The sequence below is a fragment of the Nocardia australiensis genome, assembly GCF_020733705.1.
In the GTDB taxonomy this organism is placed as follows: domain Bacteria; phylum Actinomycetota; class Actinomycetes; order Mycobacteriales; family Mycobacteriaceae; genus Nocardia; species Nocardia australiensis.
Genome location: NZ_JAJFZM010000001.1, coordinates 458,738 through 689,423 on the forward strand (window position 1 = coordinate 458,738; position 230,686 = coordinate 689,423).

Annotated in this window: 189 protein-coding genes, 3 tRNA genes and 1 pseudogene (2 of these 193 cut by a window edge); 84 read left to right on the forward strand and 109 right to left on the reverse strand. The window is 65.8% G+C overall.

Translation table 11 applies throughout. From position 1 onward, the window contains the following. Positions 1-670, reverse strand: the 5' portion of a protein-coding gene (locus tag LKE06_RS02160) for a thiolase family protein (RefSeq protein ID WP_227996741.1). 452 nt of this gene lie to the left of the window's left edge; only the first 670 of its 1,122 coding nucleotides appear in the window; the start codon lies at positions 668-670; its stop codon lies beyond the left edge, outside the window. A gap of 524 nt (positions 671-1,194) precedes the next feature. Next, positions 1,195-1,452 carry a hypothetical protein gene (locus LKE06_RS02165; RefSeq protein ID WP_227996742.1) on the reverse strand — a complete coding sequence of 86 codons (258 nt, stop codon included), beginning with the start codon at positions 1,450-1,452 and terminating at the stop codon, positions 1,195-1,197. A 348-nt stretch (positions 1,453-1,800) separates the two neighbouring features. On the opposite strand from LKE06_RS02165, the gene LKE06_RS02170 reads away from it, so the two are divergent. Further along, a complete protein-coding gene (locus LKE06_RS02170) occupies positions 1,801-2,943 on the forward strand; it encodes an oxidoreductase (protein WP_227996743.1) in 1,143 nt (380 codons plus the stop codon). 172 nt (positions 2,944-3,115) lie between these two features. Then, positions 3,116-3,574 carry a hypothetical protein gene (locus tag LKE06_RS02175; protein ID WP_227996744.1) on the forward strand — a complete coding sequence of 153 codons (459 nt, stop codon included), beginning with the start codon at positions 3,116-3,118 and terminating at the stop codon, positions 3,572-3,574. Positions 3,575-3,834: 260 nt separating this feature from the next. On the opposite strand, the gene LKE06_RS02180 is transcribed toward LKE06_RS02175, so the two are convergent. Both LKE06_RS02180 and LKE06_RS02185 read right to left on the reverse strand, forming a co-directional pair. Further along, positions 3,835-4,979, reverse strand: a protein-coding gene (locus LKE06_RS02180; protein ID WP_227996746.1) for an IS3 family transposase whose coding sequence is annotated in 2 segments (ribosomal slippage) — positions 3,835-4,712 and positions 4,712-4,979 — 1,146 coding nt in all. Because the reading frame shifts where the segments join, the coding sequence is not laid out codon by codon here. 211 nt (positions 4,980-5,190) lie between these two features. Beyond that, a complete protein-coding gene (locus LKE06_RS02185) occupies positions 5,191-5,649 on the reverse strand; it encodes a MarR family winged helix-turn-helix transcriptional regulator (protein WP_227996748.1) in 459 nt (152 codons plus the stop codon). Between the two features lie 62 nt (positions 5,650-5,711). On the opposite strand from LKE06_RS02185, the gene LKE06_RS02190 reads away from it, so the two are divergent. Continuing rightward, a complete protein-coding gene (locus LKE06_RS02190; protein WP_227996749.1) occupies positions 5,712-6,080 on the forward strand; it encodes a VOC family protein in 369 nt (122 codons plus the stop codon). Positions 6,081-6,381: 301 nt separating this feature from the next. Here the strand turns inward: LKE06_RS02190 and LKE06_RS02195 are convergent, their stop codons facing one another. The 4 genes from LKE06_RS02195 to LKE06_RS02210 form a co-directional block, all read right to left on the reverse strand. Next, positions 6,382-7,026, reverse strand: coding sequence for a hypothetical protein (locus LKE06_RS02195; protein ID WP_227996750.1), 645 nt, complete (start codon positions 7,024-7,026; stop codon positions 6,382-6,384). A 341-nt stretch (positions 7,027-7,367) separates the two neighbouring features. After that, a tRNA-Leu gene (locus tag LKE06_RS02200) sits at positions 7,368-7,441 on the reverse strand. Between the two features lie 79 nt (positions 7,442-7,520). After that, positions 7,521-9,011 (reverse strand): amino acid permease, encoded by a 1,491-nt coding sequence (locus LKE06_RS02205; RefSeq protein ID WP_227996752.1) that lies wholly within the window; start codon positions 9,009-9,011, stop codon positions 7,521-7,523. A gap of 51 nt (positions 9,012-9,062) precedes the next feature. Continuing rightward, positions 9,063-10,514, reverse strand: coding sequence for a peptide MFS transporter (locus tag LKE06_RS02210; protein ID WP_227996754.1), 1,452 nt, complete (start codon positions 10,512-10,514; stop codon positions 9,063-9,065). Positions 10,515-10,796: 282 nt separating this feature from the next. Here LKE06_RS02210 and LKE06_RS02215 point away from each other — a divergent pair, with 282 nt between their 5' ends. Then, positions 10,797-11,240 (forward strand): SRPBCC family protein, encoded by a 444-nt coding sequence (locus LKE06_RS02215; RefSeq protein ID WP_227996756.1) that lies wholly within the window; start codon positions 10,797-10,799, stop codon positions 11,238-11,240. 8 nt (positions 11,241-11,248) lie between these two features. Here the strand turns inward: LKE06_RS02215 and LKE06_RS02220 are convergent, their stop codons facing one another. From LKE06_RS02220 to LKE06_RS02260, 9 genes are all read right to left on the reverse strand, one after another. Beyond that, positions 11,249-12,196, reverse strand: coding sequence for a Ppx/GppA phosphatase family protein (locus LKE06_RS02220; RefSeq protein ID WP_227996758.1), 948 nt, complete (start codon positions 12,194-12,196; stop codon positions 11,249-11,251). Between the two features lie 147 nt (positions 12,197-12,343). After that, positions 12,344-12,892: a DUF501 domain-containing protein gene (locus LKE06_RS02225; RefSeq protein WP_227999243.1), complete on the reverse strand. Its 549-nt coding sequence runs from the start codon at positions 12,890-12,892 to the stop codon at positions 12,344-12,346. 113 nt (positions 12,893-13,005) lie between these two features. Further along, a complete protein-coding gene (locus LKE06_RS02230; RefSeq protein WP_227996760.1) occupies positions 13,006-13,659 on the reverse strand; it encodes an FtsB family cell division protein in 654 nt (217 codons plus the stop codon). A gap of 22 nt (positions 13,660-13,681) precedes the next feature. Continuing rightward, positions 13,682-14,968, reverse strand: a complete 1,287-nt coding sequence (gene eno, locus LKE06_RS02235) for a phosphopyruvate hydratase (protein ID WP_227996762.1) — start codon at positions 14,966-14,968, stop codon at positions 13,682-13,684. Positions 14,969-15,180: 212 nt separating this feature from the next. Continuing rightward, positions 15,181-15,906, reverse strand: a complete 726-nt coding sequence (locus LKE06_RS02240; RefSeq protein WP_227996764.1) for a lytic transglycosylase domain-containing protein — start codon at positions 15,904-15,906, stop codon at positions 15,181-15,183. Then, a complete protein-coding gene (locus LKE06_RS02245) occupies positions 15,906-17,675 on the reverse strand; it encodes an ABC transporter ATP-binding protein (RefSeq protein ID WP_227996766.1) in 1,770 nt (589 codons plus the stop codon). Before LKE06_RS02245 ends, LKE06_RS02240 begins: the two co-directional genes overlap by 1 nt. After that, positions 17,672-18,475: an ABC transporter permease gene (locus LKE06_RS02250; RefSeq protein WP_227996768.1), complete on the reverse strand. Its 804-nt coding sequence runs from the start codon at positions 18,473-18,475 to the stop codon at positions 17,672-17,674. Before LKE06_RS02250 ends, LKE06_RS02245 begins: the two co-directional genes overlap by 4 nt. Continuing rightward, positions 18,472-19,401 (reverse strand): ABC transporter permease, encoded by a 930-nt coding sequence (locus LKE06_RS02255; RefSeq protein WP_227996769.1) that lies wholly within the window; start codon positions 19,399-19,401, stop codon positions 18,472-18,474. The genes LKE06_RS02250 and LKE06_RS02255 overlap by 4 nt, the downstream gene beginning before the upstream one ends. Then, on the reverse strand, positions 19,401-20,915 hold the full coding sequence (locus LKE06_RS02260; RefSeq protein ID WP_227996772.1) for an ABC transporter substrate-binding protein: 1,515 nt from the start codon (positions 20,913-20,915) through the stop codon (positions 19,401-19,403). Before LKE06_RS02260 ends, LKE06_RS02255 begins: the two co-directional genes overlap by 1 nt. 228 nt (positions 20,916-21,143) lie before the next feature. On the opposite strand from LKE06_RS02260, the gene LKE06_RS02265 reads away from it, so the two are divergent. The 5 genes from LKE06_RS02265 to LKE06_RS02285 are packed head-to-tail and all read left to right on the forward strand — an operon-like array spanning position 21,144 to position 27,174. Then, positions 21,144-22,325, forward strand: coding sequence for a TauD/TfdA family dioxygenase (locus tag LKE06_RS02265; protein ID WP_227996773.1), 1,182 nt, complete (start codon positions 21,144-21,146; stop codon positions 22,323-22,325). After that, on the forward strand, positions 22,297-23,307 hold the full coding sequence (locus LKE06_RS02270; protein ID WP_227996775.1) for an ornithine cyclodeaminase family protein: 1,011 nt from the start codon (positions 22,297-22,299) through the stop codon (positions 23,305-23,307). Before LKE06_RS02265 ends, LKE06_RS02270 begins: the two co-directional genes overlap by 29 nt. Beyond that, positions 23,298-24,683, forward strand: coding sequence for an alanine racemase (locus LKE06_RS02275; RefSeq protein ID WP_308188281.1), 1,386 nt, complete (start codon positions 23,298-23,300; stop codon positions 24,681-24,683). Before LKE06_RS02270 ends, LKE06_RS02275 begins: the two co-directional genes overlap by 10 nt. Positions 24,684-24,712: 29 nt before the next feature. Further along, positions 24,713-25,774 (forward strand): PLP-dependent cysteine synthase family protein, encoded by a 1,062-nt coding sequence (locus LKE06_RS02280; RefSeq protein ID WP_227996777.1) that lies wholly within the window; start codon positions 24,713-24,715, stop codon positions 25,772-25,774. Beyond that, complete coding sequence (locus LKE06_RS02285) at positions 25,771-27,174, forward strand: MATE family efflux transporter (protein WP_227996782.1); 1,404 nt, start codon at positions 25,771-25,773, stop codon at positions 27,172-27,174. Before LKE06_RS02280 ends, LKE06_RS02285 begins: the two co-directional genes overlap by 4 nt. 75 nt (positions 27,175-27,249) lie before the next feature. Here LKE06_RS02285 and LKE06_RS02290 read toward each other — a convergent pair whose 3' ends face one another. The 7 genes from LKE06_RS02290 to LKE06_RS02320 all read right to left on the reverse strand — a co-directional run bounded on the left by LKE06_RS02290 (position 27,250) and on the right by LKE06_RS02320 (position 36,115). Further along, the gene (locus LKE06_RS02290) at positions 27,250-27,825 is read right to left on the reverse strand and encodes a TerD family protein (RefSeq protein ID WP_227996784.1); all 576 of its coding nucleotides are present in this window, start codon (positions 27,823-27,825) and stop codon (positions 27,250-27,252) included. A gap of 75 nt (positions 27,826-27,900) precedes the next feature. After that, complete coding sequence (locus LKE06_RS02295) at positions 27,901-28,386, reverse strand: pyridoxamine 5'-phosphate oxidase family protein (protein ID WP_227996786.1); 486 nt, start codon at positions 28,384-28,386, stop codon at positions 27,901-27,903. Between the two features lie 409 nt (positions 28,387-28,795). Then, positions 28,796-29,338 carry a C40 family peptidase gene (locus LKE06_RS02300; protein WP_227996788.1) on the reverse strand — a complete coding sequence of 181 codons (543 nt, stop codon included), beginning with the start codon at positions 29,336-29,338 and terminating at the stop codon, positions 28,796-28,798. Positions 29,339-29,660: 322 nt separating this feature from the next. Then, positions 29,661-30,299: a nucleoside triphosphate pyrophosphohydrolase gene (locus tag LKE06_RS02305; RefSeq protein ID WP_227999245.1), complete on the reverse strand. Its 639-nt coding sequence runs from the start codon at positions 30,297-30,299 to the stop codon at positions 29,661-29,663. 86 nt (positions 30,300-30,385) lie between these two features. Next, positions 30,386-34,000: a transcription-repair coupling factor gene (gene mfd / locus LKE06_RS02310; protein WP_227996790.1), complete on the reverse strand. Its 3,615-nt coding sequence runs from the start codon at positions 33,998-34,000 to the stop codon at positions 30,386-30,388. A 637-nt stretch (positions 34,001-34,637) separates the two neighbouring features. After that, positions 34,638-35,285 (reverse strand): TetR family transcriptional regulator, encoded by a 648-nt coding sequence (locus LKE06_RS02315; protein ID WP_227996792.1) that lies wholly within the window; start codon positions 35,283-35,285, stop codon positions 34,638-34,640. Positions 35,286-35,500: 215 nt separating this feature from the next. Further along, complete coding sequence (locus tag LKE06_RS02320) at positions 35,501-36,115, reverse strand: TetR/AcrR family transcriptional regulator (protein ID WP_227996794.1); 615 nt, start codon at positions 36,113-36,115, stop codon at positions 35,501-35,503. Positions 36,116-36,473: 358 nt separating this feature from the next. Between LKE06_RS02320 and LKE06_RS02325 the strand changes: the two genes are divergently transcribed. The 6 genes from LKE06_RS02325 to LKE06_RS02350 all read left to right on the forward strand — a co-directional run bounded on the left by LKE06_RS02325 (position 36,474) and on the right by LKE06_RS02350 (position 41,114). After that, a tRNA-Gln gene (locus LKE06_RS02325) sits at positions 36,474-36,544 on the forward strand. A 101-nt stretch (positions 36,545-36,645) separates the two neighbouring features. Then, positions 36,646-38,136 (forward strand): bifunctional UDP-N-acetylglucosamine diphosphorylase/glucosamine-1-phosphate N-acetyltransferase GlmU, encoded by a 1,491-nt coding sequence (gene glmU / locus LKE06_RS02330; RefSeq protein ID WP_227996796.1) that lies wholly within the window; start codon positions 36,646-36,648, stop codon positions 38,134-38,136. Next, complete coding sequence (locus tag LKE06_RS02335) at positions 38,133-39,113, forward strand: ribose-phosphate diphosphokinase (protein ID WP_227996797.1); 981 nt, start codon at positions 38,133-38,135, stop codon at positions 39,111-39,113. The genes glmU and LKE06_RS02335 overlap by 4 nt, the downstream gene beginning before the upstream one ends. Before the next feature lie 228 nt (positions 39,114-39,341). After that, positions 39,342-39,602 carry a hypothetical protein gene (locus LKE06_RS02340; RefSeq protein ID WP_227996799.1) on the forward strand — a complete coding sequence of 87 codons (261 nt, stop codon included), beginning with the start codon at positions 39,342-39,344 and terminating at the stop codon, positions 39,600-39,602. A 131-nt stretch (positions 39,603-39,733) separates the two neighbouring features. After that, positions 39,734-40,396: a hypothetical protein gene (locus tag LKE06_RS02345; protein ID WP_227996801.1), complete on the forward strand. Its 663-nt coding sequence runs from the start codon at positions 39,734-39,736 to the stop codon at positions 40,394-40,396. Between the two features lie 85 nt (positions 40,397-40,481). Then, complete coding sequence (locus LKE06_RS02350) at positions 40,482-41,114, forward strand: DUF2461 domain-containing protein (RefSeq protein ID WP_227996803.1); 633 nt, start codon at positions 40,482-40,484, stop codon at positions 41,112-41,114. A 3-nt stretch (positions 41,115-41,117) separates the two neighbouring features. Here LKE06_RS02350 and LKE06_RS02355 read toward each other — a convergent pair whose 3' ends face one another. Further along, on the reverse strand, positions 41,118-42,035 hold the full coding sequence (locus tag LKE06_RS02355; protein WP_227996804.1) for a ribonuclease Z: 918 nt from the start codon (positions 42,033-42,035) through the stop codon (positions 41,118-41,120). A 6-nt stretch (positions 42,036-42,041) separates the two neighbouring features. Further along, positions 42,042-43,214 (reverse strand): aminotransferase class V-fold PLP-dependent enzyme, encoded by a 1,173-nt coding sequence (locus tag LKE06_RS02360; protein ID WP_227996806.1) that lies wholly within the window; start codon positions 43,212-43,214, stop codon positions 42,042-42,044. 171 nt (positions 43,215-43,385) lie between these two features. Between LKE06_RS02360 and egtA the strand changes: the two genes are divergently transcribed. Genes egtA through egtD form a run of 4 tightly spaced genes read left to right on the forward strand, consistent with a single transcriptional unit; the run spans position 43,386 to position 47,884 of the window. Next, positions 43,386-44,708, forward strand: a complete 1,323-nt coding sequence (gene egtA / locus LKE06_RS02365; protein ID WP_227996808.1) for an ergothioneine biosynthesis glutamate--cysteine ligase EgtA — start codon at positions 43,386-43,388, stop codon at positions 44,706-44,708. After that, positions 44,705-46,045, forward strand: coding sequence for an ergothioneine biosynthesis protein EgtB (gene egtB / locus LKE06_RS02370; RefSeq protein ID WP_227996810.1), 1,341 nt, complete (start codon positions 44,705-44,707; stop codon positions 46,043-46,045). Before egtA ends, egtB begins: the two co-directional genes overlap by 4 nt. After that, on the forward strand, positions 46,038-46,916 hold the full coding sequence (gene egtC, locus LKE06_RS02375; protein WP_227996812.1) for an ergothioneine biosynthesis protein EgtC: 879 nt from the start codon (positions 46,038-46,040) through the stop codon (positions 46,914-46,916). The genes egtB and egtC overlap by 8 nt, the downstream gene beginning before the upstream one ends. Further along, a complete protein-coding gene (gene egtD / locus LKE06_RS02380; protein WP_227996814.1) occupies positions 46,913-47,884 on the forward strand; it encodes an L-histidine N(alpha)-methyltransferase in 972 nt (323 codons plus the stop codon). Before egtC ends, egtD begins: the two co-directional genes overlap by 4 nt. Positions 47,885-47,900: 16 nt before the next feature. On the opposite strand, the pseudogene LKE06_RS02385 reads toward egtD, so the two are convergent. From LKE06_RS02385 to LKE06_RS02395, 3 genes and pseudogenes are all read right to left on the reverse strand, one after another. Then, positions 47,901-48,176 (reverse strand): annotated as a pseudogene (locus LKE06_RS02385) (TetR-like C-terminal domain-containing protein); the annotation flags it as partial. A 254-nt stretch (positions 48,177-48,430) separates the two neighbouring features. After that, entirely contained in the window at positions 48,431-49,012 is a 582-nt protein-coding gene (gene pth / locus LKE06_RS02390; RefSeq protein WP_227996816.1) for an aminoacyl-tRNA hydrolase, read from the reverse strand. A gap of 37 nt (positions 49,013-49,049) precedes the next feature. Then, on the reverse strand, positions 49,050-49,643 hold the full coding sequence (locus LKE06_RS02395) for a 50S ribosomal protein L25/general stress protein Ctc (RefSeq protein ID WP_227996817.1): 594 nt from the start codon (positions 49,641-49,643) through the stop codon (positions 49,050-49,052). 340 nt (positions 49,644-49,983) lie between these two features. Between LKE06_RS02395 and LKE06_RS02400 the strand changes: the two genes are divergently transcribed. After that, positions 49,984-51,627 (forward strand): peptide chain release factor 3, encoded by a 1,644-nt coding sequence (locus tag LKE06_RS02400; RefSeq protein WP_372477274.1) that lies wholly within the window; start codon positions 49,984-49,986, stop codon positions 51,625-51,627. A gap of 14 nt (positions 51,628-51,641) precedes the next feature. Here the strand turns inward: LKE06_RS02400 and LKE06_RS02405 are convergent, their stop codons facing one another. Together LKE06_RS02405 and LKE06_RS02410 are read right to left on the reverse strand one after the other, a co-directional pair. Beyond that, positions 51,642-52,181, reverse strand: a complete 540-nt coding sequence (locus tag LKE06_RS02405) for a nuclear transport factor 2 family protein (protein WP_227999248.1) — start codon at positions 52,179-52,181, stop codon at positions 51,642-51,644. 371 nt (positions 52,182-52,552) lie between these two features. Next, complete coding sequence (locus LKE06_RS02410; RefSeq protein ID WP_227996819.1) at positions 52,553-53,431, reverse strand: Abi-alpha family protein; 879 nt, start codon at positions 53,429-53,431, stop codon at positions 52,553-52,555. A 366-nt stretch (positions 53,432-53,797) separates the two neighbouring features. On the opposite strand from LKE06_RS02410, the gene LKE06_RS02415 reads away from it, so the two are divergent. Both LKE06_RS02415 and LKE06_RS02420 read left to right on the forward strand, forming a co-directional pair. Then, the gene (locus LKE06_RS02415; protein WP_227996821.1) at positions 53,798-55,114 is read left to right on the forward strand and encodes a DUF445 domain-containing protein; all 1,317 of its coding nucleotides are present in this window, start codon (positions 53,798-53,800) and stop codon (positions 55,112-55,114) included. Next, a complete protein-coding gene (locus tag LKE06_RS02420) occupies positions 55,105-56,016 on the forward strand; it encodes an Abi-alpha family protein (protein ID WP_227996823.1) in 912 nt (303 codons plus the stop codon). The genes LKE06_RS02415 and LKE06_RS02420 overlap by 10 nt, the downstream gene beginning before the upstream one ends. 21 nt (positions 56,017-56,037) lie before the next feature. Here LKE06_RS02420 and LKE06_RS02425 read toward each other — a convergent pair whose 3' ends face one another. Beyond that, on the reverse strand, positions 56,038-57,825 hold the full coding sequence (locus LKE06_RS02425; protein WP_227996825.1) for an ABC-F family ATP-binding cassette domain-containing protein: 1,788 nt from the start codon (positions 57,823-57,825) through the stop codon (positions 56,038-56,040). A gap of 242 nt (positions 57,826-58,067) precedes the next feature. Here LKE06_RS02425 and LKE06_RS02430 point away from each other — a divergent pair, with 242 nt between their 5' ends. Beyond that, positions 58,068-58,916: an LLM class flavin-dependent oxidoreductase gene (locus LKE06_RS02430; protein ID WP_227996827.1), complete on the forward strand. Its 849-nt coding sequence runs from the start codon at positions 58,068-58,070 to the stop codon at positions 58,914-58,916. Positions 58,917-58,991: 75 nt separating this feature from the next. Here the strand turns inward: LKE06_RS02430 and LKE06_RS02435 are convergent, their stop codons facing one another. Continuing rightward, positions 58,992-59,927, reverse strand: a complete 936-nt coding sequence (locus LKE06_RS02435) for a 4-(cytidine 5'-diphospho)-2-C-methyl-D-erythritol kinase (protein ID WP_227996829.1) — start codon at positions 59,925-59,927, stop codon at positions 58,992-58,994. Between the two features lie 260 nt (positions 59,928-60,187). Between LKE06_RS02435 and LKE06_RS02440 the strand changes: the two genes are divergently transcribed. Beyond that, positions 60,188-60,394: a heavy-metal-associated domain-containing protein gene (locus LKE06_RS02440; protein ID WP_227996831.1), complete on the forward strand. Its 207-nt coding sequence runs from the start codon at positions 60,188-60,190 to the stop codon at positions 60,392-60,394. Positions 60,395-60,521: 127 nt separating this feature from the next. Here LKE06_RS02440 and rsmA read toward each other — a convergent pair whose 3' ends face one another. The 3 genes from rsmA to LKE06_RS02460 form a co-directional block, all read right to left on the reverse strand. Beyond that, positions 60,522-61,403, reverse strand: coding sequence for a 16S rRNA (adenine(1518)-N(6)/adenine(1519)-N(6))-dimethyltransferase RsmA (gene rsmA / locus LKE06_RS02445; RefSeq protein ID WP_227996833.1), 882 nt, complete (start codon positions 61,401-61,403; stop codon positions 60,522-60,524). A 141-nt stretch (positions 61,404-61,544) separates the two neighbouring features. Continuing rightward, positions 61,545-62,678: a resuscitation-promoting factor gene (locus LKE06_RS32800; RefSeq protein WP_305082788.1), complete on the reverse strand. Its 1,134-nt coding sequence runs from the start codon at positions 62,676-62,678 to the stop codon at positions 61,545-61,547. Between the two features lie 212 nt (positions 62,679-62,890). After that, a complete protein-coding gene (locus tag LKE06_RS02460; RefSeq protein ID WP_227996835.1) occupies positions 62,891-63,718 on the reverse strand; it encodes a TatD family hydrolase in 828 nt (275 codons plus the stop codon). A gap of 68 nt (positions 63,719-63,786) precedes the next feature. Between LKE06_RS02460 and metG the strand changes: the two genes are divergently transcribed. Then, positions 63,787-65,373 carry a methionine--tRNA ligase gene (metG, locus tag LKE06_RS02465; protein ID WP_308188361.1) on the forward strand — a complete coding sequence of 529 codons (1,587 nt, stop codon included), beginning with the start codon at positions 63,787-63,789 and terminating at the stop codon, positions 65,371-65,373. A 67-nt stretch (positions 65,374-65,440) separates the two neighbouring features. On the opposite strand, the gene LKE06_RS02470 is transcribed toward metG, so the two are convergent. Together LKE06_RS02470 and rsmI are read right to left on the reverse strand one after the other, a co-directional pair. Continuing rightward, a complete protein-coding gene (locus tag LKE06_RS02470; RefSeq protein WP_227996837.1) occupies positions 65,441-66,193 on the reverse strand; it encodes an isocitrate lyase/PEP mutase family protein in 753 nt (250 codons plus the stop codon). 17 nt (positions 66,194-66,210) lie between these two features. Beyond that, positions 66,211-67,068 (reverse strand): 16S rRNA (cytidine(1402)-2'-O)-methyltransferase, encoded by an 858-nt coding sequence (gene rsmI / locus LKE06_RS02475; RefSeq protein ID WP_227996838.1) that lies wholly within the window; start codon positions 67,066-67,068, stop codon positions 66,211-66,213. 183 nt (positions 67,069-67,251) lie between these two features. Here rsmI and LKE06_RS02480 point away from each other — a divergent pair, with 183 nt between their 5' ends. Beyond that, positions 67,252-68,853, forward strand: coding sequence for a dolichyl-phosphate-mannose--protein mannosyltransferase (locus LKE06_RS02480; RefSeq protein ID WP_227996839.1), 1,602 nt, complete (start codon positions 67,252-67,254; stop codon positions 68,851-68,853). Between the two features lie 2 nt (positions 68,854-68,855). Here LKE06_RS02480 and LKE06_RS02485 read toward each other — a convergent pair whose 3' ends face one another. Together LKE06_RS02485 and arcA are read right to left on the reverse strand one after the other, a co-directional pair. Further along, positions 68,856-69,215, reverse strand: a complete 360-nt coding sequence (locus LKE06_RS02485) for a GntR family transcriptional regulator (protein WP_227996840.1) — start codon at positions 69,213-69,215, stop codon at positions 68,856-68,858. Between the two features lie 6 nt (positions 69,216-69,221). Further along, on the reverse strand, positions 69,222-70,523 hold the full coding sequence (gene arcA / locus LKE06_RS02490; RefSeq protein WP_227996842.1) for an arginine deiminase: 1,302 nt from the start codon (positions 70,521-70,523) through the stop codon (positions 69,222-69,224). A 213-nt stretch (positions 70,524-70,736) separates the two neighbouring features. On the opposite strand from arcA, the gene soxR reads away from it, so the two are divergent. Then, positions 70,737-71,222, forward strand: coding sequence for a redox-sensitive transcriptional activator SoxR (gene soxR / locus LKE06_RS02495; RefSeq protein WP_227996844.1), 486 nt, complete (start codon positions 70,737-70,739; stop codon positions 71,220-71,222). A 4-nt stretch (positions 71,223-71,226) separates the two neighbouring features. Here the strand turns inward: soxR and LKE06_RS02500 are convergent, their stop codons facing one another. The 7 genes from LKE06_RS02500 to LKE06_RS02530 form a co-directional block, all read right to left on the reverse strand. Beyond that, a complete protein-coding gene (locus LKE06_RS02500; protein WP_227996846.1) occupies positions 71,227-72,354 on the reverse strand; it encodes a glycosyltransferase in 1,128 nt (375 codons plus the stop codon). A 67-nt stretch (positions 72,355-72,421) separates the two neighbouring features. Further along, positions 72,422-73,393 carry a GAF domain-containing protein gene (locus tag LKE06_RS02505; protein WP_227996848.1) on the reverse strand — a complete coding sequence of 324 codons (972 nt, stop codon included), beginning with the start codon at positions 73,391-73,393 and terminating at the stop codon, positions 72,422-72,424. Positions 73,394-73,458: 65 nt separating this feature from the next. Continuing rightward, a complete protein-coding gene (locus LKE06_RS02510; protein WP_227996850.1) occupies positions 73,459-75,330 on the reverse strand; it encodes a putative bifunctional diguanylate cyclase/phosphodiesterase in 1,872 nt (623 codons plus the stop codon). Positions 75,331-75,343: 13 nt separating this feature from the next. Beyond that, positions 75,344-77,473 (reverse strand): Rv1355c family protein, encoded by a 2,130-nt coding sequence (locus LKE06_RS02515; protein WP_227999250.1) that lies wholly within the window; start codon positions 77,471-77,473, stop codon positions 75,344-75,346. Between the two features lie 4 nt (positions 77,474-77,477). Continuing rightward, positions 77,478-78,248 (reverse strand): hypothetical protein, encoded by a 771-nt coding sequence (locus LKE06_RS02520; protein WP_227996851.1) that lies wholly within the window; start codon positions 78,246-78,248, stop codon positions 77,478-77,480. 255 nt (positions 78,249-78,503) lie between these two features. Continuing rightward, on the reverse strand, positions 78,504-78,962 hold the full coding sequence (locus tag LKE06_RS02525) for an effector binding domain-containing protein (protein WP_227996853.1): 459 nt from the start codon (positions 78,960-78,962) through the stop codon (positions 78,504-78,506). Between the two features lie 37 nt (positions 78,963-78,999). Continuing rightward, positions 79,000-79,443, reverse strand: a complete 444-nt coding sequence (locus LKE06_RS02530; RefSeq protein ID WP_227996854.1) for a GyrI-like domain-containing protein — start codon at positions 79,441-79,443, stop codon at positions 79,000-79,002. Between the two features lie 186 nt (positions 79,444-79,629). Between LKE06_RS02530 and LKE06_RS02535 the strand changes: the two genes are divergently transcribed. The 4 genes from LKE06_RS02535 to LKE06_RS02550 all read left to right on the forward strand — a co-directional run bounded on the left by LKE06_RS02535 (position 79,630) and on the right by LKE06_RS02550 (position 82,367). Then, positions 79,630-80,346, forward strand: coding sequence for a uracil-DNA glycosylase (locus LKE06_RS02535; protein ID WP_227996856.1), 717 nt, complete (start codon positions 79,630-79,632; stop codon positions 80,344-80,346). A 40-nt stretch (positions 80,347-80,386) separates the two neighbouring features. After that, positions 80,387-80,569 (forward strand): hypothetical protein, encoded by a 183-nt coding sequence (locus tag LKE06_RS02540; RefSeq protein WP_227996858.1) that lies wholly within the window; start codon positions 80,387-80,389, stop codon positions 80,567-80,569. A gap of 89 nt (positions 80,570-80,658) precedes the next feature. Beyond that, positions 80,659-81,744, forward strand: a complete 1,086-nt coding sequence (locus tag LKE06_RS02545; RefSeq protein ID WP_227996860.1) for an S-(hydroxymethyl)mycothiol dehydrogenase — start codon at positions 80,659-80,661, stop codon at positions 81,742-81,744. Continuing rightward, positions 81,741-82,367, forward strand: a complete 627-nt coding sequence (locus LKE06_RS02550; protein WP_227996861.1) for an MBL fold metallo-hydrolase — start codon at positions 81,741-81,743, stop codon at positions 82,365-82,367. The genes LKE06_RS02545 and LKE06_RS02550 overlap by 4 nt, the downstream gene beginning before the upstream one ends. A 74-nt stretch (positions 82,368-82,441) precedes the next feature. On the opposite strand, the gene LKE06_RS02555 is transcribed toward LKE06_RS02550, so the two are convergent. Beyond that, positions 82,442-82,993, reverse strand: coding sequence for a DUF8176 domain-containing protein (locus LKE06_RS02555; protein ID WP_227996863.1), 552 nt, complete (start codon positions 82,991-82,993; stop codon positions 82,442-82,444). 308 nt (positions 82,994-83,301) lie between these two features. Continuing rightward, positions 83,302-83,985, reverse strand: a complete 684-nt coding sequence (locus LKE06_RS02560) for a rhomboid-like protein (RefSeq protein ID WP_227996865.1) — start codon at positions 83,983-83,985, stop codon at positions 83,302-83,304. A gap of 209 nt (positions 83,986-84,194) precedes the next feature. Here LKE06_RS02560 and LKE06_RS02565 point away from each other — a divergent pair, with 209 nt between their 5' ends. The 3 genes from LKE06_RS02565 (at position 84,195) to LKE06_RS02575 (ending at position 87,422) form a co-directional block, all read left to right on the forward strand. Then, a complete protein-coding gene (locus tag LKE06_RS02565; RefSeq protein ID WP_227996866.1) occupies positions 84,195-85,637 on the forward strand; it encodes an AIM24 family protein in 1,443 nt (480 codons plus the stop codon). A 233-nt stretch (positions 85,638-85,870) separates the two neighbouring features. Continuing rightward, a complete protein-coding gene (locus LKE06_RS02570; protein ID WP_227996868.1) occupies positions 85,871-86,494 on the forward strand; it encodes an RNA polymerase sigma factor in 624 nt (207 codons plus the stop codon). Next, positions 86,487-87,422: a hypothetical protein gene (locus tag LKE06_RS02575; protein WP_227996869.1), complete on the forward strand. Its 936-nt coding sequence runs from the start codon at positions 86,487-86,489 to the stop codon at positions 87,420-87,422. The genes LKE06_RS02570 and LKE06_RS02575 overlap by 8 nt, the downstream gene beginning before the upstream one ends. 277 nt (positions 87,423-87,699) lie before the next feature. On the opposite strand, the gene LKE06_RS02580 is transcribed toward LKE06_RS02575, so the two are convergent. The 6 genes from LKE06_RS02580 to LKE06_RS02605 form a co-directional block, all read right to left on the reverse strand. Continuing rightward, complete coding sequence (locus LKE06_RS02580) at positions 87,700-89,121, reverse strand: cytochrome P450 (protein ID WP_227996871.1); 1,422 nt, start codon at positions 89,119-89,121, stop codon at positions 87,700-87,702. Between the two features lie 649 nt (positions 89,122-89,770). Beyond that, positions 89,771-89,846: transfer RNA gene (locus LKE06_RS02585), tRNA-Ala, on the reverse strand. A gap of 86 nt (positions 89,847-89,932) precedes the next feature. Then, positions 89,933-91,021, reverse strand: coding sequence for a divisome protein SepX/GlpR (gene sepX, locus LKE06_RS02590; RefSeq protein ID WP_372477275.1), 1,089 nt, complete (start codon positions 91,019-91,021; stop codon positions 89,933-89,935). A 326-nt stretch (positions 91,022-91,347) separates the two neighbouring features. Continuing rightward, on the reverse strand, positions 91,348-91,983 hold the full coding sequence (locus LKE06_RS02595; RefSeq protein WP_227996873.1) for a GNAT family N-acetyltransferase: 636 nt from the start codon (positions 91,981-91,983) through the stop codon (positions 91,348-91,350). 27 nt (positions 91,984-92,010) lie between these two features. After that, positions 92,011-93,270, reverse strand: coding sequence for a molybdotransferase-like divisome protein Glp (glp, locus tag LKE06_RS02600; protein WP_227996874.1), 1,260 nt, complete (start codon positions 93,268-93,270; stop codon positions 92,011-92,013). Positions 93,271-93,423: 153 nt separating this feature from the next. Next, on the reverse strand, positions 93,424-94,356 hold the full coding sequence (locus LKE06_RS02605) for a UTP--glucose-1-phosphate uridylyltransferase (RefSeq protein WP_227996875.1): 933 nt from the start codon (positions 94,354-94,356) through the stop codon (positions 93,424-93,426). Positions 94,357-94,563: 207 nt separating this feature from the next. Between LKE06_RS02605 and LKE06_RS02610 the strand changes: the two genes are divergently transcribed. The 4 genes from LKE06_RS02610 (at position 94,564) to mscL (ending at position 96,766) form a co-directional block, all read left to right on the forward strand. Next, positions 94,564-95,154, forward strand: a complete 591-nt coding sequence (locus LKE06_RS02610; RefSeq protein ID WP_227999251.1) for a 5-formyltetrahydrofolate cyclo-ligase — start codon at positions 94,564-94,566, stop codon at positions 95,152-95,154. A 69-nt stretch (positions 95,155-95,223) separates the two neighbouring features. Next, a complete protein-coding gene (locus LKE06_RS02615; protein WP_227996876.1) occupies positions 95,224-95,529 on the forward strand; it encodes an FmdB family zinc ribbon protein in 306 nt (101 codons plus the stop codon). A gap of 79 nt (positions 95,530-95,608) precedes the next feature. Further along, positions 95,609-96,244: an SAF domain-containing protein gene (locus LKE06_RS02620; RefSeq protein ID WP_227996878.1), complete on the forward strand. Its 636-nt coding sequence runs from the start codon at positions 95,609-95,611 to the stop codon at positions 96,242-96,244. 120 nt (positions 96,245-96,364) lie between these two features. Then, positions 96,365-96,766 (forward strand): large conductance mechanosensitive channel protein MscL, encoded by a 402-nt coding sequence (mscL, locus tag LKE06_RS02625; RefSeq protein ID WP_227996880.1) that lies wholly within the window; start codon positions 96,365-96,367, stop codon positions 96,764-96,766. An 80-nt stretch (positions 96,767-96,846) separates the two neighbouring features. Here the strand turns inward: mscL and LKE06_RS02630 are convergent, their stop codons facing one another. The 8 genes from LKE06_RS02630 to LKE06_RS02665 all read right to left on the reverse strand — a co-directional run bounded on the left by LKE06_RS02630 (position 96,847) and on the right by LKE06_RS02665 (position 105,020). Then, positions 96,847-97,524, reverse strand: a complete 678-nt coding sequence (locus LKE06_RS02630) for an MspA family porin (RefSeq protein ID WP_227996882.1) — start codon at positions 97,522-97,524, stop codon at positions 96,847-96,849. 63 nt (positions 97,525-97,587) lie between these two features. Then, a complete protein-coding gene (locus LKE06_RS02635) occupies positions 97,588-98,262 on the reverse strand; it encodes an MspA family porin (RefSeq protein ID WP_227996884.1) in 675 nt (224 codons plus the stop codon). Positions 98,263-98,591: 329 nt separating this feature from the next. Next, on the reverse strand, positions 98,592-99,260 hold the full coding sequence (locus tag LKE06_RS02640) for an MspA family porin (RefSeq protein ID WP_227996886.1): 669 nt from the start codon (positions 99,258-99,260) through the stop codon (positions 98,592-98,594). Positions 99,261-99,322: 62 nt separating this feature from the next. Continuing rightward, positions 99,323-100,000 (reverse strand): MspA family porin, encoded by a 678-nt coding sequence (locus LKE06_RS02645; protein ID WP_227996888.1) that lies wholly within the window; start codon positions 99,998-100,000, stop codon positions 99,323-99,325. A gap of 668 nt (positions 100,001-100,668) precedes the next feature. Beyond that, positions 100,669-101,226, reverse strand: coding sequence for a MogA/MoaB family molybdenum cofactor biosynthesis protein (locus LKE06_RS02650; RefSeq protein ID WP_227999252.1), 558 nt, complete (start codon positions 101,224-101,226; stop codon positions 100,669-100,671). An 80-nt stretch (positions 101,227-101,306) separates the two neighbouring features. Further along, positions 101,307-102,746 (reverse strand): S1C family serine protease, encoded by a 1,440-nt coding sequence (locus LKE06_RS02655; RefSeq protein WP_227996889.1) that lies wholly within the window; start codon positions 102,744-102,746, stop codon positions 101,307-101,309. Between the two features lie 93 nt (positions 102,747-102,839). Beyond that, positions 102,840-104,249 (reverse strand): HAMP domain-containing sensor histidine kinase, encoded by a 1,410-nt coding sequence (locus tag LKE06_RS02660; protein ID WP_227999253.1) that lies wholly within the window; start codon positions 104,247-104,249, stop codon positions 102,840-102,842. Positions 104,250-104,333: 84 nt separating this feature from the next. Continuing rightward, positions 104,334-105,020, reverse strand: coding sequence for a response regulator transcription factor (locus LKE06_RS02665; protein ID WP_227996891.1), 687 nt, complete (start codon positions 105,018-105,020; stop codon positions 104,334-104,336). Positions 105,021-105,382: 362 nt separating this feature from the next. On the opposite strand from LKE06_RS02665, the gene LKE06_RS02670 reads away from it, so the two are divergent. From LKE06_RS02670 to LKE06_RS02690, 5 genes are read left to right on the forward strand one after another with little or no spacing between them, the layout of a single operon-like run. After that, positions 105,383-108,202 (forward strand): sensor histidine kinase, encoded by a 2,820-nt coding sequence (locus LKE06_RS02670; protein WP_227996893.1) that lies wholly within the window; start codon positions 105,383-105,385, stop codon positions 108,200-108,202. Further along, positions 108,199-108,606, forward strand: coding sequence for a roadblock/LC7 domain-containing protein (locus LKE06_RS02675; RefSeq protein ID WP_227996895.1), 408 nt, complete (start codon positions 108,199-108,201; stop codon positions 108,604-108,606). The genes LKE06_RS02670 and LKE06_RS02675 overlap by 4 nt, the downstream gene beginning before the upstream one ends. 7 nt (positions 108,607-108,613) lie before the next feature. Then, positions 108,614-108,991, forward strand: a complete 378-nt coding sequence (locus tag LKE06_RS02680) for a DUF742 domain-containing protein (RefSeq protein WP_227996897.1) — start codon at positions 108,614-108,616, stop codon at positions 108,989-108,991. After that, entirely contained in the window at positions 108,972-109,595 is a 624-nt protein-coding gene (locus LKE06_RS02685; RefSeq protein WP_227996899.1) for a GTP-binding protein, read from the forward strand. Before LKE06_RS02680 ends, LKE06_RS02685 begins: the two co-directional genes overlap by 20 nt. Then, on the forward strand, positions 109,588-110,397 hold the full coding sequence (locus tag LKE06_RS02690; protein ID WP_227996901.1) for an MHYT domain-containing protein: 810 nt from the start codon (positions 109,588-109,590) through the stop codon (positions 110,395-110,397). The genes LKE06_RS02685 and LKE06_RS02690 overlap by 8 nt, the downstream gene beginning before the upstream one ends. Positions 110,398-110,443: 46 nt before the next feature. Here the strand turns inward: LKE06_RS02690 and LKE06_RS02695 are convergent, their stop codons facing one another. Next, complete coding sequence (locus LKE06_RS02695) at positions 110,444-111,256, reverse strand: VOC family protein (RefSeq protein ID WP_227996903.1); 813 nt, start codon at positions 111,254-111,256, stop codon at positions 110,444-110,446. 322 nt (positions 111,257-111,578) lie between these two features. Here LKE06_RS02695 and LKE06_RS02700 point away from each other — a divergent pair, with 322 nt between their 5' ends. Next, positions 111,579-112,037 (forward strand): hypothetical protein, encoded by a 459-nt coding sequence (locus LKE06_RS02700; RefSeq protein ID WP_227996905.1) that lies wholly within the window; start codon positions 111,579-111,581, stop codon positions 112,035-112,037. Positions 112,038-112,439: 402 nt separating this feature from the next. Then, positions 112,440-112,664 (forward strand): hypothetical protein, encoded by a 225-nt coding sequence (locus LKE06_RS02705; protein WP_227996907.1) that lies wholly within the window; start codon positions 112,440-112,442, stop codon positions 112,662-112,664. Between the two features lie 80 nt (positions 112,665-112,744). Here LKE06_RS02705 and rpmF read toward each other — a convergent pair whose 3' ends face one another. From rpmF to mrf, 3 genes are read right to left on the reverse strand one after another with little or no spacing between them, the layout of a single operon-like run. Beyond that, positions 112,745-112,918 (reverse strand): 50S ribosomal protein L32, encoded by a 174-nt coding sequence (rpmF, locus tag LKE06_RS02710; RefSeq protein ID WP_227996909.1) that lies wholly within the window; start codon positions 112,916-112,918, stop codon positions 112,745-112,747. A gap of 1 nt (position 112,919) precedes the next feature. Next, positions 112,920-113,204, reverse strand: coding sequence for a type B 50S ribosomal protein L31 (locus LKE06_RS02715; RefSeq protein WP_227996911.1), 285 nt, complete (start codon positions 113,202-113,204; stop codon positions 112,920-112,922). Beyond that, positions 113,201-114,532 carry a ribosome hibernation factor-recruiting GTPase MRF gene (mrf, locus tag LKE06_RS02720; RefSeq protein WP_227996913.1) on the reverse strand — a complete coding sequence of 444 codons (1,332 nt, stop codon included), beginning with the start codon at positions 114,530-114,532 and terminating at the stop codon, positions 113,201-113,203. The genes LKE06_RS02715 and mrf overlap by 4 nt, the downstream gene beginning before the upstream one ends. A gap of 101 nt (positions 114,533-114,633) precedes the next feature. On the opposite strand from mrf, the gene rpmB reads away from it, so the two are divergent. Genes rpmB through rpsR form a run of 4 tightly spaced genes read left to right on the forward strand, consistent with a single transcriptional unit; the run spans position 114,634 to position 115,647 of the window. Then, positions 114,634-114,870 (forward strand): 50S ribosomal protein L28, encoded by a 237-nt coding sequence (rpmB, locus tag LKE06_RS02725; protein ID WP_227996914.1) that lies wholly within the window; start codon positions 114,634-114,636, stop codon positions 114,868-114,870. Positions 114,871-114,881: 11 nt separating this feature from the next. Then, positions 114,882-115,052: a 50S ribosomal protein L33 gene (gene rpmG / locus LKE06_RS02730; RefSeq protein ID WP_014988312.1), complete on the forward strand. Its 171-nt coding sequence runs from the start codon at positions 114,882-114,884 to the stop codon at positions 115,050-115,052. Next, positions 115,052-115,357 carry a 30S ribosomal protein S14 gene (gene rpsN / locus LKE06_RS02735; RefSeq protein ID WP_227996916.1) on the forward strand — a complete coding sequence of 102 codons (306 nt, stop codon included), beginning with the start codon at positions 115,052-115,054 and terminating at the stop codon, positions 115,355-115,357. The genes rpmG and rpsN overlap by 1 nt, the downstream gene beginning before the upstream one ends. 35 nt (positions 115,358-115,392) lie before the next feature. Further along, positions 115,393-115,647: a 30S ribosomal protein S18 gene (gene rpsR, locus LKE06_RS02740; protein WP_040750662.1), complete on the forward strand. Its 255-nt coding sequence runs from the start codon at positions 115,393-115,395 to the stop codon at positions 115,645-115,647. Positions 115,648-116,482: 835 nt separating this feature from the next. Here the strand turns inward: rpsR and LKE06_RS02745 are convergent. Beyond that, positions 116,483-117,124 carry a LysM peptidoglycan-binding domain-containing protein gene (locus LKE06_RS02745; RefSeq protein ID WP_227996917.1) on the reverse strand — a complete coding sequence of 214 codons (642 nt, stop codon included), beginning with the start codon at positions 117,122-117,124 and terminating at the stop codon, positions 116,483-116,485. 207 nt (positions 117,125-117,331) lie between these two features. On the opposite strand from LKE06_RS02745, the gene LKE06_RS02750 reads away from it, so the two are divergent. Continuing rightward, on the forward strand, positions 117,332-117,799 hold the full coding sequence (locus LKE06_RS02750) for a hypothetical protein (RefSeq protein ID WP_443678125.1): 468 nt from the start codon (positions 117,332-117,334) through the stop codon (positions 117,797-117,799). 93 nt (positions 117,800-117,892) lie between these two features. Here LKE06_RS02750 and purH read toward each other — a convergent pair whose 3' ends face one another. The 6 genes from purH to sucC form a co-directional block, all read right to left on the reverse strand. Further along, positions 117,893-119,464 (reverse strand): bifunctional phosphoribosylaminoimidazolecarboxamide formyltransferase/IMP cyclohydrolase, encoded by a 1,572-nt coding sequence (gene purH, locus LKE06_RS02755; RefSeq protein WP_227996919.1) that lies wholly within the window; start codon positions 119,462-119,464, stop codon positions 117,893-117,895. After that, positions 119,461-120,093, reverse strand: a complete 633-nt coding sequence (gene purN / locus LKE06_RS02760) for a phosphoribosylglycinamide formyltransferase (protein ID WP_227996920.1) — start codon at positions 120,091-120,093, stop codon at positions 119,461-119,463. The genes purH and purN overlap by 4 nt, the downstream gene beginning before the upstream one ends. 99 nt (positions 120,094-120,192) lie before the next feature. Further along, positions 120,193-121,806: a cell division protein PerM gene (locus LKE06_RS02765; RefSeq protein ID WP_227996922.1), complete on the reverse strand. Its 1,614-nt coding sequence runs from the start codon at positions 121,804-121,806 to the stop codon at positions 120,193-120,195. Between the two features lie 103 nt (positions 121,807-121,909). Then, the gene (locus tag LKE06_RS02770; RefSeq protein ID WP_227996924.1) at positions 121,910-123,010 is read right to left on the reverse strand and encodes a DUF5336 domain-containing protein; all 1,101 of its coding nucleotides are present in this window, start codon (positions 123,008-123,010) and stop codon (positions 121,910-121,912) included. A 233-nt stretch (positions 123,011-123,243) separates the two neighbouring features. After that, complete coding sequence (gene sucD, locus LKE06_RS02775) at positions 123,244-124,158, reverse strand: succinate--CoA ligase subunit alpha (protein ID WP_227996926.1); 915 nt, start codon at positions 124,156-124,158, stop codon at positions 123,244-123,246. 12 nt (positions 124,159-124,170) lie between these two features. Continuing rightward, positions 124,171-125,337, reverse strand: coding sequence for an ADP-forming succinate--CoA ligase subunit beta (gene sucC / locus LKE06_RS02780; protein WP_227996928.1), 1,167 nt, complete (start codon positions 125,335-125,337; stop codon positions 124,171-124,173). A gap of 544 nt (positions 125,338-125,881) precedes the next feature. Between sucC and LKE06_RS02785 the strand changes: the two genes are divergently transcribed. Then, positions 125,882-127,033, forward strand: coding sequence for a M23 family metallopeptidase (locus tag LKE06_RS02785; protein ID WP_227996930.1), 1,152 nt, complete (start codon positions 125,882-125,884; stop codon positions 127,031-127,033). Positions 127,034-127,117: 84 nt separating this feature from the next. Next, entirely contained in the window at positions 127,118-128,632 is a 1,515-nt protein-coding gene (locus LKE06_RS02790; protein ID WP_227996932.1) for a DUF1731 domain-containing protein, read from the forward strand. Positions 128,633-128,735: 103 nt separating this feature from the next. On the opposite strand, the gene pcrA is transcribed toward LKE06_RS02790, so the two are convergent. Next, positions 128,736-131,198, reverse strand: a complete 2,463-nt coding sequence (pcrA, locus tag LKE06_RS02795; RefSeq protein WP_372477342.1) for a DNA helicase PcrA — start codon at positions 131,196-131,198, stop codon at positions 128,736-128,738. A gap of 487 nt (positions 131,199-131,685) precedes the next feature. Between pcrA and LKE06_RS02800 the strand changes: the two genes are divergently transcribed. Beyond that, a complete protein-coding gene (locus LKE06_RS02800) occupies positions 131,686-131,979 on the forward strand; it encodes a chorismate mutase (protein ID WP_227996935.1) in 294 nt (97 codons plus the stop codon). 118 nt (positions 131,980-132,097) lie between these two features. On the opposite strand, the gene LKE06_RS02805 is transcribed toward LKE06_RS02800, so the two are convergent. Then, positions 132,098-133,552: an NAD-dependent succinate-semialdehyde dehydrogenase gene (locus LKE06_RS02805; RefSeq protein WP_227996937.1), complete on the reverse strand. Its 1,455-nt coding sequence runs from the start codon at positions 133,550-133,552 to the stop codon at positions 132,098-132,100. A gap of 160 nt (positions 133,553-133,712) precedes the next feature. Between LKE06_RS02805 and pgi the strand changes: the two genes are divergently transcribed. Further along, positions 133,713-135,350 carry a glucose-6-phosphate isomerase gene (pgi, locus tag LKE06_RS02810; RefSeq protein ID WP_227996939.1) on the forward strand — a complete coding sequence of 546 codons (1,638 nt, stop codon included), beginning with the start codon at positions 133,713-133,715 and terminating at the stop codon, positions 135,348-135,350. A 25-nt stretch (positions 135,351-135,375) separates the two neighbouring features. On the opposite strand, the gene LKE06_RS02815 is transcribed toward pgi, so the two are convergent. Further along, on the reverse strand, positions 135,376-135,921 hold the full coding sequence (locus LKE06_RS02815) for a potassium channel family protein (RefSeq protein ID WP_227996940.1): 546 nt from the start codon (positions 135,919-135,921) through the stop codon (positions 135,376-135,378). A gap of 85 nt (positions 135,922-136,006) precedes the next feature. Beyond that, the gene (locus LKE06_RS02820; RefSeq protein ID WP_227996942.1) at positions 136,007-136,693 is read right to left on the reverse strand and encodes a nucleoside/nucleotide kinase family protein; all 687 of its coding nucleotides are present in this window, start codon (positions 136,691-136,693) and stop codon (positions 136,007-136,009) included. Between the two features lie 246 nt (positions 136,694-136,939). On the opposite strand from LKE06_RS02820, the gene LKE06_RS02825 reads away from it, so the two are divergent. Beyond that, positions 136,940-137,638 (forward strand): hypothetical protein, encoded by a 699-nt coding sequence (locus LKE06_RS02825; protein WP_227996944.1) that lies wholly within the window; start codon positions 136,940-136,942, stop codon positions 137,636-137,638. 11 nt (positions 137,639-137,649) lie between these two features. On the opposite strand, the gene LKE06_RS02830 is transcribed toward LKE06_RS02825, so the two are convergent. Beyond that, entirely contained in the window at positions 137,650-139,269 is a 1,620-nt protein-coding gene (locus LKE06_RS02830; protein WP_227996946.1) for an acyl-CoA dehydrogenase family protein, read from the reverse strand. Further along, complete coding sequence (locus tag LKE06_RS02835) at positions 139,256-139,918, reverse strand: TetR/AcrR family transcriptional regulator (RefSeq protein ID WP_227996948.1); 663 nt, start codon at positions 139,916-139,918, stop codon at positions 139,256-139,258. The genes LKE06_RS02830 and LKE06_RS02835 overlap by 14 nt, the downstream gene beginning before the upstream one ends. 63 nt (positions 139,919-139,981) lie before the next feature. Here LKE06_RS02835 and LKE06_RS02840 point away from each other — a divergent pair, with 63 nt between their 5' ends. Both LKE06_RS02840 and LKE06_RS02845 read left to right on the forward strand, forming a co-directional pair. Continuing rightward, positions 139,982-140,752 carry a crotonase/enoyl-CoA hydratase family protein gene (locus tag LKE06_RS02840; RefSeq protein WP_372477276.1) on the forward strand — a complete coding sequence of 257 codons (771 nt, stop codon included), beginning with the start codon at positions 139,982-139,984 and terminating at the stop codon, positions 140,750-140,752. Positions 140,753-140,756: 4 nt separating this feature from the next. After that, the gene (locus LKE06_RS02845) at positions 140,757-142,130 is read left to right on the forward strand and encodes a hypothetical protein (protein ID WP_227996952.1); all 1,374 of its coding nucleotides are present in this window, start codon (positions 140,757-140,759) and stop codon (positions 142,128-142,130) included. A gap of 207 nt (positions 142,131-142,337) precedes the next feature. Here LKE06_RS02845 and LKE06_RS02850 read toward each other — a convergent pair whose 3' ends face one another. After that, on the reverse strand, positions 142,338-143,015 hold the full coding sequence (locus tag LKE06_RS02850) for a pyridoxamine 5'-phosphate oxidase family protein (protein ID WP_227996954.1): 678 nt from the start codon (positions 143,013-143,015) through the stop codon (positions 142,338-142,340). Between the two features lie 80 nt (positions 143,016-143,095). Here LKE06_RS02850 and pdxR point away from each other — a divergent pair, with 80 nt between their 5' ends. The 3 genes from pdxR (at position 143,096) to LKE06_RS02865 (ending at position 146,344) form a co-directional block, all read left to right on the forward strand. Next, entirely contained in the window at positions 143,096-144,463 is a 1,368-nt protein-coding gene (pdxR, locus tag LKE06_RS02855) for a MocR-like pyridoxine biosynthesis transcription factor PdxR (protein WP_227996956.1), read from the forward strand. A 184-nt stretch (positions 144,464-144,647) separates the two neighbouring features. Then, positions 144,648-144,893, forward strand: a complete 246-nt coding sequence (locus LKE06_RS02860) for a DUF2630 family protein (RefSeq protein WP_227996957.1) — start codon at positions 144,648-144,650, stop codon at positions 144,891-144,893. Then, entirely contained in the window at positions 144,890-146,344 is a 1,455-nt protein-coding gene (locus LKE06_RS02865; protein WP_227996959.1) for a dihydrolipoyl dehydrogenase family protein, read from the forward strand. The genes LKE06_RS02860 and LKE06_RS02865 overlap by 4 nt, the downstream gene beginning before the upstream one ends. A gap of 57 nt (positions 146,345-146,401) precedes the next feature. Here the strand turns inward: LKE06_RS02865 and LKE06_RS02870 are convergent, their stop codons facing one another. Beyond that, on the reverse strand, positions 146,402-147,271 hold the full coding sequence (locus LKE06_RS02870) for an Fpg/Nei family DNA glycosylase (protein WP_227996961.1): 870 nt from the start codon (positions 147,269-147,271) through the stop codon (positions 146,402-146,404). Positions 147,272-147,608: 337 nt separating this feature from the next. Here LKE06_RS02870 and LKE06_RS02875 point away from each other — a divergent pair, with 337 nt between their 5' ends. Genes LKE06_RS02875 through LKE06_RS02885 form a run of 3 tightly spaced genes read left to right on the forward strand, consistent with a single transcriptional unit; the run spans position 147,609 to position 149,450 of the window. Continuing rightward, a complete protein-coding gene (locus LKE06_RS02875) occupies positions 147,609-147,929 on the forward strand; it encodes a type VII secretion target (protein WP_227996963.1) in 321 nt (106 codons plus the stop codon). Positions 147,930-147,934: 5 nt separating this feature from the next. Then, a complete protein-coding gene (locus tag LKE06_RS32850) occupies positions 147,935-149,083 on the forward strand; it encodes an amidase domain-containing protein (protein ID WP_227996965.1) in 1,149 nt (382 codons plus the stop codon). Then, complete coding sequence (locus LKE06_RS02885) at positions 149,076-149,450, forward strand: hypothetical protein (RefSeq protein WP_227996967.1); 375 nt, start codon at positions 149,076-149,078, stop codon at positions 149,448-149,450. Before LKE06_RS32850 ends, LKE06_RS02885 begins: the two co-directional genes overlap by 8 nt. 118 nt (positions 149,451-149,568) lie before the next feature. On the opposite strand, the gene LKE06_RS02890 is transcribed toward LKE06_RS02885, so the two are convergent. Then, the gene (locus LKE06_RS02890; RefSeq protein ID WP_227996969.1) at positions 149,569-150,006 is read right to left on the reverse strand and encodes a DUF4254 domain-containing protein; all 438 of its coding nucleotides are present in this window, start codon (positions 150,004-150,006) and stop codon (positions 149,569-149,571) included. 309 nt (positions 150,007-150,315) lie between these two features. On the opposite strand from LKE06_RS02890, the gene LKE06_RS02895 reads away from it, so the two are divergent. From LKE06_RS02895 to LKE06_RS02905, 3 genes are read left to right on the forward strand one after another with little or no spacing between them, the layout of a single operon-like run. Beyond that, positions 150,316-151,209 carry a helix-turn-helix domain-containing protein gene (locus LKE06_RS02895; RefSeq protein ID WP_227996971.1) on the forward strand — a complete coding sequence of 298 codons (894 nt, stop codon included), beginning with the start codon at positions 150,316-150,318 and terminating at the stop codon, positions 151,207-151,209. Then, the gene (locus LKE06_RS02900) at positions 151,206-151,418 is read left to right on the forward strand and encodes a DUF397 domain-containing protein (protein WP_227996972.1); all 213 of its coding nucleotides are present in this window, start codon (positions 151,206-151,208) and stop codon (positions 151,416-151,418) included. Before LKE06_RS02895 ends, LKE06_RS02900 begins: the two co-directional genes overlap by 4 nt. An 11-nt stretch (positions 151,419-151,429) precedes the next feature. Continuing rightward, positions 151,430-151,648, forward strand: a complete 219-nt coding sequence (locus LKE06_RS02905; RefSeq protein WP_227996974.1) for a DUF397 domain-containing protein — start codon at positions 151,430-151,432, stop codon at positions 151,646-151,648. 118 nt (positions 151,649-151,766) lie between these two features. On the opposite strand, the gene cobF is transcribed toward LKE06_RS02905, so the two are convergent. Further along, positions 151,767-152,510 carry a precorrin-6A synthase (deacetylating) gene (gene cobF, locus LKE06_RS02910; protein ID WP_227996976.1) on the reverse strand — a complete coding sequence of 248 codons (744 nt, stop codon included), beginning with the start codon at positions 152,508-152,510 and terminating at the stop codon, positions 151,767-151,769. Between the two features lie 44 nt (positions 152,511-152,554). Between cobF and LKE06_RS02915 the strand changes: the two genes are divergently transcribed. The 7 genes from LKE06_RS02915 to LKE06_RS02945 all read left to right on the forward strand — a co-directional run bounded on the left by LKE06_RS02915 (position 152,555) and on the right by LKE06_RS02945 (position 158,421). Continuing rightward, positions 152,555-153,364, forward strand: coding sequence for a thymidylate synthase (locus LKE06_RS02915; RefSeq protein WP_227996978.1), 810 nt, complete (start codon positions 152,555-152,557; stop codon positions 153,362-153,364). Beyond that, a complete protein-coding gene (locus LKE06_RS02920) occupies positions 153,361-153,864 on the forward strand; it encodes a dihydrofolate reductase (RefSeq protein WP_227996979.1) in 504 nt (167 codons plus the stop codon). The genes LKE06_RS02915 and LKE06_RS02920 overlap by 4 nt, the downstream gene beginning before the upstream one ends. Positions 153,865-154,057: 193 nt before the next feature. Continuing rightward, positions 154,058-154,384, forward strand: coding sequence for a cupin domain-containing protein (locus LKE06_RS02925; protein ID WP_227996981.1), 327 nt, complete (start codon positions 154,058-154,060; stop codon positions 154,382-154,384). A gap of 50 nt (positions 154,385-154,434) precedes the next feature. Then, positions 154,435-155,496 carry a Dyp-type peroxidase gene (locus LKE06_RS02930; protein WP_227996983.1) on the forward strand — a complete coding sequence of 354 codons (1,062 nt, stop codon included), beginning with the start codon at positions 154,435-154,437 and terminating at the stop codon, positions 155,494-155,496. Continuing rightward, entirely contained in the window at positions 155,493-156,293 is an 801-nt protein-coding gene (locus tag LKE06_RS02935; RefSeq protein WP_227996985.1) for a family 1 encapsulin nanocompartment shell protein, read from the forward strand. The genes LKE06_RS02930 and LKE06_RS02935 overlap by 4 nt, the downstream gene beginning before the upstream one ends. Before the next feature lie 77 nt (positions 156,294-156,370). Then, positions 156,371-156,901: a hypothetical protein gene (locus tag LKE06_RS02940; RefSeq protein WP_227996987.1), complete on the forward strand. Its 531-nt coding sequence runs from the start codon at positions 156,371-156,373 to the stop codon at positions 156,899-156,901. An 86-nt stretch (positions 156,902-156,987) separates the two neighbouring features. Continuing rightward, entirely contained in the window at positions 156,988-158,421 is a 1,434-nt protein-coding gene (locus LKE06_RS02945; RefSeq protein WP_227996989.1) for a TerD family protein, read from the forward strand. Between the two features lie 97 nt (positions 158,422-158,518). Here LKE06_RS02945 and LKE06_RS02950 read toward each other — a convergent pair whose 3' ends face one another. From LKE06_RS02950 to LKE06_RS02960, 3 genes are read right to left on the reverse strand one after another with little or no spacing between them, the layout of a single operon-like run. Further along, the gene (locus LKE06_RS02950) at positions 158,519-159,376 is read right to left on the reverse strand and encodes a hypothetical protein (protein WP_227996991.1); all 858 of its coding nucleotides are present in this window, start codon (positions 159,374-159,376) and stop codon (positions 158,519-158,521) included. Beyond that, complete coding sequence (locus tag LKE06_RS02955; RefSeq protein ID WP_227996993.1) at positions 159,373-160,176, reverse strand: MerR family transcriptional regulator; 804 nt, start codon at positions 160,174-160,176, stop codon at positions 159,373-159,375. Before LKE06_RS02955 ends, LKE06_RS02950 begins: the two co-directional genes overlap by 4 nt. A gap of 33 nt (positions 160,177-160,209) precedes the next feature. After that, positions 160,210-160,401 (reverse strand): DUF4158 domain-containing protein, encoded by a 192-nt coding sequence (locus LKE06_RS02960; RefSeq protein ID WP_227996995.1) that lies wholly within the window; start codon positions 160,399-160,401, stop codon positions 160,210-160,212. A 260-nt stretch (positions 160,402-160,661) separates the two neighbouring features. On the opposite strand from LKE06_RS02960, the gene LKE06_RS02965 reads away from it, so the two are divergent. The 3 genes from LKE06_RS02965 to LKE06_RS02975 are packed head-to-tail and all read left to right on the forward strand — an operon-like array spanning position 160,662 to position 163,028. After that, on the forward strand, positions 160,662-161,810 hold the full coding sequence (locus LKE06_RS02965) for a hypothetical protein (RefSeq protein WP_227996996.1): 1,149 nt from the start codon (positions 160,662-160,664) through the stop codon (positions 161,808-161,810). Continuing rightward, a complete protein-coding gene (locus LKE06_RS02970; protein ID WP_227996998.1) occupies positions 161,810-162,523 on the forward strand; it encodes a hypothetical protein in 714 nt (237 codons plus the stop codon). Before LKE06_RS02965 ends, LKE06_RS02970 begins: the two co-directional genes overlap by 1 nt. 37 nt (positions 162,524-162,560) lie before the next feature. Further along, positions 162,561-163,028, forward strand: a complete 468-nt coding sequence (locus LKE06_RS02975) for a hypothetical protein (protein WP_227996999.1) — start codon at positions 162,561-162,563, stop codon at positions 163,026-163,028. Between the two features lie 81 nt (positions 163,029-163,109). On the opposite strand, the gene LKE06_RS02980 is transcribed toward LKE06_RS02975, so the two are convergent. The 3 genes from LKE06_RS02980 to LKE06_RS02990 form a co-directional block, all read right to left on the reverse strand. Continuing rightward, positions 163,110-163,313, reverse strand: coding sequence for a DUF397 domain-containing protein (locus LKE06_RS02980; protein ID WP_227997001.1), 204 nt, complete (start codon positions 163,311-163,313; stop codon positions 163,110-163,112). Further along, positions 163,310-164,185 carry a helix-turn-helix domain-containing protein gene (locus LKE06_RS02985; protein ID WP_227997002.1) on the reverse strand — a complete coding sequence of 292 codons (876 nt, stop codon included), beginning with the start codon at positions 164,183-164,185 and terminating at the stop codon, positions 163,310-163,312. The genes LKE06_RS02980 and LKE06_RS02985 overlap by 4 nt, the downstream gene beginning before the upstream one ends. Before the next feature lie 375 nt (positions 164,186-164,560). Further along, complete coding sequence (locus LKE06_RS02990) at positions 164,561-165,172, reverse strand: TetR/AcrR family transcriptional regulator (protein WP_227997004.1); 612 nt, start codon at positions 165,170-165,172, stop codon at positions 164,561-164,563. A 72-nt stretch (positions 165,173-165,244) separates the two neighbouring features. Here LKE06_RS02990 and LKE06_RS02995 point away from each other — a divergent pair, with 72 nt between their 5' ends. After that, positions 165,245-165,796, forward strand: coding sequence for a peroxiredoxin-like family protein (locus LKE06_RS02995; protein ID WP_227997006.1), 552 nt, complete (start codon positions 165,245-165,247; stop codon positions 165,794-165,796). A 91-nt stretch (positions 165,797-165,887) separates the two neighbouring features. Then, on the forward strand, positions 165,888-166,499 hold the full coding sequence (locus LKE06_RS03000; RefSeq protein WP_227997008.1) for an ATPase: 612 nt from the start codon (positions 165,888-165,890) through the stop codon (positions 166,497-166,499). A 569-nt stretch (positions 166,500-167,068) separates the two neighbouring features. Here LKE06_RS03000 and LKE06_RS03005 read toward each other — a convergent pair. Beyond that, positions 167,069-167,707, reverse strand: a complete 639-nt coding sequence (locus LKE06_RS03005) for a TetR/AcrR family transcriptional regulator (RefSeq protein ID WP_227997010.1) — start codon at positions 167,705-167,707, stop codon at positions 167,069-167,071. Between the two features lie 59 nt (positions 167,708-167,766). On the opposite strand from LKE06_RS03005, the gene LKE06_RS03010 reads away from it, so the two are divergent. Next, positions 167,767-168,438: a class I SAM-dependent methyltransferase gene (locus LKE06_RS03010; protein ID WP_227997012.1), complete on the forward strand. Its 672-nt coding sequence runs from the start codon at positions 167,767-167,769 to the stop codon at positions 168,436-168,438. A 665-nt stretch (positions 168,439-169,103) separates the two neighbouring features. On the opposite strand, the gene LKE06_RS03020 is transcribed toward LKE06_RS03010, so the two are convergent. Both LKE06_RS03020 and LKE06_RS03025 read right to left on the reverse strand, forming a co-directional pair. After that, the gene (locus LKE06_RS03020) at positions 169,104-212,837 is read right to left on the reverse strand and encodes a non-ribosomal peptide synthase/polyketide synthase (protein ID WP_227997015.1); all 43,734 of its coding nucleotides are present in this window, start codon (positions 212,835-212,837) and stop codon (positions 169,104-169,106) included. A gap of 417 nt (positions 212,838-213,254) precedes the next feature. Then, positions 213,255-213,680 carry a PPOX class F420-dependent oxidoreductase gene (locus LKE06_RS03025; RefSeq protein WP_227997017.1) on the reverse strand — a complete coding sequence of 142 codons (426 nt, stop codon included), beginning with the start codon at positions 213,678-213,680 and terminating at the stop codon, positions 213,255-213,257. Positions 213,681-213,767: 87 nt separating this feature from the next. Here LKE06_RS03025 and LKE06_RS03030 point away from each other — a divergent pair, with 87 nt between their 5' ends. After that, the gene (locus LKE06_RS03030) at positions 213,768-214,205 is read left to right on the forward strand and encodes a TetR-type transcription factor C-terminal domain-containing protein (protein WP_227997019.1); all 438 of its coding nucleotides are present in this window, start codon (positions 213,768-213,770) and stop codon (positions 214,203-214,205) included. Positions 214,206-214,223: 18 nt separating this feature from the next. On the opposite strand, the gene phtC is transcribed toward LKE06_RS03030, so the two are convergent. The 7 genes from phtC to LKE06_RS03065 all read right to left on the reverse strand — a co-directional run bounded on the left by phtC (position 214,224) and on the right by LKE06_RS03065 (position 219,549). Beyond that, positions 214,224-214,955 (reverse strand): 3,4-dihydroxyphthalate decarboxylase, encoded by a 732-nt coding sequence (gene phtC, locus LKE06_RS03035; RefSeq protein ID WP_227997021.1) that lies wholly within the window; start codon positions 214,953-214,955, stop codon positions 214,224-214,226. Continuing rightward, a complete protein-coding gene (locus tag LKE06_RS03040) occupies positions 214,952-216,148 on the reverse strand; it encodes an NAD(P)/FAD-dependent oxidoreductase (RefSeq protein WP_227997023.1) in 1,197 nt (398 codons plus the stop codon). The genes phtC and LKE06_RS03040 overlap by 4 nt, the downstream gene beginning before the upstream one ends. Before the next feature lie 73 nt (positions 216,149-216,221). Continuing rightward, positions 216,222-216,419 (reverse strand): ferredoxin, encoded by a 198-nt coding sequence (locus tag LKE06_RS03045; protein ID WP_227997025.1) that lies wholly within the window; start codon positions 216,417-216,419, stop codon positions 216,222-216,224. Positions 216,420-216,462: 43 nt separating this feature from the next. Beyond that, positions 216,463-217,245 (reverse strand): 3-(cis-5,6-dihydroxycyclohexa-1,3-dien-1-yl)propanoate dehydrogenase, encoded by a 783-nt coding sequence (hcaB, locus tag LKE06_RS03050; RefSeq protein WP_227997026.1) that lies wholly within the window; start codon positions 217,243-217,245, stop codon positions 216,463-216,465. Then, positions 217,242-217,535, reverse strand: a complete 294-nt coding sequence (locus tag LKE06_RS03055) for a hypothetical protein (protein WP_372477277.1) — start codon at positions 217,533-217,535, stop codon at positions 217,242-217,244. Before LKE06_RS03055 ends, hcaB begins: the two co-directional genes overlap by 4 nt. Beyond that, the gene (locus tag LKE06_RS03060) at positions 217,532-218,119 is read right to left on the reverse strand and encodes a 3-phenylpropionate/cinnamic acid dioxygenase subunit beta (RefSeq protein WP_227997028.1); all 588 of its coding nucleotides are present in this window, start codon (positions 218,117-218,119) and stop codon (positions 217,532-217,534) included. Before LKE06_RS03060 ends, LKE06_RS03055 begins: the two co-directional genes overlap by 4 nt. After that, positions 218,116-219,549 (reverse strand): Rieske 2Fe-2S domain-containing protein, encoded by a 1,434-nt coding sequence (locus tag LKE06_RS03065; RefSeq protein WP_227997030.1) that lies wholly within the window; start codon positions 219,547-219,549, stop codon positions 218,116-218,118. The genes LKE06_RS03060 and LKE06_RS03065 overlap by 4 nt, the downstream gene beginning before the upstream one ends. Before the next feature lie 258 nt (positions 219,550-219,807). Here LKE06_RS03065 and LKE06_RS03070 point away from each other — a divergent pair, with 258 nt between their 5' ends. The 3 genes from LKE06_RS03070 (at position 219,808) to LKE06_RS03080 (ending at position 222,364) form a co-directional block, all read left to right on the forward strand. Continuing rightward, the gene (locus tag LKE06_RS03070) at positions 219,808-220,386 is read left to right on the forward strand and encodes an NADPH-dependent FMN reductase (protein ID WP_227997032.1); all 579 of its coding nucleotides are present in this window, start codon (positions 219,808-219,810) and stop codon (positions 220,384-220,386) included. Next, positions 220,383-221,519, forward strand: coding sequence for an alpha/beta hydrolase (locus tag LKE06_RS03075; protein ID WP_227997033.1), 1,137 nt, complete (start codon positions 220,383-220,385; stop codon positions 221,517-221,519). The genes LKE06_RS03070 and LKE06_RS03075 overlap by 4 nt, the downstream gene beginning before the upstream one ends. A gap of 65 nt (positions 221,520-221,584) precedes the next feature. Beyond that, a complete protein-coding gene (locus LKE06_RS03080) occupies positions 221,585-222,364 on the forward strand; it encodes an IclR family transcriptional regulator (RefSeq protein ID WP_227997035.1) in 780 nt (259 codons plus the stop codon). 107 nt (positions 222,365-222,471) lie between these two features. On the opposite strand, the gene LKE06_RS03085 is transcribed toward LKE06_RS03080, so the two are convergent. The 3 genes from LKE06_RS03085 to LKE06_RS03095 are packed head-to-tail and all read right to left on the reverse strand — an operon-like array spanning position 222,472 to position 225,044. Further along, on the reverse strand, positions 222,472-224,070 hold the full coding sequence (locus LKE06_RS03085) for a long-chain fatty acid--CoA ligase (RefSeq protein WP_227997037.1): 1,599 nt from the start codon (positions 224,068-224,070) through the stop codon (positions 222,472-222,474). A gap of 12 nt (positions 224,071-224,082) precedes the next feature. Then, the gene (locus LKE06_RS03090; protein ID WP_227997038.1) at positions 224,083-224,475 is read right to left on the reverse strand and encodes a nuclear transport factor 2 family protein; all 393 of its coding nucleotides are present in this window, start codon (positions 224,473-224,475) and stop codon (positions 224,083-224,085) included. Beyond that, positions 224,472-225,044, reverse strand: a complete 573-nt coding sequence (locus LKE06_RS03095; protein WP_227997040.1) for a VOC family protein — start codon at positions 225,042-225,044, stop codon at positions 224,472-224,474. Before LKE06_RS03095 ends, LKE06_RS03090 begins: the two co-directional genes overlap by 4 nt. Positions 225,045-225,275: 231 nt before the next feature. Here LKE06_RS03095 and LKE06_RS03100 point away from each other — a divergent pair, with 231 nt between their 5' ends. Continuing rightward, on the forward strand, positions 225,276-226,022 hold the full coding sequence (locus tag LKE06_RS03100) for an IclR family transcriptional regulator (RefSeq protein WP_227997041.1): 747 nt from the start codon (positions 225,276-225,278) through the stop codon (positions 226,020-226,022). 1 nt (position 226,023) lies between these two features. Here LKE06_RS03100 and pcaC read toward each other — a convergent pair whose 3' ends face one another. The 6 genes from pcaC to catC form a co-directional block, all read right to left on the reverse strand. After that, on the reverse strand, positions 226,024-226,449 hold the full coding sequence (pcaC, locus tag LKE06_RS03105) for a 4-carboxymuconolactone decarboxylase (protein ID WP_227997043.1): 426 nt from the start codon (positions 226,447-226,449) through the stop codon (positions 226,024-226,026). Further along, entirely contained in the window at positions 226,446-228,581 is a 2,136-nt protein-coding gene (gene pcaB / locus LKE06_RS03110) for a 3-carboxy-cis,cis-muconate cycloisomerase (RefSeq protein WP_227997044.1), read from the reverse strand. Before pcaB ends, pcaC begins: the two co-directional genes overlap by 4 nt. Beyond that, on the reverse strand, positions 228,574-229,122 hold the full coding sequence (gene pcaG, locus LKE06_RS03115) for a protocatechuate 3,4-dioxygenase subunit alpha (RefSeq protein WP_227997046.1): 549 nt from the start codon (positions 229,120-229,122) through the stop codon (positions 228,574-228,576). The genes pcaB and pcaG overlap by 8 nt, the downstream gene beginning before the upstream one ends. Further along, a complete protein-coding gene (pcaH, locus tag LKE06_RS03120; protein WP_227997052.1) occupies positions 229,115-229,861 on the reverse strand; it encodes a protocatechuate 3,4-dioxygenase subunit beta in 747 nt (248 codons plus the stop codon). The genes pcaG and pcaH overlap by 8 nt, the downstream gene beginning before the upstream one ends. Beyond that, positions 229,858-230,013: a hypothetical protein gene (locus LKE06_RS03125; RefSeq protein WP_227997053.1), complete on the reverse strand. Its 156-nt coding sequence runs from the start codon at positions 230,011-230,013 to the stop codon at positions 229,858-229,860. Before LKE06_RS03125 ends, pcaH begins: the two co-directional genes overlap by 4 nt. Positions 230,014-230,400: 387 nt before the next feature. Further along, positions 230,401-230,686, reverse strand: partial view of a muconolactone Delta-isomerase gene (gene catC, locus LKE06_RS03130; protein WP_227997055.1) — the 3' portion only. The gene runs 35 nt beyond the window's last position; the window shows 286 of its 321 coding nt (coding positions 36-321); its start codon lies off the right edge, out of view — the gene reads right to left on this strand; it ends in the stop codon at positions 230,401-230,403.

The following is a 230,686-nucleotide window of genomic DNA, read 5'->3' on the forward strand; positions in this document are numbered from 1 at the left end:
GTGCGGTAGCGAGGACCGCGATGTCCCGCTTGCCGTTCCGCTTGGGTCCGACCACCGCGGCCGCCGCAGCATCGGAGATGTCGCAGCATTGCAGCAGCGTCAATGGATCTGCCACCATCCGGCTGTTGAGAACTTTCTCAACCGTTGTTTCGCCCCCGTGCTGGGCGCGAGGGTTCATCGAACCGTGTGCGCGATTCTTGACCGCCACCAGGGCGAGATCGTCGAGCTCGACGTCGTACAAATGACCGTATCTACTGGCGGCAAGACCATAGATACCGGGCATCGCCAGGCCGGCCGCACCCTCAGCATCGTTGTAGGCGGGTGTGATCGGGCCGTTGAAGTGCGCAGTCATGGTCTCGACACCGAGACACAAGACGTTCTCGTATCGCCCCGACTCGACGGCATGGACGGCTTCGAACAGCGCGGTAGATCCGGTGGCGCATGCATTTTCGACAGTGACGATCGGGATACCGACGATGCCGAGTGTCTGCAGGCAGCGCTGGATCGTCCCCGTCACCCCGAAGACCGTTCCCGCGAAGACCGCATCGACCCTGTCGACTCCGGCGTCATCGAGAGCCTCCACGACAGCCTGCTGAACCAGGCTGACATCGCTCATGTGGGGTTGCCGCCCGAACATCGACGTGCCGACCCCGTATATCGCTGTTTTCATTCGCCCACTCCTGTGTGAACCGCGCACGCAAGCGGATTGCCGCGATCGGTGACAGCGACCAGCCGGGCCCGGGACCCCACTGGAATCAGGTCCTCTGATGTGTGGACCAGCACTCGGGGGCCGTCGTCCAGGACCAGGTACGCGACAGAAATGGGCGGAGTGTATCCGGGCACGGCGATGTGCAGACGCGTCGACGCGAAGACCTCCCCCTCCGGCCCGAACTCGGTCACCTCCAATGGATTTCCACAAACGGGACACCGAGGCGTGGTCGATGCCGTGGGATACCGACACGTTGTGCAGCGATTCCCCACTACGAATACCTCGCCCCCGCGCGTGACCACACGAGGCCGAGGATCAGGCTCCTCCATAGTTCAACCCTCTCGGATATAGGACGAATCGAGGCCCGGCTTCGGGTGCGGGCTTTCCATATATTTCTACCGTCCGTTTGGTGGAATAGTACCCACTTGGGTGGAGTACGTCTAGACGCACGGCCGGTATAGCGGAATCAGGTAGTTCTTGCGGCGTCACCGCCCTCGGCGTCGTAGCGGCCTGCCACCGTGGTCAGGTTCGCGAATCGACTGGCCGACAACAGAATTGCCCTCCGTGGGATCGGTTCCGTGCACGGAGTGCTGGAGTCGGTCGAACCGGCCGATGGCTCCCTGACTGATCCGCCGATACTGAATCGACTGATCACAGCGGTAGTCGTAGACGGCTCGGCTGCGGCCCGGTCCGTTGAAGTCGGTGCTGATCGAGATGCCGTTGATCTCGTGGTCGCCGGGCACGTGACGAAGCCCGAGAGCGATCCGACTGGCGTGGCCTGCTTGGCTGTCGGGCTCGGATGTCAGATAGAGGCACTCGCAGTCCCACTCCTCGGCCTGTCCCTGTCACCGCACGCTGCGCAGAACCGATCATGTGATGCCGCGTCGCCGGTGCCGCAGGCGCCCGATGACCCTGGAGGGCTTGACCGTTCAGCCGGGCGTCCAGGGGCAAGGCGAATACACTGGCCCCGTTGCGTTCCGAGCAGCAACCGAGAAATACTAATCCGCGACCGACACGGATTCACGTCCCGGTGCACCCTAGCGATAATTTCGGACTGCGACTGCTTGCGATAAATGAAAGCGATATGACATATGATCGGTACAGATTCGCCTCTTTTTCGACCATTAGAGATCAGATCACTCCGGGTGTCTAATCGAATTGTGATGTCGCCGATGACGCGAGCGCATTCCCCGAATGGAGTCCCCAAAGAAAACGTCGCCGATTATTATCGCCGACGCGCACATGGAGGCACCGGTCTAATCGTCACCGAGGGCGTAGCGATCGAGCACGAAACCGCTGTGGACAGTCCGTCGGTACCGCGACTTCACGGTTATGACGCCCTCGAGGGGTGGCGCCGCGTGGTGGACGCGGTGCACGACGCGGGAGGCAGGATCATTCCCCAACTCTGGCATGTCGGGCCATTGTGGGGAGCGATGGGAAAAGTCGACAGAGCGCTGAAGCCGATGCGGCCGTCAGGAACGTGGGGTGCGGCGGGCTCGACGTCGTATCCGAGGGAGTACGTCAGCCGCGCATTGAAACCCACCGCGCCTATGACCGAGGACGATATCGCCGAGGTCATCGCGGCATACGCCGGCGCGGCCGCCAACGCGCGGGCCGTGGGGTTCGATGGTGTGGCCATCCATGGCGGCCACGGCTACCTCCTCGACTCCTTTCTGTGGAGATCGACCAACACCCGCGACGATGCCTGGGGCGGCGATCTGGAGCGCCGGGTCGCCTTCCCGTGCGCCGTGGTCGCCGCGATCCGCGCGCAGGTCGGTCCCGACATGCCGATCGTATTTCGTTTCTCACAGCACAAGCAGCAGGACTACAGCGCGCGTATTGCCGACAACCCCGCCGAGCTCGGCGTGATCCTGCGGGCACTGGTGGACGCCGGTGTCGACGTCCTGGACGCGAGTTCGCGACGGTTCGACCTGCCGGCCTTCCCTGGTGACGACTTGTCACTGGCCGGGTGGGCCAAGAAGCTGACCGGTGCCACCACGATGGCGGTGGGAAGTGTCGGTCTCGGAACGTCGCTGCGGACAAGCCGAATCGATGGTGTGGCGGCGAGCCGAAACAATATCCCGGAATTGGAGCGACGTATGTCGATCGGCGAATTCGATCTCATCGCTATCGGCCGTCTCCACCTGGCGGACCCGCAACTGGCAAATACGCTCCAACGCAAATCTGAATTGCCGGACTATAACCGATCAGTCCACGAATCAAAACTTATTTAGCACATAATTCATGCCCGTTCAGGGCTGTGATAATTTCAATGTTCCGCGAGCGAGTGAAATCCATATGACCGTGACCGAGGAAACCGACTCTGCCGAGTCAGCAGGGGCGGTTGACAAACCGAACGACGCCAGAAAAGGTTGTCGCTGAGTGGAAACAGGACGGAGCGGTGTAGTGAGCGGACAGCCGTCGCAGGCTAATTCACCAACAGTAGCGACAGCGAGCACAGTAGCGTGCACCAACACAAAATTCACTGACTCGCAAAACTCGGACGAAAAATACTTAACGGCGGAAATTGCGAAAATGCAGTTTCCGGTGGGAACCTGCTTGTTCATGGTGAACGCGGGCGATACACCCGACAAACCAGGCAAAACATATGTTACCGTCCATCTCGACGTGGCTGCTTCGACAAGCCCAGACGACCTGCGTCCGGTCGCTACTGATATCGCACACCTTCTCAAGAAAACCGAAATAGGGCTGCGGACCTCGGTCGTGGATATCAATAACTGGGGTGCAGCGAAGCCGAAGTATCAAACGCTTCTAACTGATGAAAATTTCCAAGAACACCCATGGAACGGCGCGTCAACTAAGGCGGCCGAGATGGCGATCTGGAAGATCGTGGATCCAGAATGACGTGGACGACGATTTGGCTCGTCCGTAAATATCTGTAAGAAACGAATAGCTGCGGAGTGATTGCCTATAGCTAGAGAACTTAAGGTAGACGTCGATCTTCTCGAGGACGTTTCCAAGGTTTGACTAACCGAGGTGGCGCCAGAATTGGGGCAGACATCTGCAGATATCGACGAGTTAAAATACACGGGCGTGCAGTTCGGGTGGCAGGTCCCCGAAACCCAGTCCACGTGGTTGTAGAGCCACGTCGTGTTTGATTCGAGTCAGTCGATTTCGCAGCCCACCGAGTGGTGGGCGTGGATACACCGGGCAGCGTACTCGGCCGGGGTCAGGTAATTCAGGCTCGAGTGTCGATGTCGGTGATTGTGGTCGTCCTTGAAGTCGCCGATGACCACGCGGGCCTCAAGCAGATTGGTCCAGTGGTTCCGGTTCAGGCACTCCTTGCGTAGCCGGTTGTTGAACGATTCGATATGCCCGTTATTCCACGGCGTGCCCGGCGGGATATAGCTGATCCCGACCTTGTCGGTACAAAACTGTTGCAGCGCATGGGAAATGAACTCCGGACCGTTGTCCATCCGCGACATCCGCGGCGGCCCACCCCACATCGCGAACGTCTTATCCAGCTCAGCAACGAGGCGGTCGGCGGTGATCGAGCGTTCCACGATGTTCAGCAGCGAGATCCGGGTGTGCTCGTCGATCATCGATGCGATCTTCACCGCCTTGCCGTCGACGGTGGAATCGAACTGGAAGTCCAACGCCCACACCACCTTCGGTGCATCAGCATCGACCTGCGGCACCGAGGACTGTCCCGCGCGTTTACGGGGACTGTGGATCCGCCGCTGCAGCCCCTCCTCTTTCCACAGGCGGTGGACCTTCTTCTTGTTCACCACACGATGCTCGTCGTGGCGCAGGGCGGCCCAGGCACGCCGGAACCCGTGCATCGGGTTCTTCGTGCCGTAGGTCCGCAACCAGCCCCGCAACTCGGCGTCCGGGTCGGCCGGGGTCGCCGCGATCGGGGTCCTACGGTAGGTAGAGCGGTTGAGCCCAACGGCCTTGCATGCCAACCGTTCCGACAGTTTCAAGGATTCCTTGAGCATGTCCACAGCGCGGCGTTTAGCGGCTGGGCTCAGAATTTTCCCTTGGCCACCTCCCGCAGGGCGTCTTTCTCGAGCTCGGCATCGGCAAGCAGCCGCTTGAGCCGGCTGTTCTGCTCCCGCAGCTCCTTGAGCTCCTTCGCGGCGTCGGTGTCCATCCCGCCGTACTGGTGGCGCCAGTTGTAGAGCGTGGCTGCTGACACCTCCAGCTCAGCGGCGATCTCCTCACCGATCTTGCCTTGGGCGGCGAGCTCGTCAGCGTGACGCAGCTTACGCACGATCTCCTCGGCGGAATGCTTCTTCCGTCCTGCCATGTCTTTTATCGTCCTTCCAGCCCACGCGGGGCACAAGGACTCTACAACTAGCCGGACTCACCTACAGGGGACATGCCACGGGCCCCTCTCGCCGGGATTAGGGCTCATTGCAGAAGAGGGTGTAGTCGGGGCCTGTCGTTTTCGAGGCCGCCCGCACGGATTTTCACGCTCGGCTGCACTCCTATCCGGGCGCGACAAGACGTGTGCCGGGCTATGCACCGTCGTTACCATCGCGCAGGGAATGGATCATGCTCTGCAGGATCCGGAACGCGCCTGACTGCTCGGTCTCGGTCATGCCAGCCAGCATTCTGACCTCGACGGACCGGACCGCTACGGTCGCCTTCTCCAGGCTCCGTCGGCCGCGTGGCGTGAGCCGCGTGGGAAGAACCTTCCCGACGGGTGCCTCCGCCGGCCTGGTCACGTACCCGTCTCGTTCCAGGGCCTGGAGCAGCACGTTCATCGACTGCCGTGTCACGAACGCGCCCCGCGCGAGCTCGGAGTTCGACAAACCCGGTCGTTGAGCCAGCAGCTCGAGGCAGGAGTAGTGCGTCACGCTCATCCCGAGTGGCCGCAGCACCTCCTCCATGGCTGTGCGGAGAGCGCTCGACGCCTCTTTCAGTAGATAGCCCAGTGACGTCTCCAGGTCGACACCAAGACCGTCTTGACTCATGTCAGTATTCTGACATAGATTGATCTGTGTCAGAAAGCTGACACGAAAAGAGGAGCATCATCGTGCCCGCCACCGGCCCCGACTTCATCTCCCTCCAAGCGCGCGACCTCGACGCTTCGCAGGCGTTCTACGAGCAGTACCTCGGCCTCGTCCGCTCGCAGGCCGGACCTCCGCACGCCGTCGTCTTCGAGACGAAGCCGATCGCGTTCGCACTCCGCGACATCGTTCCCGGCACCGATCTCGCATCCGTTGCTCAGCCCGGCATCGGTGCCGCGATCTGGCTCCACGCCACAGACGTCCAGGCCATTCACGATGCTCTCGTCGCCGACGGTCACACCATCGTTTCCGCACCGATCGACGGCCCCTTCGGTCGGACATTCACCTTCGCCGACCCCGACGGCTACCAGGTCACTCTCCACGACCGCGCCTGATCGGCCGAATGCCACCGGACGATCACCGATCCCCGAAGGCCGCGGTTGCGCCCTAGGCTCGTGCGTGACGCTACCTTCTGCCCTGCTGACCTGACGACGTTCTGCCGGCTAGATGACCTATGCTCACCTGCTGCCGAGCGGCCACGGCAATCCTCCTCTGCACGAGCGAATGTCGCGCACCGTAGTAGCGTCAGAAACCTACCCATACCGCCCGGTTTCATGTCGATAAAGACTGGTGGCTACCGTGACGCTACTGCTCGCAGCCTCGGTGATGGCGACCTTCGCGGCGATTCCCACGAGTTCAGGCTCGGTGGTTGCGACGTCCCTGAATCCACTGAGCGACCGCAGCCATAGTCGACGCCATCGAAATCGCGCAGGCAAGCACCACGTACGACGTCAGACTCGCAGTTGCCCAGGAAACCTGGCGGAATCCGGGCGCCGGATAGGTGCTGTGTCCCTTGGCCCAGCGCAGCAACAACCCGATCTGCGTACCCGGATCTCGAGCCGACCCGAACGAAACCGCCCGCGTCAGATCATCTCCCTTGCTATCGAGGTAGACGGCAGTGGCGATGGTGAGAACCGCGACAAAGAACGTAGCGACGGTCGCAACATGCGTGAGAACCTCCGTGCGGGTCACCCAATTGACCACCAGACTGCATACCGCAACGAAGATCGCGACGCTCGTAAGAATCCCCCACACCCCACTCGCACTCGAGGTAGGCGGGGGTGTTTGCGCCCAGAGATCGACATAGAAGGTCGTCACGTGGAGCCGGCCGAAGGCATTCGCATAAATCGAACCGTCGGTACCGGCCGTGCCCGTAGCCAGCCACGGCTGAAACAGCAACACGAAGGTGAGGATGCATCCGACCGCTGCGCACAGGTAACCCCAGTTCCCGCGGAACACGGCCCGCACCCGCTGTCCACCGGACAGCACCTGGGTCCGCACGTCGATCCACCGACGTCGGCCTACCCCATCGCCCGAATCGACCTGCTCGAGTAGAGCCGCTCTGTTCTGCCATGGAGTGGGTTGCACAACGTCCAAGCCTAAGTGCGCGGTCGTATCGAACCCGTAAAGGCGAAAGGCCTTGCGCGCCAAAGGATCGTCAAAATTGCGGCGCTCGCGCAGACTTCCCACGCAAGGGATAGCCGATGGCATGTCCCCCTGGGACCGCAATTGATGACATTGATGTGCACAGTGTCGGTGTCGTCGGTCGCGACGACCTCTGCACACGCACCTGACATTGGTTACGAAGAGCTCCAGGTACGGCCCAGTGTGCGTTTAGTAGGTGCCCCCAGTCGGATTCGAACCGACACTTGATGGATTTTAAGTCCACTGCCTCTGCCAGTTGGGCTATAGGGGCGCCCGGTCAGCGTACCGACTCGTACTGCCGTACCGGAATTCATTCCAGAGGATAATGCAAGTTTGCTGGTGGGGGGGACTCAATCGGGTGAATCGGCGGGCGTGGTGGTGCGCAGGACGGAGTGGCGGCGGCCGTAGGCGAAGTAGACGAGCAGGCCGAGGACCATCCAGACGATAAAGCGCAGCCAGGTTTCGACGGAGAGGTTGAGCATCAGCCACAGGCAGGCGAGCACGGCGAGGATGGGTATGAGGGGAACGAATGGGACGCGGAAGCCGCGTGGGAGGTCGGGGCGGGTTTTGCGGAGGATGATGACACCGATGGAGACCAGCACGAAGGCGAAGAGGGTGCCGATATTGACCATCTCTTCGAGGGTGCCGAATTCGATGAACCCGGCCAGGACCGAGCAGACGACGCCGACGAAAACCGTCAGGCGGACGGGGGTACCTCGGCTTCCGGTGTGCGCCATGCGGCGCGGCAGCAGGCCGTCACGCGACATCGCGAACAGGACACGGGTCTGACCGAGGAACAGCACCATGACGACGGTGGTCAGGCCGGCGAGAGCGCCGATGGAGATGATGTTCTTCACCCAGGTGTCGCCGTGAATCGCGAATGCCGTTGCGAGCGTGGCATCTTTACCGGCGAGTTCGGTGTAGGGCACCATCCCGGTGAGGACGATCGAGACCGCGACGTAGAGCACGGTGACAATCAACAAGGAGCCGATGATGCCGCGCGGCAGCGCCTTCTGCGGGTTTTTCGTCTCCTCCGCGGTGGTGGCGACCACGTCGAATCCGATGAACGCGAAGAACACCAGACTGGCAGCGGCAAGCAGGCCGTACCAGCCGAAATTGCTTTGGCCCGCTCCGGTGAAGAACGAGAACAACGACTGGTGCAGCCCCGCCCCCTCCGCTCCGGGTTGAGACGGCGGAATGTAGGGCGAAAGGTTCGAGGAGTCGAAGTAGGTCAGGCCGACGACGAGCACCAGCGCGATCACCGCCAATTTGATGGCGACCGCGATCGCCGACACGCGTGAGGACACCTTGGTTCCCACGGCGAGCAGCACCGCGAGTACCGCGATGAGTGACACCGCGCCCCAATCGAAGTCAACAGAGCCGATATGCATGATCGGTGACCGGGACCCCATCACCTCACCCAGATACTGCGACCAGCCCTTGGCCACCACCGACACCGCGAGCGCGAATTCCAGGGTGAGGTCCCAGCCGATAATCCAGGCGACGAGTTCACCGAAGGTGGCGTAGGAGAAGGTGTACGCACTGCCCGCGACCGGCACCGTCGAGGCGAACTCGGCATAGCAGAACGCGGTCAGACCGCAGGCGATCGCGGCGAAGACGAAGGCCAGCGAAACCGACGGTCCGGCAACGTTTCCGGCGGTGCGCGCGGTCAGCGTGAAGATGCCCGCACCGACGACAACGGCAACACCGAAAACCGTGAGATCCCACGCGGTCAGTTCTTTGCGTAGTTTCGAGTCCGGTTCGTCGGTGTCACGGATCGACTGTTCCACCGATTTGGTGCGGAACAACGCGTTTCGGCGGTCTGGCCGCGAAATCGCCATCCTGGTCTCCCTTTTCGTACCTATCAACGACATACCGGCATTCGACGGATATTAGTGAACACCCTCCATATGACGGCTTACCCATGGTGAGAACCCGGCTAACACCAGCCCGGCCAGGATCGCGACCGCGCCGGTGACACCGAAGTAGACGAATTCGTGGTCGGGATCGTAGAAGCGGGCCAGCGTGCCCGACATCGAAGTGCCGATGCCCACGGAAAAGAAGTACAGCGCCATCATCTGAGCGCGGAAGGCTGCTGGCGCCAATTGGGTGGTGGCCGATAGACCGATCGGCGACAGCAGCAACTCGGATACCGCAAAGGCGGCCATGATGCCGAACACCGCCAACGCGGGCACCGAATTACCTGTCGTGCCCGACATCAGCATGAACAGCCAGAACGCCAGGCCCATGCCGATGACACCCATCGCGAACTTGCGTGGCGTGCTCGGCGCGCGATCGCCCAGCTTGGTCCACATCAGCGCGAACAGCGGTGACAGCACGATGATCCAGACCGGCTCCACCGAGCCGATCCAGCTCGACGGCGCGGTCCAGCCGAAAATGCTCCAGTCCATCCGCTCGTCGGAGTACACCGCCAGCACCGTGAAAATCTGCTGGAACAGCGACCAGAACACCGCGTTCGCGATGAACAGCGGGATGAACGCGCGGACCCGGCTGCGTTCGACGGCGGTCACTTTGGCGCTGGTGAGCATGACAACGAAGTAGGTGATCGCGGCGACCACGATGACACCGGTAGTGGTCTCCGATAGGTTGTCCAGGTTGACCAGCCCGGTGGCGAACGCCAGCGCCACCACGACCACCGCGCCGACGGCGAATGCCGCGATCGGGCCGATTGCGCTACGCGGCAATGGATTGGGCACATTCTTGCCCGCAGTGCCGAGGTTGCGCCGGAACACGACGTACTGCGTCAGTCCGATCGCCATACCGACCGCGGCGGCACCGAACCCATAGTGGAACCCCCAATGCCGTTGCAGCAGACCGGTAAGCAGTGGACCGGAGAAGGCGCCCAAGTTGATGCCGAGATAGAACAGCGTGAATCCGCCGTCGAAGCGCGGATCGCCCGGCCGATAGAGGGTTCCCAGCAGCGAGGACGCGTTGGCCTTGAGCCCGCCGCTGCCCAGCGCGACCAGCACCAGCCCGACGCCGACCCCGGCCAGCCCCGGTATCACGGCTAGCGCGATATGCCCGGCCATCACTACGACGCCGCCGTAGAACACGGTGCGCTCCATGCCGAGCAACCGGTCGGCGATCCACCCGCCGAGCACCGTCGACAGGTATACGAGTCCGCCGTACGCGCCGACGATTCCGACGCCGGTGTCCTGCGACAGCCCGAGACCGCCTTCGGTCGTCGAGTAGTACAGGTAGTAGCCGAGAATGGTGAGCATTCCGTAGAACGAGAACCGTTCCCAGAGTTCGACGCCGAAAAGGTTCGTCAATCCGATCGGGTGGCCGAAGAGGGTGCGTTCTGCGGGCGGTTTCTCGGTCATCGCTATATCGGACATTCTCAGACGATCCCATGCCAGGCAGGAAATATCCTGCATCCGTACAAAAGTTTCGACGATCAGGTCAAATGGTGCGGGTGCACCCCTGCTCGACGATTCGGGCAAACTTTACGCTCTCACACCGGAGCAGCCGCAAGTGAACCCGTCCATCGCCAATCTCGATGGACGTCCCGGACCACCTAGGCTGGATGCGGCCGCAGTCGGCCACCGATCGCACGGTTCATCGTGACGTCACGGCGTCAACGGTCCAGGGAGGCGGGAACACCGATGATCGAAGCCGAAGTCACCGTGCCGGTCACCACGGACGCGGCGTTCGCGGCACTCGCCGACGGCTGGCTGTACGCGAGCTGGGTGGTCGGTGCCTCGCACATCCGACAGGTCGATCCCGGCTGGCCCGCGGTCGGGACCCGCATCCACTACAGTCTGGGACTCTGGCCGCTGACCATCCACGATGTCACCGAGGTGCGAGCGGTCGACCCACCGCGCTTGCTCGAACTGGAGGCCCGGCTGTGGCCGGTCGGCTCGGCCCGCATCCGGCTGGATCTCGTCGCGTTACCGCAGGGCGGGACGCGCATCAGAATGACCGAGCACGCCATGAGCGGCCCGGGTCAGCTGGTACCGAATACGGTGCAGGTTCTGCTGCTCAAACCGCGCAACCAGGAATCGCTGGCACGCCTTTCCGATCTCATCATCGGCAGATCCGCACGGTAGCGCCGAACTCAGGCGATGGAAAGCGCGATACCGTCAAGGATGTCGTGCTCGCTGACAATGAGTTCGGAAATGCCTGCGCGACGGGATAATTCGTCGGCCAGCACCCCGGTGATCACGGCACCGCCGCCGATGACATCGACCCGGCCCGGGTGCATCGGGCCGAGGGCGGCGCGCTCATCGTGGTTCATGGCGATCAGCCGGTCGCAGACGGCCCGCACTTCGTCCAGCGTCAAATGCGTGAGATGCACCCGCTCCGAATCGTATTCGGGCAGATCGATGGCCACTGCGGCGAGTGTTGTCATGGTGCCCGCGACGCCGACCCAGGTGTGTGTGCCCTCGACGGGAACTCTGGCAAATGCTTCGGCCAGCCGTTCGGAGGCGAATTCCCGTGCGTCGGCGACCTGTTCGGCGGTCGGTGGGTTTCCGGGCAGGCAGCGCTCGGTAATGCGGACGCAGCCGATATCGGCGGAGAAGGCGGCCCGCACACCGTCGCCATCGCCGACAACCAGTTCGGTCGAACCGCCGCCCAGATCGACGACCACGAAAGGCCCTGTGGCACTGGATAGTTCGCCGACCGCACCGGTGAACGACAGTCGCGCCTCCTCATCGCCGGTGATCACTTCGGCCTCCGCACCCGCCACCACGGTGCCGAGTTCGGCACGAGCCATGGCGAAGAAGTCCTCGCGATTTGCGGCGTCACGGGTGGCGGAGGTGGCGACCATGCGCACCCGGCCGACTCCGGCGGCGCGCATCAGCGCGGCGTAGTCGGCCAGCGCGACCCGAGTTCGTTCGATGGCCTCGGGCGCCAGCGAGCCGGTCGCGTCGACCCCCTGGCCGAGGCGCACGATTCTCATTTCGCGGTGCACGTCTGCCAGCCGACCGTCATCGAGCACGTCGGCGATCAAGAGTCGAATGGAATTCGTGCCGCAGTCGACGGCGGCTACCCGATCACTCATTGTTGTACTCCGCTCTGTTCGGCGCGCCGATCTCGGTACTCGTGCGGTGTCGAGTGGTTGCTTGGATCCGCTCGCACACCGATTGCGACCGCGGTGCCGCGCGAGGCACTGCCGATCACCCGAACTATTCCGACGCCGATGCCGATCTCAGTGCTCCCGGTCGGTTCCAGGGCCATGGGTGGAAGCCTGGATCCACTCGTACGCCGGCCAGTCTGCCGCAATAGCGGTGCCGCGCAAGCCATTATCGGCCGCCAGTGCCACCGCTTCATCACCGAACGGGTTGACTCCCGGCCCCTTTGCCAGCGCGTGCGCGATCAGCACGTGCAGGCACTTCACCCGCTCGGGCATGCCACCGCCAGTGAAATCCGTTCCGAGCGACTCGATTTCGTTGCGCTCGGCCAGATAACTCTCGTGTGCGGCGCGATACGCCGCAGCCAATTCCGGTTCGGTGGCGAGACGTTCGGTCATCTCCCGCATCACGCCCGCCGATTCCTGCCTGCTGGCCTCAGCCGTCAGTCGCGGATCGGTCAGGTAGTACAGCGTCGGAAACGGGGTGCCGTCCGGCAGTCGTGGCGCGGTCTTCACCACGGCGGGCAGGCCATCCGGGGTGCGATAGGCGACGGCGAGCACGCCGCGCGGCTCGCGACCCAACTGCTTGGCGATAATCTCCAGATCGCGCTCGGTCGGTGCGGTCACCTGGGTCCTTCCGGTTTCGACGTGGGCGGTACTCGCATAGCCGGCTGCTGCGGCGCCACAACCACGCTCGGCGGGTCGGCGATGCCGCACCGGGTCATGCCCGGTCGACGCGGTCACCTCGGGCCATCCTGGTCCGGCTCCGGCGGCACGGTGGGCGATGGTCCGGGCACGGCCGGTTGTACCGGGGCGGGCGGCGGGGTCTGCGGTTCGGAAACGCTGCGCCACAATTCCGTGTACCACGGGTCGGGCGCCTTCGATTTCGGGGCGGCGGTCGGGGACGCGGGTGCCTCGATACCGGGCACCTGCACGATGTAGGGCGTTTCGCCCGGCATCACCAGCCGCAGCCGGTCCCTGGCCTCGGACCGGACGTAGGCCGGATCCTGTTGCTGGGCACGACGATCACGCAGTCGAGCGAGGTCGGATTCGAGCTCGGTGCGCTGCTGCGCCAACTGCGCGGCCTCACCTTGCTGGGTGAAATACGTGCGCAACGGCACAGCCAGGGTGAGCGCGAGCGCGCACACCACCATGGCCAGGACTACCGCCTTGCCGGTGGACAGGCCGAGGATGGTGCGTTCGGGTTCACCGGATCGCGCCTCGGTTTTGCGAGTTCCGGCCTTTTTCTTGTCCGCCGGATCCGACCTCTTGCGCGTGGTACGCGCCGCGGCCGGTCTGGCCGCGGTATCGGCCGGACGCGGCCGGACGGCGCGCGACGTGCGGCGGTTCCCGCGTCCGGCCGGACTGGTCCCACGCGCGCGTCGCTCCGTCATCTCAAACCTCTGTGTCTTGCTCTCAGTTCTCGAATGCGAACCGCGGGAACGCCACGTCACCGGCGTAACGCGCGGAGTCACCGAGCGCGTCCTCGATGCGCAGCAGCTGGTTGTACTTGGCCACCCGCTCGCTTCGTGCCGGGGCACCGGTCTTGATCTGGCCGCTGCCGACCGCGACCGCGAGGTCCGCGATGGTGGTGTCCTCGGTCTCGCCGGACCGGTGGCTCATCATCGTCTTGTAGCCGTTGCGGTGCGCGAGCTCGACGGCATCCAAAGTCTCGGTGAGCGTGCCGATCTGGTTGACCTTCACCAACAGTGCGTTAGCCGCGCCCTTGGTGATGCCCTCTTCGAGGCGCTCGGGGTTGGTGACGAACAGGTCGTCGCCGACGATCTGGATTTTGTCGCCGATCTCGTCGGTGAGCGCGACCCAACCGTCCCAGTCGTCCTCCGAGAGCGGATCCTCGATGGAGACCAGCGGGTAGGCGGTCAGCAGTTCGGCGTAGAACTGGGTCATCTCGGCGGCGGTGCGGACACTGCCTTCGAACTGGTAGCCGCTGCCCGAGGTGTAGAACTCGGTGGCCGCGACATCGAGGGCCAGCGCCACGTCGGTGCCCAGCTCGAGGCCGGTCTTCGCGATGGCGACGCTGATCAGGTCGAGCGCTTCCTTGGTGCCCGCCACCGACGGCGCGAAACCACCCTCGTCACCGAGACCAGTCGATAGGCCCTTGGACTTCAGCACCGACTTCAGCGCGTGGTAGACCTCCGCACCCCAGCGCAGTGACTCCTTGAAGGTCGACGCACCGATCGGGGCGACCATGAATTCCTGAACATCGACGCCGCTATCGGCGTGCGCGCCACCGTTGAGGATGTTCATCATCGGCACTGGAAGGACGTGCGCGTTCGGACCGCCGAGGTAGCGGAACAGCTCGAGCCCCGAGGATTCGGCGGCGGCGCGAGCCACCGCCAGCGAGACACCGAGCAGCGCGTTGGCGCCGAGGCGGGACTTGTCGGGGGTGCCGTCCAGGTCCAGCAGCGCCTGATCGACGGTGCGCTGCTCGACCGCGTCGAGACCGATGACGGCAGGCGCGATCTCGTCGAGGACACCCTCGACGGCCTTCCGCACACCTTTGCCGCCGTAGCGGTCACCGCCGTCACGCAGTTCGACGGCCTCATGCTCGCCGGTAGAGGCGCCCGAGGGCACGGCGGCCCGGGTCAGGGTGCCGTCGTCGAGGGCGATCTCGACCTCGACAGTGGGGTTGCCGCGAGAATCCAGGATCTCGCGTGCTCCGACCTGTTCGATGATGGCCACGAAAACGACACTCCTTCGGCTGCTGACACGGTGGTTAACACGGGAAGACCATGCGCCTGCGAGCCTAACGCCCCGCACCCCGTCTGCCACATCGCCCCGGTCGGCGCGCCCCTTCCCCGCACCCTTTCCGCAGACGCCAACGTCCGATCAGATCCCCGATCGGTGCGTCCGATCGTCCGAGGCCGTCGCTGAGCGGGGCGCCGCCCGCGAACTCATACTCGGCGCCCGACGCTGTAGGCGGCGGCGCGGTCACGGACTGTGCGCAGGTAGCTGTTGGACTGGTTGTAGGTGAGCAGGGCGCTTTGCCAGCCGTGTTCGGAGGTCAGGTCACCGCCACTGGCGCAGAGATAGCGGGCGGCGGTGAGTGCGGCGTCGTCGATGTTCTGCGGGTCGATGATGCCGTCACCGTTCGCGTCGGCACCCCAGCGCTTCCAGGTCTCGGGGATGAATTGCAGTGGGCCCAGCGCCCTGTCGTACACCGAATCACCGTCGAGCACGCCGCCGTCGGTGTCGGGTACCAGCGCGACGCCCGGCGCACCGTTCAAAGGAATACCGATGATCGGCGGCCGCACCGTGCCATCCGCGTCGACCTCGGCGCCGCGATGGGTGCCGTGCTTGCTCTCCACGCTCGCGATACCGGCCAGAGTCGTCCACGCGATACCGCAATCCGGCTGCGACCGCCCGAGCACCGCGGCCGCGTATCCGTACGCCTCCAGCGCGACCGACGGCATGCCGAGACGATCGGCCTGCTCATCGGCCCAGCCACGCAGTTGCACGGCCGTCCGTCCCGGTGCGTCCAGATCGATCGCCGGCAACGGTGTTCCCGGCCCGGGCGGAATCCCCTCCGGGATGGGCACCAGATTGCGTTCGCTCCCGCAGCCGGCGAGCACAAAAGCCACCATCGCAGCGGCCAGAACGCCGGTTATCTTCACGAACATCACTCCATAATGCAGATGCGGCCCTCGGCACGAGGTTGCCGAGGCCCCGGCCAGCCCAGCAGCTCACCTGTAGCGCTGTGGGCAGGTGACGCCAAAATGCCTGCAGTGTCACCGGATTCGATAATGCGGCCATGGTCGAGGACGACCAGCCGCGGGCAGTGGGTGGCGATCAGTGGGATGTCGTGGCTGATGACCACCAGCGCGGTGTCGTGGTCGGCACGGATTCGGTCCAGCAGGGTCATGATGGATGACGCGGTGTCGTGATCGAGCGCGGAGGTGATCTCGTCGCAGACCAGCACGGCGGGCTCGGCGGCCAGGGCGCGCGCCAGTGCGACACGCTGACGCTGTCCGCCGGAAAGTTGGTGTGGGTAGCGAGCCGCTAGTTCCGGAGCCAGCTCCACCGAGCCCAGCAGTTCGGTAATCCGCTGCACCAGTTGCCGTTTCGGCACCTTGCCGATGCGCCGCAACGGACGTCCGAGGGTCTGGGCGACGGTTCGGCGCGGATTCAGCGCCGATCTGGGATTCTGGGTGACCAGCTGGATACCGTTGCTGCCGTTTCCTTTTCGACGACGTGCGCCTATCGGCATGGGCTCACCACGCAATTCGAGCGATCCGATGGACTCGCGGTGCAATCCCGCGATAGCCCGGGCCAGCGTGGTCTTTCCCGCTCCGGACGCTCCGACCACAGCCAGTGAAGCACCGCGACCCAACTCGAGATCGATGTCCGACAACACGGCGTTTCCGCCGATCGACGTACTCAAATTCCGCACGCGCAGCACGACTTGCGCGTCACCTCGACCCGTACGCTCGAATCTCCGGCCGGCCACGCGGTCGGTGTCCGCACCCCGCCCGCCTACCTCATGACCCGGCAGCACCGCACCAACCGACGCAGCACCATGCCCGACCACGGACAACGCCGATCCAGCACTGGAGCCGACTGCTGGCAGCACCGCGCCGACGGGCACGTAGGCGTGGCCGGTACCGGCCACGACCGCCTCCAGGCTCCCTTCGCTGTCGATGTCGCCAGCGATACCGTCATCTCGACTTCGACGCGGCCCATCCGGCGCACCGACCAGTACCGATGGGGCAAGTACACCCACCAGTTTCGACTGCGCGACACCGAGTTCCACCACATTGTCGGCGATGGCGTGCACGGCGGCGGTGTCGTGGCCGGATAGCACGATCGCCGCCGACCGATGGGCGGCGATATCAGCGAGCACCCGGGCGATCTCGGTGCGCAGCGAGCCGTGCAGGCCCGCAAGAGGTTCGTCGAGAACGAGCACACTGGTGTGGCGGACCAGGGCGCGAGCCAAGGCAACGCGGCGCTGCTGACCGCCGGAGAGCTCGCCGGGACGTCGGCGCAAATGCTCGGCTGAAAGGCCGACCAGTTCAAGGGTTTCGAGTAATGAGTCCGCAGCGGATTCCTGACTCATCTCCCCGAGCAGACTGCGCACCCGCATCAGCGGGTTCAGCGCCGAGCCGGGGTCCTGGCCGACGTAGGCGATATGGTTTCGCCGGAAGCGTTGCAGTGCCTCGGGACTCAGCGCGAAGACATCCTGTCCGGCGACCTCGGCGACACCGACGGACCGATATGTGCCAACGGGCAGGTGTCCGAGCAGGGCGCGCATCAGTGTCGTCTTGCCCGAGCCGGAGGGGCCGGTGAGCGCGGTCACCGTGCCTGCCGCGACCGCGAAACTGGTGGGGCCGAACAGCTCCTGACCATTGGCGCCGCACACCGTCAGGGTGTCGATGACGACCGGTGTGCTCATGCCCGTTCCTCTCGCCCGAAAACCGATACCGCTAGGTTCACACTCACCGCGACGATGCCGATGGCCAGGCTCGGTGCCAGTACCGCCCACGGATTGAGCAGCATTCCAGCGGCGTTCTCCCGCACCATGACCGCCCAATTGCTGGCGCCGAGGACCGTAGGCAGTTGCAGGAACGACGCCGTGCTCACCAGATAGACACCCGCGACGAAACGCAGACCGAGTTGTGCGGCGAGCACCGCACGCAGGTTCGGGATCACCTCACCGAACACCAGATGCGTCAACGATTCCCCACTGGCCTGCGCACTTTCGACATACCCGCTCGCGGCGACACCTGAGGCCGCGGCGGCGAAAACCCTGGCGCAGTATGGCGTTCCGAATAGCAGAGCGACCACGATCAGCCCATAGGTGCCCGCATCCGGCCACGCGGTCAATACCAGCAGGATCCCCAGCACCGCAGGCAGCAGCATCGCGAAATCGGTGGCGCGCTCGATCACCACACCGACTCTCGGACGCAAAGCCGCCACAGCGCCGAGCACACACGACAGCGCCGTCACCGCGACCGCGATCACGCCAGCGATCAGCAACAATCCCCAACCGCCATACAGCAATTGACTCAGCACATCCCGGCCGAGTCGATCCGTCCCGAGCGCGGCGTCACCGCTCGGCGCTCCGAACGGTATGCCGACCGGCGCCTCGGCCGGATGCGGCGCCAGCATCGGGCCGAAGATCGCGAACAGCGTCATCACCATCGCGGGCAGCACCGTCAGTAACCGCAGCCGGCGCGCGCTCAGGTTTTTCATCCACGCCCCCGCAGTGACCAGGCCCGGATTCCATCCGCGACCGCGAGCATGACCATGATGACAAGCCCCGACAGCGCCACCACCGCCGCGATCAGCGCGGTGTCGCGGTCGGCCACCGAGCTCGCGAGCAGCGCACCGAGTCCCGGATAGTTGAAAATGGTCTCGACCACCAGCGATCCGCCGAGCAGCATGCCGACTGTGGTGGCGAAACTGGCGACGATGGTCGGCAGCGCGAAGGGCAGCACATGTCGAAGCAACACCGTCCTGACCGGAAGACCTTCCAGCACCGCGCTTTCCACATGCGGCGAGCGGGCGGCATCGGCGAGCGCCGCGCGCACCACTCGGGTGTTCCAGCCGGTCTGCGGTATCGCCAGCGCCAACACGGGCAGTATCAGCATCTCGGGGCTCGCGGGTAGGCCGGACCGACCGGTTATGGTGACCGCGGGCAACCAGCCGAGCGCCAGCGAGAACACCATGATCAACAGGGTCGCCGCCACGAATTCGGGCACGGCCGCCGCGACCGTGGTCGCCGGTTGCAGCACACCGCGTGCCACGCCACCGGTCCGCGCCGCCCACCAGGCGCCCAGCAGCAGCGAAGCCACGACGGTGAGCGCGAGCGCGACCCCGCCGAGCAGCAGGGTCGGCGGGAACTTGTCTGCCAGTAGTTCATTGATCGAACGCCCGCGCGCGGTGCGACCGAAATCACCTGTCGCAACGCCGGAAATCCATGCCACGAAACGCGCGGGCAGCGGACGGTCGAGTCCGAGTTCGTGTTCCTTGGCCGCGATCCGATCCGGTGTGGCGTCGCGTCCGAGCACCGCGCGCGCGGTTTTGCCCGGCAGTAGGTCCATGGCCACGAAAACGGCGGCCAGCAGCGCGATCAGCAGGGCGATTCGGCGAAACAGCAAGCGGGCGAAGGAAATCACTACGCCAGCCAGGCTCGCTCCAGCTGCACCCTGGCGAAGCCGCCGAGCGCAGGCAGGTCGTGCACCCGGGCAGCGGCGATATCGATGCCGTCGGCCATGCCCCATACCAGGTAGCCGCCGCGTTCGTACTGAATGCGCTGGACATCTCGGCACGCCTGCGCGTATTCCGAGTCACTTTGCGCACCGAGCGCTCTCGTGGCGGCCACGTCGAATTCGGTGTCCTTGAAATCGGTTTCATTGCGGTTGGAGGTGCTCGACATCAGCTTCGTCGCGAAGAACAGCGTCGAATCGTTGGTGCCCCAAGAGATCGTGTACAGCGGCGCCTTCAGCCAGGTCTGGTCGTAGAAGGTATTCGGCTCCTGGGTGACAACCTCGAGCCGGACCCCGATATCGGCCAGCTGGGTGGCGATCACCTTGGCCGATTCCACCTCGCCCGGCGCTTCGGCCTTGGTGAGCAGCTGATAGCCGCGACCGGTATCGAATCCGGCCGCACGCAGTAGCGTCTTCGCGCGCTCGGTATCGCGGACTCGCTGCGCAATGGTGTGGTCATAGGCCGGATCCGCGGTTCCGAGAATGTCATTGGCGACCGCGCCGTACCCGGAATGCACCTGATTGACCAGTGCCGTGCGATCGACGCCGAGCCGAATCGCCTCCCGGACCCTGGCATCGGCGAACGGCCCGTCCGAGGTCCGCATCGCCACCCCGACCATGGTGTCGTCGGGCCGCCGGACCACCTGCAGGTCGCCGCGTCCCTCGGCGGTGCGCCCGGCAATCGCGCCGACATTGGACGCGAGGTCGATCTGCCCGCCGAGTACCGCGTTCCCCAGCGCGGTAACGCTGTCGAAGATGGTGACCTCGATGGCATCCAGCAGCGGCGCGGGACCATACCACTGATCGTTGCGCACCAGCCTGGCATTGCCGCCCTGATAGGACTCGAGCCGGAACGGGCCGGTACCGATGGCCTCGGTGAAGTCGGTGGTGTCCTTCTTGACGGTGAAGGTCATCAACCGAACCAGCAGCGGCAGTTGCGCATTCGGCTCGGGCAGCGCGATCACCACCCGGTTCGGGCCGTCCGCGGTGATGTCCTCGACGGCGGCGGGCATTTTCGACGCGCCACCGACCGTGCGCAGCCTGCGCAGCGACCACACCACATCATCCGAGGTCACCGGCGTGCCGTCATGGAAGGTCGCGCCATCGGCCAGGGTAAAGGTCCACCGGCGGTGCTCGTCGTCGGATTCCCATCGACTGGCAAGGCGCCCAGCGACATTCGGGTCCGCCGCGGGAACCGTGAGCGGGTCGTACACCAGCGACGTGATGAGGAAATCACTGTCATTGCTGAGATTCGCGTGCGGATCACGTTCGATTCGGGCCGCGGTGCCGAGCGCACCGACCCGCAAGGTGCCGCCGCGACGCGCGGGCCCACCGGAATTGCCACCATCCGAGCATGCGGCGACCAACAGGACCGCACCGACTCCAAGACCTGACCGCAGAAGTTGCCGCCGGTTCCATCCCATCGTGCTGCCTTCCTCGATTGCCCGGGCGCGATCGCGAACCATAGCGATAGGGGCTAGGACAGGCTAGCCTAATGATATTTTGGACTCACCGATAGCCGTCCGATGCGCTCCCGCTATTTCCCACCGACGCGTTTAGGTAAGCCTTGCTTAATTTTCCGAGACCCGCTACCTTCGCAGTCGAATCGCCACCATCTGCTGTTCGACCCGTTGCGAAGAAGGGAACACCCGGTGAAAAGCGTTCTCGCCGAACGTATGACGCTTCACACCCCGAACATCGAACAACGCGAGCTGCCAGCGGCCGCCGGGCGGGATATCCGCCTGCTCGCCGCGGAAATATGCGGCGACCTCGAGACGAAGGAATGTGACGCAGAGCATAGAGCACGCACCCTGGCCGACCCCGAACTCCTCGAGCAGGTCGATCGACGCGTCACCGAGCTGCCTGCGGACCTACGACTGGCCATGCGGCCGCCTGCCACCGCCGCGGGCGCCACCATCATCAGCAAGCTGCCGCTGACCGACGAAGAATGCGGCCCCACACCGCCGAGTTGGCGCGACGCCGCCCGGTGGAGCGGCGAGCCGATGCGCCGAGCGAGTTCATTCGAGCTCGATATCGTCATGTTGCTGTTGGCGCGATGCGCGGGCGAGCCCTTCGGCTGGGCAGGTCAACAGGACGGGCGGCTGGTCAACAACATCGTGCCCTCGCCCGGCCACGAGCACGAACAGTCCGGCGCGAGCAGCAAAACCCTACTCAGCCCGCACAGCGAGGACGCCTTCCATCCGGATCGGGCCAATCTGCTGTTGCTTGCGTGCGTGCGCAATCCGGATCGGGTCGCCACCACCGTTTCCTCGGTGCGCCACACCGTTCTTTCCGCGACACAGCGCGAACTGCTGAGCGTACCGACGCTGCCGATCCTGCCCGACGTGTCATACGGTTCGAGTCACGAGCGCTACACACCCACTCCCATCCCCACCCTCTGGAGTGCCGAATCTCACTACAGCACAGCCGATCTCACCGTTCGATACGACCCCGCCTACACCCCGCTCGTGCAGGCCGACGCCGAATTCCGCAGCGCCTACGCACATCTGACCGCCGAGTTGGAACGGGTCTGCCTCACCGCCGCGCTCGCTCCCGGCCAGATGCTGCTGGTGGACAATGACGTCGTGGTACACGGTCGGGTACCGTTCACCGCGCGTTACGACGGCACCGACCGATGGCTCAAGCGGGTGAATGTCCGCCTCCCCGAACGACTGCGCAGGCGCGGCGAGGCCGACGAGAATGGCTACGGGCAACGGATCGTCGCCCCATTCCGATCGGACCGCACCGCCCCGCTCACGATCGGCACAGAACCGACTCGAGCGGGTGCAGGCCGGGATACAGCTGATGATCGAGGACCCGTTGAACACTCGTGACCGGAACACACCGCTGCGCGTACTGAGCCGCAGCGATCTGGCCGATGTGCCCATCACACCGGGCGATGTCGTGCGCGCCGTGGAGGAGGCGTACCTGGCCTTCGCCGCGGGAGATTCGGATAACCCGCGCAAGCTGAGCGTCGCGAACCCCGACGGCTGGTCGGTCGCCTACGCGATGCTCGGGCGCGACGGCAGGCGCCGAGTGGTGGCCATGAAAACCTCCTACAAGTTCGATCCCGGCCACGACCGCAGCACGAAGCGCTACTACACCACGATCACGCTGTATGACGACGCGACCGGTGCGCCGATCGCCATGATGGACTGCGCGCGAGTCGGCGCGCTGCGCACCCCCGCGGTTTCGGCGCTGCTGGTTCGCGAGACCGTTCGTCGCGGCGCGGAAAGCGTACTGCTGATCGGCACCGGCACCCAGGGCCGAAACGCGCTGCCACACTTGCTTGCCGCGAACCCACAGCTGCGCAAGCTCATGCTGTACGGCACCCATCCGGCAGGCTTGGCGGCGGTGCGCGACCACCTCGCCGAACACAACCCGCACGCGCTACTGGAGACCGTCGAGGATCCCCGCGCCGCCGCGGGTGCCGCCGATGTGGTGCTGGCGACCGCAGGTCCCGGTACCGAGGTCGCCATCGAATCCGAGGACCTGGCACCGGGCTCAGTGGTCGTGCTCGTCGGATATGGGCTCGCCCCCTCCACGCTCACCGACGCCGACCGCGTCATCGCGACCAACGCCCAGCAAATGGCACTGACCGGCACCGATATGGCCGGTCCCGACGGAACACTGCGACCGGTGGACGCGGAACTACCGCAAATCCTGAGCCGCCGCGCTGTTGCCCGCCGATCGGATGACGAGCGCGTCTTCGTCTACAACAGCGGCCTCGTACTGACCGATATCGCCGTCGCGCATGCCCTTGCCGAGCGGGCGATCGCCGAGGGCCGCGGCACGGAGGTACCGCTGTGGGACTAGATATCGGCGCTGTCGATCCCATCGCACCCGAGTTCCACCGCATCGGCACCGCTATCTGCGCGCCGCCGATGCCCGCGCACATCGCCGACTGGGAACGCAGGTTGCTCGCCGATCCAAATCTGCTGGGTGATATCGCTTTTGCGATCGGCGGACCGTTTCACATCATGTACCCGCCGCAGGTCGGGTCGAATATCAGCGGCTTCCGAGACGCTTTCACCCGCGCCGGAGTAGACGGGGTCGTGTACTACGGCAAGAAAGCGAACAAGGCAGCGTCCGTCGCCCGCGCCTGTGCCGAACACGGTGCAGGCGTGGATGTTTCCAGCGTAGGTGAACTGAAGGCGGCCTTGGGGCAGGGCATTCGCGGTGACGAGCTGATGATCACCGGCCCAGCCAAGTCCGACGATCTGCTCTGGTTGGCAACACGACACCGCGCCCTGATCGCGGTGGACAGCCTCGACGAACTAGACCGGCTCGCCGCCCGTGGCACCTCGGCGCGCGTGGTACTCCGGGTCCTGCCCAACGCGTCCGCCAGCCGATTCGGCCTGACCGCCGACGAACTCGACCGCGCGATGTCGGTCACCGCCGGTCATCCATCGATCTGCCTGACAGGCTTCAGTTTCCACCTTTCCGGCTACGACGCCATCGCACGGGCCGAGCTCGCGGACGAACTGATCACCCGATGCGTGGACGCCCGCATCGCGGGCCATCCCGCCAACACCATCTCGATCGGCGGCGGATTCGGGGTCGATTACCTCCCGGCCGACGCCTGGTCCGAGTTCACCGAACACACGAACCGCGACTGGTTCCATGCGGGCAAATCGTTCGACTCCTACTACCCCTACCACTTCCCCACTGCGGGCCCGGACATGCTGGCCGCCGTCTTGACGCACAATGGCCTGGCAGAGCGGCTGCGCGACAACGACATCCGGCTCGCGGTCGAGCCGGGCCGGGCACTACTCGACCGGGCCGGGTCCACGGTCTTGCGAGTACAGGGCCGCAAAACCCGCTACCTGAACGGCCACCCCTACCACCTGCTCACTGTCGACGGCAGCAGCCTCAGCCTGTCCGAGCAGTGGTTCGACAGCGAATACCTCCCCGATCCGATCCTGTGGCCACCGCGTCCCGAACGAAACCTCACCCCGACCTGTGTCGGCGCCGCGACCTGTCTGGAGTCCGACATGCTCAGCTGGCGGCGCATCCCGCTGCCCCGGCCCGCCGAGGTCGGCGATCTATTGATCTACCCGAACACCGCCGGATATCAGATGGATTCGAACGAGTCGACCTTTCACGAATTGCCGATTCCGCCGAAGGTGGTGCTGCACGACACAGACGGTGCCGGCGACCGACGGTTGCGCTGGACTCTCGATGCCGGATAGTCCGGCACGAAACGAACTAGGAGACATCAATGCCGCTCGTCACGCGCGTGACGGATCTGATCGGTCGCACCCCGCTTTTCGAGTTGGCGACCACCGCGACCGGCACCCGGCTGCTGCTGAAGCTCGAGCAGTTCAACCCGACTGGCGCGGCCAAGATCAGGATGGCGCGCGAAATGGTGCTCGATGCGGAGCGGCGAGGGTTGCTGGCCAGTGGCGGGCATATCATCGAGTCCACGTCCGGGAATACCGGACTCGGCCTCGCGGTGGTTGCCGCCGAACGCGGGTATCGCTTCAGCGCAGTGGTCGATCATCACGCATGTAAGGACAAACTGCGCGCTATGCGGGCAATGGGAGCGGAATTGGTGTTCGTCGCCGACGAGGGCGACGACAACCTGGCCACCTCGGCGCGCGAGGATTACGCCGAGGCGATGGCGGCCGGGCAATCGGACGCGTTCTTCACCGAACAGCACAACAACGACGCCAACGCGGTCGGCTACTACGCGGTGGCCGAGGAATTGCTAGAAGATGTCGACCGCGTCGACATTTTGCTTTCCGCGGTGGGCACCGGCGGGTCGCTGTTCGGCACCGCGACCCGGTTACGTCAGCTCGGCCACACACCGAGGGTGATCGGTGTGGAGCCGGTCGGATCGATCGCCTTCGGCGGGCCGGGCGGGCCGTACTGGCAGTCCGGCACCGGCACACCGCCCGGTGCCACCATCGGTACCGCCGTCGACTATTCGTTGCTCGATGAGGGTGTGAAGGTCTCCGATGTCGCCGCCTTCGCGACGGCGCGCGCGGTCGCCGCCGAGCTCGGGCTGATGATCGGCGGCTCCGCGGGCGGATCGGTACATGCCGCGCTCACCAGGCTCGAGGAATTCCCGCCCGGCTCAACCGTTGTCACCATCGTGTGCGACGGCGGCGAAAAGTACCTCGACACTGTCTTCGACGACGAATGGATGAACAGCCGCGGCCTGCTCGACGCCGCCGCCGAGGCCGAAGTATCGGAAATGCTCGAGCACTACGCTCCGGCCGCACGACGCCGGCAACGCACCCCGACCGCGCCGACGCGGGAAATGGAGGTGGCTCGGTGAACCTGCCGGGCTTGCGAGCAGACGGGCGGCAGCTGACCGCGTTGGCAACACCCATCGCATTGACGCAATTGGCTCAGATCGCGGTGTCCACCACCAACATCGTGCTGATGGGGACGCTCGGCGTACGCGAGGTCGCGGCCGGCGGGCTGGCGATCGTGCTGTTCAACCAGATTCGCACCATGTGCTTCGGATTGATCACCGCGACCGGTAACCAGATCGCGACCGCCGTGAGCGCGGCGGGCAAGCGTGGCGGTTCCGCCGACCGCGAGGTTCGTGACGTGGTGCGTTCGAGCTTCCTCATCGCGACCGTCGCGGGCATCCTCGGCGGCGCGGTACTGATTGGGCTCGGCTGGGCATTGCGCTGGCTCGGCCAGGACGCCGGGGTACTCGCCGACGCGCGGCCACTGATGGTCGCGCTGGCGCCGGGACTACTGCCGTGCCTGTGGTTCCAGGTGCTGCGCCAATACACGGTCGGTATGCAGCGCCCGCAGGCACTGCTGCTGGTGACACTCGGCTCCGTCGCGCTGAATCTCGTACTGGCGCTGGCCTTCATCCATGGCTGGGCCGGGCTGCCCGCACTCGGCCTCACCGGCATCGGCGTCGCTACTTCACTGGTCTTCCTGATCACCTTCGGTGCCTTCTGGACGATGGTGCACCACGACGCTGAACTCGGTACCACCCTGGCGATTCGCCCGTGGCCGGTGCGTCGGGAGACTGTCGCATCCGAACTCAAACTCGGCATGCCGATCGCGCTCACCTATGGTTCGGAAGCGGGCATGTTCTCGGTACTCGCCCTCGCCATGGGCAGTATCGGTCCGGCCGCACTGGCCGCGCACAATGTCGTCTACCAGATCATCTACATCGTCTTCCAGGTCGCGATCGGTCTGTCGCACGGTGCGTCGATCCTGGTCAGCCATGCCGTCGCCCGCGACGAATACGGACACGCCCGCGCGCTCGCCTGGCTCGCGCTGCGGCAGGTGGCGATCGTCGCTGCCATCACGGGCGCGGTGTATGTGATCGCACCCGACCTGGTATTGGCGCCGTTCCTTGATTCGAGCGATACCGCCACCATCGAAATCGCGCACACCCTGCTGCTGATAGGCATAGTGCTGCAATTCTTCGACGCCGCCCAGAACATCGGCACCGGCCTGCTGCGCGGGTTGAAGGAAACCAATGCCGGTTTCCGATTGTCACTGGTCGGCTACTGGTGCGTCGGCCTGCCCACCGCGCTGCTGCTGGCTTTTCCGCTCGACCTCGGTGCGGCGGGCGTCTGGTGGGGACTCACAGCTGGACTGGCCACCACCGCCGTCCTCATGCTGCGCCGCTACTTCGCGCTGGTCGAGCGCAAGCAACGTGCGAACCCCGGATTGCTGCCCGAAAGCCTCAGCAGCCCAAGCTGATCGGCAGCGGCACGGGCGGCAGGGCAGGTTGCACCGAACCCGGCCTGCCCCGTGCGCTTACTGCTCGTCAGCTCGTCAGATATTGACGCCGTAATCGCGAGCGATCCCGGCCAGCCCGGAGGCGTAACCCTGACCGATCGCGCGGAACTTCCACTCGTTGCCGTGGCGGTACAGCTCGCCGAATACCATCGCGGTCTCGGACGAGGCGTCCTCGGTGAGGTCGTAGCGGGCCAGCTCGGCCCCGGTGTTCTGGTCGATGACCCTGATGAACGCATTGCGGATCTGTCCGAAGGATTGGCCGCGCGCATCGGCGTCGTGGATCGACACGGGGAAGAAGATATTGGTGATCGTCGGTGGCGTCGCCGCCAGGTCGACATTGATCAACTCGTCATCGCCGTCACCCCCGCCGGTGAGATTGTCACCGGTGTGTTCGATGGTGCCCTCGGGCGATCGCAGATTGTTGTAGAAAATGAAATGCTGATCCGACAGCACCTTCAGATTCGGCCCGGTGGCAAGCGCGCTCGCGTCGAGGTCGTAATCGGCCCCCGTCGTGGTGCGTACATTCCATCCGAGGCCGACCGCGACCTTGGTGAGGTTCGGTGCCTGCTTCGACAGCGAAACATTTCCGCCTTTGGCCAATGTGACGCTCATGATCCCCTTCCGCTCGGCGCGTTCGCGCCGCCTTTCTCCACGATTATTACTCTGCCCCGGAGCTGCCGCCCCGGTTCAATTCTGGTCCTTCGCCCAGGCACGCAACTTCTCCACACGACCCTCGAGCGCGTGCAACTCACTCGGGTCGAGCACCGTCCGCTGGATTCCATCGGCAACCGCGAACGCCGACTGCCGATGATCGTCGATCACCTCGACATCGATCCGGACCGCCACATATTCGGGCGCGTCCGGCATCCCCTCGGCGATCACCGTCGCCGTACCGCGGGCGCACAGCGCGACATCGCCGCCGCCGAGAATCAGCAGCGCCACCTCGGGCCGCTCCCGCAGCCGGGCGAGCGAGCCGCGATCGAACTTGAGGCTCAATAGAATACGGCGGTCGCCCGCGCGAACCGGCCAGGACACCGGGATCGCGTGCGGCGCCGGGTCGGTGGTGACCAGGACCGCGATCGTCTGCTGAGGCCAATTCGGCAGCATGTCCAGCACGGGGTGATCGTCGGTCGAATTGTCTTGGTCTTGCGCAGGGCTCGCTCCGGCCGCCATCTTGGTCACCTCATGGATCGACGCGCGCGACGGGCTGTGCCGCGCTGTCTGCAGTCTAAGGTGCTGGGCTGCATGCCCGCTGGCGCTGCACGGTTTGTCCGAACCGCTCTCAGCCGACTATCAGCGTCCGCCCCGCGTACGAGGCAGCGCAATGGCACGGGCGGGCAGTGCGTTCGGATCGACGGTCCGTCGCCACGGATGCGTAATTTCCTGGTGCCCAGCAAGTATGGCGGTTACATCGCTGCCGTCGAGCACTCCGGCCAGCCTGCGCTCATCACGTAACGAGAAGATGTGATTCCGGTATCGAAATGCGACGCCGAGCCCGCGGACGCTGGGTCCGCGGGTTCGGCGTTCGGGGTCGGGCGGCGAGGCCGGCGCAGTGGAGCACCACGCCGATCGCCACCGCGAATCAGAACCGGCGGGCGCCGATGAGCGGCATCGTAGAGATTGGGGAGATCTCTACGCCGCGACCGTAGGTCGAGGCATGGATTACCGTCTCATCGCCCGCGTAGAGACCGGTATGGTCGCCGCCGTAGAAGAACACCAGGTCGCCCAACTGGAGATCATCGGATGCGACCGGGGCGCCCGCACCGAGCTGTTCATAGCTGGTGCGCGGTAGCTCTATGCCCTCTTGACGGTAGGACCACTGCACCAACCCCGAGCAGTCGAAAGAGTCCGGGCCCGTGCCGCCCATGCTGTACTGAGCGCCGAGCTTGGAGCGCGCTACTTCGACGGCGCGCTCACCAGTGGTCTTGCTGACCGGTGGACTGCTCGCGGGCGGATCGCCGAGGAATGGGAGACCGTCCGGGACTTCGATAATTCCCAGTCCGGGGATCGAAATCGGTTGCGCCACAGCTGGTGCGGCGGTCGAGGTGAGAGTGGTGATTGCTGCGGCGGCCGATAATACGGTCCAACCCGCCACGTGCAAACGTTTTCGATGAACTGAAGCCATTATGCGGTCCTCCGATGCTCGCATCGAGGCCCAGATGGCCGAACGTTGGGACTCCATCAAGGCCTCGAAAGGATTTCGAAACACATGCATAGAAAGTCCAGCGGATCCGACACGGAATCATGCAGCAAATTCCGCCGATAACCACCATCGACACGCGAAACTAATATAACGGAATCACAACCACGCGAAGATAGTGTTCCATAGCTCAATCAATCTCACGCACAGAAATGCTAAAAATGGCCGACTACCTGCGGATTCGCCGAAGAATCAGGAAATCCACCGGAGCGCTGACACGATTCGCTGGAAATGGCCGACTATCGAGCTAGTGCACAGCGCGCCAATACTTCTGCCAATCGGCAAAAGCCAGCGGAGCACGCTCACAGCGGTCGGCTTCCGCCGCATCCTCGGCGGCGCGAATATTCGCGGCAAACGCGAGAGTTGCTTTGCGCAGCCGTTCCTCGGCGCTATCGGGTCCGCCGAGACGCACCACGCGCAACGTGTCAGGAATGAGGTCGGCCGGCAGCCCCGCCCTGGTACTGCGATCCCGAATCTTCTCCGCGAGCGCGAGCGCGGGCTGGGCCATGGCGATGCCGTCGAGGCATGAGCGACGCGACTTCTCGGCGGATTTACGCTCCTCCCATGCCTTTTCCTGGGCGGCGATCTTTTCCTCGACGGTGGCATCGGGCGCGAAATCGGCATCAGTTAGGTGTGGGCTGCGATTGACGAGCTTCGCGACAAGCGCCGCTGCTACCTCGTCAACGGTGAATTCCCCTGCGGCCTGGGCGATTCGGGAGTGGAATAGAACCTGCAACAACAGGTCGCCGAGCTCCTCCTTGATTGTTTCGGCGTCATTATGCCCGATCGCGTCGAGAAGCTCGTAGGTTTCCTCGAGCAGATACGGGCGCAGCGAATCGTGGGTCTGGGTGACTTCCCAGCCACCGAAACTCCACAGCCGGTCCATTACCTCGACGGCCTCCGCCAAACCCTCACTCAACCTTGCGGTCTCGGAAGCGGTCGTGTCGGTCGCGGATCGATCCGTCGGCGAGGTCATCGCAGCGCCGAGACCTCGGTGGCGACGGTGAGATCGACCGCGCCCTTGGCCTTTCCGTCCAACGCGAGCAGCAGGTCCGCGACGAACTGCAGCAACACCACGTCGCGCACCCGGTTCGCGCCTACGCTGTCTTCGACACGTGGCAGCGGCAATTGAACCACGCCCGACGCGGCCCGGTATCCCGCGCTCGGGTAGAGGCGTTTGAGTCGCAGCTGCTTGGAATCCGGCAGGCTCAGCGGCGTCACCTTCAAAGCGGTTCCGGTAACAGCGATTTCGGTGACACCGTATTCCCGGGCCAGCAGTCGCAGCTTGGCGACCGATACCAGCCTGCCGACCTCGACCGGCAGCGGGCCGTACCGGTCGACGAGTTCCTCGACAACCCCGGTCAGTGCCGAATCATCTTGAGCGGCAGCCAGTTTGCGATAAGCCTCCAGTCGCAGCCGGTCGCTGGCAATGTAGTCGGGCGGGATGTGCGCGTCGACGGGCAGGTCGATGCGGACCTCCTTGACCTCCTCGGTGGTGATCGGCTTACCATCCGCGGCGGCACGGTAAGCCTCCACTGCCTCGCCGACCAGTCGCACATACAGATCGAAACCGACACCGGCCACGTGACCGGACTGCTCGGCACCGAGTACGTTTCCGGCGCCACGGATTTCGAGGTCTTTCATCGCGACGGCCATACCGGCCCCGAGGTCGGAATTCTGTGCGATGGTGGCCAGCCGGTCATAGGCGGTTTCGGTCAGCGGCTTCTCCGGCGGATACAGGAAATACGCGTACCCGCGCTCGCGGCTACGGCCGACACGACCGCGCAACTGATGCAACTGCGAAAGGCCGAGTGCATCGCCACGTTCCACGATCAGCGTATTCGCGTTCGAAATATCCAGGCCGGTCTCGATGATCGTGGTGCAAACGAGGATATCGAATTCACGCTGCCAGAACCCCTGCACGGTGCTCTCCAGCGCGTCCTCGTTCATCTGCCCGTGCGCGACGACCACTCGTGCCTCTGGCACCAGATCGCGAATCCGCTTGGCGGCCTTTTCGATCGAGGACACTCGGTTGTGCACGTAGAAGACCTGACCGTCGCGCAGCAGCTCACGACGGATAGCGGCGGTTACCTGTTTGTCGTTGTAGCCGCCCACATAGGTGAGTACCGGGTGTCGTTCCTCCGGCGGGGTGAGAATGGTCGACATCTCGCGGATACCGGCCAGGCTCATCTCCAGCGTGCGCGGAATCGGGGTGGCGGACATGGTCAGCACGTCGACGTGGGTGCGCAGCGCCTTGATGTGTTCTTTGTGCTCGACACCGAAACGCTGTTCCTCGTCCACGACGACCAGGCCGAGATCCTTCCAGCGCACGCCGGTCTGCAATAGGCGGTGTGTGCCGACGACGATGTCTACACTCCCATCGGCCAGCCCCTCGAGCACCGCGCGTGACTCGGCCGGGTCGGTGAAGCGCGACAGCCCCTTCACGGTGACCGGGAATCCGGCGACGCGTTCGGCGAATGTTTGCAAATGTTGTTGCGCGAGCAGCGTTGTCGGCACCAGGACCGCGACCTGTTTGCCGTCCTGCACCGCCTTGAACGCGGCGCGCACCGCGATCTCGGTCTTGCCGTAGCCGACATCGCCGCACACCACCCGGTCCATCGGGACCGGCTTCTCCATATCGGATTTCACCTCGGAGATGGCGGTCATCTGGTCGACGGTTTCGGTGAACGCGAACGCGTCCTCCATCTCCTTCTGCCACGGACTATCGGGCGCGAAGGCGTGGCCCGGCGCCGCCTGGCGCGCCGCATACAACTGCACCAGTTCGCCCGCGATCTCGCGAACGGCCTTGCGCGCCTTACGTTTCGTATTCGTCCAATCCGAACCGCCGAGCTTCGACAGGCTCGGCATCTCGCCACCGACGTAGCGGGAGAGCTGATCGAGGGATTCCATCGGCACGAACAGCCGGTCCCCCGGCTGACCACGCTTGCCCGGCGCGTATTCGATAACGAGGTACTCGCGGCGCGCGCCACCCACGGTGCGCTCGATCATCTCCACGAACCGGCCGATGCCGTGCTGATCGTGCACCACCATGTCGCCCGCGGCCAGCGCCAGCGGATCGACCTGGTTGCGACGCTTGGCAGGCAGCCGCTTGCCCTCCCCGGGTGCGGTGACTCGATTGCCGGTGAGGTCGGATTCTGCTACCACCACCAGGCCGGCGTCATCGAAAACGAGCCCGTCGTGCAGCGAACCGCACAGCACCCCGACCACGCCCGCAGCCGGTTCGGCACCCGCTGCCAGCGCGGCGGCGGGGACGTCGGCGTCGGCGAGTCGTTCCAGAATGCGTTGCGCCGTACCATGTCCGGCGACAATCACCGCGGCGCGACCGCCGGTCGCCACATGCGCGCGCAGCGAAGCGAAGATCGTCGCGACGAGTTCGGCGGCGCCGCGCGCCGAGGATCCGGCCTGCACTGGAAGCACGACCTCGGCGGGGTCGCCGGAGGTGAGCGGACTCAGACTCCACCAGGGCAGTCCGCGCTCGTTCGCGCTCTCATGAATCGTGGGCAGCGCGCGATAGCTCGACGCGGCAAGATCGAGGCTGTGGGCACCGAGCGGGGCATCGGCACCGAATGAGGCCGCGGTCCATGATGCTTCGAGGAATTCCTCGCCGGTGCGCACCAGATCGGCCGCGCGGGTACGAATCTTCTCCGGATCGCACAGCAGCAGCTGGGTTCCGTCGGGCAAAACCTCGGTGAGCAGCCGCAATTCGCCGGGCTGCAACACCGGAAGCAGCGCCTCCATGCCCTCCACCGGGATGCCCTCGGCCAGCTTCTCCAACATCTCCACGAGCGCCGCGTCGGCCGCGTTATCCGTGGCCACTTCGGCGGCACGATCCCGCACGGCCGCGGTCAGCAGCAGTTCACGACACGGCGGTGCGACGACCGCATCCACCGCGATATCCAGCAGCGAGCGCTGATCGGCGACCGCGAACGCCCGCAGTTCGGTCACCTCATCGCCCCAGAACTCCACGCGCACCGGATGGTCGGCCGTCGGCGGGAAGATGTCGAGGATGCCGCCACGCACCGCGAACTCGCCCCGCTTGCCGACCATATCGACCCGGCTATACGCGAATTCGACCAGGCGCGTGAGCAATTCGTCGAAATCGAACTCGGCGCCCACACGCAGCACGATGGGTTCGATATCGCCGAGCCCCGCGGCCATCGGCTGCATCAACGATCGGACCGTGGTCACCACCACGCGTAGCGGCTCCGGATAGATCGCGTCCTCCGGATGCGCCAGCCGCCGCAGCACCGACAGCCTGCGCCCAACTGTATCCGCCCCCGGCGACAACCGCTCGTGCGGCAGCGTCTCCCACGAGGGGAACTGCGCGACCGACTGCCCCAACATCTCCTCGAGCTCAACCGTCAGATCGTCGGCCTCCCGCCCTGTCGCGGTCACCACCACCAACGGCCTGTGCGCCGCGATCGTCGCCGCCACGAACGGCCGCACCCCCGACGGCCCCACCAGTTCGACCGGCGACTTCCCCACCAGGTCGGTAACGGTCCGCAACGCGGCGTCGGCACCGGCCACCGCGGCCAGTCCCGCCAATGGTGGACGATCGGTGGGCATGCAAACTCCTGAGCGCAGGCGAGCGAAGAACGGCCAACCGAGGCTCCTCCGCCTCCCCGCGTCTTTTGCCGGTCGTGAGGTGCTTCGACGTTGTCGTAGCGGGCCGGCGGTTGAGCGGAAAGTTGAGTTTTGGGCGTACCCGACGAGTTACCCAGGTACTCACGAAGTCTGTCGGCCAGATAAATCTACCAACCGACTCAACACCTGCCGCGACCGTGGTGCCCTTTACCACCCCACCAACCTGACCAGCCAGTTCACCCGAAACGAACCCGACCACCACACCTCACCCATCAGCCACCAAGGCACAGCCCCCCTATCCAATGGGATACAGAAACGATTGATACCGCACCAGCCCCCATACGCACCCACTCGCCACGACACAGTTTCGCAGCAAGATCGAGCCCCCTCAGCTACCAAAACACAGGCACCCAACCGTGTACAGAAGCAGTAGGTGCCGCACCACCCCACCTACGCCCCCACTCGCCACAACACCAGCTTCCGAGCGCAGCGAGACCGAGCACTAGAGTTCGCGGCCGGCTCGCGTCCGAGGGGCAAATACGATGCGACGAAGGAGCAAGTATTTGCCCCTCGGACGTGAGCCTTAGGGGCCGCGAACACGCCGCGCCAGCGGCCAAAACTACGGCACGTATCGCCGCAATCGGCGCGCCGCGAACTCTCGGAAGTAAGGCAGCTTCTCCGGTGGCACGATCGATGGCAGTAGGAAGTACCACATTCGTTCCATACGCGACGCCATCTGGTCGATCGCGTCGGTGCCGACCGCGATGATGTGGACGCCTGCGGTCATCTGCTGTAGCAGTACCCCGACGACGTCGGGGTCGAGTTCCGGCTCGAGGTCGCCTTGGACGATGGCGCGTTCGGAGAGTAGGCGGTAGGTATCGCCCCAGCTCTTGGCGATGTTGTCGCCCTGGGCGCCGCGGTAGTCACCGATCTGGTGGGTCAGTTTGAGCATGGCGCCCACCATCGGATCGTTCATCGATAGGTCGGCGACGACGTAGGTGATGCCGATGCACGCTTCCAGCGCGGGCACTCTGGAGTCGAAGAAGCCTTGGCACGAGCCGACCAGTCGCTCGTTGCCCTGGTCGACCACCGCACGCGCGAGTTCTTCCTTCGAGCCGAAGTGAAAGTACAAGGCGCCCTTGGTCACGTTGGACTGCGCGATGATCTCGCTCAGGCTCGCGTTCGCATATCCCAAGCGTAGAAAGACATCGGCAGCGCCTGCAAGGACGGAATCGCGCGTGATCTCCGCGCGCGCTTGCCTAGCCATCAGATCCGCCTGTCATCCCTAAAACCAGCCATCCTGAAGTAGACCGACATCACGAACAAGACCGACTTACCGCCCGACCAGCACCCAAAGGATGCGTGAACCGTACCACCAGGTTGGCGCCCGCCAATCAATTCGAGCATTCGATCGGACCTCCGTCGCAATTTGCTGGTTACCGTCCGGGTGTCGCGCCCCTGCGACCCCGGTACCTCGAGCGGTCAATCTTCTTTGCCGGTGCGCCATTCCGAACTCAGCCGCGGATCGGCCTCCAAGTTGCTGAGCCCATTCCAGCAGAGGTTCACCAAGTGTGCAGCGACAACCTCTTTCGACGGTTCGCGCTCATCCAGCCACCAGGTGGCGGCGGTGGACACCATGCCGACCAATGCTTGCGCGTAGAGCGGCGCGAGGCTGGTATCGAAGCCTCTGCGCCCGAAATCCCCTGCGAGAATGTGAGATACCTGATTGACCGCCTCGTTGAGCAGGCTCGAATAGCGACCGTCGGCGGCGGCGGCGGGTTGGTCTCGCACCAGGATCCGGAAGCCGTCGGTTCGTTCTTCGATGTAGGTCAGCAGTGCCAGTGCGACCTGCTCGAGCCGAATCCGCGATCGGTTCTGGGTAAGTGAGGAGGTGATCATGTCGAGCAGCATCGACATCTCCCGGTCCACCACGACCGCGTAGAGACCTTCCTTGCCGCCGAAGTGTTCGTACACCACGGGTTTGGAGACTTGGGCGCGCTGCGCGATCTCCTCGATCGATGTCGCGTCGTAGCCGCGTTCGGCGAACAGCACACGACCGATCTCGATCAGCTGCTGGCGCCGCTGCGTGCCCGTCATCCGCGGACGCGGAACCCGGTGCGGATCACCCGACGCCATCGCTCCCGCCTCCCTCGCGCACGCCACCATGAATGCGTCAACTGTTCCAGACAGCTCCATCACACACCTACCCGCCCCGCCGACCGCGCGTCGATTTTCCCGAAGCGACAACTGATCTCGCACGAACTATGGGTAATTCATGGCCGCACGACCGCATCACACCCGGAAACCGGCCCTCGGCCCGCGACGTAACTGTCCAATCACCCGGCGACCGGCAAAAGACTCGGGTAGGCGGGTTGGCCGGGAGGCGGTGAAGTATGCGAGGATCTCTCCCGTGCCCAGGCGCAGCGGCGGGTTTACCGATCCGCCGGTGTGATAGTCCGCCGTAGTGTAATGGCAGCACCTCTGATTTTGGTTCAGATAGTTCAGGTTCGAGTCCTGGCGGCGGAGCTCACCGGCACAGTGACTATCGTCGGCCCGCACGTCGTTGACCAAGCAGCCGACCAAGCACAACGCAGCCACACACGATGACAGGCAGCCGAGGGAGATCCATGCCACAGCAGACCGCCGTCGTCGTTCTCGCAGCCGGTGCCGGGACACGAATGCGGTCGAAGACCCCCAAGGTGCTGCATTCGCTGGCCGGTCGAAGCATGCTCGCGCACGCGCTGCATGCGGCGAACGAGATCGACCCCGCCTTCCTCATCACCGTGGTCGGCCATGATCGCGAACAGGTCGGTGCCGCGGTAGGGGCCGTGGCCGCTGATCTGGATCGCGAGATCATCTCCGCGGTTCAGGAACAACAACTCGGCACCGGGCACGCCGTGCAGTGCGCACTCGAGGCCGTGCCCGCCGATTTCACCGGTGACCTGTTGGTCACTTCAGCGGATGTGCCGCTGTTGGACGGCCACACCTTGTCCGCGCTGCTCGATGAGCACCGCAGCTATACCGAACGCTCCGCGGTCACCGTCCTGACTGTCATTCCGGATGACCCGAATGGCTACGGCCGTATCATCCGTGACGGTGACGGCCAGGTGGCCGAGATCGTCGAGCACGCCGACGCCACACCGGAGCAGATCGCGATCGCCGAGGTGAATTCGGGCGTCTATGCCTTCGACGCGACGGTGCTGCGCAACATGATCGGCAGGCTGTCCACCGCCAACGCGCAGCACGAGCTGTACCTCACCGATGTGCTGCGGCTGGCTCGCGAGGCAGGGCATCCGGTGCACGGCGCCCGGCTGGTCGACGCGGCCAAGGTCACCGGCGTCAATGATCGAGTACAGCTCTCGGATGCGGCGCGCACGCTCAACCGCTACATCCTCGAGCGGCATATGCGGGCCGGCGTAACCGTCATCGATCCCGCGACGACCTGGGTCGATGCCAGTGTCACCATTGCCAGGGACGCGGTGATCCGGCCGGGCGTACAGCTACTCGGTGATACCGCCATCGGCGAGGACGCGGAGGTCGGCCCGGACACCACGCTCACCGATGTCGTGGTCGGTGACGGCGCCCGCGTCGTCCGCAGCCACGGTGATCAGGCCGTGATCGGTCCCGACGCGAATATCGGTCCGTTCAGTTACCTGCGACCGGGCACCGTTATCGGCGATTCGGGCAAGCTCGGAGCATTCGTCGAAACAAAGAACGCCACGATCGGCGCACATTCGAAGGTCCCGCATCTCACCTATGTCGGCGATGCCACCATCGGCGATCACAGCAACATCGGCGCGTCGAGTGTCTTCGTGAATTACGACGGGGTGAAGAAGCATCACACGACGGTCGGCTCGCATGTGCGCACCGGCAGCGACACCATGTTCGTCGCGCCGATAACCGTGGGTGACGGCGCGTATACGGCGGCGGGTACTGTTCTGCGCAGAAGCGTTCCACCGGGGGCACTCGCGGTGTCCGGTGGCCCACAGCGCAATATCGAAAACTGGGTCCAGCGGTACCGCCCCGGAACTGCTGCGGCGCACGCGGCGGCGGAAGCCATCGCGGCCAACGAGATGTCGAGTCAGGCAATCGAGCAAAAGGACGGCAAACAGCAGTGACCGCGTCATGGACCGACAATCAGAAGAACCTGATGCTCTTCTCGGGGCGCGCTCATCCTGAGCTTGCCGAGCAAGTCGCCAAAGAGCTCGACGTTCACGTCACCCCGCAGACCGCGCGCGACTTCGCCAACGGCGAGATCTTCGTTCGGTTCGAAGAATCAGTCCGTGGATCCGATGCTTTTGTCCTGCAAAGCTTTCCAGCACCGTTGAACCAGTGGCTCATGGAACAGCTCATCATGATCGACGCGCTCAAGCGCGGCTCGGCCAAGCGGATCACCGCGGTGCTGCCGTTCTACCCGTACGCGCGCCAGGACAAGAAGCATCGCGGCCGTGAGCCCATCTCCGCTCGCCTCGTCGCCGACCTGCTGAAGACCGCGGGCGCCGATCGCATCATCACCGTCGACCTGCACACCGATCAGATCCAGGGCTTCTTCGACGGGCCGGTCGATCACATGCACGCCCAGTTGCAGCTCGCCGAGTACGTGCGCAACAACTACACCCTCGACCACATCACTGTGGTCTCCCCCGACTCCGGTCGCGTGCGCGTCGCGGAGAAGTGGGCGGATTCCTTCGGCGGTTCACCGCTGGCGTTCATCCACAAGACCCGCGACCCGCTGGTACCGAACCAGATCAAGGCCAACCGCGTGGTCGGCGATGTCGAGGGCCGCACCTGCATCCTGATCGACGACATGATCGACACCGGCGGCACCATCGCGGGCGCGGTCAAGGTGCTGAAAGAAGCGGGCGCCGGTGACGTTGTCATCGCCGCCACCCACGGTGTTCTCAGCGCCCCCGCCGCCGAGCGCCTAGCCGCTTGCGGCGCCAAGGAAGTGGTGGTCACCAACACGCTGCCGATCAGCGAGGACAAGAAGTTCCCGCAGCTGACGGTGCTGTCCATTGCTCCGCTGCTGGCCCGCACCATCCGCGAGGTCTTCGAAAACGGTTCGGTCACAGGCCTTTTCAACGGCAACGCCTGACAGACCACTCGACGGCGGCCCGGACGCATACGTCCGGGCCGCCGTTGTCGTTGCTGGTGCCGATAACCATAGAAACGGGACATGGGGGACACCACCATGCGATCATCGGGCTGGTTGTGGTTTGGGTATTTCTGAACGCGGCGACGTCCATGTGACCCGAGCAGGTCGTTTGAGAGGGAACTGTATCGAGTCTCGTTTGCAGGCGGGATGCTCGGGGATACTGGACATATGAACCGTGACCCACTTTATGAAGACCTCGGGGATGACAAGCAGGCCGATGAGGTCGGCGAATATGAGCGATACATCGAGGACCCGCCTGATGACCTGCGTATTCGTAATCACGAAAATGATGATGATGGCAGGCTCGGCATCGACGAGGAACTCGAGGAAGAGTGGACTCCCCGTAGTCAGGCCATCGAGGACGCCGAGGCAGACAAGCGCCCCGCTGAGGTGGCGGCGGTCGAGATTGTCGACGATTCCGACCTCTAGACCCGCACAGATCGAGCAGGCTCGATAGGAAGGCCCGACGCGTCCGCACGCGACGATGACGCAACCGCGATAGGGCGGACTCCCACCGCGGTACCCCGTAAACGGCGACCGGATAACACGAGGAGGGCACGATGACGACCCCGCAAGATCCCGCAGGCAGCGAGCCGAAACAGCCGGAAGACGAGCCGGCCACGCCGCCTCCGAGCCGGCCATCGGACCCCGACAACCCGCCGCAGTCTCCGGACGACTCGCCGTCCTTCACGAAAGCGCCTGAGCCGCAGCCCCCTTCGGGTACGGAGTGGGCGACGCCAGCCTCCGGTGAACAATGGCAGACTCCACCACCGGCCGACCAGCAGTGGCAGACTCCACCACCGCCTGGCCCGGGGCAGACGCCGCCGCCGACCGGCCAGCAGCCGCAGTACCCCGCGGGCGGCGAATACTATCCGCAGGCCGGACCCGGACCACAGGAATCGCCGTACGGCGGCGGCCCCGCCTACCCCCAGCAGCCATATCAGGGCTACGAGGCGGCTCCCGGATATCCGCCTGCGGGATACAACGCACCGCCGCCGCGATCAGGTCCCCAGGTGTACTCGATTATCGGCTTCGTGTGTGCGGCGATCGCGCTGCTGTTCTGCCCCATCCTGTTCGGTCCCGCCGGAATCGTCCTCGGCCTCGTCGGCCGCAGCAAGGGCGAACCCCTCGGCAAATGGGCCGCCATCGCCGCCGGAATCTGCCTGGTCATCGGCGTTATCGTGAGCTATGTCGTGCTGAGCGGGGACGTAGTTCGCGACTAGAGCTGAGTCGACCCCACCGCGGCCGTCTCGTGGCGACACCGACTCCGGCGACACCGCCGGGCAGCCGGGTCGTAGCGTTATGAGCATGAGCCGATTCGGTGGGTTCCCGCTTGCGGGGCTGGATTTCTACGAGGACCTCGAGGCCGATAACTCGAAAACCTTCTGGACCGCGCACAAGAGTGTCTACGACGAGGCAATCAAGACACCGATGGTCGCGCTGACCACGGAGTTGGAGCCGCACTTCGGTCCAGCGAAGATCTTCCGGCCCTATCGTGATGTGCGCTTTTCGAAGGACAAGACGCCGTACAAGACCGCCCAGGGCGCTGTCGTGCGTGTCGCGCCTGGCTGCGGCTGGTATGTGCAGATCGGTGCGGCCGGTCTGTACATCGGCGGCGGGTTCTACGCGGGCACCCCCACGCAGCTCGCGCAGCTGCGCGCCACCATCGATGACGAGGTGCGTGGCACGGAACTCGAGGTGATCCTCGCGAAACTCACCACCGTCGGGCTGACGGTCGGCGGGGACAAACTGAAGACCAAGCCGAAAGGCTACGAGGCCGACCATCCGCGCATCGACCTGCTCCGGCACAAGTCGATCACCTGCGGCAAGGAGTTCGGTGCACCCGCCTGGTTGGACACGCCCCGCGCGAGCAAAGAGGTCCACAAGGCATGGGAGAACATGCGTCCGCTCGTCGAATGGCTTGCGGCCGTGGTGAGTTGACGGCTATCGCCGGCGCGGCAACGGAATTCTCGCGAGGTCCTCGGCAATCACGATGGGGCCGGTGAAGTGCCGTGCGGCTTCGGCGTGATGTTCGTCGAGGGTGCGGTAGCGCTGCGAAAAGTGGGTCAGCACCAGGGTACGGGCGCCCGCCTCGGCGGCCACCCTGGCCGCCTGCCCTGCCGTGAGATGACCGTATTTCTCGGCGAGATGCGCGTCCGTGTCCAAGAACGTCGCCTCGATGACAAGCATGTCCACGCCCGCGGCCAATTCATGGATGCCCGCGCAGAGCCGAGTGTCCATCACAAAGGCGAAACTCTGTCCCGGCCGTGGCACGCTGACTTCGGCCGAAGTGACTGTGCGCCCGCCCCATTCGATCGATCCCCGCCGCTGTAGTTCGCCGACGGCCGGGCCGTCGAGACCGAGTGCGCGCAGCCGCTCCGGCACCATCCGCAACCCATCGGGTTCGGTGAGCCGATAGCCGAATGCCTCGACCGGGTGGGACAGTTCAATCGCGGTCAACTCGAATGAGGCACCGGGCGAATCCAGTGGGCCGGACGCCGCGATCGGATGCGGCCGCAGTTCTACGGTTCGATGAAAGGCTGTCGCATTGCTCAGCCGATCGAAATAGTGCGCACCGGAGGCCGGGTAATACACATCGACCGGATGCGCGACCCGGTCCAGATTGATCCGCTGGATCACTCCTGGCAGGCCGAGGCAATGATCGCCGTGGAAGTGGGTGACCGCGATGCGCGTGATACCGGTGACCGACACCCCCGCGTGCGACATCTGCCGCTGGGTGCCCTCGCCGGGGTCGAACAGTAGCCCCTCCTCGCCCCAGCGCAGCAGGTAACCATTGTGGTTGCGCTGTTTGGTCGGAACCTGGCTGGCGGTGCCGAGGACGACGAGTTCGCGTGGCGACACCGGGGCTCAGAGCGCGGCGACGGCGGCTACGAAACGATCCAGTTCCTCGAAGCCGACGAAGCAGTGCGGCGAGGCGCGCACCACCGACCCGAGGCCGCGCGCTGACATATCCAGCAGCGTCGAACTGGCGTGGCTGACTGTCACCGTAATGTCCTGTGCCGCGAGGTGGTCGCGGACCTCGACGGATTCGACACCGTCGACGGTGAACGAGACAATGCCGTTGTGCCTGATCCCGGTGTCGCGGACCGTGACGCCATCGATTTCCGGAAGTGATTTGCGCAGGTGTTCGGCGCGGGCCGCGACCGCCTCGTAGACATCATCGGGTCCGAGTTCCAGCAGGTAGCGCACGGCGGCGCCAAGGCCGAGTCGGGCGGCGACATCGCATTCCCAGAATTCGAAACGGCTCGCGTCGGGGGCGAGGGTGTATTCGGTGGGCGCGGACCACTCGGCGCTGTGCAGGTCGAGGCGTTCGGGCACCATCGAGGCGGCCAATTCCGGTCGCAGGTAAAGAAATCCGGTGCCGCGCGGGCCACGCAACCACTTGCGACCCGTGACCGACAGCGCGTCGACGCCGAGTTCCACCACATCGAGCGCGAGCTGTCCGGCGGACTGACAGGCATCGAGCAACACCAGCGCACCGACCGAATGCGCGATCCTGGTCGCCTCGGCCGCCGGGTTGACCAATCCACCATTGGTGGGGACGTGCAACACCGACACCAGTTTGACGCGCTCGTCCACCATGGCGGCGAGCGCTTCGAGATCGATCTGGCCGCTGCCGTCGCTGGGAATCTGCTCCACGGTGGCGCCGGTCGCCGCGGCGCGCCGCAGCGCGGCGATCGCGTTGCTCGCGTATTCGGCACCCGAAATGAGGATGCGGTCACCCGGCCCGAGCGGGACCGAGAAGAAGAAATCTGCCCAGGAGCGCGTCGCACTGTCGCTGAGCGCGATGCTGCTCGGGGCGGCATTGATGAGCGCGCCGATCGCCGTTTTTACCGCCGCCAGATCGTCCAGGCGTTCGCTAGCGGCACGGTAGCCACCGATCTCCGCCTCGCGCCGGAGGTGGCCGATCACCGTGTCGGTGACGATTCGCGGCGGGAGGGAGGAACCCGCACTGTCCAGGAAAACCAGTCCTGAACCGCAGCCTGGCGTGTCATCCCTTACGCGCTTGTCGTCCAGCATGCCGACGACCCTATCCGGTCAGGAGTTCAACTTCTTGTCGTTTCCTTGTCGGCACATCTCGCTACCCTGGTGGAGTCGGCATACGCGGAATACGACCCGCGACCGCGGCGATACACCAACCACGGCGATGGCGAAATCGTGGCGGCACGGATTCATACGGTGGAGGTTGGCATGGCGGTCACACTCGAGCATTCGGAGTCGCCCAATGTCCTCGAACCCGGGGATTTGTCCTCGCGCGCGGCAGCGGAGGCTTACGTCGGCGGCGTCTGTTTCAAGTTGGGACCACCGACGCTGATCGGCGCCGAACTCGAGTGGCTCACCGTGCAGGGTGAGTGTTCGCCGCCAGACCGATCCGCCGCCCGCCGCCCGTCTCCAGCTGCACTCGCAGACGCACTCGGACCCTACGCACCACGGTCCATCGCTCCCGATTCACCGGCACTCTCGTTGCCCGGGGGCAGCCGGGTCACCCTCGAACCCGGTGGTCAGATCGAATTGTCCAGCGCCCCGTTCGCCGTTACCACGCAGCTGAGCGAGAGATTGCGCACCGACACCCGAATCTTGCGGGATCTTCTGGAATCCCGGTCCATCCGAATGGTTTCCGCCGCCGCGGATGCGGACCGCCGCCCCAAACGGGTGTTGCGGTTGCCGCGCTACCGGGCCATGGAACTCGCCTTCGGCGGTATCGGCCCCTTCGGCAAACTGATGATGTGCAATACCGCCGCGACGCAGGTCAGCGTCGACGCTGGGGTCGATCGCGCCGACGTCACCGCACGCTGGACCGCGCTCTACATCATGGGTCCGCCATTACTCGCCGCCTTCGCCTGCTCGCCCGCCCTGCGGGGCGCACCGGTTGGCACGTGGGCCTCACAGCGGATGCGGACCTGGCTGCGTCTGGATCACACCCGTACCCGCCCGCCCGTCGAGGCATGGCCGGATCCGATAGCCGACTACGCCCGGTGGGCGTTGGACGTTCCGCTGTTGTGCGTGCGCAGACCCGATGAGGCGAACCAGCTCGATCGCGGCTGGTCAGCCCCTCCGGGTGCGTCGTTCGCCGACTGGTTGTCCGGAGCGTTGGACGACGAGGTGGGCCACCGCCCCGATGTCGGCGATCTGAACTACCACCTGACCACCTTGTTTCCGCCGGTTCGCGCGTCCGGGCACCTGGAGGTCCGCTACCTCGACGCCCAGCCAGGCGATGACTGGACGGTGCCGATCCATGTGATCGACGCGCTCATGTCGGCACCGGACGTGGTGGACGAGGCAACCATGCTGGCCGAGCCGCTCACCGGGCAGTGGCTGCACGCGGCCCGCTGTGGCCTCGCCGATCCGCAGATCCGTTCGGTGGCAGTCGAATTGCTGACCCTGGCCGCCGCGCACGCGACAACCGCCTCGGGCGCGCGCGAGATCGAATCCGCTGCCGAGCGATGCCACACCGGTCGAACCCCGACCGACGAACTCGTCTCGATCACGAACTCGAATGGAGCGGTCTCGTGACCACCAAGCACTCCGCCATCGACAACTCCGAGACCGAGCGGCTGCGCGATCGGATCGCCGACGTGCTGACCAGGGCACGCGAACGCACCACGCTGCTCACCGGCAGCGTCGACGAACCCGATCTGATCGCCCAGCATTCCCCGCTGATGAGTCCGCTGGTGTGGGACCTCGCGCATATCGGCAATCAGGAGGAGTTGTGGCTGGTGCGTGATGTCGGGGGGCGTGACCCCGTGCGCGCCGATATCGACGAGCTCTATGACGCGTTCAAACACGCGCGCGCCAACCGACCCGGGCTGCCGCTGCTGGATCCGGGCCAGGCTCGCGATTATGTCGGGACGGTGCGCGACAGGGTGTGGGATGTGCTCGACCGCAGCGCATTACGCGGCGATCGGCTCGTCGATGGCGGGTTCGCCTTCGGCATGATCGCCCAGCACGAGCAGCAGCACGACGAAACCATGCTCGCGACCCACCAACTCCGGACCGGGCCGGCCGTCTTGTCCGCGCCCGCGCCGCCGACGGTGACCACCCCGGTCGGCGGGGAGGTGATCATTCCCACGGGCGAATTCACCATGGGCACCTCGACCGAACCGTGGGCATTGGACAACGAACGCCCCGCGCATCGAGTTCAGGTGCCCGCCTTCGCGATCGACGCCGCCCCGATCACCAATGCCCAGTACCTGGAGTTCATCGCCGACGGCGGCTACGACCGGCCCGAGCTGTGGTCGCAACGAGGTTGGGCACATCGTGGGGAGGCCGGTCTCGTCGCGCCGCAGTTCTGGGAGCGTGATCCGGCCGGTCAGTGGTGGCGCCGAGTTTTCGGAGTGCCGACCCCGCTGCGTCCGCACCAGCCGGTGGTCCACGTCTGCTGGTTCGAAGCCGAGGCGTACGCGAACTGGGCGGACAAGCGGCTACCCACCGAGGCCGAATGGGAGAAGGCGGCGCGCTTCGATCCGGCCACCGCGACCTCGCGCCGCTATCCGTGGGGAAATACCGAACCCGATTCCGGCACAGCCAATCTCGGCCAGCATCACCTCGAGCCCGCCGATGTCGGTGCCTACCCGGCCGGCGCCTCGCCTGCGGGTGTGCACCAGTTGATCGGTGATGTGTGGGAGTGGACCGCCTCGGGTTTCGATCCCTACCCCGGCTTCCGTGCCTTCCCTTACGCGGAATACTCCGACGTGTTCTTCGGCGGCGACTACCGGGTGCTGCGCGGCGGCTCGTTCGGCACCGATCCGGTGGCCTGCCGCAGTACCTTCCGCAACTGGGACCACCCGATCCGGCGTCAGATCTTCTCCGGCTTCCGGCTCGCCCGCGATCTGGGCGCCGCCGATGTGTAGGCATCTCGGGTACCTCGGCCCACGGGTCCGCGTCGGCGACATGCTCACGCTCGGATCGCATTCGCTGCGAACCCAGGCGTGGGCACCACGCGATATGCGCCGCGGCGGCACCATCAACGCGGACGGCTTCGGGGTCGCCTGGTGGCGCGGCGAACAGGACGACGAGGTGACCGTCAGCCGGTATCGCAATGCCGCGCCGATCTGGACCGATCCGGCCGTGGAAGAGGTACTACCGCAACTGGAATCGTGGGCGGTGCTTGCCGCAGTGCGATCCGCGACGGTCGGAATGCCGGTCGAGCGGACCGCATGCGCGCCGTTCACGCACGGCCGCTGGGCGTTCAGCCACAATGGCCTGGTACCGGATTGGCGACGCACCCTCGCGGAGGTCGCCACCGAGTTCGCCGGTGCCGCAGCCGAACTCACCGATACCGCACCGGACTCCGAAATCGGGCTTTTCGATCCGACGCAATTGTTGGAGGCCGAGTCGAGCACCGACTCGGCGACGCTGTGGGTGATTCTGCGCCGACTACTCGCCACCGGTGTGCCGGATGGCGAATGGGCCGCGGCGCCCGCGGCGTTGAGTCTGCTGGTCTCGGCGGTCATCGCGCACGCGCCGCGGGCACGGCTGAACTTCCTACTCGGCGATGGCACCCAACTATGGGCAACCACCTGGAACCACTCGCTATCAGCACTGGTCACCGATGATTTCGCCATTCTCGCCTCCGAGCCCTTCGATGATGATCCGCGCTGGCAGCCGATCCCCGATCGGAGCCTGATCACCGCACGGCCCGGCACGCTGTCGGTCGAACCCCTACCGTTCGCACCCTCATCACCCGAGCACGACGTGATACCGAAAGGCGCCTCGCTATGACCGCACCGACGCTGGAGATCCACCTGTCCGACGACGACCTCACCTCGGCGTTGCGGGCGGACGCCGGGCTCGGCCTCACCGCGGACCCGAAGTGGTTGCCGCCCAAATGGTTCTACGACGCACGCGGCAGCGAACTGTTCGAGCAGATCACCGAGCTCCCGGAGTACTACCCCACACGCACCGAACGCGCGCTGCTGCAACGGGTGGTCGGCGACATCGCACGCACGGCCCGCGCCGATGTCCTGGTCGAACTCGGTGCGGGTTCGGCCGCGAAGACCCGGCTGCTGCTGACCGCGCTCACCGCCGAGGGCCCGTTGAAGACATATGTCCCGCAGGATTTTTCGTCATCGGCGCTGCGGGCGGCGGCCGACCAGGTGGCCGTCGAATTTCCCGGACTCGGCGTGCACGGCGTGGTCAGCGACTTCACCGACACACTGCACAACCTGCCCGGCGGCGATCGCCGCATGATCGCGTTCCTCGGTGGCACCATCGGCAATCTGATTCCCGCCGAGCGCGCCGAATTCCTCAACAGTATCCACGAGGTGCTCGAACCGGGCGAGCAACTACTCATCGGCGCGGGCCTGGTCATCGATCCAGCCGTCCTCGTGCCCGCCTACGATGACGCCGCCGGTGTTACGGCCGAATTCAATCGGAATGTGTTGCTGGTGTTGAATAACCGCCTTTCGGCCGACTTCGTACCGGAGAAGTTCGAGCACGTCGCGATCTGGGATGCCGAGCGCGAATGGATCGAAATGCGACTCGAGGCCACCGCCGACATGACCGTCACCGTCGCGGACCTCGACCTCACTGTGCGGTTCGCCCGCGGCGAGCAGATTCGCACCGAAATCTCGGCCAAATTCCGGATCGAGGGCTTGAAGTCCGAACTCGCCACCGCCGGGTTCGCCACCGAAAACGTGTGGACCGACCCCGAACAGCGGTTCGCCGCCGTGCTGGCGGCGCGTACCTAGAATCGCTGTAATCGGTTCAGCCGAGATGTAATTCGATCACACGGCTGACAAGGGAAGGCACGTCGGCCGCCGGTCCGACGAGCCGGAGGCTGCGGTTGGCCTGCAGCGTGGCGATGCCGTGCAGGTTCGTCCAGAGAGCGATCGCCCGGCCCTCGGTATCGATGGGGCCGGTGCCCGCCGGGGCGCTCTCGCGCACGAGTGTGGTGAACCGCTCGAAAAGCGGCAAGGTGATCGAACGCAGGTTCTCGCCGGAACCCTCGAGTAGGTCGTGGCGGAACATCAGGGTGAAACGTGAACTGGCCGCGCGGTCGGGCCGTTGCTATGTCGATCGCTACGCGGCCACCTTTTCCGGCACCGCATCGAACCACTAACCAGGGCTTGCGGGTCTGAGTGAGGTTGTCGCCCTTGCCGAACGCGAGGACCCGCACCGGAGCGATACCGGCAGTCGGGAGTCGGCCGCGTTGATCAGGGCAGGTGAACGGCGGTGGCGGAGTTCGCTTTTCCCGCTGAACCCGTTGCGCACGGGGGGAATCGGCGCGGAAGCCATCAGTGCAGCTGATTCTGCGCGGTCTCCAGACCGACCCGCAACAGGAGTTCGACGGCATCCGCGGTCTGCTCGACGATCACCGGAACTTCCTTACGCTCGGGCGAGGAGAACGGTTTGAGCACATAATCCGCGGGATCCTGGCGGCCGGGCGGACGCCCGATACCGAATCGAACCCGCAGGTAGTCCTTGGTCGTCAAGGCGCTGGAGACCGATCGCAGGCCATTGTGCCCGCCCTCGCCACCGCCCCGCTTGAGCCGCACCGACCCGAACGGCAGATCGAGTTCGTCGTGCACCACGATCACCTCGGTCGGCGGCACGGAAAAGAATCTGGCCAGCGCGGCGACCGGACGACCCGACAAATTCATGAACGAGCGCGGCTTGGCGATCAGCACCTGACGGCCGTCGAGCCGGGCCTGTAGCAGGTCAGCGCCGGATTTCTTGTGCACGGCAAAACGGCCGCCGACGCGCTGCGCGAGCACGTCGGCGACCAGAAAACCGACATTGTGCCGGGTGCGCTCGTATTCGGGACCTGGATTACCCAGTCCGACAACGAGCGCCGGCCCGGTCGACGATTCGGTCATGAAGTAAACCGACCCGTGGGAGTAGTTCGGCGCTGCGTTATTCGGCGGACCCCGACTCGGCGGCTTCCTCGGTCTCCTGCGCGGAGGCCGGGGCGGCGATGATGTTGACGATCAGCGCCTCGGTATCACCGGCGAGGGTAACGCCCGCGGGCAGCTCGATGCCACCAGCGGTGATCTGGGTGCCGGCCGCGATGCCCTCGATGGAGACCTCGATGGACTCGGGCAGCTTGGTCGCGTCGGCCTCGATCGACAGCGTGGTCGTCTCCTGGGTCACCAGGGTGCCGGGGGCGGCTTCGCCGGACAACACGACCGACACGTCGGCGGTGACGCGCTCGCCGCGTTTGATGATCAGCAGGTCGGCGTGCTCGATGTAACGGCGAATCGGGTGCACGACAACGGATTTGGTCAACGCGAGCTGCTTCTTGCCGTCGATGACGAGGTTCAGCAGCGCATTGGTGCCGTGCTCGCGCAGGATGGCGGCGAACGCCTGGGCGTTGACCGACAGATGCTGCGGGTCGGCGGCGTGGCCGTACAGCACGGCGGGGACGTTACCCGAACGACGGGTACGGCGGGCGGCGCCCTTGCCGAACTCCGTGCGTACGGCGGCTTCGAGAACGTTGGCGTCGGACATGACTTGATCTACTCCCTACGGCTGTTCCAGGCTTGTCAACAATGGTCGCCAGGGACCGCTTTCGCCCTGGCTCAGTTGGTCTACTCGTCGGGCGAAGACCGAACGAGGACGGCCGGAAGCCGAGCCGCGTCGATCACGGTGAACGCATCAGGTCTGCGGTCACCCTCGCCGAGACAACCCGAACACCATAACGCAGTGGTCATGCACCGCTTCAATCGGGTGGTCAAGGCGGCGACCGCTTGCCGGTCGCTCGAACGTCACGGCGTGTCGAGCCGCGGTTACCCAGGTCGCGTACGCTGGACCGGTTGCCGATCGGTCGTCTGTGAAAGGGTTGTTTGAGTTGACCGCCTCCACTGAGGGTGTCGTCGCGCCCACTCCGCGCGGATTGCCCGCCGAGACCGCCCGGCGCCGCACCTTCGCGGTGATCTCCCACCCGGACGCCGGCAAATCGACGCTCACCGAGGCGCTCGCACTGCACGCGAAGATGATCTCCGAGGCGGGCGCGATCCACGGCAAGGCCGGCCGCCGCTCCACGGTCTCGGACTGGATGGAAATGGAGAAGGCGCGCGGCATTTCGGTCAGTTCGACCGCACTGCAGTTCAATTACCGCGCCGCGGGCTCCGATGTCGACAACGTCATCAACCTGGTCGACACCCCCGGTCACTCCGATTTCTCCGAAGACACCTACCGGGTACTCACCGCGGTCGACGCCGCGGTAATGCTGATCGACGCCGCGAAGGGCCTGGAGCCGCAGACGCTCAAACTCTTCCAGGTGTGCCGCCACCGTGGCATTCCGGTGATCACCGTCATCAACAAGTGGGACCGGCCGGGCCAGGCGCCGCTGGAACTGCTCGACGAAATCGACGAACGGATCGGACTCACCCCGACACCGCTGTTCCTTCCAGTCGGCATCGCCGGTGACTTCCGCGGATTATTGCGGCGCGGACCCGATGGAACCGCGGTCGAATACATCCACTTCACCAGGACCGCGGGCGGCGCGACCATCGCACCGGAGGAATCGCTGAGCGTGGCATCCGCCGAGGCACGCGAGGGCGAGGCGTGGACCACCGCCACCGAGGAGAGCGAACTGCTCTCGGCGACCGGGCAGGATCACGACCAGGAACTGTTCCTCGCCGGTCAGACCTCTCCGGTCATCTACGCCTCCGCGATGCTGAATTTCGGTGTCCGGCAACTGTTGGAAACCTTGGTGACGCTGGCCCCGGCACCGGGCCCACGCGCGGATGTGGCCGGTAGCCCGCGCGACACCACCGACCCGTTCAGTGCCGTCGTGTTCAAGGTGCAGGCCGGTATGGACACCGCACACCGCGACCGGCTCGCCTTCATGCGGATCGTGTCCGGTGAGTTCGAACGCGGCATGGTCGTCACCCACGCGCAGACCGGCAAACCATTCGCTACCAAGTACGCACTGACCGTATTCGGCCGCGAACGCTCCACCGTCGACACCGCGTATCCGGGCGACGTCGTCGGCCTGGTCAATGCGACCGCGCTGGCACCGGGGCACACGCTGTTCGTCGACAGGAAAGTGGAGTTCCCGCCGATCCCGTCCTTCGCGCCGGAGCACTTCGCGGTGTTACGTGCCGAGAGCGCGGGCAAATACAAGCAGTTCCGCAAGGCCATCGACCAGCTCGATTCCGAGGGCGTGGTGCAGGTACTGCGCAACGACTTCCGTGGCGACGCCTCCCCGGTTCTCGCGGCCGTCGGCCCGATGCAGTTCGAGGTGGTCACCGCCCGGATGAAGGCGGAGTTCAATGTCGAGACGCGGATGGAGAATCTGGCCTACACCCTGGCCCGGCGCACCGACGCGACGTCGGCGCCCGAGCTCGACCGGCAACGCGGTGTGGAAGTCTTCGCCCGCAGCGATGGGGCACTGCTCGCGCTGTTCAGCGATAAATGGCGGCTGCAATACATCGAGAAGGAATTCCCCTCCCTCACCCTCGAACCGTTGGTCGCCGCGGCGGACTGAGCGTTATCCCGCCGCTACGGTGCGGTACCGGGATCACGTTCCACCGACGCGATGCCGTCTTCGCGAGCAATGAGACCCCAACGGCTCGAGGTAAGTCGCAAGCTCGGTAGATCGCTGAGCGAGAGCACCACCTCGTAGGTCCGCTCGTAGCCGGTGTGCGCGATACGCCAGCAGCCATCGGCGCAGAACACATAGCGATCGGTGTAGAAGGCCGCGCCGCGCAGCAACATATTGTGCGCGGGGATCAATACCGTGTCGGCGAGATACCAAGTGCCGGTGGCGGTATCACCGTCGACATCGATCTCCGGATGATCGCAGCGATGTTCGGTGATGACGTGCGGACCGAGGGTATTACGCATGAACGCCATGAACGCTTCGCGCGATTCGAACTGCAGGTATTCGCTATAGGTCGCGGTCGCCTCCGGCACCATAGTATCGGCGAACACGTCCCACGATTTGGTGTCGAGGGCCCGCAGATACCTGAACTTCAGCCGACTGATCGCGGCGACCGGATCAATCCCCCGGTCACTACGTGGTTGCCCACCGGCGTCCATCCCGACGTCGCCGCGCTCTCGCGCACCGGTGTCCATTCCGGGCTCACCGCGCTCCTGCTCACCGGTGTCCATCCCCGGGTCGCTACGCTCCTGCCCAGCGGTGTCCATTCCCCGGTCGCTACGCTCCTGCCCACCGGCACCCATCCCCCGGTCGCTACGCTCCTGCCCACCGGCACCCATCCCCCGGTCGCTACGCTCCTGCCCACCGGCACCCATCCCCCGGTCGCTACGCTCCTGCCCACCGGTGTCCTGGTCCATACATTCAACAATCCCATTCAAAGCCGCTGGACTCCGGGATTTGCCAGATTTGTATCAGATTGCTATCACCGCGCTACACAGGCAGTGGCGTCGCAACCTGGACAGCTGCCGGATCAGCCGCCGATCGTGAAGCAGATCCGGCAGAAATCCGCACCGAACTCGGTCAGCCGCAGACTCTTGCGGACGATCTTCGGCGCCCGGCCCGCCTTCTTCAGCGCCGCCTCCACCTCCGGCTGCACCTCCAGCACCATGTAGCGGCTGAGCACCACCGGATCATCGGAGGTCAATGTCAAACCGAGACGGTTGAGGTTGATCAGATAGGTGCGCGCCCGGTCTGGATAGCGCACACCCGCCTGTTCCGGTACCGAGGTCAGGTCCCCGGTGACCAATTCAGAGCCGATACCCAGCGGCCGATTGGTCCGCACATCGACCGAGGGCTGTGCGCCGTTGAGCGCCATGAACCGCAGAATGCGCGCCTCGTCCGGCGCCAGTTCGTCGAGGATCCGGTCGTAGGCCGGATGCACATCCTCGGAGAAGTAGACATCCGCCGAACGCGCGAGCAACGCGTCACCACGGCGGCGCAACTCCTCGACGGACGTCGAATGCAGCGGCGCCCCGAGCGCCACCGCATGCTGGGCCGCCGGGCCGCTGGAAGTCGGTACATAGCTGACGATTTCGCGCACCGACCCCTCGGTGACGCCCAGCGCGCTGCGCGCGATCGACCGCAACGCATTGCCGGTCCGCTCGGCGATATCCGCTGACGACTCGCCATCCAGCGCAGCCTGCGTGATCTCCTTTGTCACCTCATAGGAGGTGTTCACCGCCCACTGACTGCCACGCACCACTGTGCCCGCCGCGAGCCCTGCCGCACGGAACACACCGCGAATCAGCCGCGCCTCATTGCTGATCTGCCGCTGTTCGACATCTGAGCCGCGCTCCACAGCGCGGGAACCGGCCCGGGTCACGTCCTGTCCGGTCCTGTCGTCTGCCACGTCGTACTCCGATGTATTGCCCAGGTGAACGATTCCGCCCACAGATTATTGCCCGACTGCCTCTCAGGTATTCCTGACGCGCCAGTTGTGGGCCACCACTCACGACCGGCCCCGCCGCCGGACGGACCTCCCGAACACCCGCAGCTGACGCGAGTGGGAGGTGGTGGTGGTCATTGTCTCCGCTTCCCGTGGCCAGTACGACATCGTGGACACCTACTGTGACTGACGCCTCAGACAGAATAGTGTGGTCCGGCGCACTCGAAGTGGACCACCTTCCCTACCTCACAGTAAGGTCCAGTCGCCGACAGGATGCTACTTTGAGGTCCCGGTGAGCGGCGATCACCGATATATCGGCAGGAGGGTGTCGTGTTGGAGAGTGTGTTCCACCCGTCCATCGTGTTGGAACTGATTACGATTCCACTCTTTACCGGCATCATCGGCTATATCACCAACTGGACCGGCGTGCTGATGTTGTTCCGGCCGATCGCGTTCCACGGCGTTCGACTTCCGGGCTTGCGTGCATTGTTTCCGTTCCTGCCCAAACGAATTCAGGTATTGCCGCTGCTGAGCTACGACGGCAGGATCGGCTGGCAGGGCATCGTGCCCTCACGCGCGGACAAGATGGCGAGCATTGCCGTCGACAAGGGGCTCGCGAAACTCGGTAGCGTCGCCGACTTCTATCGAGAGATAGAACCGGATGCGCTCGCGGAACATTTGACGAATATCGCCGAGGACCGGATCCACGACATCGTCGAGGAAATCCTGCGCCGCGAGCACCCCCAGCTCTGGTACAACCTGCCGACCCAGGTGCGCGACATGGTGCACGACCGGGTCAGCCAGCAGCTGCCGGACATTCTGCGCGAACTCACCGAGGAACTCGGCGCGAATATCGATCAGCTACTCGACGTCAAGCAGATGGTCATCCGCTATTTCCAAGCCCGCCCACAACTGCTCAATCAACTGTTCCAGGTACTCGGCGCCAAGGAACTGCGGTTCATGCAGAACTTCGGCTTCTATTTCGGCGCGCCTATGGGTGCGGTGCTCGTCGGCATTCTGCACCTGACCCATTGGTCCACGCTGGCGGTGCTGCCGATCGGCGGCATCATTATCGGCTGGATGGTCAACTGGGTCGGTATCAATATGATCTTCGCACCCGCCTATCCGAAGTGGTGGTGCCCCTGGCGGCAGGGCCTGCTGATCAAGCGGCAGGACGAAATCACCTCGGGTTACGCCGAATTGGTTTCCACTCAGGTTGTGACGGTCGCCAATATCGGCGACGAACTGCTAAACGGCCCGCGCTCGGACCGAACGATGCAGATGCTCGAGGACACCCTGCGCCCGGCCGCCGATCGCGCGCTCGGACCGGCCCGCTCCGCGGTGAAGTTCGTGATCGGCAGCCGCGAATACGACGCACTGCAGTCGACGTTCACCAGCGAGGCCATGAACATCGCACCGATCGCTTTCGCCGATCCCGAGTTCAACGTCCGTCAGGGCCAGCAGATCAACGAATACATCTCCAAGCAAATGTCGGCTCTATCGCCGAACGATCTGGTCGACATGCTGCGATCGGCGATCAAACAGGACGAATGGCTGCTTTTCGTCCATGGCGGCGCGCTGGGACTGCTGGCCGGATACGCTCATATCCTGATCTTCGGGACGGGAGTAGCAACGACATGGTGGTGACGGAACCCGACGGCGACGACCAGCAGGCCTCCGGGCCTCCTGAATCGGTCCGGCCCCAGCCGAGCACGGCGTCGACGGAGATCACGAGACGGTCCGTCACCGAAATCGAACTCACCGCTGAAACCCCAACGCGAACAAGGAAACCCGGTTCAGCGCGCAAGACCGTCCGGGCTGCCACCGGCATCGCGCGGGTGGCCGTGACGGCCGTTTCCGATGTGGCCGCGTGGAGTATCGACACCGCGCTCGGCGTCGGCGCCACCGTTGTCCGTGGCAGCGCCGCGGGTACGCCGCCGCGCGAGGTCCTCGCGGCGGCGGAGGCCGAGGTACGCGAGGCAATACGCCGGGCGCTGCGGATACCCACCGTCCCCGAACCACCCGATCCGGCGGCACTGCCGACACTGCGCGAACAGGGAGCCGCACTGCTGCGACTGTCGGCGAGCACGCATGGCGAGCCCCAGGAAACCCACCCCGCCTTCGCGCGAATGCTCGCCGACCTGACACCCGACGAGGCTCGCGTCCTACGATTCCTGCACCTCGACGGGCCACAGCCCTCGATCGATATCCGCACCGGTCGCCCGCGCGGCCTCGGCGCCGAGCGCGTCATGTCCGGCCTCAATCTGATCGGCGAACACGCGGGACTGCGCTTCCCGAACCGCATCCAGCAGTACCTGCCCAATCTGCGCAGACTCGGGCTCATCGAGTTCGTCAAAGAACCTGTCGGCAACCCGAATCGGTACCAACTCCTCGAGGCGCAGTCGCCCGTGCGGGAGGTACTCAAGCGGTCCGGCTTCGGGACCAAAGTGCACTACCGCAGTATCGCCCTCACCGGTTTCGGCGCCGACTTCGTCCAGACCTGCTTGCCGGTGGTTATTCAGGATGGCAGGGCGTCAGGCACCAGCTGAGCACAGCGGCGGTTGCCTGAATCAGGCGTCCTCGGCCAGAACCATCCAGCGCTCCTCGGCGGCTTCCTTTTCCGCCAGCACCTGTTTGAGCTCGGCGCCCAGGCTCACCAACTTGTCCGGGTCGGTCGCGGCTTCGGCCAGCGCGCTGTGTAGGCGCTGTTCGCGCTCGTCGAACTTGACGATGGCGCGCTCGAGCCGGGACAGTTCCTTGCGCGCGGCGCGTTGGGCAGCGGCATCGGTGACTGGTGCGGTTGGGCTCTTCGTATCGGAACGCGTCGGCGACGCGCCTTGGGCGGCACGCTTTTTCAGGTACTCGTCGATACCGCCGGGCAGGTTGGTGAGTTTGCCGTCGCCGAATAGCGCCCAGGTCGAGTCACAGATGCGTTCGATCAGGTAGCGGTCGTGGCTGATCACCACCAGGGTGCCCGCCCAGTTGTCGAGCAGATCCTCGAGCTGTTGCAGGGTATCGATATCCAGGTCATTGGTCGGCTCATCGAGCAACAGCACGTTCGGCTCGGCCATCAGGATGCGGGTCAGCTGTAGTCTGCGCCGCTCGCCACCGGACAGATCGCCGACCGGCGTCCGCTGCCGTGCCGGGCTGAATCCGAGTCGCTCAGCCAGCTGACCAGCGGAGATCTCCTTGTCGCCCAGCATGATTCGCTGCGCGACCTGTTGCACTGCCTCCAGTACTCGCATGTCGGTCGGCAGGTCGTCGAGTTCCTGACGCAGCCAGCCGATCTGCACCGTCTGGCCCTGAATGCGCTTGCCCGCAGCCGGTTCCGTATCACCGGCCAGCGTGCGCAAGAGTGTTGTCTTGCCGGAGCCGTTGACCCCAACCAAGCCGACCCGCTCCCCCGGCGCGAGCCGCCAGGTCGAGTCGCGCACCAACTCTCGCCCGTCCGGGGTGGTCAGCGTGGTGTCTTCCAGCTCGATGACCACGCGGCCGAGGCGTTTTCGCGCGAACGCTGCCAGCGAGACACTGTCACGCGGCGGCGGCACATCGGCGATCAGTGCCTCCGCCGCCTCCACCCGGTAGCGCGGCTTGGAGGTCCGTGCCTTTGCGCCGCGCCGCAACCACGCCAACTCCTTGCGGGCCAGGTTGTTGCGTCGTGCTTCGGAGGCATCGGCCTGCCGGGCGCGTTCGGCGCGGGCGAATATCCAGTCGCCGTACCCGCCGTCGTAGCTTTCGACCTTGCCACCGACGACCTCCCAGGTGTTGGTGGCGACGGTATCGAGAAACCAGCGATCGTGGGTTACGACCACCAGCGCGCTACGGCGATTGAGCAAATGCTCGGCCAGCCATTGCACGCCCTCGACGTCGAGGTGGTTGGTCGGCTCGTCGAGGACTAGCAGATCGAGATCGCGGACCAGGGCCGCGGCCAGCGAGACGCGCCGCCGCTCACCGCCCGAGAGGTTGTCGATCGAGGTCTCGAGGCCGAGACCAGCGATCCCGATCCCCTCCATGACCGAGCGGATGCGCGGATTGGCCGCCCACTCGTGTTCTGCCACATCGTCGGTCATCGCGTCATCAGCCAGGCCGGCCAGCACGACGGATCCGACGGTCGCGCCCTCGGGCAGCACGCCGCGCTGGGTCACCACCGCCAAGCGCAGGCCACCGACTCGACTCACGCGGCCACTATCGGGTGGCTCGAGACCGGTCAGCACCTCCAACAGGGTGGTCTTACCGCCGCCGTTGAGACCGACGACACCGATCCGCTCGCCCGCGTGGACGCCGAGGGACACATTGTCCAATAGTGGGGTGATCCCAAAGCTCTTGGAGACCTGTTCGAGGTTGATCAGGTTGGACATGGATCCCGCTAGCCCGCCTCTCCGCGTATTTTGCCGGCTGGCTGAGCCTACTCACCCACCGTTGTGGCGCTCCGGGCGGAGGGTTGCGAAACGAACGGTGTTCGTTCAATCTAAGTGAGCGAACACCGTTCGTTACGACTAAAGTCGTACACCTGGCGCTCCCGAGGCAATGCCGCGCAATAGGAGCCCCGCCTCACGACGAGGCGCCGAGCGGCACCATCAATCCGCTCCGGAGGTTCCTCATGCGCGTCGGTCTCGGTCTGCCGATTTCCGATCCCGCTACCCTGCTCAACTGGGCACGCCGCGCCGATGCCGGCCCGTTCACCACGCTCGGCCTGCTCGATCGGCTCGTTTACGACAATCCCGAACCACTCATCGCGCTCGGCATGATCGCCGGTGCGACCACTCGCATCAAGGTCCAGACCGAGGTGCTGATCGCACCGCTGCGCGAGCCCGCGCTACTGGCCAAGCAGGCCGCCACGCTCGATCGCATGTCCGGCGGCAGATTCGTGCTCGGCCTCGGCGTCGGCGGGCGCGAGGACGACCACATTGCCTCGGGCACCGATCTACGCACCCGCGGCCGTCGACTCGACGAACAGGTCGCGACCATGCGACGCCTCTGGTCCGGCGCGCCGTACGGACCCGACTGCGGTCCGATCGGTCCCGCTCCACTACATCCGGAAGGGCCGCCACTGCTGTTCGGCGGCTTCGCGCCAACCGCTATCGACCGGGTCGGCCGGTGGGGCGGCGGCTTTCTCGCGGCCGCCGCCCCCTCCTGGGCGGGCGGCCTTTTCGAAACCGCTCGTCGCTCGTGGCGCGATCACGGGCATGACGGCGCGCCCCGCATCGTTGCGCAGGTCAATGTCGCGCTCGGCGCCCCCGATGTCGTCGAGGACGCACGTCGCTCGATGGGCGACTACTACGAATTCAGTGGACGTGCCGACTTCATGCTGGCCGGGATGCTCACCACTCCCCATGAAATACGCACGGCCATCAAGCAATTCGATGATCTCGGTGCCGACGAGGTGATGCTCTACTGTTACGGCCGCGACACCGACCAGGTGGATCGGCTCGCCGAGGCAATCGCCTGACCGGTCGACACCACATCGCTCCGACGGATACCGCAGCGCCCCTTTGGAATACACCCGTCGACGCCCGGGCGGATTTCAGTGGTTGCCGTGGACATCACCGTTGATGACGCGGGCACCGGGCACGGGGCCGCTGGCGGTACGTACGCTGCGGCACACACCCGCGCCCGCGAGCTCCGCGGCAACAGCGACGGCGGCGTCCTGACTGTCGCAGAGGAACGCGCACGTCGGGCCGGATCCGGAGACCAGTCCCGCCAGAGCGCCCGCTCCGACTCCGGCCCGGAGGGTCCGTCGCAGTTCCGGCTTCAACGAAAGGGCGGCGGCTTGCAGGTCGTTCCCCAGAAGTGGCGCAAGTTGCTTCGGATCACCGGAGGCAAGCGCCTGCATCAGCGCCTGTGGCTCACCGAGCCGCGGCGGGTCGCCAATTACCCGAAGCCGGTCGAGTTCGGTGAATACCGCGGGCGTGGACAAGCCACCCTTGGCGAGCGCGAGCACCCAGTGAAAGGTGTTGCGGGACAAGACCGGCAGCAGCCGCTCACCGCGGCCCGTGCCAAGCGCGGTGCCGCCGTGCAGCGCGAACGGGACATCACTACCCAGTTCGGCCGCGAGCGCATCCAATTCCTCGCGGGTCAGGCCGAGATCCCACAGCTCATTCAGGCCGACCAACGCGGCGGCGGCGTCCGCACTGCCGCCCGCCATCCCGCCCGCCACCGGAATCCCCTTGTTGATGGCGATTTCCACCAGCGGTGCCCGCCCGGCCAAGTGGGCGACACGAACTGCCGCTTTCCACACGAGATTGGTGCGATCGGTTGGCACCTCGGCCGCACCCTCGCCACTGACCCGCACGGTGAGCGACGCCGACGGGGAGATCTCCAAATCGTCGCCGAGCGAGAGCGCTTGGAACACCGTCGTCAGATCGTGGTAGCCATCCGCGCGTAGATCATCGACGCCGAGATGCAGATTCACCTTCGACGGCGCGCGCACGATGACGGGGCTGGGCACAACTGACAACACGATGCTCAAGCCTAACGGGTGCATACGACAGGTGCGCGCGTCGAGACGAGCCGTTCACCCGGGTCGAGACCACGAACGTCCACTAGCGCACCGCGATCCGCACCAACGGCAGCGGCTCCGCGATGACCAACATGGCACAACTTCGGCATTCATCCAAAACCCGGTCGACAAGTTGCGTCCAATACCCATAGGGGGTATGTTCGTGTGGTGCGGGAGATACCCCCGGACCGTATGATCAGTCGCCAGTGAAGGAGTCGGACATGGCCACCAGCACTTACACCGTCAAGGGAATGACCTGCGGACACTGCGTCAGCTCGGTCCGTACGGAAATCGGCAAGATCGACGGAGTAACCAGCGTGGACGTGGATCTCGCCAGCGGTGCGGTCCGTATCGATAGCAGCGCTCTCGTCGCCGATGCCGACATCGTCGCCGCGGTCGACGAGGCAGGTTACGAACTCGCGGTCTGACCCGAATCCAACCGAGCCCGTCGCCCACCGGCGGCGGGCTCACCGCGTTGTTCGAGATCCGCACCGCAGCGACGCCGCGCATCCATGGCGACTCGCCTACGAGATAGACGCGACGCCTGAGCGCGAGCTATGCCTGATCGGCGAGGCGAACGTAGGCGGCGGTGTCGAGGGTCTCACCGCGGGCGATGGGATCGATGCCGGCGGCGACCAGGCGGCGTTCGGCCTCGGCGGGCGATCCCGCCCAACCCGACAGTGCCGCACGCAAGGTCTTGCGGCGCTGAGCGAACGCGGCATCGACCACCGCGAATACGCGGCGACGGTGCTCGTCATCCATCGACCACGGCGCCTCGGCGTAGCGCTCGATGCGCACCAGGCCGGACTCTACGCGCGGAACCGGCCAAAAGACCTGGGTACCGACCGCACCCGCGCGCCGCACGGTCCCGAAGAAGCCCGCCTTCACACTCGGCACCCCATAGATCCGGCCGCCCGGCTCCGCCGCCAATCGGTCGGCGACCTCGGCTTGCACCATCACCAATGAGGTTGTGATACTGGGCAATTCGGCCAGCAGATGCAGCAGCACCGGCACCGCGACGTTGTAGGGCAGGTTCGCGACCAGCGCTGTCGGCGCGGCAGGCAAATCCTGCGGACCGACCCGCAGCGCGTCCGCCTGGACGACCCGCAGCTGTCCAGCCAATTCCGGCGCTCGATCGGCGACGGTCACCGGAAGATGTTGCGCGAGAACAGGATCGATCTCGACCGCGATCACCGAGTCGACTACGTCGAGCAGCGCCAAGGTCAGCGACCCGAGACCCGGCCCGACCTCGAGCACCGCATCCGCGCGCCCCACCCCCGCCGCCGCCACGATGCGCCGCACCGTGTTCGCGTCGTGTACGAAGTTCTGCCCGAGTTGCTTGGTCGGCCGGACGCCGAGCTGCTCCGCCAGCGCCCGTACCTCGGCGGGCCCGAGCAACGCGGCGCTCCCACGAGCGGAAACATCAGGTTCGGTCACCTCGAAAACCTACCAACTCGCCCGGACGACGGGCGCGCGTCCCCGATCCGCAGCCGCTCGGCGGATTCGAGCGCGGCGAATTCTCAACAGCCGCCACCGCACCCCGGTCCGGCCTGAACACCCGCCAGCGGCGGACCGTATCTAGTCGCTGCCGACGCCGATGCGGCTGGTGCACGCCGGCCAGGCGCCCCAGCCCTGACGGGCGCGGGTGACCTCGGCGATGGCGATCTGCTCTTCTCGAGTGGCCATGTCGGCGCGCGGTGCGTACTTGAGACCGCCTTGCCGCTCCCAGGTGCCCTGATCGAACTGGATGCCACCGAAGTAGCCGTTGCCAGAATTGATTCCCCAGTTGCCGGTCGATTCGCACCGTGCGAGCGCGTCCCAGGTCACGCCGTCACGCACCGGCGGCACCTCGGTGCCGGGCTTGGCGCCCTTACGTACGGTTTTCGGCTGCGCGGTCACGGTGACGTTCGACGCGACCTGCTGCCTGCTTTCTTCCTGGCCGTTGACCATGGTGACCGCGAAGGTGACGTCCTGGACGCCGGATGCGCCCTCGGATTCGACCACGGTCCGGCTCATGTTCATGGTCGGATCTTCGATCACGGTCTCCGGCGGATCCAGCGGCAGGGTCTCGGTCTGCTTCTCGATTCGCGTGCGGGTCACAGTGACTTGCATGCCGTCGGTCAGCGCGGTGCTCGACGCGGGCTCGACGGTGTCCTGCTCGATCAGCGGAATGCCTGCCGCAGTAAGGAATTCGCCGACCGTCGGCGCGGCGAGCCGGACGTCGACCGGCGCGCCGATCCCGTCGAGCAACGAAATCGAATGCGGCTTGAAAACACTCAGCGCGGCACCTTCGAGCGGCAGCTTCTCGTTGCGTGCCGGGGCTACGAAGGTTTCGGCGGGCAGGCCCAGCTGGGCAGCGACATCGCCTGCGGTCAGCCCGGTGGACCACACCTTTTCGGGCTTCCCATCCACCGACACCGCGATCTCGCGGGCTCGATTCAGGATGATGGTGGCGCCATCGGCGACGGTCGAGGCCAATGCAGGCTGCACCAGGTCACGATCGTTCACATCGAACCCGGCGGCCTCGAGCACGCCACCGACATTGCGCGACATGGTGGTCTGCGTCGACTTCTCGCCATCGACGACCACCGTGACCGTCTTGCGGTTAACGATCGCCATCGCGGCGCCGACGAGCAGCGTCGCCAGCAGCGCCGCCACCGCGACATATAGCATCGGCGAGCGAGACTGGTTGATCCTCGTGAATGACGACATGGTCACAGTAAGATAACGAAGGAGCGACGGGCCGACAACCGCTCCTCTCGACCCGGAGACGAACGCGATCACGAATTGGTCTCACCGCCGCAGGTAGATCACAAAACGGCCTCATCAAGTGACATAGAACACACTGCGGCTTGCCGGACCCCTTGATGGCCAGACGCGCGTCGGCGCGCTCCCGGCCACCGTTCGAGTAACCGAACCGGCACTCAGATGCCGTAGATACGCCGGGCGTTCGCGGTGGTGATCTTCGCCAGTTCCGCCGGATCCTGTTCACGCAACTCGGCCAGCGCGCGCACTGTGTATGGCAGGCAGTAAGGCTCGTTCGGCGCGCCACGGAACGGATGCGGGGTCAGATACGGTGCGTCGGTCTCCACCAGAATCTGATCGTCGGGCACCACCTTCGCGGCCTCCCGCAATTCGTGCGCGTTCTTGAAACTCACCGTTCCGGAAAAGCTGAGCACGTAGCCCTCGGACACACACGCGAGCGCCATATTGGTGTCCGACGAAAAGCAGTGGAAGATCACGGTTTCCGGGGCGCCTTCGTCCAGCAGCACCGTCAGCAGATCGTGGTCGGCGTCCCGGTTGTGGATCATGAGCGGCTTGCGCACCCGCTTCGCCAGATCGATATGCCAGCGGAAGCCTTCGATCTGCGTCTCGACATCGGCGCACCCGTCGAGCTTGCCCGGCCAGTAGTAATCGAGGCCGGTTTCGCCGATCGCGACGACGCGCCGATCGCGGGCCAATCGCTCCAACTCGGTTTTCGCGGCGTCGTCCAAAGCGTTCGCCCGGGTGGGATGCAGAGCCACAGCGGCATAGACGCGGGCGTCCCGGTTCGCGGCCAGCACTGCCCACTGCGCGGCTGCCAGATCGTCGGCGACTGTGACCACCTGTCCGACGCCGACCGACGCCGCGCGGTCCACGATCACGGCCGTCGATTCCGCGTCGGTCGCTCCGCAGGCATCCAGGTGGGTGTGCGCGTCCACCAGCGGCGCAAGCGGTTCCGGAAGACCGGGGGCCGGGCGCTTGCCGTTCATCGGCGCGCACTCGCGGACCGGAGCGCACCGGCGCGAGCGCCTGCGGGGATATTCACGTCAGCATCGGAATCCACGCGCATTACAGTAGACACACCATGAGTGCAGCTGACCGCCCCTCCTTCTATATCACCACGGCCATCGCGTACCCGAACGGTGCGCCGCACATCGGGCATGCCTACGAGTACGTCTCGGCGGACGCCCTTGCGCGGTTCAAGCGGCTCGACGGGTATGACGTGTTCTTCATGACCGGCACCGACGAGCACGGCCAGAAGATGCAGCAGACGGCAGTCGCCGAGGGTATGCCGGTGGAGGAGCTCGCGTCGCGCAACTCGGACGTGTTCGAGGCGATGGACAAGACGCTCGATGTCTCGTTCGACCGCTTCATCCGCACCACCGATGAGGACCATCAGGTGGCCAGCGTCGCGATCTGGGAGCGGATGCTCGCCAACGGCGATATCTACATCGACAACTACTCGGGCTGGTACTCGGTTCGCGACGAGGCGTTCTACACCGAGGAGGAGACCACGCTGCTCGAGGACAGGTCGCGAATTTCCACCGAGTCCAAGACGCCGGTGACCTGGACCGAGGAGTCGAACTACTTCTTCCGGCTGTCGAACTATCAGGACAAGCTGCTGGCGCTCTACGACGAGCACCCCGAATTCATCGCGCCCGCAACGGCTCGCAACGAAATGGTGAGCTACGTGAAGGCGGGCCTGAAGGACCTGTCCATTTCCCGCACCACCTTCGACTGGGGTGTGCCGGTGCCCGGCCATCCCGATCACGTGATGTACGTGTGGGTGGACGCGCTCACCAACTACCTCACCGGCGTCGGTTTCCCGGATACGGAATCCGCTGCGTTCCAGCAGTTCTGGCCCGCCGACCTACACATCATCGGCAAGGACATCTCCCGCTTTCACACCGTGTACTGGCCCGCGTTCCTGATGTCGGCAGGCATCGAGGTGCCGAAACGCGTTTTCGTGCACGGGTTTCTGTACAACAAGGGCGAGAAGATGTCGAAGTCGGTCGGCAATGTGGTCGACCCGCTCGCACTCGTCGAGGAATACGGCGTCGACCCGGTCCGCTTCTTCCTGCTGCGGGAGATCTCCTACGGCCAAGACGGCAGCTACAGCCACGAGGCGATCGTCGGGCGGATCAACACCGATCTGGCCAATGAATTCGGAAACCTGGTGCAGCGCAGCCTCAAGCTTGTCGCGCGCGACTGTGGCAGCGTGGTGCCGACACCGGGCGAATTCACCGACGCCGACCGTGCGCTACTGGAGCGCGCCAACGGGCTACTGGAGCGCTGCCGTACCGAATTCGACGCTCAGCAAATGCATTTGGCGTTGGAGGCGATCTGGCTGACCCTCGGCGAGGCCAATAAGTATTTCTCCGCCGAGGCGCCATGGGCGCTGGCCAAATCCGGCACCGAGGAAGACCTGGCCCGCGAGGCCACGGTGCTCTACGTGACCATCGAACTGCTGCGCATCGTCGCCATCCTCGTGCAGCCGGTGCTGCCCGAGTCGGCGGGCAAGATCCTGGACCTGCTGGCCCAGCAGAATCGAACCTTCGCCGACATCACGAACCCGCTGGTGGCGGGCACCCCGCTACCAGCACCGGAGGCTGTCTACCCGCGCTACGTGGAGCCGAAGAACTAGGCGGTCGCCACCATCGACGATGCTCCTGACCGCTACCACTCTCAGCAGCGGTAGCGGTCAGCGACAATTATTTCCAGCGCTCGAGCAGCCGGTTGGCCTCCTCGGCCAGCGCCCACTGAAAGTACGGGCCGAAGCTGACGCGGGCGACGCCCTGCGCCGCGAGCACGGCACGGTCGGATTCGCCAGGCAGGCCGATGGCGTTGATGGGCAACGGCAATTCGCTGGTGAGGCGGCGCATTTCGGCATCGGAGTGACGGCCGACCGGGTAGAGGACATCGGCACCCGCCGTCGCAGCCAGCTGTAGCCGGGCGATCGCACGATCGACACGGTCGGACTTGTCGCCGTCCTGACGAAGGAAAAGGTCGGTGCGGGCGTTGACCACCACGTGTACACCCGCGGCATCGGCGAATTGACGTAGTCGGTGCACGAGGTCGGCGTGCTCTTGCGCGCCACGCAACCGGCCGCCCTCACTATGCACCGTGTCCTCGATATTCAGTCCGATCGCACCGGCCTCGAGCAGGCCCTCGATCAACTGCGCGGGCTCGAGCCCATACCCGGATTCGATGTCGACCGAGATCGGAACATCCACAACCTCGCTGATCTGACGTACCCGGGTCAGCAACTCGGCAAAGGTCATGCCTTCCTTGTCGCTGCGCCCGACCGAATCCGCGACCGGGTGACTACCCAGCGTCAGGGCCGAAAATCCGGCGGCGACAGCTAGATTCGCCGACCACGCGTCCCACACAGTCGGGAAGATGCCAGGATCGCCTGCACGATGAAGTTCGAGGAATGTCTTGGCTTTACCTTCCAAAGAGGTCATGTAACCAATTGTGGCAGTTAGTCCGATTCATCGCGCCGGGCCGCGAGAACGGCGTCATAGAGTTCGCGGCGGGAGGCGCCGGTGGCAGCCGCGACCTGGGTGCAGGCGTCCTTGAGACGCAGGCCATCGGCCATGAGTGATTCGACCTCATCCACCAGGTCGGCCGGATTCGCGGACCTGGGTTGCGCACCCTCGACAACCACGGTGATCTCGCCGCGAGCACCATCGACGGCCCAGGCCGCGACCTCGGCGAGGGTACCGCGCACGACTTCTTCGTAGGTCTTGGTCAATTCGCGGCAGACCGCGACGCGCCGGTCCGGGCCGAGGACCTCGACCGCGTCGGCCAATGAACCGGCCAGTCGATGCGGCGCCTCGAAATAAACGCAGGTACGCGGCTCAGAGATCAAGGTGCGCAACCACTCTCGGCGCTGGCCGGATTTGCGGGGCGCGAACCCGTCAAAGCAGAACCGCTCGACCGGCAGCCCGGACAGCGCCAGTGCGGTGGTCACGGCAGACGGTCCGGGCAGGCAGGTGACCGGCAGATCGCACTCCACGCAGGCCGCGACCAGGCGGTAGCCCGGATCACTGACCGAGGGCATACCCGCGTCCGTCACCAGCAGCACGGTTCGCCCCTGCTCGATATCGCCGAGCAGTGCCGGAATTTTGGCCGACTCGACGTGGTCGTCGAACCGGACCACCCGCCCCGTGATCTCCACCTGTAGAGCCTTGGCCAGTGACCGCGTGCGGCGGGTGTCCTCGGCCGCGACGATATCGGCGCTCGCGAGCGCGCCGCGCAACCGCTGCGACGCATCGCCGATGTCACCCATCGGCGTCGCCGCGAGCACCAGCCTGCCGACCGTATGCTCGCCGGTCACCGCGCTATTCGTCACCGCACGCCCATCTGCCTGGAAATCAGTTGCCTGCTTCGCCAGTTGATTCTGTCACCACCGAAATCCGAATCCGGAACAGGGCGATCGCGACAAGCACGCGGGTGTGATTGTCCGGCGGCACGCTCACCGATGCACGTCCCGTCGTCGTGCACAGCATACGATCGGGGCGTGACCCAGGTGACCGACCAGCGCGCGACCGCACCGGGGGCCGTACCTACCGTGTCGAGCCCCGCACCTCTGCGGCCCTCCCCCGATTTCGGGCCTCTCGACACCATGCGAGGCTGGGCGGTCACCGCGTTCCTCACGATGATCGCGGCGGTCACGCGGTTCACCAACCTCGACTATCCGACCGACGCGCGCACCCCGGTTTTCGACGAGAAGCACTATGCGCCGCAGGGCTGGCAAATGCTGACCGGCGGCGGGGTCGAGGACAACCCCGCCTACGGGCTGGTCGTGCATCCGCCGGTCGGCAAACAATTAATTGCCATGGGCGAGGCTATATTCGGCTACAACGCGTGGGGCTGGCGCTTTGCCTCCGCCATCTGCGGCACCCTGCTGGTGCTGCTGGTGATCCGCATTGTCCGGCGAATGTCACGCTCGACGCTGATCGGCGCGTTCGCGGGCATTCTGCTCATCGCCGACGGCGCCACCTTCGTCTCCTCGCGCATCGGCATGCTCGACATCTTCATCACGTTGTTCGCCACCGCCGCATTCGGTTGTCTCATCGTCGACCGCGACGAGGTGCGGGCCCGCATCGCGCGGGCCGACGCCGAGGGACGGATCGATGCGAGCCCGTGGGGTCCACGGTTGGGGGTGCGCTGGTGGCGGTTCGGCGCGGGCATCCTGCTCGGGCTTGCCTGTGGAACCAAATGGTCCGGCATGTACTTCGTGCTCGCGTTCGGCCTGCTCAGCGTTGGCTTCGATCTGGTCGCGCGCCGAGCCTACGGCGTGCGCCGCCCATGGATCGGCACCGCGATACGCGATATCGGACCGGCGCTTTACGCACTGGTACTGGTTCCCCTCGGGGTGTACCTGGCCACGTATTGGGCGTGGTTTTCCAGCGAGGACGGCGTGTACCGATACGCGGTCGGCAATCAGGTCGGTCGCGACGGACCGTGGTCGTGGATCCCGGGCGCGCTGCGTTCGCTCTGGTTCTACAGCGGCGAAACGCTGGGCTTCCACGAGGGACTGACCAACTCGGCGGGCAATCATCATCCGTGGGAATCCAAGCCGTGGACCTGGCCGATGGGGCTGCGGCCGATGCTCTATCACTACGCCGATAACGGTGTCACCGGCTGCGGGCAGAACCAGTGTGTGAAGGCCATGATGCTGGTCGGCACGCCTGCCATCTGGTGGATCGCGTTCCCGGTGCTCGGCTGGGGTCTGTGGCGGATTGTCGCGCGACGCGACTGGCGCTACACCGCGGTCCTGGTGGGATACGGTGCCGGCCTGATCCCCTGGTTCTTCACCCTCGACCGGCAGATGTACTACTTCTACGCCGTAGCGTTGGCGCCATTCCTGGTGATGGCGATCGCACTGGTACTCGGCGACATCCTCGGCCCGGTCCGCAAAGTCCCGATACGACGTAGCACCGCGGGTACCTTCCTGCCCGAACTCCCCAGCGAACGCCGCAGTCTCGGCCTACTCGCCGTCTGCATCTACCTCGGCCTGGTCATCGCCAACTTCATCTGGCTCTGGCCGATCCTCACCGCCATGTCCATTACGCCCGGCAGCTGGCACGCCCACCTCTGGCTGCCGAGCTGGCGCTGAGGCTAGATCTCCAGCGCGGACTGCACGTAGCCGAGGGCGGCCGCGTCATCGAGACCGAGTCGCCGGATGGCGGCGACGTAGTCGGTGGCGGCGCGCCCCGCGGCGTCCCGAGTGGGATCGCCGGAGGAGGCTATGAAAGAGCCCTGCCTACCCCGGGTTTCGACGACGCCGTCGGCCTCCAGCTCGCGATAGGCGCGGGCAACGGTATTCGGCGCCAAGCCGAGTTCGGCTGCTAGCGCTCGAACTGTCGGGATCTTGGTGCCCGCGGCGAGTTCGCCCGAGCGCACCTGCGCGATTACGCCGATACGCAGCTGCTCGAAGGGCGGGACCGGGGAATCGTGCGTGACGGTCACGGTGAACATGGCAGCTCACACGTCATCTCGGGACAGCGGACAGGACAAACAGCGTGGGCCACCTCGACCGGACCCCAGCTCGGAGCCCGGGATCGGCAGCACCTCGACGCCCGCGTCGGTCAGCCGTGAATTGGTCATCTCGTTGCGCTCGTAGGCGATAACGACGCCTGGCGCCAACGCCAGAGTGTTATTGCCGTCGTCCCATTGCTCGCGTTCGGCGGTGACACCGTCGAGACCGGTGTCGATCACCCGCAGCTTGCCAATCCCCATGGCTTCGGCGGCCGCGGGCAAGAACGGATCGGGGCCGCGCATGCTCACGCCGCTGCCGCCATCGCGACCGCTGTAGCTGTCCTCGCGATGAATAGTGAACGCGCACAATGAGTCACGCACCGCTGGATACATCACGATGGCGTCCGTATCGACCATCGTGCACACCGTGTCCAGGTGCATGGTCGCGCGATTCTGCGCGATCGGCACCACCAGCACGGTGTGCGCGAGATCGTCGTCGAACAGGCTGCGCGCCAACGCTTCCGCCCCGGCGGGCGAGGTCCGCTCGCCGACGCCGACGGCTACCACCCCCGGCGCGAGCAACAGCACGTCACCGCCCTCGATGGGTGCGGTATGCGACTCATAGGCACGGCGCACCCCGAGAAAGCGCGGATGGAAGGCGTAGATGAGATCGGTCAGCGAGGTCTCCCGCATCCGGGCGGGCAGCGCCAGCGCGGTGATCGCGACCCTCGGCCCGACCCAGAACGACGAATCCCTGGTGAACAGCAGATTCGGCAGCGGGTCGATAACGAAGTCGCCGCCGTGGTGCATCCGTCGCACCAGTGAGGTGGCGTCCGGGCCGAAGGGCAATTCGTCGAAGGTCATCCCCGCCATCAGCGAATTCGCCAGTTCTCCGGCCGGGATGCCGCGCAGGAACGCGGCGAGCTCATCGGCCAGCGAGTGCCCGAGCCTGCGCGCGTCTACCGCGGCGGAGATGCCCTGGATGCGGGCCGCGCCACTGACATCGAGTGTCTCGGCGAGCAGGTCCGCGAGCAGCAGCACTTCGACACCGCGCCCGCGCAGCACATCGGCGAACGCGTCGTGTTCCTGCTGCGCCCGCTCCACCCACGGAATGCCGTCGAACAGCAGTTGATCGTTATTGCGCGGGGTGAGCCTGCGCAATTCGTCGCCGGGACGGTGCAGCAAAACCGTGCGCAGCCGACCCACTTCGGAGGTCACCGCGAGACGGTAACCCGGATCATCGACGCGGTCGTGCTCACCTTCATCCGGATCAGCTCCGGGCCCCGCCTGCACAGCGTCTGCTCCCATGGTCCGACCGTAGTTCGCCGACGACGTAAGAGCACGCAAATGCTCATCTTTCAGGCAGCGTGTGCGCAGTCCCCGCAGGGTTTCGGTGCCCAGCAAGCCGTCGCCGGCGGAACAATTTCGAACACCCCGCGAGCAGCCGCGAGCGCGTGTGTCCGATTCCTACCCCAGCACACCCTAACCTGAAGTATTGTTCAGGTGAATGGAGGAGAGTGGATGTCGGCAACCGATTGGCGATCAAAGGAACTGACCCCCGGGCAGCTGTCCGAGCGTAGCGCAGTGGCGGTGTCCGCGTTGCACTTCTACGAGCGCGAGGGGCTCATATCGAGTCGCCGTACCAGCGGTAATCAGCGTCGATACGCGCGCGAGACGCTGCGGCGTGTCGCCTTCATCCGCATCTCGCAGCGGGTCGGAATCCCATTGAGCGATATCCGCGCGGCCTTGGACAAACTGCCAGACGGCCGCACCCCGACCCGCCGCGACTGGGAGACCCTCTCCACCACCTGGCGCACCGACCTCGACGACCGCATTACACAGCTGACCCGGTTGCGCGACAACCTGACCGGCTGCATCGGCTGCGGTTGTCTGTCACTCGGCAGCTGCAAGATCGTCAACGAGCACGACCGCCTCGGCGAACAGGGTCCGGGCGCCCGGGTGCTCGACGTGCAGCTCAATTGCGCGTCGGGACCGGATGGCTGCTGAGGCGCTACCGCCCGAGCACCGCGAGCATGCCCGCGACCGCGCGCGGCCAGGTGAATTGCTCGGCGCGGGTGCGCGCCGCCTTCCTACGACGCACGGCCGGTAAGGCAAGCACACCGGTGACGGCGGTGGCGAAGGCGGACGGATGGTCGTCGGCAACGGCGCCGCACTCGGTGGTCACGATGTCGGCCAGTGCCGATGAACGGCTCGCCACCACCGGCGTACCGGCGGCCAGCGCCTCCAACGCGGCGAGCCCGAACGTCTCATGCGGCCCCGGCGCCAGCGAAACATCCGCGGTAGCAAGTAATTTCGCCACCATCGCCCGATCCGAAATGAACCCGGTGAAATGCACGGCAGGCAATCCGCCTGCCAGTGCGGGCAGCGCCTTCGCGCGCCGTTCCAGCGCCTCGCGACGCGGCCCCTCCCCCGCGATGACCAGCCGCGCGGGCACCCCGGCCTTACGCAACGCACCGACCGCCTCGATGCTGCGATCCACCCGCTTCTCCATCGAGAGCCTGCCGCAGTGCACCAGCAACGGGTGCCCCGGGATACCGAGATCCGCGCGCAGCGCATAGTCACGCCTACCCGGGCTGAACAGCTCCAGATCCACTCCGAGCGGTACAAGTTCGACATTCGACGCACCGACACGTAAGAACTCCCCGCGAGCGAATTCCGTCGTGCAGACCACGGTGTCGTATTCGGTGGCGGTCCGCCGATTGGCCACGTCGGCGCACCGGCGCGCCACCGGGCTCGGCATGACCTGACCGAGCAACCGATCCAGGCGCTCATGGGAGATCATCACGCTTGCCACATCGTGGCGCCGCGCCCACCGGCCGAAACCCCGCAGCGTCAATCGGTCGGACACCTCGAGCACATCCGGGCGCAATCCGGCCAATACGTCGGCCACCCTGCGCGGGTCCGCGGCCCGATAGCCGCCGGTCCACGGAATACCCAAGGCAGGCAAGGTAATTCGCAGCGCGCCGGTAGGCAGCAGTTCCTCGGCCCGGCGCGGTCCTGGCACGATCAGCACCACCTCATGACCTGCGGCCACATAGCCTTCGCCGAGATGATGCAACGCGGTCCGCAGCCCACCCGAGCGCGGGCCGTAAAAGTTCGCCAGCTGCACGATACGCACCCGCCGATCGTCCAGCGGAGCGGGACCGGTCCGCCCAACATGGCGTGAACCGCCGTGAAAGAACCGGCTAATCAGCAGGTTCGCGCACCACCAGCAGACCGTGGCCGCTCTCCTGCGACATCAACGGCATGACGTCGATCAGCACCGGAATCCAGCCGGTGTCCGCGAATCGAACCCGTATCCGCAGTTGTCTCGCCGGCCGATCAGCGGCACCGGCCAGTTCGAGCAACACGGATCGGAATGCCGCGACATCGTCGGGATGAAATACCGGACGTTCGGTGGCCCAGCGATTCAGTGGCGGCGGCGGGGTGCGGGGCCATTCATAGATGACACCGGAATTGAGCTCGACGAATCCGATGCCCTCGTCCGCGCGCCGCGAGACGGCGCGCATCATCGTCATCTCCACGTCGGGCCGCATCAGCGCGGTGTCGGTGAGCTGGTGCATGAGCGCGCTGATCCGGCGTATCGACGGGCGCGCCCTGGTAACCATCTGGAAGGTGCGAACCCGGCCGTCGTCACCGATCATGTCGACATCGCCCTGATACTGACCCTCGCCCGCGCCGACCAACGCGAAATACTCGATGCGGCCGTCGAAGCGCACCATCCGGCCGAATGCCTCGGGTGGTGTCCGGATAACCCGCACCTCTTCGGGCGCCCTGGCGAACACCAACTCCTCGAGGCCGGGTCCATGGTGGGCCAATTCGGTCTCGGCATCCCAGTCCCAGGCGGCGACCGCCGGGGGCGGGCCCGGCACCCGTGCCGGCGGCCCGGCCCACACCTGAACACCGTGCACGCCGCCGTACGCGCATCCGATGGGGACACCGACCACACGCAGTTTGTCGTCGATATCGGTCTCGAGATGCGCACTGACCGTGCAGCGCTGGACAACCTCGGCTATCCGACGTGACGCCGCCGCGGGAAGTTCGCGGCGTACGCGCCGCAGGCTCGACCAGTCTTTCATCCGGTCGCCGTCGGCGACCAGAGTGGGCGCGCCGTGGCCAGCCAGCGTCTCGACCAGCAGCCAATCATGTTCAGGCATCCCGTATATCTACCGCAGTAGGCAGGATCGGCCCAGGCCCCGGGCCAGGCGAGCGAGGCTGCGGCCTAATGCGTCGACAAACCGCGACCCGCCCTCGGCAGATCGAGATCCAACGGAATGCGGCCCACCGCGAGATGCGGTTCGACCTCATCGGCCGGCATCGGGCGGGCGATCAGGAAGCCCTGGGCCCGGTAGCATCCCAGCCCGACCAGGGTCCGCGCCGCGACGGGCGTCTCGACCCCTTCTCCCACCACGCCGAGCCCGAACGAACCGGCGAGGCCGATAATGGATTTCACGATCGCAAGGTCGTCGGTACTGGCGCCGAGGCGCTGCACGAAGCCGCGGTCGATCTTCACCGCGTCGACCGGGAGCGCCTTCAGGTGCGACAACGAGCTGTAACCGGTCCCGAAATCGTCGATGGCGATCTGCACGCCCATTCGCTTGAGAGCACGCAGCGTGACCTGGGTCCGCGCCAAATCCTGCACGACCACATGTTCGGTGATCTCCAAGCACACCGAGCTGCCGTCGATGCCGAACAGACGCAGGATGTCTTCGATCCGCTCCACGAAATCAAGACTGACCAGTTGGACCGGTGACACGTTGATCCGCATCACCACGTTCCCGGCCAGCCCGCGCCGACGCCATTCGGCGAATTGAGCACACGCCGATCGAATGACCCAGCGGCCGAGCTCACCGGCCAGATTGGTCGCCTCAGCCACCATGACGAACGCGGCGGGCGGCAGCAGCCCGCGCGTGGGATGCAACCAGCGCACCAGCGCTTCCAGCGCCACGATCCGCCCCGTGCGCAGGTCGACCTCTGGCTGGTAGTGCAGCACGAGAGAACCGTCGGATACCGCACCGCGCAGGTTGAGTTCCACGTCGTCCTGCAGCTCGAATTGCGCGCGCATGGCGTCGGTGAACACCGCGACACCGTTGCCGCCACCCGATTTCGCGGACAACAGCGCATGATCGGCGCGACGCAGCACGTCGGCGACCGTGGTCTGGCCCGGTATGCCGACCGCGACGCCCACGCTGGCACCCCGGCTCACCGATTCGCCGCCGACAATGACGCGCCTGCCGATCAGCTGCTGGATTCGACCGGCTTCGTGTTCGGCGGCCACCGCATCCATCGGCTTGATCGGCACGATGACGAATTCGTCGCCGCCCAGTCGGGCGATCATGTCATTTGGGTCGAGATTCTCCCGCAGGCGCGATGACAACGTACGTATGAAATTGTCGCCCGCGGTGTGTCCGAGGAAATCGTTGAGCGCCTTCAAGCGATCCAGATCGAGGAAGAAGGCCGCGACCGGCCCCGGACTGCCCGGACGTAATCGTTCTTCCATGTGCTCGAGCAGCGCGCGACGGTTCGCCAATCCGGTCAGATCGTCGTGCAGTGCCATGTAGCGAAGCCGTTCCTCGGCCACGATCCGAGCCTGCAACTGCGCGAAAAGCGCGGCGATCGCCTTGAGCACGTTGAGCTCTCGGGTAGTCCATTCCCGGTCCCCCTCTTTCACGAATCCGAGGACACCGGTCGATTCGCCACGGGAGATCAGCGGTACCGCGGCCGAGGTGACCACCGGGATACCGGACGCACGGCGAATCGTTTCCTGATAATCGGCGAATTCCGAGGTCGGGCGCGCGACCATCGGTTCGACGGCGTGCTCGAGCATACGGAAAGCGGCGTCTGCGTTCTCGAAGTACACGACCGCGAGCGGATCGGGATCGGGTACCTGCTGACGATGCGGCCATTCGGCAATGAGAACGGTGGCGCGGCGTTCACGATCGGTATGCCGCATATAGCTGAAATCGACGTCGAAATACTCGACCAATTGACACAGGACACGTTCGGTCGCCACCACCATGGTGGTGGCGTCCACACCCATCAGCTCGGAGGCGACCTGGGTCACCAGTGAGTCGAGTGTCAGCCGAGGCACCATGTCTCCGATCGCGCTAACTACGGGTTTCCGCGCCTGGCACCGGACGCCGCTGGCTACGGACGGTGGCGCCTTCGGCAAAACTCAGTCGAAGCACCAGTGCCATGGTCTCATGCTTAGGCATACCCAGCAGGTTCAGGAAATGGCCCTGAATCGACGCTAGTGTATCCGCGAAGTCGGGAGAAATCGCGACTAGTTCGCTATAACGTTGCGCATAAAGAAAGACCGGGGATATCGGCTGCACCGTCAATCCCAGTCGCTGTGCCCGAATCCATATGCGTTCCACCGCCGCACCGGCCCGCGCGTAACCGGCGAGTCCCGGCTCCGACCGGCCGTCGAAGCTCACCGCGACCAGCGCCGAGCTCGACCGCACCCGGTCGCGCGTGTAGTTGCCTAGCGCCACGCCGCCGGCCCAGGAACGCAGCTGCGCCATCACATCGGCCCTGCGGCCGATCTCGAATGCCGCCAGTTCGTCGGCGGTCAGTTCCAGGCTGCGCACATCCAGCCCGGTCAGCGGATCGTCTGCGGGCCAGCGGACTTCGGCGAGCATCTCCTCGTGCAACCGCGGCGTCAGATATCGCACCCGATCGGATTCGCCGAGCAGCGTGGCCGCCATCGCGAGGTCGGTCGGTGTGGTGATGACGTGCAATCGCGCGTGCTCCAGTTCCGCGGCGGCATGCAGCTCGGCAAGAGCCGCAGGCGCGATCGCGGCGCCGGTACCGGGTTGACGATTGGTTTCGCGCGCCAGCGCCGCGGGATAGTCGACCGCAAGTTCGGCGTCCCCCGCAGTCCCCAGTTCGAGCACGGCCGACAGCGGACGGGACTCGTCTCCGTTCGCCACGAAGGTGTGCTCGCCGAGGATGCCGTGCGCGGCAGCCGCGACCCGCGCGTTGTAGACCGCGGCACCCACGGCGACCGCGCTGCCGCGATAGCCGACATCCATTGCGGTGGTGTATTCCGTGGCCAGCGCGAGGTGGATCGCGCCGTCGGTGACACGCAGGGACCACGGCTGCATATTGCCGCCGGACGGTGCTCGTTGCGCGCATTCCAGCACGCGGTCGACCGGTTCCGTCGCGGGCGCGATATCGGATGCGCTGTCGTCCCACACCAGTTCTGCCATGGGCTCGGGATCGGCAAGGTCATCGAGGTGGTTCTCGACATCGATCCGGACCCGGCCGGATCGGAGCTCGAGCCCCAATCCGATCCGGCGGGCGGCGGTGGCCACATTCGACGCGCCTAGCAGCACATCGCTGCCCAGCTGCGGCCAACTCGTTACGGCCTCACCGACTTCGACCATGCTCGCGGCCAGCCGTGGCGACAATCCCGTCGGCCCGAACATCCGAACGATGAACGGCGCCTTCTCCTTTGCCGTCAATCCGCGCATATCCGCGGCACGCAGGCCGCCGAGCAGTCCGTGGAATGGCGGGCGGTCCGGTTCCAGGTCGTATCGCTCCACGTCGAGCAGTCCACGATCGCTGGTCTCCATGAGCAGCGGTACGCGGTGGCGGCTCGCGGCCTCCCGGACCGCGAGCTTGATATCGAGCGAATCGCATTCCTCGACGACGATCGACAGTCCGTCCAGAAACGCATCCACCGTGTGCTCATCCACACCCGAACCGAAAATCTCAACGGGGAGATACGGATCGAGCTCGGCGATCCGACGGGCGGTGACCACCGCCTTGTTGACGCCGATATCGAACAACGTCCCCGGCACTCGATTGAGGTTCGACAACTCGATGTCGTCGAGGTCGGCCAACCGCAGTCGTCCGCCGACACCTTCCATGGCCAGCATGTGCGCGACGGCGTGGCCCGCGCTTTGGCCGACGATCCCGATTGTCAACTCGGCGAGGCGATCCTGGTCCGCCGGGGTGAGCTTATTGCGATTGCGGTCGAACCGCGTCGCCCGAAACGTGCGTTCGCCAGGCAGGCCGACCACGGCGCGGCGCCACGGGTAATAGATCCATCGATCCGATTCCGGACCGTCCCCCCGGGATTTGGCGGCAAAGATCCGATCGAACTCCGCACGCAGTACGGCGCGCAGGTCGGTGAATTCCAGGTACGGCCGGTTACGCAGCTCCGCAAGCGTTTCGGCATCGTGGGGGTCGGCTTCGTCGAGGATCAGCGGGCGGTGCTGCGCCACCGGCATATTCTCACCGCCCATATCGGTGCCAATTCTCCGATCTGCCGAGCCTGCGTTCAGAGGTGCTGGGCAGGGTGGGTGGGATTCCCAGCATCTGCTGTTCGTTTCGAACCAACGAGCTGTGCTGTTCGGTCGTATATGCCTGATATGTCCGAGTATCCCACCACATCGGGACTGTTCGATATCGGTCATCCGGGTAGGGCACCGCCGGAATGTCCTCCACCACAACGGCTCCGCTCGCCTCATGCCTCCCGACCGTGTAGGAGGCGACGGTCGCGAATCCGTAGCGTGCGCCGAGCAGTTTCGCGCCATGCAAAACCGTCCGCGAAATCACTGCGCTGAGGTCCGAACGATGCGCCGCGTCGCGCGCCACCCACGCGCCCTTGGCCTCGATCACGCCGGCAGGCACCCGGTCGGCAACCATGCGGCGCAGCTCCGCTTCACCCGGCCGCCCGGCCCAGGCGCTCAGCGCGTGCACATCGTCGACATCTCGATAGGGGCCCTGCATCCGGACCCCCGCGACAAGCCGCCCGGCCGGATCCACACCGGTGAAGAACAGCGATGTCGACCCACCGTCGGCTACCTTCCCGAATTCGAGCGCACACTCCACCCCGAAATGCCGGTAAACATCGAGAGCACCACGCAGATATCGGTCCCACAGCGTGGGCATTACAGCGGGGGTGGTGACGAAAAATGTGCATCCGGATCGCTGGTCCCGGTACTGACGGACACCCTCCGCTGGCACTTCTTCCGAGACGACTGCAATCGGTTCGACAGTCATTGTGGTCCTACTCCGTAGCGCGCAGCACGCGCGGTTTGCCGAGCCAATCCAGCACACTCACCCCGGCTGCGTTAGCTAGTCGGGATCAGTATGTCTAGGGCAGTATCCGTCATCCGACAGAAATTGACCAGACGTCTGGCTAATCTTCCGAAAACTGATTTGCATCCGGATAATTCCCGCAGGTCAGACCGCTCGTATTGAAGATCACCAATAACAGGGAGACCGGTCTGTACTGACGTGGCTAATCTTTAGCAACTAGACCAGGATCGAGATGAAGAGTTCCACCGACTCCGGCCCGTGCCAGACCTCGATCTCCTCGCGATAGGCCCGGGTTATCTCGGCAGAGGCGGTCGCGTCATCGACCTGAGCCCAGACATCCTCGACCAGATCGTGGTAATCACCGTTCGGCGCGAACCGCGCATAGACACCCTTGGGCACCTTGACCAGCACGTCACCGATCGGAACCACGCCGGGTTCCTGATATTCGAAACAGACGACGACGTTGAAGTTGCCCGCCGGATCCGGCACATACACCGTGTACATAGGCTGGTCGGCGGCCTGATGCCGCGCTTGGGTCTCCTCGGCGCGATCGCGCAGCCGATCCTTGAGGAACTCGATGAGATCGCTGTTGGAGACCTTGAAACTCGGGCGTACCCGCGGCACCACCAAGCCGCCGTAGAGCGCCTCGCCACGGACCACAATCGCATAGGTCATGATCGCGCCTCACCCACAATTCGCTTGCCGCACCAGCTCATCGCGGGTCTACCGCCAGGTACAGCTCGATTTTGTAAGCATGCGGATAACACTCGAAGTCCCCGGTATGAGTGCGTTTGATGTGATTGTGTTCCTCGGCGTAGGCGATTTGCGTCCACAGGTCGGTCATCACCTGCGGGAAGTTACCGACCGAGGAGAACCGGGCATAGGTACCGCGCGGCAGCCTGGCGACAAGATGGCCGCGGGTGACGTCATCGAAGGAAGCACAGCGATAGCCGACGATCTGCGTGTTGTAGGTCCCGAGTTCGCCGGCGTAATCGGTGTATGCGCTGGCCAGCGGGCCGCCGAGCTCCTGGTGCAGTACTGCGGCCCAGGCCGCGTCGAGGTCGTGATCACGCAGTTCGCCGAGCGCACGCTTAGGGCTGCGCACCGGCAGCCCGGCAACCCACGTTTCGTCTCGCTCAACGATGTCAAACTGCATGCAGGACTCTTTCGAGATGAATCCGGGGGCGAAGCCCGCATCCGGTCGGTCAGAAAGGCCATGCTATCAACCCGGACCCAGCGGTAACGATCACATGTCCCGGTCGATATCCGCAGCTCACCAACCAGCCGACCTGGACGAGCGTCCTAGAAGCAAACGATCAGCTACTGATGCATAGTGGGCATTGTGTGCCATTCCATCACCGCGTTGGACGCCACCGTGTGCGACTGCCGAGCATGCCCGCGCCTTGTTGCCTGGCGCGAACGGGTGGCCCGCGAAAAGCGCGCCGCCTTCCGTGACGAAACCTATTGGGGTCGCCCGGTTCCTGGCTTCGGCCCGGCCGACGCCCGGCTGCTGGTCGTCGGGCTCGCCCCCGCCGCGCACGGCGGCAACCGAACCGGCCGGATGTTCACCGGCGACCGCAGTGGCGAAGCCCTGTTCGCCGCGCTACATGCCGTGGGCCTGGCCAACCAGCCGACCTCGACTCGTTTCGACGACGGATTACAACTGTTCGGCACCCGACTGACCGCACCGGTGCATTGCGCCCCACCCCGCAACAAGCCGACCCCCGACGAACGAGACCGGTGCAGCCATTGGCTGCGCACCGAATTAGCCCTGCTCACACCGACATTGCGTGCGATCGTAGTCCTCGGCGCCTTCGGATGGCAGGCGCTGCTGCCGGTACTCGCGTCGGCGGGCTGGATCATTCCCCGGCCACGCCCGAAATTCGGGCACGGCGCGCAGATCACGCTGACGCCGACCGACAGCAGCCGAGAACCCTTGCGCCTGTTCGGCTGCTACCACGTCAGCCAGCAGAACACCTTCACCGGCCGTCTCACTCCCGCCATGCTGGAGGCGGTCCTGGTGGCGGCGGCAACGGCGGCGGGCCTGCCCACCGCGTAACGACAGTCCAGGCGGGGATTCGTCGGTCACGGCAGCGGATTTGCGCGACGTTGCCAGGCACATCGGTAGGCGCCGCATTCCGTCCGGCCAATTCGTCAGCGAATCCGTGCCGCAGGCCGCCAAGAAGGCGGCCGACCTCGCCCGCATGGACCCCACCGATCCGAACGACTCCAGGGTGCTCGCGGCGGCGCAGACCATCCACCGGCTCTACCGGGCCACCTAAACCTGAGGCGCTCAACGCGACCCACATCCCGGGCACGACCGCGGTCGCGGCACTATGGACGAGTGTGTCAATCCCTCTAGGAGGTATTCGTGTCCGAAACCGTGCGTGGCGTCATCGCCCGTAGCAAAGGTGCGCCGGTAGAGATCGTCGATGTCGTGGTCCCCGATCCCGGACCACACGATGTCATTGTGCGAGTTCAGGCATGCGGGGTATGCCACACCGACCTGCACTACCGCGAGGGCGGCATCAACGACGAATTCCCCTTCCTGCTCGGACACGAGGCAGCAGGCGTCGTGGAGACAGTCGGCGACGCGGTCACCCATGTCGCCGAGGGTGACTTCGTCATCCTGAACTGGCGTGCGGTCTGCGGCGAATGCCGCGCCTGCAAACGTGGTCGCCCCTGGTACTGCTTCACCAGCCACAATGCGAGCAAGAAGATGACCCTCGCTGATGGCACCGAACTCAGCCCCGCGCTCGGCATCGGCGCGTTCATCGACAAGACCCTCGTCCACGAGGGCCAGTGCACCAAGGTCGATCCCGAGACCGACCCCGCTGTCGCCGGCCTGCTCGGCTGCGGTGTGATGGCCGGTATCGGCGCGGCGATGAATACCGGCAACGTCGCGCGCGGTGACACCGTCGCCGTCATCGGCTGCGGTGGTGTCGGCGACGCGGCCATCGCCGGCGCCCGCCTCGCCGGCGCCAAGACGATCATCGCGATCGACCGCGACGATCGAAAACTGGCGTGGGCCACCGAATTCGGTGCTACGCATACCGTCAACGCGAGCACCGACGACGTCGTGACCAGGATTAAGGAACTGACCGACAGCTTCGGCGCCGACGTCGTCATCGATGCCGTCGGCAGGCCCGAAACCTGGAAGCAAGCCTTCTACGGCCGCGACCTCGCCGGAACCGTGGTGCTGGTCGGCGTTCCGACACCCGATATGGGGCTCGATATGCCACTTGTCGACCTGTTCTCGCACGGCGGAGCGCTGAAGTCATCCTGGTACGGAGACTGTCTGCCCGAGCGCGATTTCCCGATGTTGATCGACCTCTACCACCAGGGCCGGCTGCCGCTGGAACGTTTTGTCACCGAACGGATCACCCTCGACCAGGTGGAGCGAGCATTCGACGCGATGCACGCCGGCGCGGTGCTGCGCTCGGTGGTGGTGCTGTGAGCATCCGCATCGAAAAAGTTGTCACCTCAGGCACTTTCGCCCTCGACGGCGGAACCTGGGATGTCGAGAACAATGTCTGGCTGATCGGCGATGACGACGAGGTCATCGTCGTCGATGCCGCGCACCTGGCGGAGCCGATCATCGCCGCCGTCGGGGACCGCGATGTCGTCGCCGTGCTGTGCACACACGGCCACAACGATCATGTCACCGTCGCACCGGAGCTCGCCGAACGCCTCGACGCGCCGACCCTGCTACATCCCGGTGACGACCCGCTGTGGCGCATGACCCACCCCGATTCCGGCTACCGATCGCTGGCCGATTCGAATCGAATCTCCGTGGCGGACACCGATATCGACATCCTGCACACTCCCGGCCACTCGCCGGGATCAGTATCGCTGTACCTGCCCGAGGCGCACGCTCTGTTCACCGGCGACACCCTGTTCTGCGGAGGCCCCGGCGCAACGGGTCGCTCCTACTCCGACTTCGACACCATCATCGACTCCATCCGGGACCGGCTGCTCACCCTTCCTGACGAGACCGTCGTCCACACCGGACACGGCGACACCACCACGATCGGCGCCGAAAAGCCCGCTCTCGCAGACTGGATCGCCCGTGGTCACTGATAGCTACGGGCGGGCGAGGGCGTAGGCGAGCCCGGCCGACATAGTCGCGGAGGGTGCAGCTCGCGGTCTCGGCGTCATGAGGGTGCGGTGATCTTGTCGATCGCGAAGACGCCGTTGTCCGCCGCGACGGTGACGAACTGCCGGTAGGTGCGGGCGACGGAGTCGGGGCGCAGTTCGGTGATCACCACATCGAAGCGGCCGTCGAGCATCGGGGTGATCATGACGCAGTGCCGAGTGCCCGCCGGAATGGAGGCGATGCCCTTGTCGATCTGCTCGACCGCCGAGACGGCGGCGTCCGGCGTCGTCAGCGCTCGCGCTCCCGCACCGGATCGAATCACGTAGTAGGCGTACTGGAATGCCATGATCACCTCCGGCCCCGACAGCGTCGAACCGGTGCCGTCACCACGCACCAGCTGGTCGGTTCGGGTCGGCTCGCAGCCGGGCCCGCCGCCGAGCACCGGGTCGGTCACCGTGGCCACCGGCCTGCGTGCGGGGTTGGCCGCGGCGGTGTACACCAGCACCACCGCGACCGTCGCCAATGAGGCGACCAATGCGGTGGCCAACACCAGCCAGGAGCGCCGGCTCGGCGGCGGAAGCCGCCGTTGCGCGTGCGGAGCCGGAATCATTCCGGGCCACGTCGCAGCGCTGGACCTGCTCGGTATCCGACGGGGAGCCGCCCGGCGCGCACCGATATCACCGTCGGTCTCAAATCTGTTCGACGACGCCATGCTCCGCCACGCCCCTTTGCCGGTGCCTGCTCGGCGCCTCGGGTCCCTTGATGCCGTTGTGTAATAACAAGATTGCACACCTGAGCGAACAATGCCGGACTAATGAAGGACGAAGCCACGAGTACACACTGGTCGGTATCGCACGCGGATTCGAGCGCAGCGAAGCAGTCACGCGGCGTTGTGCGCGGACCTACCATCATCAAATGCTAACGGCGCCACGGTAGTGACCGAGTTCTGAAGTATGCGACGGGATCCCAGTGCCCCGGCCGACCACGAGACAGCGGGTAACACGCGAAACCGATCAGCATCGCGGTGAAATGTCCGACGTCGGTGAAGTCCAGTTGCGAGAGCATCGGATACGTGTAGAAGGCCACCACGCCGAGAACGTAGAGGTAGCGCCATGGCGGCGCGATCCGGAAGGCGAGCACGGCGATCACACCGGCGAGGGCGTAGCTGACGCCGACGTCGAGAGTGAAAACCGCCCGCTGCGGCGCGTGCCCGTGCCGGATCGCCCAGTAAAGAACACCCTCGCTGATGTAGGTAGCGCCGACATGCGCGATCGCCAGGACGACCAGCCACCGCAGCGTGCCGAGCCAGCGCTCGGCCTGTGCGTGAAAGATGCTGTACAGGACCAGATACGACAACCAGGTGCTGCCCGCGATCCAGAAGATGCTGCTCACCAAAACCCGTATCGGGTCTTCCCGGAGATGGTGCAGGTTCGTCGAACGGTTACCGAGCACCAGCTGCGTCGCCTCCGGCGACAATTGGCGCACGACGATCGTGGTGACCAAGAGGATTGCCAGCCAGATATAGGTTCCGGGCGCACTGCGCATATAGGACCAGACAGCGCGCGGGACATCGGCCAACCACGTACGAGTGCCCTCGGACATCTGCCACGACCTCCAGTGCGGACCTGTACAGACTTGTCGAGCGGAACGGGTAATTCACGCCGCCGTCACGCGGTGGCGGACGACTCAGCCTACCGCGACGAACACCGTCCACGGCCTGGCGCGCTGGCGTCCGGCGCGGGCACACGCCACACTCGGTACGTGAATCACATGGCGTTCGGACAATTCGTCGGCCACCGGGAGGGATCGCCGTGACCGCACTCGCCCGTGGCGAGAACCGCCCCGCACCCGGGGACCGAATGACGGTCACCGTGACATGCTCTGCGCCGGTCGATGTGTCGGCGCTGCTGCTCGGGGCCGATGGAAAGGTCCGCTCCGACGCGGACTTCGTGTTCTTCAACCAGCCCGTCGGCCCCGGTGTCACCTACCGGCACGGTCGCGGCGCGGGCGACATGGTGGACGTGCAGACCTCCGCGCTACCCGCCGATGTCGACCGGGTTGTCGTCACCGCCAGCCTGGAGGGCAGCGGCCCGCCCACCTTCGCGACCGCGGGATCGTTGCTCGCGACCATCGGATCCGATTCGGGCACATCGACTTTCGAGACGACCGGGCTGAGCACCGAAACCGCGGTCGTATGCGTGGAGATCTACCGCCGCGGCACGGGATGGAAGATCCGCGCGGTCGGTCAGGGCTACGACAACGGATTGGCCGGAATCGCCACGGCATTCGGTGTCGACATCGACGACGAACCCGAAGCGCCGCCGCCGAGCGCCCCCACGGCGACCTCCCATCCACCCGTCACGCCGCCACCCGGGAACCAGCAGGCCGGTTATCCCGGCCATCAACAGCCCGGTGCGCCGGGGCCCTACCCACCCACGCAGTCGGCGCCCACCCACCCATCTCCCGGCGCGGTACCGCCCCCGTCTATGCCTTCACATCAGCTAGGAGCAACGCCGATGCAGAGCGAACTGTTCAGCCCGATCCACGCCGAAGTCAATGGGGCCGGGATCCAGAAACAGGGCAGCAAGATGATCAAGGTCGCGGTCAGCGGCGAGACCATGGCGCGCGCCGGATCCATGGTCGCCTACCAAGGCGACCTGCATTTCAAGGCGCTCGGTTCGGGCGGCATCGGCCGGGCGATCCAGCATCGGCTCACCGGCGAGGGCGTGCCGTTGATGAAGGTGACCGGCCAGGGTGATCTGTTCCTCGCCGATGCCGCCTCCGAAGTGCACATCGTCGACCTCGACGGCACCGACGGCCTCACTGTCAATGGCGCCAATGTGCTCGCCTTCGACCCGTCGCTGACCTACAACGTCCAAAGGGTGCACGGCGCAGCCAGTTTCGCGAGCAACGCCGGATTCTTCAACTGCGTTTTCACCGGACGCGGACGGATCGCCATCACCACGCACGGCGGACCCGTTGTGCTCAACGTCGACCAACCGACCTACGCCGACCCGCAGGCCGCCGTCGCCTGGTCCTCGAGCCTGCGGACCGGAATCAAACGCAATGACTCCATGGGGTTCGGCAGGCTCATCGGCCGCAGCACCGGAGAGGGCTTGACCCTGTCGTTCTCCGGCCACGGCTTCGTCATCGTGCAGCCGTCGGAACTGCCGCCCGGCGGCATGATCGGCGGCACCGGCGGCGGCGAGGATGCTGGACAGAGCGGCGGCGTTCTCGGCGGGATGTTCAGTTAAACCACTCGTCTGACGCGGGTCCGGGGATAACGCCAACCGAGAGAAAGCCTAAGTTGAGGCCCTGTGAAACTATTGAGAGCCAGCTGGTCGCTCGCCTGAACTGACGCGCGCCGACGACACCCGTATCACTCATTGGCCGGGTAAGTTTGCGAGAAGGCCGCCGGCGCGGTTCCCCTCCGAACAGTCTGCGCCCGGGCAGTGAACCGGAAATGGCGTCCGTGACAAAGGGGCATGTGGACACTGATGCACTCCGCGAGGAACCGGCCCCGCGGGACAATGAGCTGATCGCCCGGTCGCTGACGGATCCGGACGCCTTCGCGGGGATCTTCGATCGTCACTTCGGACCGATTCATCGTTATCTGGCCCGCCGGGCCGGGATGGATGCGGCGGACGATCTCGCCTCCGATGTGTTCGTGGTCGCGTTCGGTCGTCGGACAGGTTTCGACCTGGCCTACGAGCAGGCGCTGCCCTGGTTGTACGGCATCGCGGGCAACCTGCTGAACTCGAACCGTCGCCGCCTCCACCGGGACGTCGCCCTGCTCGCCCGTCACCCGAGGCCCGAGGGCCCATTGCCGTTCGAGGACCGGGTCGACGCCACGATAGATGCCAGGCGCGAGGTCCGGACACTCGAGCGCCGGTTGCGGCGGCTCTCGCAGGCCGATCTCGACACATTGCTGCTCTACGCGTGGGAAGACCTCAGCTATCCCGAGATCGCCGAGGCACTACAGATCCCCGTCGGAACCGTGCGTTCCCGTTTGAACCGGCTCCGCCGCAAGCTGCGTGAACCGGAACCCGACGAACGCACAAGAACGGGACGACAGCAGACCGAACCGGGGCAAGGAGAAAGACATGGGTGACTTCGCGGAGATCCGTGGCCGGCGACCCGAGTCGCAGCCTCCCCGGGACGAGGTCGTCCTCCGAGCGAGAGCGAACCTGATGCGCACCATAGAAAGCGATACGTCCACGCAGCCACCTGCCTCCGATACCACCGGCTCACCCACCACCGTCGCGGCCCTCGACACGCGCCGCCGACGGGTACTGCGTGTGATGGCGGGTGTGGGTGCCGCCTGCGTCGCCGCCGCGGCGATAGCCTTCGGCGTAGGACACGACGGCCTGGGCGGGCCCGAGCAGACCCAGGTCCTTGCCTCCGGCCCGCAGTTCACTCTGCGGCACACGGCGACCCTGGTCGAGGCGGCCGCCCATCCTGTCGGTGCCGGGCCGATCAGGCACCTGCGGTTCACCAACCTGACCGATGAGGGCCACCCGACGTACGACACCTTCGTGCGCCCGGACGGAACCGCCCTCGTCGGTCCGGCCGACGGGGTCCTCAAAGAAACGTCCGGGTACCTGACGGCCGCGCAGCTGGCCGGCCTCCCGGCCGACCCCTACCAGCTGCGGACGCAGATGCTGAGTCTGTCGCACCAGCTGGGGCTGGGGTATCCCGACGAGGCTCCGGACCGGGCGTTGTATCGGTTGGCGACCAAACTCCTTCCGGACCCCGGAGTCGCCCCCGAGGTCAAGGCCGGGATCTACCGGGTCCTGGCTGGGCTCGATCTCGAGGCGATCCGGGCACATGATCTCGGTGTCGGCGCGGATCGGACCGGGCGGCCCGGCTTTGTCCTCGAGTTCACCTTCGAGGAGGGCTACGCCGATCGGATGGTGATCGATAGTGGGACCGGTGCGCTGATGAGCGTCGAAACCGTGGACCGAAAGGGGACCCTCGCCAGCGGTCAGGTCTACCTCTCCGCTGAAACGATCGACCGGATGCCCCAGGCACCTGCCTGAGATTCATTGTCTGCAACCGCCTCGGCGATCTCTGGAATTCGCCGAGGCGGTTGTTGCGATGAGGCAGGAGAGGCTATACCAGCGGCTCCACGACCGCAGATCGCACCGATGGACCCGCGCGCTCGTGCGCTTATATACCTTCGTGTCTCCACGGCCGGTCAGGTCGAGACCGACTAACCCGGTGGGCATCTCCAACCCCGCTCGTCGCGTGCCGGAACCAGGTCATAGACATGTCCAGCGGCCCTGGGCCTCGATGAGAAACCAACACATCGGCGGGTCAACTCCGGGTAGCGGTAGCCACTGAGCGGCCGCGGGCGGTCAATTCGAACGGTTCGGGGCGCAACGTTCCACGCTCCCGCAAGGTCAGCGGCGCGGCGGAGGTAGTGCGCAGGTCGAAGGCCCGCACCAGCTGACCGAGCATGAGCGTGGCCTCGTGCATTGCGAACGCTCGCCCGATACACGAGCGCGGGCCCGTTCCCCACGGTTGGAAGAACCGATCGGGAAATGCGCGCAGCGCGGCGGAGTCGAAGCGGTCCGGGTCGAAGTCCTCGGCGTCCGGGCCCCACACGTCAGGGTCGCGCTGCGCGGCCAGTGCGAGCACGAATACCGCCCGCCCGGCCGGGATGAGGTAGCCACCGAGGTTCTGGTCGGTGCGCGCGATCCGGAAATAGCCGGGCGCGGGCGGCCACAGTCGTAGGCATTCGTTGAGGAACTGGCGGGTGAACCGCATCCTGGTCACGTCTTCATATCCGAGGCTGGTTGTCTGAGAGGGGACTTCGGCACGTATGCGGTCTTGGTGGTCCGGGTTTCGTGCCAGGTGGTGCAATGCGACTTCCAGCAGGGCGGCGGTGGTTTCGTGCCCGGCGATCAGAAACGTGAGTGTCTGGTCCCGGACGTTGGCCGCCGGCAGTCGCGCTCCGGTCTCCGGATCTGTCGCCGTCAGCATCAACCCGAGTAAATCGGTTGCGTCGCTGCTGTTTTCGCGTTGCCGTTGCGCTATCAGCTGATCCACGTACTGTTGCAGGGAGGCGATGTCGCGGCGCACGCGCGGAGCCTGCAGCGCCGCGCGCGCGTGGCCGATGACAGGGACGTCGTTCGTGGATTCCGACGCCCACTGCAGCGTGCGGCCGAGCACCCGAACGAACCGGTGTGAATCACTACTCTTTCCCTGAGGATCAAACAGCCGCAGGTCCCGGCCGAACCCGGCGCGCGCGATCACTTCGAGGGTGGCGCGAGTCATCGCCGAGTGAACGGCCACGCCATCGCCGCCGGACGAGGTCCATTCGGCCACCAGGTCATCGGCAACCGAGGCCATCGCATTGTGATAGGTGCGCATCGCGGCCTGGGCGAACCCCGGCGTGAGGATGCGCCGAGCCTGTCCCCACAGCGGATCCTTCGAACTGGCCGTGAACATCCCGTGCGGGGCGATCGGCCGTAGCTTGGCCAGCGGCCCCAGAAGCACTCGCCCCCAAGCAGTTTCATCGTTGCACTGTGCCGCCAATCGGCCACCGGCCACGATGACGAGCCGAGTGCCGAGCAGCTTCCGCTGAAAGATCGGGCCCAGCCCGCCCTGAGTAAGCTTCAATTCGTGCTGTGTCGGGTGGTGACGGTCCACGCTGACTACGTCACCGATGATCGGAAGCCGACCCGGTGGATACGGCAACGCCTCCAAAGGCAGCGAGGCACTGAACGATTCCATGTGTCTTACTCAAACACGCCGGCCATTCGGATCGCCGCGCCGGTGACCGGATGCACATACCCACTACTCCCCGACACCATCCTGGCGAGTCGCGACCGTCAGCGAGTGGTGTTATATCCGGACCAGAACACCGACCGGATCATGAACACGAACGTCAACCGCCCGGATCCTCGATTATGACGGCGCCCTGCCGCACCCGATGGCGGTTACAACAGGGCGATACAGTTCCTCAACATTCACTGTGTTGCGACGAACACTGGTATCTGCCTGACGCGGTCGCTCTCGCACTGGCCGCTATGACGTTGCCGGGACTCGAATTGGTCGTTACCAGCGATGAATACCCGGACCTGCGCCGCGCGCGATTAGTGCGGCATTACCTCGATCTACTGGGCCGCACCGACGTACAGGTAGCACCAGACAGGTGTACTGAACCCCAATAGCAAATACAGGGCCGCTGACGGACTGATCAACAGCACTACATGGCGCGCGACCGTGTTTACCGAGCAGCTGCTGAGGCCGTGGACAGGATGGTGAGCGGCCGAAAGTGATGTTCGAACGACGCGGGTCGAATTAGTTGGGAATTAGTTGGGAGATCGGCCGATACGAAGGTAGGCCAGAAACCGAAAAACCCAGCCTGAGCTGGGTTTCTTGGTGGAGCTAAGGGGAATCGAACCCCTGACCTTCTCGATGCGAACGAGACGCGCTACCAACTGCGCTATAGCCCCGTGCGGCTCCGGGGAACCGCGCTGTGACACTGTATCAGGCGGTGGGGGATGTCTCCGAATCGTGTGGCTGACCTGCGGGTATGCGGCTACTCACCGGCGGCCCTTCGCATGTCGCCGGTGCGGTTTCGCAGGGCGCGGGCGGTGGCGGTGTCGAAGGTTTCCAGCTGTTCGAACATGGGGTCTTCGTCGTCGGACTCGAGCAGGACCGAGCGGCGGCGCAGCGCGCGGGCGGTGTCGCGGTCCATGGTGCGCTGGTGGGGTTGCTGCTCGGAGGCCTGCGGCTGTTCTTCGGCGGGCTCGGTGCGGCTGAGGCGGGCGGCTCGGCGCCTGCGGATGTCCTCCTCCATGCGGACCTGCTTGCGCAGATACGCCAGATAGGTCACCAGGACGATGGTGGACAGGCCGCACGCCCACCAGAACAGGGGCGTCATCACGATACCGAGGGCACCGAACAGGATCGAACCGAGCAGCAGGCCGAGCACGGCGCGCTGCCGGAAGGTGTAGCGGGTGGCGCGCGCGATGGCGTCGGCTTCGGGATCGAACCCGCCACGACCGCGGCGAGACGGAACGAACTCGGTGTCCGCCGAATCGGATTCGTCATCGACGACGGGGGCGGGCGCCGCGGGGATGGTGGCGGCCACCGGATCGGTGCGCTCATCGGACACGAGGTCATCATCGGCCGCCGCGTCGAGGTTCGCAGCGGTTCTGGCATCGGTGCTGTCGGATTCGATATCCGATTCGGCGTCGGAACCGTCTATATCGACATCGTTTGTCTCGGAATCGTCGAATTCGGTGTCCGCATCGTCGAACTCGTCGATGTCGATTTCGGTAACGCCGGAATGGAATGCAGCAGACCGAGAATCGGGCGTCGTTTCCGCGTCGATCTCTTCGATCTCCGTCACGGGCTCGTCGGCCGGTGTTGTCATCCGGTCCTCCGCATCATCGCTGTGGGGATGCTTTCTGTGCACGCGGGTCGGTCTATAGTCTGGGTCACTTTCGTGCCCGGCGGCCGGTCCACTTTTCGTACGGCGCTTGGAACCTCCGCGGTGCAATACGCGGGTCGCCAATGCCGCGTCGGTGGTCTCACGGATACGCGGGTGCCGGTCGGCGAGTATCGGAAAAAGAACGAAGACCCAGAGCACAACCAGGCCGATCCACAAAATCGAATTCGGCATATCGCCTCAGCACCTCCGTCCCCGCCTGGGTTGTCCGTTCGACCTTCGACCGGGCGCGCCAATCACGGTGGTTCGCTCGCCGCAAAACACACTCGGACGGACGGACGTCCGGTCGCCGCCAAGCGCGTCGACGTCACCGCCGAACGCCTCGCAGGCTCCCTGCCGGTAATGCAAGGCGCACCACCGACGTCCGTAGATTAATTCCGGTTCGCGGCAAGATCCGTCAGGCGCGCCGTGCACATCCGTCACACCCGTCACACCCTCCCCCGCGGCTTCGCGTCTTTCATCAACCGTGAGAGCCCCGTTCGGGCAATGTGAACATTCGGTCAGGTCAGGGTGGCCCGGCCGTCGCGGACCAGACGATCCACGACGGTGCCCGGCACTTCTTCGACGGTGATACCGACGAGCAGGTGGTCACGCCACGCACCGTCGACGTCGAGGTAGCGCTTGAGCAACCCTTCCTCACGGAAGCCGACATTGCGCAGAACCGCTTGACTGGCCAGGTTTTCCGGGCGCACCGTCGCCTCGACACGATGCAATCCGGCGGGGCCGAAGCAATGGTCGAGACCAAGCGCCAGCGCCGCGGTCGCGACCCCCTGACCACTGAGATCCTTGGCTACCCAATAGCCGATCCACGCCGAACGCAGCGCACCGCGCACGATATTGCCGATGGTGAGCTGACCGCTGAAGGTGCCGTCCACCTCGATTACCAACGGAATCATCGCGCCCCGACGGGCTTCGGCTTTCAGGCTCGACCACAGCGACGGCCAATTGGACGCGTGGTTTCGCGCCTCCCATGCGCCCCGGCCGGTCGGCTCCCATGGCTCGAGATGTGTTCGATCGCGCAGCCGGATCCGGCTCCAGGCGGCGGCGTCGCGCAATCGCACCGGACGCAGCGTGACCCGTCCGGCCGCGACCCGCAGCGGTCCCAAATGTGCGGGCCACCCCGGATGCTGCGTCACCCGGAAAACATTCATCGTCTCCACGTCTCAGCCGCGCTGCGCGAGAAAAGCGACACGGACCTCGTCACCGGTTCGAATATCGGTGTCGTCCGGATCAATCACTATAAGACTGTTCGCCTCGGCCAGGGTGGCCAACAGATGGGCGGAGGCGCCCGCGCCGCCACCGAGGGGTTGCACCAGATAGTCACCGGTGGTCTCGTCGCGCATGAGTTGCGCGCGCAGGTAGCCCTTGCGACCTGCAATCGAGGTGACGGGCGTGATAGTCCTGGCCCTGATGATGCGGCGCATCGGATGCCTGCGGCCCAACGCAATTCGGATCAGCGGACGCACCATCACCTCGAAGACGACGAGTGCGCCGACCGGATTGGACGGCAGCAGAAAGGTCGGAACCTCATCGCGGCCGAGGCGACCGAAACCCTGCACGGATCCGGGATGCATTGCCACCCGCGCGATCTCGAGCTCACCGAGTCCTTCCAGCGCCTCGCGGACCTGTTCAGAGGCCCAACCGCCCACCGCGCCCGCGATCACCACGACCTCGGAGCGAACCAACTGCCCCTCGACCACATCACGCAGTCGCCGCGGATCCGCGCTCACGATGCCGACGCGGTTCACATCGGCGCCCGCGTCACGTGCGGCCGCGGCCAACGCGTAGGAGTTCACGTCGTAGACCTGCCCCGGTCCGGGCGTGCGGTCGATATCGATCAGCTCACCGCCGACGGAGATCACCGATAGTCGCGGCCTCGGATGTACGAGCACCTTGTCCTGGCCGACGGCCGCCAACAGGCCGACCTGCGCCGCGCCGATGATGGTGCCCGCACGTACCGCTACATCACCGGGCTGCACGTCGTCGCCGATGCGCCGGACGTAATCACCGGAGCGCACTGGGTCGTACACCTTGATCCTGGCCCGGCCGCCATCGGTGAAATCCAGCGGCAGAACGGCATCCGCCAATGTCGGAAGTGGTGCACCGGTATCGACCCGCACCGTCTGGCGCGGTTGCAGCCTGCTCGGCTGCTTCGATCCAGCGACCACCTCGCCGACCACCGGCAGCGTGAGATCGACCAGTTCGCCGTCCTCGTTGCGAATATCGGAACCGGCCGCGGCCACGTCGACGCTGCGCACCGCGTAGCCGTCGATCGCGGCCTGATCGAATCCGGGCAGCGGCCGCTCGGTGACGACGTCCTCGGCACACAGCAGGCCCTGCGCCTCGGAGATCGCGACCCGCACCGGCCGGGGCGCGACCGCCGCAGCGGTCACCTTGATCTGCTGATCCTCAACCGAGCGCATCCAGGCCTTCCCTGATCTCTTCGCACACCAACCCGATTCCGCCATCACGCCCACGGATTGCGAGCAGGCGCAACCGGGTTCGCCAGCGTCCAACGGTGAACCATCATTCGTACCCGACAGTCCACTATCAGCGAAACCCGACGCCCGCTGGCATCAGTCGTCGGTCGTCAGCTGCGGATCCCAATCCGAACTCAGCCGATGCTGCAGCCACTCCCGCAGGGCGGGGCCGTATTCCTCTCGTTCCAAAGCGAAATCGACCGCAGCACGAAGATAACCGCCGGGGTTGCCTAAATCGTGGCGCGACCCACGGTGCACCACCACATGAACCGGATGCCCCTCCGCGATGAGCAGCGCGATCGCGTCGGTGAGTTGCAATTCACCACCGGCGCCCGGCTCGATCCGGCGCAGCGCGTCGAAGATGGCCCGATCCAACAGGTATCGGCCCGCGGCCGCGAATGTGGAGGGGGCATCGGCCAGCTCCGGCTTCTCCACCATGCCCTTGACGCGCAACACATTCGGGTTCACCGCGTCGGGAACCGGTGCGACATCGAATACGCCGTACGCGCTGACCTGCTCCTTCGGCACATCAATGGCGCACAGCACCGACCCGCCGCGTTTGCGGCGCACCCGGCTCATCACGTCGAGCACACCGCAGGGCAGCACCAGGTCATCCGGGAGCAGCACGGCGACGGCGTCCTCGTCGTCGTCGAGAACACTCTCGGCCTGAGCGACCGCGTGGCCGAGACCGAGCGGCTCCTCCTGAACGACCGAGGTGACATCGAGCAGACCCGGAGCCTTACGCACTTTCTCCAACAGATGAAACTTGCCGCGCTCGGCGAGGGTGCTCTCGAGCATCAGGTCCTCGACGAAGTGCGCGACCACGCCGTCCTTTCCCGGCGAGGTGACGATCACCAGCCGGTCGGCTCCGGAGTCGGCCGCTTCGGCGGCCACCAACTCGATGCCGGGGGTGTCCACCACGGGCAACAATTCCTTGGGCACGGTCTTGGTCGCAGGCAGGAACCGCGTTCCGAGCCCGGCCGCCGGAACGACCGCGGTGCGAAAGCACGACTCCGCCGCGTCACTCACGGACCGACCGGCCGTTTTCTCTTCCGACCCAGCTGTCATACGCCTACCCTATCCATCCGTCACAGCGTCCAAACGCTTGTTGAGCACAGCTCACAGCCACTCATCGGGCACAGCGTTCTCGACACTCACAGGCCCGTTCTCGACGCTCATCGCGCCCAGCCTAGAGCCGACCAGAGCCCCGGTGAGCTTAAGGTGAGCTCTGTGAACATGCCCGATGCACGCGATAAACATGCATGGCGCACGGAAATTCTCGCTCGCCGGGCGGCGGTCACGCCCGCGGCGCAGGACGCCGACGCGCTCGCGCTCGCCGATGCCGCTGGAAACCTGGAGCTCCCCGACTGCGTGTGCGCGTATGTCCCGGTGCGCGGCGAGCCCGGTTCGACGGCGATGCTTGATGCCTTGCGCGCGGCGGGAGCCAGCGTGCTGCTGCCGGTCACCGGCCCTCCGGGACCCCTGAGCTGGGCCGAATACACCGGCTCCGAAAATCTGCGGCGCGCGGTATTCGGCCTGCGCGAGCCGACCGGCGAGGTGCTGCCCGCAGCGGCGGTCGGCCGGGCCGGATTGATTCTGGTGCCCGCGCTCGCGGTGGACCGACGCGGTGTGCGGCTCGGGCGCGGTGCGGGTTATTACGACCGCACGCTGCACCTGGCCGATCGGGAAGCTCGGCTGGTCGCGGTGATTCGTGACGACGAATTGGTCGACCGGTTGCCCGAGGAACCGCACGATCGCCGCATGGGTTGGGCGTTGACGCCGCACAGCGGCCTGCGACGGCTCGGCGACGATCACGCGTCGGAATGAAACTCCGATTAGCGGCGTTGGCAATGTCGACTGTAGAGTGCCAGTCTGACGAACCCCGCGGAGGATCCTGTGCCAACTTATTCGTACGCGTGCACCCAGTGTGACAACCGCTTCGACATCGTTCAGTCCTTCACCGACGAGGCGCTGAGCGTCTGCTCGGAGTGCTCGGGAAAGCTGCGCAAGCTGTTCAATTCGGTCGGCATTGTGTTCAAGGGCAGCGGTTTCTACCGCACCGACAGCCGCGGCGGCGCCTCGACAGTGAGCGAGCCCGCGAAGTCGGACGCCGGATCCAGCAGCACGGCCAGCACGGCAAGCACGGATTCGAGCTCGTCGACCACCCCCTCAACCACCGCGGGCGCCGCAGTCGCGAGCTGAGTTATCCCCAGCGTTCGGTTATCCACAGCTAACCGTTTTCCCGGCCGAGCGGGTGTGATCATGGCCATAGGATCCGGTCATGACTCGATCCTTCGGCGATTGGAACCGGCCATCATGGGTCGACGGCCTGCTCGCCCGGCGACTGCTCGCCACAGCTCTGACCGCGCTGGCCGCGGTCCTTTTCATACGCGGCGACCCGAACTCCGAGCGCACGAATGTCGTTGTCGCCGCATGCGATCTCCCACCCGGCCACCTGGTGACGGCCGAGGACGTGGTTTCGGTCGCCCGCGAATCGGGGACACTGCCTGATGGCTCGGTGACCGATATGTCCGGACTGGTCGGCGCGACAATGACCGGCGCGATGCGAGCCGGCGAGGTATTCACCGACCTGCGCGTCCTCGGCCCACGCCTCGCGGCGGTCGCCACCGGCGCCAGTGACGCACGCATAGTTCCCATCCGCCTTGCCGATACCGCTGTCGCGGAGATCCTGCGGGCCGGTGACCGGGTCGATATCGTCGGCGGCGAAGAACAGAGCGGTCCCACGACGCGTCCCGCCCGGACGTTGGCGACCGACGCCGCTGTCGTCCTGGTGTCCACTCCCGGTGAACGGCACGCGACACCGGAGCGGGTAGTACTTATCGCGATGGACGCCGAACACGCGACCACCGTCGCCGCCGCATCGTTGCGAACCGCGCTCACCGTCGTCTTCCATTGAGCCATCACCAGGAACGTTCGCCGAGCATTTGCCAACATAGTCTATTAGCATCTCCGTTACTGGAAGCAGGAACCGTTCGGCTGGACTGGTCAGCTCTCATCCGACGAGGAGATATCGGCAATGCTCAATGGTTTCAAGAATTTCCTACTTCGCGGAAACGTCGTCGACCTGGCGGTAGCCGTTGTAATCGGCACCGCGTTCGTCGCGATCGTCACCGCGTTCACCAATGGCATCATCAATCCGATATTGGCCGTCTTCGGCGGCAGCAATGAGCTCGGTCTCGGTTTCCAGTTGGTAGCTGACAAGCCGGCAACATTCATTCAGATCGGCCCGATCATTACCGCGGCCCTCAATTTCGTGATCATCGCCGCGATCTTGTACTTCGTACTGGTATTGCCCGCCACGCATGCGAAGAAGCGGTTCGGCCCCAGCGAGGACCTAACCGACTCCGAGGTACTTGTGCAGATCCGTGACCTGCTCGCCGAGGACCGGGACAGCGCGGGCGGGCGGCACGGGTTCTGAGCCGAATTCGGCTGCGCGGGAACATAAAACGGGCCCGTCACGGTGGCGACGGGCCCGTTTCAGTTATCGGGGACAGGCCCTCAGCCGAGGCTGAAAGGCTTGCCCCACAACGTCACCCAGGTGATGACGTTGTCGGTCTCGACCTCGACGCTGACGAATGTTCGTGCCTGCGCGTAGCCACCACAGCCATTCAGGCCGATGGTCTCATCGGCCCAGGTGACCGAACCATTGTCGCCCGCAAACTTATTGCGCTTGCGGTGCGACTCGTTGCCGAAGTCGTCGGCGGCTTCCTGGTCGAGCACATAGAACGACTGTGCCTGACCGGGTCCGAGCGTCAGGTTGCCGCCACTGGTGGCGCCGACGCCACCGGTGACGGTGTCCCCGCTCCAGTCCGCGGTGCCTTCGACGCCACCGGACGCGCCGCCGCCGTCGATGTTGACCTGGCAGCCGACGGTGTAGCCCGGAAAGATCTTGCCGCCGGTGGCACCGGGGGCACCGGACAGTTCGACCTGAGCACTACCCGACACCCACGCGTTGCGATGCAATGGCGTGGAGCCGAGCGACGGGTTGATATTGGCGGACTCGCCGACCAGACGGATCGCCACCACGGTGCCGTCGGACAGCGTCTTGGTGATCTCACCTCCCGGCAGCGGAACGAAAGTGTCGGCGTGGGCCGCACCTGTGGACAGCAGGCCGATCGCTATGGTGGCCGCGGCGCCGACACCGGCTGCCTTGGCCATGCTCTTACGGTTGATCATTGGTTTCCCTCGAGGGTTGGAGTTCGCTTCTGCGAAAAGGTTGTTCGCTGGATACGACAGACATCAGCCGATGCTGAACGGAGCACCGTAGAGGCTGGTCTTCGAGTAGTGGTCACCGATGATCTCCACGACGGTGTAGGAACGCGCCTGGGCGTATCCCGCACAACCCTGAATCGAGATCTCGGCATCCTGGTACTCGACCGAGTAGACGCCTGGCTTCAGGACATCTTTCGAATCGATCGAAACGAACTTGACCTCGCCCGGACCCAACTGGAGGCCGATCGAACCGCCCAGACTGCCGCCGCTGAGGTTGATGCCACCCGAAACGCCCGCGGAGATCGCGTTATCGGAAATGGACACCTGGCAGCCGACGATGTAGCCGGTGGTCAGTGCCGAGGCACCGTGCGTCGAGGAATTATTCGTGCCCGGCGCATTCGCGGCGCCATTGTTCGGCCCAGCCGTGCCCTCCGGGGTAACTGCGACATCCGCGATGGCGTTGCCCGATACCCATACGACACGACCAGCGCCGTTGGCAGCCAACGACGGTGAGATCAGTGCATGTTCGCCCGCGTGTGTAATGGTCACACCCGGACCGTTCTTCTGGCCGTCCGGCAACGGCACAAAAGTATCGGCGTTGGCAGCGCCGGTCGAAAAAAGTCCCATAGCCACTGTCGCCGTCGCGGCGGCACCCGCGATACGGATGCCGCGACGCAACAGGGTGGGGTAATTGTTGCTCATACTTCCCCTCATCAGGTTCTAGCGGTCGGCCTCGATGGTTGCCGAGGCCGAAAGTTTTCCCTTTCAGGTCAGCAGGGTTTGCTGCTGGAATGTCCTGTCCACCAGGGGAACTGCCGACCATCTCGTCGATGAACGATCTTGGGTGTGCTCATTTTAGATTGTTTCGGCACCATCTCTCATGAAATTCGCTCAAGTGACTTCGCAAATCGGGCATTTCCCGGTACCCTCGGCAATCATGTTGGGCGCCAGGGTATTTACCGCACCAAAAGGGCCCGCCGCAGCTGCGACGGGCCCTTAGGGCGTATGGCGGGTCGGCTACCCGCGAAGACTCAGCCGAGGCTGAAAGGCTGGCCCCACAATGTCACCCAGGTGACCACGTTCTCGGTCTCGACCTCGACGCTGACGAACGCGCGCGCCTGAGCGTAGCCACCACAGCCGGTCAGGCCGATGGTCTCGTCGGCCCAGGTGACCGAGCCGCTGCTACCGGAGAACTTGTTGCGCTTGCGGTGCGTCTCGTTGCCGAAGTCGTCGGCGCCTTCCTGGTCGAGCACGTAGAACGACTGCGACTGACCGGGTCCGAGGGTCAGGTTGCCGCCGCTGGTGGCGCCGACACCACCGGTGACGGTGTCCCCGCTCCAGTCCGCGGTGCCCTCGACACCACCGGAGGCGCCGCCACCGGAGATGTTGACCTGGCAGCCGACGGTGTAGCCCGGGAAGATCTTGCCGCCGCCATCGCTGGACAGCTCGACCTGAGCGCTACCCGACACCCACGCGTTGCGGTGCACCGGGGTGGAGCCGAGCGACGGGTTGATGTTGGCGGATTCGCCGACCAGCTTGATGGTGACGACGGTGCCGTCCGACAGCGTCTTGGTGATCTCGCCACCCGGCAGCGGAACGAAGGTGTCCGCGTTGGCCGCGCCGGTGGAGAACAGGCCCATGGCGATGGTGGCGGCGGCGCCGACGCCGGCCAGCCGTGACACCTGCTTACGGTTGATCATGTTTATCCCTCGGGAGTTGAGTTCGCTTCAGCGAGAAGAATGTTCGTTGGATTCGACCGACATCAGCCGATGCTGAACGGCTGCCCGTAGAGGGTGGTCTTCGAGTGGTGGTCACCGATGATTTCGACGACGGTGTAGGCGCGCGCCTGGGCGTATCCCGCGCAGCCTTGGATCTCGATCTCGGCATCCTGGTACTCGACCGAGTAGGTACCCGGCTTCAGGATGTCCTTGCTGTCGATCTGAACGAACTTGACATCGCCGGGGCCGAGGTTGAGTCCGACCGAGCCACCGAGCGAACCGCCCGACAAACTGACGCCGCCGGACACACCGGCCGAGATCGCATCGCTCGCGATGCTGACCTGGCAGCCGACGATGTAGCCGGTGCTCAGCTGCGAGGCACCGTGGGTCGAGGAGTTATTGGTGCCGGGAGCGTTGGTGGCGCCGTTGTTGGGGCCCACCTCACCCTCGGGCGTCACCGTGACATCGGCGATGGCATTTCCGGAAACCCAGACAACGCGGCCGGCGCCGTTGGAAGCCAGCGACGGCGAAATCAGGGCGTGCTCACCATTACGGGTGATCGTGACACCCGCCGGGCTCGCCTTCTGACCATCCGGCAACGGCACGAAGGTATCGGCGTTGGCAGCGCCGGTCGAAAGCAGGCCCATGGCAACGGCCGCGGCAGCGCCGACGCCCGCGACGCGGACACCGCGGCGCAGGCCGTTGGTGCGGTTCTCGCTCATACTTCCCCTCATCAGGTTCAAACAGTCAACCTCGACCATCGAGGCTGGACGGTGGTCCTCTCAGGCCCAGCTCAGTTTGTCTCGCTTTTATTGCCGATGTGTAACCGGCTGTTATTTCGGCGCAACAGTCGTGCTGGTAGCGGAACCGAGCCAGGTTCCGCCGGGTTGGCGCATACTTGCCCGCCCGGTCCGAAAGGTCCGGTCTGCGGGTGGCTCGTGGCGAAGACTAAACGGTTGGCAACTGTGAAGCAACGTAACTTTTCGTTATGTTCTATGTGATGTATCACACACACCCCTGTATGCAAACATCGCTTGACGTGCATGAATGCGCGCGGAGTGACCACAGGGAGCACGACGAAGACGTCGAATGACTACGGATCCGGACCGTAAGAAATTAACGAAATATTCTCGGCCGATTCAGATTGCCGAGATATAACGGCATCAGATATTAACCATACGTAGCTGGGCAGTAGAAGGGCCTCAGCCGTGGTGCGGCGGCACCTGGGCGCGTAGCCAGTCATCGGAGGGCGAACCCACCTCGGAATCGTGGTCGCGTTCGTCGCGCGTGGTGTCCGGCAGGGTATCGCCGAAGATCTCGGCCAGACGCGCGGAATCCCTCGCCCGGCGCGTGGCCGGGCGAGGGTCTTCAGAGGAGCCGGTGGTCGTGATTATTCGTCCAATCCGGACAGTTCGCCGATTACTCGGCTGGCGAGCGGGCCCAGCGTGGCCATGCCGTCGCGAATCGCCGATCGGGTACCGGGCAGGTTCACCACCAGCGTGCTGCCCGAGATGCCCGCGAGTCCGCGTGACAGACCCGCGTCCAGCGAGCCCGCGACGCGTCCGGAGGAACGCAGCGCCTCGCTGATACCGGTGAGTTCCCGGTCCAGCACCTGCGAGGTCGCCTCCGGAGTCACATCGCGCGGGGACATACCGGTGCCACCGACCGAGATCACCAGATCGACGCCGCCGATCACGGCGGTGTTCAGCGCATTACGGATCTCCACCTCATCGGCCTGCACGGTCACCGAAGCGTCCACGAGGAAACCCGCCTCGGTCAGCAGTTCGGTGACCAGCGGGCCCAACGAATCCACACCTCCATGCGCCGTTCGATCGTCGACGACAACCACAAGTGCGCGCCCAGCCACAGGAGCATCGATTTCCATGGTGCTCACCGTAGCGTCCGCGTCGAAGAGCCGGGCGTCGGAGCCCAGAAGCTCCGCGTCCATACCGAGCAGCTCGCCGAAGTGGCCCGGCGCGTCCGCGTCCACGACCAGCCGAGGTGTCCAGCCTCCGGGCAGCACGCGCATCATCGGCCGCCGTCCGCGGCTGCGCCGGTGAGGGTAACCTCGACGGTTTTCGCGTTGTTGCCCTGGTCATCGGTGTAGGTCAACTTCACTTTGTCTCCTGGTTGATGCGAGCGAACCGCAGCGATCAGCGAGTCACCCGAGTCGATGGTCCTATCGTCCAATTTGGTCACGATGGTGCCCGCCGGAATGCCGGCCCTGGCGGCCGGGCCATCCGGGGTGGCCTCCAACACCCGTGCGACTCTGTCCTGTGCCTTCAGCTTGATACCCAGCTGTGCGTAGGTCGCGTGACCAGTCTTGATCAGCTCGTCGGCGACTCGGCGGGCCTGATCGACCGGAATAGCGAAACCGAGGCCGATCGAACCGCTCTGCTGACCGCTGACCTCGCTGCCGCCGAGGCTGGCAATCGCGGTGTTGATGCCGATCAGGCTGCCGTTGCCGTCCACGAGCGCGCCGCCGGAATTGCCTGGATTGATCGCCGCGTCGGTCTGGATCGCGTCGATCACCGGGTTCACCGAGGTATCCGGGGTGCCCTCCCCCTGCGTGGAAACCGGCCGATTCAGCGCGGAGACGATGCCGGTGGTGACTGTGCCTGCCAGCCCAAGCGGCGAACCGACCGCGATGACCGGCTGACCGACCTGCAGGTTCGAGGATCCGCCCAGCTCTATCGGGGTCAGCCCGGACTTGCCGTTGACCTTCACGACCGCCAGGTCCGACACCGGGTCCGCGCCGACCAAGGACGCGGGCGCGGTGCTGCCGTCGGCGAAGACGACCTCCATCTTGGCGTTCGCGCCGCCGCCCGCGGCCACGTGATTGTTGGTCAGGATCAGACCGTCCGAGGACAACACGACGCCGGAGCCCTCACCTTCGGCCCGATTGCTCGCCACCTTGATCATCACCACGCTCGGCAGCACCTTCTGCGCTACCGCCTGAGTGGAACCCGCGGGCGCGCTGGCCACGTTGTTGACGTTCGGCTTCGGTGCGTCCAGCGCGTTGGTCACCGCCGAATGCCCGGTGTCCGACCTGGTCGCGATGGCACCGACCGCACCGCCGACACCACCGCTGACCAGCGCGAGAGCGACCGCGCCAAAAACCAGGCCGGTGCGGATCGGCCGCCGCGCGGGACCGGTCGGTGGTTGCGCGCCGTAGGCGCCGGACTGAAGCGGCGGATCGAACGACGAGGAGTTGTATTCGCGACCGAACTCCGCTCCAGGGAACGCCTGCGTCTGCCCGACGCCGATCTGCTGAGGTGAGGTCTGCCAGGGCGTGTTCTGATACTGCGGGTAATTCGGTGCCGGCCCGCCAGCCTGCGCTCCGTATCCCGCGTAGGGCGAACCCTCGGGACCCGCCTGCGCGGCCGGGATCTGCTCCGTCGAATGAGGACCGGGGGCGGCGCCCGCAGCCGCCGATTCCCCCTGCCGGTCCGTGAAATCCTCGGTCATGGTTTTCGTTCCTCCTCACGTCTACCGACAAGCTTGGCGGCGACGGCTTAGAGCGAACTGAGACCGTGCTATCAGTTCTCCGAGTATTTTCGGTTACTGATCGCGTCCGTCGGCGGCGGAGCCCGTTGTGGACGTACCACCCTCACCTGGTAACACGATACGGATCAGGGCGCCGCCACGGGCCGATGTATCGATGCTGATAGTGCCGCCGTGCTTGGTGACCACCTGCTTCACGATAGCCAGCCCGAGCCCCGAACCCGGCATAGACCGGGAGGCCGTGGTCCGGTAGAACCGCTCGAAGACCAGCTCGCGCTCCGCGGCCGGAATTCCGGGACCCGCATCGTCGACGGCCAACTCGAGCAGCCCGCGTCCGGTCTCGCGCATCGTGACATACACCCGCGCCGCGGCCGGACTCCATTTGGCGGCATTGTCGAGCACATTGAGAATCGCCCGCTCCAGCCCCGCCTCGTGGCCATAGACGAACCACGGCCGTAGCTCAGCGTCGAACTCGATCGAACCGCGGCGCCGTCGCGCCCGCTCCAGCGCGCGTTCGGCCACCTCGCCGAGATCGATACGGTCGTAGACGGTTTCGGGTGCGTCCTCGCGCGCCAGATCGACCAGATCCCCGACCAACGTGGACAGCTCCTCGATCTGCGCGATCACATCCGAGCGCAGTTCGGCCATGTCCTGTTCCGGAATCGCGGGCGCACCGGGACGGCTGGAGGCGATCAGCAATTCCATATTGGTGCGCAACGAGGTGAGCGGCGTACGCAATTCGTGGCCCGCGTCGGCGACCAATCTGCGCTGCCGGTCGCGTGATTCGGCCAGGGCGCGCAGCATCGTGTTGAAACTCTCGGTGAGCCTGGCCAATTCATCGTCGCCGGTCACCGGGATCGGTGTCAGGTCATCGGTGCGTGCGATGCGTTCGGTGGCGGCGGTCAGTCGTGCGATCGGCCGCAACCCGGTGCGGCCCACCGCAGTACCCGCCGCCGCCGCGATCACCACCCCGCAGCCGCCGACTACGAACAGCAACCACGCCAGCCGATCGAGCACCGCCCTCGTCGGCTCCAGGCGCTGTGAGATGATCAGCGTCGAACCGGAATGCGTCGGCACGGCGAGCACGCGTTGGTTGCTCACAGTGCGCAACGATGAGGACAGCTCACCGTCGGCGACCGCGATTTCCTCCGAGCCCACCGGCGGAATCGTCTGCTGCGGCGGTATATACGACTTATGGTCGGTGAAGATCAGCGCCACACCGACATCATTGGAGAAAAGCCCGGCGAGCACGATCGACTGAAAGCCGAGGCTCTCGAAGTTGTTGTTGATCATCGTTGCGGCGCGCGCCTCGAGTTGCGAGTCGACATCGGCGTATAACGAGCGCGCGACCATGGCGTAGGCCGCGATCGAGGTCATCGCGACCGCGATCGCGACAACCGACGCCGCGAGCAGGGTCACCCGCCAGCGCAGTGAGACCGATCTGGTCAACGGCATCGGCGGGCGCATCTCCTGCGAATCCGCTGAACGCTGCTGGCCCAACTCGGCGACCGCAAGTCGTTTCGGAGCAGTTCGTGCCATGGTCGTGCCGGCCTACGGTGGTGTTTCGCGAAGTACGTAGCCGACGCCGCGCACGGTGTGGATCAGGCGGGGCTCACCATCGGCCTCGGTCTTGCGGCGCAGGTATCCGATGTAGACCTCGAGCGCATTTCCCGACGTCGGGAAGTCGTACCCCCACACCTCCTCGAGAATGCGGCTGCGTGTCAGCACCCGGCGCGGATTGGCCATCAACATTTCCAGCAGTGAGAATTCGGTGCGGGTCAGGCTGATGGAACGCTCGCCGCGAGAAACCTCCCGTGTCACCGGGTCCAGCGACAGATCAGCGAACGTCATGGCCTCCGAGGTCTCGCCCAGATCGGGCACCCGCCTGCGTAGCAGGGCCCGCAGTCGAGCCAGCAATTCCTCCAGCGCGAACGGCTTCGGCAAATAGTCATCGGCACCAGCATCTAGTCCGGCTACCCGCTCGGATACCGAATCCCGCGCTGTCAAAACCAGAATCGGCAGATCGTCACCGGTACTACGCAGGCGTCGGCAAACTTCGAGCCCGTCCATCCGCGGCATCATCACATCGAGAACAAGCGCATCCGGTCGCTGCGCGGTTGCTTTCTCCAACGCGTCGAGGCCATCTACCGCCAGATCCACGGAGTAGCCGTTGAAGGTCAGCGACCGGCGCAGTGATTCACGGACGGCGCGATCGTCGTCGACTACCAAAATGCGCATACCAACAGTTTGACCGCATCGACTGAGAGCCGACTGAGAGGTCCGCTTCCGACACGCCGCGCCTCTACCGTATCCTGCTGAAACCAGCTATCCCGGCGACTCAGTCGGGTGACCAGGGACGTTAGCTGTCATACATAGAACACGTCTCACCGCAGAACCAATTTGAGGCTTGAAAGATGTTCTGTGTAGCCATATTCCGCCGAATATTAGACTGGGCGCTCCAGATTGCCGTTGCCCACTCTGCACGGTAAGTTCCCTGCGGTAAAAGAAGACCTCTAGTTGGTTCTCAGCGGGTTGATTCAAAACCGAACAGCCACGCGCCAATCCGAGGGCCACTCGTGAAGCGGAGGCAACGGAAGCGGATGGAAGCTGCACCGCGGTCCTGGCAATTCAGACTGTCCAACTGGTCCGTCACTCGCAAGGTCGGCATCGTGCTCGTGCTCCCGGTGTTGCTGGCCACCGTGTTCGCGGTCCTCCGCATCAACAACGAACTGCGCACCATGTCGCAGTTGGACGCAGCAACCGAACAAGCCATCGTCATCCGCCCGATCAACAAGTTCGGCACCGCCACTGAACAACTCGCGGTCGCCGTGACCGCCTCCTGGGGCAACACCGCCGACCCGGCCACCGACGCGGCGCTGACGAAATTCGATCAGGCGCTGGCCGATCTCGAGACCTCGATGAGCAACGCCAAGATAAGCAGCCGGGTCTCCTCCGAACTCGCCTCGGCCGTCGCCACCGGTACCACCATGCGCAACAGCCTGCGCAACGGTTCGCCTGCCATGGTCGGTGAGCAGTCCGACGAGATCGCGACACGCATCGGCAACGCGCTCGCGATGTCACCGTCGGTGGAAGACCTCGTCATTCAGCGCTACTTCCTGCAGATCGGCGCGATCCAGACAGCCCGGCGCGTGCTCACCCAGCAGCGCATGTTTATCGGATCCCCCGACGCGGACCGCAATCCGAGCGTCCAACCGCGCGTGCTCACCTCGGCGGGCGCCGAGATGACCATGGTCAATACCTACGCGGTCATCCTGCCGGACAACGCGACCAACATGCGCCCGCTGCTGGACGCGGTGGGAGTCCGGCTCGCCGCATTCAGCCAGAACTCGGGCGATCCGACGTCGGACCCGGCGGTGCTCGGCTCCCTGCAGGTCAGCGCCGACACCTACGAGAAGACGACCAACCACCTCACCGACACCATCGACGAGGCCCTGGCCGATCGGACCACCGAGGCACAGACCAGCGCGCTTCGCGAGACCACGATCGTGATCGGCATGCTGCTCGCGGGCCTGGCCCTGGCCCTCGCGGTGGCGCGGACCCTGGTCGTCCCGGTCCGCAGGCTGCGCCGCGACGCACTCGAGGTCGCGCACATCAAACTGCCCGAGGAACTCGAGGTGGTGCGCAGTGGCGGCGCGACGCCGACCATCAGCCCGGTCGCCGTGCACACCACCGACGAGGTCGGCCAGCTGGCCCGCGCGGTCGACGAAATCCACGAACAGGCCCTGAATCTGGCGGCCGAACAGGCCCGCATGCGACTGCAGATCGGGAACATGTTCGAAACCCTTTCCCGCCGCAGCCAGTCGCTGGTCGAACAGCAGCTGACACTGATCGAAGATCTCGAGCACGACGAGGACGACGGCGAACGGCTACAGAGCCTGTTCCGCCTCGATCACCTCGCCACCCGCATGCGCCGCAACGGCGACAACCTGCTCGTGCTCGCGGGCACGGCGCTGCGCCGCGGCCAGCTGAACCCGGTGCCGCTGTCGGACATGCTGTGGAGCGCGGTTTCTCAGGTCGAGGACTACCAGCGCGTCGAGATCGGCGCGATGCCCGACGGCATCGTCGCGGGTGAACCCGCCGTCGATATCGAGCACCTGCTCGCCGAACTGATCGACAACGCGTTGCGCTACTCACCACCGACCACCCCGGTCGCGGTGATGATCGCGCGAGCTGTCGATGGCGGCTACCTGATCGAAATCACCGACCGCGGTCTCGGTATGGCGCTGGACGACCTACAGACCACTAACGAGCGACTGGCTTCCGGTGGTGAGGTCACCGTCGAAACCGCCCGCCGTATGGGCCTCTTCGTCGTCGGCCGACTAGCGAAGCGGCACACCATCACGGTCAGCCTGCGCCGGACCTCGACCATGGCACAGCAGCCGGGCATCACCGCCAGCGTGCATCTGCCCGGTGCCCTCGTGGCACCGCCGATGGACCCGGAGCCGACGCAGCGGACTCTGGAGGCGCCGGTCCTGCCCGCGCAGCCGCCGCGCACGCTGGTTCCGGTGCCGAGCCTGCCGCAGCGTGACACGCAACGCTTCGGGGTGACCAGTTCCGGTCTGCCGCAACGCCGTCCCGCCGTTCGCGCCGCCGACGCCGATCCACAGCCAACGGTTTCGGTGCCCACCGCGAACGGCGATCCAACCAGTGCCCTGCCCGATATGTTCGCCGAACACCCGATCACCGAGGACTCCGGCATCAATATGCCGCGGGTGGCACCGCTCAATGCCACAGCGGAGGAAGCGGATTCGCCCGACACCGAACCATGGAGCCTGCTCGACATGGGTTCCCATCCGGTGATCGACACCGGGTCACATCCGGTTGTCAGCGGCGACGACGAGCCCGTCGAGCCCACACCCAGCGGCGAGGTGGAGCCGCAGGTCCCACCCGAGGCTCCCGCCGATCCGCGGGCCGAGACCGACCCATTCGTGAACACCGGCCCCAACCCGGTCATCACCCGCGAGCCCGCGACGGTATCGATGCGCCCGCCACTGCCAGCCAGAAAGCCCGCTGCCGCACCGGAATCCGCAACGGTCACCTCGTCCCGGCTGCAACCGGTACAGGGCGAAACTCCGACTCCGATCTATCAACGGATGGTCTCGGAATGGCTGGTCGAGCCCGCGACCTCACAATCATCCGAAACCACCTGGTCCTCCCCCGCCGCGGACGCGGGCTGGATGGCGGCCGCGGACGCCGCCCGGCCGACCAGTACCTCCCGCACGGTGGGCGGGCTGCCGATCCGGCGCCCCGGCGCACAGTTGGTACCTGGTGGTCTGACGCCGGCCGAAGACGCGGGGGCTCGTGATCCGGATGAAATCCGGAGCAACCTCACCAGGCATCTCAGTGGGGTCCGCAGTGGGCGGGCCGATGCCCAGTACAACGACGGAGGGCTTGGATGACCAACGCGAACAGCACCACCGATGAGAACCTGAACTGGCTGGTCACCCGCTTCACCCGGGACGTCCCCGGGGTGTCACACGCGGTTCTGGTGTCGGCGGACGGCCTGTTGCAGGCCACCAGCCCACACCTACCGAGCGATCGTGCCGAACAACTCGCCGCCGTCACCGCCGGACTGGCCAGCCTGTCCGCCGGCGCCGCGCAGTTGTTCGACGGCGGCAAGGTGATGCAGTCGATCGTGGAGATGCAGCGCGGCTACCTGCTCGTGATGAGCGTCGGCAATGGCTCGCACCTGGCTGTGCTCGCCAACAAGTCGCACGACATCGGCCGCATCGGCTACGAAATGGCGCTGCTGGTCGATCGAGTGGGCACAGTTGTCACCGCGACCGCCCGTACCGCCGTCTGAGGGTGAGATGTCCAGCCCCAACGGCCCCGGACCACATAATCGACCGACAACTCGGGTAAGACCGTATGCACTGACCTCCGGGCGCACCGAGCCCGCGGTCGACCTGCCGCTCGAGGCTGTCATCGAAACCCTCTCCTATACTGCACATCTCGACTGGCCGACCGGCGATATTCGCACGGAGATTTTACGGCTGGGCACCCACCGCCTCTCGGTTGCCGAGATTGCCGCGCACCTGGATCGGCCACTGGGCATGGTCCGGGTCGTGATCGGTGATCTGGTCGTCGACGGAATACTGCGGGTGCATTCGACCCTGACCGAAGAGGCGAGCTTCGAAGAGCGCCGTTCACTTATGGAGAGGACTTTGCGTGGACTCCGCGCGTTATAACAACTCGGCGCCCAGCGACGCCGACACCCGCGTCGCCTCGACCAAGATCGTCGTGGCAGGCGGCTTTGGAGCAGGCAAGACGACCTTCGTCGGTGCGGTGTCGGAGATCGTCCCGCTGCGCACCGAGGCGATGGTGACGCGGTTCTCCGACGGCATCGACGACCTCGCCGACACACCGGAGAAGGAAACCACCACGGTCGCCATGGATTTCGGCCGGATCGTGCTGCCAGGCAATCTGGTGCTGTACCTGTTCGGCACACCTGGCCAGCGCCGCTTCTGGTTCATGTGGGACGACCTGATTCGCGGCGCCATCGGCGCGGTGGTGCTCATCGACACCCGGCGACTCGAGGACAGTTTCGCCGCGGTCGACTTCTTCGAAGCACGCAAGCTGCCGTTCCTGATCGCGGTCAATCGTTTCCCCGACGCGCCCCGATTTCCGATCGCCGAACTGCGCGAGGCGCTTTCGGTGCGTGAGGGGGTGCCGATCGTCGATATCGACGCGCGCAACGCCATGGAGGTGCGTCAGGCACTCGCCGCGGTCACCGAATACGCGATCGCTCAGCTGAAGGCGCTCGAACTGGAAGGATCCGCCCAGCATGCATGAGGTCCGGTTGTTCTCACTCGGGAACGGCGGTGCAGCGGTGGATCAGTTCGCCCTCGGCTACTGGATCGCCGCACTCTCCCTGGGGATATCGGTTGTCGGCGCGGTGGTCGGGGTGGCCTGCATCCTGCACGGATCGCGCTCGGTCCGGTTCCGGCTGGTGTGGGTGACCTCGGCGGCGGTGTCGATCGGCGGCGTAGGGATTTGGCTGGCCACCTCGGTGGTGCTGCTCGGCGTTCGTGTAACCGGTAGCGACGTGCGGTTCGAAGTGGGCGGGCTGATCTCGTCGCTGGTCGCGGCGTTCGCCGCGGTATTCATCGCACTACTGATCATCGGCCGCACCCTGCACCTGCCGCGACTGATCGGCGGCGGCCTCGTCATGGGCGTCGGTATCGGCCTGGCGCTCTACCTGGACATCGGTTCGATCCGTATCCAGGGCTCGGTCGAAATCGCGCCGTTGCTCGCCACGTTGTCGCTGGTGATCGCGATCATTACCGCGACGTCCACCCTGTGGTCGGTGCAGGCTTTCCACTTCCTGATGGCCAGGGCCGCGACCACAGTGTTGTTCGGGATCGGTGTCGCGGGCATGTACTACGCCGGTATCGCCGCGCTAGATCTGACGGTTGACCCGGCTGCGAAGGTGCCGACCGGATTGCCGTTGTTCGACTTCGTCTTTCCGATGTTCGTCGTCGGTTCGCTCGCGTTGACCGTGCCGATCAGCGCGGTGCTCATCGCACCGGATCGACGCGACACCGCGGCGATCGCCGAGACTGCCCGCCGGGCGGGGCTCGAGCCGGCGCGCTGAACACACCACCGGCTCGAGCCACCTGATCTTGCTGGGCCCGTTGGGTTTACGAGATCGGCGCCGGCATTTCGCCGACCCGCTTATTCGGATCGATGATGCCGAACGGCTCACCCTGCGGGCCTGCTATCAGCGCGGACCGTCCAACCGGCGAGTCCACCGCGGGTTGCAGCACCGTGCCGCCGAGCTCGCGCGCCGTGTCGATGCCTGCGTCGACATCGTCGTATTGGAACCACACCAGCCAGTAGTCCGGCATGGTGGCGGCTGCCGTGGCCGAATCGTCGCTCAGTCCACCGACACCCTCGGTGCGGGCCGGTGGGGTGAAGATCGAGTATTCCGCCGGACCGAACTTGAAATCGGTGTAGCCGAAACCGAATACGTCGGCGTAGAACGATTTCGCCGCCGCCAGGTCGCGGGTGCGCAGTTCGTTCCAGCAGTAGGCGCCGTGTTCGTTGTACACCGCCGCGCCGTTGTGCGCCTTCGCCTCCCATACGGCGAATACGGCATCGCCCGGGTCCGCTGCGACGAACATCCGGCCGAACTCCATTACGTCGAAGGTCGGCATCAACAGCCTGCCACCCGCCGCGGTCACCTTCGCCGCGGCGGCTTCGGCGTCTTCGACCGCGAAGTAGGTGGTCCAGACCGCCGGCATCCCGGGCATCGAATCCGGTTTCGGGCCGATTCCGGCTGCGGCGGCACCGGATTTCGCGGCCATCAGGTAGCCGCCGCCCCCCGGATCACTGCCCTGAATCTCCCAGCCGAACAGTTGTGCGTAGAACTCGCCGGCCTTGACCGGATCGTCGACCTGACAGTCGATCCAGGCCGGTGTGCCCGGTTGCCAAACCTCGTTGCGTATGGGCATCGGAAGCCTCCGTTTCGCGTGAGTTTCGGTGTCGTCTCGATGGTCGAGCAATCGCCACCCACAACCCGCGGTGTCCGCGGTATTCGAACCTTGCCTCTCAGCACTCGGCGACCACGCGAACCATCCCTAGTCAACCACTGTCGACCACTCGCGACTAGGAGTTTCGCCCGGTTCGGCAATGCCATTTGTTTCCCGGCCCGCCCGCCCTACAGTAGAACGTGGGTTTCGGATCTCGACACCGCCGACGGGAGTCCGCGGCGGCTTGACCGAGCACCGCAGCGGAGGGGTTCGGCCAGTGGGATTCGATCAGGAGGAACCGGACGTGACGCCGGAACAGGACGCCGTGCTGCGCGATATCCAAGTCCAGTTGCGCGGGCCAGGGCTGGTCGGTTGGCCGCAGCTCGGCACCGACACGCAGGGACATGCCCGGTCGCTGGTTGACGGGTTGGCGGCGGCGCTGGATCGGATCGATGCACTAGAGCACGAGTCGAGTGCGTTGCGTTCGCAGATCGACGAATTACGCACCGAGATAAGCGAACTGGAGGCGACAACGGCCGAGCTTTCCGAACGGACGCAGCGGCTGGACGGGCCGCATTGGCCGTGGCCGCTGTCGTTGATCGAAGGTCCGGCCACGCTGGTTGGCGAGCAATTGGCGCGGTTGGAATCGCTGTTGCCGGAGTTGCCCGGTTTGCCTGGTCACCGCGACTCCGGCTGTGCGCTCATGGCGAACGAGCGGACTACCGAGCCCGGATCCGGCGTACCGACATCGCACGATCGATAACACGCGCTGGTCCAAGCGCACGCGAATCCCGCAGGTAGACAAGGATCTATGACGGGATGGTCGGCCGATGGGCCGGAAGATTGGCGATGAGCGGGTTCCCTCGGGGGTCCGAGAGAACCCGCCCTCCCGAATGAGGGTACCGGCGCGCAGAGGCGAAATCATCAGTTCGCCAAGACTTTTACGGACGCCAAAAACCAACTCTCAGTATGAAATTCGCCGGATGGCTATTTCTTCGCAACTGAGACTTTGAAATAGTAGCATGTGATGCAGGGCACTGCGTTTGCTACATAATTGCGATGCTTCGACCAACGTGCCCGAATATGCTGTGCATTCGCCACCCATAACAGCGGTCGGCGAGACGAGTCCGACCACCGCTCATCAGGCTCATCCGAAGGAGTTCGCATGGCCGTCAACGTGGTGCTCGACAAAGCGCTGGACAAAGAGTACGAGATCAAATCGCTCACGGAGATCCTCGCCGCACCGCCCTCGGCGCTCGCGGGACTCACCGCAGCGCACGACAAGCAGCTGCTCGACGCCCTGAAGATCAAGACGATCGCAGACCTGGGTAACAACAAGTTCTTCCGGCTCGCCGCGACCTTAGCCGATCTGGCCGCCAAGGAAGGCTGATCGAGACCTCGATAACACGATGGCCCGGCAGAATTATCTGCCGGGCCATCGTCGTTCGAGCACGTCCGTCCGGCAGCGGGTCAGATCCGATCGAGGTCGATCAGCCCACGCCGCACCGCCCCCAGTAGTCGCCGTGGCACCTTGCGCACGACGCCGCCGACGCTGACCGGCACCAGATCGGGCGGCGTCGCCTTCCACTGCGCGCGACGGCTGCGCGTATTCGACCGCGACATCCTCCGCTTCGGGACCGCCATATCAGCCCTCCCCTCGTTCGGGCCGGGACGCACCCGCGCGGGCCCGCTTGCCGTACTTGCGCTCGAACTTCTCAACCCGCCCCTGGGTGTCCATCACGCGATGCGCGCCGGTCCAGAACGGATGCGAATCGGAGGTCACGTCCACCACCAGCAGTGGGTAGGTGTTCCCGTCGGTCCACTCCACCGTCCGCGTACTCGTCGAGGTCGACCTCGTCAGGAATTGTTTCCCGGTGCTCGAATCCTCGAACACCACTGGGTGGTAGTCCGGATGTATTCCAGCCTTCATTTCGCTTCTCCTCTCGGGCTTTTCGATTGTCCGGCCGTGCCATCGACGGGCAGTCCGGTTGAATCGCCGGTGTCGCAGGGGTCGGCATGCCATTCGCCGAACGGGTCATCCCACTGCGCAACCAATTCCGGCGCGTACTGCAGCAGGCGCAGCTCGTCGTCCTCGACCAGCGCCCAGTGCAGGGCCTGACGGACCTCGGTAGGGTCGGCGTCGTGTACCAGGACGACCAGCGAGATATCGCGGTCGCCGAACGTATCGTCCCAGCGCAACGCCGCCATCGCCCGCCGTGCCGGATCGACGACGTCCGTCTCGGCTCTGCCCATCGCCGCCAGCCACGGCCCGGCACCGCCGACGCGCAGCCCGCCGCCGGCCGACTCCAGCCACACCACCTCGTCAGGCTGGGTGGCAAGCCACATCCGGCCGCGCGCGGTCACCACGCCATCAAAGAGCACGTCGAGCGCGTCGTGCAGGCGTCCGGGATGAAATGGGCGGCTCGCGGCGAATTCGATCAGGGTCACACCGTCGTCGGTTCCCAACGGCGGTTGCCCGCGCAATAGCGGCGCGTGCGCATCGAAGGTCCGGCCGCGCCTGGAGGACGCGGGAATCCGGGCGAGCAGCGAGTCGATATCGGCCGCACCGAGATCGTTGTGATCGTTGACCCACGCGACAGGTGCGTCGGGCACCAACCGGGCCAGCACCGCGCCGAGCCGCGACCGATCAAGCGGATCACCAAGCGCCACAAGAGCATCGGCGAAATCGACCTGCCCGACCGCGAGCTGCGCGACGGTCCGGTCATCCTCGGCGGTGGCGAGGCCACGCTCGGCGAGCGTCTGGTCACCCGTCGCGTCGGCGAGCCATACCGTGGCGTCCAGACAGGTCAGCACGGCCTCGATGCGCACATCGCGTCCGGCGGGCCCGTCGACCCGGCCGACCACACCGCTGACGACCACACTCTCGATCGCCTGACAGACCGCTTCGGCCTCGAACGCCGGATCCAGCGCCAGCACAATGCGATTCACCGAATCGCGTGCGGCGAGTGCGCACAACAGGGGCAGCAGGTCCATCCGCAACGTGCACGAGACACAACCGTGCGCCAGCTCCAGCACCTCCGAGGTTTCATGCACGGCAGTGCGCACCGTCCGGTGCACGATCCCCTCACCGAGACCGCGCAGATCGTGCCGAATGGTGACGGTGCCCGCCGCCGCGCGCAGTACCTCGGCCGCGCGGTCGACGCCCGCGGTCGCGTGCCCGTCGAATCCGGCGACCACCACGACGGGTGTTCTCCGGTCGGACTCGGCCCCGGGTGGAAGTAGGCCGGGATCAGACACGGCAGCCCCTTTCGATAACGATTTTCATTTGCTGGAGCTCGACGGTACATTGCCGAGCGACCGTTGTCGAAAATGATTGTCATCTACTGGAGGGAGTCCGCATGTCGGCCCACTGCCAGGTCACCGGACGCAAGCCCGGATTCGGCAAGTCCGTATCGCACTCACACAAGCGGACGAGCCGTCGCTGGAATCCCAACATCCAGCGCAAGACCTATTACCTGCCCAGCGAGGACCGGCGCATCACGCTGACCGTCTCCACCAAGGGCATCAAGACCATCGACCGGGACGGGATCGAAGCCGTGGTGGCTCGGATCCGGGCCCGCGGCGACAAGATCTGACAGGAGCGACCATGGCATCGAAGTCGACCGAAATCCGACCGATCATCAAGCTGAAATCCACTGCGGGAACCGGATATACGTACGTCACCCGCAAGAACCGGCGCAACGATCCGGATCGGATGGTGCTGCGCAAATATGACCCCGTGGTTCGCAAGCACGTCGATTTCCGCGAGGAACGCTGATGGCGAAGAAATCGAAGATCGCACGCAATGAGCAGCGCCAGGAAATCGTCGCGCGCTACGCCACCCGACGCGGCGAACTCAAGGAGTTGATCCGCAATCCGGCGACGCCGGATGCCGAGCGGGCCGCGGCACAGTCGGCGCTACAGCGGCTGCCACGCGATGCCAGTCCGGTACGATTGCGCAATCGGGACGCCGCGGACGGACGACCGCGCGGTCATATCCGGAAGTTCGGGCTCTCCCGTGTGCGAGTGCGCGAGATGGCTCATCGGGGCGAATTGCCCGGTGTGCACAAATCGAGCTGGTAGACAACCACTGTTCTCGTGAGAAGGAAACCCCTCATATGGCAGTCAAGCGAGCACCGTCGAAGAAGGTTCGCGCCGAGCAGGCGCGCCGCCCCAAAAAGAACCCGCTCATCGCGGCGGGCATCGAAATCGTCGACTACAAAGACGTGAACCTGCTGCGCACGTTCATTTCCGATCGCGGCAAGATCCGCAGCCGCCGGGTCACCGGGCTCACCCCCCAACAGCAACGCCAAGTAGCCATCGCGGTCAAGAACGCCCGCGAAATGGCATTGCTACCGTTCACCAGCCGTTAAGAACGGCCAAGATCACCCAGCGAGGCCCCCGAAGCAACACTCCGGGGGCCTCGCCCGTTCAGTGCCGCGCAACGGCCAAACGAAAAGCCCCGCCCACGAACCGAACTGAATGCAACAAGCCGGGAGTCAAACCCCCACCCACGCGCCACGACACCATAAACACCGCTAGCGAATCCGAAACTGCATGCGCCACAACGAGTGTCACACAAGCCTGCTCACGCGCCCACTCGCCACGACAACAGTTTTCGAGCGAAGCGAGATCGAGCCCCTCGGCTGTCAAACCACAGCACCTATCTGTGTACAGAAGCAGTAGGTGCCGCACGAGCCTACTTGCGTGCCCACTGGGCGCGACAACAGTTTTCGAGCGTAGCGAGATCGAGCACTAGAGTTCGCGGCCGGCTCGCGTCCGAGGGGCAAATACGACGCGACGAAGGAGCAAGTATTTGCCCCTCGGACGCGAGCCATAGGGGCCGCGAACACGCCGCGCCAGCGGCCAATAAACACAGCAAACCTCACTGGACTACCCAAACCCCGAGTCCCCCGCAACCCCACCCACGCGCCCCGCCACAACACAGTCTCGCAGCAAGATCCAGCCCCCTCAGCTACCAAAACACAGGCACCCAACCGGGCACAGAAACAGCCGATGCCGCACCAACCCCCATACGCACCCACTCGCCACAACACCAGCTTCCGAGCGCAGCGAGACCAAGCCCCAAAGTTCGCGGCCGGCTCACGTCCGAGGAACAAATACGAAGCAACGCAGAAGCAAGTATTTGCCCCTCGGACGCGAGCCTTCAGGCCCGCGAACACGCAGCGCCGCAGGCGCTGCCAAAAATCACGGAATCGTCAGAACCTGGCCGACGCCGATCACGTCCGGGTTGTCGATGCCGCTGGCGTTCGCAATCTCGTGGTAGCGGTTGCCGTCGCCGTAGAAGCGCTCGGCTACGGCCCACAGGGTGTCACCCGGCTCGACGACGTAGGTCTGCGCCGCCGGGGCGGGCGGCGGGGGCGGCACCTCTTCGGCGATCGGCTCGGCGACCGGCTCGGCGACCGGCTCGGCAGCCACGACTTCCTCGACGATGATCGGGGTGTCGGTATGGGTGCCCGACGCCCACAGCGCGCTGCCGTCGGTGCCGTAGAGCACCACATTGCGGTCTGCCTGCACAGTCAGCCGGTCGGCTTCCCGGCCATTGGTCTCGGACGCCCAGGCCGCGTCTTCGCCCTTGTAGAGCACAAAGTTGCCGTCCGGCTGCAGGACCGCCCGCTGAACTCCCTGATTGTGAGTCTGGGTGGCCCACACGACATTTCCATCCGGCTCCGACAACACCAGGTTGCCATCCTCTTGCAGGGTGAGGGTGTAAGCACCGCCAACCAGAGTCTGGCCGATCCCGAGTTCTTCACCTACGCGCAGCGTGTCGCCCACGTTCTTCCTTTCAAAAAGTAACTGTGCCAAGCATCCGATCTCGATGCCCGCCATAACGCCGTGACGGGCATCGGGGCCTAATCTACTGCCCGCTCAACTCGCACATAGGCATTACGCGCACGGTTCGCCGAAAGTTCACTGTGTGTGCTTCATCGCTGTGTTGGATTGCCGCACAATGGGTACGGATATATGCCTGGGTAGCTGCGCGCGCCGTCGCGGCGGTTCGCCCGCGCCGGGGAAGGGTCAACTAGGGTGGTGCCCATGTACCGGATGTCGAGCGCACGCACTGTTGCCGCTGCCGCGGCCATTATGTTGGTCGGTCTCGCCGTCGCGGGCTGCGGCAGCTCCGAAGATGGTGCCGCACAAGAGAACACGACAACATCGGCGACGAAGACGGCACCGGCGACGCCGGTGGAGGATACCGGCGGCAACTCGGGCCAGCTGTTCGTCGCCGATCCCACCATTGTCGGGGCGCATCCGATTCCGTTCACCTCATGGACCCGGGTCGCCGACGATCGGATAGCGGTGAATTTCCAGACCGGTTCGCCCGAATGCTACGGCGTGGATGCCACCGCGACGGAAACCGATACGACCGTCACCATCGAGCTGCGTTCCGGCACGCGCGCCGACGCGGTCGGCCGGATGTGCACGATGATCGCGGTATTCGGCACACTCGAGGTGCCGTTGAAGGCACCGCTGGGCGATCGACAGGTCCTAAGTGCCGCATAGCGACTGAAAGGCCTTCCGCGACAACGTCAAACGCCATCTCGGATCCGGCCGGTGGCCGCCGAGATGGCGTTCGAGGTTGGTGACTTCGGTGACTCAGTGCGCGAAGTGACGGGATCCGGTGAGGTACAGGGTCACTCCCGCGGCCCGAGCCAGGTCGACGGTGTCCTGGTCGCGGACTGAACCGCCCGGCTGCACGATGGCACGGATGCCCGCCGCGATGAGCTGTTGCGGACCGTCGGAGAACGGGAAGAAAGCGTCCGAGGCGGCGACCGAACCCTTGGCGCGGTCACCGGCCCGCTGCACGGCCAGACCCACCGCGTCGACCCGATTGACCTGTCCCATTCCGACACCGACCGAAGCGCCGTCATGTGCCAGCAGGATCGCGTTCGACTTCACGGCACGGCAAGCGCGCCAAGCGAATTCGAGATCCGCGAGGGTGTCGGCATCGGCGGCCTCGCCGGCCACCAGCGTCCAGTTCTCCGGATCGTCACCGGCCGCGTCCAGAATGTCGCGCTGCTGTAGCAGGGCGCCGCCGCTGATCGGACGCAACTCGGCTCCGGCCCGCTGCGGCGGCGCGGCGACCAGGATGCGCACGTTCTTCTTGCGCTGCAACACCTCTACCGCGCCATCGGCGTAGGACGGCGCGACGATCACCTCGGTGAAGATCTCGGCGACCTGTTCGGCCATCTCGACGGTGACCGTACGGTTCGCCGCGATCACCCCGCCGTACGCGCTGACCGGATCACACGCGTGCGCTTTGCGATGAGCCTCGGCGATATCGTCGCCTATCGCGATGCCACAGGGGTTGGCGTGCTTGATGATTGCGACCGTCGGGGCGGTGTGGTCGTGGGCGGCCCGCCAGGCCGCGTCCGCGTCGGTGTAGTTGTTGTACGACATTTCCTTGCCGTGCAACTGCTGTGCCTGCGCGAGTCCGACACCACCGTCATGGGTGTACAGCGCGGCGGCCTGATGCGGGTTCTCGCCGTAGCGCAACACCGCCGCCCGCTCCCAGGTGCCACCGAGCCAGCCGGGGAACTGGACGCCGGCGGGCGCGGGTGCGGCGGTGGCCGGAACCCGCACGCTGGTCATCCAGCTCGCGACCGCGACGTCATAGCTTGCGGTGTGCTGAAAAGCCTTGGCCGCCAACGCGGTCCGCTCGGCGAGGGTGAAGCCGCCGGACCCCACCGCAGCGAGTACGTCACCGTAGTCGCCGCTGTCGACGACGACGGCGACCGACGGATGGTTTTTGGCGGCGGCGCGCACCATGGACGGCCCGCCGATGTCGATCTGCTCGACACACTCGTCGTGGCTCGCGCCGGAGGCCACGGTCTCGGTGAACGGATACAGGTTCACCACGACCAGCTGGAATGCCTCGACCCCGAGCTCGACCAACTGGTCGACGTGCTCGGCCTTGCGGGTATCGGCGAGGATGCCCGCGTGCACCCGCGGATGCAGCGTCTTCACTCGGCCATCGAGAGTTTCGGGAAAACCGGTCAGGTCCTCGACCTTGGTGACCGGGATACCCGCGTCGGCGATCTTGCCTGCCGTCGACCCGGTCGACACCAGCTCGATGCCCGCGCCGTGCAGTCCGCTCGCGAGCTCGACGAGCCCGGTCTTGTCGTAGACGCTGACCAATGCCCGTTTAATCGTCTTGCGGTCACTCACCGGAGAACTCGCTCATCTGGGATAACTGCCTTTCGTCCGTCGGAGACAATGCCTCTGGTGGCGACGGCGGCGACAACCTCCGCCAACAACCGTCGCTCGACAATCTTGATGCGCTCATGCAGGGTGGCCTCGTCGTCGTCCTCGCGCACAACAACCGCCTCCTGCGCGAGGATCGGCCCGGTGTCGACGCCGGTATCGACCAGGTGCACCGTCGATCCGGTCACCCGTACGCCGTAGGCGAGCGCGTCCCGCACCCCGTGCGCACCCGGGAAAGCGGGTAGTAGCGCCGGATGGGTATTGATAATCCGGCCGCCGAAGCGGGCCATGAAGGTAGGGCCGAGAATCTTCATGAAGCCGGCCGAGACAATCAGATCGGGCTGATAGGCGGAGACGGCGTCGGTCAGCGCCACATCCCAGGCGGCGCGGTCCGGAAAGTCTTTCAACGCCACCCGGAAGCCCGGGATACCGGCGGCGGCGGCATGCTCGGTGGCCGCGCAGACCCGGTCGACGCCGACGGCGGCAATGGTCGCCGGATAGCCGGGCGCGGCGGCGGCGTCTATGAGCGCGCGCAATAGCGACCCGGTACCGGAGGCCAGCACGACGACGGTGGCCGGCGCCGTGGTGGGCACCCATTGAGCATGCGGGGACGTCAGCGCTCTACTCCTGCGTGTCGGTCGAAGCCGGTTCGGTCGAAAAGGCGAGGCGGTGCAACACCGCCGCTATAGAGCCTAACGACCGTCCACCGGGTCACTTTCGGGCAGGTCCGCCTCGACCACTTCGGCATCGACGATGTCGGGGATGGTGTCGCCGCTGGACGTAGAACCGGTCACCGCGAGAGCGGGCTGTTCCTCGACCAGTTCACCGTCGAGCTCCACCTCGAGGTCGGGACCGTGGTAGTCCTCGTAGTCGTCGTAATAGCCGTCGTCGTCGGCGTATTCGTCCTCTTCGTACTCGTCATCGGCATATTCGGCGTCGACGTATTCGTCATCGTGGGCGTCGTCCGCGTAGTCGTCGTCCTCTTCGTATTCGGTGACGGGCGCGCCTACCGGAACCAAGAACAAACGCGCGAACACCAGCCCCACATAGCCCGTGATCGCCAGCCACGCGAAAGTCACCACCGCGAAGACCGGCAGGTCGAGACCGACGTGCCCGAACGTGCCGAGGGCGCCGCCAGCGAACGCGCCGAGCACAGTGAGAATCACGGCGGCCAGACCGGCCGAGGTCAGTGTTGCCCACGGCGCGGTGATCCGATCCGACGAGGTCCGGGCACTGTCGATACCACCGAGCACCCCGACCGCCGCCGGAATCACCAACAATATCGGCCACCACCACGATGCGGGACCGGTCGGCAATGCCGCCAGCACCGGTACCGCCGGAATCGGCCCACCGACAACGGAAAACACCCCTACTGAGGCGTCGCCGAACTGCGCGCCGGAGCCGACAAGCACCCCGACCGCCTGGATCGCCACGTTCGGTAGATAGGCCAGCGAGAGCAGCGTCAGCCCGAGAACCCCGGCCACATCGCCCGCGGCCTGATAGCTGTCACCGATACGCGACCAATGCGCGAAGAACGACACGACGGTGACCGCAGTCGCGCCGACCAGCAGACGAAGCACCGCCCGGCCCGCGCCGAAGGTGCCCGAAATCGCCCAGCTGGGCATCCGGAGCAGGGTGAACACTCGCCGCCGGTTACGACTGGCGATCCCGCAGGCCGCAGCGACCAGATGCAGGCAGCCGACCCAGCCGAAGGCAACGAGGGTGTTCGGCGGCTGTAACGCGATAACGCCGGAGGCATCCTCGGCGACCGCCAGGCACACCGCGGTGATCAGCAGCGGACCGCCGAGTGCGGCGCCGAAGATCCATCCGAGATCGGCGCGGGAGCTATCGGGTTCGACCGCGCGGGCGCATTCGCGGCCGGTCAACCAGACCAGCAGGCCGGTCGGCAGCAGCGGCAGCAGGCCGAGTGAAGTCTTACCGATGACCAGCGGAACCTGGTGTACCGCAAGCCAACCCGCGGCGATCGCACCGGAGGCGCCAGCCAGATTACTGCCGGACGCAAGCAGAGTGGCGAGCACGATCACGATCACGGCGGTGAGCGCGAAGGCTGTCGGACGGGCGGCGACCAGTACCAGCACCCGGGCCCGCTCCGGGGTCAGGGAGAGAAATCCGGCGTCGTCGCCATCGCCAGGAGCCGGGTGCCCGCGTCGCGGCTTTTGCGTCGGGGTCGGTCCGGCGTTGCGCGACCGGTCCCGATCGACACCATACTGGCTGCGCGCCGAGGCATCCGGGGCGCCGCGGGACCTGGAGGCCCGGCGAACAAGGGAGGATCTCGGGGAGCTCATAGAAATTCAGCGTGGCAGCTCTCCCGGCACGAGCGGGTCAGGCGCGCCGCAAGGAATCGGGCGCTACGCGGGCCTCGCGCCCGCGCCGGAAGAGCGGCGAGACTTACTTGTTGTCGTCCGAAGGACGGAACGCCTGGGTGGCATCCGAGGCCGGATCCGAACCCTGTTCGGTACCGAAGGGCTGCCCCGGCTGGCCCGGCTGCCCGGACTGCGCGGGCTGGCCCTGACCGTAGCCCGGCGCACCATAGGGCTGGCCGGACTGCGCACCACCGAAGTGCTGGGTGGCGCTCTCATCCGGTCGCGGCTGCGCACCGCTGGCGGCGCCGTAAGGCGAACCCTGCTGTGCCGCACCGTAACCGGGCTGCTGTCCGTAGGGCTGCTGCTGGCCGTAACTCTGGCCCGGCTGACCCAGCCCTGGCTGGACCTGACCATAGGAGGGCTGCCCCTGACCGTAGGTCGGCTGCTGCGACTGGTACTGCGGCCCGGTCGCACTGCCGTAGCTCGGCTGCTGGCCGTAATTCTGACCCGGCTGACTCTGACCGTAGCCGGGCTGTCCCGGCTGGCCCTGACCGAACGCGGCCTGCTGGCCACCGAACAACGGCTGCTGCTGCGACTGTCCGTAACCGCCCTGACCGAAACCGCTCGGCGGGGCCTGCGGGGCTGCGGGCTTCGGGGCGGGCATGGTCAGGATTCCCGCCTCGAAAAGCACTGCGGCAATCGCGATGGCGGCCTGCACGAACGCGAGGAAGAGCACCACGTAGGCGCCCCACTTCAGCTGAACGTCATCGGACAGGTTGAACGACTGGAACACCAGCCCGAAGAATCCGGCAACCGAGGCCGCGGCCGCGGCGCCGGTCCAGCTCTGCTTGGGCAGCAGCGTCAAACCCGCGAGCAGGCCGCCGAGCAGCAGCAGCGCCAGCAGGCTGGTCAGCGGGACCTCGAACGAATTCGCGCTCTCGCCCGCGAGTTCGGCGCCGGTGAGCGGGTTGACCGCCTCCCGCGCACCGTAGGGCAGGAACCCGAGCAGGAAGTTGAGCACGCCGAGCACGGCGACACCCGCTACCAGATAGAACGACAGTCCTTTCGCGTCGGCGCCCGACGTACTCGACTCGGTGCCGGTACTACCCGCCGACTGGCCGAGGCTGGAAGGTGCGGAAGGTGTCGCGGGTGTGTTGTACCCGGAGCCCCCGGTCGGGTAGGACATGTCGTCGTCTCCTAGGTCGAGTCGTACGTTTCAGCAGAATCCCACTTGACGCTACTGCACTCACTGTCCCAGGTCATCCTTAACAAACCCCCCAGACAGGGTGAACCCGCCCCGACACGCCTGGTATAGCCGACAGTCCCGACTCCATAACGATTCGCCTGAGGACAACGGAAATACGACGAAGGCCGCCTCCTGAATGCTCGAGGAGGCGGCCTTCGCCGTCAGCCGGTGAATCAGGCGGTGATGCTTGCCGTTTCCAAGATTTCGCGCGCCAGCGCGGCAGTCTCGGACGGTGTCTTGCCGACCTTGACGCCTGCGGCTTCCAGTGCGTCCTTCTTGGCCTGGGCGGTACCGGCCGAACCGGATACGATGGCGCCCGCGTGGCCCATGGTCTTGCCCTCGGGTGCGGTGAAGCCCGCGACGTAGCCGACGACCGGCTTGGTGACGTTGGCCTTGATGTAAGCCGCGGCCCGCTCCTCGGCGTCGCCGCCGATCTCGCCGATCATCACGATCAGCTTGGTCTCCGGGTCCTTCTCGAACGCCTCGATGGCGTCGATGTGGGTGGTGCCGATGACCGGGTCGCCGCCGATGCCGATGGCGGTGGAGAAACCGAAGTCGCGCAGCTCGAACATCATCTGGTAGGTCAGAGTGCCGGACTTCGACACCAGACCGACCGGGCCCTTGCCGGTGATGTTGGCCGGGGTGATGCCGACCAGCGACTCACCGGGGGTGATGATGCCGGGGCAGTTCGGGCCGATGATCCGGGTCTTGTTGCCCTTCTCGACGTTGTAGGCCCACGCATACGCGGTGTCCTGCACCGGGATGCCCTCGGTGATGACCACCAGCAGCGGGATCTCCGCGTCGATGGCCTCGATGATGGCGTCCTTGGCGAACTTCGGCGGGACGAACGCGATGGAGACATCGGCGCCGGTTTCCTTGATGGCCTCGGCGACACCGCCGAACACCGGCAGCTCGACGGCGGAGCCGTCCTTGGCGGTATGCGCGACGGTGGTCCCCGCCTTGCGCGCGTTGACACCGCCGACGACCTGGGTGCCGGCCTTCAGCATCAGGGCGGTGTGCTTGGTGCCCTCGCCGCCGGTGATGCCCTGGACGATGACTTTCGAGTCCTTGTTCAGGAAGATAGACATTTCAGGTTTCCTTTACTTGGCCGCTGCCAGTTCGGCGGCCTTGTCGGCGCCTTCGTCCATTGTCTGCGCAAGAGTGATCAGCGGATGCGCGGCGCCGACGAGGATCTTGCGACCCTCCTCGACCTTGTTGCCGTCGAGACGGACGACCAGCGGCTTGTTCGCCTCGGCGCCAAGGATTTCCAGCGCCTTGACAATGCCGTTGGCAACCGCGTCACACGCGGTGATGCCACCGAAGACGTTCACGAACACGCTCTTGACCTGTGCGTCACCGAGGATGACATCGAGGCCGGCGGCCATGATCTCGGCCGAGGCGCCGCCACCGATGTCGAGGAAGTTCGCGGGCTTGACGCCGTTGTGGTTCTCACCGGCGTAGGCGACCACGTCGAGGGTGGACATGACCAGACCGGCGCCGTTGCCGATGATGCCGACCTCACCGTCGAGCTTGACGTAGTTGAGGTCGTTTTCCTTGGCCTTGAGCTCGAGCGGGTCGGTCGCGTCCTTGTCCGCGAACGCCTCGTGGTCCGGGTGGCGGAACGCAGCGTTCTCGTCGAGGGTGACCTTGCCGTCGAGGGCAAGGATCTCGTTGTCGGGGGTGCGGACGAGCGGGTTGACCTCCACCAGGGTGGCGTCTTCGCCGACGAACACCTCCCACAGCTTCTGGATGGTCACGGCCGCGGCGTCCAGCACATCGGCGGGAAGGTGGCCCTGCTCGGCGATCGAGCGGGCGAACGCGAGGTCGACACCCTCGACCGCGTCGACGGGAACCTTGGCCAGGCGCTCAGGCTTGGTCGCGGCGACCTCTTCGATCTCCATGCCGCCTTCGACCGAGCACATGGCCAGGTAGGTGCGGTTGGAACGATCGAGCAGGAAGGAGATGTAGTACTCCTCCGCGATGTCCTTGGCTTCGGCGACAAGGATCTTCTTGGTGATATGGCCCTTGATATCCAGGCCGAGGATGTTCTGCGCGTGCGTGGACGCGTCGTCCGGGGTGGCGGCGTACTTGACGCCACCTGCCTTACCACGACCACCGGCCTTGACCTGGGCCTTGATCATTACCGGCTTGCCGATTTCCTCCGCGATGGCGCGGGCTTCCTCGACCGTGTCCGTCACGCGGCCCTCGGACGAGGGCACTCCGTGCTTAACGAAGAGCTCCTTCGCCTGGTATTCGAAGAGATCCATGTACTCACCATCTCGTCTGCGTTGTTATGACAACGTCTTTGTTGGCGGCCCGACGTCGGAAGCGGGTCTGGTCGGACTCTAACCAGTCAGATGGACGGCCAAACGGCCACGTTCATCCTAAGTGGCGCAGGTCACGGGCCAATACTCAGGGTCAGAAAACCGCTGGCCAACACTACTGACAAGTAGCTTGTTGCGGTTTGCCAGGTAGGACCGCCGAACCCGGGAGGGATGCCGATCTACTACGAGCCGTCGTCGCATAGCCTCACCCGCATGCCCGTGGCGCAATGAGATATTCCCTGCCGTTACAGTGATCAATCTCATATGTTTGAAATGACACCGTGCAGCGCTTGCGGACCTCGCGATCGTTTCGTTACCGTCATGGCGGTCGATGTCACAGCACGGTCACGACTAGGAGGACGGCGAGCTTGACGCAGCACAGCACTCCACAGACGGAGAGCCGCTCCACAGATGATCCGTCAACGCCCCCTCCGGGTAGGCAATTCGGCACCACCAACTACTTCAGCTCTACGATGTGGCACAGCCGATGAACCATCGCTCGACCCTTCCACCCCATAGTCGCGCTCGCTCCGGACATCGTTATCGCTCCGATGCCGAGCCGTTCACGCCAGCGGCCGACTCCCGCTACGCGACACCCGCCGCCGGGCACGCCGGATACAACCTCCGCGACGATTCCCCGGCCACCAACGGCGCCTGGTCGCAGCCGGACGTTTCGCAGCAGAATTCCTGGTCGCAGCAGGATTCCTGGGCCGATGGCGGCGCCTGGGCATCCGACGATCCGTGGACGCCAGACGCGGACAACTCGTGGATGCCCGAGGACAACGACTCCTGGGGGCCGGACGCCGACAATTCCTGGGCATCCGATGACTGGGCATCCGATGACGACGCCCCCGATGACGACGCCCCCGAAACTCCCGCCACCCCGACCGTGATTCCGGCGCGCCGACGTGGCGCGCACCGGACACCCGCACCACCAACCGCCCTCAAGGGGCGCGCCGCGGTCGTCGCTGTGGCCGCGGGCGCCGTCGTAGCGGCCGGTCAGGCGGCTTTCGCCGCGCCCGAACAGCCCTCACAGGCCGTCGATTACGAGGCCGCGGGCCAGATCCATGAGATCGCGGCGCAGTCGGTCAGCGTTGCCGATACCAACACCACCCCGGACTCACCCCAGGTGCTCGATGTCTCGGTGCCGAACAACCTGGGTCAGTTCAACGACATTCTGCAAAAAGGCCAGAAGTACGCCAACGAGCTTGCCGCGCAGGAAGCCGCGAAGCTGCGCCCGCTGTTCACCAAGTTCGCCTCGGGCACGTTCACCTCCGGATACGGTGCTCGCTGGGGAGTGCAGCACCTCGGTATCGATGTCGCGGGCCCGATCGGAACGCCGATCGTCGCGGTCGCCGACGGTACCGTCCTCGAGGCCGGGCCGGCGTCCGGATTCGGCATGTGGGTGCGCCTGCTGCATGACGACGGCACCGTTACCGTCTACGGGCACATCGACACCGCCACGGTGTCACAGGGCCAGCGGGTGATTGCCGGTGATCAGATCGCCACCATCGGTAACCGTGGTTTCTCCACCGGCCCGCATTGCCATTTCGAGGTCTGGTTGAACGGCTCCGACAAGGTCGACCCGTTGCCTTGGCTGGCCAGCCGCGGTATCAGCCTCGGACCCCAGCGCGATTAGCCAAACCTCGACCACGGCCGACGAACCGCCTAGGTGATCAACGGCACGCTTCCCTGGGTGGGCTTGCGCGGATAGCTTCTGGGTATGGCTCGTACAACGACGTACACCCAATTCATCGCGCTACCAACCGAAGACGTGTGGCGGGTACTCGGCGACCTCTCGCGGTGGCCCGAATGGAATCCTGCGGTGTCCTCGGTGCGGCTACATGACGCTGTCGCCGTCGGCACCACCGGTGACTATGTGCCGCATAGCCGGGTTGTGGGGGCAATGCACAGGCGAACCGCGCCCCCTTTCGTGATTACCGTCCTCGTACCCGGTCGGGAGCTGACGTTGGAGCAGCCCGAACCGGCGGGGCTGATGCGAATGCGGTGGACGCTCACCCCACGCGAGGGCGGCACCGAGGTGACGCAACGACTCACCTTCACGGGCGCGTCCGCGCCGATCGCCAGGGCTGTGGTCGCTGCGCAGTTGGAGACCGACGTGCGAATGTGCTTCGCACGGCTGGCATTGCTCGCCGGGATTACCCCGGCGACATCCGCGCTGCACGCGGTGATCGCGGGCGGAACCGGCGCGCTCGGCAGGCAGGTCGCCGCCGACCTGACCTGCCGTGGCCACCGGGTGACCATCCTGGCGCGGCGGCGCGGCCAGGAAATTCCCTTCGCCCAGTTGGAGTGGGACGGCCGGACAGTGGGCGATTGGGTTGGGGCACTGAAGGATCGGTCACCCGAAGACCGGGGCCCGATCGCGCTGATCAACCTGGCGGGCAAACTGGTCGATTGCAGGCCGACTCAGCGCAATATCGACGAATTGCGACGCAGCCGAGTGGATTCGACTCGTGCCCTGGTCGCCGCCGCCGCGACCCTTGATGGTCCGATCGACTACTGGGTCCAGGCCAGTACCACCGCGATCTGGTCGGACGCGGGCGAAACCCGATGCACAGAAACAACTCCGCTGCCGGTTGGGTTGCCCCAGATGACCGGCGTCGCCGAACCGTGGGAGCGGGCATTCGACCCTGCTTACGCCACGCATTCGACGATCCTGCGCACCTCTATCGTCCTCGATCCCCAGGCTCCCGCATTGAAGCGGCTCAGCCAGCTCACCAAGGCCGGTCTCGGCGGCCGCGTCGGTAGTGGCCAACAGTGGTTCAGCTGGATCCACGTCGAGGACTGGCTCGCCGTTGTTCGCGCCACACTCGGTCTGGACCCGCAGGTCACGCTGCCGACCGGAATCGTGGTGGCCGCCACCGATTTCCCGGTCCGCAACCGCGATCTGATGGGCGCCCTGCGCAGACACCTGCACCGCCCACCGTCCCCTCCGACGCCCGCGCCCCTCCTCGCGCTCGGCGCCGTGCTCTTACGCTCCGACCCAGCCCTCGGCCTCAGCGGCCGACACGCGACCTCAACGGTGCTGCGCGAGGCCGGATTCCGCTTCCGCTACCCCACCCTTGACGAAGCCCTGACAGATCTCCTGCCACAACAAGACCCCCCAGCCCAACTCACCCACACCACCTGCCGGCAACACACCCGGCCCCGGCCCCGGCCCCGGCCCCGGCCCGAAGCAGCAAGCCAGCACATGGGTAACTCACCGGGTACGGGCTAACTCCCCCACCGCCCCACCGCCGGACGCCGGCGTAACGATCACCGCACCTCAGCCCGGCCTGAATACGCGGAAAGGCGGAGGAGTGAGGCGGACCAGCCTCGGTTCAGAGTTTCACCAGGGTCCGGCTGTATTGCGGGATCAGGCGGATTTTTCCGGCGGTACCGAAATCGATGGTGACCGTGGCCAGTGGGCCGAAGCCTTCGGCGGCGACGACGCGGCCGAGCCCGTATTTGTCGTCGCTGACCCGATCGCCCACGGCGAGTACGAGGTTGGTGTTGTTGCGGGTGGCTCCGCCAGGGGCCGGGCGGCGTTGGCCACGATCACGGACGCCGGGGCGCTGTTGGTTCCAGCCGTCGCCGCGGGTCCAGTCTCGTTCCATACCGTCGTCATCGCCGCGGCGGCGGATGCTTCGTGTCAGCGGGGAGCCGCTCGGTTCCAGTCGCTTCCAGTCGATGAGATGGCTCGGAATCTCTTGCAGGAAGCGGGATTCCGGGTTCGAGACGGGCTGGCCCCAGCCGGATCGGACCACCGCGCGGGTCAGGTACAGCCGACGACGCGCACGGGTGATACCGACGTAGGCGAGGCGGCGTTCTTCGGCCAGTTCCGTGGGATCGCCGAGCGCTCGCATGTGCGGGAACTGTCCATCCTCCCAGCCGGTCACGAACACGACCGGGAACTCGAGCCCCTTGGCGGTGTGCAAGGTCATCATCGTGACCACCCCGGCGCCCTCGTCCGGGATCTGATCGGTGTCGGCGACCAGCGAGACCCGCTCCAGGAAGGCCGCGAGGGAACCGGGCTCGGGTTCGCCGTCGGCCGCCTCCGGGACCAGCCCCTCTTCCCTGGCGGCTGCCGCGTTATTGTGCGCCTCCGAGCTGAATTCGCGTGCGACGCTGACCAGTTCGTTCAGGTTGTCCAGACGCGCGCCGTCCTGTGGGTCATCGGATGCCTCCAGTTCGGCACGGTAGCCGGTGCGTTCCAGCACAGCATCGACGACATTGCCGACATCCGGGAAATCGAGTTCCTCCTGCACGCCCGCCGCCCGGATCTCCTCCAGCAAGTCGAGGAACCCGGCGATCGCCCGGTGCGCGCGGGTATTCAGCAGCGCGACCTTGCCCGCGGCGGCATCGCGCAGCGCGGCGGCGAAACCGATATCGCGCTGCTCGGCATGCACCGCTACGCAGGCCTCCGCGCGATCACCGATACCGCGGCGCGGGGTGTTGAGGATCCGGCGCATGCTCACCGCGTCGTCGGGATTCGCCAGCACCCGCAGGTAGGCGACGATGTCGCGCACTTCCTTGCGCTCATAGAAGCGAACGCCGCCGACTACCTTGTACGGCAGCCCCATCCGGATGAAGATTTCCTCCAGCGCCCGCGAGTTGTTGTTGGTGCGATAGAACACCGCGACATCGCCGTAAGTGGCCTCCTTGGCATCGACCAGCCGGTCGATCTCGCGAGCCACGAACGACGCCTCGTCGTGTTCGTTGTCGGCGACGTAGCCGGTGATCAGGTCACCCTCGCCGGAATCGGTCCACAGCCGTTTATCCCGACGGTTCTCGTTGCGGGAGATCACCGCGTTGGCGGCGGAGAGGATGTGCTGGGTGGAACGGTAATTCTGTTCCAGCAGAATGGTTTCGGCATCGGGGAAGTCGCGTTCGAATTCCTCGATATTGCGGATGGTCGCGCCACGGAAGGCGTAGATGGACTGGTCCGCGTCGCCGACCACACACAGCTCGCTCGGGGCCACCGCGTCCGAATCCGGCTCCGCCTCGTCCGCAGCGGCATGGTGCCCAACGAGTTCGCGGACCAGGATGTACTGCGCGTGGTTGGTGTCCTGATATTCGTCGACCATCACGTGCCGGAACCGGCGCCGGTAATATTCGGCGACCTGCGGGTGATTTTGCAGTAGCGCGACCGTCTCACCGATCAGATCGTCGAAGTCCAGCGCGTTCGCCGCGCGCAACCGCCGCTGATATTCGGTATAGACGCGGGCGACGAGACCCGGCAGTTCGGTCTCGTCGGATTCGGCATCGGCGGTGGCTTTGGCCGGTTCGATGAGCTCATTCTTGAGATTCGAGATGGCCGTCGCCAACAATCGCGCCGAGTATTTCTTCGTATCGATTTCGAAGTCCCGGCTGATCATGGTGAGCAGTCGCCGCGAGTCGTCGGCGTCGTAGATCGAGAAATTCGAATTCAGGCCGGGCAGCAGCGCTGCCTGCATACGCAGGATCCGCACACAACTGGAGTGGAAGGTCGAAACCCACATGTTGTTGGCGCGCGGGCCGACCAGCCCGATCACCCGCTCCCGCATCTCCGCAGCAGCCTTATTGGTGAAGGTGATGGCAAGGATCTGCCCCGGCGTCGCCCCGCGCGCGGCGAGTAGGTAGGCGATGCGTTTGGTCAGCACGGCGGTCTTTCCCGAGCCCGCGCCCGCCACGATCAACAGCGGCGCTCCAGTGTGCACGACCGCGGCACGCTGTTGCGGGTTGAGCCCATCGAGCAGCCGCTCGCCCTCCTCGGCACGGCGCTGCTCGCGTTCCAGACGACGTTGCTGCGCGGACTGCGCCATATCCGCCGCTCGACCATCGTCGACCTGCGGTTTCTCAGCTGAGTCCTGGTGCCGAGTCTGCCCGGCCTGCATCTGGGGAGCCACCGTGATGTCCATCGTCCATCAACGCTACCGGCGGCCACCGACAGAGATGAAGTCCGCGCTCGCTTCGATGTCGCTTCGGTGTCGGTTCGTGGTCGGGCGGGCGAACGTCGAGTGAACCGCCACAGCGTGCCGCGACGGCAAACCTGTGTGATCCTTCTCAGCAGATTCACAAATAGAAGTGTTTTGCATTGTTTCGAACGCGTGGCAGACTGGCCACATGATCTGCGCTCCAAAGATGCACCCGATTCGGCTACCGGCCGGATATCGGGATCGCAGACCTTGTCACTGAGCGCACCTGCCGGGGGATAATGCGAGAGACCAGGTCTTTTGCACGGTGAAAGAACCGATCGGTAACGAGCAGGACGCACGAGCCGATCCAGGTTCTGACACGAGGAGATGAATGATGAGCACGCCTTCCACGACGACCGGATCCGACTCGGCTCTCCCGCACTCCGAGGCGGAGATCGAGAAGCTCCGCAAGGAGATCGACCAGCTCGACGCGGAAATCCTCGCCGCTATCAAGCGCCGCACCGAGGTATCGCGAATTATCGGTCGCACGCGTATGGCCTCTGGCGGCACTCGTCTCGTACACAGTCGTGAGATGAAGGTGCTCGAGCGCTTCAGCGAACTCGGCCAGGAGGGCCACACCCTCGCAATGCTGCTGCTGCGCTTGGGGCGCGGCCGGCTCGGTCGCTGACGCGTCTCGCCCAGGCCGCCGATCGCGGCCGACGAACTTCGTGCGGCGATCGTAAGACCACCGCACCTCCCAAAGGCCGCCCCGGGTGTTCACACCCCCGGGGCGGTCGTTTCGACTCTCAGTTGAGCGCGATGTACTTGGTGGACAAGTACTCCTCGATCCCCTCGGTGCCGCCCTCGCGGCCGAAGCCGGACGCCTTGACGCCACCGAACGGTGCCGCCGGATCGGAGATCACGCCGCGATTGACGCCGACCATGCCGGTTTCCAGGCCCTCGGCGATGCGCAGTGCCCGGTCCAGATCGCGGGTGTAGACGTAGCTGACCAGTCCAAATTCGGTGTCATTCGCGGCGGCTAGGCCCTGCTCCTCGGTCTCGAAGCCGACGATCGGGGCGACCGGACCGAAGACCTCCTCGCGCAGAATCCTGGCGTGCGGCGGCACGTCGCTCAGAATGGTCGCGGGGTAGAACCAGCCCGGCCCACTCGGGGCTTTTCCGCCGAGACGTAGCCGCGCGCCCGCCGAAACCGCGTCCTCGACCAGCTCGCTCACGATATCGAGCTGGTCCTCGCTGATGAGCGGGCCCAGCGTGGTGGCGGGGTCGGTGCCCGGCCCGAGCGCGACGGTGCTCGACATCGCCTCGACCAGTTTGGTGGTGAACTCCTCGAGCACACCGTTCTGGACGTGGAAACGGTTTGCCGCCGTGCAGGCTTCGCCGCCGTTACGTAGCTTCGCGAGCATGGCGCCCTGCACGGCGGCGTCGATATCGGCATCGTCGAAAACGACGAACGGCGCGTTGCCACCGAGCTCCATGGAGGTACGCAACAGTCCACCAGCCGCCTTCTGCACGAGTGTCTTACCGACCTCGGTGGAACCGGTGAAGGTGAGCTTGCGCAGTCGCGGATCGTCCAGCAGCGGTTGGGTTACCGCGCCCGAATGGCTCGAGGTAATCACCGACAGCACACCGTCGGGCAAACCGGCCGCACTGCACAGCTTCGCGAGCAGCAGCATGGTCAGCGGGGTGGCCGAGGCGGGTTTGACGATCATTGTGCACCCGGCCGCAAGCGCGGGACCGATCTTGCGAGTGCCCATGGCCAGTGGGAAATTCCAGGGCGTGATCGCCAGACACGGCCCGACCGGCTGCTTGTGCACCATGATCCGTCCGGTCCCCGACGGCGCGTGTAGGTAGCGGCCATGCACTCGCACGGCCTCCTCGCTGAACCAGCGGAAGAACTCCGCGCCGTAACGGACCTCATTTCGACTCTCGGGCAGTGCCTTTCCCATTTCCAGGGTCATCAGCAGGGCGAATTCCTCGGCTCGTGCGGTTATCGCCTCGAATACCGCGCGCAGTATCTCGCCGCGTTCGCGCGATGATGTCGCCGCCCACTGCTCCTGCACGGCGACGGCGGCGTCGAGCGCGCGCACCGCGTCTTCCGGCATCGCGTCGGCGACTCGCGTCAGCACCTCCCCCGTCGCCGGATTGTGCACCTCGAAGGTGCCGCCCCCGGTGGCATCGACGGGTCCGCCGATCCACAACTGCGTCGGTATGGATTGAAGTAGTTCGCGTTCGGACATCATGTGGCCAGACTAGGCCGAGCGCACGGCACCTACACCAGGTCGCCGAGAAAACCGCCTGCACTCGGCTACCGATGGGCATCGGTAGCGGACCGCTCGGTACCCGCCGAAGTTTCCGGTCCTTTCCAGCGCACGCGAACAAGTGCTTGTACTCTCGGCGGATGTGAGCAGCGACATCACCGCATCGGCGGCATGGGGGAAACTGCACGATCATTACAGCGCGATCGCCGAGCGAGAGCTGCGTGAGCTCTTCGCCGAGGACCCCGACCGTGGACGTGAGCTGACCATCCAGGTGGCGGACCTACACATCGACTACAGCAAGCATCGCCTCACGCGGGAAACCATCGGTCTGCTCGTCGATTTGGCGCGCGAAGCGGGTGTCGCCGAACGTCGCGACGCGATGCTGGGCGGCGAGCACATCAATACCTCGGAGAACCGAGCGGTCGAACACATCGCGCTTCGCCTGCCCGCCGGGGATTCGCTGCTGGTCGACGGTGCCGACGTCGTTGTCGAGGTGCACGAGGTGCTGGCACGGATGGGCGAATTCACCGATTCGCTGCGTTCGGGCCGCTGGCGCGGCGCGACCGGCGAACCGATCACCGCTGTGGTCAATATCGGTATCGGCGGATCCGATCTCGGGCCGGATATGGTGTATCGCGCGTTGCGCCACTACGTGGACGCGGGCATCACCGCGCGCTTCGTCTCGAATGTCGATCCGGCCGATCTGGTCGCGACACTCGACGGGCTCGACCCCGCGACGACGCTGTTCATCGTTGCCTCCAAGACGTTTTCGACGCTGGAGACGCTGACCAACGCCACCGCCGCGCGCCGCTGGCTGGTGGCCGCACTCGGTGACGACGCGGTTGCCAAACACTTCGTCGCGGTGTCGACGAATGCCGAAAGGGTCGCCGAATTCGGTATCGACACCGCGAATATGTTCGGCTTCTGGGATTGGGTCGGTGGCCGCTATTCGGTGGGCTCGGCCATCGGCCTTTCGGTGATGGCGACGATCGGCAAGGAGCGGTTCGGTGAGTTCCTGGCCGGAATGCACGCTGTGGACCGGCATTTCGCGACCGCGCCACTGGAGTCGAACGGCCCGGTGCTGCTCGGCCTGCTCGGCATCTGGTATTCGAACTTCTTCGGCGCGCAGTCGCGTGCGGTGCTGCCCTATTCGAATGATCTGGCCCGTTTTCCCGCCTACTTGCAGCAGTTGACGATGGAGTCGAACGGCAAATCGGTGCGCGCCGACGGCACTGCGGTGAACACCTCGACGGGCGAAATCTTCTGGGGCGAACCGGGAACCAATGGCCAGCACGCCTTCTACCAACTGCTGCACCAGGGCACCCGGCTGATTCCCGCGGACTTCATCGGATTCGCCCGCCCCACCGACGATCTGCCGACCCGCGACGGCACCGGCAGCATGCACGACATCCTGATGAGCAATCTGTTCGCGCAGACGAAGGTGCTGGCGTTCGGCAAGACCGCCGAGGAGATCACCGCCGAGGGCACCGATCCGAAGGTGGTGCCGCACAAGGTGATGCCGGGCAATCGGCCGAGCACCACGATCCTCGCCCCACAGCTCACGCCATCGACGGTCGGTCAGCTGATCGCCCTGTATGAGCATCAGGTTTTCGTCGAGGGCACCATCTGGGGCATCGACAGCTTCGACCAGTGGGGTGTCGAACTCGGCAAACAGCAGGCACTCGAGTTGGCGTCGCTGCTCACCGGCGCGCAAGATCCTGGGCCGCAATTGGATTCCTCTACCGACGCCCTGATCCACTGGTATCGCGCCAACCGCTGACGGGATGTTTCGGCACGACCGGCCCTCAGTCGCGCTCGCCGCTTTTCGCAGCCGCCGATTCCACTCTCCGGGTGACACTCGTGCTGACCACCGCGATCAGGGTGCCGATGACGACCAGGTCGAAAACAACCTGCACCATGGTGGCGATCCGCGCCGCCTGCCCGACCGCGTGCACATCGCCGTATCCGACGGTGCCGAGGGTGACGATCGTGTAATACAACGCGTCGGTTCGCGTGCTGAGCCCGTCGAACTGCCCGGGGCTCCGCTGCTCGAGTAGGTAGTAGTACAGCGCGAAGAACGTCACGGCGACGCACAGCGCGAACAACACCCCCTCGACGCGGCCACTCGCAGCCTGCGGGTCGGCCATATACCTGCTCACTCGCCACCACGTCAGCCAGCTCAATCCGGCCACACCTGCCGCGAAGGCGACCAGGCCGATGAGCTTGCCCGCCCAGTTATGCCCCATTTCGAACCCGAGCGGCAGTCCGTAGTAGAACAGCAGCGCACACACGAGGGTGGCCAAGTTGCGCAGGCCGCGGACGCGGCCGGAGACTGGCGCAATACTCTTCATCCGTCCATGATCGTGCCGCCGAACGCACCCGGCGGCAGCACTCGCCGAGCTATTGGCAGAAACGTCCGATCTGCATCCGGTGGGTTCATTGCGCGATGGCGTGATACCGCCCGTTGTATGCCTGGAGTACGAGATCGGCGCGGCTCTTCGTCGCGGCGATGAGATCGGCATTGGGCAGGTCACTCTGCCGTGTTTTGGCCTTGGCGGCGGCGAGCGTCATGCCGCCGCGAATGTGTCTGCGCACCAATCGTTTCTCGATGACGTTCCGGTCGGCGTCCAGGTACCAGCACTCGTCCAGTAACTTCCGGATCCCGGACCACGAGCCGGATCGGAGGTCGTCGAGCAGTAGGTAGTTGCCCTCGGTGATGGCGATGGTGTGCCGATCGAAGATCACCCCGGACGGTGTCGGCTCCTCGATGGCGCGGTCGAAGGTCGGCCAGGCGACCGGCTCGCCGACCGGAGTGCTCCGCAGCCGGCTCAATGTCTCGAGATATCCGGAAACGTCGAAGGTGTCCGGTCCGCCTTTGCGCGCAAGCTTTCCCGAGGCCCGTAATACCGCATTCGACAGGTGGAAGCCGTCCATGGGCGCGATCTCGGCGATGACCGAACCGGCGTGCGCATTCAGCGCATCCCGAATCCCGACCGACAACCGGGATTTCCCCGCTGCGGGTGGACCGGCTATGCCGAGCACATATCGCCTGCCGCACACCGCTGCATTCAGCACCCGCTCGACGAGTCTGCTCATCGGCATAACAACGGTCGCGTCGGTCATCGCTGAACTTTAACCACGCCGGTACGCGGCATCTTCGCTTTCGCAACGCTTATCTCACCAGTGCGAATGTCGGGGCATGTGCGAGCTTCCCACTGGAGGTGAGTCCGAGCAGGACTCCCGCCCGTGTTCCCCTCCTAAACTGGGCAAATGGTGCAGCCAACTCCCTGGCAAGCGGGCAAACCCCAGAACGAAGAGGCAGCTGCGCCTAGCCGCACCGGAGGTCGCCCCCTCCAACGTCGGATAGCAATGGCGAAGGTCCTGGCCGCGCTGGCGAACTCGTTCGGCGGGAGGTTCCGAGGCAGTTGGGGCTACCTGTTCGCCGCGGCCGGAAACATCATCACATTCTTCCTGTTGTTCCAGCCGTGGATCCATGCTGCCGCGAGGGACGGCAAGATCGACGCCACCCCCTTTGGGAGACTGCACGTCACCTCCACCCTCGTTAGTCTCTGGTCCGGATCGCCGCCGCCCGCGGCACGGATCAACGGCATGTGGGCCATCCTCGCCAGCATCGCCGTCACCGTCACTGTCTGCACTGTGGTGGTCAACCTTCGGGCACGCAACAACGTGCTTTGTCGTTTGGCGACAGGATCTTCGGTGGCGTTAGCGATTTTTGTAGCCGCCGCGATCGTCCATATGAACGGCAAGGCGCCCGACGTGCGACGCATGCTCTCGGCCGGATCCACTCGGGATCTGGGTACCCAGGCCGGGCTACTGCTGCGCTGGGCCTCTGGCAACGGCAGCTACCCACTGCCCGGCGTGCACCAAGTTTCATACAGCACCGCCGGTCTCACTACTTATGCGTGGGTCACGGGCGCGATAGCGGTGGCTTCCGCGATCGCTGCTGTCGCCCAGTTGACGCGTGAACGCACAACAGGATCCATCCGCCTATCGTGGCGCTCACCCATCGTGACGTCGCGGCCGTCTCCGCCCGACCACGCCAACTGACGCAGTGGCGGTCAGACGAAGGCGCGTTCGATGATCGACGCGGTGTCGACGCCGGTAGGCAGGGTGCCGAAGGCGATGCCCCAATCGTCGCCGAGCCGGGTGGCGCAGAAGGCGTCGGCGACCGCGGTGTGGCCGTGGCGGACCAACTGCGCACCCTGGAGGACCAGCGCCATGAGTTCGACGATGCGGCGGGCACGATATTCGATATCGCCGAGGTCGGAGAGTTCCTTGCCGACGCGGGCGATGGCATCGTCGAGGCGCGGGTTTTCGCCGCGGGCCAGCGACACCTCGTTGAGGTATGCCTCGACCGTCTCGGGCTGACGTCCCATGGCGCGCAACGCATCCAGAGCGGCCACATTGCCGGAGCCTTCCCAGATCGACATCAGCGGGGCCTCGCGGTAGAGCCGCGGCATACCGGACTCTTCGGCATATCCGTTGCCGCCGAAGCATTCCAGCGCCTCGGCGGCATGGGCGGGGGCGCGTTTGCATACCCAGTATTTGGTGACCGCCAAGGCGATTCGGCGCAGCGCCGCCTCGGCCGGATCCTGTCCGGCCCGGTCGGTGGCGCCGGCCAGGCGCATCATCACCGTGGTGGCGGCGTCGGATTCGATCACCAAGTCCGCCAGCACATTCGCCATAGCGGGCTGGTCGATCAGCTTCTTGCCGAAGACTTCCCGATGCCGCGCGTGATGCACGGCGTTCACCGCGCCGACGCGCATACCGGTGGACGAACCGATGACACAGTCCAGGCGGGTCATGTTGACCATTTCGATGATGGTCTTGACCCCGGCGCCCTCATCGCCGACCAGCCAACCGGTGGCGTTCTCGTATTCGATCTCCGAGGACGCGTTGGACTTATTGCCCAGCTTGTCCTTGAGCCGTTGGATTCGGATGGGATTGCGGGTGTCGTCGGGCAGCACGCGGGGCAGCAGGAAGCAGGACAGTCCGCCGGGCGCTTGCGCCAGGGTGAGGAACATATCCGACATGGGCGCCGAGGTGAACCACTTGTGCCCGACGATTCGATACGAGCCGTCGGGTTGCGGTGTCGCGGTGGTGGTGTTGGCCCGAACGTCGGATCCGCCCTGCTTTTCGGTCATCGACATGCCCGCGATGAGACCGGCTTTGGTGGACGGTTCGCGCAGGCCGAAATCGTAGCTGCGGGAGCCGAGCAGGGGCTCGTACTTCGCGGCGAGGTCCTTGTTGTGCCGCAGCGCGGGCACCACCGCATAGGTCATCGAGATGGGGCACATATGCCCGGCCTCTGCGGCGCCCCAGGTATAGAACTTGGCGGCGCGGGCGGTGTGCGCGCCGGGCCGGTCGTCGAGCCAGGGTGAGCCGTGCAGGCCATGGGAGACAGCGACATTCATCAGGTCGTGCCAGTGCGGGTGGAATTCGACCTCGTCGACGCGGTTGCCGTAGCGGTCGTGGGTGCGCAGCACCGGCGGGTACTCGTTGGCCAGCCTGCCCCACTCCTGTGCCGCGAAACCGCCTGCGAGCAAGCCGAGTTCGCGCACCTCCGGCTCCGCCCAGCCCGCGCCCTCACGGTGCAGGCCCTCCAGTAGCGCCGGATTGCGTGCCGCGTCGAAGGGCACGATGTTCGGGACCTGGTTGAAGACTTCATGCGTCGGCATCGGACAACTCCTGATTCTCTCGAGCGCCCGCGGCGCTCTGATCGGCGCGCACGCCGAGCGCGCGCATCGCGAAGGAAACGAGTTCGGGGACAACGGATTCGCCGTGCGGCGCCTCGGACAGCGGCCCGGCCAGGACCTCGCCGATCGCGCCGACCAGTGCGGCGGCACTGGTCCGCGCGTCCTGCCCGGGCAGTTCCCCGCGCGTGACCCCGTCGGCGATGGCGGATTCGAAGGCTTCGGCGAAGGCGCGCCGGAAATGCAGGCGCTCGGCGTCGACCGCGGTGTCGACGGGTTCTACGAGCAGCACGTAGGCGAGTTTCGGGTTCTTCAGCGCGCGTCCAGCGAAGGTTTCGACGGCGGCGCTGACTCGCTCGACCGCACTACCTCGGGAGTCCGGCGCTGCGGCCGCCGCAGTGACCGCCGCTACCTCATGGGCGACGACCTTACGGAAGACCGCGCTGACCAATTCGGATTTGCCATCGAAGTGCCGGTACACCGTTCCGGTGGCCACTCCCGCCTCGGCGGCGACGGCCGCCATGGACAGCCCGGCAAAGCCCGCCCCGGACAGGACCCGCGTCGCGGCCTGCACGATCAGCGCGGACTGCGCGTCGAGACGGGCCTGCACGGCGGGGGTTTTGCGGTACACCACTCAAGAAGTGAATCACATATTCACTTCTTCCCACAAGGCCCGTTACGTCGTATGGTCGAGAACGTGAGCGAGCCAGCCATCCGCGTCGAACACGCCGGACCAGTCACCACCGTCATCCTGGACCGTCCCGGCGCCCGCAACGCCGTCGACGGGCCAACCGCCGCCGCACTGGCCGACGCCTTCCGCGCCTTCGACGCCGATCCCGACGCGTCTGTCGCGGTGCTGTGGGGTGCGGGCGGCACATTCTGCGCGGGGGCGGACCTCAAATCCCTCGGCACCGAGAACTCCAATCGGGCGGCCGAGGACGGCGATGGCCCAATGGGGCCGACGCGCATGATGTTGTCGAAGCCGGTGATCGCGGCGGTCTCCGGTTACGCGGTGGCAGGCGGGCTGGAGCTGGCGCTGTGGTGTGATCTGCGAATTGCCGAGCAGGACAGCACCTTCGGCGTATTCTGTCGCCGCTGGGGGGTGCCGCTGATCGATGGCGGCACCGTACGTTTGCCGCGCATTATCGGACACGGCCGCGCGATGGAGCTCGTGCTCACCGGCCGCGCCGTGAGCGCGCCCGAGGCATTGCAGATGGGATTGGTTAATCGCGTTGTGCCGACCGGTGATTCGCGCCGCGTCGCCGAAGAGGTCGCCGCGCAACTTGCCGCGCTGCCACAGACCTGTTTGCGCTCGGATCGCATGTCCATGCTCGAACAGGACGGACTCGAAGAGCCAGCGGCTATTCGCAACGAGTTCCGCCACGGTATGCGCGCCCTTACCGATGGGGCACTCGAGGGCGCTGCGCGGTTCGCCGCGGGCGCGGGCCGGCACGGAGCGCGTAGCTGAGCCGGTGGGACGACACAGCGAACGGCCCAGCACCGCCGGGCGCCTCAGCGTCGTCGACGAGATCTTCCTGCGCACTCACCACGGTCTCGGTACCCCGATCGCACTACAGGGATTGTGGCGGACGGCCGATCGCATAGATTCCAACCTCCTGCACCAGGTACACACCGCTTTACGCGGGGGCCCGCTGGGGCGCAGGGTCGTTGGCTCGCGAATTCCCGGTGCGCGCCCGGCCTGGCAGCCGAATACGCGAGCGTGGCCGCTCGATTTCACCGACGAGCCGATCCCGGTCGACGCCCTGCTCGACTGGGCCGATGGGCGAGGTGGACAACTCGATCCGGAGTTCGGACCGGGGTGGCGACTCTCGGCGGCTGCATTGGACGACGACGGATCGGTTGTCTGCCTTACCTGTTCGCACGCACTCGCGGACGGACGCGCACTCGCGCTAGCGGTGGACGACGCCCTCAGCGGCCGATGCGCGGCTGTGGATCGGCCGAACTCGGTAGTGCCGATATCGGATTGGTCCGATGCCCGCCGCCAGTGGTCGACGGTGTTGCGTGGTACCGCGCACGTCATACGCCAGGGCATAGCCCGACGAAACATCTCGACTCCGTCTGGCGACGACCGCATCGACGATGCGTCGCACGAATATTCCGTTGTGCCACACAGGGGTTCGCAGCATATCCGACACGCGTCGAGTAATGAGACATACGACGGCGAGCCCACAGCGCCCCGCTCGCCGATGCACGGCACAATCCTGCAATACTCCGTCGCCGACTGGGACCGAACCGCCGAAGCGCAGGGCGCGACAGCCAACAGCCTGTTCATCTCGCTGATTGCCACCATATTGTGGGACAGCGGCTTTCCGCACGAAACCATCGCGGCCAGCCTCCCGGTGGACACCCGCGACGAGCCGAGGGTCGACAATGACCTCGCGATGACCGAGATCGTCATCACCCGAACCGACACAGCCGCGACAATTCGCGACAAGTCCCGAATCGCCTACGAGCGCCGTATGTCCAGCCCCGGCGGCCTGCCCGAGGAAATCCTCCAGCTGATACCGGACCGTTGGGCATACGAACTGTCCCGAGGCGCGGGCGAACGAGACATCCTGTGCTCCAACATCGGAACCCTACCCACCACCCTGCGAACGCTCGGCCCGCACCATTGCACCGGCGTCGCCGCCCGCGCCATCCATCCCGCCCTCACCTCGGATCGACTCCCCCGCACCCGCCTATCGGGCTACCTGTGCCGAAGCGGCGACGACTACACCCTGTCCCTGGTCAGCCTGGACCCCCACCACGTCGAATCCGCCGCGGCACTGGAATCTCTCGCCCGCGCGGTAATGGCCGGCTGGCAAATCCCGCTCACCCGGTGGTAGTCGAACGGCCTGCTCCGAGCGAGCTGGAGTGGCTCGTTGCCTTGATACTGGCGCGGCCGTATCGTCGATAGACCAACGGCGGCGCAACAGGGATGCAGCCGTAGGGTGCGGTGAACGGGGCACTCGACCGTCCACAAGTCTCCGCGTGAGCGGAGATTCAGGCCCGGTCCCAATCCCCTTCGGACCGGGCCTGATTCACGGCATTGTTCAGTGCTCGGTGTTCGAGCGGTCGAGAACATCTCGGGGTACCTCGATGCCGGGCTCGAGATCCGGCGAGGACTCGGGCGCGGCCCACACCTGACGTATGGGAAGCACGCCCGCCCATACGCCGCCGGTTTCGATGTCTTCCGCGTCGTCTTTCGGGCCGCCGGCTCTGATCTTCACCGATGCCTCGGTGAGGTCGAGGGCAAGCACTATGGTTGCGGCCAATTCCTTTTTGCTCGGTGAGCGAACCCGATCCCATGCGCCCGGCGCGGAGTGCTCGACGATCGTGCGCAGCGCGCGCCGCCGGTCGTCGAGGTCGGTCAGTTCGACGGCGCGGCCGCGTACCACCGCCGAGCGGTAGTTCATGGAGAAGTGCATGGCCGAGCGGGCGTAGACGAGGCCGTCGACCAGGGTTACGGCAATGGAGATATCGCCGTGCAGTGCCGCGCGGAGGCTGCCCGCGCCGGTGGAGCCGTGCAGGTAGAGGGTGTCGCCGTCGCGGCCGTAGATGGTGGGGATCACCACGGGGGTGCCGCCGAGCGCGACACCGAGATGGCAGACCAGGCCGGCGTCGAGGACGGCGTCCAGGTCCGCCCGGTCGGTCCGGGCCCGTTCCTTCATCCGGGTCAGGGTGCTGCGCGGAGTCGGCGAAAGCGGTGGCCGATTGATCGAACTGGTCATGTCATCAGCCTGAACTCAAAAGTGGCATTATGAAATAGCCAATTCACTGAAATATCATCAGTCCAATTATGGAGGATGCGGTGCTCGATGAACTCCCGCTCGTACTCGACCGCGATGTGGCGCAGCCACTGTCTTCGCAGGTCGCGGCGGGCCTGCGCACCGCGGCGAGCACGGGTGCCCTGCGCGCGTCGGACCGGCTTCCCTCCACCAGGGCCTTGGCACAGCGACTCGGCGTCAGCCGCACGGTTGTTGCCGCCGCCTACGACCAATTGCATGCCGAGGGCTGGATCGCGGGCAAACGTGGGTCGGGCACGTACCTGACCACCGCGCCCGCCGCGACGCCCACCCGAGCTAGCACGCTGACCGGACCGACGGACACGCCCGAACTGCTCGACCTCGGCCCCGGTGCGCCCTGCATCGAGGCCATCGACCGCCCCGCGTGGCGTCGGGCCTGGCGGGCCGCCTCAGACACCCAGCCGATGGCCCGCAAAGACTGCGGTGGCGAGCCGGAGTTCCGCTCGGCGATCGCCGAGCACCTGTTGCGTCATCGCGGGCTGGGCGCGGCCAGCGACACCACCATCCTCGCCACCGCCGGAACCAGTTCCGCGGTAAGCGAACTCGCGGCGGCACTGCTGCGCCCCGGTGACGCTGTCGCGATGGAAGATCCCGGCTATCAACGTGCCGCGGGCGCGTTCGTCGCGGCCGGTGTCAGGGTGCTGCCGGTTCCCGTCGACGCCGAAGGGCTGTGCGTGGATCGGCTGCCATCGGGCATCAAAGCGGTGTATTGCACACCAGCACATCAGTTTCCACTCGGCGCGCGAATGCCGGCGAACCGCCGGGTCCAGCTCGTCGAATTCGCCAGGCGCGTGGGCATTCCGGTTATCGAAGATGACTATGACGGCGAATTGCGTTACGACACAGCACCCTTACCGTTGCTCGCCGCAATGGCACCGGACGTGGTCGTCCACCTCGGAACCACAAGCAAGATCCTGTCGCCGACCCTCGGCGCGGGCTGGCTGGTCGCGACCCCTGAAATCGCCGACGCGGTTCTCGCCCACCGGGAGCGAACCGGCACCGGACCGAGCCCGGCGGGCCAACAGGTATTAGTCGAGTTCGCCAGGCACGGTGACCTCGCACGCCACCTGCGCCGGCTTCGCCGCGCGCTACCGCCGCGCCGCGCACTCGTCGTCAACGAGTTGCGCCGTCGCGGCCTCGACGTTATCGGTGACGACGCTGGTTCGCACATTGTCGTCCCACTCCCCTCGGCCGAAGCCGAACTAGCCGCCATCGCCACCGGCCGAGCGCGCGGCGTCGCACTCGACGGCCTGGCCCGCCACCACTTCGGCGCCCCAACAACTTTCGGCATCGCCCTCGGCTACACCACACTCGACTGGACCGACCTGACCGCCGCCGTCACGGTCGCCGGGGACTGCTTGACCGAGTGCTAGCGATTGCGTGGCGCTCGGCGGACCGCCACCGACGGGCAATGGTCGTCGGGAGTGGGGAGATTCGGAACCTGCGAGCGACCTGCCGCTGGCGGAACCGGGCGTACGGCCGGGCTTGCCGGGTCGACAGGGTCGGGCACCCGCAGAATTGCCGGTGCGTGATTGCGCCGGTCGTAGCATGGTCAGCATGACCGAACAGGACATCCTGACGCGTATCAAGAATTTGGTCGACCGCGAGCACGACCTGCGGTCGAAGGCGACGGCCGGAGCGCTCGATCCGGTGGCCGAACGACAGCAACTCGCCGAGCTCGAAGTGGCGCTCGATCAGTGCTGGGACCTGCTGCGACAGCGGCGGGCGCGCAAGGATTCCGGCGCTGCGGAGGACGACGCACAGGTCAGCTCCCCGCGTCAGGTCGAGGGCTATCTGCAGTGACAGTGCCGTCGTTCACCACCGAGTACGACGTCATCGTGATCGGTGGCGGGCCAGCCGGGGAAAACGCCGCCGCATACGCCATCGCGAATAGCGGGCGCACCGCCGCGATTGTTGAGCGCGAACTCGTCGGCGGCGAATGTTCGTACTGGGCGTGTATGCCGAGTAAGGCGCTATTGCGACCCGGCCATGTGCTCTCGGGCGCGAAGGCAATGGCCGGGATCACCGCCGATGGCCTCGATATCAAGGCGGTCCTGCGCAGACGCGACAGCTTCACCGATAACCACGACGACAGCTCGCAGGTGCAGTGGGCCACCGACAATCGGATCGACGTGATTCGCGGTGCGGGCCGCCTGGCCGGCGTGCGGCTGGTCGAGGTCGACGGTCGAATGCTGCGCGCCAGGCACGCGGTGGTGCTGGCCACCGGCACCCATGCCAATATTCCGGACGTCCCCGGTCTGCGCGACGCACTGCCGTGGACCTCGCGCGATGCCACCAACCTGCACGAGGTTCCCCGGCGGGTGGTGATCGTCGGCGGTGGTGTGGTCGCGTGTGAGGCCGCGACCTGGCTGGCCGCCCTCGGCGCCGAGGAAGTCACCATGCTGGTGCGCGGCAACGCGGTGCTGGGCAAGAGCGAACCTTTCGCTCGGGAACGGGTGACGGCCGGACTAGCCGAGGCGGGCGTTCGGATCCGCTTCGCAACGGCGGCGGCGCGAGTAGAACGCACGGACCCGAAGGACACCGGCAAGGGGCACGTGCACGGTGGCCCGGTGATCGTCGAGGTGCGCGGTGACCGGGTCGAACCGAATGACGCGCGGATCGAGGCCGATGAAATCATCGTCGCGGCCGGACGCGGACCGGCGACCTCGGGACTCGGCCTGGACACGGTCGGGTTGCCGGAGGGCACCGTCGAGGTGGACGACCAACTGACGGCTCGAGGTGTCGACGGGGACTGGCTGTACGCGGTAGGTGACGTGAATGGGCGCGCGGAACTGACGCATATGGGCAAATACCAGGCCAGGGTGTGCGGGGATGTGATTGCCGCGCGGGCCGAGGGACATCCGTTGTCGCAGGGACGATTCGCCGCGACGGCCGATCACGGGCAGGTTCCGCAGGTGGTGTTCACCGCACCGGAGGTCGCGTCGGTCGGGCTCACCGAGGCGGCGGCGCGTGCTGCCGGGTACTCGGTCCGGACCGTCGAGGTCGATATCGCGGTGGCCGGTTCGTCATTGGCGCGCGATGACTACTGCGGCCACGCGAAACTGGTGCTCGATGCCGCTGCGGACACGGTGCTCGGTGCGACCTTCGTCGGCCCCGAGGTCGGCGAGCAGATTCACGCGGCGACCGTCGCGGTAGTCGGCCGGGTACCGCTGGCCACCCTGTGGCACGCAGTGCCTGCCTATCCGGCGGTGAGCGAGTTCTGGCTACGTCTGTTGGAGGCGCACCGCGCGTAGCTGCCATCGGTGGATGATGGGACGGCGTTGTCCGCGGTCACCCCGTGGACCGCGAACCTACTTGAGCAGTCGCGACATGCGGCGGTCGGCCAGGATCTTGCCGCCGGTTTGGCAGGTCGGGCAGTACTGGAACGAGCGCTCGCTGTAGGAGACCTCGCGCACCGTGTCACCGCAGACCGGGCATGGCAGGCCGGTGCGGGCGTGCACCCGCATACCGGAACGTTTTTCGCCCTTGAGGCGGGCGGCGTCCTGGCCGACCGAGCGTTGCACGGCGTCGGTCAAGACCGAGCGCATCGCGTCATAGAGGACCGAGATGGTCTGCGCGGACATGGTTTTGGTGTTGGCGAACGGCGAAACCCTTGCGGTGTGCAGTATCTCGTCGGAGTAGGCGTTGCCGATACCGGCGAGCAGCGCCTGGTCGACGATCGCGGTCTTGATGCGCTGCGAAGTGCCGTGCAGAATCTCGCCGAACTGCTCCTCGGTGACCTCGAGCGCGTCCGGACCGAGCCGGGCGATACCCGGTACCGACTTCGGATCCTCGACGATGTAGATCGCGAGCCGTTTCTTGGTGCCCGCCTCGGTCAGGTCGAAGGCGGGCGTCATCCCCTCGGCGGTGAAGAAATGCACCCGCAACGCCAGCGGACTCTTGCCACCCGGTCTCGGCGGCGTCTGACTCGGCTCGTCGATCCACCGCAGCCAGCCGGCTCGGGACAGGTGCGTGATCAGCCAAAGCCCACCGCAATCCATCCCCAGAAATTTTCCCCACCGCCCCGCCCCGGTGACATCGCGCCCCGACAGCGCCGTCACCGGCGGATCGAAGGTCTTGACCGCACTCAGCGCACCGACATCGACACGCCCCACCACCGCACCGACCGCATGCTCCCGCAGGAACTGCGCCAGCGCCTCCACCTCGGGTAGCTCGGGCACGCATCCCAGGCTACCTGCGCACCCCGACACCCCAGACACAAGCGCCTCAACTTCGCGCAGCGCCATCCCAGCCCGACCACTGGTCATCGACTGCGCGGCGAACGCAGGCACCTACTGCCCGGCCTGCGTTCATCCTCATTGAAAGTCGCCCACGACCCACACCGCAGGGGTTAGTAATACGAATGAATGCTCACGCCCGGATTCGGGGAGGAATATCAATCCGACGCCAACCCCGTTGCGCTGCATGGCTTCGCCCGGCTCCCGAGCAGCTGGCCACCTGCATTTAGCCCACAATGTCTGATACGGTTGCCGCCGAGGAAACACCAGAAGGGGTCTCGTGGAGGTTGATCCTGCTAGCCTGCGAGCGGCAGCCACATCACTGCATAAGGAATCGAACAAGGTCGATGAGTGGACCCGCCTCGGGGGCGCAAATGTCGTCACGCAACTGAGCGGACTCGGAGCAGCCAGCCTGTTCACTGACGCCGACAGCGCGAGCCGCCAGGCGAAGGCGGTCATGCAGGCAAGAATGCGAGAACTCGGCAATCTTCTCAATATTTCGGCCGCCCAATACACGGGAACCGATACAGATACCGCCGATCGGCTGGCGAAATTCAGTGATCTGAACTCCGGGGATCCACATACGGGAAATGGGCGATGAGTCCCGTGGAATCGATCCCGACACGAGACCAAGTTACATCTTGGAATCCGACACCGTTAAAAGACATCGCGGCGAACGCAGGGAAAATTGGCGATGAGATCAGCCTGGCATCGGCGTATGTCCACAAAGCCTTGCATGACGATCTTCATTGGTCGGGCGCTGCGAGGACTGCCGCCGAGGATCGGGCTGATCGCGAGCAGCGGGAAATGCGTGCCGTTGCGAACGCCTACTACGATCTCGAGTCTGCAGCCGAGAAACTGTTTCAAGCGATCGAATATTCGGTTGACCAGATCAAGCAGATCGTCAAGTTGCACGAAGTCGAACCGGTTTTCATCGGCAACGACCAAGCGTGGACCGTGCACAACATGGAAAATGAAGATGAGGCTGTAAACCTGAGTGGCAGCCTCGTCAGCTACGCAACTACTATCGCCGAAGCGGACGCATTTTGGAAGCCGAAGATTCAACAAGCTATCGACGAAATCCGCCGTATGGCACCCATTGTCAACGGCGTTGGTATCGAATCTAGCGGTAGCGGCCTTTCGCCCGCGAGAGCCGCTGCGGTCGAATATGCGAACCAGTGGGCATTGGGAAGAAATCCCGATTATGCAGACCTCGGAGAAGCCGACTGCACGAACTTTGTTTCGCAATGCCTACGCGCGGGCGGTTTTCAGGACGAGGGCGATGGCGGTGTGCCAAAAATGCATCGCGATGACAATGCCCGCTGGTATTACGATGACGATAGAACCGGCGTCGATAAATCCTACACATGGGGTGGCGCACCGAATCTTCATGACTACTTGCTTCGCGATAACCCGAAAGATGGAACTCCGAGCGGCTCCGAAGCGCAAGTCGGGTCGATAACGACGACCACCGCACCAGTTGATCCATTGGCCCTCAGTCGCGCAGGCCTGAAGCCTGGCGATATAGTTCAATATGAGCTGAATGACGGCGCCAATGCTGGAACCATCAATCATACCGCAATATATGTCGGCCAGAAGCCTGTTACGATGCCGAATGGCGAGACAGTAATGGCAGATGTCGTTGACTACCACTCAAAAGAGAACAAACAAGTTCCATGGTCTCTCCAACAGGGAAGCGACGAGTCTTTTCCACTCACGTATCACATGATCAAGGTGGACTACCCCGGTGACTAGTGTTCTTAATCGCTTCAGGAAATGGGTACCGGTCCTCGCCTCTGCAATGGCATTGATTGTTTGTGCCATGATTCTGGACTGGATGTTTTTCCTGTCCAGATACGATTCGCTCACCTGGATGTTGACACCACCACCACGGATCGACGACGTTTCCTACAGCCGTCTCGACACCGCACCTGAAGGTAGTGGCGAGTACCGACGCCTCGTCGAGAAGTACGGCGGACCCGAATCGTCGGATCGGCGGTGGCCGCTGCCGTTCGCGGTTGACCAGTCCGTTCGAGCATGCGGCGATTCCCCCTGGCTGCTATTTGTTCACGACTTCACGGGCAAGATCCACCTGTACCGACTCAACTCGGGATGCGCCTGAGAATCCGGGGCGCGAATGGTGTATCAGGATAGCCGGAATCGAAGATCTCAACCTTTTAATGGGAGCCGGGATCGTCGGCGCTGTAGTTATTACATTTGTCCGTGCAAGGCGGTCGTTCTCACGGGCCGCCGGGCAATCGCCGCCGTCCGGCAGTGAGTTCGTCCGCCAAATCCTCATAGCCGATGGCCAATTCGGCCAGCGCCTCCCATGCGTTTCCGAGGTCGTGCTCCGAGGCGCTCGTCAAGGCCTCGTAGGCGGTGATGGTGTACTTCGCGAGGCGATCCACCACCGCGCCGAGCGTTTCGGTGTGCACCGAGGCCGAGCCGGGCGCGGGTGGCAGTCGCGAACAGACCCAGCGATCAATCTGGCGTACCAAACCTGCTCGGCGACTATCGATTTCGGTGGCCGGGCCGCCGTCAGTCAGTCTCCGCTCGTGTAGACTGGTGAGTTCATAGGCCACACGCAGTAGTGGATGGTCGGTGTGCTCGACACCCCGGCAGGCACGTAGGACTTCGCTCTTGGTCGGTAGCGGTTCGATCAGCACGGCGGTCCTCACCTCGCACCTCTTGGCCTCGTCATCGACGGCCGAGCAGGTCATGCGATATCTCGATTCATCCGGAGTGAATTCGGTGCGCCCGGCCGAATTCACAGATATGCGGCAATCTGTTGTGATCCAATAGGTTTCTCGGTTCCTACGGCTCTCCGGCCGGGCGCGGCAACAGCACAGCACGCGACAGGCGGAGAAGTCAGCGCCTGCACGGGTTTCCTTCCGATCGCACCGAAGTGCGAGGACGAAATCCGTGCACGCCTATCGGTACGTGCGCGTACGAATCACATTCACATCCGAAAACTCCAGGCAGGGGCCATGTCCGAAACGGGAAGCGATACAGGAAGCACGGTGCCACGGCGGCAGCTGGGACGTCACCTTCGAGATCTGCGGTTGCAGGCGGGAATAACCATGCCGGAGGCCGCGCGGCTGATCGAGCGCGGCACCACGACATTGCAGCGATTGGAGACCGGGCAGACCCACCGCATCCGGCTGCTCGACATTCGCGAACTATGCGGCGTGTACGACGCCGATGAGGTCCTCACCGCCGCGCTATTGGGGCTGGCGCAACAGGCTTCGGGTCAGTGCTGGTGGCACGAGTACGGGAAGTTGATTCCGCAAGATTTCGATGTGTACGTGGGGTTGGAGGCGGCGGCTCGGCGGTTGACTTCTTATGCGCCGGATGTAGTGCTGGGGTTGGTACAGACTCCGGATTACACACGCGCACTTCTACGGCTGGGCTTCCCGGACGCGTCGAGCGCAGAAATCGATCGCCGCGTCGAACTGAAGCAACGACGACGACGGATTCTTACCCGCAAACGCCAGCCGACGCAGCTGAACGTGGTACTTCTCGAATGCGCCTTACGCAGGATGGTTGGCAGCCGGAGGGTGATGGCAGCCCAACTGCGGCATCTTGCGGACATGTCAACTCTGCCGAACATCTCGCTGCTGGTGCTGCCGTTCTCAGCCGGTATCCCTATGGGCGACCCGATCGGATTGTTCACCATCGCTGACTTCGGATCAGGCCAACGAAAGGAGCCCGTCGAGCCATCGGTTGTCTATCTCGAAAACCTCACTGGTGACCTGTATCTGGCGCAGCAGGGGGATGTCGAGCGCTACCATGTGGCTTATCAGGCGATCCAGCGCGCCGCGCTGGATGAGAACGCCAGCAGAAGTCTGCTTCGGCAGCTAGCTAGGGAGTATGCCGCATGAGCGACAATCATGACCTCGACCTCTCCAAGGCTCACTGGTTCAAGAGCGCCCGCAGCTCGGCGGCGAAAGACTGTGTCGAGGTTGCGTTCCTGCCCGGCAGCTTGGTCGGCGTGCGGGACTCGAAGAACTCGAGCGGCCCGGCGCTTGTATTCGGTAACGATGCGTGGACGGCCTTCACGACCACCATCGCCAGCAACTCGATTCGATGAGCGGACTGCGCGTGACTCAAACGCAGTCCGTTGACCTCTCCGAAGCCCGGTGGTTCAAGAGCACCCGCAGTTCGGGCGGTAAAGACTGCGTCGAGGTCGCGTTCCTGCCCGGCAGCTTCGTCGGCGTGCGGGACTCGAAGAACTCGGACGGCCCGGCACTGGTGTTCACCCCCGGCGAATGGGATGCGTTCACCGCAGCTGTTGCCGGTGAGAAGTTCAGCTCGCCGTAATCCATCGGTTCGGCCCTCCCGCACTCGTCCGGTGCGGGAGGTCCTGATCTTGCTATTCGCTTCCAGCTGGACTCGAGCCGACGCAACACGAAGGAGCGTGCCCTCTGACCTGCGGGGACTAGCTGCCCTCGCGAAGGAGGTAGATGTCCATGATCCAACCCTTGGCGGTGCGCAATTCCGTTCGGCGGCGGATGATTTCGTCTGCTACCTCGTGTAGGGGGCCTTCGATGAGGGTTTCGTCGGGCATGCCGAGGTAGGCGCCCCACCATATGTGGACGTCGTCGCCGGGGATTTCGGTGAAGGAACAGTCGGCGTCGAGCATTACGAGGGTGGAGCCTGGGGCCAGGCCCTCGGCGCGCAGGCGCCGTCCGGTGGTGATGTGGACCGGTTCGCCGATGCGGTGCAACACCGTTCGATGCCCGGCTGCCAGGGCTTGAGTGCTGGTGACACCAGGAATCACCTCGTAATCGAAGGTCTGCTCGCCACGCGCGAGCACCCGCTCGACGATCCGGAGGGTGCTGTCGTAGAGCGAGGGGTCACCCCACACCAGGATCGCGCCGACCCCATCGACCCGTGCGAAGGCTTCCTCCAGTAGACCCGAGCGGCGATCGTGCCAATCCTCGACTACGCCCGGATAGTCGGTGGGCGTGCGATCGCGCGGGGGGTCGGCGATTTCCACCACCCGGTAGTCGCCATCGACATGCTCGGCCAGAATGGCGGTCCGCACGTCGACGAGTTCCTGTTTCTCGGCGCCCTTGCCTATGATGAAGAACACCTCGACCTGCCGCATGGCCTTGATGGCCTGCACCGTCACCTGGTCCGGGTCACCCGCACCGATACCGATCACGTAGAGCTTGCGCATAGCCCCGAGCTTGCCAGGCGGGTGGGTCAGTAAGCTTTTCAGGTGTGGCCACCAATGTTCGCGACACCCAGTATGAGGATCTGCTGCGGCTGGTCTTGGCGTCCGGGACGGCGAAAGCCGACCGCACCGGCACCGGTACCCGCAGTATCTTCGGCCATCAGCTGCGTTACGACCTGTCGGCGGGCTTTCCGCTGATCACGACCAAAAAGGTGCATCTGAAGTCGATCGTCTACGAGCTGTTGTGGTTCCTACGCGGCGATTCCAATATCGCTTGGCTGCGTGAGCACGGCGTCTCCATCTGGGACGAGTGGGCCGATGACAACGGCGAACTCGGCCCCGTCTACGGGGTGCAATGGCGGTCGTGGCCCACCCCCGATGGCAGCCATATCGACCAGATCTCGCAGGTGCTGGAGACGCTGCGCGGCAACCCGGATTCGCGTCGCATGATCATCTCGGCCTGGAATGTGGCCGAACTGGACCGGATGGCGCTGGCTCCTTGCCACGCGTTCTTCCAGTTCTATGTTGCCGCCGGCAAACTGTCGTGCCAGCTCTATCAGCGCAGCGCGGACCTGTTCCTCGGCGTGCCGTTCAATATCGCCAGCTACGCGCTGCTCACCCATATGGTGGCGCGCCAGGTCGGGTTCGAGCCCGGTGATTTCATCTGGACCGGCGGCGACTGCCACATCTACGACAACCACATCGAGCAGGTCACCGAGCAATTGACCCGCGACCCGTACCCGTTCCCGACGCTGCGACTACGCCAGGCGCCGACGCTGTTCGACTACACCTACGAGGATGTGGAAGTCCTCGATTACCAGCATCACCCGGCGATCAAGGCGCCGGTGGCGGTGTGAGCGGCCGAACCATCGGGCTCATCTGGGCTCAGACCCCCGACGGCGTGATCGGATTCGAGAACGCCATTCCCTGGCGGGTACCCGAAGACATGGCCAATTTCAAGGCCGTCACCATGGGTCATCCCGTCATCATGGGCAGGCGCACCTGGGATTCGCTACCGCCTCGATTCCGCCCGCTGGTCGGTCGACGCAATATCGTCGTCAGCAGGCAACCCGATTGGGCGGACGCGGGCGCCGAACGCGCCGGATCACTGCCCGAGGCACTCGACATCACCGGGGCGGACGAGGTGTGGATCGCCGGTGGCGGCGAAATATACCGGGCGGCAATGGATTTCGCGACAGACCTGTTGGTTACCGAGGTAGAGAGCAACGTCTTCGGCGACGCGTACGCACCGCAGATCGGTCCCGAATGGCAGACCGATGGCAACACGCCGTGGCACGAATCGACAACCGGCCTGCGCTATCGGATTCGGCGCTACACCCGCACCCCGTCGGAGTAACCGACAAACTCCCCGCACCGGGCAATCCCCGTCGCGCAACACCATTCGAACGCGACTGGTGGCGGTGATACCTCGGATGCGGGACGAGGTGGCCAACTCGGCCCGCGCCGCGCGACGGTCGGGCATACTCCTGGATATCAGCCCGTATCACCAGCCCTGATCCGGGTGATGTGTGATCTGCGAAAGGCGGTCCATGGACAAGAAATCGCTGACAGCGGTCGCTCGCCAACAGCTCAAGTTGGCCGCTACCGCCACGAGTGGGCGCAGTTCGCAAACCATTTACGGCGGGCACGCGAACAGCCTGCGCCAGACCGTCGTCGCGCTGACCGCCGGGCAGAGCCTGGCCGAACACGACAACGCGGGCGACGCGACACTGTTCGTTCTCAGCGGCACCCTGACGTTGATCAGCGGCACCAACGAATGGAAGGGTTCGGCCGGTGACCTACTGGTCGTCCCCAAGGCGAGGCACAGCGTGCAGGCGGTGGACGACGTCGCGTTCCTCCTCACCGTCGCCAAGTAGCCCATTACCGCTGCGCCGGTTCGCCGGTGGCGTCCATTACGCTGTCGATCATGGGTGACCCGCAGCCGATCCTAGAACCACTCACACCGGCCGCGATTTTCCTCGTCGCCACCATCGACGAGGGTGGCGAGCAAACCGTGCGCGATTTCCTCACCGACCTGGGCGGACTACGCCGCTCGGTGGGGTTCCGGCTACCGGGGGCCGGCCTGACCTGCGTGACGTCCATCGGCTCCACCGCATGGGATCGCCTATTCACCGGGCGCAGGCCCGCCGAGCTGCACGAATTTCCCGGATACTCCGGTGCGCGCCACCAGGCGCCCGCTACGCCGGGCGACCTGTTGTTCCATATCAAAGCCGAAGCCCAGGACGCCTGTTTCGAACTGGCGATGCTGATCGGCGACCGGCTCAGCGGCGCAGTCACCATCGTGGACGAGACCGTCGGGTTCCGGTATTTCGAACAGCGCGATCTACTCGGCTTCGTCGACGGCACCGAGAATCCCGAGGGCGCCGCGCCGGCATCCGACGCCGGACGCGCGGCGCTGATCGGCGACGAGGACCCCGAGTTCGCGGGCGGCAGTTATGTGATCGTGCAGAAATACGTGCATCCCATGACGGACTGGCGGCAGCTGCCGGTACCCGAGCAGGAGCGGGTGATCGGGCGAACCAAACTCGACGACATCGAGTTCTCCGACGCGGACAAACCCGCGAATTCGCATGTCGCGGTGAACACGATCATCGATCCCGACGGCACCCAGCGCCAGATCCTGCGCGCCAATATGCCCTTCGGCAGTGTCCGCGACAACGAATTCGGTACCTATTACATCGCCTACGCCGCGACCCCCAGCGTCACCGAGGCCATGTTGGTGCGGATGTTCCTCGGATCCGACGAGGCCGAATACGATCGGATTCTGGACTTCTCCACCGCGGTCACCGGCACCTCGTTCTTCACCCCGCCGCAGCACTTCTTCGACGACCTGCCCGCAGCCCCGGAGCAGAGCGAGGAACTCAGAGAATCATTGGGCGCCAACGACCTCGATGACTCGGGCACCGCCGCACAATCGGGCGACGGATCACTAGCTATCGGCACGATGAAAAGGAGCATGCGGAAATGAACAATCTCCATCGCGAACTCGCGCCGATCACCACCGAGGCATGGGCGGCCATCGAGGAGGAGGCGACGCGAACCTTCAAGCGGCACATCGCCGGACGCCGCGTGGTCGACCTGTCCGGACCGCACGGGGCCGACTACTCCGCGGTCGGGCTCGGCCACACCACGCCGATCAGCGCACCCGATGACGGCGTGCAGGCCAAGCAGCGGGTGGTCGCGCCGTTGGTCGAGCTGCGGGTGCCGTTCACGCTGGCCCGCGAGGAGCTCGACAATGTCGAGCGCGGCGCCAAGGACACCGATCTGGATCCGGTGAAGGATGCCGCGAAGCGGATCGCCTTCGCCGAGGATCGGGCTATCTTCGAGGGCTACCCGGCGGCGAATATCACCGGTATCAGGGCGAGTTCGTCGAATACGCCGATCGCGGTGCCCACCGATCCGCGGCTGGCCCCGGAAGCCATCGCCCAGGGTTTGAGCGCGTTGCGACTGGCGGGTGTGGACGGCCCGTATTCGGTGCTGCTGAGCGCTGAGCTGTACACGGCGGTCAGCGAGACCTCCGACCACGGTCACCCGATCCGCACCCATATCGAACGGCTCATCCCGGAGGGCGAGATCATCTGGGCGCCCGCCATCGACGGCGCGTTCGTGCTGACCACTCGCGGCGGTGACTTCGACCTGAGCCTCGGCCAGGATCTTTCGATCGGCTACCTGTCACACGATGCGGAATCGGTGCGGCTGTACTTCCAGGAGAGCCTGACGTTCCTGGTGTACACGGCCGAAGCCGCGGTACCGCTGAACGCGTGACCCGCCCGCCGATTCAACCCGGTACGGTGGATTAGCGGTAGCCAGGATGCGGTGCCGGGGACTCCGCTGGAGACGTGATGACTATGGTGCGCGCGGGTGTGGTTCCCACTGGGCGAGCGGCGCTCTACGGCGTGCTCGGTATCGCCGTGACGGTGCTCGTCTGCGGGTCGGTCGTCGCGGGCTTCGGTCTCAATCGGATTTTCACCGGGCTGCTCGCCGGTGCCATCGCGGGCATCGCGATCCTGGTCGCCTTGTTCACCAGGGACGCCATCGTGCTGACCGAGGGTGCGATCTACCAGCGCACGCCGTGGCGGGAATCCAGCATCGAGTGGGATCGAGTGCTGGCGGGGCGTTTCGCGCTGGACGAGCGCGAACGCTGGTCGCTGGCGCTGGACCTGACCGGCGGCGGCGAACGGCACGGCGAGCTGGTGCTGCTGTCGATTCCGCCGGTGATCCGACCGGTCTCGGGCGCCTATGATCTACGCAAGCGCGAGCAGGTCACCGAGATCAGGGAAATGTTGCGGCAGAAGCGAATTCCGGTGACCGTGCTTCCGGAGATCGCGGGCGCACTCAACCAGCACTGGCAGCTCGCGCCGCCGACACGATGACCGTCGCGCGGATACGCCTGCCGCACCACGCGGCCAGGGTATGACGCCAACCGCCTGTATCCGATACGTTGGCAAATGTGTCGATGATGAAGGGCTCCAACGTTGCGGTGCCGATGTCCGCGGTCCGTGTCGAACTCGGGTGGCAATCGGGTCCCGGAATTCCCGATGCGGATGCCTCCGCACTGCTGCTCGCCGCCGGGAAGGTGCGGTCCGACAGCGATTTCGTCTTCTATAACCAGCCCGCGCACGCCTCCGGCGCCGTCCGGCACGAGGGCAAACAGCGGGGGCCGACAGTGCTGGACACCTTATCGGTGAACCTGGCCCAGGTCGAACCACAGATCGAGACCATCGTGATCGCCGCATCCAGCGACGGCGGCACCTTCGGCCAGTTCAACGGGCTCTACGTGCGTGTGGTCGACGCGGCGAACGGCGCCGAGGTGGCCCGCTTCGACAGTGCCGGGGCGACCACAGAGACCGCGTTCGTGCTCGGCGAGTTGTATCGACGCCAGGGCGCGTGGAAGTTCCGCGCCGTCGGGCAGGGATACGCCTCCGGACTGGCCGGTTTGGCGACCGATTTCGGTATCTCGGTCGATGACGAACCCGCGCCGCCCGCAGCGCCGCCACTCCCCGCGCCGCCGCAGTACGCCCCGCCGCAGCCTGCCCCGCCGCAGCAGCAGTTCGCACCGCCGCCACCACCGCAATTCGCGCCGCCGCAACAGCCCTACGGTGCGCCGACACCGCCGCCCCCGTACCCGCCCCAGCCGTATCCGTCGCAGCAGCAGCCGTATGGCGCGCCCACGCCACCGCCGCCCTATCCGCCGCAGCAGCCCTATCAGCCGCAGCAACCTGCGGCCCCGCAGCCGACGGGTGCGCCGGTCAATCTGAACAAGATCTCGCTCACCAAGGAAGCGCCCTCGATCTCGCTGACCAAGCAGGGCGCGACTTCGGGAACCATGCGGGTGAACCTGAACTGGACGAGCACGAACGCGCCGACCGGCGGCGGACTGTTCGGGCGCAAGCGCGGCGGTCGAACGCTCGATCTGGACCTCGGCTGCTTCTGGGAGCTGTCCAACGGAGATTTCGGGTCGGTGCGCGCACTGGATCGCAGCTTCGGCGCGCTGGACCGCCCGCCGTTCATCCGGCTCGATCAGGACGACCGGACCGGAAGCAGCGCCACCGGCGAGAACCTCGACATCAATCTCGATTTCACCGCCCAATTCCGCCGAATCCTGGTGTTCGCCTCCGTCTATGAGGGCGCCGCCGACTTCCGCGGGGTGCAGGCGACGGCCACGTTGTACCCGATCAACTCGCTGCCGATCGAAATGATCATCTCGGGTTGTATGGATAATTCGCGGGAAGTAATTCTCGCCCAAATCGAGAACGTCAACGGCGAATTGGTCGTGCACCGCGACGGCACCTTCATTCGTCCACCCGCGGGCAGGCCCGGTGGCGGCATTCGCGAGATTTCGCGAATCTATGGCTGGAACTTCAAGTTCCAGGCGTCCAGCGGCAAGGGCTGAGCGGCCTGAGCGCATATTGATCACGGTCTCGACGAGCCGGAACGGCATGGTCTCGGCGTCGGCGATGCCGCGAGTGCCTAGGTCATGGCACTCGGTCTCATGTCTTGTCGAGGGTCGCACGGGCGCGCAGCGTCGCGACAGTGGACTCCGGATCCTCGGCGTAGTAGCGGAAGGTGCGGGCCTCCACGAGCTTGCCCAATGGTCGGGCAAATGCGATCGGTTCGGTCAATTCGACGGTGACCGTCGTCTGGCTGGCCACGGCGAGGTCCGCTCCGCCGTCGCGGTCCACGGCTGCCGGTCCGCTGTCGGGATAACGGCGTTCCACGCGGGCCGAGGCTATGCGGTGGGCGGGGATGTGGATGTCGAGCAGCGCCCCGTAGCGCAGCCGCAGCGAGCCGTCAGCGCCGATGACGTGCGGGCGTACGACGCAGGATGCCTGCAAGGCAACGATGAAGAACACCCCCCAAACATCGAGGACAAGAACGATCGTGTGCACCGGGGGCCAGGGGATGAGGTACGCGAGAGCCACTGTCTCTACGACACAGACGACAAGGAAGCTGTACATAATGGCCGCCTGCCCGGAGGCGTACGGCACCGCCACGTCGTCCTTACCCACCCCATGAGGCCCGCGACGAGTGCCCCAGCGTAGAAAGCTGGTGAAGAGTTTCAACTCGTGCACGATGAGCTTGCCTACGACCATGGGAACCAGATCCGAGACAGCGGCGTCGATGACCTGGCGCCAGGTCAGGCCGCCGCGTCGCTGTCGGTGGTAGTCCAGAGCCAGTAGCGTAGCCGCGGCAATCATCACGGCGAACATCGCCAGTTCCACAGCCATGCGCGCCTGCGGTGGGATGCGGGTCCCCGTGGCCAGGCAAACCATCAGCACCAGTTCGCCGGGTATCACTGCCGCGATCGACCACCGCACAGCCCTGCGCAATGCCCGCAGCTCCGTCATCGGGTCGGTTCCTGCAGCAGTTGGATGGCGCGACGTATGGCCGCAGCCTGTGCCGGCGCGAAGTCCGCGAAGAACGCCTCTGCGAAACCACCCTCGCCTGCCGCATTCATCTGCTGCCCGCCGAGGGCTTTCATCGCCTCGCGTATTCCCTCCGGCATGCTGCTGACAATGGCACAGGCAGCGGTCTCCACCCGAGGATCGCCATCGTGTGCCCCCAGCAGCTCATCGAGCTGGGCATACACCTCGTACGACCGCGCGATGACCTCCGGATCCGCCCTCAGCGCGTGAATCATGCCGTCGAGCCAGCCCCGGCCACCGTCCGGGACGCTGGTCTCCAGCAGCGCCAATAGTTCCCGTTCCTTGACCACCATTGCAGGCTCCGGCCCGGGATGGCGGGCACAAGCACGGGACATGTCGTGAAACAGCGCAGCGAGCGCGGGAGAGACCGGCGCTTCGTCGGACAGCCTGCCGTCTGCCTCCGCCTGCCGCAGCAGTTGCGCCAAGCGGGCGCGTCGCTGTCGGATTGACTCCTCTTGGCGTGCCAGATCCGCGTCGAGCTCGCCGAGGATGTCGGCCAAGTCCTTTCCGACATCCTCTGCCAGCACGTCGCGGACCTCGTCCAGGCTCAATCCCAGCTCCGTGAGGCGGCGGATGCGGGCAAGCTCGACAGCGTCGCGCAGCGAGTACTGGCGGTAGCCGTTCGGCTGACGTGGGGGTTCGGGCAGCAGCCCGATGCGATGGTAATGCCGCACGGCGCGTGTGGTGATACCGACCGCATCGGCGAGTTCTTTGATTCGCATGGCACCAGTAAAAACGTTGTCGCAACGACAATGTCAAGCGAAGTTCTGCGGCCACCATGACACATCAGCGGGAAGCAGCTCGAGTGTGTCAGGTCGCCGACGAAGGGCGATCAGCCTGCGGTCCTCGTCGTCCAGGTAGCAGTAGCCGAACAACTCCTCGCGGCTGATATCCGGAAACTCCCGCAGACGCGCCAACTCCTCGTCCGCGAACACACTCGTCGCCACGAAACCAGACCTCCAGCACACCGACCAGCCTCATCGGCAGCCCGAACCGACAACCCAACATCACTGCTGGTCAAGCCATTGTCGTTGTTTTTCGCGCGATTACTACCGGGACCCCTTGCGGCCGAATGCAATTCACGAAAGCTGGCCGACGAGATCAGCTACGGGCGCGGATGGGCTGGAACGGGGCATCGAAGCGTCCGAATGCTCGTTCCGCACTGAGTATTCGAGTACGCTGCGGATTGAGATCACAAGGGGGGCCTATGGATAACTTTACTGTTGACGTTTCCTGCCTTGCCGGATTCAAGTTGGATCTGCAAGACCTCGAGACAAACTTCATCTCGAATACTTCGCGCTTGCTGCCGGGCGTTTCGCTGCCCGCCGGGTCGACAGGACTCGTAGCTACCCTCGCGCCAGCCTTCGAGAAGTTTCAGAGCGCGACGTCCGCCGCGCATCAAAACGATCTGACTAGTGTTGGCACTCTGGCAGCAGACCTCGATACTGCGGGAAGCAGATACCGAGCAACCGACGAGACCTACGCTGGCGCGATCGGGGCGATCACACCCGGCGACGGGGCGGCCGCCCAGCCACCGAGCGACTCTCGAGATATCAAGCGATTCAGTGGGTTACAGCTGCCCAGCCTGCCGGAGGTACAAGAGAACCAGTACACCGTGCGGCAGGTGGTCACCTCGAGCATCGACCTGATTTCGCCATACGACGAACGGTTGCACTCGACGATCGGCATCAAGCCCGCAGCGGACTATCTGACCCCGCTGCTTGCGGACTGGGAGGTATTTCAGGCTATCGGCAAGCGGATCAGCCTGCTCGGAATCAACGACTACGTCACATCGGAGAATCTCATCAGCGGCACCAGATGGTTGCAAGGTAGCTGGTCCGGGGACGCATCGCAGGCATTCGGAACAAGCGCGAATACTCTCGGGCAACGCACTGCCGGACGAAGCATCGACCTGGATGCGGTATCGAAGATCATCGAGAACGGCGGCGCCTGCCTCGAGCGTTTGGTCTATAACCAGGCGATAGGTCTCAGTGGCGGAATCCTCCAATCGATGAGCTATCTCGATTCCAGGTTCCCGCTCGGCGTGTGGGCGCAATTGATCGAAAGACCGATGCCGGAATCGAAGCGGTCGGAGATTACCTCGGCGGTCGACTTGCTGAAGAAGTCGGCAGAGTCGCGGAAAATTGCGATAACGACAATTATCGAAAGGATTTCCCGCGCGTTGGATTATTCTCCGGGGCGAACGGCGCCAGCATACAATGCGAGTGATTTCGAAATTCCCGACAAGGTCGTAGTCGACATGGGTGTTATGCGATATGGATTCGGTGATAACGTATGGTGGGAGAACAGTATTGCGTCCGCCACTGACCCGAAGACTCCGAGCGGACGGGTCTGATGGCACCGCAAATCCCGGGGATGCCAGAGCCCCCGGAGCCGGATCCGGGGCAGGGCGCGCATGGTTCGCAACCGTGGTATAGCCGCGGTGATGACATAGCATTCGCACATATAGCTCTTGCCGCAGATGCAGGCGGACTGACCCATGCCTCAGTTCATTTGCGTCACTATCTCGATAACTCCGGCACCGACCTGAAGATCGATCCGGATCAGATCATGCATGATGATCCCGGACTGAAGCGGCTGGTCGACCAAATTATGACTGTAACCCTACAGGATATCGCTGGCGATCCAGCCAGCTATAGTAAATCCGTCCCGTTCCAATTACTGCCGTGGCAAGGCTATACATTCGATAAAAATGGTCAGCCAGACTGGTACCTGGCGATAGGCTCGATTCACGTTACCACCAGCGGGATAGTCACGGTTCACCCCCAGGACGCGGCAGGTGCACAACCCCGTGTCACGGTCGATTATCAGATCCACCTATCCGACCGGTACAACTGGGACGGTTTGAAACAGACCAAAATCGCAGGAGTAAAAGTCACCGATGCACGCATGGGCGCCTTGCATACAGCTGGATTGGCACAGGAATTCAATATGCTCGGCTCATCGACAATCAAACACTATGAAGGGGTGGTGCCCACCAATGGCGCAATCGACTTGCCGAACGGGTCCGACAGTCGCGATGGCACCCGCACCGATCCTGGCCGGTAAGGAGCATGTGATGAGAGGGCGGTGGACTCTACGTGCCGTGTTGCTCGGCGTGCTTGCTGTTGTATCGCTTGCCGGGGCCGGATGTGGCAGCATGATCGATCGTGTTACGGCACCGGATGTCGAAACATCGACCAGTCCAGAACTTGTGAAAGAAGCCACCGAATTCGGTGGGTGGACGCTGCCTGCGGACGGAAAGATTCTCCTGGTCGAGAAAGAGGTTATGCGCGATAGCGAGTTCCGGCGAATCGCTGTCGAGATGTCTCCCACAGATGTCGCTTCGATGCTGGAGAAATCCGGATTCACAACCGCTCTCGATAAAGTGCGCGACCCATCCCCTCCATACATCACGACGATTGCCGGGCCTGATCTGGCGACGTCGCCGAATGTTCAAAGGGCCCAAGACACATTCTATTCGCAGGCGGAGAAGACGATTTCCCGCACTGTCGTGGTTGATGAGCGCGACGCGGAAACTCGAATAGTCCACATCGAGTTCAGCCACATCTGAAACGTCAGGAACCCACCTGCCTGGGGGCCCGCTAGCGGTGACGACATGAACCTCGATGGCCACCCGGCAGCGGGATGAATCTCAGCGGCCGAACTCACCGTCTCGGGCACCCACCACAAACGCGTCCCAGTCAGCCGGGGCAAAGACGAGAGCAGCACCGGTCGGGTTCTTCGAGTCCCGCACACCAACCATGCCCCGATCGAGGAACGCCACCTCGACGCACTCTTGGCTTCCACCACTCTTGCTGCTCTTGAACCAATCAGCCTTAGACAGATCAACGTTCACGCTGCATACTCCCTTGCTTTCCGACGCAGCAGATCCCTGCTCGCCTGCGCTTCCAACGCTACACGTTCGACTACCGTATGCTCCTCACGATAGCGACCGACAGGATCTTCCTCCTCGAAATACATTGCACCTGTATAGCTTTCTAGATAGACAACCGGAGGCTCCACCGGGATTCCGTCCTTCTCGCCGAAGTCCAAGATGATGAACGGCCCGGTCAAATCCCCCAGCGGCACGCCAGCGGAGAAGGGCAGAACCCGAACCTCGACATTCGGCCTGGTCCCCAGGTCTGCGAGGTGACGCAACTGGGTTGCCATGACCCGGCGACTGCCAACAGCACGATTCAGAACCGACTCGTCCAAGACTACGTCGACCGCTACAGGGCGCGTCTTCCTGGTGATCAGGATTTGCCGATGCATTCGCATGGCTACGCGACGCGCAATTTCATGGTCCGACTCATCTGGATGGACCGCCCGGATCAGCGTTCGTGCGTACTCGGAGGTCTGGAGCAATCCGGGGACCAACTCGACGAACGATGTCAGCCTCACCGCCGCCGACTCCAACCCCATGTACACGTCAAAACTCGCGGGGATAAGGTCGCCGTACTGATGCCACCAGCTCTTGGTATTGCCTTGCTGAGCAAGCCCTTTCAACGCTTCGACGATGGTGTCGTCGGCGTCGACGACGCGGCAGATCGCTTCGATATCGCGTAGGCGGACGCGGTCGGCGGCGCCGGTTTCCAGGCGCTGCACCGTGGTCGCGCCGCGTTCGATCAGTACGGCGACATCGACGATGGTCATGCCTGCCTGCTGGCGCAGATCTCGCAGGTGCCGCCCGAGTTGGCGGCGCGGGATGGTGGAGCCGGTATTCGACATCTGCTTCCTCCCTGAAGTGGATGCGACATCCAGGATTCGTGGATGAGGCCCGGCCGATCCGGCGGATTCGGTACTGGGTGTTCCAGACTGTTCCCGCCGGATCATTCGGTTTCCGTAGTCATTTCGGTGTGGGTGAACTGTGCTCTTGGCGGCGTCCGAGCGACACCGCCGGCGAGTTCCCCTGAATGCGTTCGGCAAGACGATGCCGGTAATTACCCCAGTTGCGGTCCGATGGATTGAGCCCCGAGTGGCCGCGATTTGATCGACGTTACCCCGACCGGCCGCCGCACCACAATTGAACACGACCGAAAGCCATGGGAATCAATGACATACAAGAGTCAGCTGGCGAAAAGGATTGGGTAGCAGGTGATCATTTCACGGCTGTAGACCGCGCAGCACGATTTCGACGCCACCGCGAAACTCGTCGTCGGCCGACATCGTGTGTGCCAGCGCGGCCGTCTGGATGAGGAAGGGATAGTCGGTCGTCGGCAGTTGCGCGATCGCGGCGGTCGCCGCACCGCTGATCGACGCGTAGTGCTCGTTTTCCAGGAAGCCGAGCAGATATGCGACGACGGTGCGTTGGGCGATCACTTGGTCCCGACCGGCGAAGCCAGCGTCGGCGAGCACTGACAGCATGGTGTTCATCCAGCGCAAGGTCGCGGGCGAGGACTTTCGGTGGCGCGGTACGAGCGGCACCACGGCCGAGTGCGCGGAAATGGCGGCCCGCATTCGATCGAGCAGGATCGTGACACGGGTCCGCCAGTCCTTGCTGGGCGGGAGCGATATATCGATGTCGGCCAGCACCAGATCGACGACAAGCAGCTCCAGCTCGTCCCTGGTCGAGACGTAGCGATACAGCGACATGGTGGCCATATGCAGCTCCTTTGCCACCGCGCGCATGGTGAGCGCAGACAGGCCGTCACGATCGATCACCGCGAGCGCGGCGGTCGCGATGGCGGTCGGCGTCAACGAGCGTGGACGAGGCACGACTTGACAGCGTACTTGGTGCGCTCATACTGATCGTAGGAGTACGCAGTACGCCTACGAGAGGAGAACCCGATGCCGCCGACCACCGTGACCACCCGAACCCTGCGTACCATCGCGGGTGCCGATGTCCAGGTCCCCGACCCGGATTGCCTGATACACCTACAATTTCGCCGCTTCGCCGGATGTCCGGTGTGCAATCTGCACCTGCGTTCCTTCGCCACCAGGCACGACGAAATCCTGGCGGCGAATATCCGTGAGGTCGTCGTGTTCCATTCCAGCGCAGCCGAATTGCGCAAATACGAAGGTAATCTCCCGTTCGATTTGATCGCCGACCCCACCCGCGCGCTTTATCGCGAATTCGGCGTGGAGTCCGCCCCGCGCGCGCTGCTCGACCCCCGCGCCTGGCCGACCATTGTTCGCGGTGTCGCCAGCGCGGTATCTGGTGTTCTGCGCAAACAGAAGCCCGCTCCCCCGGCTCGGCCGGACGGCGGCCGCCTCGGGCTACCCGGCGACTTCCTCATCGCACCGGACGGCCGGGTGCCGGCACACAAACTCGGTAGACACGCCGACGACCAATGGTCCGTCGGCGAACTGCTCGCGCTCGCATCCAGCGCAAGCCATTGAGCGTCATCGAACGTCCAAGACTCGCAAGGGCATTCACCCTCACGCTGATCGTTTCCCGCCCCCTGTTACCGGTAAAGGAGTCACAACCATGATGACCGTCGAACTATTCGTCTCCGACGACACAATGAGTACCGAACGCCGCACCGCCCTCGCCGAACGCATTTTGCGAGAGCTCACCACCGAGGACTCCGCACCCGATTCGGTGATGGACAAGGCGCGCGAACTGACCCACGTCATGGTGCGGACGCCGGATGTCTGGGTCACCGGTGGCCCGGACCGGACGGCCGCACCACGTTACGTCGTCCGGGTGATCGTGCCCGGAGCATGGAGCAACAGCAGCGAATTCGGCGCAACCGTCATTCCGGCGATCACCCGCGCGATCGCCGCCACCGAGCCCGACACCGACCGACTCACCCGGCAACCACACTGCCTGGTGCAGATCGTCGGACTGCGTGAACACGCCATCGGCACCCTCGGTCGCGCCATGACCAGCACCGACATCACCAAGCTGATGACCGAGGACTACCGGCACACCGAGCCGGAATCCGCGGCACCCGATGGCTTCGCCATCGACCCGGTATGCGGCATGACTGTCGAGCTGGCCACCGCACGATTCACCGCCAGCCACCAGGGCGCCGACTACGCATTCTGCGCCCCGGTATGCCGCAAGGTATTCATCGAAGAGCACGCGATCCCGGAATAGGCCGACCTCCCTACACCGTCATCGGGGCCACCGGGAGAATTCGCCGACATCCCCGATAGCCCGCGAACCTCCCCGCGTAGTTATGGCTCCAAATACAGGCGCTCGTTCGGCATGCGCACCAGTCGCGTGGTATCGCCCGGGATCACTGCCACTACGTCGCAGTAATGGTGTGTCAGGGCAGCAGGGACGCCGGGTCTACCGTGAATTCGAAGGGGGTCTTCACGGTGACGGTGTCTCCGGCTGCGGCGCGGTGGGTTGGTTCGTAGCTGTGCTTATCCGGGGTAGTGGATCAGCGACCTGCGGCGATGCCGCTCCGTCCCGCGTGTGAAGCGGTCCTGTATCCGGGCCAAGCCCAAATGTGTTGTTTTTTCGGCGGTTACTACCGCGACCTCCATACCCGGGAAACACCCGCATCAATCACGCCGACATGAAATCAACAGCTCAACAGCAGGATTCAGCCTGCCTGCCTAGCGTGACTCTTCTCTCGGATGCTCCTCGACCCCCGTATTCCACACGACTGCCCGTGGACCGAGGCCCCTTGGCCGGCCGTTGCGATGAGGCCTGTCCGCCTACCGGGGGTCGGCGCAGAGCTGGGAGATCAAGGCGGTGCGGACCCATGCTTCCCACATGTTCGGTGACCAGTCGCGGTCGCGGACGAAGATCAGGTAGAGCTGGGGGCTGAGCAGGCCGAACAGCAGGTCCGCCGCCATCTCGACGGAGAGGCCGGGACGGGCGTCCGGCTTACCGGCCAGGGCTTCGGCCGCTGCGTAGTGCACGGTGTAACGCGGGTCGGGGCCTTCTGGCCATTGCGCGGCGATCTCAGGGTCGGTGGCCGCGGCAGCCGCGATCAGCGGCATGATCGGGGCGACCCGGCCCAGGATCTCGCGGGTGCCGCGGACGTGCACGCGCAGTTGCCCGGCCGCGGTGGGTTCGGCGCACGCGGCGCGAAACCACTCACGGTCCATGGTGGCGACAGGCTCGGCGTCCCCGGCGATGGACGTATCGACGACGCCTTTGAACAGCGTCCGCTTGTTGCCGAAGACGAAGTAGACCGTCTGGACGGCCACGCCCGCCCGGTCTGCCACCTCCTGCAGGCTCGTCGCTCCGTAACCCTGTGTGACGAACAGCTCGCGAGCCGCCTCGACGACCTTTTCACGGGTACGGCGTGAGCGCTCGGCTCGCTTGTCCGGCCGCTTGACTCGATCCATTTTCCGAGTATATATCTAGAGTCTGTCACTAGAGTCCAACTCTAATATTGGAGGAGACGATGGACCAGCCCATCACCACCCAAAAGCCGGACCCGGAACTCACCGCAGCGCAGCGAGAACAAGAGGAGTCCGTCCACCGCGCACTGGAGGGCTACTACCACGTCGGCAAGCCGCCGTGGGATACCGGCGTGACACCGCCTGAGCTGGTAGCACTGGTTGAGGGGCACGGCGCGCTGCCGCCCGGCCGCGCCCTCGAACTCGGCTGCGGCACGGGGACCAACGCCATCTACCTCGCACGGCACGGCTGGGAGGTGGCGGCCGTCGACCTGATCGACCGCGCCGTCGACCAGGCCAGGGAGAAGGTCGAGGCAGCGGGAGCGGGAGCGGCGGTACGGCTGTTACACGGAGACGCCACCCGCCTCGACGAGTTGGACGCGCCCGGTCCCTTCGACCTGTTCTTCGATCTGAGCTGCTACTGCGGGATCCCGCTGCACCGCCGCGACGCCTACGCCGCCGGCCTCACCCACCGCGCCGCTCCCGGAGCACGGCTGCTGATGTTCGGGTACGGCCCCGAGCCGCTCGACAATCCCGTCCCCGAGGTCACCTCGTGGGCGGCGGGCGTCACAGCCGACGAACTCCGCGCCAGGTTCGCCGGCTGGGAACTACTCGACGTCACACCGGGCACCAACTCGGTGCCGACCTTCTGGTTCACGCTGCGCCGCGACGCCTAGGGGGTCGAGGAATAGAACCGCTGGATATTCAGCGCCTAACGCCGGATCGGGCGGATCTACTCCTCGGCCCCCGATCAGTACGCCGACGCCCTCGAGCACGAAGAAGTCCGGTGGCAATACATCGACCAGCGCACGCACCAGCCATTGAATCAACCATTGATGCCGGGGCTTCGGGGCGGCGTTCGCAACGAGCTGACCATTCAGCACCTCGTACCGTAATCCGTCTTCTGGCAGGTGATCGAGGTCCGCGGCTGTCCAATGGTCGGCACGTGGAATCGCCATTGCCGTCGAATCACCTCCAACTTGCCGAACGGGAGCAAATTATGTTCACCGCCGCCCGATTTCAGCTCGAGGCGAGACCGCACATTAAAACTCGCAGCCAGCACCTAACTGGATCGCCAAACCCAAGGTGCCGCACGCCCCCACCGACGCACCCACTCGCCACGACAACAGTTTTCGAGCGCAGCGAGATCGAGCACTAAAGTTCGCGGCCGGCTCGTGTCCGAGCGGCAAATACGATGCGACGAAGGAGCAAGTATTTGCCGCTCGGACACGAGCCTCAGGGGCCGCGAACACGCCGCGCCAGCGGCCAAAAACACAGCACCTAATGGGACTACCCAAACCCCGAGGTGCCGCACGTTCCGCATCGTGGATGGCGTGCGAACCTACTCAACAACCACGATGCGAATCGCCGCCTCGGCCTCCTCGGTCGCATCGGTTGGTTCGCCGGGGGCGACGAACCAGTGGGTGACCTCGCCGTCGGCCAGGTCCTCGGCGATGTCGCCGTTGGTGGGCAGCACCGAGAGGGCGCCGGCGGTGGCGGCTACGAGCAACTCCAGCAGGGCCACCGGGCCGGTGGTCGCGGTGGTGAACGTGGTCGATTCGTAGTCGACACTGTTCTCGTCGCGGACCCGCGCGGCTCGGTCGAGCGCCTCGACCTGGCTGAGCACTTCCGAAACACCATCGGTATGCAGGACGAAGGCCGGATGCTCCTCGGCGAGCGGGCGGACCCGATCCGAGTAGGAGACGGGATGAGTTGGCGCGGCGGCCAATTCGGCCTGTGTCTGTGGATCGGACGGCACCAGCCAGTGCAGCCCGGCCGAATCCACCGGATCCAGGGTGATGCCGAAAGTGGCTCCCGCGCCATCGATCTCGGCAGCGGACCGCACAAACAGACAGGCGGCGCCTGCCTTCTGCACGGCCCATGCCGCGACCACCGCGTCCATCGAGCGCGGCAGCCCCACCGCGACGATATCGCCGGGACCGGCACCGCGATCGATGAGCACTCTGGCCAGCTGCGAGGAGCGGCGATCCAGGACGTGGTAGGCGATTTCGTCGCCATCGACCAGTAGCGCGGGCGCCTCGGGATCGGCCTCGACGACCTCGGCGAGCACCTTCGCCACCGTGCGAGCACCGACCCGTCCCGCATCCGGTGTGGTGGCCGCGCCCGCGACACCCGATTCGGCGAGCAGTCGGGCGCGTTCGTCGCTGTCGAGGATGTCGATATCCCCGACGAGCCCGGTGGGATCGGCGAGCAACGCCTCGAGCACCCGAATCAGCCGCGCGGACAGGGTTTCCACCTCGTCGGCGGTGAACCGGCTGACCTGGTATTCGAGGGTGAACTCGAGGGTGGACTCGGCCAGCACCTGCAGTGTCATCGGGTAATGCGAGGCACTTTCGACACCGACGTCGACGACCGACATACCGTCGATCGAGCTCGCCGCGGCGATCGCCTCGCGGTCGATCGGGTACGACTCGAACACCACCAGTGTGTCGAACTGTGCACCGGCACCGGCCACCCGCTGAATGTCGGTGAGCCCGACATAGTGGTGATCGAGCAGGTTGGCCTGTTCGCGCTGCAACCGCTTCAGTTGGTCGTCGATGGTCGCGTGATCATCAACGCGTACCCGCACGGGCAACGTATTGATGAACAGGCCGACCATCGATTCCACGCCCGGCAACTCGGCGGGCCTGCCGGACACCGTCGCACCGAACACCACATCGTCGCGGCCGGTCAGCCTGCCGAGCAGAATGCCCCACGCCGCCTGCACCAGCGTGTTCACCGTGACGCCGAGTTCGGCGCAGTGCTTGGTGATCTGCCTGGTCCGGTCCGCGTCGATCTCGGTGACCAGCTTGCGGGTCTCGTAGGTCTCGACAGCACGCAACGGTGCGGCGAGTTCGGTCGGCTCGGTGACGCCATCGAGCGCGTCGGCCCACGATCGCAGCGACGCGGTCACATCACGCTCGGCGAGCCAGTCGAGGAAGCTCCGGTAGGAGGCCACCTGCGGCAGCGCGGCCTGATCGCCGTGCACCGCGTAGAGCACCAGCAGATCCCGCATCAGCAGCGGCATCGACCAGCCGTCGAGCAGGACATGGTGGGTGGCGATTGCCAGGTGCCAGTCCTCGGGACCGGTGCGCAGCAGGGTGTAGCGCACCAACGGCGCGACACTCATATCGAATTGGTCCGCCCGGTCCGCGACCAGCCGACGTCGCAACTCTTCGGCCCGCTCCGGCTCCGGCAGATCGGTGAGATCGACCTCGCGCCAAGGCACTTCGAGCCGATCGAGCACGACCTGCACGGGCTGGCCGTCGGAGTCGGTGGCGAAGGCGGTGCGCAGGTTGGGGTACCTGTCGATGATCGCCTGCGCGGCGGCGCGCAGCCGGTCGGCCGACACGGTTCCGCTCAGATGCACCACGGCCTGCATGGTGTAGACGTCCATGGTGGAGGTGGTCATCAGGGCGTGGAAGAGCAGACCGGATTGCAGTGGCGAGACCGGCCACACTTCCTCTAGCCCCGGGTACGCCTGCTCCCAGCGTTCGATATCGGTCTGGCCGACCCGAACCAGCGGCATATCCGACGGCGTGAGGCCACCGGCTTCCGGCCGTTGCGCGTGCTCGGCCAGCGCGGTGAGCGCGTCCGCCCAGTGCCGCGCCAGTTCCCGCACCCGTGCCGCGCTCAGCAGCCCGGCCGGGAATGCGAAGGTGGCGGCCAACTTCGGACCATCGGCAGTATCGAGGACACTCGCTTCGATGTCCACCGCCGCGCCGGCCGGTGCCGAGGCATCCCAGCCGGTGGTAATCGACAGCGGCGGCAGACCCGCGAAGTGGAAGGCGACCTGACCCAGCTCCGGCTGCCCGAGCAGCCCATGGCCGACACCGTGATCCGGTACCGCGAGCAGCTGTTCCTTGACCGCCTTGACGATGTCGCCTATCGCGGCACCGCTGGTGAACGCGTCGTCCAGATCGGCTCCGCCGAGGTCGAGGCGCACCGGATAGGAGGTGGTGAACGGACCGACGGTGCGCGAGAGTTCCGCGCCTGGCACCGCCGTGCGGCCGTCACCGTCGAGCCGGATCAGTACCGGCCCGTCGGTGCCACGCCAGCGCACCAGTGCCATCGCCAGTGCCGACAGCAGAGCATCGGACGCACCGCCGCGATACAGCTGCGGAATCGTGTAGAGCACCGAATCGGTGACCTCAGCGGGCAATTCGACCGAAACCCGCGATACCGTGGCCGCGGTGTCGATCGCCGGATCGAAACCGCGCGCGGTGAACAGCGGATCCGCAGTGCGCGAAACCTCTTGCCAGAACGGCAGTTCAGCGGCGCGAACGGTGGCCTCGTCGGCCAGGCCGTGCGCCCAGCGCCGCAGCGAGGTACCGGTCTCGGGCAATGTGACTGGCTGCCGCGCCACCAGCTGGGCCGTGGCCCGCTCCAGATCTGCGATCAGAATCCGCAGCGAAACGCCGTCGGCGGCGAAGCGATGCGCGATGACCAACAGTTCGTCGGCACGGTCCTCGGCCGTGAAGCGCAAGCGCACGAACTGCGCCATGACTCCATTGACCGGATCGAGTCGTCCAGCGGCGGCGAAGCGTTCGTTCTCGATGAATCGCGCGGGTTCGCCTCCCTCGACCTGGATTTCGCGCACGAGCCCGGCGATATCGGGCCCGCTGTCGAGTGCTTCGAACACCCAGTTCTCCTCCACCCGGCGGATCCGGGTGCGCAGGGCATCATGGCCGTCGAACAGCGCCGCAATCGCCGCGACCAGCGAATCGTGGTCGAGCGCATCCGGCAGGCGCAGTGTCGTCGACAGCGAGAACCGCCGATGGGTCGCGTGATTCAGCGCCGACGCGACGCTCGGTGGCAGCGAAATCGGGCCGACGCCGCCACCGGGTAGCTCCGGCAGTCGCGGCTCGACATCCGCCGTCAGCGTGGCGATCGAGGCGAGACCGGCGACACTGCGCTGCTCGAACACCTGACGCACGCTGAACACCACGCCCCGCGCCTTGGCGCGCGAGACCAGCTGGATCGACAGAATGCTATTGCCGCCGAGTGCGAAGAAGTCGTCGTCGGCACCGACCCGCTCGGCACCGAGCACATCGCCGAACACCGCGGCCACCTTTTGCTCGACGCCGATCGCGGGCGCACGGAAGACAGCCTGCTCGAAAGTGGGTTCTGGTAGGGCATTTCGGTCAAGCTTGCCATTGGCGTTCAACGGCAGCGCATCCAGCACAACGAACGCGCTCGGCACCATGTAGGACGGCAGTTCGGTACCGAGTGCCGATTGCAGTGCGCGCTTATCGAACTCCTCGGTCGCGGGCACGACGTAGGCGACAAGTCGATCGCCGAGGCCGGGATCGGTGTGCGCGAGCACCGCCGCCGAGGTGACGGCGGGCTGCCGCAGGATCGCGGATTCGATCTCGCCGAGCTCGATACGGAAACCACGAATCTTCACCTGGAAATCGGTACGACCCCGATACTCCAACTCACCCAAGCCATTCCACGCCACCACATCACCCGTGCGATACATCCGCACACCCGACCCGAACGGACACGCAACAAACCGATCCGCCGACAAATCCGCACGACCGAAATACCCACGCGCCAACTGCGCACCCGCAAGATACAACTCACCCGACACACCCACCGGAACCGGACGCAACCGCGAATCCAACACGTACACACGACTGTTCCACTCCGGCACACCGATCGGCACCGACACCACATCAGCGGCGGTAACACGATGACTGGTGATCGAAACCGCAGCCTCGGTCGGACCATAAAGATTGAACAACTCGACACGCGGATACGCCTCCCGCATCCGCTGAGCCACACCAGCAGGCAGTGCCTCACCAATAGCCAGCACCCGCCACAACGAATCAGGCAACCCATCGGAGAGCAACGCATCCAGCATCGACGGCACCACATGCAAAGTGGTCACCCACTCATCAGCCATCAACTCATTCAGGTAAGCCGGATCACGATGCCCCTCCGGCGCCGCGATAACAAGCCGACCACCCGACACCGCCGCCGACCAAAACTCCCACACCGACAAATCGAACGTCGCCGCGGTCTTCAACAACACCGCATCACCAGCATTGAGACCGAACTCCGCGGTCTTCCACAGCAACTGGTTGACAATCGCGCCGTGCGAGACCGCGACACCCTTCGGTTGACCAGTCGAACCCGAAGTGAAAATCACATACGCGGTATTCGCCGCGCTCAACACACCATTACGCTCACCCGCCGACACCGGCACGCTCGAACAAGCCGACAAATCCAACTCATCGATCACCACAGTGTCGAACCCCGCCGCGCTGAATCCGTCACGACCTGTGGTCAACACACACACCGGTGCCGCAGTATCGAGAATGTATTCGACACGATCGGCAGGTTGATCCGGGTCGATCGGCACATACGCCGCACCCGACTTCGCCACCGCATACATAGCGACCACAAGATCGATGGAACGCCGGATCGCCAACGCCACCCGATCCTCCGGCGCAACACCACGCTCGATCAGGAAACGCGCCAAACGATTCACCCGCGCATCAAGCTCACCATAAGTGAGCTCCACACGCTCACCGACAACCTCATCAGACAACAACGCCGCAGCCTTCGGCGCCGCCGCAACCATCGCATCAAACATCGACACCAACGTCGCCGCCGAATCAACCTCATACGCCGTGTCATTCCACGCACCGAGAATCCGGGCACTCTCCTGCGGCGCGAGCAAATCGATCTCTCCGACCGTCGCCGAATCGTCGGCGATGAACGCGTCGAGCACCCGCACGAACCGATCGACGAATCCGCGCACCGTCGACTCATCGAACAAGTCGGTGGCGTAACCGAATTCGGCGACGATCTCCGCGGGCATGCCGTCCTCGGCGTACCTATCGAAGACGGTGACATGCAGGTCGGTCTTGGCCAGCTGCGCACCGAAATCGACAGCGCTCACCGACAATCCGGGCAGCTCGAAGGTTGTCTCGGCCATGTTCTGGAACGACAGACCCATCTGGAACAGCGGATTGCGCGCCGTCGAACGCACCGGGTTGAGCACCTCGACGAGGCGCTCGAACGGCACGTCGGCATTCGCGAACGCCTGCAGATCGCGTTCGCGCACCCTGGCAAGCAGATCGGCGAAGCGGTCGTCGGGCAACACGCTGGTGCGGAACACCAGGGTGTTGACGAACATGCCGATCATGTCGTCGAGTTCACGTTCGCCACGACCCGCGATGGGCGTGCCGACGGCGATGTCATCGGTGCCCGACAACCGCGCGAGCAATACCGCCAGCGCCGCGTGCACGACCATGAACAGCGAGGCATTGTTCGCCCGGGCGATTTCTTGCAGCCGCGCATGCCGGTCGGCGGAGATCTCGAAGCGAACCGCACTGCCACGGAAGGACTGCGCGGGCGGGCGCGGCCGATCCGCAGGCAGCTCCAGCTGATCCGGCAGACCTTCCAGCGTCGACTGCCAGTAGGCGATCTGTTGCGCCGCAACGGATTCCGGATCCTCTTCGGAACCGAGGACGGCACGCTGCCACAGCGCGTAATCGGCGTACTGCACCGGCAGCGGCGCCCACTGCGGCAGGTCACCATTGGCCCTCGCCACATAGGCAACCATCAGATCGCGGGCCAGCGGCCCCATCGACGCGCCGTCCGCGGACACGTGATGCGCGACGAACGCGATCACGTGCTCCTGCGGCGCCAACCGCAGCAGCGCCACCTTCAACGGCACCTCGGTGGTGACGTCGAAGGTGGTGAGCACGAACTCGATGACCGTGCCGATCAGCTCCGATTCGGCGATATCGACAACACGCAACTGCGGCGTCACCTGCGCGGCGGGCGCGATCACCTGGTAGGGGCCGTCATCACCCTTCGGGTAGGTGGTGCGCAGCACCTCGTGGCGGGCATAGATGTCACCGATCGCCTGTTGCAACGCCTCGACATCCAGCGCACCGGACAACCGCACCGCGAACGGGACGTTGTCCACCGCGGAAGCGGTCGTATCGAACTGGTTGAGGAACCAGTACCGCTGCTGCGCGGGCGAGAGCGGAACCCGCTCCGGCCGTGCCCCGGTGACCAGCGCGGGCCGCGCCCGGCCGGTTCCGGTTTTGTGTTCGGCCCTGGCGGCCAGCGCCCGCACCGTGGATGCCTCGAACAGATCGCGCACCGCCATCCGCGTGTCCAGCGCGGCACCGAGCCGCGCGGTCACCTGGGTGGCGATCAGCGAGTTGCCGCCGAGTGCGAAGAAGTCGTCGTCCGCGCCGACTCGGTCGACACCGAGCACATCCGCGAACACACTCGCGACGATTTCCTCGATCGGTGTTGCGGGAGCACGGAATTCGCGACTGGTGAACTCCGGCGCCGGCAACGCCTTGCGGTCGAGCTTCCCGCTCGCGTTCAAGGGGAACGCGTCGATGATCACGATGGCGGCGGGCACCATGTAGGCGGGCAGTACATCGGTGATACCGGCCAACAGACCGGCCTGCTCGATGACGCGCCCTGGTTGCGGCACCGTGTATGCCACTAGCTGATCACCCAGGTCCGACTGCGCGACCAGGGCAACGGCCTGGCTGACATCGGGCTGGGCCAGCAGCGCGGTCTCGATCTCACCGAGCTCGATGCGCTGGCCGCGGAACTTCACCTGGAAGTCGGTGCGGCCGATGTACTCGAGTCGGTGGGAAACCTCGCCCGTCGAGTCGCGCCAGACGACGAGGTCACCGGTGCGGTACATCTGCGTGCCCTCAGCGAACGGGTTGGCCACGAACCGATCCGCGGTGAGGTCGGGACGGGCCACATAGCCACGCGCCAGCTGATCACCGGCGAGGTACAACTCGCCGGCGACACCCGATGGCACCGGACGCAGCCGGGAATCCAGTACGAACACCTGAACATTCCACTGCGGCAAGCCGATCGGCACGGTGCGCTCGTCCCGGCCGCTCGCGGGCCAGTAGGTCACCGAGACCGCGGCCTCGGTCGGCCCGTACAGGTTGTGCAACTCGGCATCCGATACCGCCCGCCACGCCGTCACCGTCTCCGGCGGCAGTGCCTCACCGATCACGAACACATCGCGCAGTGTCGGGCAGGAACCCGGTGTCAGCTGTGCGGCGAATACCGTCAGCATCGATGGCACGAAGTCGGTGACGGTGACCCCGTTGGCCGCGATCATCTGCGTCACATAGGCCGGGTCTCGATGGCCGTCGTGGGTGGCGACAACCAGTTTCGCGCCCGCACGCAACGGCATGAAGTAACCCCACAGCGACACATCGAACGTCGTCGCCGTCTTCTGCAAATACACATCATCGGGATCGAGCGGATACTCCGCCAGCATCCACTCGATCTGATTATTGATAGCCCCGTGCGAAACCGCGACCCCCTTGGGCCGACCGGTCGAACCGGACGTGAAGATCACATACGCCGGATTCGCCTGCGACACCGGTCGCAGCAGCTCATCGGCGGTGACCGGATGGCCGGCATACGGGTCGAGGTCGACGGTGTCGAGGATGATTACCTCGGCCATGGGCACCGGCACCTGATCCACCGTCGTCGTCAGTACGCAGGCCGGCTCGGCGGTATCGAGAATGTGCGCGATGCGCTCGGCCGGATGATCGGGATCCAGCGGCACGTAAGCGCCACCCGCGGTCACGATCGCATACATGCCGACCACCAGATCCAGCGAACGCCGCACCGCGAGACCGACCAACGATTCCGCACCGACACCCCGCGAAATCAACAGGCGCGCAAGCTTGTTCACCCGCTCATCGAACTCACGGTAGGTCAGCTCAGCACCCTCGTAGGACACCGCAACCGCATCCGGACGCGCCACGACCGCACGCCGATAGCCATCCAGCAGCAGTTCCGGCGCCAGTTCATGGGCGGTGTCGTTCCAGTCGAGGACGGTGCGTGCCCGTTCGGTGGCCGCGAGCAGTTCCAGATCGCCCACCGCGGTCTGCGGTGCGGCGACGACCTCGCCGAGCAGCCGCCCGAAACGATCCGCGAAGCCCTCGACGGTGGCGCGGTCGAAAAGATCGGTGGCATAGGTGAACACACCCTTGATGCCCGAGGGCGCGCCCGATTCGTCATAGGTGTCGGTAAGGATCACGTGCAGGTCGAACTGCGAAATCCCGCTGTCGAAGTCCACACCCGCGACCGTGAGTCCCGGCAACTCCAAGGTGGTCATCGCCAGGTTCTGGAACGACAAGCCCACCTGGAACAGCGGATGCCGCGCCGTCGAGCGTGCCGGGTTGAGCACCTCGACGAGCCGCTCGAACGGCACGTCGGCATTCGCGAACGCCTGAATATCGGTATCGCGCTGCCGTTCCAGCAACTCGGTGAACGCCACGCCGACATCGACCCGGCTGCGGAACACCAGGGTGTTGATGAACGTACCGATCAGGTCGTTGAGCGCGGCCTCGCCGCGACCCGCCATCGGGGTACCGATCGCAATGTCCTCGGTACCCGACAACCGCGAAAGCAGCACCGCGAGCGCGGTGTGCACGACCATGAACAGGGTCGCGCCCTCGGACTGGGCCACCTCGATCAAGCCGCGATGGGTATCGGCGTCTACGCCGACCACCACGGTGGCGCCCGCGAAGGTCTGCGTCGCCGGACGCGGGCGATCGGTAGGCAGATCCAGCTGTTCGGGCAGTTCGGCAAGCGCGGTCCGCCAGTAGGTCACCTGGCTCGACATCAGCGAGTCCGGGTCGTCCTCGCGGCCGAGTAGTTCGCGCTGCCAGATGCTGAAGTCGGCATACTGCACCTCGAGCGGCGACCAGTTCGGCGCCTCCCCCATCGACCGCGCGACATAGGCGGTCATGAGATCGCGCACGAGTGGCCCGACCGACGAACCGTCACCCGCGATGTGGTGAACCACCATAGCGATGACGTATTCGGTTGCCGCACCGTCGATCTCGAACAGCGCCACCCGCACCGGCACCTGCTCGGTGACGTCGAATGGCATCGAAATCAGTTCGACCACGGCAGATTCGACACGGTCGGCGGTAATGGTGTGCTCGGCAAGCGGCAGGATCGCCCGCGCGGGCGGCAGGATCACCTGAACCGCGTCACCGTCGACCGACGGGTAGACCGTGCGCAGCACCTCATGCCTGCCGACCAGATCCGCGATCGCCTGCCGCAATGCCGCGACATCCAGCTCACCGGTCAACCGCACCGCGATCGGCACGTTGTAGGCCGCCGACCCGGTATCGAAGCGGTTGAGGAACCACATCCGCTGCTGCGCGAGCGAGAGCGGAATACGTTCCGGGCGCGGCCCCGCCGTCAATGCGCGACGACCGCCGGCACCCGCCTGCTGCTCGACCCGCACCGCGAGCGCGGCGACGGTCGATGCCTCGAACAGCAACCGCACCGGCACCCTCGTGTTCAGCGCGGCGCCCAACTGCGCGGCGACCTGGGCCGCCAGCAGCGAGTTGCCGCCCCAGGCGAAGAAATCGTCATCGAGCCCGAGTCGACGGGACGCGGGCTCGGACCGCTCGTCCAGGCGTAGCACCTCGGTGAAGATATTCGCCACGATCTGCTCGATCGGCGTGGTCGGCGCGCGGAAGGCGGCAACCTCGAAGGTGGGCTCCGGCAATGCCTTTCGATCGAGCTTGCCATTGGCGTTCAGGGGAAGGGCAGCAAGCACGACGAAGGCGCTCGGCACCATATACGACGGCAGTTCCGCGCTCAGCGCGGTCTGCACCCGAGGCACATCGACATCGCCGGAGGTCGCGGGCACCACATAGGCGACAAGACGGTCACCGAGACTCGAGCCGGTCTGCGCGAGCACTGCCGCCGCGGAGATCGAATCCTGTCGCAGCAGCGCGGCCTCGATTTCACCGAGCTCGATACGGAAGCCACGGATCTTGACCTGGAAATCGGTACGGCCCCGATAATCCAATTCGCCATCGGCGTTCCACGCCACCAGGTCGCCGGTGCGATACATACGCGCACCGACCTCGAATGGATTCGCGACGAACCGATCGGCCGTCAGATCCGGGCGGCCGAAGTAGTCGCGGGCCAGCTGCACACCGGCCAGATACAGCTCACCCGACACCCCGACGGGCACCGGACGCAACCGCGAATCCAGCACGTAGACACGGCTGTTCCACTCCGGGCGGCCGATCGACACCGACACCGAATCGGCGTCGGTAACGAGGTGGTTGGTGATCGAGACCGCGGCCTCGGTCGGTCCGTACAGATTGAACAGCTCGGCGGCATTGTCACGACGGAAGCGCTGCGCGGTGGCCGCGGGCAGCGCCTCGCCGATCGCCAGGACGCGGCGCAGCGAACCGGCCAGGCGCCCACCGGATTCGGTGAGCAGTGCGTCCAGCATCGACGGAACCACATGCAGCGTGGTCACTTCCGTCGTCCGCATCAACGCGTTCAGGTACGCCGGATCGCGCTGGCCGTCGGCGACGGCGACCACCAGTCGGCCACCGCTCAGCGCCGCGGTCCAGAATTCCCAGATCGACACGTCGAAGGTCGAGACAGTCTTCAACAACACCGCGTCGTCGGCGCCGAGGCCGAATTCGGCGATCTCCCACAGCAACTGGTTCACGACCGCGCCGTGCGTGATCGCGACACCCTTCGGCTGCCCCGTCGAACCCGATGTGAAGATCACGTACGCGGTATTGGCGGCCTGAAGTGGGCGCAGCCGGTCCGCGTCGAGCACCGGTCGCGCCGAGTACGCGGTGAGGTCGAGCGCGTCGATCGCGACGATATCGGAGCTCACATGCTCGAAACCGTCGCGCTCGGTGGTCAATACGCAGATCGGAGCGGCCTTGGCCAGAATGTAACCCGTGCGTTCGGCAGGCTGCTCCGGATCGATCGGCACGTACGCCGCGCCCGCCTTCACCACCGCGTAGGTCGCTACGACCAGGTCGACGGACCGGCGAATGGCAAGCGCCACCCGATCCTCTGGTGCGACGCCCCGTTCGATCAGGTAGCGCGCCAACCGGTTCACCCGCGCGTCGAGCTGCGCGTACGTCAGCTGGTCGGGCGTATCGGTGGGGCCGTCGACGACCAGGGCCACCGCATCCGGCGTAGTCGCTACCGTCGCGTCCAGCAACGACACCAGAGTCGCGGTGGTATCGAGTTCGTGGTCGGTGTCGTTCCATTCGGTCAGGATCCGCGCGCCCTCTTCCGGCGCGAGCAAGTCGATATCGCCGACCCGGACGTCCGCGTCGGCGAGCGCGGCGTCGAGCACCTGCACGAACCGGTCCGCGAAGCCCTGCACGGTCGCCTCGTCGAACAGGTCTGTGGCATAACCGAATTCGGTGATGATCTGCGCAGGGGTGCCATCCTCCGCATAGCGGTCATACAGCGTCACGTGCAGATCGGTCTTGGCGAGCTGGGAATCGAAATTCACCGGGCTCACCGAGAGACCGGGCAGCTCGAACGCGGTCTCGGCCAGGTTCTGGAATGACAGACCCACCTGGAACAGCGGGTTGCGTGCGGTGGAGCGCACCGGGTTGAGCACCTCGACGAGCCGCTCGAACGGCACGTCGGCATTGTCGAATGCGTGCAGATCCCGTTCGCGTACCTCGGCGAGCAGATCGCTGAAGCGAGCGTCGCCCTCGACCCGGGTGCGCAACACCAGGGTGTTGACGAACATGCCGATCAGATCGTCGAGTTCACGCTCACCACGACCCGCGATCGGGGTGCCGACAGCGATGTCGTCGGTGCCCGACAATCGCGCGAGCAATACCGCCAGCGCCGCGTGCACGACCATGAACAACGAGGCATTGTTCGCCCGTGCCAGTTCGGCGAGGCGAACGTGGCGCTCCGGCGAGATTTCGAAACGAATAGCCTTGCCGTGGAAGGACTGCGCGGGCGGGCGCGGCCGATCGGCAGGCAGTTCCAGCTGGTCGGGCAGCCCGGCCAAGGCCGACTGCCAGTACGCGACCTGACGAGCGGCCGTCGATTCGGCGTCCTCCTCGGAACCGAGCACCGCGCGCTGCCACAGCGCGTAATCGGCGTACTGCACCGGCAGCGGGGTCCACTGCGGAGCCTCACCCGCGACCCGGGCGACGTAGGCGGCCATGAGGTCGCGGGCGAGCGGCCCCATCGAGGAGCCGTCCGCGGATACGTGATGCACCACGAAGGCGATCACCTGCTCGTCGTCGGCGATGCGGTAGAGCGCCACCGCCAACGGCACCTCGCTGGTGACGTCGAAAGTCGTCATGGCGAAGGCGATGACGCGGCCGATCAGCTCCGTTTCGTCGGTCTCGATCGGTTCCAGCGTCTGCCCGGTGCGCGGCACCGGCAGGATCACCTGGTGCGGCCCCTCGGGCGAACCCGGGTAGATGGTCCGCAGGATTTCGTGCCGGGCGAACACGTCGCCGATCGCCTGCTCCAATGCGTGCACATCGAGCGCGCCGGACAACCGCACCGCGAGCGGAATGTTGTCGACGGCCGAAGTGTCGGTGTCGAACTGGTTGAGGAACCAGTACCGCCGCTGGGCCGGCGAGAGCGGGACCCGCTCGGGTCGCTCGCCCGCGGTCAGTCTCGGGCGGGCCCGGCCGGAGCCCGCGATGCTCTCCACCCGTGCCGCGAGCGCGACCACCGTTGATGCCTCGAACAGATCGCGCACCGCCAGCCTGGTGTCGAGTGCGGCGCCGATCCGCGCGGTCACCTGGGTGGCGACCAGCGAGTTGCCGCCGAGTTCGAAGAAGTCGTCGTCCAGGCCGACCCGGCCGACACCGAGCACATCGGCGAAAGTTTCCGCGACGGTCTCCTCGATCGGTGTCGAGGGGGCGCGGAACGCCTTGACCTCGAAGACCGGGGCGGGCAACGCCTTACGGTCCAGCTTGCCCGAGGCATTGAGCGGGAACGCGTCGAGCACGACGAACGCGTTGGGCACCATGTAGCTGGGCAGCTCGCCGCCGACCTCGGAACGCACCTGCTCGACATCGATCGAATGATCAGCGGCGGCAATGACATACGCGGCCAGCTGCTCGCCGAGCCGGTCGTCGGAACGCACCACCACGACCGCCTGGGCGATCGATTCCACGGCGGTGAGCGCTGCCTCGATCTCGCCGAGTTCGATGCGCAGACCACGCAGCTTCACCTGGAAGTCGGTGCGGCCGAGGTATTCCAGCTCACCGCCCTCGGTCCAGGTGACGAGGTCACCGGTGCGGTACATGCGAGCGCCGCCCGCACCGAACGGGTTCGCGACGAACCGGTCGCTGGACAGATCCGCCCGCGCGACATACCCACGAGCCAGTTGCACACCCGCCAGATACAGCTCACCCGGCACGCCCACCGGAACCGGATGCAACCGCGAATCCAGCACGTACACCTGGGTGTTGAACACCGGGGCACCGATCGGCACGGACACCGTGTCGGCCTCGGTGATCTCGTGATAGGTCACGTCGACCGCGGCCTCGGTCGGGCCGTAGAGGTTGTGCAGCCGGGCGCCGGTCAGCTCCCGCATGCGCTGGGCGGTCACGGCGGGCAATGCCTCGCCGGAGGCGAAAACATTACGCAGGCTTGTGCATTCGTCGGCGACGACCCCGGAGGCGGTAGCTTGCGTGACCGCCGAGGGGCCCGCCGGCGACGCCATCAATGCGGCGACGAAGACCGACATCATCGATGGCACGAAGTGCGCGGTGGTGATGTTTTCGCGGGTGATCAGCTCGACCAGGTAGCCGGGGTCGCGGTGACCGTCCGGTTTGGCGACGACGAGCCTGGCACCGATCTGCAAGGGCCAGAAGAACTCCCACACCGACACGTCGAAGGTCGCGGGGGTCTTCTGCAACACCACATCGGTGCCGTCCAGACCGTATTCGGCCTGCATCCACACCAGCCGGTTCACGATCGCGCCGTGGCTGACCGCGACACCCTTCGGGCGGCCGGTGGAGCCGGAGGTGAAGATCACGTACGCGGTGTTCGACGACCGCAGCGGCGAGCGCCGCTCGGCGTCGGTCACCGGCGCGTCGGAGTAGGCCGACAGATCCAGGGCGTCGATCTCGATGGCAGTGGTATCGCCCGCGTCGAACGCGTCGCCGGATGTGGTGAGCACGCACACCGGTTCGGCCGTCGCCAGCACGTAACGGGTGCGGTCGGCCGGATGGTCCGGGTCCAGCGGCACATAAGCGCCACCGGCCACGGTCACCGCGTACATGCCGACGACCAGGTCCAGCGAGCGGCGCATACCGAGCGCGACCATCGCATCGGGGCCGACCCCGATGTCGATCAGGTGCCGAGCCAGGCGGTGCACCCGAGCGGCGAATTCGCGGTAAGACAGGTTCGCGTAGCGAATCGATGAGGGGTGGTGGTCGGGCGACGGGTGGGCAAGACTCGTACCCTCGAACGTCAGCGCCGTGGCTTCGGGCGAGCGCCGCGCCTGTGTTTCGAACAGCGATACCAGCGTGGCTTCGGCGTCCACCGGGTGTGCCGTGGCATTCCAGGTGGCCAGCACCCGGGTGCGTTCGTCGTCGTCGAGCAGGTCGATATCACCGAACGACACGGCCGGATCGGTGACGGTGGCGTTCAACATAAGCACCAGCCGCCGCGCGAACGAGGCGATGGTGCCCGCGTCGAACATATCGGTGGCGTAGGCGATGTCGGCGGTCATCCCGTCGGCGGCGGTACCCGAGAAGTTCAGGTGCAGATCGAACTTCGCGGTCACCACGTCCAGTGGTACCCCCGAGACCTCGAGCCCGGGCAGCTCGAAGGTGGTCTCGCCGGTGTTCTGGAACGACAGCATCACCTGGAACAGCGGATGACGTGCCTGCGAACGAGCCGGGTTGAGCAGTTCGACCAGCCGCTCGAACGGCAGATCCGCGTGCCCGAAGGCGGCGAGATCGGTTTCGCGGGTCTGGGCGAGCAATGCGGTGAACGGCTGCGCCGGATCCACCGTGCTGCGTAGCACCAGGGTGTTGACGAACATGCCGATGGCGTCGTCGAGGACGGCCTCGCCGCGACCGGCGACCACGGTACCGATGGCCACATCGTCGCTATTGGACAGGCGCGCGAGCAAGGCCGCGAAGGCCGCGTGCACCACCATGAAGAGGCTTGCGCCGTGTGCGCGGGCCAGCGCGTCGAGGGCATGCACCAGCTCGGTGTCGAGCGAGAACTCGTACACCCCACCACGATTGGTCGCGACGGCCGGACGCTTGCGATCCGAGGGCAGGTCCAGCTGATCGGGCAGCCCGGCCAGGTTGGCCGACCAGTAGGCGACCTGCTGGGCGATCAGCGAGCTCGGATCGTCCTCCGAACCGAGTGTTTCCCGTTGCCACAGTGCGTAATCGGCGTACTGGATCGGCAGCGGCGCCCAGCCGGGTGCCTCGCCGCGCGTGCGCGCCGCGTAGGCGATCATCACGTCACGGGCCAGCGGGCCGACCGACCAGCCATCGCCGGAGACGTGGTGCACCACGAAGACCAGCACATGCGTGTCCGGTTGCGAACCGTCCATCGAGCCTGCGATCCGCAACAGTGCGGCCCGCACCGGAACAGCCGTGGTGACGTCGAAACCGGTCAGCACCAGTTCGGTGATGCGGTCGTGAATCTCGGTCTCCGACACCATGATCGGGGTCAGGTGGAACAGGTCCTGCCCGGCGGGCAGGACCACCTGCACGCCCTGGCCGTCGGCGGTCTCCGGGTAGACGGTGCGCAGCACCTCGTGCCGGTCGACCACGTCGGCGACCGCCATGCGCAGCGCCTCGGCGTCGAGTGTGCCGGTCAGTCGCACGGCCATCGGAATGTTGTTGACGGCGGTCTGGTTGTCGAACCGGTTGAGGAACCACATGCGCTGCTGCGCGAGCGACAGCGGGATCTCCTGCGGGCGCGGTCCGGCCACCAGTTCGCGGCGTCGTCCGCTACCGGCCTCGGCCGACGCGCGGGCGGCCAGCGCGGCCACCGTCGGCGCCTCGAACAACTCGCGCACTGCGAGATCGGCGTCGACGGCCGCGTTGATCCGGGCGACAACTCTGGTCGCCAGCAGCGAGTTACCGCCGAGTGCGAAGAAGTCGTCATCGACGCCGATCTCCTCGATACCGAGCAGCTCGCCGAATACACCCGCGACGGCCTGCTCGACCGGGGTGCTCGGGGCGCGGAAGGCCGCCGTGCTGACGAATTCCGGTGCGGGCAGCGCCTTTCGGTCAAGTTTGCCGTTGGGGGTGAGCGGCAGCGTGTCCAGCACGACGATCGCGTCCGGAACCATGTAGGCGGTCAGGAATTCCGCGACCTCGTCGCGCAGTTCGACCGGATCGATCGCCACACCGGTATCGGGCACCGCGTAGCCGACCAGGCGATCGCCCGCGTGCTCGTCGGCGATCACCATCACCACGGCCTGCCGTACGCCCGCGCACTGCACCAACGCCGATTCGATCTCACCGAGTTCGATGCGGAAGCCGCGCAGCTGCACCTGCTGATCGCTGCGGCCGGCGTATTCGAGATTCGCGGCCTGGCCCGCACCGAACCACCGGCCGACGTCGCCGGATCGGTACATGCGAGAACCGGGTTCGCCGAACGGATTCGCCACGAAGCGAGCCGCGGCCAGGCCAGGCCTGCCGAGGTAACCGCGCGAAAGCTGCGCGCCGGTCACATAGATCTCACCCGCGACACCCACCGGTGCGGGCGCGAGGCGCGGGTCGAGCACATAGGCGCTCAATCCCGGTAGCGCCCGGCCGATCACGCTGGCCGGGTTGTCCACATCGTCGTCGCCCAGCGCCAGATACGACACGTGCACCGTGGTTTCGGTGATGCCGTACATATTCACCAGTCGCGGCGCGTCCTGCGGATGCCGCTCGTACCAGCGGCGCAGCTGACGCAGATCCAGCGCCTCGCCGCCGAAGATCACGTAGCGCAACGCGAACTCGCTCGCCTGGCCCGAACCGGCGGCCCGGTCCGCCTCGATCAGCTGATAGAACGCCGACGGAGTCTGGTTCAGCACCGTCACCTGGTCGCGAATCAGCAACTCGCGGAACAATTCCGGTGACCGCGAGGTCAGGTAATCGACGACAACGACGGTGCCGCCGGTGGCCAGCGCGCACCACAGTTCCCACACCGAGAAGTCGAAGGCGAAGGAGTGGAACAGCGTCCACACATCGGTCTCACCGAACTCGAACAGCGGTTCGGTGTTGGCGAACAGCTCCGCCGCGTTGCGGTGGGTGACACCGACGCCCTTCGGCACACCGGTGGAACCGGAGGTGTAGATGACGTAGGCGAGGTTGTCCGCGCGCAGCGGTCCGCGTCGGTCCGCATCGGTCAGCGCGTCGTCGGCGAACTCGGCGGTGTCCTCGAGCAGCACCACCGGGATATCGCCCGCAGGCACCGCGGGCACCTCGTCCGCGCTGCTCAGCACGCACACCGGCGCCGCGTCGGCGAGCATGAACTCGAGGCGCTGCACCGGATAGGTGGTGTCGATCGGAACGTAGGCCGCGCCGGTCAGCAGCACACCGTAGAGCGCGACCGGCAGGTCCTCGGTACGCGCCAGCGCGACGGCCACCAGTGATTCGGGTCCGACGCCGCGCGCGATCAGTGCCCGCGCGACGCGGTTGGCGCGACGCGACAGCTCACCGAAGGTGACGGCGGTATCGCCGAAGCGCACCGCGGCCGTGTCCGGATGCCGCCGCACCTGACGGTCGATCAGCTCGACCAACGTCACCTCGGGCACCACCGCGCCCTGGGTGTTCCATTCGCGCAGCACCAGTTCGCGTTCGCCATCGGCCAACAGGTCGATATCGCCGACCACCGCGCCGGAGTCGGCGGACACCGCGGCGAGGACACGTTGCAGCCGGTCGGCGAAATCGGCGACCGTGGCGGGCTCGAACAGGTCTGTGGCGTAACTGAATTCGGCCGACATTCCGTGCGCGAGTCCGTCTGGGCCGACGTTCTCGACGAGCGTCAGCTGCAGATCGAACTTGGCAAGCGGCACCGCGAGATCCACGCCCGACACGGTCAGCCCGGGTAGCTCGAGCGCCGCGGGCGCGGTGTTCTGGAAGGTCAGCGCGACCTGGAACAGCGGGTGTCGTGCCGGGGAACGCGCCGGATCGAGCACCTCGACCAGCCGCTCGAACGGCACGTCCGCGTGCCCGAAGGCGTCGACGTCAACGCGACGGACCGCGCGCAGCAGCTCGTCGAACGCGACGGCGGGGTCGATCTCGGTGCGCAGCACCAGGGTGTTGACGAACATGCCGATCAGGTCGTCGAGCGCACGTTCGCCACGACCCGCGATGGGCGTGCCGATCGCGATGTCCCTGGTGCCCGACAGCCGCGCGAGCAGTACCGCGAGCGCGGCGTGCACAACCATGAACAGCGTCGAATTGTGCTGCTGGGCAAGCATTCGCAGCGCGGCATGCACCTCGGGGTCGACGGTGAAGCCGACGGTGGCGCCGCGATTGGACGCGGTGGCCGGGCGCGGCCGGTCCGCGGGCAGATCCAATTGCTCGACCAGGCCGCCCAATTCGTTGCGCCAGAAGTCGATCTGCCCGGCGATCAACGATGCCGAATCGTCTTCGGTGCCGAGCACCGCGCGCTGCCAGAGCGTGTAGTCGGCGTACTGGATCTCGAGCGGCTGCCACGCGGGCTCGTCGCCGTCGACGCGCGCGCTGTAGGCGATCATCACGTCACGGGTGAGCGGTCCCATGGAGAAGCCGTCGGCGGAAATGTGGTGTACCACCAGCGCCAGCACATGCTCGGTGGGGCTGATCTCGAACAGCCTGGCCCGGAACGGCACCTCGACAGTGACATCGAAGGCGGTCAGCACCACATCCGAGAGCCGCTGCGGCAGTTCGGCTTCGGTGATGTCGATCGGCGTGAGATCAGGAATGACCCGGCCGGTGGGGACGGTCTGCTGGTAGCCGACGCCGTCGATCTCCGGGTAGTAGGTGCGCAGCGACTCGTGCCTGGCGAGCACGTCGGCCACCGCGATCTGTAGCGCCTGCCGGTCGAGCAGACCCGACAGTCGCACCGCGGCGGGAATGTTGTCGGCGGCGGCCGCGGCATTGACACCGTCCACCACATTGCCCGCGTTGAAGCGGTTGAGGAACCACATCCGCTGCTGCGCCAGCGACAGCGGCACCCGATCGGGTCGCCGCTGCGGCACCAGTGCCGCGCGTGCGCCCGCGCCCGCCCGCGATTCGGTGCGGGCCGCGAGCGCGGCCACGGTGGACGCCTCGAACAGTTCCCTGACGCCGAGGTCGGTTTCCAGCGCCGCCGCCAGCCTGGCCGCGACCTGGGTGGCCGAGAGCGAATTGCCACCGAGTGCGAAGAAGTCGTCGTCGAGGCCGACCCGCTCCACACCGAGCACCTCGGCGAAGGTCCGCGCGACGATCTCCTCGACCGGCGTGGTCGGCGCGCGGAACACCGCGGCCTCGAACACCGGTGCGGGCAACGCCTTGCGGTCCAGCTTGCCGGAGGCATTGAGCGGGAACTCAGGCAGCACGATAACCAGCGCCGGGACCATGTAGGCGGGCAAGCGCGCGCCGAGGTCCTCACGTACCAGCTCGGTGTCGATCCGCGCATTCGGCGCGGCGACCACGTACGCGACCAACTGATCACCGGTGTGGGTATCACCACGCACCACCACGACCGATTGCGCGACCTCGTCGAGACCGGTGAGCGCGGACTCGATCTCGCCGAGTTCGATACGCAGACCACGCAGCTTGACCTGGAAGTCGGTGCGGCCAAGGTATTCCAGCTCACCGTCAGCGGTCCAGGACACCAGGTCGCCGGTGCGGTACATGCGGGCACCGGCCGCACCGAACGGGTTCGCGACGAACCGGTCAGCGGTCAGATCGGCGCGTGCGACATACCCGCGTGCCAGCTGCGTGCCCGCGAGATACAGCTCACCCGCGACACCGACCGGCGCGGGCCGCAGCCGCGAATCCAGCACGTGCACCTGGGTGTTGAATACCGGGGCACCGATCGGGACGGTGTCGGTATCGGCATCGGTCACCTCGTGGAAGGTGACGTCGACGGCGGCTTCGGTCGGGCCGTAAAGGTTGTGCAGCACCGCACCGGTCAGCTCGCGCAGACGATGCGCGGGCTTGGGCGAGAGTGCCTCACCGGAGGCGAAGACCATCCGCAGGCAGTCGCATCCCGCAGCCGCGGCGTCAGCCGCTCGCGTCTCCGCGGAGGGGCCCGTGTGCGCCGCGAGCCCACTCAGGAATACCGCGAGCATGGACGGCACGAAGTGCGTGACGGTCACCCGTTCGGTCGCGATGACCTCGGCCAGGTAGGCGGGATCGCGATGGCCGTCGGGTCGCGCGACCACGAGGCGCGCACCGATCTGCAACGGCCAGAAGAACTCCCACACCGACACGTCGAAGGTCGCCGGGGTCTTCTGCAGTACCGCGTCCGCTTCGCTGAGACTGTAGGCGGACTGCATCCACACCAGCCGGTTGACGATGGCCGCGTGCGAAACCGCGACGCCCTTCGGCCGCCCGGTCGAACCGGAGGTGAAGATCACGTACGCCGTATTACCCGGGTGCAGCGGCGCCCGCCGCTCGGCATCGGTGATCGGAGTTTCGGCGAGGCCGGACAGGTCGAGCAGGTCGATACGTACCTGCGCGGTGTCGATGTCCAGATCGCTGTCGGAGGTCAGCACACACACCGGATCGGCCGTGGCCAGGATGTATTCGGTGCGCTCGGCCGGATGGTCGGGATCGAGCGGCACGTAGACGCCACCGGCCATCGTCACCGCGTACATGCCGGCCACGAGGTCGATCGAGCGGCGCATCCCCAGTGCCACATAGGATTCCGGGCCGACGCCGCGTTCGATGAGCCAGCGCGCCAGCGGGTAGACCCGCGCGGCGAACTCGGCGTAGGTGAGACTTGTCCCCTCGAAGGTCAGCGCGGTCGCCTCCGGCGTCTTCGCCAGCTGCGTTTCGAACATCGACACCAGCGTCGCCGTGTCGTCGACCGCGTGATCGGTGGCATTCCACCCCGCGACGAGCGCACGCTCGGTGGCATCGACCAACTCGATATCGCCAACGGCCACATCGGGTTCGGTGGTGATGGCGGCGAGCACCCGTACCAACCGGTCGGCGATACGGCGCACCGTCGGCTCGTCGAACAGGTCGCGCAGGTAGCCCGCGCGGATCCGCAACCGCGAATCCAGCTGCGCGATCAGGGTCAGCGGGTAGTGAGTGGCGTCGGCGGCGTCGATATCGACAACCGCCATGCCGTCGATGTCGGCGGCCTGCGCCTGAATGCCCTCGGCGTCCACCGGATAGGACTCGAACACCACCAGCGAGTCGAACAGGCCACCGATACCGGCGGCGGACTGGATGTCGGCGAGGCCGACATAGTGGTGATCGAGCAGATCCGCCTGCTCGCCCTGGGTACGGGTCAGCAACGCGCTCGCCGACTCGGTGGCATCGAAACGCACCCGGACGGGCACGGTGTTGATGAACAGGCCGACCATTGACTCGACCCCGGACAGCTGGGCCGGGCGACCGGACACGGTGGTGCCGAACAGCACGTCCTCACGACCGGTCATGCGGCCGACCAGGATGCCCCAGGCGACCTGCAACACCGTATTCGGGGTGACGCCGAGGGATGCGGCCAGCTCGGTGAGACGCGCGGTCGCGGCCTCGTCGAGCTCGAACAGGTACTCACCCGAGAGCGCGGTGATCTCCCGGCCGGAGTCGGGACGAGCGAGCAGCGTCGGCTCGGTCACGCCGCGCAGCGAGTCCGCCCACACGGCCACCGACGCCGAATGATCCTGTTGCGCGGTCCATTCCAGGAAGTGCCGGTAGGAGCGGGCGGCGGGCAGGGCGGCGCGATCGGAATGGGTCGCGTAGAGCACAAGCAGATCGCGCATGAGGAGCGGCATGGACCAGCCGTCGAGCAGGATGTGATGGTTGGACACCACGAACAGCCAACGGTCGGCCTCGGTCCGGATCAGCGTGAACCGGATCAGCGGCGGCGCGGTGAGATCGAAGCGCCGCATCCGATCGGCGTCGATCAGGTCGGTGGCGACACCGGTTTCGCTGCGGTCGTATTCGGCCCAGCCGACCCGCGCGCTGTCGAGCACAACCTGTACCGAACTGCCGTCCGCCGCGGTGACGAAGGCGGTGCGCAGCGTCTCGTAGCGATCGATGAGAGCCTGCGCGGCCGAACGCAATCGGGCCGCGTCGACCCGGCCGGTGAGGGTGAGAACCGACTGCGCGGTGTAGACGTCGACCGAGGTGGCTGCCAAGCGCGCGTGGAACAACAGGCCGGCCTGCAACGCGGACAGCGGCCACACGTCGGCCAGCGCGGGGAAGCGCTGCTCCCAGCCCTCGATATCACGCTGAGTGGTGCGGACCAGTCCGAAATCGGATGGCGTATGACCACCGGCGGAAGCCGAATTCGCATGCTGGGCAACGGCTTCCAGCGCCGTCGTCCACAGGCCGGCGAACTCTGCGACAGCCTCGGCGTCCAGCAGTGTCGAGGGGTAGCCGATATTCGCGCTCAGCTTGTCGCCGACCACGATGGCATTGATATCCAGCGGTGCCATGGCGGGCATATCCGCGTCGTAATCGCCGCCGAGCGCACCCAGTTCCGGAGCCGGAATCCAGCCGAAACCGCGCAGCGCCTCGGGGACGTCGCCGTCGGAGACGCGACCCAGGTAGTTGAAGCTCACCTGGCCGGGCTGCGCGAGCGGCAGTTCGGACGCGGTGTCGGAATTCGCGTAGCGCAGCAGCCCGTAACCGACGCCCTTGTCCGGCACCGCGAGCAGCTGCTCCTTGACCGCCTTGATCGCCTTGCCGAGAGCGGGCCCACCAGCCAGCGCCGCGTCGATATCGATACCGGCCAGGTCCAAGCGCACCGGGAAAATCGCGGTGAACCAGCCGACCGTGCGCGACAGATCCGCGCCGGGAACCACGTCTTCTTCGCGGCCGTGGCCCTCGAGACGCAGCAGCAGCGCGTCGTCAAGACGGGCATCAGCCCGGCGCGCACGCCATTTCGCGGTCGCCAGCGCGAGCGCGGTGAGCAGGCCGTCGTTGACCCCACCGTGGAACAGGGCGGGCACTGTGGTCAACAGCGCCTTGGTGACCTCGGCGGATACCTCCACCCGCAGCTTCTCCACGACACCGGAGGTATCGACCGTCGGGTCGAGCGCACGCTCGGTGAGCAACGGATCGGCGGTCGCGACCACCGAACGCCAGTAGTCGAGTTCGGCGAGGCGGCGCGGGCTGCGCGCCTCCTCGGCCAGTGCCTGCGCCCAAGCCCGCATCGAAGTCGACGGTGCCACCAGTTCAGGTGTCTGACCGGCGGTGATCTGCCCCCAGGCCGCGACGAAATCGGGCACGAGGATGCGCCAGGACACGCCGTCGACCACGAGGTGGTGCGCGACGACGATGAGACGTCCGGCCCGCGTCGCGCTGCTCGGTTCCAGCCACACGAACCGGATCACCACGCCGGCGGCCGGATCCAGGCGATCGAGGGACGCGTCCAACGCGGTGGCGGCGATCTCGAACAGCGCGCCGTCGTCGATACTCGCGTCGAATTCGGTGCGGTCGATCAGTGCGTCGACGTCGACCGTTGCGGGAGCGGCGGTTTCGACGACCCAGTCGGATCCGGCGCGGTGCAGGCGCGAGCGCAGCATGTCGTGCCGGTCGATGACCGCACCGGCGGTGGCGGCGATGCCCGCGCGATCGATTCCGATCGGCAGTTCCAGCGCCATGGTCTGGTTGAAGCGGCCGAAGGACCCATCCCGCTCCGCCATGAATCGCACCACCGGGGTGAGCGGCAGTTCGCCGACACCGCCACCCGCGGGCTCGGCCAGCGTGCTCGCCGCCGGCGCCTCGGCGTCGGCGGTTTCGGCGACCGCGGCCAGTCCGGCCACCGTGCGCTGCTCGAAGACATTGCGCGGGGAGAAGATCACGCCGCGTGCCTTGGCCCGCGACACCAGCTGGATGGAGACGATGCTGTCGCCGCCGAGCGCGAAGAAGGAATCGTCGACACCGACACGTTCCACACCGAGCACCTCGGCGAAGACCTCGGCAATGGTGTGCTCGATCGGCGTGCGCGGCGCGCGGAAGATGACCTCGGTCGCGAATACCGGCTCCGGCAGCGCCCTGCGGTCCAACTTGCCGACCGGGGTCAGCGGCACCCGGTCGATCACCATGACCGATGACGGCACCATGTAGGCGGGCAAGCGGTCCTCGACGTGCTCGGTCAGCGTCCCAACATCGATCGACTGTCCCTGCGCGGCAACAACATACGACACCAGCGAGACCGCACCGGCGGCATTCTTGTGGCCGACGGTTACCGCGAAGTCGACGGTTTCGTGCGCGGCGAGCGCGGCGTCGATTTCACCGAGTTCGATACGGAAGCCTCGGACCTTGACCTGGAAGTCGGATCGTCCGACATATTCCACCTCGCCGGTGTGGGTCCAGCGGACCACGTCACCGGTGCGGTACATGCGCTGCCCAGCGACATACGGGTTCGCGACGAACCGGTCGGCGCTCAGCGCGGCACGAGCGTGGTAGCCACGCGCCAACTGGATGCCCGACAGATAGAGCTCACCCGCGACACCCACCGCAGCAGGCTGCAGCCTGCTGTCGAGGATCAGCGACCGCATGCCACGAATGGGTCCGCCGATGGTTACCGTCTCGCCGGCCACCAGCGCATCGCTGATGTTGGTCATGATGGTGGTCTCGGTGGGGCCGTAGCCGTTATGGAAGGCACGCACGCTGCCGTCGGCGAGCGGAATCGCCCACTTGGCCACCAGATCCGCGGGCACCGCCTCGCCACCGGCGACCAGCACCCGCAGCGAATCCAGGCCGGTCGGGTCGAAGGTGGCCAGCGCCGCCGGGGTGATGAACGCGTGCGTGACCTGTTCGGTGCGGATCAGCTGCGACAGTTCGTCACCGCCGTAGACACCGGGCGGCACCACGACAAGCGCACCGCCACGGCCGAGTGCGAGCAGCAGCTCGAGGATCGACGCGTCGAAGCTCGGCGAGGCGAAATGCAGTGCCCGCGAATCGGAATCGAGCGCGTAGCGCTGCGCCTGCTCGGCGCTGAAGTTGGCCAGGCCGGCGTGGGTCACCACGACGCCCTTGGGTACACCGGTGGAACCGGAGGTGTAGATGACGTAGGCCGGATGCTGCGGGCGCAACGGGCGAACCCGGTCGGCGTCGGTGATCGGCCCGCCGTCGAACGCGTCGAGGTCGAGTTCGTCGAGCACCAGCCAGCGCACCGCGCCGGATCGAGCCGCTTCCGATGCCCCCGCGTGGTCACGCTCCGCTACCGCCTCCGGGCCCGCCGGTCGCGACGCGGTCTCGGGCAGACCCGTGCGGACCGAGGCCACGGTCAGGCCGATCGGAGAACCGGAATCAGTGACCATGTGCGCGATGCGCTCGGCCGGATAGTTCGGGTCGACCGGAACGAACGCCGCACCGGTCTTGGACACGGCCCAGGCGGCGAAGACCGAATCCGCCGAACGCGGCACACCGACCGCGACCAAGTCCTCGGTGCCGATACCCTCGGCAATCAACAAGCGGGCCAGGCGGTTCGAGCGCTCGTCCAACTCGCCGTAGGTCAGCGTCGTGCCCTCGAACACGACCGCGGGCGCGGCGTGATCGTGCGCGGCGGCCTCGGCCAGCAGCTCGGGCAGGGTACCCGGCGATACGGCGGGAGCTCCGGTGCGTGACACCAGCTCGGCCCGCTCGGCGGCGTCGAGCACGTCGATCGCGCCTACGGTCGTCGAAGCATCGCTCGCCACCGCCTCCAGCACCCGCCGCAGGCGTGCGGCGATGGCCGACGCGGTCGATTCGTCGAACAGTTCTGTGGCGTAGGTAAGTGCCAAAGCCATGGCGCCCGAACCGGATTCGCTCTCCGAGAGAGTGAACTGCAAGTCGAAGCGGGCGATATTCTCGTCGAGGTCGAGCGCCGATACCGACAGACCCGGCAGTTCCAGGCTGGTGCGATCGAGGTTCTGGAAGGCCAGCATCACCTGGAACAGCGGGTTGCGCGCCTGCGAGCGTTCCGGTGCGAGCAGTTCCACCAGTCGCTCGAAGGGCACGTCGGCATTGCCGTAGGCGTCGAGGTCGGTGGTACGGGTGCGATCGAGCAGTTCGGCGAACGATTCGCCCGGCGTGATGACCGTGCGCAACACCAAGGTATTGACGAACATGCCGACGAGATCGTCGAGCGCCTGCTCACCACGGCCCGCGATCGGCGTGCCGATGGTGATGTCGTCGCTGCCCGACAGCCGGGCCAGCAGCACCGCGAGCGCGGAATGCATGACCATGAACAAAGACGCACCGCGGCGGCGTGCGATTTCGTCCAGTTCGCTGACGAGGTCGGCGGGCAGTTCGGTGTGCACGGTCGCGCCGCGATGGGAGGCGATCGCCGGGCGCGGCCGGTCCAACGGCAGAGTCAGCTCGTCGGGGACACCGTCGAGTGCGCGCTGCCAGTGCGCGACCTGACGGGCAAGCAGCGATTCCGCGTCGTCCTCGGTGCCGAGGACCTCACGCTGCCAGACCGCGAAGTCGGCATACTGCACCGGCAGCGGCGCCCAACCTGGCGCACTGTCCTGGGCGCGCGCGGTGTAGGCGAGCATGACGTCACGGGTCAGCGGCGCGATCGAGAATCCGTCGGCCGCGATGTGGTGCACCACGACGACGAGCACATGTTCCTCGGCGCCCGCGCGATACAGCCGGGCCCGCAGCGGAACCTCTTCGGCCACATCGAATCCGGTGCTGACGAACTCGGTCACCGCGGCAGTCAGTGCCGCCGGATCGACCGCGACCGGATGCAGGTCGAGCGCGATGTCCTCGGCCGCGTCGATGACCTGGGACGGCGCGCCGCCGTGCTCGGGGTAGCGGGTGCGCAGCGATTCGTGCCTGCGCACCACATCGGCCACGGCCAGCCCGAGCGCCTCGACATCGAGTGCACCCGACATCCGGATGGCCACCGGCAGGTTGTAGGCCGCCGAGGCGGTGTCGTACTTGTTGAGGAACCACATGCGCTGCTGTGCGAACGACAGCGGCACAAGTTCATCGGCGGAGCGTTTCCTCGCGACAAGGCGAGCGCGCGCGTCGACGCCGGTGTGCGATTCCACTCGCGCGGCGAGCGCGGCCACGCTCGACGCCTCGAACAGCGCACGCACCGGCACCGTGGTACCGAGCGCCGCACCGATTCTGGCGACCACCCTGGTCGCGATGAGCGAGTTGCCGCCGAGGTCGAAGAAGTCGTCGTCGACGCCGACCCGTTGCAGGTCGAGCACGTCGGCGAATACCGAGGCCACAGCCTCCTGCACCGGCGTCACCGGGGCACGGAATGCCTTGGCCCGCGCCGCGGGCGCGGGCAGCGCGCGACGGTCCAGCTTGCCGTTGACGGTAAGCGGAATCCATTCCAGCCGCACCAGCGCGCCGGGAACCATGTAGGACGGCAGTCGTTGCGCCGCACCGCTGCGAACCTCGTCGAGATCGGGCGTGAGGTCCGGATCGGACACCACATAGGCCACGATCCGCTGATCGCCCGGCTGATCCTCGCGCACGATCACCGCGGCCTGCGCGATACCCGGCTGTGCGAGGACGGCCGATTCGATCTCGCCGAGCTCGATCCGGAAACCGCGGACCTTCACCTGATCGTCGGCGCGACCGAGGTATTCGAGTTCGCCGAAACGGTTCCAGCGCGCGAGGTCACCGGAGCGGTAAAGGCGGGTCCCCGCCGCATCCGAGCCCGCGAGCGGGTTCGCCACGAAGCGGGTCGCCGACAGATCCGGCCGCCCGAGGTAGCCGCGCGCCAATTGTGGTCCCGCGACATACATTTCGCCCGCGACACCGACCGGCACCGGCCGCAACCGGTTGTCGAGCACATACACGCTCAGGCCCGCGATCGCCCGGCCGACAATACTGCCGGACGCGGCCGCGATCGTCGCCGCGTCGAGCGCGCGGAAGGACACGTGCACGGTGGTCTCGGTGATGCCGTACATGTTGACCAGGGTTGGGGCCGAATCACCGTGACGGGCAACCCAATCCGAAAGGCGACGCAGTTCCAGCGCCTCACCGCCGAACACCACGTAGCGCAGCGCCAGCGGCGCCGCGTCGCGCGCGGCACCCCGGTCGGCCTCGGCCAGCTGGTAGAAGGCCGACGGCGTCTGATTGAGCACCGTCACCCGCTCCACACGCAGCAGTTCCAGGAACTGTTCGGGGGAACGCGAGGTGTAGTAGTCGACCACGATCAGGGTGCCACCGAAGAGCAGCGGGCCCCACAGCTCCCACACCGAGAAGTCGAACGCGTACGAGTGGAACAACGTCCACACATCATCGGGACCGAAGCCGAAGTCCCGATCGGTATTCGCGAACAGCCGCACCACATTCCGGTGCGCGACCGCGACACCCTTCGGACGACCCGTCGACCCCGAGGTGTAGATCACATACGCGACATGATCGGGTGAGAGTGTCGAGAGCCGGTCCGCGTCGGTGATCGGCGCGTCGTCGGCGTCTTCGACGGTGCCGGTCTCCACGGCGAATCCGTCGAGCACTACCGCGGGCAGGTCGGCGGGCACCGTCACCTGCACCGTCGAATCGAGGATAACGCTGGTCGGACGCGAATCCTCCAGCACGAAAGCGATTCGCTCGGCCGGATAGGTCGGGTCGACCGGCACATAGCCCGCACCGGTCTTCACCACCGCGAGCAGCGCGACCACCAGATCCAGCGAGCGCGGCAGGACCACCGCGACCAGCGATTCCGGCCCGGCGCCATCGGCGATCAGCCTGCGCGCCAGCACATTCGCGCCACGATCCAGTTCGCTGTAGGTCAGCGACTCGACACCGAACTTGGCCGCGATCCGGTCCGGATGCGCGGCGGCGGCCTCGTCGAACAGGTCGACCAGCGTGCGGTCGGCTCCGGCGAAACGGCCGGTGGTGGTGTCGGTGCCGGAGGAAGCCCAGCGCTGCGACACGTCGAGCCGCTCGGCCTCACCGAGCAGGTCGATATCGCCGACGACAACGGCGGGCTCCTCGGCGACGCTGCGCAGGATCCGCACCAGGCGATCGGCGAACGACGTCACCGTTTCCGGATCGAAGAGCTCGGTAGCGTAGTTCCACGACAGCGCGAGCGAGCCGTCGGCGGCCGCGCCGACGGTGAGCTGCACGTCGAACTTGGCTGTGCCCGCGTCGAATTCGACGACATTGAGGTCGAGGTCGGGCAATGCGACGGTGCCGACCTCGGCGGCGGTGGCCGCCTCGAAGGTCAGCGCTACCTGGAACAGCGGGTGATGGGCCTGCGAGCGGGCCGGGCTGAGCACGTCGACGAGCCGTTCGAAGGGCACATCGGCGTGCGCGAACGCCGCGAGGTCGGTGCGGCGCACCTGCTGGAGCAGATCGGTGAACGTAGCGCTCAGGTCGATCTCGTTGCGCAGCACCAGGGTGTTGACGAACATGCCGACCAGATCGTCGAGCGCGCGTTCACCGCGACCGGCGATCGGAGTTCCGATCGCGATATCGGTGCTGTTGGATAGGCGCGCGGCCCAGGTTGCCAGCGCGGCGTGCACCACCATGAACAGCGTGACGCCATTGGCGCGCGCCACCTCGGCCAGCGCGCGATGCAGTTCGGCATCCACCGAGAAGCTGTGCAGGCCACCGGCATTGGAGGCGACCTCCGGGCGCGGGCGATCGGCGGGCAACTCGATCTGGTCGGGCAGGTCGCGCAGTTGCTCGGTCCAGTACGCGATCTGCGCTGCGGCGATCGATGCCGCGTCGTCCTCGTCGCCGAGTACCGTGCGCTGCCACAGCGCGTAGTCCGCGTACTGCACCTCGAGCGGGGTCCAGGTCGGCATTTCGCCACGGGCGCGCTCGGTGTAGGCGACCACCACGTCACGCAGCAGCGGACGTAGCGAGAAACCATCGGCACTGATGTGGTGCATGACCAGCACCAGCACATGACTGTTCGGCGCGACGGTCAGCAGATCGGCCCGGAACGCGATCTCCCGCGTCACATCGAAGTGCGCGCTCGCGAGTTCGATGATGCGCGCCGACAGCCGCGGGGTGGCCACGGTCTGGGTCGCCAGCGCGAAGCCGGTCTCCTCGACCGAGAGCACCCGCTGGAAGCCGGTGCCCTCGAGCTCGGGGTAGACGGTGCGCAGCGCCTCGTGCCTGGCGAGCACGTCACCGATCGCGGATTCCAGTGCGGCGGTATCGAGTTCGCCGGTAAGCCGTAGGGCCACCGGGATGTTGTTGACGGCGGTGCGGTTGTCGAAGCGGTTGAGGAACCACATCCGCTGCTGGGCCAGCGACAGCGGCACCAGTTCGGCGCGCGGCTGCGCGGTCAGTACCGCACGGGCGCCTCGGCCCGCCGCCGATTCCACCCGCGCGGCCAAAGCCTCGACATAGGTCGCCTCGAACAGCGCGCGCAGCGGGATCTCGGTATCGAGTGCGGTCCCGAGCCGGGCCGCCACCTGGGTGGCGACCAGCGAGTTGCCGCCGAGTTCGAAGAAGTCGTCGTCCAGGCCGACCCGCTCGACGCCGAGCACCTCGGCGAAGGTATTCGCGACGATCTCCTGCACCGGGGTGACCGGCGCGCGGAATACCTTGGCCGCGAAGGTCGGTTCGGGCAGCGCCTTGCGATCGAGCTTGCCGGATGCGTTGAGCGGGAAGGCGACGAGCGGCACGTATGCGGCGGGCACCATATAGGCGGGCAGCCGCGTGCTCAGCGCGGCCTTCACCGCGTCGACATCGATGCTGTGGCCGCTCTGCGCGATCAGGTACGCGACCAGCTGATCGCCGGTGCGCGCGTCGGCGCGCACCACGACCACCGACTGCGCCACCGAATCCAGTGTGGTGAGCGCGGATTCGATCTCGCCGAGTTCGATGCGCAGACCACGCAGCTTCACCTGGAAATCGGTGCGGCCGAGGTATTCCAGCTCGCCGTGCTCGGTCCAGGTGACGAGGTCACCGGTCCGGTACATGCGCCCGCCGGTGCCGAACGGGTCGGCGACGAATCGCTCGGTCGTCAGATCCGGGCGGCCCACGTAACCGTGCGCCAACTGCGCGCCGGCCAGATACAGCTCACCCGCCACCCCGACGGGCACCGGACGCAACCGCGAATCCAGCACGTACACCTGGGTGTTGAACACCGGCGCGCCGATCGGTACCGACACGGTATCGGCGTTGGTGACCTCATGGAAGGTGACGTCGACGGCGGCCTCGGTCGGGCCGTAGAGGTTGTGCAGGCGCGCGCCGGTCAGCTCACGCAACCGTTGCGCGGTCGGCGCCGGCAGACCCTCACCGGAGGCGAAAACATTACGCAGACTTGCGCATTCGGCCGCCGTCGGTTCCCCGACGAAGACCGCGAGCATCGACGGCACGAAGTGCACCGTCGTCACCTGCTCGTCGGCGATCAGCGCCGCGAGATACGCGGGATCCCGATGACCATCGGGCTTGGCGATCACCAGGCGCGCGCCGACCTGCAAGGGCCAGAAGAACTCCCATACCGACACGTCGAAGGTGGCGGGGGTCTTCTGCAACACCACATCGTCGGCGGCGAGGCCGTACTCGGCGTGCATCCACACCAGGCGGTTCACGATCGCGGCATGCGATATCGCGACGCCCTTGGGGCGGCCGGTAGAGCCGGAAGTGAAGATCACGTACGCGGTGTTGTCCGGGCGCAGCGGGCGATGCCGGTCGGCATCGGTGAGCGGTGCGTCGGAGAACCGTTCCAGCTCGAGCTCGTCGATGCGCACCTGACGAGCCAGCGCGACGTCGAGATCCGACTCGGCGGTCAGAATGCAGACCGGTCGCGCGGTCTCGAGGATGTGCTCGATGCGCTCGGCCGGATTGTCGGGATCCAGCGGCACGTACGCGCCACCGGCGGCATTGACCGCGTAGATGCCGACCAGCAGGTCGATCGAGCGCCGCATACCAAGGGCCACATACGATTCCGGGCCGACCCCGGACTGCACCAGCCAGCGCGCGAGCCGGTGCACCCGGGCGGCGAACTCGGCATAGGACAGACTTGTCCCCTCGAAGGTGAGGGCGTACTCGTCCGGTGTCCGCGCGACCTGCGCCTCGAACAGCGATACCAGCGTCGCGGCGGCATCACCGACCGGCGAGACCAGTGCGGCGTCGACCGCGAATTCGGTGTCGTTCCACCGCCGCAACACCCGCCTGCGCTCGGTCGCGTCCAGCAATTCGATATCCCCGACCCGGACCGTGGGCTCGGCGGCCACGCCGCGCAGCACGCGCAGGAAGCGCGCGGCGAACGCATCCGCGAACGCGGCATCGAAAAGGTCGGTGGCGAACAGCAATTCGGCGTCCATCGTGGACGTCTCGCCCGACTGCTCGCTCAGGGTGAGCTGCAGGTCGAACTTCGCGGTGGGCTGGTCGATCTCGAGTTCGGAGACCGTCAGGCCCGGCAGTTCCAGCGAGGTGCGGCCCATGTTCTGGAAGGTGAGCATCACCTGGAACAGCGGGTGGCGCGCCTGCGAGCGCGCCGGGTTGAGGACGTCGACCAGTCGCTCGAACGGCAGGTCCGCGTGCGCGAACGCCTGTAGGTCACGCTCGCGCACCTGGGCGAGCAGATCGGTGAACGAGGCGGCGGGGTCGACCTGGGCGCGCAGCACCAGCGTGTTGACGAATACGCCGACCAGATCGTCGAGCGCCTGCTCACCACGTCCGGCCACCGGTGTGCCGATAGCGATGTCATCGGACCCGCTGAGGCGGGCAAGCAGTGCCGCGAAGGCGCTGTGCACCACCATGAACAATGTGGTGCCGTGCGCCTGCGCGACCCGGGTGAGCTCGTTGACGAGTTCGCCCGGCACCCGGAACCGGTGCGTGCCGCCGTGATAAGACGCGACGGCCGGACGCGGCGTGGTCGCCAGCCGCAATTCGTCCGGCAGTCCGGCGAGCGCCTCGCGCCAGTAGTTCAGCTGCTCGGAGATCAGCGAGGTCGGATCTTCCTCGACACCGAGGGTTTCGCGCTGCCACAGCGCGTAATCGATGTACTGCACCCGCAGTGGCATCCAGCCCGGCTCGGCGCTCGAGGTACGCGCCAGATAGGCGGTCATCAGGTCGCGAACCAGCGGTCGCATCGAGAAGCCGTCGGTCGCGATGTGATGCACGACGAGCACCAGCACGTAGTGCCGATCGGACTGCTCGAAGACACGCAGCCGCGCGGGTGTCTGCGTGGTGACGTCGAATCCGGCGCTCACGAATTCATAGAGCTCGCGAGGCAATTCGGATTCGGCGACATCGACGACCTCGACCACCGGAACCGCCCGGGTGGACGGCAGCACCAGCTGATAGGCGGTGCCGTCGTGCGACGGGTAGACGGTGCGCAGCGTTTCGTGACGCGCGACCACATCAGCGATGGCACCGCGCAGCGCGTTCAGGTCCAGCAAACCACGCAGCCGGACCGCGGCGGGAATGTTGTAGGTCGCCGCGGCGGCGGTGTCGGCACCCAGATCGAACCGGTTGAGGAACCACATCCGCTGCTGCGCCAGCGACAGCGGCGGGTACTCCGGACGCGGCCGGACGCTCAGCGCCGGACGTGCCTGGCCACCGGTGTTCACCTCCATGCGCGCCGCGAGCGCGGCCACCGTCGGCGCCTCGAACAGCATCCGCACCGGGACCTGCGTCTCGAGCGCGGCGCCGAGACGCGCGACCACCTGGGTGGCGACCAGCGAGTTGCCACCGAGATCGAAGAAGTTGTCGTCGATGCCGATGCGATCGGCGCGATCGCCCGCCGCTTCGCTCGCCCCGATGCCGAGTACCTCCGCGAAAACGGCCGCGACGATCTCCTCGATCGGGGTGGACGGTGCGCGGAATTCCCTGGCCTGGAAGGCGGGTTCGGGCAGCGCGCGCCGATCCAGTTTGCCGTTCGGGCTCAGCGGCATTTCGTCGAGCACAACGAACGCGGCGGGCACCATGTACGACGGCAGCTGCGCCCCGATATGCCCCCGCAGTTCGTCCAGGTCGATCACATCGCTGCTGGCGGGCACCACATACGCGACCAGCTGGTCACCGATGTGCCCGTTCGAGCGCACCATGGCGACGGCCTGGGCCACCGAATCATGGCCCGTGAGCGCGGTTTCGATCTCGCCGAGCTCGATGCGCAGACCGCGCAGCTTCACCTGGAAGTCGGTACGGCCCAGGTACACGATCGCGCCATCGGCGGACCGGGTGACCAGGTCACCGGTGCGGTACATGCGGGCACCGCAGACGCCGAACGGGTTGGCCACGAAGCGATCCGCGGTCAGATCGGCACGGCCGAAGTAGCCGCGCGCCAGCTGTGCGCCCGCGAGATAGAGCTCACCCGCGATACCCGGCGCGACCGGGTGCAGCCGCGCATCGAGCACGTAGGCCTGCGCGTTCCACACCGGCAGCCCGATCGGCACCGCGCCGACCACGCCCGCCGCGACTGGTCCATGCGTGGCGTGCACGGTGAATTCCGTTGGCCCGTACAGGTTGTGAAGCCGCGCGTCGCTGACCCGCCGCAGTGCCGCGACCGTGTCACCGGTGAACGCCTCACCGGCCACCAGCAGCACCCGCAGCGAGGACAGCGCGCTGCCTGCGACACCGGCGGCTTCGACGCTGCCCGCGAAAACGCTGAGCATCGACGGCACGAAGGAGGTCATCGTAACCCGGTGCGCCGCAATGACATCCGCGAGATACTGCGGGTCGCGATGTCCATCCGCACCGGCCACCACGATGCGGCCGCCGGTGCTCAGCGGGCCGAACAGTTCCCACACCGACACATCGAATGTCGCGGGAGTCTTGAACAGCACCACATCATCGGCGCCGATCCCGTATTCGCCGGTGATCCAGCGGATCTGGTTCACCGCCGCCGAATGCGCTACGGCCACACCCTTCGGGCGGCCGGTCGAACCCGAGGTGAAGATCACGTAGGCCGGATGCTGCGGACGCAGCACCGTGGTGCGTTGTGCGTCGGTCACCGGCGCGTCCGAGTAACCGGACAGATCCAGCTCGTCGACAAGCAGCGTCGCGAGCGCGCCGCCGTCGAACTCGTCGCGAACAGTGGTCAGCACGCAGACCGGTGCCGCGGTGTCGAGCACATAGTTCACTCGATCGGCGGGCTGATCCAGGTCGAGCGGGACGTATCCGGCACCGGCCGCCTGCACCGCGTACGCGGCGACCACGAGGTCAACCGAACGCCGCATAGCAAGGGCGACAAGCTTTTCCGGGCCGACCCCGGCCTCGATCAGGTGCCGCGCCAACCGGTTCACCCTGGCCGCGAATTCGGCGTAGGTCAGCTGCGATCCATCGGCTGGATCCACGACCGCGACCGCGTCCGGCGTCGCCCGCGCTTGCCTGGCGAACTCGTCCACCAGCGTCGTCGGCGTACCGAGATCGCGCGCGGTCTCGTTCCAACCATGCACCGCCAGATCGGATTCCAGTTCGTCGAGCAGCGCGATATCACCGACCGGCGCGGTCGGGTCAGCGATGATGGCGGCGAGAATCCGGTCCAGGCGACGCGCGAACGCGGCGACGGTGGGTTCATCGAACAGGTCGAGCGCGTAGGAGAAATCAGCAGCCAAACCGGCCGCGGCGCCGTTCTCGTCCTGGGTCTCCTGCAAAGTCAGCTGCAGGTCGAACTTGGCGAGGCGGGCGTCGTAGTCGATGCCGTTGACCGAGAGCCCCGGCAGTTCGAGGTTGGCCTGCCTGGTGTTCTGGAAGGCAAGCATCACCTGGAACAGTGGGTGCCGCGCCTGCGAGCGCGCCGGGTTCAGGATCTCGACCAGCCGCTCGAACGGCAGATCAGCATGCGCGAAGGCACGCAGATCGGTTTCCCTGGACTGGGCGAGCAGGCTCGCGAAACTCGCCGCGCCATCGATCTCGGTGCGCAGGACGAGCGTATTGACGAACATGCCGATCAGGTCGTCCAGCGCGGCCTCACCACGACCGGCGACCGGCGTACCGACAGCGATATCGCTGGTCCCGCTCGCCCGTGACAACAACACCGCCAGCGCACTGTGCATGACCATGAACAGCGACGCATTGTGCATGCGTCCCAGCTCGATCAGCGCGCGCTGGGTTTCACCGGAAATCACGAACGCGTAGGTGCCACCACGATAGGAGGCAAGGGCCGGGCGCGGACGGTCGGCGGGCAGTACCAATTCGTCCGGCAGATCGGCGAGTTCGCGTGTCCAATAGCCGATTTGGCTCGAGATCAGCGAGCCCGGATCGTTTTCGGAACCGAGCACCTCGCGCTGCCACAGCGCGTAGTCCGCGTACTGCACCGGCAGCACCGACCATGCGGGCGCCTCCCATGAGGTGCGCGCCGCGTAGGCGACCATGACATCGCGCGCCAGCGGCCCCATCGACCAGCCGTCGGCCGAAATATGATGTACCACCATGCCGAGCACATACTCGGATTCGCTGATCTCGAACAGGCGCGCGTGCAGCGGCACCTCATCGGTCACATCGAAAGCCATCGACGCGAGATCGATCAGATGCTCGACGAGCGTCTCGTCGGTCACCCGATAGGGCGTCAGGTCCGGCACGATCTGCGCGGCGTCCAGCACCACCTGGACCGGACCGGTCCCGGTCTCCGGGAATACCGTCCGCAGCGATTCGTGCCGATCGATGACATCGATGACCGCGACCTGTAGCGCGGCCACATCGAGGTCACCCGAGAGCCGGATCGCCACCGGAATGTTGTTGACCGCCGACTCGGTGTCGAACCGGTTGAGGAACCACATCCGCTGCTGGGCGAGCGAGAGCGGCACCTCGTCGGGCCGCACCCTGGCCACCAGCGCCTTGCGAGCGCCGTCACCGGCGTGCGATTCGACGCGCGCCGCCAGTGCCGCGACAGTGGACGCCTCGAACAGCATCCGCACCGGCACCCTGGTGTCGAGCGCGATGCCGAGGCGGGAGGCCACCTGTGTGGCGATCAGCGAGTTGCCGCCGAGTTCGAAGAAGTCGTCGTCGACACCGACCCTCGCGATGCCGAGGACCTCGCCGAAGATCTGCGCGACGATCTCCTCGATCGGCGTTGTGGCGGCACGGAATTCGCGCACCTCGAACACGGGCGCGGGCAGCGCCCTACGATCCAGCTTGCCCGACGGGTTGAGCGGGAACGCCGCCAAATCCACGATCGCCGATGGCACCATGTACGCGGGCAGCGTGCGATGCAGCGCGGTGGTGATGCTGTCGGTGTCCACGGGCTCATCCCCGACGACCACGTATGCGACGAGCTGATCACCCGCCACGGTCTCCATGACCAGGACGACGGCCTGGCTGATCGTTGGATGGTCCAACAGCGCCGCCTCGATCTCACCGAGTTCGATGCGCTGGCCACGGAACTTCACCTGGAAGTCGGTGCGGCCGATGTACTCCAGGACACCGGCGGAGCCGACGGCCGGGTCCTGCGGTTCGGTCCAGCGGACCAGGTCACCGGTGCGATACAGGCGCGAGCCGGGCGCACCGAAAGGATCGGCGATGAAACGTTCCGCCGATAGATCCGCGCGGCCGTGGTAGCCGCGGGCCACCTGCGCGCCGCCGAGGTACAGCTCGCCGGGAACGCCGACCGGGACCGGATCGAGTCCCTCGTCGAGGACGTAGCTGCGCGCGTTCCACACCGGCCGGCCGATCGGCACCGACGCGGGCGCGACCTCATCGATATGCCAGGCGGTGGCGTGCACGGTGAATTCGGTCGGGCCGTAGAGGTTGTGCACCGCGGCGGTGGAGAACTGCCGGAACGCGGTCACCGTCGTCGGCGGCAGCGCCTCACCGGCGACGAGAACCGCACGCAGCGAAGCACATTCAGCCGACGAGGCGGCACCGGCGAACACCGAGAGCATCGAGGGCACGAACGAGGTCATGGTGACCCGGTGGTTGCCGATGATCTCCGAGAGGTACATCGGGTCACGGTGGCCGTCGGGCGCGGCGATCACCATGCGCGCGCCGACGGCGAGCGTGCCGAACAGCTCCCACACCGACACATCGAAGGTCACCGGGGTCTTCTGCAGGATCACATCATCGGGGCCGATGCGGTATTGCGCGGTGATCCAGGCGATCTGGTTGACCACGGCGGCATGGCTGACCGCGACGCCCTTCGGGCGGCCGGTCGAACCCGAGGTGTACAGCACGTAGGCGGTGTTCGAAGAACGCAGCGGCGCACGACGTTGCGCGTCGGTGAGCGGCGCGGCGTCGAACTCGCTCAGGTCGAGCTCGTCGAGGTAGAGCACCGGGATCTCGTCGCCCGCTCCCCCGGCGACATCGTCGGAGGTGGTGGTCAGCACGCATACCGGAGTCGAACTGGCCAGCACGTACTCGGTACGTTCGGCCGGGTGGTCCGGATCGACGGGCACATATCCGCCGCCCGCGGCCATCGTCGCGTAAATGGCGACGAGCATGTCCACCGAACGGCGAATACCGACGGCTACCAATGTTTCCGGACCGACGCCCTCGGCGATCAGCCTGCGCGCCAGGCGATTCACCCGCGCGGAGAATTCGCCGTAGGTCAGTTCGATCGGCCTGCCGAACACAGTGCCGCGATGGCCGCCGCCGAAGACGACCGCGATCTCGTCCGGATGCCTGCGAACCTGCTCGTCGAACAGCTCGAGCACGGTAGCGGCGGGCACCTCGGCGCCGGTGCGGTTCCATTCGGTGAGCACCCGGTGGCGCTCGGTGTCGTCGAGAATATCGATATCGCGCACGGCGGATTCCGGTGCGGCGACCGCGCTTTCGAGCACACGCAGGTAGCGGCGACCGAACTCGGCGACGGTCGAGGCGTCGAACAGATCGGCGGCGAAGGACACCACCGCCGACATACCGGCGGGTTCGCCGTTCGCGCCACGTTCCTCGGTAACCGTCCATTGCAGATCGAACTTGGCGATATCGACCTCGAGTTCGTCGGCGGTGACCGACAGACCCGGCAATTCCAGGGTCCCGTGCGAGAGCTCCTGGAACGACAGCATTACCTGGAACAGCGGATGACGCGCCTGCGAGCGGGTCGGGTTGAGCACCTCGACCAGGCGCTCGAAAGGCACATCGGCGTAGGCGAAAGCGGCAAGGTCGTTTTCGCGGGTGCGGGTGAGGAAATCGGTGAAGCGTTCGCTGCCCTCGACCTCCGAACGCAACACGAGCGTGTTGACGAACATGCCGATCAGATCGTCGAGAGCCTGCTCACCACGACCGGCGACGGGCGTGCCGATGGCGATATCGCTGGTACCCGACAGCCGGGCCAGCAGCACCGCGAGCGACGCGTGCAGCACCATGAACACGCTCACGCCCTGCGCGCGGGCGAGCCCGGCGAGGCGAGCATGCAGATCGGCGTCGATATCGAAGCCGATCCGCCCACCGTGGAAGCTCTGCACCGGTGGGCGCTGGCGATCGGCCGGTAGGTCGAGCTGATCGGGCAGACCGGCGAGCGTGCTGCGCCAGTACGCGATCTCGCGCGCGGCCATCGAGTCCGGATCGGCTTCCGAGCCGAGTAGTTCGCGCTGCCAGATGCTGTAATCGCGATACTGCACCGGCAGCGGCGCCCAGGCCGGAACCATATTCGCCGACCTGGCCAGATACGCGGTGGCGACATCGCGGGCCAACGGACCGAAGGAGACACCGTCGGCCGCGATGTGATGCACGACGAACGCGACCGCGTGATCGGGAGTGCCGTTGCTCGACGCACCGGTAACCCGGAACACCCGAACCCGAATCGGCAGCTCGCTCGATACGTCGAATCCGGTGGACGCGAATTCGACAAGCACACTGTGTAGTTCGGCGTCATCGATCGTCTGCACGGCGATGCCGAGATCTATGCCCTCGATCGGCAGTACCTGCTGGTAGGCGCCCGCACCGGACTCGGGGAAGATCGTGCGCAGCGATTCCTGCCTGGCCAGTACGTCGGTCAGCGCGGCCTGCAAGGCCGCGATATCGACCTGACCGCGCAGCCGAACCACGAACGGCAGGTTGTAGGTCGGTGCGAGGGGATCGAACTGGTTGATGAACCACATGCGCTGCTGTGCCAGCGACAGCGGCACCCGCTCGGGACGCGGCTGCGCCACCAGCGGCGGGCGGGATCCGTCCGTGGGAGCGGCACTTTCGGCGCGCACAGCGAGCCCGGCCACGGTCGGGGTCTCGAACAGCGCGCGCACGCCGATCTGATTGCCGAATGCCGCGCCGATGCGTGCCACCACCTGGGTAGCGACCAGCGAGTTGCCACCGAGATCGAAGAAGTTGTCGTCGATGCCGATGCGATCCTGGCTCAGCACATCGGCGAAAATGCCCGCCACGATCTGCTCGGCCTGGGTTCGCGGCGCGCGGAAACCAGTCGCTGCGGCGGTGAACACCGGCTCGGGCAATGCTTTACGGTCGAGCTTGCCGCTGGTGTTGAGCGGGAACGCCTCCAACACCATGATCGCCGCGGGCACCATGTAGCTCGGCAGCTGCTCGGCGGCGAACCTGGTCAGCTCCAACGGTTCAATCGAATTCCCCGGCGCGGCAACGACATAGGCCACCAACTGCTGGCCGGTGGCGGTGTCCATCACCAGGACGACGGCCTGGCTCACCGACGGATGCGCGAGCAGATCGGTCTCGATCTCACCGAGTTCGATGCGCTGGCCACGGAACTTCACCTGGAAGTCGGTGCGGCCGATGTATTCCAGCGTGCCCGCGGCGTTCCAGCGCACCAGGTCGCCGGTGCGGTACATGCGTTCGCCTATATCACCGAACAGGTTGGCGACGAACCGATCCGAGGTCAGGTCGGGACGACCTCGGTAGCCGCGAGCCAACTGACGTCCACCGAGGTAGAGCTCACCCGGTACCCCGATCGCGGCCGGACGCAAACGCGAATCCAGCACGTAGACTTCGACATTCCACTCCGGGATGCCGATCGGCACCGTCACGGTGTCGGCGGCGGTAGCCTCCCAGTAGGTGACCGACACCGCGGCCTCGGTCGGTCCATACAGGTTGTGCAGGCCCGCGGCCCCGGCGGTCAACGCACGGAACTGTGTCGCGGTCTCCGGCGGCAACGCCTCACCGATAACGAAAACCGCACGCAGCGAAGCACACTGGGCCGCCGTCGCGTGCGAGACGAACACTGTCAGCATGGACGGCACGAAGTCGGTGACCGTGACGCCGTGGCGGGCGATCATGTCAGCGACATACAGCGGATCCCGATGCCCGTCGGGCGAGGCGACAACCAGCTTCGCGCCGACCAGCAGCGGCAGGAAGTAGCCCCACAGCGATACGTCGAAGGTGGTCGCGGTCTTCTGCAGATAGACGTCCGCACCGGTCAGCCGATACTCGTCGAGCATCCACAACTGCTGATTGACGATCGCGCGATGGGTGACCGCGACACCCTTCGGGCGGCCGGTCGAACCCGAGGTGTAGATGACGTAGGCGGTGTTGTCCTGGCGTAGCGGCGCAAGCCGATCCGCTTCGGCGACAGGAGAATCCGAGTACGCGGATACGTCGAGGGTGTCGATCTCGACCCGGCGCACCGCATCGGGCAGGTCGAGCCGGTCATAGCTCAGGGTGAGCACGCAGACCGGGTCGGCGCTGTCCAGAATGTAGGCGGTGCGATCGGCCGGATGATCCGGATCGATCGGCACATACGCACCACCGGCCTTCAACACCGCGTGCATGCCGATGACCAGCTCCAGTGAACGCCGCATCCCCAGCGCGACAAGCGATTCCGGGCCGACGCCATCGGCGATCAGGAACCGGGCCAGCCGATTGACACGCGCGGAGAACTCGGCGTAGGTCAGGGTGGCACCCTCGAAATCGAGCGCGGTCCGCTCGGGCGTGCGTGAGATCTGCGCATCCAGCAGCGCGGCCAGCGTGGTCTCCGGCACGTCCTGCTCGGAGTCGTTCCACTCGAGTATCGTGCGCGCGCGTTCGTCCTCGGTGGTGGCCTCCAGGCTCCAGACCGTCGCGTCCGCATCTGCCGCCAGGAACCTGCCGAAGAACTCCAGGAAGCGTGAATGATGTTGCGCGGCTTCGGCTTCGCTGTACAGGTTCGGGTTGGTCTCGAAGTCGATATGCGAGCGGGTTCCGCCCACCGACTGGTAGAAATTGACACCCAGGTCTTCGATGCTGCCGGTGGAGAGCACGTTGAACGCACCGACCATCGAGCCGAGCACAACCTCGTTGTGGAAGAGCATGATGTTCACCCACGGACCGAAGAACTCCGTGGTGACCACGCCCGCGCCGGCGGAATCGCGGCGAATGTCCTCATGCCGGTAGCGCTGATGGCGCAGTGCACCGGAAACCTCCACCTGCACCGCGCGCAGCAGATCTGCGACAGTGCTGTGGTAGCCGACCCTAAGGCGCAGCGGCACGATATTCGAGGTCGCGCCACCCGAGCGACGCATGATCGCGGTGGTACGCGCGGTCACCGGCAGGCTCAGGATGACATCTTCGGTACCGGTCAGCTGTGCGAGATACGCGGCGAAGCCCGCGATCAACAGACCCGCGGGCGAGTTGTCGTGGCGCGTGACGGCGTCGGTGAGCAACGCGTCCTGCTCCGGCGACAGCGCCGCGGTCGACACCCCGTTGGCCGGAGCGGGCGGTGCCGAACGCCCCGCCAGGCTGGACCCTTCCTCGAGTCCAGCGACGCGCTGCGCCCAGTGCTCCTTATCGCCCTGGAACCGGGTGCTGTCCCGGTAGGCCATCTCGGATTCGTACAGCGTCCGCAGATCGGTGGCCTTGCTCGGCGCGAGTTCGGTTCCATTGACCGCAGCGGTGTAGTACTCGGCCGTCCTGGTCATGTAGGTCATCGCGGCGAAGCCGTCGAGCACGATGTGATGGGTACGCGCGTACCAGAACCAGCGCTGGTCCTCGATCTGCAGCACGGCGGCCCGGATCAGGCGGTCGTTGACGATGTCGAGTGGCCGGCTGTACTCGGCGCGCATCCACTGCACGGCCGCGGCCTCCGGATCGTCTGCGTCACGCAGATCGATGTAGCCCAGCGCGGCATCCTGCGACGTATCGATGGTCTGCATCGGCTCGCCGTCACGCTCGACGATCCGCAGCCAGCCCGACTCCGACTCGTTGGCCGCGTCGATGGCCGCCTGTTCCAGCGTCGCCAGATCGAGATCGCCGCGCAGGTCGACATACTGCGCGATATTGATCGGGACCTGCGGGTCTACATGCTGCGCGTACCAAATGCCCAGCTGTGCGGGCGACAGCGGAAAGTACTCCGCAGCAGTCTGCGAACTATCTTCCCGCGCGTCACCAGTTTCGCCGTTTCCGCCGAAATCCCGCCGGTCCAACCGTAACCTCGCTTCCGGAACACCACGCAAGCGCTCCCCGACGACACCGGGAAAGGACGCTCACCTATCCAAGCGTGGCGCCCGCTTCTCCGGGTTCAGTTCTCGTAATTCAATCAGGCAAAAAATGTCCATTGGACTATCTGTCGATCAGGCCGATCTTGTTACATCGGCCCGGTCATGCCTGCTACCCACCGACCGGCACTGCCGGGAACTTCGCTGCTGATCACCGAAACAATCTACCGTCGCCACCACCACCCGACCAACCAACCTCCATAGCGAGGGCGCATCGTCCCAGGCCGGGTGATCATCGCAAGTTTGCTAGATAACAGTCGCCGTTCTCACACTGCTCGCGAGGACGCCATGAGCGGGCCGATTCGGCCGCAGGATTGGAGAACCTGCCCGGTTCTCCGGATACGCTCAGGCTGTCGCGTCGAAGTGCGCGATGACCTTGGTCGGTCGTACTCGCACCACCAGTTCGCCGGGGACGCCATTGCGCTTGCCGAATTCTTCGGCGCGGTCGGCGCCCATGTAGCGGCCCGCGATCACCGTGGCAGTGTGGACGAGGTCGACAGGATCCTCGGACAGGGTGACGGTGCCCTGGATCTGGATGGAACCGTAGGGCGGCTCTTCGATGTCGACACAGAGTGCGATGCGGGGATCACGGGCGAATGCCGTTCCTTTTGCCGTGGTCTTGCCGGTATTGAACACCAACTCGCCGTCTTCGAGGATGAACCAGACCGGTGTGACGATCGGCCGACCGTCGGAGGCGACAAAGGCCAACTTGGCCGTTCGGGTGCCGTAGGAGAGGAATTCGCGCACTTCGGGATCCGACAGTGAGGCCATGGGGGTCACCTTAAGGCCACGCACAGACACCGACCGCGCACGGGCCGACCTTTCGCTAGCTACTACCCCAGCAAACAACGCCTGCTGGTGGCCATCCTCGACCTCGCCATGACCGAGCTGCACTGGCGTATCCCCGCTGCCCGCGACGAAGGCCTCGACGCGGTCGGCCAGTTGACGAATATCGTCGAAGCACTGGCCCTGTTCCATACTTACCGCACCGAACTGGCACTGCTGGGAGCCAGCGAGATGCGGGCGATCGAAGGGCCGGATCGCACCCGAATAGTTGATCTTCGCAACGACATTCAGCACATGCTCGACCGAGCCATCGCGGCGGGTATTCGGGCAGGCGAATTCAGCACGCCCTACCCTCACGAAGCCGGTCGGGCCATCGCGACCATGTGTACCGCACTGCCGCAATGGTTTCGCGCGCACGGACCGGTCTCGCGGCAGCAGCTCGCCGCCGAGTACGCGGGCTTCGCGCTCGATATCGTGCGTGGCGGCCGGGCCCACCCTTCCGCAGGGTGAGCCCGGCCGTCGGTGCGCTCATTCCCCCGGCAGCCGGGCGAGTTCGTGTCGCCACGCCACCGTCTGGTTGAGTCCCGCGCCCAGATCCGGGAGGTCGGCGAGGTCTTCCGCGCTGATCGACCGCACCGTGCCGCCCGCGCTTGCCACCGACAGCGACAGGGCAGCAATGGAATCCACCGAGATTGCCCGCAGCACCGCCTCCGGCACGCTGGTTCCCGTCGATGTGAGCCCGTGACCGCGCATGACCACCAGTGGCCGATCACCGAGCGCGGCGGCGACCTCGTCACCCAGCGCGGGCGTCGCGATCAATGCCGAGCGCGGATACACCGGGACCCCGCCGTGGGCGAGCACCGCCCCGGGAATGTCGTACGCGCCGACGATCGGCAGGAATGACAGGCCCGCCAAATCCGCGGCGACGACGTCACGCGGATGGGCGTGGACGACGCAGCGCACATCGGACCGACTGCGCAGGATCCGGGTATGCAACGGCAGTTCGAACGGCGCCGAATAGCCGTGGTCCAGTTCACCGTCCGCGCCCGAAGCGCCGGACAGGTCGACGAGCCGGATGTCCTCGGCGGTGGTGTAGGCCAGCCCGCGCTCACGCGGACCACGACAGCGGATCAGCAGTCGCGAATCATCCACTCGCATACTGATATGACCCAGAATTCCCGGCGCGAGCCCCCGCACCGCCAACACCCGGCAGCCCTGCGCGATCTCCTCGCGGCAGCGGTCGAGTTCCGCCCCGTTCACGCGGGCACCCCAGTCAGCTGTGCGCCGATCTCGGCGGCCGGTATGTCCCGTCCCACTGCTTTGCGCATGCGCACCGAGGCGCGCGGCCAGTTCACCGTGACACCGCCGGTGACAATGCCGTGCTCGTCGGACCACAGGGCGGCCATCCGGAACGGCTCCGGCTGTTCGATGATCTGCGGGTCGCGGGTGAGATCGCGCGCGCCGATGAGCTGAATCTTCCAGTCGTACTGATCGCTCCACACGTAGGCCACTGGATCGTGCGGTACCGGCTCATCCGGATGAACGATATTGTGCGCCACACACACCGCCTGCTCGATCGCGTTAGTCCAGTGTTCGATGCGCGCCGCGGTACCGGATCGCGGCTGATGCCAGCACGCCACATCACCAACCGCGTGGATGCGGTCGTGGCCGCGCACCCGGCCGAACTCGTCACATTCGAGCCCGTTGCGCACCGGCAATCCGGCGGACGCCAGCCAGCCGATATCCGGCACGGCCCCGATGCCGACCGCGACGATATCGGCGTGCACCACCGAGCCGTCCGACAGCTCGGCTCGCACCCGCTCGCCGTCGTGCTCGAGGGTCCCGACCCGCACCCCGAACCTGGTATCGACCGCATGCTCTCGGTGCAGACCGGCGAAGCGCGCGCCGAGCACCGCACCCGCCACGCGGGCCATCGGCAATTCGGCCTCGTCGACCATGGTGACCGCGATCCCGCAACCGCGTGCGAGCGAAGCCAATTCGGCGCCGATGAAGCCCGCGCCGACCACCAGGAGCTCGCGCGCCTCGGACAGACCGGCTCGCAATGCCCGGGCATCGGCCAGCGTCCGCAGCACGTGCACACCCGGGCACGACCACGGCGCGGGCCGCGCCGCGGCTCCGGTTGCGATCACAAGCTGCTCGTAGGTCCACTCGGATCCGTCGTCGAGGACGAGTGTCGAAGTGGCCGTGGATAATTCGGTAACACGCCGGCCCAGAATCAGATCGATGCCGAGCGCCGTCGCCGCCTCGTCGGTCAGCAGCGGAACTCTCGGGTCACCGTCGAGCGCGGCCTTCGACAGCGGCGGCTTGTCGTAGGGCGCTTCGGTTTCGGCCTCCACCACTCGCACCCGGCCGGTGTAGCCGCGCTCACGCAGTGCCCGTGCGGTATGCACGCCGGCGACCGAGCCTCCGACGATCACCACTCCGGCAGTCACCGCTTCGCCTCGCTACCGCTCGGCTTCGCCGTGACCGGCGGTGCTGCGTCTATGGTTCCCTCGCTACGCTCGGTCACTTATCCCCCAGGCGCAATGCCGACGCCGGACAGCTGCGCACAGCCGCCTCGACGCGGCCTCGGTCGGCCTCGTCGACCTCGGTCGCGAGCAGTACCACGATCCCCTGATCGTCGATGTCGAAGACGTCGTCCGCACCGATGACGCAGTTCGCGTAGCCCTGGCACAGCGCCAGATCGGCTCTGACAACAGCCATATCATCTCTCCTTACGAATTCCGGTCGATCGCCGCGCCGACCGTCAAGCCTTGATGCCCATCCCGCCATCGGAGTGGACGACGCGCCCGGAGATGCCCCGGGCGCGATCTGACGCAAGGAACACATAGCTCCAGGCATGGTCGTCGCCGGACAAGGCGACACCGAGCGGATTGCGGCCGGACAATTCGGTGGCCCGATCGGGACCGTCGAGCCGACGGCCGGTCAGGCCGAGCGAGCTGAGACCACGCAGATCGGTGTGCAGTGTTCCACCCGGCGCGACACCATTGACCCGAATCTCCGGAGCCAGTTCATATCCCAGAGTGGCCACCAACCCGCGCACCGCGAACTTCGACGCGACATACAGGGTGCCGCCGCGGCCCGGGTAATAGGCGGAGGTGGATTCGGTCAGCACGATATTGCCACCCGACTCGCGCAGCGCGGGGATGGCGGCCTTCACGCTGTGCAGATGCGATTTCACATTGACGGCGAACATCTCGTCGAAGGCCTCGTCGAGCAGCTCGGTGTCGATCTCGGCCAGCGGTCGATAGAAGTCGAAGATCCCGACACAGGTGACCAGCACATCCAGACCGCCGTACCGAGCGACCATCGCCTCGACCGCTCGCGAATTCGCTTGCGCCGTAGTGGCATCGCCCGCGACGACCAACACATCCGGGCAGTCTTTCGCGAGCGCCTCGCATTTGCCCTCGTCGATCTCCAGCGCACCGACGAGCGCGCCTTCGACCCGGAACGCGTCGACCACACCACGTCCGATGCCGGAGCCCGCGCCGACGACGAGGGCGCGTTTTCCGTCCAGCCAGCCGCTCATCGCTCGTCCTCCTCAGAGAACAGGGGCACGAACGGCCGGCCGACCATCGCGGAGAAGGTCGAGGCGCTCTGCCAAGTCAGCGCTTCCAATTCGAGTGGGTCGAGGGTCACCCACTGACCCGATTTCGGTGCTTCGATCAGCAGGCGGACACCATTGCGGGTGCGCACCTTACTGATGCGCACTTCGGCGAATTCATTACCGAGAGTGAGGGGTTCGCCATCTCGACCGGCCAGCAGGCCGCGCAGTTCCGCGCCGGGATCACCGGCGGGCGCGGCGTGGGCGGCCGTCACAGGAATACCGCCAGGTTCTGGGTGCGCAGCACCGATTCGTCGACGGCGATGTGGCGTCGCGCCAGCCGCCAGGTGTCGCCCTCGCGGCGCAGCAGATCGGTGCGCCCCGCCGAGATCAACGAGGGTTCGGCGACATCGCCGCGGCTGCGGAACAGCAGGACCGCGGATTCGGCGATCAGCTCCTGCTCGTTCGGCGTCGCGAAGGTCCGAATATTGGACAGATGGTGGCGAATGCGCGACGGCGGGTCCTCGGTCCAGGCGTGCTCGGTGTGGAATCGGGCGACGCGGCGGCTCAGCGAGTACTTGTCCTCGTCGAAATGCGCCATCCTCCTCGCGGTGTCGTAGCCGGCGCCGAGTGCCGTGGTGAGCTTGATCGGCATGAAGTAGTGAATGTCCTCGGCCAGCAGGTCGAGCCAGACCTCGTAGTCCTGCCGGTCCAGCAGATAGGCCTCTTCGACCAGCCAGTGGTGCGCGAGTAGGTGCCTCGGATCGTCGAAGGGCAGTGCCGCGCCGACCGATTCGGTGGTGGCAGCGGTCGCGCCTAGCGGTGACTGGCTGGAGCGGATGGGGATGTAGGTGCTCACGACAGCGCCTCCGTCACGGTCTCGCCGCAGGACGCGGCGGCCTCACCACAGGATGCGGCAGTGTCAGCCGGCAGCCCGATCGCGGTGGAAGCCACTGCGGGCGGCTCCTTTTCGAGATAGTCCGCCCACTGGGCGAGCAGCCGGCGCTGGTTGAATTCGCTGTATCCCACGCGGGACTCACCCGGTCCGGCCCATTCCTCCGGCGGCAGCGGCTCGGTCACGGCGCTGTCGTCGTGCCGAATTCCCATCCGGCTGTTGAGCAGCAGGCGGCGGGCCATGCTGCCACTCGCAGTCTTGGTCAGCGAAACCCAGTTCTCGACATCGTCCTGCTCGAACATGCCGCTGCTGCCGAAGCACATGAGATACGCCTTGTACGAGAGCTTCTTGAACTCCTCGGGCGCCTCCTTGTCGACGACGAACCAGGACAGCACCTCGGTCTCGTCGGCGCTGATCGGCTGCCATTGCCGCAGCGAGATGAAGGGCAGCACCTGCTCGGAGTCGGCAACCCGCGGCCAGTTGTGCACCAGGCTGAGGTTGGGGAAGATCGACGCCGCCGACACCATGAATCCGTCGCGGCCGATGACGTCGAGCTGTTCGTCGGACCACTGCTGCTTCATCCGCGCGATCATCTCGTCGGGGTAGCCGACATAGGCCAGCCGCTCCTCGAGCGTTCCGGAGGGGAGTTTGTAGGTGGTCCCGCCGCCCGATCCGGCCCAGTACGTGGTGCCGTCCTTGCGCTTCTCGGCCTTCGGTTCCCGGAACAGGCCGATCTCCACGACGCTCGTGTGCGTTTGCGGGGTGTGGTACATGTCACCGGCGAAGTTCTCCGCGCCGATCTTCCAGTTGGCCTTGATCCGCCACCGCTGCGGCCCGAGAACCTCCGCGCCGCTGGCACTTTGCCCGGTGTAGTAGTCCAGGTAGAACCGGAAGTCGCCGAGAAATTCGGGGAGCGATGGCGCGTCCGGGTCCAGGGAGATGAAGATCAGGCCGTTGTAGGTGTCCAGTTGCGGCGCGGGCAGCAGCTTTTGGCCACTCCGCGCGAATCCGGCCTCGCCGCCGTACGCCTCCTTGTGGAACGGCAATCCGACCAGGCGGCCGTCATTGCGGTAGGACCAGCCGTGATACGGGCATCGGAAGTGGGAGGCGTTGCCCTGTTCAGCCCGGCACACCTGCATGCCACGGTGCAGGCACATGTTGAACATGGCGTGGATTTGGCCGGACTGGTCACGGCTGACGATGAACGAGTTGTCGAGCACCCGCCGAACGACGTAGTCGCCGGGCTGTGGCACCTCGGTTTCGTGCGCGACGAAGGTCCAGGCCCGGCTGAACAGCCTTTCCTGCTCGGCGCGGAACACCTCGCCGTCGCTGTAGATGTGGGCTGGTAGCAGCCCCCGCCGGACGTTGGCGAGGACGTCTGTCGCGTCGCGCATGGAACTCCACCTCCGATTCTTTTCTGCCTTACAGAATTCAATTCTGCACCGTGGGAGGTGTGGTCGTCAATAACTCGCCGCAAATCGGGTAAATACCGCGACTGCCGGGCGTTTTACCGGACGCCTATGAAGCAGAGGATGTTTCTGCTAGAAAGAAACTATGACCATAGTGACCACGGTCTCGCTACTCCCGCACCGCTCCCCACCGCACTGGCTTACCGGCCCGGCCAACCGCCGACGAACCACGCAGGTGTCCTGGTGACTCGCCCGACGGTGGTGTGCGGCATCGCGGGCAGCCTGCGCCGCGAGTCCTGGAACCTGAAACTGTTGCGCGCCATGGCCGTTCTCGCGCCGGACACCATCGAACTGCGGATCGCCGAGAGCTTGCCGCGAGTTCCGCTGTTCAACGAGGACCTCCTCGGCCGCGAACCCGAAGGCGTGACCGCGCTGCGCGCCGAGGTCGCCGCCGCCGATGCTGTGCTGGTCGCGACCCCTGAATACAACGGCGGCACGCCGGGCGTTCTAAAGAACGCGCTGGACTGGCTCTCACTCCCCCGCGGCGCTTCGGTCCTGCACCGGAAGCCGGTCGCGCTGGTGGGTGTGACACCCGGCCGCCTGGGCACCGCGCGCAGCCAGTTCGAACTGCGGCATACCTTCATCTTCACGCAGTCGGCCGTCATCCCCGGCCCCGAAGTACTGCTGAGCAATGCCGCCGAGCGCTTCGACGCCGACGGCCGACTTATCGATCCCGTGGCCGTAGCTCTGATCTCGCGGCTGTGGGCAGAACTCCAGACCTACACCCGACTAGACCAACCCAAGGTGGTTCCCCCTTCATGACATCAACACCGGCAACCGCGATCAGCAAGACCTTCGTCAGCAGCGAGTCCCCTGGCGCGCCCAGGATGGGCGCGGGCGGGCGTCCTTGCCAAGGCATCTACTACACCCCGGCGGACTCGCGCCCGCGCGTCGCAGTGATCGCCACGCACTATCAGATCGACTTCTCCGAGCACTATCTCGCCGACTACCTGGCCGCCCGCGGAATCGGGTTCCTGGGATGGAACACTCGCTACCGCGGCTATGAATGGCAGTTCAACCTGGATCGCGCACTGGTCGATATCGGCGTCGGGATGCGCTGGCTGCGCGAACAGGCGGGGGTCGAACACATCGTCGTGCTCGGCAATTCCGGCGGCGGATCACTCATGGCCGCCTATCACGCGCAAACGGTGGAACCCTGCGTACCGCCGGCCCGCGATATGCAACCCGCTCCCGGCATCGACGACCTCATCGCAGGCGACGCGTACATTTCGCTAGCCGCGCACCTGGGCCGACCCGACGTCTTGACCGCGTGGATGGACCCGGCCGTCATCGACGAGAACGATCCGACATTGACCGACCCCGAACTCGATCTGTTCAACCCGCTACACGGCCCGCCGTTCTCAGCGGAATTCCTCGCGCGCTACCGCGCTGCCCAGGTCACGCGCAATCACCGGATCACCGTGTGGGCCCGGGCCGAACTCGATCGCATCACCGCGGCCGGCTATCACGACCGGAACTTCACGGTCCCTCGGACCTGGGCCGACCCGCGCATGGTCGATCCGGCGCTGGACCCGAGCAGCCGGACCGCCGGAATGTGCTATCGCGGAGAGGCTGCAGCGGCCAACCGCGGCGACGGCGCCCTCGCCAGCCAGACGACGCTGCGCAATTGGCTGCACATGTGGAGCCTCGAGGATTCCCCGTGCCGCGCCGAGCCGTATCTGGCGAAGATCACCGTCCCCACCCTGGTGATGAACCCCGAGGGCGACGAAGGCGTCTTCCCCAGCGACGCACAGCAGATCTTCGACGCCATCCCGAGCGCCGACAAATCGCGCGTGGACCTGCCCGGCGACCATTACTTCCGGTCGGAATCGGCGCGCGAGGCCGTCGCCGATGTCATCGCAGACTGGGTGTCGGCGCGATTCCCCGTCCAGTAGCGACACCCACGACCATAGCGAGTTCACGTTCGGGAGTCGCCGGACCAGGCCGATACCCTGTCAGGGTGAAGCTCAGGGACGACGAGGAACCGGCCAAGCCGCAATACCCGATCGAGTCCGTCGACAATGCGCTGCGAATCCTGTTACTACTGGGTGAGCAACGCAGCATCCGACTCACCGAGGTGAGCGAATACCTGTCGGTGGCGTCGTCCACCGCACACCGGTTGCTCGCCATGCTCCAATATCGCGGATTCGTGCGCCAGATCGCCGGGTCACGGGCCTACGAACCCGGCCCGGCACTGACCACCATCGCGTTCTCGATCCTGCGTCAGATCGACGTCCGGGCTCGCCTGCATCCGGTGCTCGAACGCCTGTCCGCCAGCCTGGGCGAGACCGTGCACCTCGCCCGGCTCGACGGCACCACCGTGGCTTTCGTGGATTCGGTGGAGAGCACCCGGGCCGTTCGAGTCGGCTCGCGCATGGGCAAGACCATGCCCGCACACTCCACATCGTCGGGCAAAGCCCTGTTGTCGTTGATGGACGACGAGATCTTGCGCGAGCTCTACCCCGCCCCGACGCTGCCCGCTCTTACGCCGCATTCGATCACCAAGCGCTCAACCTTGCTGAGTCAGGTGCGCGCTGTCCGCAAGAACGGCTACGCGACCAGCACCGAAGAGAGCGAGGACGGTGTGGCTTCGGTCGCGGTACCGCTCGGCGAGTACGGGGCCGCGCGTTATGCGGTCAATGTCTCCAGTCCAGTGGGCCGGATGACCGAGGAAACGCAGGCCGAGATCGCCACCGTCCTGCGGCAACTGGCGGTCGACGTCTCGGAATACTTCCTGTGACGCGGGGGTAGCGCGCCCCACTCGAGTTCGGCCCCGGGCAGCGACCCGGGAGCCGAACTCGTTTCCGGAGTCGGATCGCGTTCTCGCCCGGTGGCGCGGACATGTCGCTAGCCGAAGCGCGTCCGCAATTCCTTCTTGTCGATCTTGCCGACCGAGGTCTTCGGCAATTCGCCGACAAACCGCCAGTGGTCGGGGACAGCCCATTTCGCGACCTGGCCGTCGAGGTGAGCGCGCAGTTCCGGTACCGAAACCTCGCTGCCGTCCCGCAGCGCGACCACCGCGAGGGGACGCTCCTCCCAACGGGGGTCCGGGATTCCGATGACCGCGGCCTCCGCGACACCCGGATGATCGATCAACCGACTCTCGAGTTCGACCGAGGAGATCCACTCCCCGCCGCTCTTGATGCCATCCTTGATCCGATCGCGGACGTCCACCCACCCATGCCGATCGATCACGCCGGCGTCGCCGGTCCGAAGCCAGCCGTCGTGAAACTTCGTACCGGAGTCGTCGTCCGCCCGGAAGTATCGGCCCGCGATGGTCGGCCCGCGAAGTTCGATTTCGCCGACGGATACCCCGTCGTGAGGCAGCTCCCGCCCGGCATCGTCCATGATGCGCGCGAACACGCCGGGAACCAGGCGACCGCTCTGGGTGACGCAGTCCAGCAGCGCGTCATCGGTTCGATCCCGCGGAGGTTCGGAGAGGGTGAGCAGCGGGCTGGTTTCGGTCATCCCCCAGCCCTGAATCAGCCTGACTCCGTGCTGATCCCACAGCTTCCTCGCCAAGGCCCGCGTGAGTGTGGAGCCGCCGACAATACCCCGGCGCAAACTCGTCAGACGGACCCCGTTGGCTGCCGCGTGATCGGCGACCGACGTCCATATCGTGGGGACCGCGGCGGCAACAGTCGGCTCGAGCGTCTCGATGATCGTCGCGATATCGGGTGCGGACAGGAAACGACCGTTCATAATCAGCGTCGAGCCGGCCAGCCAGCCCGCGTGTGGCCAGCCCCAGGCATTCGCGTGGAACATCGGGACGATCGGCAACAGCGCATCGTATTCGGTGAAGCCCATCACGCTGCCGGTGCACAACATCAGCGAATGCAGATAGATCGACCGATGACTGTAGGCCACGCCCTTGGGATTTCCCGTGGTGCCCGAGGTGTAGCAGAGTATCGCGGCCGAGCGTTCCTCGACCTCGGGCCAGCTGAATTCCGCGGCGTGCGCTGCGATGAGGTCGTCGTAGTCGTGGACGGTGATCGATTCCGGGACCCGAATATCGCCGCCGCCCTTGACGATGAGGTGTTCGATCGTCGGCATTCTGCCGAGTAGCTGCTCAACTCTCGGCAGCAGATCCGCGGAGGTGATCAGCACGCGGTCCCGGGCGTGGCCGACAATGTATTCCAGCTGATCGTCGTGCAGCCGCAAATTCAGCGTGTGCAGTACCGCGCCCATCGACGGGATGGCGAAGTACGCGGCCAGGTGCTCGGTGGTGTTCCAGCACAACGTGGCGACCATATCGTCGCGGCCGATTCCCAGTGCCGCCAATGCGGCCGCGAGACTACGTACTTCGTCGGCGACATCGGCGAAGGTCCGGCGCACCACGGGAAGTCCCGCCCGGTATTCGGTTACCAGGCTGTCCGGGAACCGGGACAATCCGCTCTCGAAAATCAAGGAAATCGACAGCGGGGTGTCGAGCATTGAACTCTGCATTCGAATCTCAGTTCATTCCAGGAGGCGGTGTGGTCCCCAGAAGAGGGCCGAATTGAGTTGCCCGCGATCGAAGTACTCCTCGATCCGGTAGATCCGGCCGGCGTCGACATAGACGCGCAATATCGCCGGAATGCGGGCTGATCTTCCCTTGCGGCTCGCGGCGATTGTGTGCTGGCGCAGGAACCCATCCGCCACCACGGTTCTGCGCACATCGACATACTCGAAGCTGTCGTACTTCTGCGGCAGAGCGGCCAGGGTGGCCAGGTTCTCCGCTTTATCTTGAGACCGATCGTCCCAGTTGTGCCATACCTGGACATCGTCACGGTACAAGTCGCTCACCAGGGCCATATCCCCGCGGGCCACCGCGTCGAAGAAATGGTCGGCGAATTCGAGCATTTCACTCATCGGCCCTGCCCTGATTCGACGGGACCGGGCACACCATTGCGGTCGACCGGAAGATGAGCGACATCGTCCGGACGCAATTCGCGGGTCCAGGCCGCGAATTCCAGCAGCACGCCGTCAGGGTCGAAGAAATATATCGAGCGGACATAAGTGCTCCCGTTGTCCTCCAGCGATATGCCGCGCTCGCTGTCGTCGTGATACAGCACCGGGCCCGTCCGCACGCCTTTGGCCTCGAGCTTCGCCTTGTATTCGTCGATTTTTTCGGCCGGAACCTTGAACGAGACGTGATTCATCGAGCCGTGCGCAGTGGCGATATCGCCGCCGAGACCCGGGAGTCCCTGGGGCGAGGCGACCCCGGGACTGCGCTGCGGCGCATTGGGGAACCAGAAGAAGGCGATGAATTGGCCGCCGCCCATATCGAAGAAGAAGTGCTGCGCGCCACCGGGGATCGCGATGGTCTTGGCGAGTCGCATACCCAGAATGTTGGTATAGAAGTCGAGGGTGCGTTGCATGTCCTGACATACCAATGCCAGATGGCATACCCCACCGAGTTCGAATTCACTATTGCTCACGTGCTTCTCTCCTCGAAAGGCGGCGTCTGCGGAGCGTCTGTCGCGGGCCGGGATTCCGGTTGACACCGGCCGGTCGAGCCTGGCTCCCGCCGCTGATTCAGCCTGACCAACCAAAGTCTCCTAGACAAATCCTCTGTTGTCCAGAGACACTTTCTTCATGATGAATTTCGATATTGATCCGTTGCGCCGTCGCCCACGCGCGGTGCAACATCCGGCCGCAGGCCGGCACTGATGGCACGATGCAGCGCAGGTGAGTCCGTACTGTCCCGCACGGTCCGGATCTTCGAGGCATTCGACCCCGACGACCCAGCGCTCAGCGTCTCCGAGCTCGCACACCGCACCGGACTGCCGCTGGCCACGACCTCACGCCTGGTGTCCGAGCTCGTCGGGTACGGCTGGCTGCGCCGCGACAGCGCCCGGCAGGTCCGCATCGGCGTGCGCATCTGGGAACTTGTCTCGCGCGCCGCACCGACCCTGCCGCTGCGCGCCGCCGCACTGCCCTTCATGCAGGACCTGCACGCGGCGGTCGGTCAACATGTGCAACTGGCGGTGCGGCAAGACCACGAAGTGCTCTATATCGAACGACTTTCCGCGCCCGGCGCGGTCCGCAATCTCAGCCGGTTCGCGGGCCGCCTCCCGCTGCGCGTGTCGGCCGCGGGCCTGGCATTGCTCGCCCACGCGCCCGCCGAGATTCAGGAATCGGTGCTGACGGGCGACCTGCGTGCGGCGACCCGGTTCACGGTGGCCGAGCCGCGTGCGCTGCGGGCCCGTCTGGATGAGATACGGCGAACCGGAATCGCGTTGTGCGCAGGGCAATTAGACGAATTCACCACCTCGATCGCGGCGCCGGTACGTACCACGCGCGGAACCGTCGTGGCCGCGCTGGCCGTCATTGTGCCCAACGACCATGCCGCGCGCGGCGTAGCGCCTGCGGTACTGGCCACGGCGCTGGGCATCTCCCGTGCGCTCGGAGCGTGAATCACGTCGTCTTTGCCGGGTCGTCCTCGGACAGCTGCGCGAGTACCCGATCCGCGACCGCGAATGCGGTGTTGGCCTTGGGAATTCCCGAGTATGCGGCGGTATGCAGCAGCACCTCACCGATCTCGGCGACAGTCAGGCCATTGCGGAGCGCGGCACGTGTATGCATTGCCAGCTCGTCCTCGCAGCCGAGCGCGGTGAGCAGTGCCAGGGTGATGGCGCTGCGAGTACGGCGGTCGAGGCCGTCCCGGGTCCAGATCGCGCCCCACGCCGCAGATGTGATGTATTCCTGGAACGGCCTGGTGAATTCGGTGGTCCGGGCCAGGGCGCGGTCCACGTGTTCGTCGCCCAGGACCTCGCGCCGGACAGCCGTGCCCGGGTCGCCGCCGGCGACAGACGGGACATGTTCTGCGGCAGCAGGGTTCATGACGTTCTCCTCAAATGTTCGGTGATCAGGCGCAGGAAGGTCGCGGGCTGCTCGACCGTGCCCAGATGCGCTGCACTGTCGACGATTTCGAATCGGGCGTCGGGAATCCGCTCGGCGATGAGGCGCCCGTGCTCCGGCGGGAAGGCCGGATCTTGTGCGGTGGACAGCACCAGGGTCGGCGCGGTGATGCCGGGCAGTTCTGCGACCAGATCGAGTTCGGTGAGTGCCGCGCAAGCGCCGGCGTAGCCGTCGGCAGGAGTGTCGGCGGTGAGATCCCGCATGCGGGAGGTGATTTCCGGATGCGCTGTCCGCCAGGCGGGGGTGAACCATCGAGCGACACTGCCTTCCGCGATGGCGTGCATGCCCCCGGCGCGGGCCCGTCCGGCGCGCTCGGCCCACATCTCCGGATTGCCCGGTCGCGCGGATGTGCAGCAGAGCACCAGTCCGCGCACCCGCTCCGGACGATGCCGAGCCAGCCACATCCCGGTCATGCCACCGAGCGAGACCCCCACAATGTGCGCGGCGGAGACCGCCAGCCGATCCAACAGTGCCGCCACATCTGCACCGAGATCCGCCAGCCCGTACTCACCGGCGGGAACCGGTGAATCCCCGTGCCCCCGCGCGTCACACCGAATAACCCGAAATCCTTTGCTGGTCAACGGTTCCACATACTCGTCCCAGATCGACAAGTCGCTCCCGAGAGCATTGAGCAGCAACACCGGCACTCCGCCCGCGTCGCCCGCAACGTCGCTGTGCAGCGCCACGGACCGTTGCCGCCCGGTACCGCATGCCTGCGCCCCGATCCGGGCCTGATGTCTGACCACCGCACGGGCCACGAACAGACGGCTGCTGCCCAGATACGTCGACGGTTCGAGGAGCGCCTCGAGGCGTTCGCTGTCGAGTCGGCCATCGACCAGCGGGTGGGCGGCCAGTAGCTCGGCGAAGCGGCCCGCGCCCGAGGTGGCCCGCCGAGCGGAGTCGGTGACCGCGTCCTGGGCGGCGAGGCGGCCCACGAGCGGGGACAGTGCGATAGTGATTCGCTCGGCCATCAGCAGGCCGCCGGTGCGCGCCAGATTGCGGCGCATACTTATCGGATGAATCTCCAGGCGGGACAAGCTGATTCGAATCCAATGCACGCTCGCTCCGGTGGCGCGCAGTAGTTCGCGCAACGGCCGCCACTCGGCATGCCAGGTTCCCGCTCCCCGCTGGAGCTCGGGCATGGAGGCCGTGAGCAGCGTCGCCACCAGGCCGGGGGCCTGTGCCCCTGCCGCGACCGCCGCGACCGCCGCGATCGGATTGCGCTTGTGCGGCATGGTCGAGGAGCCGCCCGCATGGGCATCGATCTCCGAGACCTCGCCGATCTCGGTCTGGGCCAGCAGGGTGATATCGCGGCCGATCTTGCCGACCACACCGGCGAGCAGGCCCAGCGCGCCGGCGATGTCGGCGATGCGGGTGCGGTCGGTATGCCAGGGCAGATCGGGTGCCTCCAGACCCAATCGGCGAGCGTAAGCGACGACCACATCCGGGCCGGAATCTCCCAGTGCGGCAAGAGTTCCCACCGCACCACCGAGCTGCACCGCCAGGCGGGCGCGCACCGCGTCCAACCGTTCGGCGGCGGCGATGAGCGCCGCGAGCCACCCAGCGGCGGTGAGACCGAAAGTCACCGGCAGCGCCTGTTGCAGCAGACTGCGCCCGACCTGCGGGGTGCAGGCATGATCTTCGGCCAGCACGGCGACTGCCGCAGCGCAGGCCGACACGTCCGCGTCGAGCGCCCGCAGCGCGCGCTCGGCGACCAGCATGGCGGCGGTGTCCATGATGTCCTGACTGGTCGCGCCGAAGTGCACGGATCGAGCAGCCTCCGGATCGCTCACGCGGTCGGTCAGCGCCCGCACCAGCGGCGCCGCAGGGTTGCCGATTGCCGTTGCCGCACTGCCTATTTCGGCTACGGAGTAGAACTCTGCGCGGCAGGCCGCCGCGATGGCCTCGGCATGAGCCGCTGGAATCAGACCGCAATCAGCCTGCGCGAGTGCCAGACCCCCCTCGGCGTCGAGCAATGCCTGCAACCACGCGATATCGCCGGTGGCAGCCGCCACCGGGCCGGCGGCCTGGATCGGACCGAATAGGTCAGACATCGAAGAACACCGTCTCGTGGTCGCCCTGTAGCCGAATGTCGAAGGTGTAGCCGTCGGCGGAGGGCACCGCTATCAGACTGTCGCGCCGGTGTGGCAAAACGGAGTTCAGTACCGGGTCGGCCGCGTTGGCCGCCGCGAACTCCGGGAAGTAGATGCGGGTGAGCGCCCTGCGCAGTAGTCCCCGGGCGAAGACCGAAACATTGATATGCGGCGCCTGCGCATCCCCGACAAGGCCGGGAAGCACGGTGTATACGGCGAATTCGCCGGCGCTGGTGTCGCTTCGCCCGAACCCCCGCCAACCGGTCGCAGGCCCGCGCGGATCGTCGGGATGGTCGAATCGGCCGTGCCGGTCGGACTGCCAGGTCTCCACCAGTGCGTCGGTGATCGATGCTCCGGCGCCGTCGAACACCCGGCCCCGGATCCACACCGCCTCGGGCGTGCCCTCGGGCACCACGTACGCGCCGTCGGGCCAGGTCAGCCCGATGTGCAGGTAAGGGCCGATCGTTTGCGACGGAGTGGTGGGCAGCGGCGCGTCAGTCATGGTGCGGCTCCTCGAACGGGGTGGCGTCCCGGCCACGCAGCACGATGTCGAATTCGAAGGCCTGCGCCCATTCCGGGCGGGTGTGCGCCAAGCTGAACCGGGAGATCAGCCTGGTGCGCGCGGCTTCGGGAACCGAGTTGAAGATCGGGTCCTGGCCGAAGAGGGGATCGTCCGGGAAGTACATCTGGGTGACCAGGCGTTGGGTGAACGCGCGCCCGAACACCGAGAAGTGGATGTGCGCGGGACGCCATGCGTTGTCGTGGTTTCGCCAAGGGTAAGCACCCGGTTTGATAGTGGTGAACTGGTACCGGCCCTGGGCGTCGGTGAGGGTGCGGCCGGCGCCGGTGAAGTTCGGGTCCAGCGGGGAGGGCCAGCGGTCGGTCGAATGCCGGTAGCGGCCACCTGCATTCGCCTGCCAGATCTCGATCAGTGAATCCGGCAGCGGACGACCATCGGCGTCGAGCAGGCGACCGAAGACGATGATCCGCTGCCCGATCGGCTCCCCCGTGTGCTGTGCGGTGAGGTCGTTGTCAGTGGACGTGACGCGGCCCGGACCCATGAGCGGTCCGGTGATCTCGGTCATCCGCTGCGGTAGTAGCACCAGCGACTGGCTGGGATACCGCAACGCGGTGGATCGGTAATCGGGACAGCGCGGGTCCGGATGCGTATCCGGCGGGTCGGGTCGATAGCTCAGCCCCGGGCTGCCGGCTGCCGCCGCGTCACGTATGGCGTCGTTCATCGCGCCTCCCGGAAGGTGCGCAGTGCGGTGAGCTCCGCAGCGGTCGGGCGCGGGATGGCGGTCAGGTCGGCGGCAACTCGCAGCGGCCAGCCGGTCGCCTCGGTCACCTGCTCGACGGTGACGCTGTCGGTCGATGTTCGGATTTCAGCCACGGTGTCCCTCCGCGATCGATAGTCCCGCACAACAACCCATCTCGAACGCCTAACCGGGAGAGCCGGCCACTCACGCCGACGGGGCTGTGCCTTGAATCGAATCCAGATTCGCTCCTGAAAACCCGCGCCACCACGGCAGTTCCATTGAATGGAAAGAAACCGGCGATCGGCGCCGTGCCGTACACGCACAGTCATCGAGGGCGACGAAGTCCATGACACAGCACCCGACCCGGTGAGACCTCCTGACGCGCCAGCCGCCCTCGCAACACCGACACGGACCGGAACGTGGTGGGATCCTCAGCGATGATGTCGCCGCGTCGACGAGCTCAGACGACGTCGCTGAAACTTCCGAACTCGCGATTCGAGCTCGCTTTCTGTCGGAACAGTTCAGCGTGCGGCGGGTTCGCCGGTCCGCCTACCGGTGTCGTCGTGAACCGCCGAGCCGTGCCGAGTCAGCGGCAGGATCTCGAGTTGCAAATACGGGAACAGCGGCAAGTTCCACAGGATCTCGTGCAACTCGTCGGCGGAGTCGACGTCGAAGACGCTGATGTTGCTGTACTGGCCGACTATTCGCCACAGGTGGCGCCAGGTGCCTTCCTCCTGGAGCCGCTGGCTGTATGCCTTCTCGCGGGCCACGACTTTCGCGCGCAGGTCGGGATCGAGGTCGTCCGGG

Bases quoted from the DNA above. Each gene is read 5' to 3' on its own strand.
- LKE06_RS02555 (WP_227996863.1), bottom strand. From the start codon at position 82,993: ATGATTCCGGCTCCGCACGCGCAACGGCGGCTTCCGCCGCCGAGCCGG.
- pcaH (WP_227997052.1), bottom strand. From the start codon at position 229,861: ATGAACGACGCCATACGTGACGCGGCGGCAGCCGGCAGCCCGGGGCTG.
- pcaB (WP_227997044.1), bottom strand. From the start codon at position 228,581: ATGTCTGACCTATTCGGTCCGATCCAGGCCGCCGGCCCGGTGGCGGCT.
- LKE06_RS02340 (WP_227996799.1), top strand. From the start codon at position 39,342: ATGAACCGTGACCCACTTTATGAAGACCTCGGGGATGACAAGCAGGCC.
- LKE06_RS02505 (WP_227996848.1), bottom strand. From the start codon at position 73,393: ATGCCTGAACATGATTGGCTGCTGGTCGAGACGCTGGCTGGCCACGGC.
- pcrA (WP_372477342.1), bottom strand. From the start codon at position 131,198: ATGGCGCAGTCCGCGCAGCAACGTCGTCTGGAACGCGAGCAGCGCCGT.
- LKE06_RS02560 (WP_227996865.1), bottom strand. From the start codon at position 83,985: ATGTCCGAGGGCACTCGTACGTGGTTGGCCGATGTCCCGCGCGCTGTC.
- LKE06_RS02620 (WP_227996878.1), top strand. From the start codon at position 95,609: ATGACTCGATCCTTCGGCGATTGGAACCGGCCATCATGGGTCGACGGC.
- LKE06_RS02440 (WP_227996831.1), top strand. From the start codon at position 60,188: ATGGCCACCAGCACTTACACCGTCAAGGGAATGACCTGCGGACACTGC.
- LKE06_RS03085 (WP_227997037.1), bottom strand. From the start codon at position 224,070: ATGCAGAGTTCAATGCTCGACACCCCGCTGTCGATTTCCTTGATTTTC.
- LKE06_RS02220 (WP_227996758.1), bottom strand. From the start codon at position 12,196: ATGAGTGATCGGGTAGCCGCCGTCGACTGCGGCACGAATTCCATTCGA.
- LKE06_RS02530 (WP_227996854.1), bottom strand. From the start codon at position 79,443: ATGCAGTTTGACATCGTTGAGCGAGACGAAACGTGGGTTGCCGGGCTG.
- LKE06_RS02250 (WP_227996768.1), bottom strand. From the start codon at position 18,475: ATGAAAAACCTGAGCGCGCGCCGGCTGCGGTTACTGACGGTGCTGCCC.
- LKE06_RS02350 (WP_227996803.1), top strand. From the start codon at position 40,482: ATGAGCCGATTCGGTGGGTTCCCGCTTGCGGGGCTGGATTTCTACGAG.
- LKE06_RS02290 (WP_227996784.1), bottom strand. From the start codon at position 27,825: ATGAGCGTCACATTGGCCAAAGGCGGAAATGTTTCGCTGTCGAAGCAG.
- glp (WP_227996874.1), bottom strand. From the start codon at position 93,270: ATGCGCTCGGTTGAGGATCAGCAGATCAAGGTGACCGCTGCGGCGGTC.
- LKE06_RS32800 (WP_305082788.1), bottom strand. From the start codon at position 62,678: ATGTCGTCATTCACGAGGATCAACCAGTCTCGCTCGCCGATGCTATAT.
- LKE06_RS02955 (WP_227996993.1), bottom strand. From the start codon at position 160,176: ATGCGAATCAAAGAACTCGCCGATGCGGTCGGTATCACCACACGCGCC.
- LKE06_RS02520 (WP_227996851.1), bottom strand. From the start codon at position 78,248: ATGACTGTCGAACCGATTGCAGTCGTCTCGGAAGAAGTGCCAGCGGAG.
- LKE06_RS02525 (WP_227996853.1), bottom strand. From the start codon at position 78,962: ATGACCTATGCGATTGTGGTCCGTGGCGAGGCGCTCTACGGCGGCTTG.
- LKE06_RS02995 (WP_227997006.1), top strand. From the start codon at position 165,245: ATGCCGCCGACCACCGTGACCACCCGAACCCTGCGTACCATCGCGGGT.
- LKE06_RS02750 (WP_443678125.1), top strand. From the start codon at position 117,332: ATGTACCGGATGTCGAGCGCACGCACTGTTGCCGCTGCCGCGGCCATT.
- LKE06_RS02715 (WP_227996911.1), bottom strand. From the start codon at position 113,204: ATGAAGGCTGGAATACATCCGGACTACCACCCAGTGGTGTTCGAGGAT.
- LKE06_RS02280 (WP_227996777.1), top strand. From the start codon at position 24,713: ATGCCGCTCGTCACGCGCGTGACGGATCTGATCGGTCGCACCCCGCTT.
- LKE06_RS02815 (WP_227996940.1), bottom strand. From the start codon at position 135,921: ATGAAGAGTATTGCGCCAGTCTCCGGCCGCGTCCGCGGCCTGCGCAAC.
- LKE06_RS03010 (WP_227997012.1), top strand. From the start codon at position 167,767: ATGGACCAGCCCATCACCACCCAAAAGCCGGACCCGGAACTCACCGCA.
- LKE06_RS02575 (WP_227996869.1), top strand. From the start codon at position 86,487: ATGGGTGACTTCGCGGAGATCCGTGGCCGGCGACCCGAGTCGCAGCCT.
- LKE06_RS02820 (WP_227996942.1), bottom strand. From the start codon at position 136,693: ATGACCGACGCGACCGTTGTTATGCCGATGAGCAGACTCGTCGAGCGG.
- egtA (WP_227996808.1), top strand. From the start codon at position 43,386: ATGGCGGTCACACTCGAGCATTCGGAGTCGCCCAATGTCCTCGAACCC.
- LKE06_RS02630 (WP_227996882.1), bottom strand. From the start codon at position 97,524: ATGATCAACCGTAAGAGCATGGCCAAGGCAGCCGGTGTCGGCGCCGCG.
- LKE06_RS02515 (WP_227999250.1), bottom strand. From the start codon at position 77,473: ATGCCGGTGGCGCAGCACCGCCCGCTGATCCTCGACGAAGCCGACCCC.
- LKE06_RS02940 (WP_227996987.1), top strand. From the start codon at position 156,371: ATGACTATGGTGCGCGCGGGTGTGGTTCCCACTGGGCGAGCGGCGCTC.
- LKE06_RS02770 (WP_227996924.1), bottom strand. From the start codon at position 123,010: ATGTCCTACCCGACCGGGGGCTCCGGGTACAACACACCCGCGACACCT.
- LKE06_RS02765 (WP_227996922.1), bottom strand. From the start codon at position 121,806: ATGAGCTCCCCGAGATCCTCCCTTGTTCGCCGGGCCTCCAGGTCCCGC.
- hcaB (WP_227997026.1), bottom strand. From the start codon at position 217,245: ATGAGCGGCTGGCTGGACGGAAAACGCGCCCTCGTCGTCGGCGCGGGC.
- LKE06_RS02215 (WP_227996756.1), top strand. From the start codon at position 10,797: ATGATCGAAGCCGAAGTCACCGTGCCGGTCACCACGGACGCGGCGTTC.
- LKE06_RS02510 (WP_227996850.1), bottom strand. From the start codon at position 75,330: ATGGTGCCTCGGCTGACACTCGACTCACTGGTGACCCAGGTCGCCTCC.
- LKE06_RS02245 (WP_227996766.1), bottom strand. From the start codon at position 17,675: ATGAGCACACCGGTCGTCATCGACACCCTGACGGTGTGCGGCGCCAAT.
- LKE06_RS02260 (WP_227996772.1), bottom strand. From the start codon at position 20,915: ATGGGATGGAACCGGCGGCAACTTCTGCGGTCAGGTCTTGGAGTCGGT.
- rpmB (WP_227996914.1), top strand. From the start codon at position 114,634: ATGTCGGCCCACTGCCAGGTCACCGGACGCAAGCCCGGATTCGGCAAG.
- pth (WP_227996816.1), bottom strand. From the start codon at position 49,012: ATGACCGAATCGTCGACCGGGCCGGCGCTCGTTGTCGGACTGGGTAAT.
- LKE06_RS02670 (WP_227996893.1), top strand. From the start codon at position 105,383: ATGGAAGCTGCACCGCGGTCCTGGCAATTCAGACTGTCCAACTGGTCC.
- egtC (WP_227996812.1), top strand. From the start codon at position 46,038: ATGTGTAGGCATCTCGGGTACCTCGGCCCACGGGTCCGCGTCGGCGAC.
- rpmF (WP_227996909.1), bottom strand. From the start codon at position 112,918: ATGGCGGTCCCGAAGCGGAGGATGTCGCGGTCGAATACGCGCAGCCGT.
- LKE06_RS03045 (WP_227997025.1), bottom strand. From the start codon at position 216,419: ATGGCTGTTGTCAGAGCCGATCTGGCGCTGTGCCAGGGCTACGCGAAC.
- LKE06_RS02790 (WP_227996932.1), top strand. From the start codon at position 127,118: ATGGCTCGTACAACGACGTACACCCAATTCATCGCGCTACCAACCGAA.
- LKE06_RS02830 (WP_227996946.1), bottom strand. From the start codon at position 139,269: ATGCCGACGCATGAAGTCTTCAACCAGGTCCCGAACATCGTGCCCTTC.
- LKE06_RS02270 (WP_227996775.1), top strand. From the start codon at position 22,297: ATGATCGAGGACCCGTTGAACACTCGTGACCGGAACACACCGCTGCGC.
- LKE06_RS02925 (WP_227996981.1), top strand. From the start codon at position 154,058: ATGGACAAGAAATCGCTGACAGCGGTCGCTCGCCAACAGCTCAAGTTG.
- LKE06_RS02935 (WP_227996985.1), top strand. From the start codon at position 155,493: ATGAACAATCTCCATCGCGAACTCGCGCCGATCACCACCGAGGCATGG.
- arcA (WP_227996842.1), bottom strand. From the start codon at position 70,523: ATGGGAGCAGACGCTGTGCAGGCGGGGCCCGGAGCTGATCCGGATGAA.
- rpsN (WP_227996916.1), top strand. From the start codon at position 115,052: ATGGCGAAGAAATCGAAGATCGCACGCAATGAGCAGCGCCAGGAAATC.
- LKE06_RS02420 (WP_227996823.1), top strand. From the start codon at position 55,105: ATGGTGGTGACGGAACCCGACGGCGACGACCAGCAGGCCTCCGGGCCT.
- LKE06_RS02805 (WP_227996937.1), bottom strand. From the start codon at position 133,552: ATGATGTCCGAACGCGAACTACTTCAATCCATACCGACGCAGTTGTGG.
- LKE06_RS02360 (WP_227996806.1), bottom strand. From the start codon at position 43,214: ATGCTGGACGACAAGCGCGTAAGGGATGACACGCCAGGCTGCGGTTCA.
- LKE06_RS03000 (WP_227997008.1), top strand. From the start codon at position 165,888: ATGACCGTCGAACTATTCGTCTCCGACGACACAATGAGTACCGAACGC.
- LKE06_RS02315 (WP_227996792.1), bottom strand. From the start codon at position 35,285: ATGGCTAGGCAAGCGCGCGCGGAGATCACGCGCGATTCCGTCCTTGCA.
- LKE06_RS02170 (WP_227996743.1), top strand. From the start codon at position 1,801: ATGATCGGTACAGATTCGCCTCTTTTTCGACCATTAGAGATCAGATCA.
- LKE06_RS02985 (WP_227997002.1), bottom strand. From the start codon at position 164,185: ATGTCGAATACCGGCTCCACCATCCCGCGCCGCCAACTCGGGCGGCAC.
- LKE06_RS03005 (WP_227997010.1), bottom strand. From the start codon at position 167,707: ATGGATCGAGTCAAGCGGCCGGACAAGCGAGCCGAGCGCTCACGCCGT.
- glmU (WP_227996796.1), top strand. From the start codon at position 36,646: ATGCCACAGCAGACCGCCGTCGTCGTTCTCGCAGCCGGTGCCGGGACA.
- LKE06_RS02185 (WP_227996748.1), bottom strand. From the start codon at position 5,649: ATGAGTCAAGACGGTCTTGGTGTCGACCTGGAGACGTCACTGGGCTAT.
- rpmG (WP_014988312.1), top strand. From the start codon at position 114,882: ATGGCATCGAAGTCGACCGAAATCCGACCGATCATCAAGCTGAAATCC.
- pcaG (WP_227997046.1), bottom strand. From the start codon at position 229,122: ATGACTGACGCGCCGCTGCCCACCACTCCGTCGCAAACGATCGGCCCT.
- LKE06_RS02305 (WP_227999245.1), bottom strand. From the start codon at position 30,299: ATGGACCGGCTGTGGAGTTTCGGTGGCTGGGAAGTCACCCAGACCCAC.
- LKE06_RS02785 (WP_227996930.1), top strand. From the start codon at position 125,882: ATGAACCATCGCTCGACCCTTCCACCCCATAGTCGCGCTCGCTCCGGA.
- egtD (WP_227996814.1), top strand. From the start codon at position 46,913: ATGACCGCACCGACGCTGGAGATCCACCTGTCCGACGACGACCTCACC.
- pcaC (WP_227997043.1), bottom strand. From the start codon at position 226,449: ATGAACCCTGCTGCCGCAGAACATGTCCCGTCTGTCGCCGGCGGCGAC.
- LKE06_RS02645 (WP_227996888.1), bottom strand. From the start codon at position 100,000: ATGAGCGAGAACCGCACCAACGGCCTGCGCCGCGGTGTCCGCGTCGCG.
- LKE06_RS02660 (WP_227999253.1), bottom strand. From the start codon at position 104,249: ATGCGCCCGCCGATGCCGTTGACCAGATCGGTCTCACTGCGCTGGCGG.
- LKE06_RS02690 (WP_227996901.1), top strand. From the start codon at position 109,588: ATGCATGAGGTCCGGTTGTTCTCACTCGGGAACGGCGGTGCAGCGGTG.
- LKE06_RS02970 (WP_227996998.1), top strand. From the start codon at position 161,810: ATGGCACCGCAAATCCCGGGGATGCCAGAGCCCCCGGAGCCGGATCCG.
- LKE06_RS02610 (WP_227999251.1), top strand. From the start codon at position 94,564: ATGCCCGATGCACGCGATAAACATGCATGGCGCACGGAAATTCTCGCT.
- LKE06_RS02825 (WP_227996944.1), top strand. From the start codon at position 136,940: ATGGCGAAGGTCCTGGCCGCGCTGGCGAACTCGTTCGGCGGGAGGTTC.
- LKE06_RS02850 (WP_227996954.1), bottom strand. From the start codon at position 143,015: ATGACCAGTTCGATCAATCGGCCACCGCTTTCGCCGACTCCGCGCAGC.
- LKE06_RS02295 (WP_227996786.1), bottom strand. From the start codon at position 28,386: ATGGCGGCCGGAGCGAGCCCTGCGCAAGACCAAGACAATTCGACCGAC.
- LKE06_RS02240 (WP_227996764.1), bottom strand. From the start codon at position 15,906: ATGTTCGTGAAGATAACCGGCGTTCTGGCCGCTGCGATGGTGGCTTTT.
- LKE06_RS02930 (WP_227996983.1), top strand. From the start codon at position 154,435: ATGGGTGACCCGCAGCCGATCCTAGAACCACTCACACCGGCCGCGATT.
- LKE06_RS03025 (WP_227997017.1), bottom strand. From the start codon at position 213,680: ATGGCCTCACTGTCGGATCCCGAAGTGCGCGAATTCCTCTCCTACGGC.
- LKE06_RS02860 (WP_227996957.1), top strand. From the start codon at position 144,648: ATGACCGAACAGGACATCCTGACGCGTATCAAGAATTTGGTCGACCGC.
- sepX (WP_372477275.1), bottom strand. From the start codon at position 91,021: ATGCCGAATTCGATTTTGTGGATCGGCCTGGTTGTGCTCTGGGTCTTC.
- LKE06_RS02965 (WP_227996996.1), top strand. From the start codon at position 160,662: ATGGATAACTTTACTGTTGACGTTTCCTGCCTTGCCGGATTCAAGTTG.
- LKE06_RS02205 (WP_227996752.1), bottom strand. From the start codon at position 9,011: ATGGCGATTTCGCGGCCAGACCGCCGAAACGCGTTGTTCCGCACCAAA.
- cobF (WP_227996976.1), bottom strand. From the start codon at position 152,510: ATGCGCAAGCTCTACGTGATCGGTATCGGTGCGGGTGACCCGGACCAG.
- LKE06_RS02425 (WP_227996825.1), bottom strand. From the start codon at position 57,825: ATGTCCAACCTGATCAACCTCGAACAGGTCTCCAAGAGCTTTGGGATC.
- LKE06_RS02945 (WP_227996989.1), top strand. From the start codon at position 156,988: ATGAAGGGCTCCAACGTTGCGGTGCCGATGTCCGCGGTCCGTGTCGAA.
- LKE06_RS03100 (WP_227997041.1), top strand. From the start codon at position 225,276: ATGGCACGATGCAGCGCAGGTGAGTCCGTACTGTCCCGCACGGTCCGG.
- LKE06_RS02655 (WP_227996889.1), bottom strand. From the start codon at position 102,746: ATGACCGAGGATTTCACGGACCGGCAGGGGGAATCGGCGGCTGCGGGC.
- LKE06_RS03065 (WP_227997030.1), bottom strand. From the start codon at position 219,549: ATGCGCGACGCGACAGACGTCCTCGCCAACGTCCGGCGGGGGCTGCTA.
- LKE06_RS02675 (WP_227996895.1), top strand. From the start codon at position 108,199: ATGACCAACGCGAACAGCACCACCGATGAGAACCTGAACTGGCTGGTC.
- LKE06_RS02320 (WP_227996794.1), bottom strand. From the start codon at position 36,115: ATGACGGGCACGCAGCGGCGCCAGCAGCTGATCGAGATCGGTCGTGTG.
- mfd (WP_227996790.1), bottom strand. From the start codon at position 34,000: ATGCCCACCGATCGTCCACCATTGGCGGGACTGGCCGCGGTGGCCGGT.
- LKE06_RS02635 (WP_227996884.1), bottom strand. From the start codon at position 98,262: ATGAGCAACAATTACCCCACCCTGTTGCGTCGCGGCATCCGTATCGCG.
- LKE06_RS02470 (WP_227996837.1), bottom strand. From the start codon at position 66,193: ATGACCTCTTTGGAAGGTAAAGCCAAGACATTCCTCGAACTTCATCGT.
- LKE06_RS02485 (WP_227996840.1), bottom strand. From the start codon at position 69,215: ATGTTCACCGTGACCGTCACGCACGATTCCCCGGTCCCGCCCTTCGAG.
- LKE06_RS03075 (WP_227997033.1), top strand. From the start codon at position 220,383: ATGACATCAACACCGGCAACCGCGATCAGCAAGACCTTCGTCAGCAGC.
- soxR (WP_227996844.1), top strand. From the start codon at position 70,737: ATGTCGGCAACCGATTGGCGATCAAAGGAACTGACCCCCGGGCAGCTG.
- LKE06_RS02650 (WP_227999252.1), bottom strand. From the start codon at position 101,226: ATGGACGCGGAGCTTCTGGGCTCCGACGCCCGGCTCTTCGACGCGGAC.
- LKE06_RS02640 (WP_227996886.1), bottom strand. From the start codon at position 99,260: ATGATCAACCGTAAGCAGGTGTCACGGCTGGCCGGCGTCGGCGCCGCC.
- LKE06_RS02300 (WP_227996788.1), bottom strand. From the start codon at position 29,338: ATGGCTTCAGTTCATCGAAAACGTTTGCACGTGGCGGGTTGGACCGTA.
- mscL (WP_227996880.1), top strand. From the start codon at position 96,365: ATGCTCAATGGTTTCAAGAATTTCCTACTTCGCGGAAACGTCGTCGAC.
- LKE06_RS02405 (WP_227999248.1), bottom strand. From the start codon at position 52,181: ATGGACGCCGGTGGGCAACCACGTAGTGACCGGGGGATTGATCCGGTC.
- LKE06_RS02695 (WP_227996903.1), bottom strand. From the start codon at position 111,256: ATGCCCATACGCAACGAGGTTTGGCAACCGGGCACACCGGCCTGGATC.
- sucC (WP_227996928.1), bottom strand. From the start codon at position 125,337: ATGGATCTCTTCGAATACCAGGCGAAGGAGCTCTTCGTTAAGCACGGA.
- LKE06_RS02800 (WP_227996935.1), top strand. From the start codon at position 131,686: ATGAGCACGCCTTCCACGACGACCGGATCCGACTCGGCTCTCCCGCAC.
- sucD (WP_227996926.1), bottom strand. From the start codon at position 124,158: ATGTCTATCTTCCTGAACAAGGACTCGAAAGTCATCGTCCAGGGCATC.
- LKE06_RS02745 (WP_227996917.1), bottom strand. From the start codon at position 117,124: ATGGCGGGCATCGAGATCGGATGCTTGGCACAGTTACTTTTTGAAAGG.
- LKE06_RS02895 (WP_227996971.1), top strand. From the start codon at position 150,316: ATGTCCGAAACGGGAAGCGATACAGGAAGCACGGTGCCACGGCGGCAG.
- LKE06_RS02665 (WP_227996891.1), bottom strand. From the start codon at position 105,020: ATGCGCATTTTGGTAGTCGACGACGATCGCGCCGTCCGTGAATCACTG.
- LKE06_RS02950 (WP_227996991.1), bottom strand. From the start codon at position 159,376: ATGACGGAGCTGCGGGCATTGCGCAGGGCTGTGCGGTGGTCGATCGCG.
- LKE06_RS02900 (WP_227996972.1), top strand. From the start codon at position 151,206: ATGAGCGACAATCATGACCTCGACCTCTCCAAGGCTCACTGGTTCAAG.
- LKE06_RS02395 (WP_227996817.1), bottom strand. From the start codon at position 49,643: ATGTCCGACGCCAACGTTCTCGAAGCCGCCGTACGCACGGAGTTCGGC.
- LKE06_RS02680 (WP_227996897.1), top strand. From the start codon at position 108,614: ATGTCCAGCCCCAACGGCCCCGGACCACATAATCGACCGACAACTCGG.
- rpsR (WP_040750662.1), top strand. From the start codon at position 115,393: ATGGCAGTCAAGCGAGCACCGTCGAAGAAGGTTCGCGCCGAGCAGGCG.
- LKE06_RS02210 (WP_227996754.1), bottom strand. From the start codon at position 10,514: ATGACCGAGAAACCGCCCGCAGAACGCACCCTCTTCGGCCACCCGATC.
- LKE06_RS02430 (WP_227996827.1), top strand. From the start codon at position 58,068: ATGCGCGTCGGTCTCGGTCTGCCGATTTCCGATCCCGCTACCCTGCTC.
- LKE06_RS02705 (WP_227996907.1), top strand. From the start codon at position 112,440: ATGGCCGTCAACGTGGTGCTCGACAAAGCGCTGGACAAAGAGTACGAG.
- LKE06_RS02230 (WP_227996760.1), bottom strand. From the start codon at position 13,659: ATGACGGAGCGACGCGCGCGTGGGACCAGTCCGGCCGGACGCGGGAAC.
- LKE06_RS02580 (WP_227996871.1), bottom strand. From the start codon at position 89,121: ATGGAATCGTTCAGTGCCTCGCTGCCTTTGGAGGCGTTGCCGTATCCA.
- LKE06_RS03090 (WP_227997038.1), bottom strand. From the start codon at position 224,475: ATGAGTGAAATGCTCGAATTCGCCGACCATTTCTTCGACGCGGTGGCC.
- LKE06_RS02345 (WP_227996801.1), top strand. From the start codon at position 39,734: ATGACGACCCCGCAAGATCCCGCAGGCAGCGAGCCGAAACAGCCGGAA.
- LKE06_RS02460 (WP_227996835.1), bottom strand. From the start codon at position 63,718: ATGAACGGCAAGCGCCCGGCCCCCGGTCTTCCGGAACCGCTTGCGCCG.